The following is a 223,334-nucleotide window of genomic DNA, read 5'->3' as shown; positions in this document are numbered from 1 at the left end:
AAAACGGAAGGCAATGCTGCCTAGCGGGCCGTAGTCGGCATGGAAGGTGTCGCCGGGCACGGCGGTGGTGGGCCGGGTGAACGAGCCGCCGAGCACCACCTCGCCGGCTTCGAGGTGTTCGTCCCACGGCGCGAGCTTGTTCGCGAGCCAGGCCACGCCGGTGGCCGGGTGGTTGAGCACGGCCGCGGCCACGCCCGATTCCTCGATCACGCCGTTCTTGTAGAGCAGGGCGCTCACCCAGCGCAGGTCGACCGCGTCGGGCTTCACCGGCCGGCCGCCCATCACGATGCCGGCATTGGCCGCGTTGTCGGCGATGGTGTCGAACACCTTGCGCGGCGCATTGGTGTGGCGGTCGAACTGTTCGATGCGCGCATCGATGATCTCGATGGCGGGCACCACGTAGTCGGTGGCGGCCAGCACGTCGAAGATCGTCACGTTCGGGCCCTGCAGCTTCTTGCCGAGAATGAAGGCCAGCTCCACCTCGATGCGCGGTGCGATGAAGCGCTTGAACGGTATGTCGCTGCCCTGCTCGAAGAACATGTCGTCGAACAAGGTGCCGTAGTCGGGCTCGGTGATCTGGCTGGACAGCTGCATGGCGCGCGAGGTGAGGCCGATCTTGTGGCCCTTCACGGTGCGGCCCTCGGCGATCTTGGCCTTGACCCATTCGCGCGAGATGGCGTAACCGTCTTCCACCGTCATCTCGGGAAAGCGCTTGGAGAAGTGCTCGACCTGCACGCGCGACTTCTCGCTTTCGTGCAGCTCGGCCGCGAGCCTGGCAATGGTGTCGGCGGTGAGCATGGTGTTACGGCTTGTTGAAGAGGGGATGCAGGTTGCTGTGCTTGCCGTCGTACACCTGGCCCGGGCTTTCGTCGATCTGCAGCGTGATGCCGATGTGGCGCTTGGAGAAGACCGGTTCGAAATGCGCGCGCACTTCGGCCAGCAGGTTGTCGCCGGCCTTTTTCTTCACGGCCTCCGAGCGCCCCGCGGCCATGCGGATGTTGAGGTAGACGAAAGCATAGTCGGCCTTGCCGTCGGCCACCGCATAGTGCGCGGCCGGGTAGGCCAGCACGCGCGTGCCGCCGATGGGGAACACCGGCTTGTCGGCCTCGTCGCGCTGCTCCAGCATGGTGTCGGCCAGCGTGCGGCAGAGGGCCGACATGTCGGTCTCGGCCTCGATGTTGGGCGTGTAGAGAATCACGAGGTGAGGCATGCCGTTGCTCCTTTCATTCGACCGACATCGTCGCCGCGGTGCAGGTCACCGCGAAGATCGGAATGGCCTTCATGTGCAGGATCTCGCCCTTGCCGCCCGCGGCCGCGGCCACGCTCAGGAAGGTGCGGATCTCGAAGCCGCCCTGGCCGGCTTCGCGGTAGGTGGCTTCGTCGCTGTAGTCGGCCTCTGAGAGCAGCGCCTCGCGGTCGTTGGCGCACCAGCGGCGCATGAACTCGGCGTCCCACTCGGCGTTGACCTTGCCCGAATCGGGCGTGGCGGGCCAGTGCGAAATGCCGCCCGTGCCCACCAGTGCAATGCGCTCGGGCGCCATGTCGCAGGCCCGGCGCAGGGCCTCGCCGAAGGCCCAGGCGCGGTGCAGCGGCGTCAGCGGCGGACCCTGGCAGTTGATGTTCACGGGGATGACCTTGGTGTCGAACTTCGGCGTCAGAAAGTGGAGCGGCACCATGATGCCGTGGTCGAACTTCCATTCTTCCGCGTAGGCCACGTCCACGGTCTGCATCACTTCGCGGATGAGGCGCTGCGAAAGCGCGGCGTTGCCCGGCACCTTCGTCTTCTCGATGCCGAGCCACTTCGGGTCCTCGATCGGGCCTTCGTAGCTGTCGGCCATGCCGATCGCATAGGCCGGCATGTTGTTCATGAAGAAATTCGCGAAGTGCTCGGCCGCGATCACGATCACCGCGTCGGGTTTCGTCGCTCGCATCGCTTCGCCGAAGCGGTGGAACTGCGCGTGGAATTCGTCCTTCACCGCCGGATCGGCCAGGTGGGCGCGGCCGGTGATGCCGGGGGCGTGGCTGCACACGCCTGCGAATACGAGACTCATACGCCTGCCACCCTTTCGTCGGTTCCTGTCGTCATTGCATAGATGCCCGCGCGCACCGGACCGTATTTGCGCACGCCTTCGCGCATGGCTTCGAGGTAGTCGGCCCACGCGATGCCCAGCAGCGGAGCGAAGTGCATCAGCAGCTGGCCGTTGCAGCCCAGCACGTAGAGCTTGCCGATGTCGCCCTTGTCGATGGCTTCGCGTTCTTCGTCATCGAGGTCATAGACCGCCAGCAAGGCGGCACGCGTTCCACCCCCTTCGGCATAGCGGCGCTGCACCTCGGCATCGCGGTTGAGCGCGAACAGGAATTTCTGCATGGCATACAGGCTCATTGCGGGGGCCTCGCGTTTTCTGCGTTCGGGGCGCCTGCTGCGGGTTTGCACCCAAGGCGGCGTGCCGCGTCCATCTCAGACACCCCAATGCGGAATGTGATGCGAACCCATCGAAACCGCAACGTTCTTCGGTTCGCAAAACACTTCATAGCTCCAAGTGCCGCCCTCGCGCCCCGTGCCCGAGGCCTTGGTGCCGCCGAAGGGCTGGCGCAGGTCCCGCACGTTCTGGCTGTTGACGAAGCACATGCCGGCTTCCACCGCGGCCGCCACGCGATGCGCGCGGCCGATGTTCTCCGTCCACACATAGCTGCTCAGGCCATACTGGATGTCGTTGGCCAGTCGGATCGCATCGGCCTCGTCCCTGAACGGAATCAGGCAGGCCACGGGGCCGAAGATTTCTTCCTGCGCAATCCGCATGCGGTTGTCGACATCGGCAAACACGGTGGGCGCCACGTAGTTGCCCCTCTTCACGCGATCGGGCAGGTTGGCCGGAACCTCGAGGCCGCCGCACAGGAGCGTCGCGCCTTCCTTCGGGCCCAGTTCGACATAGCTGCGCACTTTGGCCAGGTGCGCCTGCGAAATCATCGGGCCGACGATGGTCTTCTCGTCGAGCGGGTCGCCCACCACGATGCGCCTGGCGCGCTCGGCAAACTTCGCGGCAAAGTCGGCGTAGATCGATTGCTGCACCAGGATGCGCGAGCCGGCCGTGCAGCGCTCGCCGTTGTTGCTGAAGATCATGAACACCGCCGCGTCCAGTGCCCGGTCGAGGTCGGCGTCGTCGAAGATCACGAACGGGCTCTTGCCGCCCAGCTCCATGCTGAACTTCTTCAGGCCCGCGCTCTTCACGATGCGGTTGCCCGTGGCAGTGGAGCCGGTGAACGAAATCGCGCGCACGTCGGGATGCGCCACCAGCGGCTCGCCGGCTTCCTTGCCGTAGCCGTGCACCAGGTTCAGCACGCCGGGTGGAATGCCCGCTTCGAGCGCCAGTTCGCCCAGGCGCGCAGCCGTGAGCGGCGAGAGCTCGCTCATCTTCAGCACCGCCGTGTTGCCGAAGGCCAGGCAAGGTGCGACCTTCCACGTGGCCGTCATGAAGGGCACGTTCCACGGGCTGATGAGCGCGCACACGCCCACCGGGTGGAACAGCGTGTAGTTCAGGTGCGTGGGCGTGGGGTAGGTGTGGCCGTCGACGCGCGTGCACATCTCGGCGAAGTAATAGAAGTTGTCAGCCGCTCGCGGAATCAGCTGCTTGCCCGTTTGCGCGATCACCTGGCCGCAGTCGTCGGTCTCGGTCCGCGCGATCTCGGGCACGTGCTTTGCGATCAGGTCGCCGAGCTTGCGGACCAGCTTGGCGCGTTCGGTCGCGGGCAGGCCGGCCCACTTGGGAAAGGCCTCCTTGGCGGCGGCCACGGCTGCGTTCACTTCGGCTTCGCCGCCGGAGGCCACTTCGGCCAGCACCTCTTGCGTGGCGGGGTTGACGGTCTCGAAGCAGTCGGTGCCGGCAACGCTCTTGCCGCCGATGAGGTGATGAATCTTTTGCATGGAATCCCCGTGAGGGTCAGTCGAGTTTGATGTCGCGCGCCTTGATCAAGGCATGCCACTTCTTGCGCTCCGCGTCGACGAAGCGCGTCATCTCTGCGCCGTCGGCGGGGCGTGCTTCCCAGCCCGCGTCGTAGAGCTTCTGCCGCACGCCGGCATCGGCCATGGTCTTCTGCAGGTCGGCGCCGAGCCGGGCCTGCACCTCCTTCGGCGTGGCGGCCGGCACCACCAGTCCTTGCCAGGTGTAGGCCTCGACGCCCGCGTAGCCGAGTTCCTTCGCGGTCGGCACGCTGGGCAGCTGCGGAATGCGTTCGGCGCCCATGGTCATGAGCGGCACCACCTTGCCGGCCTTGACCGCGCTCACGCCGCTGGGCAGGTCGAGCATCATCAGAGGCACCTGCCCGCCCATCAGGTCTTGCAGCGCGGGCGCGCCACCCTTGTAGGGCACGTGCAGCATCGAAACGCCGGCTTCGCGCTGGAACAATTCGAGCGCCAGGTGATGCGGGCTGCCGGTGCCCGGCGTGGCGATGCTGTACTTGCCCGGCGATGCCTTCAGCGCGGCGATCAGTGCCTTGGCGTCGGCCAGGCCGGCGTTGGGCGCGGCCGCGATGACGAGGGTCGAGCGGCCCATCATGCCTACGGTTGCGAAGTCTTTCTCGGCGTCGTAGGGCAGCTTCTTGTAGAGGGCGGGGTTGTACACCAGCACGCCGTTGTCGGCCGAGAACACCGTGTAGCCGTCGCCGGGCGAGCGCGCCACGTTCTCCGACGCGATGATGGCGCCCGCGCCGGGGCGGTTGTCCACCAGCACCGGCTGGCCCAGCTGCTGCGAGAGCTGCGCGCCGGCGGTGCGGGCGAGAAAGTCGGTGCCGCCGCCCGCGGGATAGCCGACCACCCAGCGCACGGGCTTGGCGGGGAAGGCCTGCGCCTGTGCATGGGGCGCGAAGATGGCAGTGGCGAAAGCCACCAGGGCCGCCGCGAGCCCGAGTTTGTTCCTGGTCGTCATGGGGTTTGTCTCTTCTGTCGTTGGTATGGAAAAGCAGTCCGGCGCTAGGTGCCCTCGATGGTGTTGACCAGTGCGCCGATGCTCTCGATCTCGGTCACCACCACGTCGCCCGGCCGGCAATCGACCACGCCGTCGGGCGTTCCGGTGAGGATCAGGTCGCCGGGCGACAGCGTCATGAAGCGGCTGAAATATTCGATGAGAAAAGGCGCGTCGAAGATCATGTCGCGCGTGTTGCCCTGTTGCGTGACGGTGCCGTTCACCGTGGTCTTGAGCGCGAGCGCCATCGGATCGGGCACATCGGCCGCGTCGACGAACCAGGGTCCGAGCGGCGTGCAGGTGTCGCGGTTCTTCACGCGCAGGTTGGGGCGATACCAGTTCTCCAGGTAGTCGCGGATGGCGTAGTCGTTGGCCACGGTGTAGCCTCCGATGAAGTCGTAGGCGTCATCGCGCTTGACGTGGCGCGCCGTCTTGCCGATGACGATGGCGAGCTCGCATTCGTAGTGCATGAACTGCACGCCGGCCGGGCGGTGCGTGCGCTGGCGGTGGCCCGTCAGCGTGCTCTGGCCCTTGACGAACACCAGCGGTTCCTCGGGCGCCTTGAATTCCAGCTCCGTGGCGTGGTCGGCGTAGTTGAGGCCCAGCGCAAGGATGGTGCGCGGGCGCGCGGTGGGCGTAAGCGGCGGCAGCCAGGTGAGCTGCTCCTGCGGCACGACGCGGCCGTCGTCCAGGCGCACGGCGGCGTCTTGCGCGCCATTGAATTCGTGCGCGGTGCCGGTGTGTTCACGGCCTTCGAATATGACGCGTGCGTGCTTCATGCGGCGGCCTCCTGCACCAGCGTATTGGCCAGGGTCTCGAACCCCGGCGCGGAAATCTCGATGCGGTCGCCCGCGCGGGCCAGCGGCCGGCCGGCGTCGCAGCCCAGCATCAGCACGTCGCCGTGCGCCAGTGTCATGAATTCGCCGACGTCGGCCAGCAGCTGCTGCGCGGGACGCACGAGCTGCGAAAAGTCGATCGACTGCTTCAGCGTGCCGTTGATGCGCACCTCGACGCGAAAGCCCGCGGGGTCGGCCACCTCCTGCGCGTCGCGCAGCACCGGACGATGCCGAGGAACCCATCCACGCACTTGAACCTCACCGGAGGGCGGAAGAAGCTCGCATGCGGAATCGACAGGTCGTTCATCAGCACGAAGCCTTCCACGTCGCCCTCGGCGCCGATCACCATGCCGATGCTGGCGCCGATCTCCACCTCGGGCACCGATGAAGGCACCGCGATCGCGCTGCCGTGCGGGCTCCAGGTGTTGGCGGTCTTCACATAGAGCACCGGCGCTTTCGGCGGCGCCTTGTAGGGCGCCTCTGCCATCCGCGGCGCGAGCGCGTCGAACTCGGCGCGAAAGTTCAGCAGCGTGCCGTACACGGTGCCTGTCGGAAGGTAGTGCGGGGCGCTGCTGCTCATGAGGGCTGCTCCAGGGCGATGAGTTCGTCGAGCAGCCCGTAGAGCTGCGTGAGCTTGGCCTTGCCGAGCGACTTTTCCATCCAGTCGTAGTGCGCCTCGATGCTGGTCGACAGGCGCTTCACGAGCTTCATGCCATGCGGCGTGGCCTCGACCACGGTGCGGCGTTGGTCCTCGGGGTCGCGACTGCGCGTGATGAGCTTGTCGCGCTCCATGCGCGCAAGCACGCCCGTGAGGCTGGGGCCCAGGATGAACGCCTCGCGCGCCACGTGGCCGGTCTCGACGGCGCCGTGCTCGCCGAGCACGCGCAGCACGCGCCATTGCTGGTCGGACAGCGCGTGCTCGCGCAGGCTGGGCCGCGTGTGGGCCATCACGGCTTCGCGGGCCTGCAGCAGCAGGCGCGGCAAATTGCGGTGCGTGAAGGTGGTGCTCAAAAGCTGTACCTCGTTGAATTAGTTAACATGTTAAATGATTTGGAATTTCTTTCCCAGCCGTTTTCCATCAGGGTTTGTGCGGACACCTAAACTCCCCGCATGGCCAAGGAAAAAACACTTTTCGTCTGCAGCGAATGCGGCGGCACCAGCCCCAAGTGGCTCGGCAAATGCCCGAGTTGCGGCGCCTGGAACACACTCATCGAACAGGTGGCGGGCAACAGCAGCGGCCCGGCCAACAACCGCTTCGGCACGCAATACGCCTCGCTCGCAGGCGCGTCCGAACTCGCCACGCTGTCGGAAATAGAAGCGACCGACATCGAACGCACGCCCACCGGCCTGGAAGAACTCGACCGCGTGCTGGGCGGCGGCATCGTGTCGGGCGGCGTCACGCTCATCGGCGGCGATCCGGGCATCGGCAAGTCGACCCTGCTGCTGCAGGCGGTCGATGCGCTGCAGCGCGCGGGGCAGAACGCGCTCTACGTCACCGGCGAGGAAAGCGGCGCGCAGGTGGCGCTGCGCTCGCGGCGCCTGGGCCTCGACCATTCGCAGGTGCAGGTGCTGGCCGAGATCCAGCTCGAGAAGATCATCGCCACGCTCGACGCCACGCGCCCGGCCATCGCGGTGATCGACTCGATCCAGACGGTGTATTCCGACCAGCTCACCTCCGCCCCCGGCTCGGTGGCGCAGGTGCGCGAATGCGCGGCCCACCTCACGCGCTTTGCCAAGACCAGCGGCACGGCCGTGGTGCTGGTGGGCCACGTCACGAAGGAGGGTGCGCTCGCGGGCCCGCGCGTGCTCGAGCACATGGTCGACACGGTGCTGTATTTCGAAGGCGATACGCATTCGAGCTTCCGCCTGGTGCGCGCCATCAAGAACCGCTTCGGCGCCGTGAACGAGATCGGCGTGTTCGCCATGACCGAGCGCGGCCTGAAGGGCGTGGCCAACCCGAGCGCGATCTTCCTGAGCCAGCATGCCGAGCCGGTGCCCGGCAGCGTGGTGCTGGTCACGCTCGAGGGCACACGGCCGATGCTGGTGGAAATCCAGGCGCTGGTCGACAACGGCGGCCCGAGCCCGCGCCGCCTCTCGGTGGGGCTGGACCGCGACCGCCTCGCCATGCTGCTGGCCGTGCTGCACCGCCATGCGGGGGTGGCCTGCATGGACCAGGACGTGTTCGTCAACGCGGTGGGCGGCGTGCGCATCAGCGAGCCGGCGGCCGACCTGGCCGTGATGCTGGCCATCACATCGAGCCTGCGCGGCAAGCCGCTGCCCAAGGGCTTCATCGCATTCGGCGAAGTGGGCCTGGCGGGTGAAGTGCGCCCCGCGCCGCGCGGACAGGAGCGCTTGCGCGAAGCCGCCAAGCTGGGCTTCAGCGTGGCCGTGGTGCCCAAGGCCAACGCGCCGCGCAAGGGTTCGAAAGAGATCGAGGGCCTGACGATCCATGCCGTCGACCGCATCGAAGAGGCGATGGACGTGGTCCGCCGCCTCGATTGAGCACGCTCAAAAAAATGCCCGGCGCGCCAATGGCGCGCCGGGCGATCCTCCCTGTCCCCCCTCGATGTGTGACTTGTTATCTGGCAACCTGGGTTGCCTCTCCCTGGGACTTCTGCCGGCCTGTGCGTTGAAGTAGCCTCCCTGCACAGCCCGTGCGTCGAAATGTGCCCGCTGGCGCCGCAGCGCCATGCACTTTTGAGGGCGAGTACCGTCTTGTGCGCCTGGCGGTAGCCACGGCCGCTACCGCGCGAGGCGACAATGCGCCCCATGAATTTCCAGAAATTGCTGGTGCCCGTGGGCGGCATCGTCCTTCTCGGCCTCGCGTGGCGCAGCTACGGCTGGGCCGGCGTGGCGTTGACCGGCGGCGCGATCGTGATGTTCCTGCTGCTGCACTTCAACCGCGCGATGCAGGTGCTCAAGCGGGCGGCCGACCGGCCTGTGGGCTATGTCGCGAGCGCGGTGATGCTGAACGCCAAGCTCAAGAAGGGCGCGACGCTGATGCACGTCATTGCGATGACGCGCGCGCTCGGCGAGCTGCGTTCACCCAAGGACGAGCAGCCCGAGCTCTACCGCTGGACCGATACGGGCGGCTCATATGTCGACGCCGTGTTCAACGGCGGCAAGCTGCAGAGCTGGACGCTGACGCGGCCCGAGGCGCCGCCCGAAGAAGAAACAACGCCGGCGAGCTGATCAAGCAAGCCGGGCGGGGCGCCTTCAGAACGGCGCGTCTTCTTCTTCCTCGACGGCATCGGCCGGCGTCGAGGTGGTGGGTGCGGGGGCAGGTGCTGCCGCCGGCTTCGTCGTTTCGTCCGTCGGAGCGCCCGAGAATGCCGCTTCGCCACCCAGCGCATCGAGCAGCGCCGGCACCAGCTGGCCGAGTTCGCCGGTGGCAATGGCCACGTCGGCGTCGAAGTTGTCTTCTTTCTTGCCGCCCGAGGCGCCGTCGCCCGTGCCTTCGAGGAACACGATCTTGCGGATCAGCATGCCGTGCGTCAGCTCGAAGGACACGCGGTCGTCCCAGGTGAGCGCCAGGCGCGTCGGGCGCTTGCCATCGGTAATGTGCTTTTGCACTTCCTCGATGTCGAGCGGATGCTTGGCATAGCGCACCACGGCCTTGGAATCGTCCGAGGCCTTGAGCTCGCATTCGCGGTCGATGGTGAAGCCGGCCGGCGGCTCCTGCGTCAGGAGCCAGTTGGCCATGGCGGCGGCCGGTTCGATCTGCGTGTTGATGAGGGCCACGGCAAAGCCGTCGAGCGACTTCACCAGGCTGGTGACCACTTCGTCGGCGCGCGCGGCATTGGCGCTGTTGATCACCAGGCGGCGCTCGGCCTGGTCGATCCACACGGCGATGCGGGCGCTGCGCGTGAAGGCCATCGGCAGCAGCTCGAGCGTGATGTCTTCCTTGAGCTCCTTCTTTTCCTTCTTGCCGGGCTTGCGGCCGGTGGTGGCCTCGATCTGCGCGCAGCGCTCGTCGAGCTTGCGGCGCACCACGGAGCCGGGGACGGCCTTGCTCTCGATCATGTATTCGACCAGCCACTGCCCGCCGATGGACTCGGCCAGCGGGCCGTTGGCTTCGCCGCGGGGCTCCACCCAGCCGGCGGATTTTTCCTGCGAGGGGCCGCAGGGCTCGAACCGCTGCTTGCCGAGCCCTTCTTCCACCTCGGTCAATGTTTGGGACCAGGCAGGTTCGATGCGATAGACGATGACGTTCTTGAATACGGACACGGAAACCCTTTTTCCACTGGTTTGGACAACCGGCCATTGTCGGGCACCCCGTTCCGGGCTCGGCCGTAAAATCGCAAGCTTTTGCGACTTCCCTCTCCCGTCGCACCCCCCACACCGCTTCCCAAACAAAGGAATCAGGATATGAGCTCGATCCCCCCCTCGCTGGACGACCGTGACGGCAAGATCTGGATGGACGGCGAACTCGTGGACTGGCGCGACGCCAAGATCCATGTGCTGAGCCACACGCTGCACTACGGCTGCGGCGCCTTCGAGGGCGTGCGCGCCTACAAGACGCCCGAGGGCACGGCCATCTTCCGCCTGGCCGAGCACACCGAGCGCCTCTTCAACAGCGCCAAGATCCTGCGCATGAAGATCCCGTTCACGCAGGAACAGCTGAACGAAGCCCAGAAGCAGGTCGTGCGCGAGAACAAGCTCGAAAGCTGCTACCTTCGCCCGCTGATCTGGATCGGCTCCGAAAAGCTGGGCGTGAGCCCCAAGGGCAACCGGGTCCACGCCATGGTCGCGGCCTGGTCCTGGGGCGCCTACCTGGGCGAAGAGGGCATGAAGCGCGGCATCCGCGTGAAGACCTCGAGCTACACCCGTCACCACGTCAACATCACGATGACGCAGGCCAAGTCGGTGAGCAACTACACCAACTCGATCCTCGCCAACATGGAAGCGTTGGACGACGGCTACGACGAAGCGCTGCTGCTCGACGCGAGCGGCTTCGTCTCCGAAGGCGCGGGCGAGAACATCTTCGTGATCAAGGGCGGCGTGGTCTACACGCCCGACCTCTCGGCCGGCGCGCTCAATGGCATCACGCGCAACACCATCCTGCACGTGTGCAAGGACCTGGGGCTGGAACTCGTGCAAAAGCGCATCACGCGCGACGAGGTCTACATTGCCGACGAAGCCTTCTTCACCGGCACGGCCGCCGAAGTGACGCCCATCCGCGAACTCGACCGCGTCGAGATCGGCAACCGCGGCGACGGCGGCTCGCGCGGCCCGATCACCGAAAAGATCCAGGCGGCCTTCTTCGACATCGTGAACGGCAAGAATCCCAAGTACGCCCACTGGCTCACGAAAGTCTGAGAAAACCCATGTCCACCAACGCAGTCGTCGAACTCCTGGCCCGCGAGCTCAATCATCAGGGCGGCGTGTTCTGCCCCAGCCCCAAGGCCGACATGAAGCTCTGGAACACCCATCCCAAGGTCTACCTGGACGTGGCGCGCACCGGTGAAGCCAAGTGCCCCTACTGCGGCACCGTCTACCGCCTGAAGGCGGGCGAGACGGTGTCGTCGCGGCATTGAGCGTTCGCGGCCTGCTGGGCCGTTTCGGCGCCGGCTACCTGCTCCTGCTGGCCATCCTCGGGCTGGCGCTGAACCTGTTCGGCGTCAAGGCCAACGCGGGCGTCAACACGGCCGCGCTGCTGGGCGCCGTGATGTGGGCGTGCCTGACCTTCGGCAAGAAGAACGGCCGCTACCTCGCGCGCGACGAAAAGACCCGCGCCGTGCTCGGCATGATCGCCATCGACCTCGCTATCCAGGCCGCGGTTTCGGTGTCGGCGGCCCTGGCCGCCGGGGCTTCGGTGTTGCAGCTGGGGCCCATGCTGCTGGTGCTGCTTTTCGTGGGGCTGCTGCACGCCGGGGTGATCTACTTTTTCGTCGGCATGGCCGGCCGGCAGTTCGCGGCGGCCGAGGCCAGGCGCCGCGGCTAGCTAGGCGGCTTGCGGGGCCGCCTCGGGCGCGATGCGGCGTGCCGGCCACAGGTCGCGCCAGGGCTGCGCATCCCGCGGTTCCTGCGCGAGCCGCAGGTAGACCATCGCGATCCACAGCAGCGCCAGGCCGATCTGCGCGTCGCGCATCGCCGAGTTCACGCTCGACGCGATCAGCGCGATCAGCGTGGCGGCGAGCGCGTAGCGGCCCGCGATGTCGGGCCTTTTCCACGCCTGCCAGACGGCGCCGGCCATGATGACCAGCAGGCTCAGCAGGGCCGGCAGGCCCCCCTGCGCGCCGACCCACAGGAAGTCGTTGTGCGGCATGTTCGAATCGGCGAAGAGCGCCGGGCCGCGCTTGTGCCATTGGTCGGTCCAGCCGCCGATGCCCCAGCCGGTGAGCGGCCGGTCGGCGATCATGAGGCCGGTGTCCCGGTACATGTAGTAGCGGATGACCCAGCTGCCCTTGAAGATCGCGCCGGCCTGCGCCTTCTCGATTTCCTCGATGCCGGTCTCGACCTTGTGCTGGAGCTGCGGCAGCTGATAGAGCCCGGCCGCCAGTACCACGGCGCCCAGCACCAGCGCGCTCACCAGCATCTTCAGGTGACTGCGCCATTGGTGGATGCACACCACCGGAATCACCAGCATCAGGGCGAGCACCGAGGTGCGCGAGGTCAGCGGCAGCGCCACCACCAGGCCCAGGCCGAGCATCAGCACGAAGGCGGGGACGGCGCGCAGCGGCCGGTGCGCGGCGATCTGCGCAATGCCCCACACGGCGGCCGTGGACGCCACCACGCTGAAAAGCAGCGCGTTGCTGATCGACTTGTTGCCCACTTCCATGACCACCGCGCGCAGCGGCGACCAGATCGGAAAGCCGATGGCGTAGTAGGCCACGATCAGCAGGACGTTCAGCGCCGCGATCAGCAGGAAGCCGCGCAGCGCCCAGATCGCCTCTTCGCGCGTGAGCGCCATCGCCATCAGGATCGTGAGGCCGATGCGCAGCCCGTGGAACAGGTTAGAGCCGGTTTCCGGGTAATGCGGCCCGAAGGCCAGCACGATGAAAGTCCAGGCCAGGTACGCCACCACCGGCCACCACAGCGGGTTGGCGCGCAGCCGCGCGAAGCGCTCGCGGTATCCACCGGCCAGTCCCATGGTGGCGAGCAGCAGCAGGGCCGAAAGGTAGGTGACGCCGACGGGCATGAACACCACCAGCCCCCAGAACATGGCCGCGGGCCTGACGATGTGCGATCTCTGCATAGGGGCGGGATTTTAGGTGGGCCCCGCGGGCCCAACCTGACTGGGCGCCGGTCGCCCGGTCAGCTGCCGCTGGCCACCGGCAGCCGGATGACGAAGCTGGCGCCGCCGCCCGGCCGCTCTTCGCAGCGCACGCTGCCGCCGTGCCGCTCGGCAATCGACTTCACCAGCGCCAGCCCGAGGCCGACGCCGCCGTTGCGCTCGCTGGCGCCGGGCAGCCGGTAGAAGGGCTCGAAGATGCGTTCGCGCAAGGCGGCCGGCACGCCGGGGCCCCGGTCGTTCACGCGCACGGTGGCAAAGCCATTGGCGCTGCCGAGTTCGACCGAAATTTCGCCGGCGCCATAGCGGCGGGCGTTCTCGAGCAGGTTGCGGATCGCGCGGCGCAGCAGGCGCGAGACGCCGGGCACGGTGAGCTTGGCGTTGTCGGTGCCTTCCACCAGGTCGAGCTCGGCATCCACCTGCGAGCACTCCTCGGCCGCAAGCCCCGTGAGGTCGACCGCCTCGATGGTGCCCATGTCGGCCTCGCTCGCATCCAGCCGGCTGGCCAGCAGGATCTCGTCGATGAGCTGGTCGAGCTCGCCGATGTTGCGCGAGATCTCGTCGCGCGCGGCGGGGCTCGGGCGCTCGCCCATCAGCTCCAGGCCCATGCGGATGCGGGTGAGCGGCGAGCGCAGCTCGTGCGATGCGTTGGCCAGCAGCGATTTGTGCGAGCGCACCAGTTTTTCGATGCGTTCGGCCGACGCGTTGAAACGTTTGGAGAGATCAGCCACTTCGTCCTGCCCTTCTTCGGTCACGCGCACCGAGAGATCGCCTTCGCCCCAGCGCTGCACGCCGCGCTGCAATGTTTCCAGCCGCTGGGTGAGCCGCCGCACGATGGGGTACACGCCCAGGGCCACGGCAATGCCCACGAGCGCGATCATCCAGCCGAGCCCGAACGGCGTGCGCCAGGGCGCGAACCCGCCGCCGGGGGGGCGGTCGCGCGGCGCCACGCGCAGCGTGATGGCCTTGCCGTCGCTCAGCGTCACGTCGAACTCCAGGCCCTGGCCCGGCACCCGAAGGGCCTTGCCGCTGCCGATGGGCCGGTCCTGCGCGTCGAGCACCACCACGTTGCGCGGCACTGGCGCCAGGCGCTCGCGTTCGGCCTCCGCCGCCTCGCGCACGATCCAGTTGGCCATCAGCGTGAGGATGACGACGCCGCCCACCACCGCGAGCCAGATGCGCACGTACAGGTGGCGCGAATACAGATTGCGCAGCATCGATCAGTCTTGCTGCTTGGCGAAGACGTAGCCCACGCCGCGCACGGTGAGGATGCGCTTCGGGTTCTTGGCATCGACTTCGATCGCGGCGCGGATGCGGCCCATGTGCACGTCGATCGAACGGTCGAAGGCTTCGAGCTCGCGGCCGCGCACGGCTTCCATGATCTGGTCGCGCGTGAGCACGCGGCCCGCGCGCTCGGCCATGGCCACCAGCAGGTCGAACTGGTAGGAGGTGAGGTCGGCCAGCGCGCCGCCCACCGACACGGTGCGCGCGTTGCGGTCGATCTCGAGCGTGCCGAAGCGCATCACCGTGCTGGCTTCGGTGTCGGTGGTGTTCTCGCTGCGGCGGCGCAGCACTGCGCGGATGCGCGCAAGCAGCTCGCGCGGCTCGAAGGGCTTGGGCAGGTAGTCGTCGGCGCCGATCTCCAGGCCGATGATGCGGTCCATCGGGTCGCCCTTGGCGGTGAGCATCAGCACCGACACCTTCGAGGCGGGAGCGGGCAGCGACCGGATGCGGCGGCAGATCTCGAGGCCGTCGGTGTCGGGCAGCATCAGGTCGAGGATCACCAGGTCGGGCGCGTGCTGCTGCAGCAGCACGAGGCCGCTGGCGCCGTCGCCGGCGTGCGAGAAGAGGAAGCCCGACTGCGTCAGGTATTCGCCCACCATCTGTGCCAGGCGGGCGTCGTCTTCGATCATCAGGAGTTGGGGGGTGCTCATGCGCTTCATGGTCGTCCAAGGGGGGCAACGGGGCTTGAACGCTCCGTAAAGTTGGGTAAACCCGGCTTCCGGATGTCAACCGGGGGTGCCGCGAAAAGCATGGCGCCGGCCGGTGCATCGGCCGGCGGCGTGGCCATGGTTTCCTCGAGGATGGCGGGCAGGTTGCAACCGGCCAGCGCCGCATTGTCCGCCCGCGCCCGCGCCAGGATTTCGCCGGCCAGCTGGCGCAGCTGAAAGGTCGAAGCCCGGATGCGCGCCTTGAAAGCGGCGTCATCGAGACGCGGATCCTTGAGGCTGCGGTTGAGTTCGGCGAACCACGGCATGGCGGCCTGGTCGAGCATGACCGGGGCGTTGCGCCTCGGGCTCGCGGCGGACCATGCGCGCAGCAGCTGCTGCACCGCCAGGTTCAGGCGCTGGCAGTGCTGCAGCTCTTCCTTCAGGCTGCCCAGCAGCATCAGGTCGGTGAGCCGCTGCTGAAAGAAGATCTGCGAGAGCACGCCCCAGTAGTAGGCGTAGTCCCAGATCACCTTCACCGGCAGCACCTCGGGGTCGCCGAACAGCGGGTACTGGTCCTGGTAGAGCGCCAGCGTGCTTTCGTAGAAGGAGTGGTAGATCTGGTCGTAGAGCTGCGCCCGTGCTTCGAGCGAACGGCCCGCGCGGTCGTGCGCCACCAGGTCGGTGATGTAGGTGTTGCTGATCGCGATGAAGTCGCTGCCCGGCGAATAGAACGGGTCCAGGAACAACCCCGCTTCGCCCGTCAACGCCCACCGCTGGCCCGAGAACACCTGTTTGCAGCCGTGCGAGAAGTGCTTGAGGAAGGCAAAGTCTTGCAAGAGGTGCCGCTTGCCGTCGAGCGCGTCGTAGAGGCGTGGCTGGTAGGTGGCGAACCACCGCATGGCTTTTTCGAAGGTGTCGATGGTGTCGAGCGGATGCAGCTTCGGGTCGGCCACGATGCCCACCGAGTGCGAGCCCGAGGCCAGCGGAATCAGCCAGGCCCAGTAGCCGGCGCCTACCAGGTGGTTGGTCGAGAGCCAGCGTGCCTGGGGATCGCAGCGCTCGCGCCAGGCCGTGTCGTCGCTCCATTCGTCGATGGAAATGCGCTCGCCGATGCGGAACCACACGGCATTCACGCCGTGCGCGTTGGCCTCTGCGAGTCCGAGCTTGCGCTTGAGCAGGCTGGCGCGGCCGCAGGCATCGATCAGCCAGCGCGCCTCTGCGCTGTGGGTTTCGTCGCCGCGCGACCATTCCAGGCGGTGCGGCGCATCGGTGCCCTGGGCCAGGTCCACGCGGCGCACCAGCGCGGCATCGTCGAAGCGCACGCCGCGCCGCACGGCCTCCTGGGCGAGGTAATTCTCGAAGATGCCGCGGTCGATCTGGTAGCTGGGGACTGCCAGGTAGCGGCTGGCGCCGATCTCGGTCACCTGGTCGATGTCGCGCCGGCCTTCGCTGAAGAAGAAACGGAAACCGAACTTGCGCAGCTGCGCGCTGTCCATGTGGAGCTTGAGGCCCAGCACCGTGTCGAAGTAGTGCGCGCCGATCTCCACCGACGATTCGCCCACCTTGTGGGCGGCATGCGGCACCGGATGGCTGCGCCGTTCGAGCACCAGCACGTCGATGTCTTCGAACCGCTGCTTGAGCTGCAGGGCCAGGGTGAGCCCCGCGAGCCCGCCGCCCATGATCACTGCGTCATACCGTTGCGCAGTGCCGGTCATGGAGCTTCAGTCCCGGACCTGCCGCAGTTGCAGCCGCAGCGAAAGGGCCGAAGACAGGGGCAGCTCGAGCGGCGGCGGGTCGTCCTCCACGCGCGCCAGCGATTCGAACAGGCCGAGCGCGTGGGCCATCGGATTGATGTGCGCCAGCGTTTTCGCGGCATCGGAAGAAAGCGGCGCCGGCACGGTGCCGCCGCCGTCTTCTTGCAGCGACCAATCGAGAGAGGCCACGGTGCGCGCCGTGCGTTCGGGCGCAATCACCAGCGCCACGGCCAGCAGGCCCTGGCTGTCGGTCACCGAGGTCAGCGCACCCACGGTGGGCGTGTCGTAGCCCACCAGCAGCACCGGCGACTGGTCGGCCGCGCACTGCACCGCCGCTTCGAGCAAGCCGGCGGCAAAGCTGTTTTCGTAGGCCGAAACCGAGTTGCTGGCGGCCATGCAACCCGTGCCGATGGTCCAGTAGCCCACGGCCGCGTTGTGCACCGAATTGTGAAAGCGCGTGGGCGACAGCACCGTGGGGTCGGTGGCCAGCGTGCTGCACATGTAGTCGTTGATCGAGAGATCGCCATGGGCCGACACGAACACGCAGGGCACGTCGGCCGCGTTGCGGCCCGACCCCGCCATCGATGCCGCGGCCACCTCGAGCGCCAGCGCAACGGTGTCGGGCGCGCGGCGGCGCTCGGCCGGCGGCAGCACCTGCGGCGACGGGCGCTTGGCGGGCGGGTCGGTCAGCGTGCCTTCGCCGCGGAAGGCGGCGCGGGCAGCGTCCCAACCCGGCAGGGTGGGCGTCCAGAAGGCCGGGCCTTCGACGTAGAGAGTGGGCGGCTTTGGAGCCTGGTTCGCGGTGACGGTCATTGGGTTGCCTTGCCGAACACAAGCGAACAGTTGTTGCCGCCGAAACCGAAGGAGTTGGTCAGTGCGTAGCGCACCTCGCCCTGCGCGGGCTGGAGCTTGATCTGCGGCCCGAAGCCCGTGTCGAGCTGGTTCGTGTTCACGGTGCCCGGCATCAGGCCGCGCTCGATCGCCAGCAGGCTGATCACCGATTCGACGATGCCCGCCGCGCCCAGCGTGTGGCCCATGAAGCCCTTGGTCGAGCTGGCATGGGTGCGGGCCGGAAAGCGCCGTGCCACCAGCGCGCCTTCGACCTCGTCGTTCTTCTGGCTCGCCGTGCCGTGCATGTTGATGTAGTCGATGGCATCGGGCGCCAGGCCCGCGCGCGCCAGCGCCTCGTCGAGCGCGCGTTCGGCGCCCAGGCCCTCGGGGTGCGGCGTCGACATGTGGTGCGCATCGCTGGCTTCGCCGTAGCCGAGCAGCCGCAGCGGCGCGCCGGCCTCGTCCTGCACCCGCTCCACCAGCGCAAAGCCGGCCGCCTCGCCGAGGCTGATGCCCTTGCGGCCGGCGTCGAAGGGCCGGCACGGTTCGTTCGACACCAGTTCGAGCGAGTTGAAGCCGAACAGCACGCTGCCGCACAGCGTGTCGACCCCGCCCACCACCGCGGCGTCGGCCAGCCCGAGGCGGATCAGCCGCTCGGCCGAGGCAAACACCTTGGCGCTCGACGAACAGGCGGTCGAAATCGTCTCGCTGGGCCCGTTGAGCCCGAGCACCTGCTGCACGAACATGGCCAGCGAGTGCGGCGTGTGCACCGCCGCCCGGCGCTGGTGCGGGGGAAAGAGGCCATCGGCATCGAGCTGCGTATAGGCCAGCTCCGTTTCGCCGATGCTGGACGTCGAGGTGCCCAGGATCAGCGCGATGCGCGAGGCACCGTACCTGGCCCGCGCGGCCGCCACGGCTTCAAGGAACCCGTCCGCATGCAGGCCCAGCCAGGCGAGCCGGTTGTTGCGGCAGTCCCAGGAAGCCAGCGCTTGCGGCAGGCGAATGTCTTCGAGCCCGTCGACCCGGCCGATCCACGTGGGCAGCGGTGCATCGCCGAAATCGTTGGCGCGCAGGCCGCTGCGCGACTGCGCGAGTGCCAGGGCGAGCGGCTCCTTGCCGACGCCGACGGCCGAAGTGGCCGTGTAGGCGCTGATCTGAAGAGGAGAAATGCGGGGCGGCACGTTGCTTGTGGGGTTGCAGGCAGAAGGAGGAAACGCTTTTGTATAAGCGAAGCGAAAGGTAACCGGAAAGGTAAACGAATTGTGAAAGCCTACCAGTTGAGCGGGCCGGGCCGCGTCAGCTGTTTTCCTATAAGGCCCGTGCTCTATTGACGCTCGGCGGGGCCTGTGGTCGTGGTGATGCGGGCGGCCAGCGCCACCAGCAGCAGCACCGGCAGGCCCAGGAGGGCGGTGGCGGTGAAGAACTGGGCGTAGCCGTAGGCGTCGACAAACACGCCCGAGTAGCCGGCAATGAACTTCGGCAGCAGCAGCATCAGCGAGCTGAACAAGGCGTACTGCGTGGCCGAGTAGCCGATGTTCGTCAGGCTCGACAGATAGGCGATGAAGGCCGCCGAGGCAATGCCGCCCGCCAGGTTGTCGGCCGACACCACCGCGATCAGCGCCGTCAGGTCGTGCCCGCGCGAGGCCAGCCAGGCAAAGAGCAGGTTGCTCGCGGCGCTGAGCACCGCGCCCAGCATGAGCACGCGCATCACGCCCAGGCGCATCGACAGCACGCCGCCCACGAAGGCGCCCGCCAGCGTCATGACCACGCCGTAGATCTTGCTCACCGTGGCCACTTCGTCCTTGGTGAAGCCCATGTCCACGTAGAAGGGGTTGGCCATGATGCCCATCACCACGTCGCTGATGCGGTAGATGGCAATCAGCGAGAGAATCAGCGCGGCCTGCCATTTGTAGCGGCGGATGAAGTCGGCAAAGGGCTCGATCAGCACGCTTTGCAGCCATTCAGCGGCGTTCCTTGCCTTGGGCAGCACGCGCCGCACGGGTTCGGGCGACAGCAGCACCGTGAGCACGCCGACCGCCATCGAGGCCGCCATCACCAGGTAGGCCGTTTTCCAGGCGCCGTTCTGGTAGGCCGCCGCACCCGTGGCGGCCGCGGCCGGGGCCACCTCGGCCCAGGCCGCGACCCACAGCACGCCGGCGCCGGCCCAGATCATCGCGAGCCGGTAGCCGGTCTGGTAGGCGGCCGCGAGCGCGGCCTGCTTGCGGGTTTCGGCCGATTCGATGCGAAAGGCGTCCAGCGCAATGTCCTGCGTGGCCGAGCCGAAGGCCACCAGCAGCGCGCACCAGATCAGCGGCACGAGGCCCTGGCGCGGGTCGTTCAGCGCCATGCCGACAAGCCCCGCGATCACCACCCCCTGCGCCAGCAGCAGCCAGCCGCGCCGGCGGCCCAGCAGCGTGGTCAGCGGCGGCAGCGGAAGCCGGTCGACCAGCGGCGCCCAGACCCACTTGAAGCCGTAGGCCAGCCCGACCCAGCTCAGGTAGCCGATGGTGGTGCGGTCGATGCCCGCTTCGCGGAGGCGGAAGCTCAGCGTGCCCAGCACCAGCAGAAGCGGCAACCCGGCCGAAAAGCCGAGCGCCAGCATGCGCAGGGTGGCGGGCTCGAGATAGACCTTCAGCGCGTCGCGCCAGGGCAGGGAAGAGGCGGTGGGAGTTTCGGCAGGCTGGGCAGACATGAACCTCGGATTGTCCATGAGGGTGCGCTTGGCGCCGAGCGGTCTTTTTGCCACGTTTGTTCCTATGATCCGCGCATGTGCACACGATGCGATTCCTTCGTTTCTTCCGCGGCTTTGGCTTCCCGCTCCTCGGCCTGGCAGCCGCGGCGGGCTTTTCTGCTTGCGGCGGCCGGCGCGGTGCTCACCGGCCCGGCGCTGGCGCAGGTGAACGTGGGCAATGCATCGATGGCGCGCAACCTGGTGCCGGCCGACCGGATCGAGGCCGCCGGCGTGCAGCAGTACGGCCAGTTGCTCGAAAAGGCGCGCGCCAAGAGTGCGCTCGCCGGCGACGGCAACGCGCAATTGCAGCGGCTGCGCACCATCGCAAACCGCCTGATTCCCTTCGCCACGCCGTGGAACACGCGGGCGCGCCAGTGGAAATGGGAGGTCAACCTCATCGGCAGCAAGCAGATCAACGCCTTCTGCATGCCCGGCGGCAAGATTGCTTTCTTCAGCGGCATCCTCGAACAGCTCAAGCTCAGCGACGACGAGGTCGCCATGGTGATGGGGCATGAGATGGCCCATGCGCTGCGCGAGCATGCGCGTGCCCGCCTGGCCAAGAGCGCCGGCACCGGCGCCGCGCTCTCCATCGGCGCGCAGCTGCTGGGGCTCGGCCAGATGGGCGACCTGGCGGCCCGTGCCGGCACGCAGCTGCTCACGCTGAAGTTCAGCCGCAGCGACGAGACCGAGGCCGATCTCGTGGGCCTGGAGCTCGCGGCCCGCGCGGGCTACGACCCCCAGGCCTCGGTGTCGCTCTGGAAGAAGATGGCCGCGGCGTCCAAGAACCAGGGCGGACTGAGTTTTCTGTCCACCCATCCGAGCGGCCCGGACCGCATCCAGCAGCTCGAAGCCAATCTGCCGAAGGTGGAGAAGCTTTACCGAGACGCCAAGCGGGGCTGATGCATGACTCCCTCTCCCGGAGGGAGAGGGAGCAACGCCCAGGTACGACTTCTGAACGGCGGCCCCTGATCCGCCTGGCACATTGCTTGCATCTCGACTTGTACACAAGTTTGGATGCCTGATGATGGTGCATGAAGAAAACGGATCGCCTGCCGCGGCGTGGATCGCACGCTTCGCGCAGCCCGTGCCCGGCGCGGACACCGGCAACCGGCCGCTCGCCGGCCTGCGCTTTGCCGTCAAGGACAACATCGACGTGGCCGGCGAGCCCACCACGGCGGCCTGTCCGGCCTTCGATCGCAGGCCCCCGGCACATGCGGCGGTGGTGCAGAAACTGCTCGATGCCGGTGCATCGCTGCTGGGCAAGACAAATCTCGACCAGTTCGCCTGCGGCCTGAACGGCACGCGCTCCCCCTACGGCGAAGTGCCCAACGCCTTCGACCCGCGCTATGTCTCGGGCGGCTCCAGCTCGGGTTCGGCCTACGTGGTGGCCACCGGCGAGGTCGATTTCGCGCTGGGTACCGACACCGCGGGCTCGGGCCGGGTGCCTGCCGGGCTCAACAACATCGTCGGCATCAAGCCTTCGCGCGGCCTGCTGAGTGCCTTCGGCGTGGTGCCCGCCGCCCAGAGTGCGGACTGCGTGTCGATCTTCGCGTGCACCGTGGCCCTGGCCGTCGACGTGCTCCTGGCGGCCGCCGGGCCCGACGCGCGCGATCCCTATTCGCGGGAACTTGCGCTGCGCAGCGACCCGTTTCCCTCCGACTTCCGCTTCGGCGTGCCCGACACGTTGAGCTTCTTCGGCGATGCCGTGGCCGAAGACGCCTTTCGCGATGCGCAGGCCCGGCTCGTTGCCCTCGGCGGCACGGCCGTGGCGATCCCCTACGCGCCGCTGGCCGAAGCCGCCGCGCTGCTCTATGAAAGCGCCCTGGTGGCCGAGCGCTATGCCGCAGTGCGCGAGTTCTTCGATGCGCACGGCTCGCAGGTGATCGAACCGGTGCGCGGCATTCTCGAGAGCGGTCGCGGCTACGACGCCGCCGACGTGTTCGAGGCCCAGACCCGGCTGCGCGCGCTCGCGCAGCAGGCCGAGCCGATGTGGCGCGGCATCGACCTGCTGCTGGTGCCGACCGCGCCCACGCACTACACGCGCGAACAGATGCGCGCCGACCCGGTCGTGCTCAATCGCAACCTTGGCGCGTACACCAACTTCGTCAACCTGCTCGACTACGCCGCCATCTCGGTGCCGAGTGCGCTGCGCGCCGACGGCCTGCCCTTCGGCATCACGCTGATCGGCCCCTGCGGCAGCGATCTCGCGCTGGCCGAGCTGGGCCAGCGCTACCACCATGCCACCGGCCTGCCGCAGGGCGCGACGGGATTGCCGCTGCCCGAACCCAAGCCCGTGCCTGGCCTGGGTGCTCCGTCGGCGCAGAGCATGCCCATCGCCGTCGTCGGCGCGCATCTTTCGGGCATGCCGCTCAATGGCCAGCTCACCGAACGCGGCGCCACGCTGCTGCGCGCCACCACCACCTCGCCGCGCTACCGCCTGCATGCGCTGCCGGGCACCGTGCCGCCCAAACCGGGGCTGCAGCGCAGCGCCACCGGCGGAGCGGCCATTGCGCTCGAAGTGTGGTCGGTTCCCGTCACCCAGGTCGGCAGCTTCCTGGCCCTGATTCCGCCCCCGCTGGGCCTGGGCAGCGTCGAGCTTGCCGACGGCAGCTGGGTGCACGGCTTCATCTGCGAGGGCCATGCACTGGCCGATGCGGAAGACGTGAGCCACCACGGCGGCTGGCGCGCCTACATCGCGAGCCGCACCGCTCCTTCCCAAGCCATTCCAACCTGACCGATCGAGGAGTCTTCATGAGCACCCCTGAGAAATCGTCCGCCGCCGCGTCGCGCCGCCAGCTGCTGCAGGCCGGCGCCGCGGGGCTGGCCGTGCTGGCTGCGCCCGCCATCGTGCGCGCGCAAGCCGCGCCGAAGATCCGCATCGGCTTCTGGCCCGTGGCCGCGGGCCTGCCCTTCTTTGCCGCGGTCGACCGCGGCTACTTCAAGGAAGCCGGGCTCGACGTGGAGCCGCTCAAGTTCGCGGGCGCGCAGCAGGTCATGGAAGGCATGCTCGCGGGCCGCTGCGACGGCAGCTCCAACGGCACCGGCTCGGCCAACCTCGCCATCGGCGAGATCGCGCAGCCAGGGCTCTTCAAGATCTTCTGCACCAACCCGAGCAACGCCAAGTTCGTGCTCGACGAATTCATCGTCGCCAAGGACAGCCCGATCAAGACCATGGCCGATCTGGCCGGCAAGAAGATCGCGTCCGGCCCCGGCATCCAGAACGTGACCCTGTGCAAGACCATGCTCGAACGCGCGGGCGCCAAGGGCGCCACGGTGAGCGAGCTGCCCATCGGCCAGCACGTGGCCGCGCTCGTCGCGGGGCAGGTCGACGCCTGCTACACGCTCGAGCCCACCGGCACCGTGGGCCGCATGAACGGCACCACGCGCGTCATCGAGGCCGGCGTGGTCGCCAGGTACATCCTCGGCGACCCGATGGCGCCCTGGCATGGCGGCGCGGCCAGCCTCACCAGCGAGTTCATCAAGAAGAACCCCGATGCGGCAAGGAAGTACATCGCCGCCTATGCGCGCGGCGTGGACCTGGTGCGCAGCAAACCCGACGACGCGCGCCAGCACATGAAGGGCTACACCGCCATCGAAGGCAGCCTCACGGCCGAAGTGCCGCTCGCCTCGTACATGCTCTACAACGAGTTCAAGCCGAGCGACGTCGCGTACTTCCAGAAGTTCTACGACCTGTTCACCGAAAAGGGCATCTTCGAGAAGAAGGTGCTGGTGGACGGCCTGCTCTACAAAGCCTGACCATGGCCGACGCAAGCACGACCACGGCCGCGCCGTGGACACCACCGGCCGCCGGTGCCAATGCGGCGACGATACCCAAGCCGCCGCTGCGCGACCGGCTGCTGCCCTTCATCGGCCCCGTGGTGCTGTTCATCGCGTGGGACCTGGCGGTGCGGCTGGGCTTCATCAAGCCGATCCTGCTGCCCACCCCCGCCGACACCGTTGCGGCGCTCATCACGGGGCTCGCGGGCGGGCTGCTGCTCACCGACTTTGCGATGACCGTGTGGCGCACGCTGCAGGCCTTCGCGATTGCGGCGGTGGTCGGCGTGCCGCTGGGCGTGCTGCTCGGCAGCAACGAGAAGGCCTACCGCAGCGTCGAATTCCTGATCGACTTCTTCCGCTCCACGCCGTCATCCGCGCTGATTCCGCTGTTTCTCCTGATCTTCGGCGTGTCGGACGTCAACAAGGTGGCCATCGCGGCCTTCGGCGCGCTGCTGATCGTGGTGTTCAACAGTGCCTACGGCGTGATCAATGCGCGCAAGCAGCGCGTGATGGCGGCGCGCGTCATGGGCGCCTCGCGCTGGCAGATCTTCAAGGACGTGCTGGTGTGGGAAAGCCTGCAGCCCAGCTTCGTGGGTTTGCGCTCGGCGGTGTCGATGGCGCTGGTGATCGTCATCGTGGCCGAGATGTTCATCGGCTCCGACGCCGGCCTCGGCCACCGGATCATCGATGCGCAGCAGGTGCTCAATGTGAAGAGCATGTATGCGGCCATCCTCGCGGCGGGTGCCCTGGGCTATGCGCTCAACATCCTCTTTCTCATTGCCGAGCGCCGCATCGTGCACTGGAGCGGAAGGTAATGGACCACCCCCAGGCTTGCTCGCTGCGCGTAGCCGCCCACCCCCTGCGAGGGGGCGCTGCCTGCGGCCCGGCAAAGCCGGTTCCGTGGCAGCTCACGCAAAGATCCCGACAGGAGCGCATCCATGCGAGCTTCAACTGACATCGTCGTCAACGGCCCGGTGTACGCCGATGTGCCCAGGCCCGTCTTCAAGCCCGGTCCGGCCGGCACGCACATCACCATTCGCGGGCTCACCAAGTACTTTGCGGGCTGGCCGCTGTACGAGAACTTCGACCTCGACATTCCCAAGCACAGGATCGTCTCGGTGTTCGGGCCCAACGGCTGCGGCAAGTCCACGCTCATCAACATGATCGCGGGGCTCGTCCCCATCGATTCGGGCGAGATTCTGTTCGACGGCAAGCAGCGCAAGGACACCAAGATCGGCTACGTGTTCCAGAACTACCGCGAGGCGATGTTCCCGTGGATGCGCACCATCGACAACATCGCCTATCCGCTGAAGCTCGAAGGGCGCAGCAAGACCGAGGTCGACCGGCGCATGGAAGAGCTGGTGGCGTCCTTCGACGTCAAGTTCGACCTCAAGCGCTTTCCCTACGAGCTCTCGGGCGGCCAGCAGCAGACTGCGTCGATCATGCGGGCGCTCGCGCCCAACCCCGAGGTGCTGTTTCTCGACGAGCCTTTTTCAGCGCTCGATTTCGAGATGACGCTCTTCATCCGCGAGAAGCTGCAAGAAGTGTTCATGCAGACCGGCACCACCATGCTGCTGGTGTCGCACGACCTCGAAGAGGCCGTGTACCTGGCCGACGAGGTGCTGCTCCTGACCAAGCGGCCGACCAAGGTGGCCGAGATCCTGCGCTACGGCGACGCACGCCCGCGCACCCTCGAGACGCTGAGCAGCGACAGCTTCGTGGCGACAAAGAAGCTCAGCCTCGACATCTTCCAGCGCGAGGTTCGTCGATGACTCTGGAGATCAACATCCCCGAGGTGCTCGCCGAAGTGGGGGCCGTGTTCGCGCGCTACGAAGAAGCGCTCGTCACCAACCAGCGCGCGGTGCTCGACGAGTTGTTCTGGAACAGCCCGTACACGCTGCGCTACGGCTTTTCGGAGAACCACTACGGCCACGCCGACATCAGCGCGTTCCGCGCATCGCTGCCGATGCAGAGCCCGCCGCGCGAGCTGTTGCGGACCGTGATCACCACCTATGGGCGCGACTTTGCGACCGCCAACGTCGAGTTCCGCCGCGAAGGCAGCCGCCAGACCGGCCGCCAGAGCCAGACCTGGCTGCGCACCGCCGACGGCTGGCGCGTGGTCGCCGCGCACGTGAGCCTGATGGACTGAACACGCAGGCACATTTTTTGCACCCCAACTTGTATCCAAGATCGGAGAAAGCCATGACGAGCACCATCAATCGCCGCGATTCCCTCAAATCCCTGGCTGCGCTCGGCGCCGCCGGCACCCTGGGGGGCTGGAGCGCCCTCGCCGGTGCACAAGCCAAGCCGCTGACCGTCGGCGTGATCTACGTCGGTGCACGCGACGACTACGGCTACAACCAGGCGCACGCCATGGCCGCGGCCGAGGTCAAGAAGCTGCCCGGCGTCAAGGTGGTGGAAGAAGAGAACGTGCCCGAGACCGCCGCCGTGCAGAAGACCATGGCCGGCATGATCTCGCAGGACGGCGCCAAGCTGCTGTTCCCCACCTCGTTCGGCTACTTCGATCCGCACATTCTCGCGATGGCTCCCAAGAACCCCGACGTGCGCTTTTCGCATTGCGGCGGCCTCTGGACCGAAGGCAAGCACCCCAAGAACGTCGGCAGCTTCTTCGGCTACATCGACGAATGCCAGTTCCTGAACGGCGTGATCGCGGCGCACATGACCAAGAGCAACAAGATCGCTTTCGTCGCCGCCAAGCCGATTCCGCAGGTGCTGCGCAACATCAACGCCTTCACGCTCGGCGCACGCTCGGTCAAGCCCGGCATCACCTGCAGCGTGATCTTCACGGGCGACTGGTCGATGGCCGTGAAGGAAGCGGAAGCCACCAACAGCCTGGCCGACCAGGGCTGCGACGTGTTCACCATGCACGTCGACGGCCCCAAGGTGGTGGTGGAGACGGCGGCCAAGCGCGGCAAGATGGTCTGCGGCTACCACGCGAGCCAGGCCAAGCTGGCGCCCAACGCATACCTCACCGGTGCCGAGTGGAACTGGCTCACGGCGTACAAGACCGTCATCGAGGCCGCGCAAAGCGGCAAGCCGCATCCGAACTTCTTGCGCGGCGGCCTGAAGGAAGGCTACGTGAAGATGTCCGCCTACGGCCCCATGGTGCCGGACGCCGCGAAGAAGCAGGCCGACGAGATCAAGGCCAAGATGATCGCGGGCACCTTCGACATCTTCAAGGACGGCATCAAGGACAACAAGGGCGCCGTCGTGGTGCCGGCCGGCAAGGTCTTGAAGCAGACCGACCTCGAGCTCGAGAAGATGAACTACCTCGTCGAAGGCGTGGTCGGCCAGGTCTGAGTTCCACGCCCATGCGCCACGCCCTCAAGGAATTCGCCCTGCCGGTGTTCGCCATTGCGGCGGCGCTGCTGCTGTTCGGCGTACTGGTGGCCTTTGCCGGGGTCGATCCGGTGGAGGTCTGGGCGACGTTGTTCAAGGGCGCGTTCGGCGACTGGTTTTCGTGGCAGAACACCTTGCAGCGCGCCGCGCCGCTGATGCTCACGGCCTTGTGCGTGGCGCTGCCCGCGCGCGCGGGGCTCATCGTCATCGGCGGCGAAGGCGCGCTGGTGCTGGGCGGCCTGGCCTCGGCCGCGCTCGCGCACGCGGTGCCGCTGCCCGGCAATGGGGTGGGCACGGTGGTGGTCTGCCTTGCCGGCGCGGTGGCTGGCGCGCTGTGGATTGTCCTTGCGGGCTGGCTGCGCCAATACCGCGGCATCAACGAAACCATCAGCAGCCTGCTGCTGGCCTACATCGCGATCGGCATCTTCAAGCACCTGGTCGAAGGGCCCCTGCGCGACCCGGCGAGCCTCAACAAGCCGTCGACCTACGCGCTCGACGCCGGCTTGCTGATCGGCGGCATCGGCGGCTCCGACGTCCACTGGGGCTTGGCCATCGGCGTGGTGGCGTGCCTGGGACTCGGGTGGTGGCTGCGTGCCACGGCCTCGGGCTTTTCGGTGCGCGTGGTGGGCGGCAATCCGCGCACCGCGCAGCTCGTCGGGCTGCCGGCCACGCGGCTCATCCTCGGCGCCTGCGGACTCGGCGGCGCCTGCGCCGGGCTCGCGGGCGCGGTCGAGGTGGCGGCGGTGCACACCAACGCCAATGCCTCGCTGATCGCGGGCTACGGCTATGCGGGCATCCTCGTGTCCTTCATCGCGCGGCACAACCCGGTGGCCATCGTGCCGGTCGCCATTCTCTTCGGCGGCTTCGGTGCGGCCGGCAGCCTGCTGCAGCGCCGGCTCGGCCTGCCCGATGCCTCGGTGCTGGTGCTGCAGGGCATTGCCTTCGTGCTCATTCTTGCGAGCGAGGGGCTGCGCATGGTCGACTGGAAGGCACTGAGCCGAAGGGCCGCTCCCAAGGCGAATGCCGCGGCGCGCGGCGCGGAGGCCGTCCAATGACCGCGGACCAGTGGATCGCGCTCGTGGCCGGCATCGTCGGCGGTGCGTTGCGCGTCGGCGCGCCATTCCTGTTCGTGAGCCTGGGCGAATGCCTCACCGAAAAGTCGGGCCGCATCAACCTCGGGCTCGAAGGCGTGCTGGTGCTCTCGGCCATGGCGGCCTTCGGCGGCGCGTATCTCACCGATTCGGCGTGGCTCGGTGTGCTCATCGGCGCGGGGGCGGGCGCATTGCTTGCGCTGCTGCACGGCCTGCTGTGCTCGCTCGACCGCGTGAACGACGTGGCCACCGGCATCGCCTTGATGCTGCTCGGCACGGGGCTCGCGTTCTACCTGGGCAAGCCACTCATCCAGCCGCAGGCGCCGCAGATTCCCGCGATACCGCTCGGCTTCTGGAGCGACAACCCGGTGGTGCGCTCCGCCTTGCAGCTCAATGCGCTGGTGCCCGTGGGCGTGGGGCTGGCCGTGCTGCTCTGGTGGGGCTTTGCGCGCACACGCGCCGGCTTGCTGGTGCGCATGGCCGGCGATTCGGCGCAGGCCACGCGCGCGCTCGGCTATTCGGTGTCGGGCCTGCGCATTGCGGCGACGACGGCGGGCGGCTTCATCGCGGGGCTCGGCGGTGCGTCGCTCACGCTGTTCTATCCGGGCAGCTGGAACGAAGGCATCTCCAGCGGCCAGGGCCTGATCGCGGTGGCGCTGGTGATCTTCGCGCGCTGGAGCCCGCTGCGCTGCGTGGGCGCGGCGCTGCTCTTCGGCGGCGCGGGCGCCATCGGGCCCGCGCTGCAGTCCATCGGCGTCGGCTGGGGCTACCACCTGTTCAACACCGTGCCCTACGTGCTCACGCTGGTGATCCTGGTGCTCACCTGCAAGCCGGGCACGGCAGCCGCCGGAAGCCCCGGCGAACTTTCATCGACAAGGAACTGAATGCCATGATCGCCCGCCACATTGCCGCCGAGCCCTATGCCTGGCCCTACAACGGCGCGCTGAGGCCCGACAACACCGCGCTCATCGTCATCGACATGCAGACCGATTTCTGCGGCAAGGGCGGATATGTCGACGTGATGGGCTACGACCTCTCGCTGGTGCAGGCGCCGATCCAGCCGATTGCGCGCACGCTCGCGGCGCTGCGGCCGTTGGGCTATCACGTCATCCACACGCGCGAAGGCCATCGGCCGGACCTGGCCGACCTGCCCGCCAACAAGCGCTGGCGTTCGCGGCAGATTGGCGCCAACGGCGTGGGCATCGGCGACGACGGGCCGTGCGGGCGCATCCTGGTGCGCGGCGAGCCGGGCTGGGAGATCATTCCGGAACTAGCGCCGCTGCCCGGCGAGGTGGTGATCGACAAGCCCGGCAAGGGCTCGTTCTATGCGACGGACCTCGAACTGATCCTGCGCACGCGCGGCATCGAGAACCTGATTCTCGCGGGCATCACCACCGACGTGTGCGTGCACACGACGATGCGCGACGCCAACGACCGCGGCTTCGAATGCCTGCTGCTGTCCGACTGCACCGCCGCCACCGACCACGGCAACCATCTGGCGGCACTGAAGATGATCACGATGCAGGGCGGCGTGTTCGGTGCCCACGCCACCTCGCAGGCGCTGTTGAGTGCCCTGGGCTGATGCGGCCATGACCGATTCTTCCGCCGCCGCCCATGCTCCGCACGCCCCCCACGCCATTGGCGCGCTGCCGAGCGGCAGCGGCGCGCTCGCGCTCGACACCTACGAGCTGACCAAGCGCTTCGGCGCCTTCACCGCGATGGACCGCGTGACGATGCGCGTCGAGCCCGGTACGGTGCACGCGCTGCTCGGCGAAAACGGCGCAGGCAAGAGCACGCTGGTGAAGTGCGTCGCCGGCTTCCAGCGTGCGGAAGAAGGCAGCATCCTGATCGACGGCCGCGAGCAGGACATTGCCAACCCCATCGTGGCGCGCGCGCTCGGCATCGGCATGGTCTACCAGCACTTCACGCTGGCGCCGGGCATGACGGTGGCCGAGAACCTGCTGCTCGCGGGCGGCAAGACGCCGGCGCTGATCGACTGGAAGGCGAAGCGGGCCGAACTCAAGGCCTTTCTGGCGACCACGCCCTTCAGCCTCGATCTCGACGTGCGGCCATCGGAGCTCGCGGCGGGCGAAAAGCAGAAGCTCGAACTGCTCAAGCAGCTCTATCTGAAGCCGCGCCTCTTGATCCTCGACGAACCGACCTCGGTGCTTACGCCGCAGGAGGCCGACGAGGTGCTCGGCCATGTGCGCGAATTCGCGCGCAGCGGCCTGTGCACGGTGCTCATCATCACGCACAAGTTCCGCGAGGTGATGGCCTATGCCGACAGCGTGACGGTGCTGCGCCGCGGCAAGGCGGTGCACCATTGCCGGGTGGCGGACACGAGCCCTGCGCAGTTGGCGCAGGCCATGATGGGTGGCCAAGCTGCGGTGTCGTCGGCGCCGGCCGCATCGCCTGCCGCCAGAAAGCCCGTGCCTGCTGCAGCGCCCGTCGCATTGAAGGTCGAAGGCCTCGAGGCGCAGGGCGACCGCGGCACGCTGGCGCTGCACGATCTGGGCCTCTCGGTGCGCGCAGGCGAGATCCTCGGCGTGGCGGGCGTCTCGGGCAACGGGCAGCGCGAGCTGGTCGAAGCCCTGGTCGGGCAGCGTCCGCGGCTCGCCGGCAAGGTGAGCGTCATGGGCCAGCCGTACGGCGCGCGCCGCGGCGAGAACCGCAGCCTCAAGGTGCGCAGCCTGCCCGAGGAGCCGCTGCGCAATGCCTGCGTGGGCGACCTCAGCGTGGCGGAGAACATGGCGCTGCGCGATTTCGACAGGCCCCCGTTGTCGCGCGGCGGAGTGTTGAATTTTCCGTTGTGGCGCAGCCGGGCGCGCGAGTGGATTGCCGAATACGGGGTCAAGACGCAGGGCGAGGGCGCCGCGATCCGCAGCCTCTCGGGCGGCAACGTGCAGCGCGCGGTGCTGGCGCGCGAGCTCGCGGGCGACATCAATGTGCTGATCGCGGCGAATCCCGTGTTTGGCCTCGACTTCGCCGCCGTGGCCGAGATCCACGAGCGCATCGTGCAGGTGCGCGAGAAGGGCGGGGCGGTGCTGCTGATCAGCGAAGACCTCGACGAGTTGCTGGAACTGGCCGACCGCATCGTCGTGATGAGCGAAGGACGGATCGTGTTCGAGACTTCCGCGGCGGGGGCCGAAAGGCACGTGATCGGGGCGCACATGGGCGGCGGACATCATGAGCCGCTGAAGGCCGTGGCATGAGTGCCCTGCCGCCTGTTGCGGGGCTGCCCGGGATGCGGTTTTCTCGCCCTTGAAACACCGGAGACACGACATGCGAGTAGAAGCCGCAAACCCTTTCGCCTACGAATTCGAACTGGAGAAGACAGCGCTGGTCCTCATCGACATGCAGCGCGACTTCATCGAGCCCGGCGGCTTCGGCGAAACACTGGGCAACGACGTGTCCTTGCTGGAAGCGATCGTTCCGGCCACCCGCGCGGCTCTGGCGGCATGGAGAGAAGCAGGCGGTCTCGTGGTGCACACCCGAGAGGCGCACAAGCCCGACCTCTCCGATTGCCCGCCAGCCAAGCGCAACCGCGGCAGCCCTGCGTTGCGCATCGGCGACGAAGGCCCGATGGGGCGCATCCTCGTGGCTGGCGAACCGGGCAACCAGATCATCGAGGCGCTGGCGCCCGTCAGCGGCGAGATCGTCATCGACAAGCCCGGCAAGGGTGCGTTCTATGCCACCGGTTTACATGAGCTGCTGCAACAGCGCGGCATCACGCACCTGCTGTTCGGCGGCGTCACCACCGAAGTCTGCGTGCAGACCTCGATGCGCGAAGCCAACGACCGCGGCTACGACTGCCTCTTGCTCGAAGACTGCACCGAGAGCTACTTTCCGGCCTTCAAGGCCGCCACGCTCGACATGGTCCGCGCCCAGGGCGGCATCGTCGGCTGGACCGCGCCGAGCAGCGCGCTGCTGGCGGCGCTTCGCGGCGGGCAATGACAGCGACTACCATTCCATACGTGCCTACCGTTCGTTCCCGCTCCGCCTCACCCGCATCTGCCGTTCACGCCGCTGGCGCGACAACCGTTTTTCGGACACGCGCCGACGAGGTCTACGCCCAGCTCAAGCGCGACGTGGCCGATTTCATCCTCGTGCCCGGCGACCGCTTCACCGAGAACGAGATCAGCGAGCGGCTCGGCGTCTCGCGCACGCCCGTGCGGCAGGCGCTGTTCCGCCTCCAGCAGGAAGGCTTCGTCGAAGTGCTGTTTCGCAGCGGCTGGCGCGTGCTGCCCTTCGACTTCGACCAGTTCGAACAGCTCTATGACCTGCGCATGGTGCTGGAAACCACCGCCGTGCATCGCCTGTGCGAAGCCGACCGCCGCGTCGACCGCAGCCTGCTCGACGCGCTGGCCGATATCTGGCTCGTGCCGGCGGCCCAGCGCAGCAGCGACACCACGCAGGTGGCCCAGTGGGACGAGGCTTTTCATTGCGCGATCGTGGCTGCCGCGGGCAACGCCGAGATGGCGCGCGTCCACAGCGACGTGACCGACCGCATCCGCATCATCCGCCGGCTCGACTTCACCCAGCAGCCACGCATCGATGCCACCTACGAGGAGCACGGCAAGATCCTGAAAGCCATCCGTGCGAACCGGGGGGACCAGGCCGCGATGCTGCTGCGCGCGCACATCGAGACCAGCCAGGCCGAGGTGCGCAAGATCACGCTGCACCAGGTGCACCTGGCTCGGCATGCCGGAAAGACGGCCGCGCCGCGCTGATCAGAGCGTGAAGTCGTACTCGACCGTGATCGGTGCGTGGTCGCTGAACTTGATGGTCTTGTAGATCTGCTCGGTGCGCGCCAGGGCGCCGAGCGCCGATGTGGCCAGGTGGTAGTCGAGCCGCCATCCCACGTTGTTGGCATAGGCCTGGCCGCGGTTGCTCCACCATGTGTAGGCCTCGGCCGTGGTCTCGGGCTTGAGCATGCGATAGACGTCCACCAGGCCCGCACCGTCGGTGCCCGCGTCGAGCAGCCGCGTCATCCAGGCGCGCTCCTCGGGCAGGAAGCCGCTGTTCTTCTGGTTGCCGCGCCAGTTTTTGAGGTCGATCTCCTTGTGCGCGATGTTGATGTCGCCGCAGAGGATGAATTCGCGCTCTTTCTTGAGCGCGACGAGGTGCGGGAAGAATCCCTTCAGGAACCGGAACTTGGCTTCCTGCCGCTCCTCGCCCGAGCTGCCGCTCGGAAAATAGCAGCTGATGATCGACAGCTTGCGGGCGGGGGTGTCGAAGCGCAGTTCGAGATACCGGCCTTCGGCGTCGAATTCGGCGTCGCCCCAGCCCACGACGACATCGCTGGGCGCGTGTTTCGTGTAGATCGCGGTGCCGGCGTAGCCTTTTTTCTCGGCGAAATGAAAGTGGCCCTTGAGCCCTGCCATTTCTTCGAAGCGGCCCTCGATGTCGCTCGCCTGGACCCGGATTTCCTGCATGCAAATACAATCCGGCGCAAGTTCGGCCACCCAGTCCGCCACCCCTTTCGTGGCGGCCGAACGCAGGCCATTGAGATTGAGGCTGGTCAGTTTGAACACAAGGAAATTCCGATGGCTGTAGATGGTGTGGAAAGCAGTGCGGTGGCGCAGGACTTCGTCCAGTTCGCACTCGACGCGGGTGTGCTGCGCTTTGGCGAGTTCAAGACCAAGGCCGGCCGGCTGAGCCCCTATTTCTTCAATTCGGGCCTCTTCGACGACGGCGCCAAGATCGCGCGGCTCGCCGGATTCTATGCAGACCGGCTGATCGAGAGCGGTGTCGAGTTCGACATGATCTTCGGCCCTGCCTACAAGGGCATTCCGTTGGGCGCCACGGTGGCCGCCGAACTGGCCCGGCGCGGCCGCAACTACCCCTTTGCCTACAACCGCAAGGAAGCCAAGGCGCACGGCGAGGGCGGCAACCTGGTGGGCGCGCCGCTCAAGGGCCGGGTGCTGATCGTCGATGACGTGATGTCGGCTGGAACCGCGGTGCGCGAGTCGATCGCCGCCATCGAGGCTGCCGGCGCCACGCCGCATGCCGTGGCCATTGCGCTCGACCGACAGGAAAAAGCCACCGAGAACGGCGTGGACGTGGATCACAGCGCGGTGCAGTACGTGCGCAACCAGCTGGGCCTGGCGGTGGTGGCCATTGCCACGCTGGACGACCTCTTGAACTATCTGTCAGGCAGTGCCGCCGCCGACCTGGGCGCGCACCGGGAGCGCGTGCTCGCCTACCGCGCGCGCTACGGCGCCCGCTGAGGTCCGCCGCCATGCCTGTGCGCAAGCTCGAGGACCAGACCGTGCGGCCGCTCGCCGCAGCGGCACTGCTGCTGTTGATGATGGCGGTGCTGCTGATGTTGCCCGCCGAAGTGCCGGCGCAGCCTGCAACACCGGCACCCGCCAGTATCTACACCTGCACCGACGCCCGCGGCCGCACCCTCACGGCCGACCGTCCGATTGCCGAATGCACCGACCGCGAGCAGCGCGAACTGAATCCAAGCGGCACCACGCGCCGGCGCGTCGAGCCGACCTATACCCCCCGTGAACTGGCCGAGCGCGAAGACCGCGCGCGCGAAGCGGCGCTGCAGGCTGCGCGCCAGCTCGACGAGCGCCGGCGCGAGCGCGCATTGCTGGTGCGCTATCCCAACGTCACGGTGCATGACCGCGAGCGGGGTGAGGCGCTGGTGCAGATCGATGCGGTGATCCAGGCGGCCAGGAAGCGCCTGGAGGAGCTCGCGGAGGACCGCAAGCGGATCGAGGAGGAGCTCGAGTTCTACAAGCACGACGTCAGCAAGGCGCCGGGCGCGGTGCGCCGCAAGCTCGAGGACAACACGCAGAGCGTGGCGGTGCAGAACCGCTTCATCGGCGAGCAGGAAGACGAGAAGAAGCGCGTGAACGCGCGCTTCGACGAAGAGCGCGCGCGCCTCAGGCAGCTCTGGTCGCCGCAGAACGGCGGGAAGTAGCTCGCCCCCAGGCTCCGCGCACTTCGTGTCGCTTCTCCCTCCCCCTACCGGGGGCGATACCGGCGGCCCGGCAAAGCCGGTTCCGCGGTATCCCGCGAATAAATCCGATCAGGCCAGTTTGGCCTTGAGGAGTTCGGTGACTTGGGCGGGGTTCGCCTTGCCGCCGCTGGCCTTCATGACCTGGCCCACGAGGCCGTTGAGGGCCTTTTCCTTGCCGGCGCGGTATTCGTCGACGTTCTTCTGGTTCTTGGCGATGACCTCGTCCAGGATCTTGTCGAGCGCGCCGGCGTCGCTCATGGGCTTCAGGTCCTTGGCTTCGATGATGGCGTCGACGTCGCTGCCTTCGCCGGTCCAGAGCGCCTCGAACACCTGGCGCGCGGCGTTGTTGGGCAGCGTGCCGTCGGCAATGCGCTTCACCAGCTGGGCCAGCTGCTGCGCCGTGACCGGCGCGGCCTCGATGCCGATTTCTTGCGCGTTCAGGCGGCGCGCCATTTCGCCGGTGATCCAGTTGCTGGCGAGCTTGGGTGTGGCGCCGGCTTTCACCGCGTCGTCGAAATAGCGTGCGAGCGCGGGGCCCTGCGTGAGCTGCGCCGCGTCGTATTCCGACATGCCGTAGTCGCGCACGTAGCGCTCGGCCATGGCGCGCGGCAGTTCGGGCATGGTGGCGCGCACGCGCTCGATCCATTCGGGCTCGATGGCCAGCGGCGGCAGGTCCGGGTCGGGAAAGTAGCGGTAGTCGGCCGCGTCTTCCTTGGTGCGCATGGTGCGCGTCTCGCCGGTGTCGGGGTCGAACAGCACGGTGGCCTGCTCGATCTTGCGGCCGTCCTCGAGCTCGTTGATCTGCGAGTTGATCTCGTAGTCGATGGCCTGCTGCATGAACTTGAAGCTGTTCAGGTTCTTGATCTCGCGCCGCGTGCCGAGCTTTTCTCCGGGCCTGCGCACCGACACGTTGGCGTCGCAGCGAAAGCTGCCTTCCTGCATGTTGCCGTCGCAGATGCCGATCCAGGTGACGATCTTGTGCAGCTCGCGCGCATAGGCCACGGCCTCGGCGGTGGAGCGCATGTCGGGCTCGGTCACGATCTCCAGGAGCGGCGTGCCGGCGCGGTTCAGGTCGATGCCGCTCTGGCCGATGAAGTCTTCGTGCAGCGACTTGCCCGCGTCTTCCTCGAGGTGGGCGCGCACCAGGCGCACGGTCTTCTTTTCTTCGCCGAGGAAGAACGAGACCGAGCCGCCCTGCACGACCGGGATCTCGTACTGGCTGATCTGGTAGCCCTTGGGCAGGTCGGGGTAGAAATAGTTCTTGCGCGCGAACACGCTGCGCGGCGCAATGTGCGAGCCGAGCGCCAGGCCCAGCTTGATGGCGCGCTCGACGGCGCCCTTGTTCATCACCGGCAGCGTGCCGGGCAGCGCGAGGTCCACCGCGCAGGCCTGCGTGTTGGGCTCGGCGCCAAAGGCGGTGGAGGCGCGGCTGAAGATCTTGCTCGCGGTCGACAGTTGCGCGTGCGTCTCGAAGCCGATGATGACTTCATAGCCGCGCACCAGCGGGCCGGTCGGGCGGCCCTGTTGCTGTGCTTCGAAAGTGTTCACGGGTTCGCTCATCTCAAAAGCCCTCCGGCGTGCGTGTGTGCCAGTCGGTGGCCTGCTGGAAGCGGTGCGCCGCATTCAGCAGCTTCGCTTCGCCGAAGTAGTTGCCGATCAGTTGCAAACCAACGGGCATGCCGGAGTCGAAGCCCGCGGGCACGCTCATGCCGGGAAGACCGGCCAGCGACGCGGGCAGCGTGAAGATGTCGGCGAGGTAGTCGGCCACCGGGTCGCCGCCGTGTTCGCCGATCTTCCATGCGGTGGTCGGCGCGGCGGGGCCGGCGATCACGTCGCACTGCTTGAAGGCCTGCTGGAAATCGTCGGCGATGATGCGGCGAACCTTCTGCGCCTGCAGGTAGTACGCGTCGTAGTAGCCATGCGACAGCACGTAGGTGCCGATCATGATGCGGCGCTTCACCTCGTCGCCGAAGCCTTCGGCGCGCGTGCGCTCGTACATGTCGGCCAGGTCCTTGTACTGCTTCGCGCGGTGGCCGAACTTGACGCCGTCGAAGCGGCTCAGGTTGCTCGAGGCCTCGGCCGCGGCCAGGATGTAGTACACGGGAATCGACAGCTCGGTGAGCGGCAGCGTGACTTCGACGCGCCTGGCGCCGAGCTTCTCGTATTGCGCGAGCGCGGCATCGATGGCGGCGTGCACGCCAGGCGCCACGCCCTCGCCGAAGAATTCCTTCGGCACGCCGATGCGCAGGCCTTCGAGCGAGTCGTTCAGCGAGCGGCCGAAGTTCTCGGCGGGCTTGTCGAGCGAGGTCGAGTCGCGGTCCAGGTCGGGGCCGCAGAAGGCCGACAGCAGCAGCGCGCAGTCTTCGGCCGAGCGGGCCATCGGGCCGGCCTGGTCGAGGCTCGACGCGAAGGCCACCATGCCGTAGCGCGAGGCACGGCCGTAGGTCGGCTTGATGCCCGTGACGCCGCAGAACGACGCCGGCTGGCGGATCGAGCCGCCGGTGTCGGTGCCGGTGGCCGCGGGCGCGAGGCGCGCCGCCACGGCGGCCGCGCTGGCGCCCGAGGAGCCTCCCGGAATGCGTTCGCGGTTCCAGGGGTTCCGTACCGGCACGGCCTTGTCGTGGCCCACGGCGGGCACGGCGACGTTCTCGTTGGCCGAGCCCATCGCGAATTCGTCGCAGCTCAGCTTGCCGAGCGTGACCGCGCCGGCCTCGGCCAGTCGGCGCACCACCGTGGCGTCGAAGGGCGAGCGGTAGCCCGCGAGCATCTTCGAGCCGGCGGTGGTGGCGAAATTGGTGGTGACGAAGATGTCCTTGTGGGCAATCGGCACGCCGGCCAGTGCGGGGGCGTTGCCAGCGGCAATTTGCGCGTCGGCCTTTCGGGCCTGGGCCAGCGTGACTTCTTCGTTCACGTCGACAAAGGTGCCGAGCGATTCGTGGGCCTTCATGCGGCCGAGGAAGACCTGCGCCGTTTCGACGGCCGAGACCTTGCGCTCGGCCAGGGCCTTGGCCAGGGCGACCACGCCCATTTGATGCAATTCGCCGCTCATTCGATCACCTTGGGCACGAGGAACAGGCCGGCTTCGACCGCCGGGGCGCTCTTCTGGTTGGCTTCGCGGTTGTCGGGTTCGCTCACCACGTCGTCGCGCAGGCGCAGCGTGACGTCCTCGAGGGCTGCCACCGGATGGGCCAGCGGCTCGACGCCGGTGGTGTCGACCGAGCGCATGCGCTCGACCAGGTCAAAAAAGCCGTTGATCTGGCTGAGCATGCGCTCGCTTTCGTCGGGAGCAAGCTGCAGCCGTGCCAGCGAGGCAATGCGTGCAATATCTGAAGCGGAAAGGGACATGGATGAAACCGGCCAAAAAAACCGGAGGTAATGCACGCAGGAGGGGGTGCTGACACGGGATTCAGAGGGGATTCGGGTATTATCCCGCCTTTGCCGCAACCCCCGCGAACGCGCCGGCTTTTGCGCCAAAAACGATCAATACACCCCGTCACACGACCCAAAAACAGAGCGACGACCTGCCGACGCGCAGGCCGTGCTCCAGAGGATTCCGCACATGTTTGGAGCTTTCCGTCGGTACTTTTCCACCGACCTTGCGATCGACCTCGGCACCGCCAACACACTGATATTCGCCCGCAACAAGGGCATCGTGCTGGACGAGCCCTCGGTTGTCGCCATCCGCCACGAAGGCGGCCCCCATGGCAAGAAGGTGATCCAGGCCGTCGGCCGCGAGGCCAAGGCCATGCTGGGCAAGGTGCCCGGCAACATCGAGGCGATCCGCCCGATGAAGGACGGCGTGATTGCCGACTTCGTGATCACCGAGCAGATGATCAAGCAGTTCATCAAGATGGTGCATCCGCGCACGCTGCTCACGCCGAGCCCGCGCATCATCATCTGCGTGCCCTGCGGCTCCACCCAGGTCGAGCGCCGCGCCATCAAGGACGCGGCCGAAGCGGCCGGTGCTACTTCCGTCTACCTCATCGAAGAACCCATGGCCGCGGCCATCGGCGCCGGCCTGCCCGTGAGCGAGGCTTCGGGGTCGATGGTGGTCGACATCGGCGGCGGCACCACCGAGGTGGGCGTCATCAGCCTGGGCGGCATGGTCTACAAGGGCTCGGTGCGCGTGGGCGGCGACCGCTTCGACGAAGCCATCATCAACTACATCCGCCGCAACTACGGCATGCTGATCGGCGAGCCAACGGCCGAAGTCATCAAGAAGAACATCGGCTCGGCCTTCCCGGGCTCCGAGGTCAAGGAAATGGAAGTCAAGGGCCGCAACCTTTCCGAAGGCGTGCCGCGCAGCTTCACCATCAGCAGCAACGAAGTGCTGGAAGCCCTGACCGATCCGCTCAACAACATCGTCTCGGCCGTGAAGAACGCGCTGGAGCAGACGCCGCCCGAACTCGGCGCCGACATCGCCGAGCGCGGCATGATGCTGACCGGCGGCGGCGCCCTGCTGCGCGACCTCGACCGCCTGCTGGCCGAGGAAACCGGGCTGCCGGTGCTCGTGGCCGAAGACCCGCTGACCTGCGTGGTGCGCGGTTGCGGCATTGCCCTCGAGCGCATGGACCGCTTGGGAAGCATCTTCACGAGCGAGTGAATGCGCCACCGCCATCATCGGCCGGCTCTGCTTGCGCAGGCCGGCCTTTTTGCCATCTGACGTTGCACGGCCAGGCTTGAACCATGCCCTTGGGCACGCTCGATCGCACAGCCCCGCCCCTGTTCAACCAGGGGCAGTCGGCGCTGAGCAAGCTGATCTTCTTCGGCGCGCTGGCGCTGTTCCTGATGGTGGCCGACGCGCGCTTCCATCTCGTGCAGCCCCTTCGCGCGGCCGTCGGCGCGGTGCTCTACCCGGTGCAATGGGTGGCGCTCAAGCCGGTGCAGCTGGTGGTCGGCGGCAGTCGCTATCTCGAAGACCTGAAGACGGCGCAGCGCAACGAGGACGAGGCCCGCAAGGCGCTCATGCTGCAGGCCGAACGCGCGAGCCAGGCCGACACGCTGGCGCAGGACAACGCGCGGCTGCGTGCGCTGCTCGAACTGCGCCAGACCACCCAGGCGCCGGGCCGAGCGGCCGAGGTGCTCTATGACGCGGCCGACCCGTACACGCGCAAGATCGTCATCGACCAGGGGCTCACGCAGGGCGTGGCGCCCGGCTCGCCCGTGATCGACGCGCACGGCGTGCTCGGCCAGGTGACGCAGGTGCTGCCTTTCACCAGCGAAGTCACGCTGGTGATCGACCGCGATCTTTCCATCCCGGTGCAGAACACCCGCACCGGCGTGCGCAGCGTGGCCTTCGGCGACGCGTCGGCGCATGGCGGCGGGCTCGAGCTGCGCTTCATGGCCGCCAATGCCGATCTGCAGGAGGGCGACCTGCTCTCCACCAGCGGCGTCGATGGCGTCTATCCGCCGGGCCTGCCGGTGGCGAAGATCGAGCGCATCGAACGGCGTGCCGACTCGGCCTTTGCGCGCATCTACTGCGTGCCGCTGGCCCGCGTGACGGCAGCGCGCTACGTGCTGGTGCTGGCGCCCACGGGCACGCCCTCGGCACCGCCGCCCGCCGCGCCCGCCGCCGCGGTGCGCAAGAAGTCCGAGGCCAAGCCTGCCAAGGCGGACAAGGGCGACAAGGCCGACAAGAAAGCCGCGGAGCGCGCCCGATGATCAAACGTCCCGGACAACAGCAGCTCCTGCTGCCCGTGAGCCCGCTGTTCATGTGGGCGAGCCTCGTGGTGGCGCTGCTCATCAACATGATCCCGATCGGCCGGGCCGCATGGATGCCCGACCTGCTTGCCCTGGCCATCGTGTTCTGGGGCGTGCACCAGCCAATGCGCGTGGGCATTGGCGCGGCCTTCGTGTTCGGCCTGTGCATGGACGTGCACCAGGCTTCCATGCTGGGCCAGCACGCGCTGTCCTACACCACGCTGGGCTTCTTCGCGATCACCATCCACCGCCGCCTGCTCTGGTATCCGGTGGCATCGCAGGCATTGCAGGTGCTGCCGCTCTTCGCGGTTTCGCAACTGGTCGAGGTCGTCACGCGCATGGTTGGCGGCGGTGTGTTCCCGGGCTGGACCGTGCTCATCTCGCCGGCCATCGAGGCCTTGCTGTGGCCCTTGGCGACAGCGCTGCTGCTCGCGCCCCAGCGCCGCACGCCGGAACCCGACGAGAACCGTCCTCTTTAAAGCCAAAGCTTGCATTTGCCATCGCACTTGCCCGCGCCTAAGCTCCCACCGCCATGACCGAGATCCGCAACGTCGCAGCCGACCTCGCGCGCTTCAAGCGCCGCGTGATCGTGATCGGCATGGTGGTGCTCTTCGCCTTCAGCCTGCTCGGCGCGCGGCTGGTGTACCTGCAGGTGGTGCGGCATGAAGACCTGGCCGAGCAGGCCGAGAGCAACCGCACGGCCATCGTGCCGGTGGTGCCCAACCGCGGCCTGATCCTCGATCGCAACGGCATCGTGCTGGCCTCGAACTATTCGGCCTACACGCTGGAGATCACGCCCTCCAAGGTGGGCGACGTCGAGGAAACCATCGAGAGCCTGACACAGGTGCTCGAGGTCTCGCCGCGCGACCGCCGCCGCTTCAAGCGCCTGCGCGAGGATTCGCGCAGCTTCGACTCCATTCCGATCCGCACCCGCCTGAGCGACGAGGAGGTGGCGCGCTTCGCGGCGCAGCGCTACCGCTTCCCGGGCGTGGAGATCAAGGCGCGGCTGTTCCGCAACTACCCGCATGGCGAGATCGCCTCGCACGTGCTCGGCTACATCGGCCGCATCAACCAGCGCGAGAAGACCGCGATGGAAGACTGGGCTGAGGAAGACCAGGCCAACTACAAGGGCACCGACTACATCGGCAAGCTCGGCATCGAGCAAAGCTACGAGAAGACGCTGCACGGCCAGACCGGCGTCGAGCAGATGGAAACCTCGGCCGGCGGCCGCGCGGTGCGCCGCCTCGCCAGCCATCCCGCCACCCCCGGCAACACCGTGATGCTGTCGCTCGACATCAAACTGCAGAAGCTGGTGGAAGACATGTTCGGCGACCGCCGCGGCGCGCTGGTGGCCATCGACCCCAAGACCGGCGAGGTGCTGGCCTTCGTGAGCAAGCCCACCTTCGACCCCAACCTGTTCGTCGAAGGCATCGACACCGAAAGCTGGAAAGAGCTCAGCGAATCGCTCGACAAGCCGCTGCTCAACCGCGCCCTGCGCGGCACCTACCCGCCCGGCTCGACCTACAAGCCCTTCATGGCGCTGGCCGCGCTGCAGACCGGCAAGCGCGGCCCGAACGTGGTGGTGAACGACCCCGGGTACTTCAACTTCGGCGGCCACCGCTTCGGCAGCCCCGAGGGCAACATCGGCGGCGTCGACATGCGGCGCTCGATCCAGCTGTCGAGCAACATTTACTACTACTCGCTGGCCAACGAGATGGGCGTGGACCTGATCCACGACTTCATGAAGCCGCTGGGCTTCGGCCAGATCACCGGCATCGACCTGGGTGGCGAGGTGCGCGGCGTGTTGCCGAGCACCGAGTGGAAGCGCAACGCCTACAAGCGGCCCGAGCAGAAGAAGTGGTATGCGGGCGAGACCATTTCGCTGGGCATCGGCCAGGGCTACAACGCCTTCACCATGCTGCAGCTCGCGCAGGCCACGGCCATCGTGGCCGACGGCGGCATGAAGCACAAGCCGCACCTCGTGCTGGCCACGCGCAACACGGTGAGCGGGCAGGTGGCGCCAGTGCCCCAGCCGCCGGCCGAGAACCTCGGGTACACCGCGCCCAACGTCGCGGTCGTTCGGGAGGGCCTCACCAGCGTGGTCACCAGCGGTACCGCGCGCGGCGTGTTTGCCGGCGCCAGCTACCAGGCGGCCGGCAAGACCGGCACCGCGCAGGCCGTGACGCAGGCGCAGAACACCAAGTACAACGCGCGCGCGCTCGAGGAGCACCAGCGCGACCACGCCTTGTTCATGGCCTTTGCGCCGGTGAACGATCCGAAGATCGCCCTGGCGGTGATCGTCGAAAACGCCGGCTGGGGCGCCGGTGCCGCGGCACCCATCGCGCGCCGCGTGTTCGATTACTGGCTGCTGGACCAGTACCCGAGCGAGGCCGACATGGCCGCCATCAAGGTCGGCAAGGCTGCCGCGCCCATGGGCAAGCCGCGCGTGGCCAGCGAAGTGGCGTGGCCGGCGGCGGCCACCGCCGCAACTGCACCCTGAGTGTCTTGCTCCCTCTCCCAGAGGGAGAGGGGACAAGGCTCTAAGCCACTGTTCCGCTGACTTCCCCCAGGCCGATACGCACCGCCCCCGCGCGCTCGCAGTAGCCGCGCATGATCAGCGTGTCGCCATCTTCGAGAAAGGTGCGCTTCTCGCCGTTGGGCAGGGTGATCGCCTGCTTGCCGCCCAGCGTGAGTTCGATCAGCGAACCGGCCTCGTCGGGCTTGGAACCCGAGAGCGTGCCCGAGCCCAGCAGGTCGCCGGGCTGCAGGTTGCAGCCGTTCACCGTGTGGTGCGTGACGAGCTGCGCGGCGGTCCAGTAGGCGGCCTCGGTGGTGTTGCCGCGCGTGAGGCGCACGGGGGCTTCGCCCGCAGCGCGCATCTTCGCCGTCTGCAGCAGCACCTCGAGCGTGATGTCGAGCGCGCCGCTTTCGCGATTGGAGGGCGCATCGAGATACGGAAGCGGCTGCGGGTCTCCCGCCTGGCGCTCGAACCTGGCGCGGAACGGTGCCAGCGCTTCCATCGTCACGATCCACGGCGAGAGCGTGCTCGCGAAGTTCTTCGAGAGGAACGGCCCGAGCGGCTGGTATTCCCAGGCCTGCAGGTCGCGCGCCGACCAGTCGTTGAGCAGGGTCACGCCGAACAGATGGTCCTCGGCCTCGCCGATGCCGATCGGCTCGCCGAGCGCATTGCCGCGGCCGACAAAGAAACCAAGCTCCAGTTCGTAGTCGAGCCGCTTCGACGGGCCGAAGCTGGGCTCGGCCGCATCCGGCGCCTTGGTCTGCCCCTGCGGGCGCTTGAACACCTGGCCGCTCACGCAGATGGACGAGGCGCGGCCGTGATAGCCGATGGGCACCCACTTGTAGTTGGGCATCAGCGGCTGGTCGGGACGGAACAGCTTGCCGATGGTGGTCGCGTGATGGATGCCGGTGTAGAAGTCGGTGTAGTCGCCGATGCGGCAGGGCACGGTCATTTCGGCCTTGGCCTGCGGCAGCAGCGCCTTCGACCATGCCGCCTCTTTGCCGCTGCCTTCGGCAAGGCCGGCGGAGAGGGCAGCGCGCAGGGCCTGGCGGTCCTTCGCGCTGGCGCTCATCAGCGCGTTCATGTCATCGGTGTCGGCAAGGCCCGCGGCCCGGAGGTCGAGCACCTGGTCGCCGATGGCCACGCCGATGCGAAAGCCTTCGTCGCTGCCGGCGGTGCGGAAGCGCCCGAAGGGCAGGTTCTGGATCGGGAAGTCGCAGCCGGCCTCGTTGGCCGAGGCGACCCAGCTGCGCAGCTTCGGGTCATGGGTGGCGTTCAATGCGGTGGTCATGAGTGTCTTTCTGTGGGTGTCGGTTCGCGCGATCGGCGTCGGCGTCACGCCTTGAACTGGTCCTGGAGCCCGGCCCAGCAGTCCGCGTAATCGGTGTCGAGCGCCGGGCTCCGGAGCGCGAAGTTCGTCGGAATGAAGCGCAAGCGGCTCTCGAACATGAAGGCCAGCGTGTTGTCCAGCTTGTGCGGCTTCAGGTCGGAATGCGCGGCTTTGTCGAAGGCCTCCTCGTCCGGTCCGTGCGGCACCATGCAGTTGTGCAGGCTCGCGCCGCCGGGCTTGAAGCCGCCCGGCTTGGCGTCGTACTCGCCCAGCACCAGGCCCATGAATTCGCTCATGAGGTTGCGGTGGAACCATGGCGGACGGAAGGTGTTCTCCATCACCATCCAGCGCGGTGGGAAGATCACGAAGTCGCAGTTCGCGGTGCCGGGCGTGTCGGTGGGCGAGGTCAGCACGGTGAAGATCGAGGGATCGGGATGGTCGAAGCTGATGGAGCCGATCACCATGAAATTGGCCGTGTCGTACTTCACCGGCGCCAGGTTGCCATGCCATGCGACCACGTTGAAGGGCGACTGCTTCGTCGGCGCCTTCCAGAAGCGGCCGCCGAACTTCTTGACGAGTTCGTAGGCGCCGCCGTCTTCCTCGAAAGCCGCCACGGGCGCCTGGAAGTCGCGCGCGTTGGCCAGGCCGTTGGAGCCGATCGGGCCCAGCTCCGGCAGGCGGAAATGCGCGCCATAGTTCTCGCAGACATAGCCGCGGGAGAGTCCGTCGGGCAGCGCCACCTTGAACACCATGCCGCGCGGCAGCAGCGCAATTTCGCCGGGCTTCACGTCGAGCACGCCCAGCTCGGTCGTGATCACGAGGCGGCCCTGCTGCGGCACGACGAGCATCTCGCCGTCGGCGTTGACGAAGGCGCGGCGCTCCATCGAGCGGCCCGCCAGGTACATGAGCGAGCCGATGCCCACCTGCGCTTCGGCGTCGCCGTTGGCCGCGATCGTGTGCATGCCGTCGATGAAGTCGGCTTCGGCCGCGCCGTCGAGCGGCAGCGGATGCCAGCGCAGCGGCTCGGGCGGCAGCGCGATCTCGCGGTCGGCGCCGGTGGTCCAGTGCGCCTGCGCGTACGGCTGGTAGCGGCCCGACACCACCGAGGGCTGGCGGCGGTAGAGCCAGGTGCGGCGGTTCTCGCGGCGCGGCGCGGTAAAGGCCGTGCCCGAGAGCAGCTCGGTGTACAGGTCGAAGGGCGCGCGCTGCGGGTTGTTGCGGCCCTGCGGCAGGGCGCCCGCGACGGCCTCGCTGGCGTACTCGTTGCCGAAGCCGCTTTGATAGAGGCGTTCGGTGGCGGGGGTTGCGGTGGTCATGGTGTCCTCACGAGATGGCTTGTGGATGTATTTACTTCGCTGCCTCGAGCGCTTCGCGCAGCACGGCGAGCGAGCCGATGTGGTTGGCCAGCACCAGCACGAGGCGCGCGTTGTAGGCGTGGCTCTCTTCGGTGGAAAGCCCCTGGTGCGCCTCGATCAGCGCCTCGTAGAAATCGTCGGGCGCTTCGAGGTTCGGTGTGGTGGTCAGGTGGTGTTGCTGTTGCATGGTGATGCTCATGCCTTTGCCAGCGCGTGGTCGATGGCGGCGCGGATGTTCCCTGCCGTGGGATGCCGCCAGCGCGCGCACACATGCTGGTCGGGCCGCAGCAGGTAGACGGTGCCGGGCTGCGCGTCGTAGCGCTGCGTGGCAAGCTCGCTTTCGGGCGAGACGCCTTGCACGCGCACGATGTGCAGCGGAAAGTCGCAGGCCTTCAGCGCCTGGAGGCTGCGTTCGGCCGCCTCACCGGTGCCGAACAGCAGCGCGGTGAACCGCACCGCATGGGATTCGCGCAGCAGCCAGCCGGTGCTGCCGTCGGCCCGCACGAGCGGCGCATCGGCCGCCGCGGCCCCTGGCACCATCGCGCCCTTGAACACATCGGCATCGGGCGTGTTGAGCGGCGAATCGCGCAACACCGCGGGCACCGAGAGCCGCCCGCTGTTGACCAGTGTGCGCGCGAAGGCATGGCGCTTGGTGAGCTCCAGCACCGCGTCGCGGAACAGGCGGCTCACTTCGCTCTTGGGCGTGATGAAGTCGGTGGCGCGCGTGGAGTTGCGGATGTTTTCGTCGGCCGCGTATTCGCGCTCGCTGGCATAGCTGTCGAGCAGCGCATCGGGCGCTTCGCCCTCGAGCACGGCCGCGAGCTTCCAGGCGAGGTTGTCGGCGTCCTGCACGCCCGAGTTGGCGCCGCGCGCACCGAAGGGCGACACGCCATGCGCCGAATCGCCCGCGAACAGCACGCGGCCATGGCGGAAGTGCTCCATGCGCTGGCACGCAAAGGTGTAGACGCTGGCCCAGCCGATCTGGAACTGCACGCCTTCGAAGCCGATGCTGTCGAGCAGCGCGCGCACGCGCGGCGTGATGTTCTCGGGCTTGCGTTCTTCCGCCGGGTCGGCGTCCCAGCCGAGCTGGAAGTCGACGCGCCACATGCCGTCGGCCTGCTTGTGCAGCAGCACGCTCTGGCCGGGATGGAACGGCGGGTCGAACCAGAAGCGGCGCTCGGTCGGTAGCTGCGCATCCATCGTGATGTCCGCAATCAGGAAGCGGTCGCGGAACACGCGGCCCTTGGCTTCGAGGCCCATCATCTGGCGCAGGTTGGAGCGCGAGCCGTCGCAGGCGCCGACGTAGCCGGCCGCCAGCTGGTAGCTGCCCTCGGGCGTCTCCACCGTGAGCACGGCGCCGTCGTCATGCGGCTCGATGCCCGTCACCTTGTTGTTCCAGCGCAGGTCGATCAGCGGCAGTGCCGCGGCGCGCTCCACGAGGTAGCCCTCGACGTAGTACTGCTGCAGGTTGATGAAGGCCGGGCGCTCGTGGCCGGGCTCGGGCAGCAGATCGAAGCGGTAAACCTGCTCGTCGTGGAAGAACACCTTGCCCACGTGCCACGACACGCCCTTGTCGACCATGCGGTCGCCGCAGCCGAGGCGGTCGAACACCTCGAGCGTGCGCTTGGCAAAGCAGATGGCGCGCGAGCCGCTGGACAGCGTGTTGTCGTTGTCGAGCAGCACCACCGGAATTTCGCGCTGCGCCAGGTCGATGGCCAGCGCGAGGCCGACCGGTCCGGCGCCGACGATCACCACCGGATGGCGGGCGGCCGTGGCTGCGTCCTGGTCGGCGTGGCGCTTGTAGTCGAAGCGCAGGCTTTGATAGTCGATCACGTCTTGTCTCCGTGTCTTTTGTCTTGCCCCTCCCTCGGGAAGGAACGGAGCAGGGCCGATCAGCCTTCCAGCGCCTTCCACATCTCGATGTCCCGCTCGGCCGTCCACACGCGCGGGTCGGCATGGCCCGAGGCTTCGTCGTACGCGCGGCTCACGTCGAATGGCATGCAGTGGTCGAAGATCACCCATTGGCTGTACTTGGGCTTGAGCCTGGCGTAGGTGTCCTTGTAGACCGTGTTCAGGTCGCGGCCGGCCTTCACGCCTTCCTGTACGCTGGCGTACACGTCGGAGATGAAGTTGCGGGTGCCGGTCAGGCCCTCGGCCACTTCGGCGGGCGTGGTGAGCGCGGCGCCGCGGCCGGGCACCAGCGCGGCGGGCTTGAGCGCGGCGATGTTGTCCAGCGTCTGCGGCCAGTCCTTGAAGTAGGCATCGCCGGCATACGGCGTGGCACCGAACTCGACCAGGTCACCCGACAGCAGCGTGCGTTCCTCTGGCAGCCAGACGACGGTGTCGCCCTTGGTGTGGCCGCGGCCGAGCTGGATCAACTGCACTTCGAGCTTGCCCAGCCACAGCGTCATCTTGCCGCTGAAGGTCATGGTGGGCCAGGTCAGGCCCGGCGGCACGGTCTCGACGTTCTGGAACAGGCGCGGAAAGCGCCCGATCTCGCTGGCCTTGTCCTGCTCTCCGCGTTCGACGATCAGGTCGCGCGTGTCCTGGCTGGCCAGGATGTGTTCGGCACCGTAGCCGGCCGCGCCCAGCACCCGCACCGCGTGGTAGTGCGTGAGCACCACGTACCTGATGGGCTTGTCGGTCACTTCGCGGATGCGGCGCACCACGTCGGCCGCCATGGCGGGCGTGGCCTGGGTGTCGGCCACCAGCACGCAATCGTCGCCAATGACGATGCCGGTGTTGGGGTCGCCCTCGGCGGTGTAGGCCCAGGCGTGCTCCGAGATCTGGCTGAAGGTGATCTTCTTTTCTTCCATGTCGGCCTGGCTGGCGAACTTCTTGGCTTGGCTCATTGGTGTGTCTCCGTCGAATGGTGGGATGAATTCGGATTCGTCTAAAGCAAATGAATTCACGGTTAACGAATTTCCGAAGTGTAAGCCCCAGATCGGTTAATGTCTAATCCCTTCTTCATGAACGAACAATCAGACGCCAAGGCGGGCCATGACAGCCAGTGACACCGACCGCGCCGCCCAGCGCGGCATCCAGAGCATCGAGGTGGGTGGCCAGCTGCTGCGCGCGCTGGTGCACCACGGCCGGCCGATGGCGCTGAAGGACCTGGCGCGGGAAGCCGACATGACGGCCGCCAAGGCCCATCCCTACATGGTGAGCTTCGGGCGGCTGGGCCTGATCGAGCAGGACCGTGCCAGCGGCCACTATCTGCTCGGCCCCCTGGCCTTGCAACTGGGGCTCATCAGCCTGCAGCAGGCCGACCCGGTGCACATTGCCACGCCGCTCATCGCCGAGGTGGCCCAGCGCCTCGGCCACACGGTGGCGCTCGCGGTCTGGGGTGCGCGCGGCGCCACCATCGTGCGAACGGCCGAATCGCCGTCGCCGGTGCACGTGAACATGCGGCACGGCACGGTGTTCTCCCTCACCAACACGGCCTCGGGGCGCATCTTTGCCGCCTACCTCGCTGCCGACACGGTCAGGCAGCTGCTCGATGCCGAGCGCCAGCGAGAGAAGCAGCGCAAGACCGGCGAGCAGCCGCTGGAGGCCGGCATGCCGCCGCAGCCGCCCCTGCCCTCGTGGAGCGAGTTCGAGCGCCAGCTCGAGGAAGTGCGGGCGCACGGCGTCAGCCGCTCCGAAGGCGAGGTGATCGAGGGTGTGAGCGCCATGGCGGCGCCGGTGTTCGACCACACGGGCGCCATCGTGCTGTCGGTCACGGCCATCGGCCCGGCCGCCATCTTCGACACCGCCTGGGACGGCGAAATCGCACGCGCGCTCAGGGCCTGCGCGGGCACGGTCTCCGGGCGGCTGGGCGCAACGCCTGCCGGAAGAAGCGGTTCCGGAAAACCGGATTCGTGACCCCGGTCAGATTCGGGTATCCCCCCGGATCAGCCCTTCTTGCCGCCCAGCAGCACCAGCGCGCCGCCCACCACGATGGCGGCCACGCTCGCCCAGGCGGGGAAGTTGACCTGCTGCTTCTCCTTCACCGAGAGTTCCAGCGGGCCCAGCTTGGCCTGGTGCGTTTCCTTCGTGAAGCTGAAACCGCCGAGCCCGAGCCCCGCGATGCCCGCGACGACGAGCAGGATGCCGATGATGCGTGTTGCGTTCATGGTGGGTCTCCTCCGGTGATGAAAAGGCGGGCTGAACCGATGCCGAGCTTACTGCCGCGGCTGCTGGTCCACCCATTGCACGATGTCGGCCACCGCCGCATCGGTGGCCGCGGCCAGCGCCCTGACGCCGCCGGGCGCGTCGGCGCTCGGTGCCGGGCGGCGCACGGTAAAGGTCCGCTGGCCCAGCACGCGGTCGCCGCCGGTGCCGCCGCGGATCAGCGTGGCGCGCAGCCGGACCAGGCCGACGCTGCTGCTGGCCGATTCGAAGTAGTGGCTGAACTCGTCGAGCGAGATGCGCAGCGTGTCGGGCACTTTGCCCTCGGCGCGCGCGAGGGTCGCGCTTTCTTCCGGGCCGAGCACGGTGCGCCGCTCGGCGAGCGCATCGCGAAGCCGCTGGCGCAGCAGCTGCGCCGGCGCCATGCTCCAGCGCGACTGGCCGTAGGGACGCAGTTCGTTGGCATCGGCATAGCCGAGCCGGTAGAGGATCTGCGTGCCGTCGAGCCGCGTGTTGCTTTCGATCTCCGCCAGCGCGAGCGTCGGTAATGCGGCGGCGGGCGGCTGGGTGGCCGCGGCTGGTGCCGCAACCCCGGGCCCGAAGTCGTACAGCGTGGCGCGCACCGGCTTGTCGGGCAGCGCGCCGCAGCCGGCGATCAGCAGCGCAAGGCCGATGCCGGCAAGCGTTTGGCGGGTGCGAATGGCATTGTTCTTCATGGTCGTCATCACCTTCAGGGGCGTGCCAGGGAGTTGGCGGCCGGTGGCGCGGAGAAGCCGGGCTCGCCGGGGCCCGCGGCAGTGCCGCCGCTGCCGTACAGCAACGATTGCGGGTTGTCGCTGATGCCGTCGGCCGCGCGGCCGAGCCGGCGCACCGCGCGGGAGGTGTCGTCGGCCACGCGGTTCACGCGCGGCAGCGTGGCGGCATTGAAGGAGTCGACCGCCTGCGCCAACGCCTTGGTGCCGTCGCTCAGCCGCTCGATCGCGCCGTCGGGCGCGTTCAGGCGGCCCACGGTGGTGTTGAAGTTGTTGGCCACGCGCGAGACATCGCCGGCCGCTTTCTTCACTGAAGTCATCGTCTCGGGAAGCGCTGCCAGCGCGGGGTTCAACCCGGTCTTCACCGTGTTGTCGAGCTGCTTGATGAGCGCGTTGGCGCTGGCCGAGGCTGCCGCGATGTTTTCGAGCGCGTCGGCCGTCCGTTTCTGGTTGTCGTCGCCCAGCAGGGTGTTGGCGCGCTTGGTCACTTCCTCGACCTGGTTGATGATGGATTCGCCGCGGTCCTGCAGCTGCGCCAGCATCGAGGGTTTGAGCGGAATGCGCGGCGGATCGTCGTTGTTGGGCTTGAGCACGACGTTCGATTCGCCCTTGTCGTCCAGCGCGATGAAGGCCAGCCCGGTCACGCCCTGGTAGCTCAGCGTGGCAAAGCTCGAAGTGGTGAGTGGCACCCGCTCGTCGACGGTGATGCGCACGCGCACGTTGCCTTTCACCTTGGGGTCGAAGTCGATCGACGCCACCTTGCCGACCGCGATGCCGCGGTAGCGCACCATGGCTTGCGGCTGCAGGCCGCTGACCGCGTCGCGGGTGGAGAGTTCGTAGATGTTGCGCACGGTGTTGTCGCGCGTGAACCAGACCACCAGCCCCACGAGCACGGCGATGAGGCCGAGCACGAAGGCACCGGCGGCAATGGCATGGGCTTTGTTTTCCATGATGTGGCTACCTTTCAGTGGCCCGCGCCGACGGGCGGCGGCGGGGCTTTGGCGGGTTTGTCATGCAGGGCCTCCAGGGCGCGCTGGCCGCGCCCTCCCAGAAAATATTCGTGGATGAACGGATGCGGATACGCGATGACTTCGCGCGCCGAGCCGCTGACGATGACCTTCTGGTCGGCCAGCACCGCGATGCGGGTGCTCAGGTCGAACAGCGTGTCCAGGTCGTGCGTGACCATCACCACCGTCAGGCCCAGTTCGCGGTGCAGGCCGCGCAGCAGGTCGCAGAAGCTGTCGGAGGCCTCGGGGTCGAGGCCGGCCGTGGGCTCGTCGAGCAGCAGCAGCGGCGGGTCCATGATGAGCGCCCGCGCCAGCGCCACGCGCTTGATCATGCCGCCCGACAAATCCGCCGGGCTCATGTTGGCGTGCCGGGGCTCCAGGCCCACCATCTGCAGCTTGACCAGCGCGGCGTTGCGGATCAGCTCGTCGGGCAGGAGCTTGAGCTCGCGCAGCGGAAAGGCGATGTTCTCGAGCACGCTGAAGGCCGAGAACAGCGCGCCGTGCTGGAACAGCATGCCCACGTTGGCCGCGCCCTTGGCGCTGAGCTCGCCCGGCGCCCGGCCCAGCACCTCGACCGTGCCCTTCGAGGGCTTTTCGAGGCCGAGGATCTGGCGCAGCAGCACCGTCTTGCCGGTGCCGGAGCCGCCGACCAGCGAGAGCACCTCGCCGCGCTCGATGTGCAGGTCGAGGTCGCGGTGCACCACGTGCTCGCCCTCGGCGTTCTTGAACACCGTCCAGAGCTTGCGGATGTCGACGACGACGGTGGAGGAATCGGTCATTGGTGCACCCTTGGCGCTGCGCGCCTTTCCGCCAGGCGGGAGCGAGCTTGCTTGGAGCGGCCCGGCGCTGCGCTCATTGGGTAACCTCCGCGCGATGCGCTGCGGTTATTCGCCTTGGGAGCGGCCCGGCGGCTCATGCCCGGAACCCCACGCCCTTGAACAGCACCGCAAACAGCGCGTCGACCAGGATCACCGCGGTGATCGAGGTCACGACCGACGAGGTGGTGCCGCGCCCCAGGCTTTCGGTGTTGGGCTTCACCTTCATGCCGAAGTAGCAGCCGATGAGCGCAATCAGAATGCCGAACACCGCCGACTTCGCGAGCGCGAGCCAGAGGTTTGCGATCGGCACCGCGCGCGGCAGTGCCGACAGAAAGTACGAAGGCGAGATGTCGAGCGCGGCGTCGGCCGCGAGCATGCCGCCCACGAGCGCCGCCATCGAGGTCCAGAGGCTGATCAGCGGCATCGCGATGGCCAGCGCCATCACGCGCGGCATCACCAGCCTGAAGCCGTGCGGAATGCCCATCACGCGCATGGCGTCGAGCTCTTCGGTCACGCGCATCACGCCGATCTGCGCCGTGATGGCCGAGCCCGAGCGCCCGGCGATCAGCACCGCCGCAAGCACCGGCCCGAGCTCGCGGATCAGCGACAGTCCGAGAATGTTGACCACGAAGGCCTCGGCGCCGTACTGGCGCAGCTGCTGCGAGATCAGGTAGGCCAGCACCACGCCGATCAAGAGGCCCACCAGCGCCGTGATGTGCAGCGCCGTGGCGCCGAACTGGTAGAGATGCCCCGAAAAATCGCGCCAGGGCGCGCGGTGCGGCGCGCGTGCGAGCGTGAGGGCATCGAGCGCGAGCTGGCCGATCAGCCCGACGAAATCGCGCATCATCTCCAGCGCGCGCGGCCCCGTGTGCGAGAAATGCCGCAGACGCTCGGTCAGCGTGGGCGGCGGCTCCTCGGGCGTTCCCACGGTGTACTGGGCCACCTGGTCGAGCACCGCCTTGTGCTGCGGCAGCATCTCCAGCGTGGCCGGCCAGTCGTGGCGCCAGTGCTCCCACAGCAGCTGCGCGCCGATGTGGTCGAGTTGCTCGATGGGGCGAAGGTCCCAGGCGCGGTCTTCGGCCGGGGGGGCGCCCGCCAGGTCTTTGGCGAGCGCCTGCCAGGCGGCCCGCGACGATATGGCCAGCGTGGTCCAGCGGCCGCTGGCCACGGTCCAGCGGCGGCCGTCCTGGTCGCGCTCTTCGATGCGCGGCAACGCGCTGCCGGCGGCGGGTGCGTCGGCAGTCGAAGTTGCTAGGGACATGATGCGGCGGAGCAGGGCGAAGTAAGAAAAAAGAGGCGGTCTCGAAGGGCGCATCGTAACCGGATGAATCGGCTTTCCTCGTGCGTTGCAGCTCCGGTTTGCGTAGGGCGGAACGCCGTCCGATGGAACATTCGCGGCCTTTTTTGCGGTCAGTGCCAGGCCCGTGCCAGCGCGTTCCATGCGCTCGCGATCACGGGCTCGTTGCGCCGCGCAGCCAGCGAGACGAAGCGCAGCGCGCAGTCGAGCTGCACGCGGTCGGCCATCACGAGGCCGTGCGACTGGCTCTCGCGGATGGCGATCGAGTCGCGCAAGAGGCTCAGGCCCACGCCCGACTTCAGCAGGTCGAGCATCGACGCTTCCTGATCCACCAGCGCCACCCGGCGCGGCGAGAGCCCGAGCGGGCTGAACACCTTGTCCAGCAGCCGGTGGTGCGCGGACTCCGGCGGCGTGGCCAGCCAGGGCAGCGCGGCCAGCGCCTTCCAGTCGCGGCCCAGCACCTGCGGGCCCCAGCCCGCGGGCGCGACCACGCGGTAGGTGAAGCGGGTGAGCGTGCGCGCCGCGAGCGGCGCCGGGGTGGCGGCGTCGCCTTCATCCGCATCGAGGTGAAAGCCCACGTCGAGTTCGCCGCGCAGCACCTGCGCCAGCACCGTGCCGCTCATGCCGTGGCGCAGCTCGGTTTCGATCTGCGGGGCCGACTCCACCAGTTCGCGCAGGAATACGCCGAGCCGGGTGAATTCCGGGTCGAGGATGGTGCCGATGCGCAGCGCCCCGCGCACCGTGCCTTGCAGGTTGCGCGCGGCCTGCTGCAGGTCGCCCACGGCCGAGAGCACTCGCTCGGCCTGCGGCAGCAGCGCGGCGCCGTCCGCCGTGAGCGCCAGCCCGTGCGGCGTGCGCGTGAAGAGCTGGAGGCCGGTCTCTTCCGCCAGGCGCTTGAGCTGCAGGCTCACCGCCGGCTGTGTGAGATGCAGCCGCTCGGCCGCGCGCGACACGCTGCCTTCGCGCGCCGCCAGCACGAAGGCACGCAGAATCTGGAGGTCCAAGGCCGCGGCTGTCATATAAGAACGATTTATAAGTCAGTTGTGCCGAAATCATTGGCTTTTTGCCTGTGGCTTGGGAGAAACTGGCTGCAGAGGCCTTCGCAGGGCCCATGAGCATCAAAAATATCGTTCTTCGGAGACAAGCAGGCGCCATGAGCGACAACACATTCGACTACATCGTCATCGGCGGCGGCACCGCCGGCGCCCTGATGTGCAACCGGCTGACCCGCAAATCGCAACAGCGCACCCTGCTGATCGAGGCCGGCCGCAAGGACGACTACCACTGGATCCATATTCCAGTGGGCTACCTCTACTGCATCGGCAATCCGCGCACCGACTGGCTCTACAGCACCGAGCCCGACGCGGGGCTCAACGGGCGCACGCTGCGCTACCCGCGCGGCAAGACGCTGGGCGGCTGCTCCAGCATCAACGGCATGATCTACATGCGCGGCCAGTCGCGCGACTACGACCAGTGGGCACAGCTCACCGGCGACGACGCCTGGCGCTGGCAGAACGTGCTGCCCGACTTCAAGAAGCACGAGGACTACTACCTCGGTGCCGACGAGATGCACGGTGCCGGCGGCGAATGGCGCGTCGAAAAGCAGCGGCTGCGCTGGGACATCCTCGACGCCTTTGCCGAAGCCGCCGTGCAGGCCGGCGTGCCGCACAGCACCGACTTCAACCGCGGCAGCAACGAAGGCGTCGGCTACTTCCAGGTCAACCAGAAGAACGGCTGGCGCTGGAACACCGCCAAGGCCTTCCTGCGGCCGGTCTGCTACGGCCGGCCCAACTTCGAGATGTGGGTCAACGCGCACGTCACCCAGCTGATCGTCGAGACCCAGTCCGACGGCAGCCAGCGCTGCACCGGCGTGAAGGTGTGGGATGGCCACGAGATGGTGACCGCGCATGCCACGCGCGAAGTGGTGCTTTGCGCGGGCAGCATCGGCTCGCCGCAGATCCTGCAGCTTTCGGGCGTCGGCCCGGCCGAGCTGTTGCGCCAGCATGGCATCGAGGTGGTGCTCGATGCGCCCGGCGTCGGCGCCAATCTGCAGGACCACCTGCAGATCCGCGCGGTCTACAAGATCAATGGCGCGCCCACGCTCAACGTGCTGGCCTCGTCGATGTACGGCAAGGCGAAGATCGGGCTCGAATACCTGATGAAGCGCAGCGGGCCGATGAGCATGGCGCCGTCGCAGCTCGGCGCCTTCACGCGCAGCTCGCCCGATCATGAGTGGCCCAACCTCGAGTACCACGTGCAGCCGCTGTCGCTCGATGCCTTCGGCGAGCCGCTGCACAGCTTTCCGGCCTTTACCGCGAGCGTGTGCAACCTCAATCCCACGAGCCGCGGCACCGTGCGCATCAAGAGCCCCCGCTTCCAGGATGCGCCCGCCATTGCGCCCAACTACCTGAGCACCGACGAAGACCGAAAGGTGGCGGCCGATTCGCTGCGCGTGACGCGCCGCATCGCCTCGCAGCCCGCGCTTGCCAAGTACAGGCCCGAGGAATGGAAGCCCGGCGTGCAGTACCAGAGCGACGAAGACCTGGCGCGCCTGGCCGGCGACATCGCGACCACCATCTTCCATCCGGTCGGCACCACCCGGATGGGCGCCGACGGCGACCCGATGGCGGTGCTCGATTCGAAGCTGCGCGTGCGCGGCGTGCAAGGGCTGCGCGTGGTCGATGCGGGCGCCATGCCCACCATCACCAGCGGCAACACCAACAGCCCGACATTGATGATGGCCGAGAAGGCCGCGGGCTGGATCCTCGGCGAGAACTGAGCCTTACTTTTCTATTGTCTTGTTCCAGCGTGCATTCCAGGCAGGGCGGTTGGCATTGATGCTGTCCCAGTCGATGGTGACGGCCGTCTTCATCCACTTGTTGATGTCGGCCACCTGCTGCACCCCGTCGCCCACGGCCGGGGCCTTGGGGTTGGTCGGAATCTGCGCGCCGTACTGCAGCACGTTGGCCTGAGCCAGCGGGCTCAGCAGGAACTCGGCGAGCTTCTGCGACAGCTCGGGCTCGCTGTTGTTCGCAATCACGCACTGGCCCACCATCAACACCACCGCGCCTTCCTTGGGCGGCGCGTATTCCACCGGAATGCCCTTGGTCTTCAGCGCGGCCACGGCGGTGGGCGTGAGGGGGAAGATCGCGGCCTCGCCGGTCTGCACCATTTCCGACAGCTTGGCCGAGCTCGGGATGTACTCGAGCACGTTCGGGCCCACGGTGGTGGGCCAGGCCTTGAAGCCGGGTTCCACGTTCTTGTCGTTGCCGCCCTGGATGCGGTTGAACATCAGGAAGCCGTGCAGCCCGAAGGACGATGACGACATCGACTGGAACACCACCTTGCCCTTGTACTTGGGATCGGCCAGGTCCATCCACGAGGTGGGCGGCGCCCAGCCCTTTTCCTTGAACATCTTGGCGTTGTAGGCCAGGCCCGTCATGCCCAGGCTCACGCCGCTGGCCATGTCGTCCTTGAAGCGCGCGGCCGGGTAGATCTCGGCCAGCGAGGGGTTGGGCCGCTGCTTCTGGCACAGGCCCATGCCGATGGCGCGCACCATGATGCCGTCGTCGAGGAATATCACATGCATCTGCGGGCGGTCCTTGTTGGCCTGCGCCTTCGCGAGGATGTCGGACGAGGTGCCCGGCACCACCACCACCTTGGCGCCGTAGAGCTTCTCGAAGGCGGGGAACACGTACTGCGTGTACGCCTTCTCCATGGTGCCGCCGTTCATGCCGATGTAGAGCGTCTTGGTTTGCGCGCCGGCTGCGCCGCCGGCCGCGAGCGCAGCAACCGCCGCCGCACCGAGCACGGTCCGGCGAAGGGAGAAGAAGGTCTTCTGGAAACGGGACATGGTGTTTTCCTTTCAGGGTGGGGTGGGGGTGGTTGGTTCTTCTGCGAAGAAGCGTTCGATCGAGAAGGCCCCGATCGGCGTGCTGCTGCGGCCGTCGCGCACGAGTTCGGCCAGCACTTCGCCCGCAGCCGGACCGATCTGGAAGCCTGCGCCCGAGAAGCCGAAGCCGTGGAACAGCCCGGGCGTGGTGCGGCTGGGCCCGAGCACCGGCTGGCGGTCGGGCAGGTAGCCCTCGGTGCCGCTCCAGGTGCGGATGAAATGCGCGTGGCGCAGCGCGGGCAAGAGCTCGATGGCCTGCGCCGCGAGCGTGGCGATGGCGTCGCTGCCGGCGCGGGTGCGGTCGGCATCGACCGCGATGCCCGCGCCGCCGCCGAGCACGAGGTTGCCGCGCGCCACCTGCCGGCCGTAGATGCCGCCGCCCTCCACGCCGAGGCTCCAGTCCATGAAATGCGGCATCGGCTCGGTCACCACCATCACGGGGTTGCCGGAGCGCAGTGGCACGGGTTCGTCGAATCGGGTCGCGATCGGGCCGGACCAGGCGCCCGCGCAGTTGAGCAGCACGGGCGCATGCACTTCGAGCGCATTGCCCGAGCGCAACATGAACATCGCGCCGTCGTGCGCCACTTCGTCGACCGCGTGGCGCTCGAAGACCTGCGCACCCGCGCGCTGCGCCGCGAGTGCGAAGGCGGGCGACACCAGCCGTGGATTGGCCTGCCCGTCTTCCACGCACAGCGAACCGCCGACGGCGCGCGCACCCAGCCAGGGGCAGCGCTCGCGCAGGCGGGCATCGGAAATCAACTCCAGCCCGAGGTCGAAGTCCAGGCTTTGGGAGCGGTAGCGTTCGAGCGAGGCCATGTCGGACTCGCTGCGCGCGATCTTGAAATGGCCCGAGCGCAGGTATTCGCCGTCGGTGCCGATCAGCGAAGGCAGGCGGCCCCAGATCCGATGCGCGCGTTGCGCGAGTGGCAACTGGCTCAGCGGGCGCCCCTGGCGCCGCACGCCGCCGAAGTTCACTCCGCTGGAGCGCGAGCCGCAGAGGTCGCGCTCCAGCAGCGCCACGCCGATGCCCATCTGCCGCAGCGCGAGCGCGGCCGACGAGCCGACGATGCCGCCGCCGACAATGGCTACGTCGGTGCGCAGTGTCTTGATCGAACTCATGCGCCGGCGTCTCCAGCGGGCTCGCATGCGGCGAGCTGGATCGGAATCGGCTTGATCGGCGCCTGCCCGCGCAGCCGTCCCACCTGCTGCAGCGGCAGCCCCGTGGCGTGCGCCAGGATCTCGGCCGCGGCCACGCCGCACATGCGGCCCTGGCAACGGCCCATGCCGACGCGCGACAAGGCCTTGAGGCGGTTCATTTCGTCGGCGCCGTTGACGGAGACGGTCTGGCGCAGCGTGCCCGCCGTGATGTTCTCGCAGCGGCAGACCACCAGTTCGTCGGGTGCATGGGCGGCCCAGTCGGATGGCACCGGGAAGGCGCGCTCCAGCCCCTGGCGAAATCCGCCGAGCTTGTGGAGCTTGCGTTCGAGCGTTTCGGCACGCGCCGTGTCGACGGCCACGCCATGGTCGGCCAGCAGCGCGAGCGCGGCGCGTTCGCCGGCCCATTCGGCCGCATCGGCACCCATGATGCCGGCGCCATCGCCCGCGAGATACACGCCCTCTACGCTGGAGCGGCCGGCCGCATCGCGCACCGGCAGGTGGGCGCGGTGCAGCGGTGCAAATTCGAAGCGGCAGCCGAGCAGATCGGCCAGCTGGGTTTCGGAGCGCAGCGCATAGCCGAAGCCGACCGCATCGCAGGCCAGCGTGCGCTCTTCGCGGCCGTCGTGCCACGCCACGCCGTCCACGCGGCTTTCGGTGGCATCGCCGAGCACGCGCGATGGCCGCACGCCGCTGTGCAGCGCCACGCCGTGCGCGCGCAGCCAGGCCACGTAGTACACGCCCTTTGCAAATACGGCGGGTTGCCGCAGCATCGCGGGCGTGGCGGCCAGCTGGTCGGCGAGCCGCGCCGTGTCGAGCACCGCGGCAACCTTCGCCCCGGCCTTTGCGTACTGATATGCCACCAGGTAGAGCAACGGGCCGGTGCCCATGAACACCACGCGCTGCCCGATGGCGCAGCCCTGGAACTTGAGTGCGACCTGCGCGCCGCCCAGCGTGTAGACGCCGGGCAGTGTCCAGCCGGGCACCGGCAGCACGCGGTCGGTGGCGCCGGTGGCAACGATCAGCTGGCCGTACGGCACGCCGGACGTGCTGCGCGTCGGGCCGTGCAGCACGTCGAGCCGGCCGCCGTGCGCGTTCCACACCAGGCTGTCGGGGCGGTAATCGATGCGTTCGCGCAGCGCGTCGAAAGCGGCATGCACCGCATCGGCACGGCGAGCCTCGAACCCATAAAGCGCCTGTGCGCTGCGCTGGGCCAGGCTCGCAGGCGGCCGCCGGTAGATCTGGCCGCCGGCCCGCGAAGCTTCGTCGATCACCACGGGCCGCAGGCCGTGCGCCACCAGCGCCTCTGCGGCGCGCACGCCGGCCGGCCCCGCGCCGACGATCACGGGCTGCAATGCGCAAGAGGCCGTCATGCGCTGCTCCTTCCCGTGACCAGTGCCATGCCCGGCGCGATGAAGGTGGAGCAGGCGCGCAGGCGCTCGCCCTGCTCGGTGGCGATCCAGCAATCCTGGCAGGCGCCCATCATGCAGAAGCCCGCGCGAGGCGCGCCGCTGAATTCGTTGCGCCGCAACTGGGCGGCTTGCGTGAGCACGGCCGTGAGCACCGTGTCGCCGGCGAGCGCGGAAGCGGGTTCGCCGTCGAGTGTGAAGGGCACCGCGGCGCGGCCGGTCTCGGCCACGCGATGCAGCAGCGGTTGAAGAGCTGGCAGGTTCATCTATCGGCGCCCCACCAGCACGCGGTCCAGCCCGTAGACGCGGTCGAGCACCACCATCGCGATGGCCGTCACCGCCACCATCAGCGCCGACACCGCCGCCATCAGCGGGTCGATCGACTCGGTGGCATACATGTACATGCGCACCGGCAGCGTCACCGTGCTGGGCGAGGTGACGAAGATCGACATCGTCACTTCGTCGAAGCTGTTGATGAAGGCCAGCAGCCAGCCGCCCGTGACCCCCGGCAGGATCATCGGCAGCGTGATGCGCCGGAACATCGTGGCCTGGCTCGCGCCCAGCGAGAGCGCGGCCTGCTCGGCGCTGCGGTCGAAACCCACCAGCGCGGCCACCACGAGCCGCAGCGTGTAGGGCGTGACGATCAGCGCATGCGCCATCACCAGCCAGCCGAAGCTGCCGGTGCCGCCCACCAGCGCAAAGAGGCGCAGCAGCGCCACGCCCAGCACCAGGTGCGGAATGATCAGCGGCGACAGGAACAGCCCGTTGAGGAAGTCGCGTCCCGGGAACGCGTAGCGCGTGATCGCCATGCCGGCCGGCACCGCGATCAGCGTGGCGATGGTGGCCGAGGCCAGCGCGAGCCACAGGCTGTTCCAGAACGACTGCATGAAATCCGGATGCGCGAACACCGCCTTGAACCAGCGCAGCGAAAAGTGCGTGGTCGGGATGGTCAGTGTGTTCTCGGGCGTGAACGCGACGATGCACACCACCACGAGCGGCGCCAGCATGAAGGTGATGACGAGCGCGTTGAACGCGAGGGCGAGGGGGCCGTTCTTGCTCATCGGATCAACCCAGTGCCTTCTTGTAGCGGCCTTCGACGAGGCGGTTGTAGCTCAGCATCACGATGAGATTGGCCACCAGCAGCGTGAGCGCCACGGCGGCGCCCAGGGGCCAGTTCAGTTCGCTGAGGTACTCGTCGTACACGACCGTTGCGACCATCTTCAATCGACGCCCCCCGAGCAACCCCGGAATCGCGAACGAACTCGCGGCCAGGCCGAACACGATCAGGCTGCCCGAGAGAATGCCCGGCATCACCTGCGGCAGCACGATGCGCCTGAGCGTGGTGAAGGGCGAGGCCTTGAGCGACAGCGCGGCGTTCTCCACGCCCGCGTCGAGCTTCTGCAGCGAGGTCCAGACCGGAATCACCATGAAGGGCAGCATCACGTGCACCAGCGCCACGATCACCGCGATCTCGGTGTAGAGCATCTTCACCGGCCCGATGCCCACCAGCCGCAGCAGCGCGTTCACCGCGCCTTCGGGCCCGAGCAGCATGCTCCAGCCGAAGGCGCGCACCACCACCGAAACGAGCAGCGGCGCCAGCACCACCAGCAGCAGCACCGAGCGCCACGGGTTGCGCATGCGGCTCAGCACATAGGCCTCGGGCGCGCCGACCAGCACGCAGATCAGGGTGACGACGCCCGAGATCCAGAAGGTGCGCCAGAAGATGCCGTGGTAGTAAGAGTCGGTGAACACCTGCGCGTAGTGTTCGAGCGTGAACTCGCCGGCTTTCGGCCCGGTGGCCGGGTCGTAGACGTTGAACGACAGTACGGCGGTGAGCGCGAGCGGCACCACCAGGAGGGCCGCGAACAGCAGCAGTGCGGGGCCCGACAGCCACCATGGCGAGGCCGCCCTCGTCGAGGCGGTCATTGGTGCACCCTTGGCGCTGCGCGCCTTCCCGCCAAGCGGGAGCGAGCTTGCTTGGGGCGGCCCGGCGCGGCGCTCATGCCGCCACCGCCTCGTCGGCCGGCAACAGCCGCGTGCAATGCGCGGGCCAGTCGATGCCGGCGTCGCAGCCTTCGTCGAGCGCGTCGCGGCCGTCGTTGGGGCTCAGCACCGTCAGGTCGCCGGCGGGCGTGCTCAGGCGATAAAGCCACTGGCTGCCGAGGAAGAAGCGTTCCTGCACCGTGCCGTCGAGGCGGCCGCGGCCGGCCTCCACCAGCTGCAATTTTTCGGGGCGCACGCTCATCAGCACCGCCGCGCCCGACTTGTAGCCGGAGTCGCCCACCTCGACCGTGAGCGAACCGACTTCCACATGGCAGCTGCGCGCGCCGCAGGCCGTGACGCGGGCGTTCAGCAGGTTGGCCTTGCCCACGAAGGTGGAGATGAAGCGCGTGCTCGGGTGCTCGTACACGCGGTGCGGATGGTCGATCTGCGTGGCGCAGCCGCCTTCCATCACCACCACGCGGTCGCTGATGGACATGGCCTCGCTCTGGTCGTGCGTGACCATCACCGTGGTGGTGCCGACCTTGCGCTGGATCTGGCGCAGCTCGAACTGCATTTCCTCGCGCAGCTTGGCGTCGAGGTTGGACAGCGGTTCGTCCAGCAACAGCACCGGCGGCTCGATGACCAGCGCTCGGGCCAGCGCCACCCGCTGGCGCTGGCCGCCCGAGAGTTCGCGAGGGTAGCGCGTGGCGTGCGCTTCGAGATGAACCAGCGCCAGCGCCTGCTTCACCCGCTCGGTGCGTTCGGACTTCGGCATCTTGCGCATCTCGAGGCCGAAGCTCACGTTGTCGGCCACCGTCATGTGCGGAAAGAGGGCATAAGTCTGGAACACGATGCCCAGGCCGCGCGTGTTGGCCTTGGCGTGCGTGATGTCCTTGCCCGCAAGCTCGATGCGCCCGCTGGAGACCGCCTCGAAGCCCGCGATCATCTGCAGCGTCGTGGTCTTGCCGCAGCCCGAGGGGCCGAGCAGCGAGACGAACTCGCCCTTCTCCACCGTGAGGTTCATGGCCGACACGGCACGCGTGGCGCCGTAGAACTTGGTCACGTCGGTGAGCCGTAGGAATGACATGGAAGAGCCTTTCTGCGCGGTCGTGAATGGCGTGCCGCACCTTGGTGCATGCCATGGACAAGAGAGAACTTTCAATTCACTCTATTGCAACGATCACGCCAGTTCGCCTCGGGTATTCCATTAATCAGAATATTTTTCCAATTTATTCCGTTCAATGGAATATCATTGACAAGGTTGATCTCAAGAATTCCACAGGAGCAAGGTATGGAAACCCCTTCGGCGGCCAGCGGCGGCGTGCCGCGTGTCTTCTCGGTGATCCGCGCGCTCGGTGCGGTGCAGGCCGAGGGCGGCCGCGTGACCCAGATCGCACGTTCGGTGGGCCTCACGCAAGCCACCACGCACCGGCTGCTGCAGTCGCTCATGGCCGAAGGCATGGTCGAGCAGGACGAGCGCAGCAAGCTCTATCGGCTGAGCATCGATTTCTTCGCGCTCGCGGCCAGCGCCGGCAACCCCGGCGACCTGCGCTCCATCTGCCGTCCGGTGCTGCTGCGCCTGTGCGCGAGCCTGGGCGACAGCATCTTTCTCCTGGCGCGCAGCGGCTTCGACGCGATCTGCCTCGACCGCAGCGAAGGGCCGTTCCCGATCCGCTCGTTCACCGGCGACATCGGCGGGCGCATTGCGCTGGGCGTGGGGCAGGGCGCGCTTGCGATCCTGGCCTTTCTGCCGGAAGCCGAGCGAGAGGAAGTGATTCGCTTCAACCTCTCGCGCGTGCGGGAGTACGGCGTGTACGACGAGGTCTACCTGCGCACCGAGATCGAGCGCGTGCGCCAGGGCGGCTACGCGGGGCGCAACACCGGCCTGCTCGAAGGCATGGCCGGCGTGGCGGTGCCCATCCTCGACCGCGAAGGCCGCGCCGTGGCCGCGCTGAGCGTGGGCACCATTGCCGACCGGCTCAACGCCGACCGCATGCCCACGGTGGTGGAACTGCTCAAGCGCGAGGCGGCGGCCATCGGGCCGAAGATCAATCCCTTCGATGCGACCTTGCGGCGGCCGGCGCAGAGCCTGGCGGGGTCGCCGGCGGGGCAGCGCATCAGCTTGCCCGAGGCGCCGGGGCCCTCGACCTGAGCCTGTCTTTGTGCGCTACGAGCATGAAGGGCGGCTGGGTTCCTTCCTGGAATGCACCAAGTCCTTCCGTTTTTTCACTATGCAAGCGCGCGGGATTCGCAGATATTGACCCGTTGCCACGTCCCATTTCCCTTCATTCGGTTCTTTCTTCTCCACGTCGGAGCGCCCATGCCAGAAGCCAAATCCTCCCTTTCCGTCGCCGCCGAAATCGAGCAGCTGCTGCAGCGCCTCGGCGTTCCGAGTTCCGCCTGCACCGGCGGCGAACTGACGGTGCGCTCGCCGGTCACCGGCGAGGTGATTGCGCAGGTGCCGCAAACCACCGCCGCCGAAGCGGCCGCGGCCATCGGCCAGGCGCACGAGGCCTTCAAGGCCTGGCGCAGCGTGCCGGCGCCGCGCCGCGGCGAGCTGGTGCGGCTGCTGGGCGAAGAGCTGCGCGCCGCGAAGAGCGACCTCGGCCGCCTCGTCACGCTCGAGGCCGGCAAGATCCCGTCCGAAGGCGCGGGCGAAGTGCAGGAAATGATCGACATCTGCGACTTCGCGGTCGGCCTCTCGCGCCAGCTCTACGGCCTCACGCTGGCCACCGAGCGCGCCGAGCACCGCATGATGGAAACCTGGCATCCGCTGGGCGTGTGCGGCGTGATTTCGGCCTTCAACTTTCCGGTGGCCGTGTGGTCGTGGAACGCGGCGCTGGCGCTGGTGTGCGGCGATTCGGTGGTGTGGAAGCCGTCTGAAAAAACACCGCTCACGGCGCTGGCCACGCATGCCATTGCGCAGCGTGCCATCGCGCGTTTCGGCGATGCGCCCGAAGGCCTGCTCGGCCTGCTGCTGGGCCAGCGCGACATCGGCGAGGTGCTGGTCGACGACCATCGGGTGCCGATTCTTTCGGCCACCGGCTCCACCGCGATGGGACGGCAGGTGGGCCCGAAGCTGGCTGCGCGCTTTGCCCGCGCTATTCTCGAACTCGGCGGCAACAACGCGGCCATCGTCACGCCTTCGGCCGACCTCGACCTCACGCTGCGCGCCATCGCGTTCTCGGCCATGGGTACGGCCGGCCAGCGCTGCACCACGCTGCGCCGGCTCTTCGTGCACGACAGCGTGTACGACGCGCTGGTGCCCAAGCTTGCCAAGGTGTACGGCAACGTGCAGGTGGGCGATCCGCGCGAGGCCGGCACGCTGGTGGGGCCGCTGATCGACCGCGCCGCCTTCGACGGCATGCAGAAGGCGCTGGGCGAAAGCCGCGAGATCGGCGCCACGGTGCATGGCGGCCAGCGCGTCGATGGCATCGGCACGAAAGACGCCTATTACGTGCGTCCGGCGCTGGTCGAGCTGAAGTCGCATGAGGGCCCGGTGCTGCGCGAGACCTTCGCGCCCATTCTCTATGTGGTGCGCTACAGCGCGCTCGACGACGCCATCGAATGGCACAACGCGGTGGGCGCGGGCCTGTCGTCGTCGATCTTCACGCTCAACGTGCGCGAGGCCGAGCGCTTCCTGTCGAGCGCCGGCTCCGACTGCGGCATTGCCAACGTCAACATCGGCCCGAGCGGCGCCGAGATCGGCGGCGCCTTCGGTGGCGAGAAGGAAACCGGCGGCGGTCGCGAAGCCGGCTCCGACAGCTGGAAGGCGTACATGCGCCGCGCCACCAACACCATCAACTACTCGACCGCGTTGCCGCTCGCGCAAGGCGTGACCTTCGAGATCAACGACTGATCGACTCCGGCCCTCTGTTCTTGCCGCGCGGCATTCCGCTGCGGCGGCAGGGCGGCGGCCGTGCGTGCCCAGGAAAAACAACCAGGAGACAGAGAACGTGAAGACGCCATTGAAGACTCTCGCCGCCACAGCGCTGATCGCGCTCGCATTCGGCGCCGCCGCGCAGCAGGCCCCGGCCGGCGGCACGCTCGACAAGATCAAGAGCAGCGGCAAGGCCGTGCTCGGCGTGCGCGAGGCCTCGCCGCCCATGGCCTACATGCTGGGCGCGAACGACAAATACGTGGGCTACCACGTCGAGCTTTGCGAGCGCGTGCTGAAGGACATCGCACCTTCGGCCAGGCTCGAATACATGGCCGTGACGGCGCAGAACACCATTCCGCTGGTGCAGAACGGCACGCTCGACATCGGCTGCGGCCCCACCACCAACAACACCGCGCGCCAGCAGCAGGTGGCGTTTGCGCTCACCACCTATGTGAGCGAGGTGCGCATGGCCACGCGCGTCGACTCTGGCATCAGCTCGCTCGACCAGCTGGCGGGCCGCACCGTGTCGGCCTCCACCGGCACCACCGCCGTGCAGCTGCTGCGCAAGCGCGAGCGCGCGCAGAACACCACCATCACCACGATGCTCGGCAAGGACCACCTCGAGAGCTTCCTCTTGATGGAGTCGGGCCGCGCCGATGCCTTCGTGCTCGACGACAACCTGCTGGCCGGCATCATCGCCAATGCGAAGAACCCGGCGGCCTACCGCATCGTCGGCGATGCGCTGGGCTCCGAGCCGATCGCGCTGCTGTTCCGCAAGGACGACCCGGCCTTCAAGGCCGCGGTGGACGATGCGCTGCGCCGCCTCATGAAGAGCGGCGAGCTCGAGAAGATCTACACCAAGTGGTTCGTCGCGCCGATTCCGCCGAAGAACACCAGCCTCAACCTGCCGATGAGTGCGGCGCTGAAGCAGCTCATCGCCGAGCCCAACGACAAGCCGCTGGAGGCCTACGCGAAGTGACATCCGCCGTTCTCGATTCCGCGCTTCCTTCGGCTTCCGCGTTCGAGCCCGCAGAGCGCGTGCGCGCCATCGGGGTTTCGGAGATCCTGCGCATCACCGACCATGCCAACGCACTCAAGCGCGCCGGCCGGCCGGTGATCGTGCTGGGCGCGGGCGAGCCGGACTTCGACACGCCCGAGCACATTCGCGCGGCCGCGGCCCGCGCGATGGAACGCGGCGACACGCGCTACACCGTGCTCGACGGCAGCCCGGCCATGAAGGCCGCGGTGCAGCTCAAGTTCAAGCGCGACAACGCGCTGGACTTCGCACTCGACGAGATCAGCGTGGGCGCGGGCGCCAAGCAGGTGATCTTCAATGCGCTGATGGCTAGCCTGAACCCGGGCGACGAGGTGATCCTGCCTGCGCCCTACTGGACCTCCTACGCGGACATCGTGCAGATCTGCGGCGGCGTGCCGGTCAGCGTGCCCTGCAGCGAGGCGCAGGGCTTCCGACTCGATGCCGCACAGCTCGGGGCGGCCATCACGCCGCGCACGCGCTGGCTCTTCCTGAACTCGCCGTCGAACCCGAGCGGCGCGGCCTACAGCGTGGCGCAGCTCGGGCCGCTGTGCGAGGTGCTGCTGCGGCATCCGTCCGTGTGGGTGCTGGCCGACGACATCTACGAACACATCCTCTACGACGGCCTGGCGTTCGCCACGCCGGTGGCCGTGGAACCGCGGCTGCGCGACCGCACGCTCACCGTCAACGGTGTGTCGAAGGCCTATGCGATGACCGGCTGGCGCGTGGGCTATGGGGCAGGGCCGCGCGCGCTGATCGCGGCCATGGCGGTGGTGCAGAGCCAGTCGACCTCGTGCCCGTCGTCGGTGAGCCAGGCCGCCGCAATCGAGGCGCTGACCGGGCCGCAAGACATCGTGGCCGAGCGGCAGGGCGATTTCCAGGCGCGGCGCGATTTCGTGGTGGCCGCGTTGAACCGCGCGCCGGGACTGCATTGCCGCGTGCCCGAAGGCGCTTTCTATACCTTTGCGAGCTGCGCAGGCGTGCTCGGCCGGCGCACCCGCAGCGGCAAGCTGCTGCAGACCGACAGCGACTTCTGCAACTACCTGCTGCAGGATTTCGAAGTGGCGGTGGTGCCGGGCAGCGTGTTCGGGCTGGCGCCGTATTTCCGCATTTCGTATGCCACGTCGATGGCGCAGCTCGAAGAGGCGTGTGCACGCATTGCCGCGGCATGCCAAGCTCTCGAATGAATTTCTCCGTCCCCCGGAGCGAATACCAACACCTTCATTGCATTGGACACAGCATGACCTCACCCCGCACCGGCGGCCAGATCCTGGTTGACCAGCTCATCACCCACGGCGTCGAGCAGCTCTTCTGCGTGCCCGGCGAAAGCTTCCTGGCCGTGCTCGACGCGCTGCACGATGCATCCATCGACGTGACGGTGTGCCGCCAGGAAGGCGGCGCCACGATGATGGCCGAGGCGCAAGGCAAGCTCACCGGCAAGCCCGGCGTGTGCTTCGTCACGCGCGGACCGGGTGCCACCAACGCGGCGGCCGGCGTGCACATCGCGCACCAGGATTCGACGCCGCTCCTGCTCTTCGTGGGCCAGGTCGCGCGCGAGGCGCTGGGCCGCGAAGCCTTCCAGGAGCTGGACTACGGCGCGGTCTTCGGCACCATGGCCAAGTGGGTGGTGCAGATCGACGACCCGGCGCGCGTGCCCGAGCTGGTGTCGCGCGCCTTCCACGTCGCCACCTCGGGCCGGCCGGGGCCGGTGGTGATCGCGCTGCCCGAAGACATGCTGACCGAAGCCGCCACGGTGGCCGATGCGCAGCCTTACGCGGTGGTCGAAACCCATCCCGGCGCGGCGCAGATCGCCGAGCTGCAGCAGCGCTTGTCGCAGGCGCAGCGGCCCGTGGTCATCCTGGGCGGCAGCCGCTGGTCCGAGGTCGCGACCCGGCAGTTCGCGGGTTTCGCCGAGGCCTTTTCGCTCCCGGTGTACTGCTCGTTCCGGCGCCAGATGCTGCTGTCGGCTGAGCACCCGTGCTACGCGGGTGACCTGGGCCTGGGCGCGAATCCGCGCATGCTCGAACGCATCCGCAATGCCGACCTGGTGCTGCTGGTGGGCGGTCGCCTGTCCGAGGTGCCGTCGCAGGGCTATGAATTGCTCGCCATCCCGCAGCCGAAGCAGGCGCTGGTGCATGTGCATGCCGATGCGGACGAACTCGGCAAGCTCTACCGCCCGGCGCAGGGCATCCACGCCACCCCGCAGGCGTTCGCCGAAGCCGTGTGCGCGCTGCGCCCGGCTTCGACACCCGTGTGGCAGGCCGAGACGAAGACCGCGCGCGAGGACTTCCTGCGCTGGAGCGACCCCGCCCCCATCCGCATCCCCGGCCCGCTGCAGATGGGCGAAGTCATGCAGCACCTGCGCGAGGTGCTGCCGGCCAACACCATCTTCTGCAACGGCGCGGGCAATTTCGCGACCTGGGTGCACCGTTTCTGGCCGTTCCGCGCGTTTGCGAGCCAGCTGGCGCCCACCAGCGGATCGATGGGCTATGGCCTGCCGGCCGGCGTGGGCGCCAAGCGGCTGTGGCCGCAGCGCGAGGTGGTGGTGTTCGCGGGCGACGGCGACTTCATGATGCATGGCCAGGAGTTCGCCACTGCCGTGCAGTACGGGCTTGCGATCATCGTGGTGCTGCTCGACAACGCCATGTACGGCACCATCCGCATGCACCAGGAAAAGCACTACCCCGGCCGCGTGAGCGCCACGCAACTCAAGAACCCCGACTTCCGCGGCTATGCCGAGGTGTTCGGCGGCCATGGCGAGCGCGTGGCCCGCACCGAGGAGTTCCGCCCCGCGCTGGCGCGGGCGCGTGCCAGCGGCAAGCCCGCGATACTGCACTGCCTGCTCGACCCGGAAGCCATCACGCCGGGCAGCACGCTGCAGTCGATCCGCAAGGCCGCTCTCGCTGCCGGCTGAAAAGCAGGAATCAGCGCAGCCCGTTCAAGTAGCGCGACAGCGGGTTCGGCGGATTGCCGTCGGGCGCACGCGCCGCCAGCCGTGCGGCGCGCGCCAGCGGCTCCATGGCCTGCTCGAGGCGGGTGGCGAGCAGGTAGAGATCCTCGTCCTTGGTCTCGGCGGCATGTGCGCGGGTCATGCGCACGATCTCCGCGGCGTACTCGGCGTTGGTGGCCATCCATTCGGTGTCGGTCACGCGCCCATGCTTTCGCCGCAGGGCCACGTGAAGGCGCGCGGCCAGGGCAATGCGTTCGCTTTCGGACATGGACATCGCGCGGTCCTCCATGAATGGCTCACCCCCTCGCGTGCACAAGTCGTGCCACATTGTGCTGATCTCTAGTTAACGCTCCGAAACACTTTCGTGGGGGAAGAGGCCTTCGAAGGTAAGGAAAAGCGGGTAATTCCCAATGCACTGGGCCGGTGCACCCCCTAAAGTCTGCCCACTCGCGAACGGGCCAAGCTCGTGCTGCCGAGGGTCCGAGGAGACAAATTCGGTCTACAACAAAAATTCTTCAAGGCTTCCGTTCGAGAAGCCGTGCTTGAACTTGAAAGGCGCCGCTGGTCGGCGCCTTTTTTATGCCCGCCGCCTCGTGCCGACCGCGGCATTTCTATCGAGCCAAAGAGAGCTTTTCTGCCCGTCCCACCTTTGGATGAAGCTCCCTTTTTGATAGCAATCAGGGTGCGACAATCCAACCATGGAAATGCTGGTGGTAACGGGCGCCTCGCTGCTCGCGGGCTTTGTCGATTCGATCGTGGGCGGTGGGGGACTGATCCTCGTGCCGGCGCTCTTCGCCGTCTTTCCAGGTGCACCGCCTGCCACGTTGCTGGGCACCAACAAAAGTGCTTCTATTTGGGGCACGGCGGCCGCGGCAGCCCAGTTCAGCCAGCGGGTCCGGATGCGGTGGGGCGCCTTGTGGCCCGCCGCCGTGCTCGGGTTTGCCGGCTCGATGCTGGGTGCCTGGGGTGTGACAGTGTTCCCCGGCGACTTCCTGCGCCGGGCGCTGCCCATCGTGCTCCTGGGCGTGCTGATCTACACGGTGATGCGCAAGGACCTTGGGCGCCATCATGTCCCGCGCTTCAGCGGCCGTGCCGAAACGCTGGCGGCCTGCGCCATCGGGCTGTCGATCGGCTTCTATGACGGCTTCTTCGGCCCCGGCGCAGGCAGCTTTCTCGTCTTCCTGTTCGTGCGCTGGATGGGCTACGACTTCCTGAACGCCTCGGCGTCCGCCAAGGTCATCAATACGCTCACCAACGCCGCGGCCCTGCTGCTGCTCGCGTTCAAGGGACATGTCTGGTGGCACTATGGGCTGGTGATGGCGGTCGCCAACGTGGCCGGCAGCTTGCTGGGCACGCGAGTTGCGCTGAAGCACGGCGCCGGCTTCGTGCGGGTGGTGTTCATCGTCGTCGTGAGCGCGTTGATCCTGAAGACCGCCTACGACGCCTTCCTGAAATAGCGAAGAAAAAGAGAAAGTCCCATTCATGGCATTGCCAGAGCCTGTCGAACGCCCCGCTCCCGTCAGCTTCTGGCGGGCCTTCGGCTATTGGCTCAAGCTGGGGTTCATCAGCTTCGGCGGCCCGGCCGGACAGATCGCGCTGATGCACCAGGATCTGGTCGAGCGCCGGCGCTGGATCTCGGAGAAGCGCTTTCTGCACGCACTCAATTACTGCATGCTGCTGCCGGGCCCCGAAGCCCAGCAGCTGGCCACCTACATCGGCTGGCTCATGCATCGCACCTGGGGCGGTATTGCGGCGGGGGTGCTCTTCGTGCTGCCGTCCCTCTTCATCCTGATTGCGCTGTCGTGGGCCTACATGGCCTACGGCCACGTGCCGGCGGTGGCGGGCCTGCTCTACGGTGTGAAGCCTGCGGTGACGGCCATCGTGCTGTTCGCCGCCTGGCGCATCGGCTCGCGGGTGCTCAAGAACGTATGGCTCTGGGCGATTGCGGTGGCCGCCTTCGTGGCGATCTTTGCGCTACGCCTGCCATTTCCGCTGATCGTGCTTGCCGCGGGGGCCATCGGTTACTTTGGCAGCCGGATCGCCCCCGCGTATTTCGCGCCGGGCGGCGGACATGGGGCCGCCGCGGCATCGGCCGGTCCAGCGCTGATCGACGACGACACCCCGACGCCGCGGCACGCCCTTTTCGGCTGGGGCCGTTTCGTGCGCGTGCTGGCGGTGTTTGTCCTGGTGTGGCTCGGTGCCCTTGGCACGCTGGCTGCGCTGTACGGATGGAACGGTGCACTCACGCAGATGGGCTGGTTCTTCACCAAGGCGGCGCTGCTGACCTTCGGAGGTGCCTACGCGGTGCTGCCCTATGTGTTCCAGGGCGCGGTCGACCACTACCACTGGCTCAGCGCCACGCAGATGATCGACGGACTGGCGCTCGGAGAAACCACGCCCGGCCCCCTGATCATGGTGGTGTCGTTCGTGGGTTTCGTCGGCGGCTGGGGCCAGGCGCTGTTCGGCCCGCATGCGCTGTTCGCGGCGGGCGCGGCAGCGGCGGCGGTGGTGACCTTCTTCACCTTCCTGCCGTCGTTCCTGTTCATCCTGCTGGGCGGACCCTTCATCGAGTCGACCCACGGCAACCTGAAGTTCACCGCGCCGCTGACCGCCATCACCGCGGCCGTGGTCGGCGTGATCGTCAACCTGGCGGTCTTCTTCGCCTACCACGTGCTCTGGCCCAGGGGCTTGTCCGGCTCCTTCGAGGTCCCCTCCGCCGTCATCGGCGTTCTCGCGGCCATCGCGCTGTTCCGCTTCAAGGCCGGCGTGATTCCGGTCGTGCTCGCCTCCGCACTCACAGGCATGGCCTGGCAACTGCTTTTGCGCTAACCCGGAACGCGAGACGAGACATTCCAGGAACACCGCGGAACCGGCTTTGCCGGGCCGCTGGTGTTGCCCCCGGTAGGGGGTTGGCGAAGCGACACGAAGTGCGCGAAGACCGGGGGCGAGCCAAGTGACACCGCGGAACCGGCTTTGCCGGGCCGCTGGTGTTGCCCCTTGAGGGGGGAGTCGAGCTACACGAAGTGAGCGAGGGACGGGGGTGGGTTATTCCTCGACGAAAGCTTCTTCGCGTTTGGCTTTGATGGAAGGCAGCAGCACGATGCCGAGCAGCAGCGCCGCTGCCACCAGCAGGCCGGCCGACAGCGGTCGCGTGACGAACACGCTCCATGCGCCGCGCGACAGCAGCAGCGCGCGCCGCAGGTTCTCTTCCATCATCGGCCCGAGGATGAAGCCCAGCAGCAGCGGCGCGGGCTCGGTCCTGAGCTTCAGGAACAAGTAGCCGATGAAGCCGAAGATCGCGACCATCCACACGTCGAAGGTGTTGTTGTTGGTCGAGTAGACGCCGATGGCGCAGAACAGCACGATGGCCGGAAACAGGAACTTGTAAGGCACCGTCAGCAGCTTGATCCACATGCCGATCAGCGGCAGGTTCAGGATGATCAGCATCGCGTTGCCGATCCACATCGAGGCAATGAGGCCCCAGAACAGCTCGGGGTTGCTGGTCATCACCTGCGGGCCCGGCTGGATGTTGTGGATGGTCATCGCGCCCACCATCAGCGCCATCACGGCGTTGGGCGGAATGCCCAGCGTCAGCAACGGGATGAAGGACGTCTGCGCGCCGGCGTTGTTGGCCGACTCCGGCGATGCCACGCCGCGGATGTTGCCCTTGCCGAAAGCGACTTCACCCGGGCGCATCTTGATCTTCTTCTCGAGCGCGTAGGCTGCAAACGCCGCCAGCAGCGCGCCGCCGCCGGGCAGGATGCCGAGCGCAGAGCCGAGTGCCGTGCCGCGCAGCACGGCCGGCGTCATGCGCTTGAAGTCTTCCTTGGTGGGCCACAGGCCCTTGACCTTGTGCGTGAACACCTCGCGCTCGTCGTCGGGCTGCGAGAGGTTGCCGATGATCTCGCCATAGCCGAACACGCCCATGGCAATCACCACGAAGCCGATGCCGTCGGTCAGTTCCGGAATGTCGAAGCTGAAGCGCGCCACGCCGGAATTGACGTCGGTGCCCACGATGCCGAGCAAGAGGCCCAGCACGATCATGGCCACCGCCTTGAGCAGCGAGCCCGAAGCCAGCACCACGGCGCCGATCAGCCCCAGCACCATCAGCGAGAAATACTCGGCCGGGCCGAACTTGAAGGCCAGCTCGGTCAGCGGCGGTGCAAAGGCCGCCAGGATCAGCGTGCCCACGCAGCCCGCGAAGAACGAGCCCAGGCCCGCCGCGGCCAGCGCGGGGCCTGCGCGGCCCTGCCTTGCCATCTGGTAGCCGTCGATGCAGGTGACCACCGAGGACGATTCCCCCGGCAGGTTGACCAGGATCGCGGTGGTCGAGCCGCCGTACTGCGCGCCGTAGTAGATGCCGGCCAGCATGATCAGCGCCGACACGGGCGGCAGCGCATACGTGGCGGGCAGCAGCATCGCGATGGTCGCGACCGGGCCGATGCCCGGCAGCACGCCGATCAGCGTGCCCAGGATGCAGCCGACCAGGCAGTACAGCAGGTTGGTGAAAGTGAAGGCGACGCCGAAGCCGGTCGCGAGGTTGTGGAACAGTTCCATGGCGGTGTGCTCCTCAACCCGAAATGAAAGTAGGCCAGACCTGGATCTGGAGCTTGAGCGCCCAGATGAAGGCCACATAGCTGCCGGCCGCCAGGATGGTGGACAGCACCAGCACGTCGCGCAGCTTGAATTGCTGGCCGGCCATGCTCGAGATGATGGTGAGCGCGTAGATCGCGACGATCATTCCCATCGCGGGCACGCCGATGCTCGGCAGGCCGCCGAGCAGCACGCCGAACGCCAGGTTGGCGCCGAGCACGAAGGCCAGCGGCCTCCAGGCCCATTTGCCGATCGGGTCGCCGCCGGCGGTTTCGACCACCATGGCCTGGAACATGATGAATGCCCCCAGGATGGCCAGCAGGATGCCCAGCATGAGCGGAAAGTAGCCGGGGCCCATGCGGGCCCCGTCGCCGATGTTGTAGGTTGTGGCGCCGATGGCGAAAGCGCCGCCCACGGCTGTGAACATGACTCCTGAAAAGAAGTCAGCCTGACTCTTGATACGCATTGTCTCGACCCTCTTGATTGGACCGGTGAGGGTCGTCGGGTGCGGCTGACCGTTGGCTGACCGGCACGGTAAGGACAAATGCGTACAAGGGTTCTCCCGCCGAGCGAAAGAAGGCGCAGCGGAAACGAAAAAAGCTCCCGAAGGAGCTTTTTGTTCATTCAGAGAGCCGGGGCTCTCTTGATGAGTGGGGGTGAGTGCGTGAGGGCTTAGTAGCCGCCGCGGCCACCGCCGCCGTAGCCGCCGCCACCACCGCTGCGGCCACCGCCGCCGCCACCACCGTAGCCGCCGCCGCCGCCGCCGCCGCCACCACCGTAGCCGCCACCACCACCAGCGCCGCCGCCATAGCCGCCGCCACCGGTACGGGGGGGGCGAGCTTCCATCGGACGTGCTTCGTTCACGGTCAGGGCGCGGCCCTGGAGCGAATGGCCGTTCATGGCTTCAACGGCTGCCAGCGCTTCAGCGTCGGTGCCCATTTCCACGAAACCGAAGCCCTTGGAGCGACCGGTGTCGCGTTCCATCATGACCTTGGCGCTGACGATCGAGCCGAACTCGCCGAAAGCCTGTTCCAGGTCGTTATCACGCACGGAGTAGGCGAGGTTGCCTACGTAGAGTTTCTTGCCCATTGAGGGACTCCTAATTCAAACCAACAATACAAAGCGATGGAGTCCCAGAATCACAACAAACAAATGCGCTGTGGCGCGAAACTGACCGATCACCGAATTACGTGCACGGGAGCAAGCTCACAGACACGTAGGCCGGATTATCAATCCGATCTGGGAAAAGCGTGTCGAAATCCGCGCTTATTACGAAACATCACGCCCTGACGGGCGGTTTCGCAACGGTTGGAGCAGGCCGGAAAGGCCGTTGTGGTCTATTTCATGCATCAAATGGAGCAGCCGGCCGATCTCGCCCGAGGGAAAACCCTCGCGCGCGAACCAATTCAGATAATTTCCGGGCAAATCGGCAATCAATGTGCCCTTGTGTTTACCAAAGGGCATTTCGAGCGTGACCAGACGCTGCAGGTCTTCGGGTTTCATGCGCTTCAGCCTCCCGCGCGCTTGACCGTGTGGCCCTGCTTTACCAGGGCGGCGATCACCAGTTCCCGGTGGTCGCCCTGGATCTCGATGGTGCCGTCCTTCACCGTGCCGCCCGAACCGCAGGCCGTCTTGAGTTGCTTGCCCACGGCTGCGAGCGCGGCCGCATCGAGTGCGAGGCCCTTGACCACGGTCACGCCCTTGCCTTTGCGGCCCTTGGTCTCGTGCGATACACGCACAATGCCATCGGTGGCCGGAATGCGCGCCTTGTTCTCCTTGCAGCGGCACTGCGCCATCGGCGCGCGGCAATCGGGGCACATGCGGCCGCCCGCCTCGGTGGAGTACACCAGGGCGCTGGCCTGATTGCTTTTCATCGTTGCCATTCGATCGCTCTCTTCTTCAATTCTTCTTCACTGCTTCCGGTTTCATCTCTCTGTCTGCTCACATGCCATTCGACTCACTGGGCCTGGCCCCCGCGCTCGTGCAGGCTGCCGCCGAAAGCGGCTATGCCGCGCCGACCGCCATCCAGGCTGCGGCCATTCCCGCCATTCTGCAAGGCCGCGACGTCCGGGGCTCGGCGCAGACCGGTTCCGGCAAGACCGCCGCATTTTCCCTCCCGCTGCTGCAGCGCCTGGCCGCCGAACCCGCACAGGCGCCGCGCCGCGTGCGCGCGCTGGTGCTCGTGCCCACGCGTGAGCTCGCGGCCCAGGTCGGCGAGACGATGCGCAGCCTGGCGCAGCACCTGCCCGAGCGGCTCAAGATCGCCATTGCCTTCGGCGGCGTGTCGATCAACCCGCAGATGATGAGCCTGCGCGGCGGCGCCGATATCGTGGTCGCCACGCCGGGCCGCCTGCTCGACCTGGTGGACCACAACGCGCTGAAGCTCGATGCGGTTTCCATGCTCGTGCTCGACGAGGCCGACCGCCTGTTCGACCTCGGCTTTGCCGAGGAACTGGGCCGCATCCTCGCGCTGCTGCCGCCGCGGCGCCAGAACCTGTTGTTCTCCGCCACCTTCCCACCCGCCATCCAGGCGCTGGCCGACAGCACGCTGCAGGACCCGGCGGTGATCGACGTGCAGGGCGAGCCCGGCACCGAGCCCGCCATCGTGCAGCGCGTGATCGAGGTCGATGCGAACCGCCGCACGCAGCTGCTGCGGCATCTGCTGAAAGAGAACGCGTGGGACCGCGTGCTGGTCTTCGTCGCCACGCAGCATGCGGCGCAGACCGTGGCCGAGAAGCTCTACAAGAACGGCGTCTACGCGGTGCCTTTCCACGGCGACATCGCGCAGGGCACGCGCACCGGCATCCTCGCGCAGTTCAAGGAGAGCCGGTGGGACGTGGTGATTGCCACCGACCTGGCCGCACGCGGCATCGACATTGCGCAGTTGCCGGTGGTGATCAACTACGACCTGCCGCGCTCGCCCACCGACTACATCCACCGCATCGGCCGCACCGGGCGTGCCGGCGAGAGCGGGCTGGCCATCAGTTTCGTGAGCGCGACGACCGAGGCGCACTTTCGCCTGATCGAAAAGCGCCAGGGCCTCCACCTGCCGCGCGAGCGTATCGAAGGCTTCGAGCCGACCGAGGCCGCCGTGCCGATGGTCGATGCCTCGGGCACCGGCGGCATCAAGGGCAAGCGGCCGAGCAAGAAGGACAAGCTGCGCGCGGCGGCCGCGCTCGCTGGCGCGCGACAGGGCGGCCCCGAAAAGAGCGACTGACCGGCGCGCTACGCGGGCTTCGACAGGAAAGTCGACAACAAGTCCACCGGCAGCGGGAAGACGATGGTGGTGTTCTTGTCCGCGCCGATCACCGTCAGCGTTTCCAGGTAGCGCAGCTGGATCGCCTGCGGCTCCTGCGCCAGCACGCGCGCGGCCTGGTACAGCTTCTCGGACGCCTGAAGTTCGCCTTCGGCGTGGATCACCTTGGCACGCCGCTCGCGTTCCGCCTCGGCCTGCCGCGCGATGGCCCGGATCATCGATTCGGTGAGGTCGATCTGCTTGATTTCCACGTTGGAGACCTTGATGCCCCAGGAGGTCGTCTGCACGTCGAGCGACTCCCGCACATCCAGGTTGAGTTTTTCCCGTTCGGCCAGCATGTCGTCCAGCTGGTGCTTGCCCAGCACCGAGCGCAGCGTGGTCTGCGCCAGCTGGCTGGTCGCGTTGAAGAAGTCCTTGACCTCGATGATGGCCTTTTCGGCATCGACGATGCGGAAGTAGACGACCGCGCTGACCTTCACCGACACGTTGTCGCGCGAGATCACGTCCTGGGTCGGAACCTCGAGCACCACGGTGCGCAGGTCGACCCGCACGACCTGCTGGATGACGGGAATCACGATCACCAGCCCGGGCCCCGCGACCCTGGAGAAGCGACCCAGGGTGAACACGACGCCGCGTTCGTATTCGCGAAAGATCCAGATTGCTGAAAAAAGCAGCACCACCAGCAAGACAAGCAAGACGGTACCGATGCCGAAAGTGAACATGGCGGTCTCCCGCGACCCAGCGACAGCGCTGGATTGTTGGACCGTCGGCGCACACGGGCGTTCCTGAAGACCCTGCCCCAGGGGTTACCAACCCATCTGCCGAGCCGCAAGCTCCTTCATGATCTCCTCGGCGCCGCCGCCGATCATCATCACCTTGACTTCGCGGTAGATGCGCTCGCTCACCGTGCCGCGCATGAAGCCCATGCCGCCGAGGATCTGCACGGCCTGGTCGGCGCAGAACTGCATGGTCTGCGTGGCGTGGTTCTTGAGCATGCAGACCTCCGCCACCCATTCGGGTGCGTTGAAACGGCCGGCCGCCTCGTGTGCATCGCCTTGCGCCGACACGGCCTCGAGCCACGCCTCGGTGGAGGAAATGCGCATCTGCATGTCGACCAGCTTGTGGCGTACCGCCTGGTGCTCGATGAGCGCCGCACCGAATGTCTTGCGCTCGCGCGACCACGCCAGCGCCTCGTCGAGGCAGGCCTGCGCGAAGCCGAGCGCGCCCGCAGCCAGGCCGATGCGCTCGCCGTTGAAGTTGCTCATGATCATGCGAAAGCCCGCGCCTTCTTCGCCGAGCAGGTAGCGTGCGGGCACGCGCACGTTGTCGAAATGCAGCTGCGCGGTGTCGGAGCACCACCAGCCCATCTTCGCAAGGCGCGTGCGCGTGAGGCCGGCCGCATCGCTGGGCACCAGCAGCATCGATATGCCGCCCGCACCGCGCTCCTCGCCGGTGCGCACGGCCACCGTGATCCAGTCGGCGCGCATGCCCGAGGTGATGAAGGTCTTTTCGCCGTTCAGCACGTAATGGTCGCCGTCGCGCCTTGCCGTCGTGCGCAGCGCAGCGACATCGGAGCCGCCGCCGGGTTCGGTGATCGCGAGCGCCGCGATCTTCTCGCCGCGCAGCACCGGTGACACGACCTCGGCGCGCACCGCATCGCTGCCGTGCAGCACCACCGGCGGCAGGCCGATGTTGTGCGAGAACAGGCTCGCCAGCACGCCGCCGCTCTTGCCGTGCCGTGCCAGCGCGATCCAGGCAGGGAGCTTGAGCGCATACGAAGCCGGCGTACCGCCGAACGCTTCGGGATAGCCGAGACCGAGCAGCCCGAGTTCCGCGGCGCGTGCGTAGAGCGCGCGCGGAAATTCGCCCGCGTCGTCCCAGGCTTCGACATTCGGCGCGATCTCGTTCTCGGCAAAGCGCCGCACCGTGTCGGCGAGCGCCGCGCGGTCGGCTTGCAGTTCGGCGTCCATCGCGCTTCAGCCGCGCGGCGGCCGCTTGGCGATGCCCATGGTCTTCGCGAGGATGCCCAGCATCACCTCGTCCGCGCCGCCGCCGATGGAGCCCAGCCGGCCGTCGCGGTACAGGCGCGAGACGCGGTTCTCGAGCGTGAAGCCCATGCCGCCCCAGAACTGCAGGCAGGTGTCGGCCACCTGCCGCGTGAGCCGGCCCGTCTTGAGCTTGGCCATCGAGGCCAGCTCGAGCACGTCCTCGCCCTGCACATGCAGATCGCAGGCTCGGTAGGCGAGGGCGCGCAGCGCCTCCACTTCGGTCTTGAGCTCGGCCAGCTTGAATTGCACCCACTGCTGGTCGGCCAGCGTGCCGCCGAACATGTGGCGCTGCTGCGCCCATTCGATGGTCTGCGCGATGCAGTCCTCCATCGGTTCGAGCGAACTCGCGGCGGCCCACAGCCGCTCTTCCTGGAATTGCTGCATCTGGTAGACGAAGCCCTGGCCTTCCTCGCCGATGCGATAGCGCTGCGGCACGCGAACGTTGTCGAAGTAGATGAGGCCGGTGTCACTCGAATGCATGCCGATCTTGCGGATTTTTTTTGCCTTCTCGATACCAGGCGCGTCCATGGGCACCATCACGAGCGACTTGTTCCGATGCACCGGGCCGTCGCTGGTGTTGACCAGCATGCACATCCAGTCGGCCTGCAGGCTGTTGGTGATCCACATCTTCTGGCCGCTGATGAGGTAGTCAGCGCCGTCCTTGCGCGCATGGCTCTTGAGACCCGCCACGTCGCTGCCCGCGCCGGGCTCGCTCACGCCGATGCAGCCGACCGTGTCGCCCGCGATGGCGGGTGCCAGGAACTCGCGGCGCAGTTCGTCGCTGCCAAAGCGCGCGAGTGCGGGCGTGCACATGTCGGTCTGCACGCCGATGGCCATCGGCACGCCGCCGCAGCTCACGTGGCCCAGCGCCTCGGCCATCGCCATCGCGTACGAATAGTCGAGGCCGGCGCCGCCGAAGGCCTCGGGCTTGTTGAGGCCCAGCATGCCCAGGTTGCCGAGCTTCTTGAAGACCTCGTGCGCGGGAAAGATCTCGGCCTCTTCCCATTCGTCGACATGCGGATTGATCTCGTCGTCGATGAAGCGGCGCAGCGTGTTCTGGATCTCGAGATGCTCGTGGGTGTACTGCATGCGGTTGTCTCCAATCAGTCGTTCGGTTCGTCGCCATCCTGGAACACGCGCGGCGTCTCGGCGAGATGAAAGCCGTCGAAGGGCCGCACCGCCGCGCGCTGCTGCGCCTGCGCATCGGGCAGCGCCATTGGCCAGCCCATGCGCACCTGCGGCCGCGCGCCGTCCACGCGCAGCACGCTGCCGCTGATGAAGCTCGCCGCGGGGCTCAGCAGGAAGGCGATGGCGGCCGAGGTCTCGGCCTCGTTGCCGAAGCGCCCCGCGGGCACGGTGTTGCGCATGGCGCGCAGCATGTCGCCGGCCTCGGGCGGGTAGTGGTCCATGCCGCTCGATGCGATATAGCCCGGCGCCACGGCGTTCACGCGCACGCCGCTCGCGGCCCATTCGAGGGCGGCCGTTTCGGTGAAGCTCACCATGCCCGCGCGCGCGGCGCCGCTGTGGCCCATGTTGGGCATGGAACCCCACATGTCGGCCACGATGTTGACGATGGCACCGCCCTTGGCCTGCATGCTTTGCACAAAGCATTCGCGCGCGACCAGGAAGCCGCCCGTGAGGTTGGTGTGGATCACCGCCTCCCAGCCCTTGGCCGAAATCGCCGCGAGCGGCGTGATGTACTGGCCGCCCGCGTTGTTGACGAGGCCGTCGATGCGGCCATGTGTCGCGACGATGCCGGCAACGGCTGTGCGCACCGCCTCTTCCTGCCGGATGTCGAAGGCCTGGATGCCTGCCTTGCCACCGGCACTCGCGATCTCGGCCTGCACCTGCTTCAGCTTTTCGGTCTTGCGGCCGACCAGCACCACCTCTGCGCCCAGCGACGCGAGCTCGTGCGCCGTGCAGCGGCCGATGCCGGAGCCACCGCCGGTGACGACGATCACCTGCCCGGCGAACAGGCCGGGCGAGAACACGGAACGATATCGGGAAGAGGCGTTCATGCGAAAGGCTTCCGGAAAAACTGAACGAGCGCAGTGTGCGCCCTCATGCGTCGGCAATCTCCGCCACCACATGGCGCGCCGCCACCTGTGCACCCACCGCCACGTGCAATGCGGCAACGCGGCCGGCGCGCGGCGCGCAGTGCACATGTTCCATCTTCATCGCTTCGAGCGTGACGAGCGGCTGGCCGGCGGCGACCGCGTCGCCCTCGGCCACCAGCAGCGCGATGACGCGGCCGTTCATCGAGGCGCGCAGCAGGCCGTCGCCGGCCGCGGCACCGGCGCGGGGCACGGCGACATGCGTCAGGTCCTGCAGTTCGAAGGCCTGGCCGCGGAAATGGAACCATGAGCGATCGGCGGATACGCGCACCGCCAAGGCCTGCTCCGAGACGCTTCCGCACGAGAAGCGCACGCTGCCATTGCCGGGCAGCGACAGCAGCACGATATGGGCCGGTGGCGCTGCGTCGAGCGCGACATCGAAACGGCCCGAACCCCTCGGCGTCACCCGCACCGCGTGCACCTCGCCGTTGAGCGAAAAGCGCAGTGCGTTGGGCAGGGTATGCGCAAGCGGCGACGGCCATCCGCGTTCGCCCAGCTGGATCAGCAGCGCGGCCAGCCATACGGCGCGGCCTTCCGTGGCGGCATCGGGCGCGAGCAATGCATCGGCATGCTCGGCAATGAACGCCGTCGTTGCAGTGCCGTCGGCAAACACAGGGTGCGACAGCGCATGCTGCAAGAGCTGCTGGTTGGTTGCGATACCCAGTGCCACCGTGTCCTGCAGCCCTGCGATCAGCCGCTGCCTGGCTTCGTCGCGCGTGCGGCCGTGTGCCACGAGCTTGGCGATCATCGAGTCGTAGAAGGGCGGCACCGCGGCGCCGTCACGCAGCGCGTGCTCGACGCGAAGGGCCGGCGAAGGCCGCCATGCGGCGAGCGTGCCGCTCTGCGGCATGAAGCCCTGTTGCGGGTCTTCGGCGCAGAGCCGAACCTCGATCGCGTGGCCGCTCATGCGCACGTCCTGTTGAGCGAGGGGCAGCGGTTCGCCGGCCGCCACGCGCAGTTGCAGTTCGACCAGGTCGAGCCCCGTCACCGCTTCGGTCACCGGGTGTTCCACCTGCAGCCGCGTGTTCATTTCCATGAACCAGTACCGGCCCTCGGCATCGAGCAGGAATTCGAGCGTGCCCGCACCTTCATAGCCCATGGCCTTGGCCGCCGCCACGGCCGTTGCGCCCATGCGTTCGCGCAAGACCGGGGAAACGGCCGGCGAGGGGGACTCCTCGATCACCTTCTGGTGCCGCCGCTGCACCGAACAATCGCGTTCGCCGAGGTGAATGGCGTTGCCGTGCCGGTCGGCGAACACTTGGATCTCGATGTGCCGTGGAGCAACGATGGCGCGCTCCAGGATCACGGTTGCGTCGCCGAAGGCATGGAGCGCCTCGGACTGCGCGCTATGCAGCAGTTCGGCAAACGACGCGGCCGAAGGCGCGAGCCGCATGCCGCGTCCGCCGCCGCCGGCCGTCGCCTTGATCATCACCGGCCAGCCGATGCGTGCAGCTTCTGCGGCGAGCGTGGCCGTGCCTTGGTCTTTGCCTTGATAGCCAGGGATGCACGGCACGCCGGCCGCCTGCATCAGCCGCTTGGCGCCGGCCTTGTCGCCCATGGCGCGAATGGCTTCGGGCGAGGGGCCGATGAAGACCAGCCCCGCATCCAGGCAGGCCTGCGCGAACTCCGCGTTCTCAGCCAGGAAGCCGTAGCCCGGGTGCACGGCTTCGGCGCCGCTGGCGTGGGCGGCTTCGACGATGGCGGGGATGTTCAGGTAGCTCTGCGCGGGCAGCGGCTCGCCGATCCACACGGCCTGGTCGGCTTGCCGCACGTGCTCCGCATCGGCGTCGGCGCTCGAATACACGGCCACCGTGCGGTAGCCCATGGCGCGCGCGGTGCGCATCACGCGCACGGCGATCTCGCCGCGGTTGGCCACAAGTATCTTGTTGAAGCTCATGGCCGCGCCACCGAAAACTGCATCGCCTGCGCCACGCGCGCATCGGCATCGCGGCAGACCGAGAGCACTTCGGCCAGCACCGCGCGCGTGTCGCGCGGATCGATCACGCCGTCGTCGAGCAGCAGCGCGCTGGTGGTGAACACGCTGGTCTGGCGCTCGAAGCGCTCGACAATCTGCCGCTGCATGGCATCGATCTTCGCGCGGTCGAGCGTTCCCTTGCGAGACATTCCTGCTTCCATCACGATGGCCATGGTCTGCGCCGCCTGCTCGCCACCCATCACCGCGGTGCGCGCGTTGGGCCACGAAAAGCAGAAGCGCGGCGCAAAGCCGCGGCCGCACATGCCGTAGTTGCCGGCGCCGTAAGAGGCGCCGCAATGCAGCGTGATCTGCGGCACCGTGGCGCTGGTCACGGCCTGGATCATCTTGGCGCCGTGCTTGATGATGCCGGCCTCTTCGTGCGCGCGGCCCACCATGTAGCCGGTGATGTTCTGCAGGTAGACGATGGGCGTGCGCGACTGGCAGCAGGCCTGGATGAAGTGCGTGGCCTTGGTCGCGCCATCGGAGTCGATGGGCCCGTTGTTGGTGACGATGCCCACCGCGTGGCCTTCGAGCCGCATGTGCCCGCACACCGTGGCGCTGCCGTAGTGCTCGCTGAACTCGAGAAACTCGGAGCCGTCGGCAATGCGCGCGATGACCTCGCGCATGTCCACCGGACGCCGGCCATCGCCCGGCATGATGCCGAGCAGTTCTTCGGCCTCGTACAGCGGCGGCGCGAACCGGCGCGGCGCCTCGTCGCGGGCCCAGTCGATGCCGCCGAGGATCGAGCGCGCGATGCGGATCGCGTCGCGGTCGTCCTCGGCCAGGTAGTCGCCAAGGCCCGAGACGTGGGTGTGCATCACGGCGCCGCCCAGCTCCTCCTCGGTGGCAATTTCGCCGGTGGCCGCCTTGAGCAGCGGCGGTCCCGCCAGGAAGGCGCGGGTGCGATCCCGCACCATCACGATGTAGTCGGAAAGCCCGGTCTGGTAGGCGCCGCCCGCGGTCGATGAGCCATGCGTCACGGTCACCACCGGCAGGCCCGCGGCGGAAAGCCGCGCCAGGTTGCGGAAGATGCCGCCGCCGCGCACGAAGTCCTGCACGCGGTATTGCATGAGATTGGCGCCCGCGCTTTCCACCAGCTGGACGTAGGGCAGCTTGTTCTCGAGCGCGATCTCCTGCACGCGCAGTTGCTTGTCCAGGCCCATGGGCTGCAGCGCGCCGGCGTCGATGCCCGAGTCCGACGCGCTGACCATGCAGCGCACGCCAGAAACCCGGCCGATGCCGGCGATCACGCCGCCGCCGGGCACGCTCTTGCCGAGGTCTTCGTGGTCGTGGCCCAGGCCCGCAAGCGAGGCCAGCGGCAGAAAGGGCGCGCCGGTGTCGAGCAGCAGCGCGAGCCGTTCGCGGGGCAGCAGCTGGCCGCGCCTGGCAAAGCGCTCGGCCGAGGCATTCGAGGCCGCCGCCGAGCGGGCCTCGTGCGATCGCACCTGCCCGAGCAGCGCGAGCATGCCGGCGCGGTGGGCCTGGAAGGATTCGCTGGCCGTGTGGAGCCGGGATTCGATGGCGGGCATGGAGGAGTCAGTGCAGAACGCTTTCGCTCTGCACCGACTCTAGGGCGCCGTTGCGCGCCCGGCTTGCGCCAATTAGCTGGTGCGGGCCCGCTGTGGCGCAGCGGGTGCGTCCAGGCTGGAGCCCGTGATCACCCAGTAGATGAAGATCAGCACCGCGCCGGCCGTGCCGAACACCGTCAGTCCCATGTAGTTGCCGCCGATGGCCAGTGCATCGGTGGGCGCGGCCGCGATGCAGATCATGCTGGCGGCGCTCATGCCCACATAGTGCATGGTGCAGACGGCGACGCCCATCACCGCGGCGGCGGCGATCTGGTGGCTCAGCCGGCGCAGGTTGAAGGCCAGCCACAGGGCCGCACCGGCCGCGGTGATCGCGATGGCCACCGACAGCGCCACGATGGTGGGGTCGAAGTCCATCGAGGCGCGCATGTTCATTGCAAACATGCCCATGTAGTGCATCACGCAGACGCCCACGCCGGCCAGCAGGCTGCCGGCCAGCCAGCCGGCCTTGCTGAATCTGCGCCGCCCGCCCGCCAGGTACAGCGCAATGCCCGAAATCAGGATGGCTGCCACGAGCGACACCACGGTCAGCGGCAGGTTGTACGAAATGCCCACCGGCAGCCGGTACGCCAGCATGCCGATGAAATGCATCGACCAGATACCGATGCCCCCCAGCGCCACCGCGGCGCACGCCACGACCGCGAGATTGGGTTTGCCGTCGGCGCCAACCATGCGCCCCGCACAGATCAGCGCCACCAGGGAACCTGCGAACGAGATGAGGAACGAGAGTGCCACCAGTCCGAGCGAATACTCGGGCGACAGCAGTTGGCCAACGACGAGGGGAGTCATGTTCTTATCTCCAAAAAAGAACGACTCGCCGCCGGCGGCCGGCTGGCCAAAAGGTGTAACGAGACGTCCGCGCCGGAGTCTGTAATATTTGTTTTTAAAAGTAAATCACTTCTTCATGCCTTGTCAGCGCTTCAATTCTTGGGGCGGATCCGATAGATCGCGTTGTTCCGGTCGGCTGACATGTAGATGGTCCCGTCGCTGCCCACGGCGACCCCCGTGACCACGTAGGGCGGCGGCAGGCCGGGGCTGGCGGCCAGCCCGATCGGCAGGTTTTCCGCCACCGTGCGGCGCGATCCGTCGGCGGGGGTTATCTCCACCAGCCGGCGCGCCGCGCTTTCGGCCACGATGAAACTGCCCCAGGGCGTTTGCGCCACGCCTTCGGGCAAGGCCAGTCCCTCGGCAATGGCGCGCAGCGGGGCGCTGGCATCGAGCGGTATGCGGGTCAGCTTGCCGGCCGCCTCGGTCACGTAGAGCGCTCCGTCCTGCCCGACGACCATCTGCACCGGCCCGCCCAGTCCGCTGGCGAGCACTTGCTTCTCTGCAAAGTGAAGGCCTCGCGCGCGGGTGATGGTGCCGGTGGCAATCTCGGCATAGATCACGCTGCCGTCGGGCATGGGGATGGCATCGAACGGCGCCTTCAGCCCGTGGATGGTTTCCACCGTCCTGAGGGTCTGGCGGTCGACCAGCTGCACCGTGCCCGTGAACCACGAGGTCAGCGCGAAGAGCGTGCCCGAGACGCCGATCGCGAAGGGGTAGTCGAGCTCGGGATCGCGCTGCATGCGGAACACGTCGCGCACTTCGCCGGTACGCACATCCACCTGGCGGAAGCCGAACACGTCCGCCACCCAGAGCGTGTGTCCGTCGATCTTGAGGCCCGCCGGCGCCGCGAGCTTGCCGCTGGTGAGCGTGCGCAGCGCCCCGGTGGCGGGGTCGAAGGCCTGGATTTCGTTGTTCGCCATGTTCGACACGTAGATCGTGCCGTCGGGGGCAATGGCGAGGTTGTCGAGCGAGGGGCGCAGCTGCCTGGCAACGGTCTTCCGGCCGGTGGCCAGGTCGACCCGCACCAGCTCCCCGCTGCGCGCGTCGACCACCCAGAGGTTGCCCTTGCCGTCGAGGTTGGCGGCAGCGGGAATCTTGAAACCGTCGGCGATCACGGTCATGTTGCCATTGGCCGGGTCGATCTTCACCACTTGGCCCTTGAACCACAGCGGGCCATAGAGCATGCCGTCCGGGCCAACCTCGAAGCCGTTGAAGCCGCCCATGTCTTTCTTGATGAGCCGCGGCGGCTTCTGGCCCGCGCGGTCGATCTCCCACAGCGCATCGGCCAGGAACACCTGCGAGGCGTAGAGCTTGTGGTTGCGGCGGTCGAAGTCCAGCGAGTTGAGGCCGGGCAGGTCCTTGGCGAGCACGCGCATCGGCGCGCCGTCGTTCTCGCGGTAGCGCAGCATGCCCATGAGATAGTTGGTCCACGCCAGCTCGCCCTTGGGGCCGACCGCAATGTCGTCGGCCTGGCCTTCGGGCGCGTCGATCAGGACCTTGGCCGCGCCGGTGGTGCGGTCGACCTCCCACAGGGTGCTGCCGAGCACCGAGCCCGCGAGCAGCCGGCCCTTCGAATCGATGGCCAGCCCGTGCACTCCCGCGAACGAGGATGGCGCCACCAGCGCTTCGGGCGCGGACCACGAGACGGGCCGGGTGGGCGGTGGTGGCGGAGCGAGGCTTGCGCAGGCGCCCAGCAGCGCGAACATGGCAGTCAGCGCGGCGGTGCGGAACAGGCGACGGGGCATGTCTTCTCCTTCTGGTGGGTCAATGCGCAAGCAGTCTAGAAGGAGGAAGGGGAGGCGGCGCAATCTCTCCCGGGACATGCGGACTTTCGTTCGCTGCGGATTACCCGCACCCGCGCACCGTTCACCCGCGCAGCAGCTGCGTCACTGCGTGGATCGACAGTCCCACGAGCCCGCCCACCAGCGTGCCGTTGATCCGGATGAACTGCAGGTCGCGCCCGATGTGGCGCTCCAGTTCGTCGGTCATCTCGCTGGCGTTCCATTCCCCGACGCGCTCCTCGATGTAGCGGCGGATGTCCTCGCGGTAGCGCTCGATGGCCAGCGGCGCGGCTGCCTCGATCTGCTCGTTGATCCAGTGGCGGATCGCCTCGTCGGCCTGCAGCCGCGTGCCCAATGCGCCCGCCATCGACGCGATGCGCCGGCGGATCGTCGAATCGCCCCGGCCGAGATCGCCATGCAGCCACGCCAGCAGCTCGCCCCAGATCCCGTGCAGGTAGTCGCCCAGCGCGGGGTGGGCCATGAGCTCGGCGCGGATCTGCTCGCCGCGCTGCTGGAACTCGGGGTCGAGCTTGAGTCGCACCACGAAGTCGTCCACGAAGTGATCGAAGCGCCTGCGCATCGGGTGGTCGGGCTCGGCCGCCAGTTCGGCGATGGTGCGTGCCACGGCCGCCACGATCTTGCGCGTCGCGAGCTTCGCCGCCACCTGGTCCAGGCCCACGTAGCGCAGCGTCTTGATCTCGCGCGCAATGGCTTCCGTGATGTGCGACTGAACTTCTTCCCCATCGAGCATGCCGGCCACCTGCTGCAGCACGTCGTCGAGCAACGCCTGGTGGCGACCACCGGCCGTGAGGGCGTCCAGCGCCTGGCCCATCAGGCGGGAGAGATCGATCTTCTCGAGGCCCGCCGCGGCGGCGCGTCCCATGAAGGCGCGCACGCGTTCGTCGTCGAATGCCGAGAGCCCGTAGCGCGCAGCCGCCACGCCCCATTCGCCCAGCTTCTCGCCGCTGGCCGGGCGCGCGAGCCAGTCGGCCAGCCGGCCGGCCGCGTCGAACTGCCGCAGCTTGGCAAGCACCTGCGCGGTGCTCAGGAAGTTGTTGCAGATGAAGCCGGCCAGCTTGGCGCCGATGCGGTCCTTGTTGCTCGGGATGATCGCGGTGTGCGGAATCGGCAGGCCGAGCGGGTGCCGGAACAGCGCCACCACCGCAAACCAGTCGGCAATGGCGCCGACCATCGCGGCCTCGGCGAACGCGGCCACGTAGCCCCAGGCCGGGTGCTGCCCATGCAGCGCGCTGGCCAGGGCATAAAGCAGTGCCGCGCCGCACAGCAGGCCAAGCGCGACGCGCTTCATGCGGTCCAACGCGAGCCCATTGCAGCCATCGTCAGCCGATCTTGGGCGTCGACGCGAGGCGCTCCATGAACAGCTCGCAGCGCCCCAGCTGCTCGAGGCTCACGAACTCGTCGGGCTGGTGCGCCTGGTTGATGCTGCCAGGGCCGCACACCACGGTGGGGATGCCGGCGTTCTTGAACAGGCCCGCCTCGGTGCCGAAAGCCACCAGCGTGGTGCGCTCTTCACCCGAAAGGCGCTGCGCGAGCTGCGTGACCGGATCGCCCGCCGCGCCGAGGAAGCTCGGAATCTCGCAGATGGTCTCGAAGCGAAAGCCCGCGTCGGGCGCCACCTTCTTCATCGACGCTTCGAGGCTGCCGGCATAGGAGACGACCTCTTCCTGCATCTTCTTGGCGTCGGCGGTCGGCAGGTCGCGGAATTCGTAGCGGAACTCGGCGTCGCGCGGCACCACGTTGTCGGCGATGCCGCCGTGGAACTGGCCCACGCTCGCGGTGCTGAAGGGCACGTCGAAGCCATCGTAGCGCGGCTCGCTGCGCTCGAAGTCTTCGGCCATGTCGCGCACCTTGCCGACCACGCGCGCGGCCATCTCGATGGCGTTGACCGAGTGCGGCGTGAGCGACGAATGCGCCTCCTTGCCGCGCACGCAGCAGCGGTAGCGGTACACGCCCTTGTGCGCGATGGCCGGCACCATGCTGGTGGGCTCGCCCACGATGCAGGCGATGGGCTTGATGCCGGCATCGCGCATGTCGGCAATGAGTTCCTTCACGCCGAAGCAGCCGATCTCCTCTTCATAGCTGAAGGCGAAATGCACCGCGAAGGGCGAATCGCTTTCCAGAAAACGCCTGGCATTGGACAGCGCAATCGCGATGAAGCTCTTCATGTCGGCCGAGCCGCGCCCATAGAGGCGCTCGTCCTGCACCGTGGCGGAGAGCGGATCGACGCTCCAGTCTTGACCGTCCCAGGGCACCGTGTCGGTGTGGCCCGAAATGATGACGCCGGCCGGCTTGCCTTCGCCGAGCGTGGCAAACAGGTTGGCCTTGGTGCGTTCGGCGTTGTAGGTGATGCGGCTCTTCACGCCCAGGGCGGCCAGGTGGCTTTGCGCGAGGTCGATCAGCTGGAGGTTGCTGTTTGCGCTGACGGTGTTCATGCGCACCAGCGTCTGGGCCAGCGCGAGGCTTTGAGGGGAAAGCGTATGGGGCATGCAACAGATTGTCCAAGAAGTCGGTGCCCCGCGCCGATGAGCGCCCAAGCTGTCATGCGGAGCGGGTACCCTGCGCCTCTTTTGGATGGAGAAAAGACGATGCGCAGCCTTCCTTTCGCCCTCGCCGCGACCGCCGCCCTTGGCCTGGCCGCCTGCGGCACCACCGGCCCCGGTTCGTCCAACAAGCTGCTGACGCTCGACGGCCAGCCGCCGCTGGTCATTGCGCACCGCGGCGCTTCCGGATACCTGCCGGAGCAGACGCTCGAAGCCTATGCGCGCGCCATCGAGCTCGGCGCCGACGTGATCGAGATGGACCTGGTCTCCACCAAGGACGGCGTGCTCATCGCGCGGCACGACCCCAACCTGGGCATCAGCACCGACGTGGCCAAGCACCCCCGCTTCGCCTCGCGCAAGAAGACCATCAAGGTCGACGGCGAAACCCAGACCGGCTGGTTCAGCAACGACTTCACGCTGGCCGAGATCAAGACGCTGGGCGGCATTTCCACCGACGCCGAGCGGCCGCAGGAGTTCAATGGCAAGTTCAAGGTCGTGACCTTCCAGGAGATCATCGATTTCGCCAAGGCCAAGTCGAAGGAAACCGGCCGCACCATCGCGATCTACCCGGAGACCAAGAACCCGACCTACTTCCGCGAGCTCGGGCTGCCGATGGAAGACAAGGTCATCGCGGCCGTCAACGCCGCCGGCTGGAACAGCAAGACCGCGCCCATCTACGTGCAGTCCTTCGAGCCGGGCAGCCTCAAGTACATGAAGAGCAAGGGCCTGAACACCCGGCTCATCCAGCTCATCGACGGCGACAGCGTCGACCTGAAGACCGGCGCCGTGACCTTTGCCGTGCCGAGCGACCGCCCCTACGACTGGACCAAGGCCGGCGACAAGCGCAATTTCGACGCCATGGTCACGCCCGCCGGCCTGGCCGAGATCAAGACCTATGCCGACGGCATCGGCCCGTGGAAGCGCTATATCGTGAGCGTCAAGGGCACCATCGGCGCCGACGGCAAGCCGGTGGACGTCAACAAGGACGGCAAGATCAACGACGCCGACGCCACCTCCGTCGCGCCCACCACGCTCGTTGCCGATGCGCACAAGGCGGGGCTGTTCGTGCATCCGTTTACCTTCCGCAACGAGTCGCGCCGGCTCGCGGCCGACTATGGCAACGACGGCAAGAACGAGTACGCGGTGTATTACAGGCTCGGCGTGGACGGGGTGTTCACCGACTTCACCGACACCGCGCTGGCTGCGCGCGCCGACTACTTGAAGAGCATCGGCCGCTGAGCAGGGCCTGGGGATTTGCATGGCACGGCCTTTGCGGGTCACTCCGCAAAGCCTAGACTGTGCCCCCATGAAACTCATCGATTCACTCGTCACGCAGGCGGCCGGCATCGCCGCCGTCCGACGTGACCTTCATGCCCATCCCGAACTCTGCTTCGAAGAAGTCCGCACCGCCGACGTGGTGGCAGGCAAGCTCACCGAGTGGGGCATACCCATTCACCGCGGCCTGGGCACCACCGGCGTGGTCGGCATCGTCAAGAACGGCACCAGCAGCCGCGCCGTCGGCCTGCGCGCCGACATGGACGCGCTGCCCGTCACCGAACTCAACACCTTCGCCCACGCCAGCAAGCACCACGGCAAAATGCACGCCTGCGGGCACGACGGCCACACCGCCATGTTGCTGGCCGCGGCGCAGCACCTGTCGAAGCACCGCAATTTCGATGGCACGGTCTACCTGATCTTCCAGCCGGCCGAAGAGGGCGGCGGCGGCGCCCGCGAAATGATCAAGGAAGGCCTCTTCGAGCATTTCCCCATGGACGCCGTGTTCGGCATGCACAACTGGCCGGGCATGAAGGCCGGCCAGTTCGCGGTGAGCCCCGGCCCGGTGATGGCCTCGGGCAACAAGTTCTACGTGAACGTCATTGGCAAGGGCGGCCATGCCGCGCTGCCGCAGACCGGCATCGACCCGGTGCCTATCGCCTGCGAGATCGTGCAGGCGTTCCAGACCATTCTCACGCGCAAGATGAAGCCGACCGACTCGGCCGTGATCTCGGTCACCACCATCCATGCCGGTGAAATCAACAACGTGATCCCCGACAACTGCGAGATGACGGGCACGGTGCGCACCTTCTCCATCGAAGTGCTCGACATGATCGAGTCGCGCATGAAGCTGATCGCCGAGCACATCTGCGCCGCGCATGGCGCGACCTGCGACTTCCGCTTCGAGCGCTACTACCCGCCCACCATCAACACCGAGGCCGAAGCCAACTTTGCGCGCGGCGTGATGGGCGAAATCGTCGGCGCCGAGAACGTGCTGCGGCAGGAAGCCGCCATGACCTCGGAAGACTTCGCCTTCATGCTGCAGGCCAAGCCCGGTGCCTATGCCTTCATCGGCAACGGCGACGGCTCGCACCGCGACGTGCACCACGGCGAAGGGCCGTGCACGCTGCACAACGCGAGCTACGACTTCAATGACGACCTGATTCCACTGGGCGCCACCTGCTGGGTGCAATTGGCCGAGCAGTTCCTGAAACCCGGGGGGACGGCGCCTTGATCGGCATCGGCGAGGCGTTTTCGCCCCGCTACGCGCAGGCGCGCCAGAAGTTCCTGCGGGCCTGCGTGAGTGCCGGCCTCGTGGTCGAGCCGCATGCGCATCCGGGCAAGGGACAGGACGGCGAGGAACTCTCGATGGACGTGGCGCTCGACGGCGCTGCCAATGCCGGGCGCCTGCTGATCGTCTCCAGCGCCTGCCACGGCGTCGAAGGCCATTGCGGCAGCGGCGTGCAGGTGTTTGCGCTGCACGATGCCGAATGGCGCGAGAAGGCGCGCGCCAGGGGTGTGGCGGTGCTCTATGTGCACGCGCTCAATCCGCACGGCTTTTCGTTCGGGCGGCGCGTCACGCAGGAAGGCGTCGACCTGAACCGCAATTTCGTCGATTTCTCGAAGCCGCTCCATGCCAACGAGGCCTATGCCAAGCTGCATCCGCTGCTCGTGCCCCAGACCTGGCCGCCCACGGCGGAAAACCAGGCGGCCCTGGAGAAATGGATCGACAAGCACGGCGCCGCCGCATTCCAGGCCGCCGTGAGTGGCGGGCAATACCAGTTCGGCGACGGACTGTTCTTTGGCGGCCAGGCCGAGACCTGGGGCAACAAGACGCTGCGCAACGTGCTGCGCCGCCATGCGGGCGGCGCCCGCCGGCTGGGCTGGATCGACCTGCACACCGGGCTCGGCCCGAACGGCATCGGCGAGCGCATCTTCGCCGGCAAGGACGACAAGGCGGCCTATGCCCGCGCCAACGATTGGTGGGGCACGCCCGCGGCGCCGGTCACCTCGACCTACGATGGCTCCTCCACCTCGGCCCCGTTGCGTGGACTGATGTGCGAAGCGGTGTACCAGGAGTGTCCGGCGGCCGAGTACACCGGCATTGCGCTCGAGTACGGCACGCTGCCCATGCTGGATGTGCTGAACGCCCTGCGCGCCGACCACTGGCTGCACAAGCACCCCGAGGCACCGGCCGATCTGGCCGACGGCATCCGCGCGCGCATGCGCGAGGCCTTCTACACGGACAGCGACGCCTGGCGCGGCCAGGTCGTCAGCCAGGCCCGCCAGGCCATGTTCCAGGCCGTGGACGGCCTGGGCGCCTGAAGCCGGCGGGGCCGGATCAGGTCCTGACCCTGCCGTCGGCCGTGATCATCGACAGTTCAACGAACTTCGATGCGACGTGGTTCTTGGCCGAGTACGACACCTCGAAGCCGCCGAACTGCTGGCGGTCGATGCTTTCGAGCCCCGCGATGAGGCTGTCGCGCGTGAGCTTGCCCGGCGCGCGGCGCAGGCCTTCGGCCAGCACCTTGGCGGCAAGGTAGCCTTCCATGCTCGAGAAGTTGGCGCTTGCGGCGGCACCAGCCTTTTTCACTGCGTCGCTGAATTCGCGCGTGATCGCGTTGGCCGGGTTGTAGGGCGAGGGCACCACCTGCGTCACCATCACGCCCGCGCCCTCCTTGCCGAGTTCGTCGGCCAGCGCCTGGGTGCCCACGAAGGACACGTTGAAGAACGTGCCGCCGTAGCCCGCCTTGCGTGCCTGGCGGATGAAGGCGGCACATGCCTTGTAGGCGCCCACCTGGACCACCGCGTCGGGCTTTGCGGCCACGATGCTTTTCACCGCCGCCGCCACGTCGACCGAATTGCGTTCCACCGTGGCCAGCGCCACCGGCTTGAGGTCCTGCTGCGAAAGAGCCAGGGTCACGCCGTCGAGCCCTGCCTTGCCGTAGGCGTCGTTCTGGTAGAAGACCGCGATCTTCTTCAGGTGGAGGTGGGTGAGCTGCTTCACGATGAGCGCGGTCTCGTCGTTGTACGAGGCGCGCAGGTGGAACACGTTCTTGTGGAACGGTTCGCGCAGCGACATCGCACCCGTGAACGGCGCGATGAAAGGCACCTTGTCCTTCACCGCCAGCGGCAGCGCGGCCAGGCTGGTGGGCGTGCCGATGTAGCCGAAGAGCGCGAACACGTCCTCTTCGATCAGCTTTTGCGTGTTGGCGGCGCAGCGGTCGGGCTCGTAGCCGTCGTCCAGGTTCTTGATGACCACGGCGCGCCGGCCGGACTGCGCGTTGTACTGGTCCAGGAACAGCTTGGCGCCCTGGTGAAACTGGATGCCGAGCTGCGCGGCAGGCCCGGTGAAAGGGGCCGACTGGCCCAGGACGAGCGGCGTTTCGCCCTGTGCCCTGGCCAGCTGGAAGCCGCCCAGCGCCGCCGCGCCCGCGGCAACGGAAAAATGTCTGCGATTCATCATGGTGAAAACCTCTTCTGCGCGCTGGCGCGCCAAACCTGGAAAACTTTAGACTTGCCGGATGGTCGATGCCCCGGTCTCTACAACAGCTGTTCTCCCCACCTCAACTTCCACGGTCCTGGGCGCCTGTCCACATGACTGCCCGGATACCTGCGCCCTTGTCACCACCGTCCAGGACGGCGTGGCCGTGAAGCTGCAGGGCAATCCGGCCCATTCGCACACGGCTGGCGTTCTTTGCACCAAGGTCTCGCGCTACATCGAACGCAACGAGCATGCCGAGCGGCTCGTCCAGCCCCTGAAACGGTCCGGCCCCAAGGGCAGCGGCCAGTTCGAGCCGGTGAGCTGGGAGGCCGCGCTTGACGACATCGCCGCTCATCTTCGCGCATTGCGGACAAATCCAGACACAATTGTGCCTTACAGTTACGCCGGCACCATGGGTTTGGTCCAGGGCGAGTCGATGGACCGTCGTTTTTTCCACAAGCTGGGGGCCACGCTGCTGGACCGCACGATCTGCTCCATGGCGGGCGGCGAGGCCATGGTCTACACGCTGGGCGCCAAGGTCGGCATGCGGATCGAATTCTTCGCCGAGGCGAAGCTGATCCTGATCTGGGGCAGCAACTCCATTGCCAGCAACCTGCATTTCTGGCGCCATGCGCAGGCCGCCAAGCGTGCCGGCGCACGTCTGGTGTGCATCGATCCGCGCAAGACCGAAACCGCCGACAAGTGCGACGAGCACATTGCCCTGCTGCCCGGCACCGACGCCGCGCTGGCCCTGGCGCTGATGCACGAACTCATCGTGCACGACTGGCTCGACCACGACTACATCGCCAACCACACGCTGGGCTGGGAACAGCTTCGGGAGCGCGCGCTGCAGTGGCCGCCTTCGCGCGCCGCCGCCGTGTGCGGCGTGCCCGAGGCGCAGATCGTGGCGTTGGCAGAGGCCTACGGCACCACCAGGCCGGCCGCGATACGGCTGAACTACGGCATGCAGCGCGTGCGCGGCGGCGGCAACGCGGCGCGCGCCATCGCCTGCCTGCCCGCGCTGGTGGGCGCCTGGCGCGACCGCGCCGGCGGGCTCCTGCTGAGCAGCTCGGGCCACTTTCCGGCCGACCGCGCCGCGCTGCAGCGCCCCGACCTGCTCGCGGGCCGCCAGCCGCGCACCGTGAACATGAGCACCATCGGCGATGCGCTGCTCGACGAGGCCAAGCCGGTGAAGGCCATCGTGGTCTACAACAGCAACCCGGTCGCGGTGGCGCCCGAATCGGGCAAGGTGGTGGCGGGCTTCGCGCGCGAAGACCTCTTTACCGTGGTGCTGGAGCAGTTCCGCACCGACACCGCCGACTACGCCGACTACCTGCTGCCCGCCACCACCCAGCTCGAGCACTGGGACATCCACTGCAGCTACGGCCACACCGACGTGCTGCTGAACCGCCCCGCGGTGGCACCGCGCGGCGAGGCGCGCAGCAACGCCTGGGTATTTCGCGAACTCGCGCGCCGCATGGGCTTCGACGAGCCCTGCTTCTCGGACGACGACGAGACGCTGTGCCGCAGCGCGTTTGCGCCGGGCGTGATCGACTACGGGCAGTTGCTGGCGCAGGGCTTCACCAGCCTGAAGCTCCCGGAAGCGCCTTTTGCCGACGGCAAGTTTCCGACGCCCTCGGGCCGCTGCGAATTCTTCAGCGCGCGCCTGCAGGCGCAAGGCATGGACGGGCTGCCCGACCATGTGCCCAACTACGAAGCGGCGGGCAGCTCCGCCGAGTTCCCGCTGGCCATGATCTCGCCGCCGGCGCGCAACTTTCTCAATTCGACGTTCGTCAACGTGACGAGCCTGCGCGCCATCGAAGGCGAGCCGCTGCTCGAGATCCACGAGGTCGACGCGGCCGCGCGCGGCATCGAGAACGGCGCCACCGTGCGCGTCTTCAACCACCGGGGCGAGCACCGGTGCCGCGCCGAAGTCTCGCGCCGCGCGCGGCCCGGCGTGGTGCACGGCATGGGCATCTGGTGGCGCAAGCTCGGCATGGACGGCACCAACGTCAACCAGCTCACCAGCCAGCGCCTGACCGACATCGGCCGCGGCCCGACCTTCTACGACTGCCTGGTGCAGGTCGAGCGTCTCGCTCCTTCGCCCGCGGGGGGCGGGTTGGGGTGAGGGCCGCGCCCGCATTCACCGCGGCCGCCGCGCTGCTGATGCTCGGCGGCTGCGCCGACCTGGGCTACTACTGGCAATCGGCCAGCGGCCACATCGGCCTCATGCGGGCTGCAAAACCGGTGCCCGAATGGCTCGCGGACCCGGCTGTTTCCGAGCCGCTCAAGGCCAAGCTCGAACTCGCGCAGCGCATCCGGCGGTTCGCCGTCGCCGAACTCGCCCTGCCCGACAACCCCAGCTACAAGTCGTATGCCGATCTGCACCGCCCCGCGGCGGTGTGGAACGTGGTGGCCGCGCCGCCGTATTCGCTCACGCTCAAGAACTGGTGCTTCCCCGTGGCGGGTTGCGTGGGCTACCGCGGCTACTACGACGAGGCCGCGGCCAGGGCCGAAGCCGAGGCGCAGCGCGCCAAGGGCATGGAAACGGCCGTGTACCCCGTACCGGCGTATTCCACGCTGGGCTGGATGAACTGGGCCGGCGGCGATCCGCTGCTTTCCACCTTCATCGGCTATCCCGAGGGCGAGCTGGCCCGCATCGTGTTTCACGAACTCGCGCACCAGGTGCTCTACGTGCCCGGCGACACGGTCTTCAACGAGTCGTATGCCACCGCGGTGGAGCGCATCGGCGGGGCGATGTGGCTGCAGCGCGAGGCCAGCGACACGGCGCGCAGCGAGTACGCGCGCTTCGACGCGCAGCGCCGGCAGTTCCGCGCACTGGCGCTCGATACGCGCCGCGCGCTGAACCGGGCGTACGAATCCACGGAAGCGAAGGCGGGCGAGCGGGCTGCGGTCGACGCCATGAAGAAAGCAGCCATGGACGATTTCCGCGAACGCTACGCCAGGCTTCGCGCAGAATGGCAAGGTCCGCGCCAGGGCGCCTACGATGGCTGGGTGGCCCGCGCCAACAACGCGGCCTTCGCGGCCCAGGGCGCCTACGACGACCTGGTTCCGGGCTTCGAGGCGCTGTTCGAACGCGAGAGCCGCAACTGGCCGCGCTTCTACAAGGAGGTTCGCCGCATCGCCGCATTGCCCACGGCCGATGAGCGGCGAAACGCATTGCAAGCGGCCACCGGAATCCAGCAGACGAATTCAAGCCACGGCAACAACGGAGATCACGGTGCCTGACATCCTTATCGAACGAAATCACGCGCTGGGCATTGCCAGCGCCCGCGAGGTCGCGCGCCAGTGGATCCAGCAGGTGGAGCAGGACTACGGCCTGGAATGCACGTACACCGAGGGCAAGGACCGCGACCTGGCGCAGTTCAGCCGCGCGGGCATCGACGGCACGGTGGAGGTCACGGCCCACACCTTCAAGCTGGAGGCGACGCTGGGTTTTCTGTTCGCGAGCTTCAGCCAGCAGATCGAGCAGAAGATCTCGCGCAACCTCGATGCGCTGCTCGAAGCCCCCAGCGGCGGCACGCGCTTCGCCTGAGCGGCTTCGGACGATGGTGTAGCCGCCATCCACCGGCAGCGCCGCGCCGCTGATCATCGTTCCACGAAGGGCCGGCGCCGGCGCGGCACACTCTGGCGCCATGACGAACACCTCTTCTTCCCCTGCCGCGCCTGCCGCCGCGGGTCCGCTCGCCGGCCTCAAGGTCATCGAGCTCGGGCAATTGATCGCCGGTCCCTTTGCGGCACGCACGCTGGCCGATTTCGGCGCCGAGGTGATCAAGATCGAGCCGCCCGGCGCCGGCGATCCGCTGCGTACCTGGCGGCTGCTCAAGGACGGCACCTCGGTCTGGTGGCAGGTGCAGTCGCGCAACAAGCGTTCGCTCGCGCTCGACCTGCGCCAGGCCGAAGCACAGGCCATCGTGCGGCAGTTGGCGGCCGAGGCCGACGTGCTGGTCGAGAACTTCCGCCCCGGCGCGATGGAGGGCTGGGGCCTCGGCCCCGACGAGCTGCTGGCCGCCAACCCCGCGCTCGTGATGCTGCGCATCAGCGGCTACGGTCAGACCGGCCCCTACCGCGACCGGCCGGGCTTCGGCGTGGTGGCCGAGGCCATGGGCGGGCTGCGCCACCTCACAGGCGAGCCCGGCCGCGTGCCGGTGCGCGTGGGCGTGTCGATCGGCGACACGCTGGCATCGCTGCATGGCGTGATCGGCGTGCTGATGGCGATGCAGCACCGCCATGCCACGGTCAGCGCCGACCACCCGAAGGGCAGGGGCCAGGTGGTCGACGTGGCGCTCTACGAGGCCGTCTTCAACTGCATGGAAAGCCTGCTGCCCGAATACGGAGCGTTCGGTGCGGTGCGCGAGGCGGCCGGCAGCGCGCTGCCCGGCATTGCGCCCACCAACGCCTACCGCTGCGCCGACGGCGGCTATGCCATCGTGGCGGGCAACGGCGACAGCATCTTTCGCCGGTTGATGGCATGCATCGGGCGGCCCGACCTCGCGGCCGATCCCGCGCTGGCCGGCAACGCGGGGAGGGTGGCGCAGGTGGAAATGCTCGATGCCGCCATCGGCGACTGGGCTTCCGAGCGAACGGTGGAAGAGGTGCTCGCTGCTCTAGCCGCCGCCCACGTGCCGGCCGGGCGCATCTACACCATCGCTGATATTGCCTCCGACCCGCACTATGCCGCGCGCGGCATGCTGCAACAGGTACCGATGGCCGACGGCAGCGCGCTCGCGGTGCCCGGCTTCGTGCCCAAGCTCTCGCTCACGCCGGCCAGCCACAGGCACAACGCACCCGCACTGGGCGCGGACACCGATGCCGTGCTGAAGGAGATCGGCCTCAGCACCGAGCAGATCGCCGCGCTGCACGCGCGCGGGATCGTCGGCTGAGCGGTCGAATCGGTGGGGGTCAGCCTCGCAGCGATTCGATCAGGTCGATGTATTTCTGCTTGGCTTCGTCGGCATTCAAGCCCTTTTGAGCGGTCCACGCGTCCCACTTGGCGCGCGCGACGATGTCGCTGAAGCTGGGCTTCTTGGCGGTGTTGTCACCCTCGGTGGCCTGCTTGAAGAGACCGTAGATCTTGAGCAGCGTCGGGTTGTCGGGGCGCTCGGCCAGCAGCTTGGAATTGGCCTGGGCGGTTTCGAATTGGGCGTTGAGGTCGGACATGGCGGTCAAAAGGAATTGAAAAGCGGACGGTACGCATCTTAAAGGGCGTGGTACCCGGCAGTACCGGCGGCGTCCCGCGAGGAGACGGCCTCAGTCCGACAATCCCGCCCGCGCCAGCTCCACGTCGAGCCGTTCCTTCGCATCCACGGGCAGGAGTGCCGCGGCTTTTTCGTACAGCTGCGTGGCCTCGCGCAGGTGCGCGTCGCCGTGCAGCATGAGCAGCGCGCGGGCGTATTCCATCAGCGCGCTGGGCGAGTGGGGGTGCAGCTCGAGCCCGCGCTCGAACAGCTCCACCGACATCTCGGCGCGCACGCCGTACGTCATGCGGCCGACCAGCGCGCCCACCTTGTCGATCACCTCGGCATGGAAGGCGGCCAGGGCGATGTGCGCGTCGGCATGGTCCGGCTGCAGTTCGATCACCTGTTCGAGTGCGCCCTTGAGCTTGCTGCCGAGGCCCTGCGCCAGCGCGCGCGCCACGCTGATTCCCTGGCTGTAGCGGCCGAGCGCGTAGGCCTGCCAGTAGAGCGCGTGGCAGTTCCCGGGATCGGATGCAACCTGCGCGCCGGCGCGCTCGATGACCTGGCGGAACATCGAAAGCCGGACCGATTCGCGCGGCTCCAGGTAGTTGGCATAGATGGCGGTGGCCTGGTTGGCCAGCACCAGGCCTTCTGCGCCGTGCAACAGGCCGAGCGCGGCGGCGCGCTGGAATTCGCCGTTGTGGTACAGCACCCAGCCCTCGGCCAGCGGGTGTCCCTCGGCCGGCGGCGGTACGGCGTGGCCGGCGTGCAGGCGGGGCCAATGCGCAAGCAGGCTCTGCGTGTCGTAGCGCGGCACATCGGCATAGGGCAGCGGTGTCCAGGGGTCCGCTGTCGTGGCAACCGGACTGGCGGACATCAGCGAGAGCGGCTTGAAGTCTGGATGGGGCATGGTCTAGGACTGGGCTGCCAGATCGACTGGCGCGGCTGGAGGCGGCGCGCTGTCCGAATCATCGCCACTGTAGGCATGGCTCAGTGTCAGCAAATGCCGCCGCTGTTCAGGGCCGAGGTAGGGCGCGAGCAGGTGCAGCGTGTGCTGGCCACCCCGCATCAGAGCACCCTGGGCATGGGCAGGTTCCAGCGCCTCGCGCGGATTGCGCACATATTCGTAGCTGAGCCAGTAGGTCAGCACCACCACCATGCTCTGGGCGAGCGTGTCGACCTCGTGGGCATCGATCTCCAGGTGCCCGGCCCGGCTCAACCCCGCGATGAGCACGCGGATGGCGCGCGCCTTGTTCTTGAGCACGAGCTGGAACTGCGTTTCGAGATGCCGGTTCTTGCTCAGCAGGTCGTTCAGGTCGCGGTAGAGAAAGCGATAGCGCCAGATCAGCTCGAACAGGCTGTGCATGAAGAACCAGGCATCTTCCACATCGTGCACGCCTTCGCTCGCATGCAGGAGCTCGTTGAGCTCGGCCTCATAGCCTTCGTAGAGCTTGTTGATCAGCTCTTCCTTGGCGGGGTAGTGGTAGTAGAGATTGCCGGGACTGATGTTGAGCTCGCCCGCCACGAGCGTGGTGGAGACGTTCGGCTCGCCGAAGCGGTTGAACAGCTCCAGTGCGGCTTCGAGAATGCGTTGCGCTGTGCGGCGTGGCGCCTTCTTGGCCATGTCAGTCCCCGTTTGTCTTTTGAGGACACTCTAGCGTATGTGCACCGCGCCACAAACCGGGCAGGGCCATGATTTTGCGGCGGCACCGTTGTGCGCCGCCGCAAAAAGGAAGCTCGAGGCGGCGGTCAGCCGGCCTTGGTGCTGCGCCGAACGGTCTTCTTGGCGGCCGCCCCCGCCGACGCGGGCGCCGCGCGGCGCCCGGCCGTCTTGCGGCTCGCGGTGCGTGCCGCGGGGGTCGAGCTCTTGCCCTGCATGCGCTGCATTTCGGCCTCTAGGGCCGCCACCCGCGCCTGCAGCGCGGCATGGTCCGCGGCCGAAGGCAGGCCGAGCTTCTCGAGGGCGCGCGCCACGCGCTCTTCGAAGATGTTCTCGAGCTTGCCCCACTGGCCTGCGGCCTTGGTGCCGAATTCGCTCGCGAAGCCGGCCATGCGCGTTTGCGCCTGGGCCAGCGTTTCTTCGGCGGCTGCCTGGGTTTTCTTCTGCATGCCGGCGCCGTCTTTCACCAGTGCCTCGAAAGCCTTGCTGCCTTCCTGCTGCATCTTGGCGAAGGCGCCGAGCCCCGCCAGCCAGATCTGCTGCGCGGAATCCTTGATGCGGTCGGAGCCCTTGTTGCCGTGATCGTCGTCCTGGGTAGCCATGCGAATGTTCCTGTGAAAACTATCGAGCTACTTTAGCCGCTGGGCATCCTCCCCGTTAGAGCTTCACGTCTACCGGCGAGTCCCTTCGTGAAACACCGCGGAACCGGCTTTGCCGGGCCGCTGGTGTTGCCCCCGGAGGGGGTCGGCGAAGCGACACGAAGTGCGCGAAGACTGGGGGAGGGCTTATTTTCCGGCGGCGCGGCTTGCGTCCAAGTGGGTCTTGGCCCGTTCGGCCAGCGCCATTTCACCTGGCGTGCCGGGCACGAAGGGCTGCACCGGCAAGGGCCGCCCGTGCGAATCGACCGAGACGAAGACGATCAGGCATTCGGTGGTCTTGTCCATCGTGCCGCCCTTCATGTCGCCGCTGCGCACCTCGACCGAGATGTTCATGCTGGTGGTGCCGGTGTAGGCCAGCCGGGCCTCGACCTCGACCAGGTCGCCGATCATGATCGGGTGGTGAAAGCGGATGCTGCCGATGAAGGCCGTCACGCAATAACGCTTGGCCCAGCTGGTGGCGCAGGCGTAGCCGGCTTCGTCGATCCATTTCATGACGGTGCCGCCATGGACCTTTCCGCCGAAGTTGACGGTGCTGGGCTCGGCCAGAAAACGAAGGGTGATGGAAGACATGCGCCGCCTTTTCCGTGGGCTGATGGGTGGGGACCTCAATTATGCGAGCGACCGGCCCCTGGGCGGCTCGCCGCCGGTCGCCATGGCACGCACGTTCAGCCGCCGCCGAACAGTTCCGCCAGGGTGAGCCGGAGCCAGGCGTTGCCGGCGTCGGCATGGAAGCGCTCGTGCCAGTGCTGCTTGACGGCGTAGGCCGGCAGCTCGAAGGGCGGCTCCAGCAGCTTCACCGGTTCCTGCGTGGCCAGCACCTTGCCGAGGATGCTGGGCACGATCACGATGAGTTCGGTCTGGGCCACGATGCGCGCCACGCTCAGGAAGCTCGAAAGACTGGTCACCACGTTGCGCTTCAACCCCAACCGGGCAATGGTCTTGTCGACGATGGCGTGGCCCGTGCCCGACGACGCCACCACCGCGTGCGCCTCGGCCTCGAAGCGCTTGCGCGTGAGCCGTTCGCCGATGCGCGGATGGTTGCGCGCCGCCAGGCAGACGAAGTCCTGCATGAAGAGCGTCTGCTGGTAGAAGCCCGCGTCCAGCTGCGGCATGAAGCCGACGGCCAGGTCGACCGCGCCGTCCTCGAGCCGGCGCGCGCTCTCGGTGGAAATGATTTCGGTCTCGATGCGCACTCCCGGCGCCGCATGCCGCAGGTGGCCGAGCAGGCCCGGCAGCAGCACCACTTCGCTGATGTCGGTCATGCAGATGCGAAAGCTGCGTGCTGCGGTGGCGGGGTCGAAGCTGGCGCGCCCGCCTTTGGCCCGGTTCAGCCGGTCGAGGATGTCGAGGACCAGCGGCTGGATCTGCCGTGCGTAGGGCGTGGGCTCCATGCCGCGCGAAGTGCGAACGAACAGCTTGTCGCCGAAATGCGCGCGCAACCGGGCCAGCGCGGTGCTGGCCGCCGACTGCGCAATGCCGAGCCGCTCGGCCGCGCTCGACACGTTGGCGGTCTTGTAGACCTCGTCGAAAACCCGCAGCCATTCGAGATCGAGCTGGGCCATGAAACAACTCCTTTGCCGCCACCATTATCAAGAAATAAGATCGAGGCTATTTCCTTGGCCCCGTTGCGCCAATAGTAGTGCCGGTGGAAGATCGCCGTTTCCCGGAGACAACGGCCACGCGAAGGCCGTAACCGCCATGAATCCCACTGCCAAGAAATCCGCCGCCACGTCGCCCGCCAACGCTGCGGAGCGCCGCGGCTATTACGAGCGCATCCGCCCGCTCCACCTCACGCCGCTGTGGGAGTCGCTGCATGCGCTGGTGCCGCGCGAGCCCGCCACGCCCTGTGTGCCGGCGCTCTGGCGCTACGACGAAATCCGGCCGCTGCTGATGGAGTCGGCGGACCTCATCACCGCCGAGGAAGCGGTGCGCCGCGTGCTGGTGCTGGAGAACCCCGCGCTGCCCGGCAACTCGTCGATCACGCAGTCGATCTACGCCGGCCTGCAGCTCATCATGCCGGGCGAGGTGGCGCCCTCGCACCGCCACGTGCAGTCGGCACTGCGCTTCATCGTCGACGGCAAGGGGGCCTACACCACGGTGGGCGGCGAGCGCACCACCATGTACCCGGGCGACTTCATCATCACGCCGTCGTGGGCTTGGCATGACCACGGCAACGAGGGCGTCGGCGGCACGGCGGAGCCGGTGGTCTGGCTCGACGGGCTGGACATTCCGATGCTGCGCTTCTTCGATGCCGGCTTTGCCGAGAACGACGACGCCAAGGTGCAGCATGTGGCCCGCCCCGAGGGCAACAGCCTCGCGCGCTTCGGCCACAACATGGTGCCGGTGCGCCACGACCACGTGTCGGCCACCTCGCCGATCTTCAACTACCCCTACGCCCGCAGCCGCGAGGCGCTGGCCCTGCTGCAGAAGCAGGAAGCGCCCGATGCCTGGCTCGGCCACAAGCTGCGCTACATCAACCCGCTGACGGGCGGCGCGCCGATGCCCACCATCGGCACCCAGCTGCAGCTGCTGCCCAAGGGCTTCGCGGGCAAGACGCATCGCGCCACCGACGGCACCGTCTACAGCGTGGTCGAAGGCCGCGGCAGCGCCGACATCGCCGGTCAACGCTTCCAGTTCGGCCCGCGCGACACCTTCGTCGTGCCTTCCTGGGCGCCGCTGCGCCTCTCGGCTGCCGGCGAAGACGTGGTGCTCTTCAGCTTCTCCGATCGTCCCGTGCAGCAGGCGATGGGCATCCTGCGCGAAGCCTTTCTCGAAGACGCCTGAGAGCCGGCCGGACTTTTTTCTTTTCTTGCCTTGCATTGACCATGTGCCGCCGCGCGCGGCAGGAGCCTTCATGTCCTTCGTCTTCACGCCTCCTTCCATCGTCGGCCTGCCCATTGCCGGTTCGAGCGACCTGTTCCCGGTGCGCCGGGTCTACTGCGTGGGCCGCAACTACGCGGCGCATGCGCGCGAGATGGGCTTCGACCCCGACCGCGAGCCGCCGTTCTTCTTCTGCAAGCCCAACGACGGCGCCTCGGTGGTGCCCGTGGCCGAAGGTGAAACCGGCGCCCTTCCGTACCCGCCGCTCACGAGCAACTACCACTACGAAGCCGAACTCGTCGTGGCCATCGGCAAGGGCGGCAAGGACATCGCGGTGGAGCAGGCGGCCAGCCACATCCACGGCTATGCCGTGGGCCTGGACATGACGCGCCGCGACCTGCAGATGAAGATGCGCGAGCAGGGCCGCCCGTGGGAAATCGGCAAGGCCTTCGATTTCTCGGCGCCCATCGCGCCGCTCTGCACCTTCGCCGACGTGGGCGAGATCAATGCCGGCGCCATCACGCTCGAGGTCGACGGCCAGGTGCGCCAGAGCAGCGACATCACGCACCTGATCTGGTCCGTCAACGAGGTGATCGCCAATCTCTCGACGCTCTTCACGCTGCAGCCCGGTGACCTGATCTTCACGGGCACGCCCGAGGGCGTGGGCGCGGTGAAGCCCGGCCAGACCCTCAAGGTGAGCATCGACAAGCTGCCCTCGCTCACCGTTCGTATCGACTGACCGAGCCCTGCGCAAAGGCCCACGATGAGCACAACCCCCCCGAGAAATCCTCCCACCGTGCTGCTCGTCGGCGGCGGCATCGGCGGCATGGCCGCCGCGCTGGCGCTGGCGCGCCTCGGTGTTTCCATCGACCTGCTGGAGCAGAGCGCCACCATCGGCGAGATCGGCGCCGGACTTCAGCTCGGCCCCAATGCCTTCGCGGCGCTCGACGCATTGGGCGTGGGCGACGCGGTGCGCCGGAGCTCGGTCTTTACCGACCGGCTCGTGATGATGGATGCGGTCGATTGCGGCGAAGTGGCCTCGGTGCCGGTGGGCGAGGCCTTTCGCGCACGCTTCGGGAATCCCTACGCGGTGAGCCACCGTGCCGACCTGCACGGTGCCATCCACGACGCCGTGAAGCAGCATCCGCTGATCCGCTTCCACACCTCGGCGCAGGTCGAGTCCATCGACATCGGCAAAGGCGGAACGCAGGGCGTGGTCGCCACCACGCGCGACGGTCGGCGCTTCAAGGCCGACGCCATCGTGGGCTGCGACGGCGTGAAATCGGTCGTGCGCGCCAGGCTCGTGGGCGACGAGGCGCGCGTCTCGGGCCACGTGGTGTACCGCGCGGTGGTGCCCGTGGCCGACATGCCGGCCGACCTGCGCTGGAACGCACCCGTGGTCTGGGCCGGCCCCAACTGCCACCTGGTGCACTACCCGCTGCGCCATGGCGAGCAATACAACCTGGTCGTCACCTTCCACAGCCGCGAGCAGGAAGAGTGGGGCGTTTCCGAGGGCAGCAGGGAGGAAGTGCTTTCCTACTTCGAAGGCGTGCATGCGCGCCCGCGCCAGTTGCTCGACCGGCCCACGTCGTGGCGCCGCTGGAGCACGGCCGACCGCGATCCGGTGGAGCGCTGGAGCGACGGTCCGGCCACTCTGCTTGGCGACGCGGCGCATCCGATGATGCAGTACCTCGCACAAGGCGCCTGCATGGCCCTTGAAGACGCGGTGACGCTGGGCGCCGCGGTGCAGGCCTGCAATTTCGACATGCCGGCCGCCTTCAAGCTCTACGAGGCCGCGCGCATTCCGCGCACCGCCCGCGTGGTGCTTTCGGTGCGCGAGATGGGGCGGCTCTATCACGCCAAGGGCGTGGAGCGGCTGGTGCGCAACAGCCTCTGGGCAGGCCGCACGCCCGAACGCTTCTACGATGCGGTCGGATGGCTCTATGCCTGGCGGCCCGAGCATTGCCTGGAAGATGCGCGACGGGGCCGCTCGGACGCCGTGCTTTCGCCGCACTGAATCGAGCGGATTGCTTCCATCATCACCATTCGAGGCCACAGGCCCAGGAGACAAAGGATCATGAACCACAACATCTCGCGTGCGCTGTTGACGGGGCTCATCGCCCTTTCGGCCAGCGCTGCCGTCCTGGCGCAGGCCAGCGACTTTCCGAACAAGCCGGTGACCCTGGTCACGCCCTTTGCCGCCGGCAGCGGACCCGACGCGGTGCTGCGGCTGGTGTCCGACAAGCTCTCGCGCCTGTGGAACCAGCGTGTGGTGATCGATAACAAGCCCGGCGGCGGCGGCTTCATCGCCATCGACCAGGCACGGCGCGCCGCACCCGATGGCTACACGCTGCTGCAGCTCGACAGCGAGCACATCGCGGCGCTGCCGCACCTGTACAAGTCGCGCAATTTCGTGACGCTGCAGCACTTCGACCCCGTGGCCTCGCTGTTTCGCACACCGTTCTTCGTGGCGGTGTCCAGCGAGTCGAAGTGGAAGAACATGAGCGACCTGATCGCCGACGCCAAGGCCCATCCCGAAGCCATCGTCTATGGCTCGTGGGGCGTGGGCAGCCCGGGCCACCTGGGCGCGCAGCAGCTCGAGGCGCTCACGGGCATCCGCATGCGGCATGCGCCCTACCGCGAGGTGTCGCAGCTGTTCTCCAACGTGGGTACGGGCGATGTGCCGTGGAGCTTTGCGAGCATTCCGTCGAGCCAGGGCATCTACAAGGCCGGCAAGCTGCGCTACCTGGCCATTGCCGCGCCCAGGCGCATTCCGCAGCTGCCGGACGTGCCGACCATGGCCGAAGCCGGCGGGCCGGCCTCGCTCGAGGTGAACTCCTTCGTCTCGCTGCTCGCGCCCAAGGGCGTGCCGGCCGCCGTCAAGGCCAGGATCAACGCCGACGTGGCCAAGGTCATTGCCGACCCCGAGATCCGCGCCCGCTTCGACACCTTCGCGTTCGAGCCGCTCGCCTGGTCGCCCGAGGAGATCGAGCGCAACGCCGAGGCCAAGTCCAAGGTGTATGGCGAACTGGTGCGCCGGGGCAACATCAGCCTCGAATAGGTGCCATCAGTACCATTACGTTTTTTCACAGTCTCTTTTTCACCTTCCATGCACGCATCCAAGAGAGCCCTCCTGATCGCCTGCGGCCTGGCAGCCGCCGCCACGCTGCCGCTGGCGGCCCAGGCGCAGAACAACGCCTGGCCGACCAAGCCGATTCGCCTGCTCGTGGGTTTTCCGGGCGGCTCCACGCCCGACATCGCCGCCCGCACCATCGCCGAGCCGCTGGCCAAGGCGCTCGGCCAGCCGGTCGTGGTGGACAACAAGCCCGGCGCCTCGGGCAACATCGCGGCCGACATGGTGGCCAAGGCCACCGACGACCACACGCTGGGCATCGTGATCAACGGCAACCTCACCTCGTCGAAGATGCTGTACCCGCGGCTGCCCTACGACCCGGCGAAAGATTTCACTTACCTCTCGCTGATTGCCACGGCGCCGCTGGTGCTGGTGGCGCAGAACAACCTGCCTTCGGGCGCCGCCTTCCTCGATGCGGCGCGCAAGGGCGGCGACAAGTGGAACTACGGCTCGGTGGGCGTGGGCTCGGTCGGGCACCTGGGCATGGAACTGCTCAAGAGCCGCGTGGCCGGTTTCAATCCTGAGCACGTGCCCTACCAGGGCAATCCGCAGGTCGTGACCGCGATGCTCGGCGACCAGGTTCAGATGGCCCTCATCCCCCCGGGTGTAGCCATGCCGCAGGTGCGCGCCGGCAAGCTCAAGGCCATCGGCCTCACGGGCGGCCGCAGCGCGCTGGTGCCCGAGCTGCCACCGCTGGCCGACGCCGGCGTGCGCGACTTCTCGCTCGAAGTGTGGGTGGCGCTGCTCGGCCCCGCCAACCTTTCGAAGACGGCGCAGGCCCGCATCAGCCGTGAACTCGAAGTGATCATGAAGCAGCCCGAAGTGCGCCAGAAGCTCTTCGAGCAGGGCTGGCAGGCGGTGGGCACCTCGCCCGACGGCATGCGCCTGCGCGTCAAGGAAGAAGCGGCGATCATGACCAAGATCATCTCGACCCGCGGCATCAAGATCCAGTGATGACAGCCGTCCAGCACAAGACCCTGACCGAGCCGGCGCGCGAGCTGCCGGTGTTCGGCGAATACGACGTGGTGGTGGTCGGCGGCGGCCCCGCGGGCATTGCAGCCGCCGTGAGCGCGGCGCGCCACGGCGCCAACACACTGCTGGTCGAGCGCTACGGCTTTCTCGGCGGCATGGGCACCGCGGGCGGCGTGACCAACTTCGCGGGCCTGTATGGCAAGCGCGACGGCGAGATGACGCTGCTGGTGCGCGGCGTGGCCGACGATCTGCTCGCGCGCATCGATGCGCTGGGCGGCCTCAACAAGCCGCAGGACGGCATGCAGGGCCGCATCCGCGTGCGCTCCTACGACACCTCGGCCTACAAGATCGCGGCCGACCAGTTGCTGCTCGACGCCGGCGTGCACCTGCTGTTCCACGCCTGGGCGGCCGCGGTGATTCGCGACGGCGACCGCATCGCGGCGCTGGTGGTCGAGACCAAGTCGGGCCGGCAGGCGATTCGCGCCAATGCCTTTGTCGATGCCAGCGGCGACGCCGACGTGGCCGCCTTTGCGGGCGTGCCTTTCGAAGTGGGCGACGGCCATGGCAGCGGCCTGTTCCCGACCACGATGTTTCGCGTCGGCCAGGTGGATGCGCAGCCGGCGCTCGCGGCCGTGGGCGAATTCAAGGCCATCAATGATCTGATGGAACGGGTGCAGGCGCAGAAGCCCGGCACCTACAAGTTTCCGCGCGAAGGCGCCATCCTGCGGCCCAACATCGACCCGCGCGAATGGCGTGCCAACGTCACGCAGATCCGCAATGCGGCCGGCCGTGCGATGAACGGTGTCGACGCGCGCGAGCTCACCGAAGGCGAGCTCGAAGGCCGGCGCCAGATTGCCGAGTACTTCAAGTTCATGAAGGCCGAGGTGCCGGGCTTCGCCGAGTCGGCCATTGTCGAGATCGCGCCGCAGGTCGGCATTCGCGAAACGCGCCGCATCGAGGGCCTGTACGCACTCACGGGCGAAGACATCCTGTCGTCGGCCCGCTTCGACGACAGCATCGGCATCAACGCCTGGCCGATGGAAATGCATGCCGACGGCCGCATCGAATGGGCCTTTCCGCGCGACGACAACCGCACCTACAACCAGCTGCCCTGGCGCATGCTGGTGCCACGCCGGGTCGACAACCTGCTGGTGGCCGGCCGCTGCGCCGCCATGACGCACGAAGGCCAGTCGGCCGCGCGCGCGAGCGGCGGCTGCTTTGTCATGGGGCAGGCGGCGGGTACGGCGGCGGCTTCGCTGGGCGACAGCGCGAAGTTCGCGGACGTCGATGCGCCTGCGCTGCAAAAGAAGCTGGTCGCCGACGGCGCCGATCTCGACCGCTGAGCGCGCCACGTGGTGTTGACCGGCCCGCGACAGCCCGCGGGCTCGGCCTTTGCTATGGTTGAGGGTTGCTTCCTCTGCGTTGAACGCTCCCCCGATGACCACCGATCCCGCCACCGCCGCCCGCCTTGTCGACGAACTCGTCGCGCTCATGCAGCTCGAACCCCTTGGGGGCGACAAGTTCCTGGCCCAGAGCGAAGACATCGGCACGCCCGCCGTGTTTGGCGGCCAGGTGCTCGGCCAGTCGCTCGCGGCCGCAAGCCTCACGGTCGGTGCCGACCGGCCGGTGCATTCGATGCACGCCTACTTCCTGCTGCCGGGCGAGCATGCGCCGATCGAATACAGCGTGGACCGCGTGCGCGACGGCCGCAGTTTCACCACGCGGCACGTGGTGGCGCGGCAGCAGGAGCGCATCATCTTCGAGATGTCGGCCTCCTTCCAGACGGTGGACGACGGCGTCGAACACCAGTCCGCCATGCCCACGGTGGACGGCCCCGAGGGACTCGTGAGCGAGATCGACCAGCGCATCGCGCTCGGCGATCGCCTGCCCGAGCGCTGGCGCATCAAGGGCCTGGAGCCGCACGGCATCGAATACCGGCGCGTTGAAGCCGACGACCTGCTGACGCCGGAGGTGCGCCCGTCCGAAAGCGCCATCTGGATGCGCGCCATTGCACCGCTGCCGGACGACCCGGTCGTGCACCGCGCACTGCTCGCCTATGCCTCCGACCACGGCCTGCTGCGCGCTGCGATGCTGCCGCACGGCCTGAGCTTCATGAGCGGCCAGGTGCGCCCCGCCAGCCTCGACCACGCGATGTGGTTCCACCGCGATTTCCGCATGGACGACTGGCTGCTCTACGTGCTCGACTCGCCAAGCGCCAGCGGCGCGCGCGGCCTGTGCCGCGGCAGCCTGTTCACGCGCGACGGGCGGCTGGTGGCCTCCACGGCGCAAGAAGGCATGCTGCGCGTGAAGCGCTGAGAACACCACCCTCCAAGGACCTGCATCGGCATGAAGATCTTCTACTCGCCCGCTTCTCCCTTCGTGCGCAAATGCATGGTCGTGGCGCACGAGCTCGGCATTGCCGACCGCATCGAAAAGCTGCCGAGCGCCGCCGGTCCGGTGAAGCGCGACGCCAGCATTCTTCCGAAGAACCCGCTCGGCCAGGTGCCGACCTTCCTGTGCGACGACGGCCAGGTGCTGTTCGACAGCCGCGTCATCTGCGAATACCTCAACGCTACGCAGTCGGGTACGTTGTTCCCGGCGAATGGTCCGGAGCGCTGGGCGCGCCTGACCGAACTGGCATTGGCCGACGGCATGACCGCCGCCGCGTTGCTCGCACGCTATGAATCGATGCTGCGCCCCGAGGCGCTGCGCTGGAACGAGTGGACCGAGGGGCAACTCGCCAAGGTGCGCACGGGCCTCGAATGGCTCGAAACGGCCGCGCCTTCTTTCCGTGAACGCGTCGACATCGGCACCATCGCCTTCGGCTGCGCGCTCGGCTACATGGACTTCCGCTTTCCTTCGGTCGACTGGCGCGCCCAAGCGCCGAACACGGCGAAGTGGTTCGGTGCGTTCAACCAGCGCGCCTCGATGCAGGCGACCTTGCCTGCGGTCTAGGGCGTTTTTCAGGCGCGATTCAGGGCGCGATCCCGCCGACGGGATCGTTCGTCAGAGCGGACATTCGCGGAGGGGAGTACCCGGTGTCCTGTGCACGCGCCCCGGCGTGGTCGAGGTCACCGGCCTCAACCAGGCCAGCCAGGACCTGATCCTGCGGCTCGACACGGCGCCCGAATGAGGTAGGTGATTTTCCTCATGAGCCGGGTGGAGCCTTGCATCTAGCCTTTCCAGATCCCGTCGGATGTCCGATGGAGCGGAAAGGTGCTCATGAAAATTCCCGCCCCGGTGCTGAAGAACATGCACCGCACCATCGAGTCCTACGAAGCGTCCGCCCGCGAATACAACGCGATCGTGGCGGGCCACCGGCCACCCGAGATCGAGGATGCGCTGCGCCGGATGATGCAGCTCGTGCCCGCCGGCGGCGCCGTGCTCGAGATCGGTTCCGGATCGGGGCAGGACGCCGACTTCGTCGAGGCCCTGGGCGGGGTCGTCAGGCGCACCGATGCGGTTCAGGCGTTTCTCGATCTGCAGGCCGAGCGCGGCAAGAAGGGCGAACTGCTCAACGTCGTCACGGATGCATTGGGCGGGCCCTACAGCGCGATCCTCGCGATGTGCGTGCTGATCCATGTCGATCGCGAGCAGATCGGTCCGGTCCTGCGCAAGGTGTTCGGCGCACTCGAGCCCGGCGGGGTTTTCCTGGCGGCCATGCGCATCGGCGAAGGCGAGACGAACGGCGACTACCAGACCGTGTACTGGGCGAAGGACCGGTTCGCCGAAGCGCTCGCAGCGGCGGGCCTGCGCACGCACTGGGACAGCCAGTGGATCGGCCGCGACAACGTGACGTGGGCCAACTTTCTGGCATGCCGTCCGCGGTAGCGAAACGATATCTACACGCCCAGATAGCGCGTCCACAGCGACCGGTCGGCGTCGAGCGCGGCCGAGTCGCCCTGCCACACCACGCGTCCGCGTTCGAGGATCACGTGGCGGTCGGCCAGCGGCAGCAGGCGCTGCACGTACTTGTCGACCACCAGGATCGCTTCGCCCTCGGCCTTGAGCGTGGCGATGCAATGCCAGATCTCCTCGCGGATCACCGGGGCCAGGCCTTCGGTGGCTTCATCGAGGATCAGCAGGCGAGGGTGCGTGGAGAGAGCGCGCGCGATCGCCAGCATCTGCTGCTCGCCGCCCGAGAGCTGGTTGCCGGCGTTGGCCTTGCGTTCGGCGAGGCGCGGGAACAGGCCGTAGAGGGCTTCGACCGTCCAGCGCGGCGCGCTGCCCGGGCGCGGCCGTGCGAACGCGCGCAGGTGCTCGTCCACGCTGAGGTTCGGGAACACATGCCGGCCCTCGGGCACGATGGCCACGCCGCGCCGTGCGATGGCGTCGGGTTTGTGGCCGCCGATGGCGTCGCCACCGAAGCGCACATCGCCGCGCACCGGCGAGAGCGTGCCGGTCAGCACCTTCAGCAGCGTGCTCTTGCCCATGCCGTTGCGGCCCAGCAGCGCGAGCACTTCGCCCGCGCCGATATTCAGGTCGATGCCGAACAGCACCTGGCTCGCGCCGTAGCCGGCCTCGATGGATTTCGCTTCGAGCAATGTGGTGGTCGCGTTCATGCGTGCCCCTCTGCTTCCGTCCCGAGATAGACCGCCTGCACATCGGGGTGGCCCCGCACTTCGTCGGCGGTGCCGCTCATCAGCACGCGGCCCTGCACCAGCACCGTGAGCCGGTCGGCGAGGCGGAACACCGCGTCCATGTCGTGTTCGATCAGCAGGATCGCCATCGACTCGCGCAGCGATTCGATCAGCTCGACCATGCGTGCAGATTCGTCGGGGCCCATGCCGGCCATCGGTTCGTCGAGCAGCAGCAACTTGGGTTCGGCCGCGAGCGCCAGCGCCACGTCGAGCGCGCGCTGTGCGCCGTGCGGCAGCGTGCCCGCGATGCGGTGGCGTTCGCTGCCCAGGCCCACGCGGTCGGCCAGCGCCACGGCGCGTTCGACCAGGTCGTGTTCCTTTGCACGCGGCGCCATGAAGCGCAGGCTGCTGCCCGCATGGGCCTGCGCCGCGAGCATGAGGTTGTCGTGCACGGTTTCCCTGGCGAACACGCGCGTCACCTGGAAGCAGCGCGACATGCCGGCCGCCACCCGCTGGTGGTCCTTGAAGCCGGTGATGTCCTTCTCATCGAGCAGGATGCGCCCGGCGTCGGCCTTGAGCAGGCCGGTGATCAGGTTCACCAGCGTGGTCTTGCCTGCGCCGTTCGGCCCGATGAGCGCATGCACTTCACCGCGCTCCACGGTCAGGTTCACATGGTCGGTCGCGAGCAAGCCGCCGAAGCGCCTGACCAACCCTTCGATTCTGAAAAGACTCATGTTGTTGCCTTGCTCCCTCGCCCCTCAGGGGAGAGGGCTGGGGTGAGGGGCGAGCGGCGTCGATAGAGAGCCGCAAGTCCCTTCGGCGCCCACAACGCGACAGCAATCAGCAGCAAGCCCAGCGGCATGTGCCAATGCTCCGTGTGCTGCTTCAATGCTTCCTCGAGCACCAGCCAGACCACGGCGCCCACAGGCCCGCCCCAGCCGCGACCGAGCCCACCGATGACGACCATCACCAGCAGCGTGGCCGATTGCGTCCAGTGCATCGTTGCCGGGCTCACGAAACCATTGCCGCCCGCGAGCAGCGCGCCGGCCAGTCCCGCGATGGCGCCGGCAATCGCAAAGGCTACCAGCTGCAGCCTGAACACCGGATAGCCCAGCGCCCGCATGCGCGTCTCGTTGTCGCGGATGCCCATCAGCGCATGGCCGAAGCGCGATTGCGTCGCGCGGTGCAGCCACCAGAGCGCGAGCGCAACCAGGACCAGCACCACCCAATAGAAGTTCGACTCGTTGCCCAGGTCGAGGCCGGGCAGCAGCGTCGGCCGGCTCATCAGCGTGTAGCCGTCGTCGCCGCCATAGCGCCGCAGCGACACCACCACGAAGTACAGCATCTGCGCGAACGCCAGCGTGGTCATGATGAAGTACACGCCGCGCGTGCGCAGCGCCACCATGCCGATCAGCGCCGCGACGAGGCCGGCGACGAGCGCGGCAGCCGGCCACATCACCCACGCCGACATCACGCCCGCGTCGCTGAGCGCCACCACCGTGTAGGCGCCCATGCCGATGAAGCCCGCATGCCCGAGCGCCACCATGCCGCCGAAGCCGAGGATGAAGTTGAGGCTGGCCGCGGCCAGCGCCACGACGAGCACGCGCCGCACGAAGCCGATGTAGAACTCGAGCCCGAACAGCGGCGCGACCAGCGGAAAGGCCGCGAGCAGCAGCAGGAGCAGCCCGAGGCCGGTATAGCGTGAGGAAGATTTCATGCGCGTGCCGAGAACAGGCCCGAAGGCCGGAAGATCAAGACGGCCACCATCAGCGCGTACATCGCGACTTCGGCGAACAGCGGCCCCAGGTCGGCGGCCGTGGCGGGCGGCAGCGTGGCGCGCAGCAGCATCGGCACGAAGGCGCGGCCGATGGTGTCGACCACGCCCACCAGCAGTGCGGCCACGAAGGCGCCGCGCACCGAACCGATGCCGCCTATCACCAGCACCACCAGCGCGGGGATCAGGATGGCCTCGCCCATGCCGACCTGCACCGCGACGATCGGCCCCATCAGCGCGCCCGCCAACGCGGCCAGCGCGGCGCCGAGCAGGAACACGCCGTTGAAGATTCGGCCCACACGCACGCCCATCAATTCGGCCATCGGCCGGTCCGAAGCGCCCGCCCGCACCCGCATGCCGATGCGCGTGTGATTGACCAGCAGGTAGAGCGCGAGCGCCACCAGCAGCCCGCCGACCAGGATGACCAGCCGGTACGCCGGGTACGGCAAGCCGTCGATCAGGTTCACCGGCCCCGAAAGCGCTGCGGGTGTCGGCGCCATCACGGGCGAGGGTCCCCAGGCCATCGTCACGATGTCGTCGGCCACCAGGATCACGCCCAAGGTGGCGAGCACCTGCGCGAGGTGATCGCGTGTGTAGAGGCGGCGCATCAGCAGCACTTCGAGCAGCAGCGCCACCACGACGGTGACCACCACCGCAATGACGATGGCCGCCGTGAACGAGCCTGTGCGCGTGTGCGCCTCGGCCGCCACGTAGGCGCCCGACATGAACAGCGAGCCATGCGCGAGGTTCAGCACGTCCATGATGCCGAACACCAGCGTGAGCCCGGCCGCCAGCAGGAACAGCATCAGCCCGTAGCCGAGGCCATTGAGCAGCTGCTCTAGAACAAGAATTCCACTCATAGGATCAAATGAATTGCCCGCATTTCATTCGGGAAACACCGAGGAACCGGCTCCGCCGGGCCTCTGGTGTTGCCCCCGGCAGGGGGAGGGAGAAGCGACACGAAGTGCGCGCAGCCTGGGGGCGAGCCTATTTCAATGAGCACTTGTCGGCGTACGAGTCGCCGTAGTTCGTGAGAACCGTGTTGATCAGCTTGTTCGTGACCTTGCCCTGTGCATCCTTGCCGATCACGCGCAGGTAGAAGTTCTCGACCGGGTAATGGTTGTTCGCGTACTTGAAGCTGCCGCGCGTCGAGGCATAGTTGGCCTTCTTCAGCGCGGCGACCACGGCTTCGCGGTTCTGCGCGTTGCCGCCCGATTGCTTCACCGCGGCGTCCATCGCGAGGATTGCGTCGTACGCCTGCGCCGCATACACCGACGGATAGCGGCCGTTGTATTCCTTGCGGAACGCGGCCACGAAGGCCTTGTTGGCGGCGTTGTCCAGGTCGTGCGCCCAGTGCGAGGTGTTGAACAAGCCGAGCATCGGCTCGCCCACGGCGCCGATCACGTCCTCGTCGGCCGAGAAGCCGCTGGTCACCAGGGTGATGTCTTTCGACAGGCCCGCGCCCACGAACTGCTTGATGAAGTTGATGCCCATCGCGCCGGGCAGGAAGAAGTAGATCGAGTCGGGCTTGGCCGCGCGCAGCTGCGCGAGTTCGGCGGCGTAGTCGATCTGGCCGAGCTTGGTGTAGAGCTCGTCGGCCACCTGGCCCTTGAACTGGCGCTTGAAGCCGCCCAGCGCATCTTTGCCGGCGGGATAGTTGGGGGCGATCAGCACCGTCTTCTTGAAGCCGCGGTCTTGTGCGAACTTGCCGGCGGCTTCATGGAACTGGTCGTTCTGGTAGGCGGTGCCGAAGAAGTACGCATTGCACTGGGCGCCCGCGAACTGGCTCGGGCCGGCATTGGCCGAGAGGTAAGGCACCTTGGCGTTGAACAGCGTCGGGCCTACGGCCAGCGCCACGTTGGAGCCGATGGGGCCGCTGAAGATGTCGATCTTGTCGCGCTGGATCATGCGGTCGACCAGCTGCTTGGCCTGGTCGGGGCTGCCGGCCATGTCGGCCTGCACGAACTCCACGTCCTGCCCGCCGAGCTTGCCGCCCAGCTGCTTGATGCCGAGCGCAAAGCCGTCGCGCGCCTCGGCGCCCAAGGCCGCGAAGGGGCCCGAGATGTCGAGCGCCAGGCCCACCTTCACGGGCGCGCCCATGGCGGATGCCGCCCCGCCAAGGGCCGCGCCACAGAGCAGCAGCGAAAGCAGGGTGCGCGGCAGCGCGGGCGACTTCGGGGACGGGTGGCTCATGGATTCTCCGGGCAAAGGAAGGGTGAAACGATGCCCCTGGTGCCGCGCCATGCAGCACCAAAGACAGCGAACCGTTGATAGCTAAATACTTTAACCATAAACAATTCGGTGTCAACGGTGCTAGCACGAATGGTGCCAGTGCTCCGTGTCACTTCCTGGTGCGCGGAGCCTGGTGATCAGCCAAAAGGATTCGCGGTCGCGAACCAGAGGGCGATGCCGGTGGCGATGATGAAGGCGCCGTCAGTCACGCCCGCCACCAGGAAGAACTTGGTCTGCAGCGTGTCGACCAGCTCGGGCTGGCGCGCGGTGCTTTCGAGAAACTTCTGGCCGACCAGCCCGATGCCCAGGCACGAACCGAGGGCGGCGACGCCGATCAGCAAGGCGACTGCGAGGGGAAGGATGTTGAAGCCGGTCATGGTGTTTTCTCCTGGGTGGTTGATTGATCGATGGAGGTACTTTCCCAGAGCGGGTGCGTGCGGTCCATGACGTGGGAGGTCATGGGCAAGGCGAAAAAAAGCCGGCCGTCGAAACGGCCGGCCTTTCGTGGAACGTCGCGGCGCTACGGAAGCTGGGTCCAGTTCTGGTTGTTGCCGCCGTTGCAGGTCCAGGTGATCAATGCGGTGTCCTGCGTCGTCGAGTTGTTCGGCACGTCGAGGCACGAGTTGGAGGCCCGGTTGCGGATCGTCCCGCCCACCAGGCTCCACTGGGTCGTGGTGCCCGCCGAGCAGGCCAGCTGCACCACCGGCGCATTGGTTGCCGCCGTGCCGTTCTGCGCCAGGCACAGGCCGCTGTGCTCGGCCACCAACTGCACGTAGCCGCCGGTGATGGAAATCACCGTGAACTTCTCGTTGCCGGCGGTGCCGCAGGGCCATTGCACCGCGGGGGTGCCGCTGGTGGTCGCCGCGCCCTTGATGTTGACGCACAGGTTGCTGTGGTCCGAGCGGATCCGCGTGACCACGGCCGGGGCCGTGTCCAGCGAGCGGACGTACTCGCGGATCGCCACCGCGTCGGCGGCAGGCAGGCTGTTGGCATTGCCGTGGCCGCTGTTGAGCACGTCCTGCAGCGTCGCCGCCTGTCCGTTGTGGAAGAAGGCCGTCGTGTTCCACGTACCCGACAGCGTCGGCGTGTCGAAGCCCACGCCCGCCAGTGGCTGGTTGATGCCCTTGCCCGACGAGGCCTGGATCGTGCCCACGTCGTGCCGGAGGCCGTCGCGGAAGGTGCCGCCCGAGTGGCAGGTCACGCACTGCGCCGAGGCGAACAGCGCCTGGCCCCGTGCCGCATCGACGCTCAGGCTGCCGTCCGCATTGCGTGCCGGGCTGCGCATGTACTTGCTGAGCGAGCTCAGGTAGGCCGCGAGATCGTCGAGCTGCGCGCTCTTGCCGGCCTTGGGCGCACCCAGCGGGTCGGACGTGGCCGCGAAGTCGGCATTCGTGAGAAAGCCGGTGCCGCCGAACTCGTTGCGGATGTCGTTCTCGAAGTCCTGCACCTCGTCGAAGTTGGCGGTCCAGTGCAGCTTGCCGTGGCCCAGTCCGCGCCGGCCCATGAGGCTGATGGTGCGGCGCAGGCCTTCGCCGCGCTGGGTGAAGTCCCACACCATCCCGTCGTCGCCGCCGTCGGCGTGGCAGCTCGCGCAGGAGAGGTAGTTGTCCTTGCTCATGCGACGGTCCGATGCGTTGTAGAACACCTGCTTGCCGCGCAACGCCGCGGCCGCCATGGGCTCCTGCGCTACCGTCGAGACGTTCTGCAGGAAGGTCGGCGCCGCCGTCTCCGACGACAGCACCGAGGCCACGTCGTGCACCGACACCGAGCGCGCCAGGAAGTTGTTGACGAACAGCCGCTTGCGCGCCGCGTCCAGGTAGAGGCCGTGCGGCGCGCTGCTGGCGTTGATCTCGCCGCGCACCGCGCGGCTGTACGGATCGACGATGGCCACGCGGTTGCCTTCCATCTGCGCCACGAACAGGTAGTCGCCCGATGGAGAGAAGAGCGCAGCGCGCGCGGGTGCGCGGTCGTCGAAGTCGATCTGCTCGCCGAACACCTCGGCCGCCGCCTGCAGGTCGACCTGCGAGAGGATGGAGCGCACGGTCTGGTCGTGCGCCAGGTCGGCGCCGTCGCGGAAGCGGCCGCGCACGATGTTGTCCTTCTTCGAAGGCAACACCGCGCGCCTGCCGTCCGGCGAGATCACCACCTGGCTCAGGTAGTTGGCCACGCCGCGCGCGCGGCTCTCGGTGTCCACCGTGGTGGTGTCCACCGGCAGCGCGATGGTGGTCATGGCGCTCATGCCCTGCAGGTTCACCTTGTGCAGCTGGCCGCCGGTCATCTTCGACTTGAAGCGCGTGACGTAGGCCACCTGCGAATCGGAGTTCACCGCAATGCCGCGCAGGTTGCCTTCGAGCGCGACCGCGCCGGTGGTGGCACCGTTGCTCGGGTCGAAGCTCATCAGCACCGCCTTGCTCTCCAGCGTCAGCAGGCCTTTGGCGCCGTCGGGCGTGAAGGCCACGCCGTAGGGGCCGCTGCCGTAGGCCAGCGGCACCGTGGCCGAGACGCTGCCGTCGGCCGCGCTGAGCGCCACCAGCTTGTCCTCGCCCTGCACCGTGACCCAGATGCGGCCGTCGGGGCCCACGGCCAGCGTCTTCGGCTCGTCGCCCACGCGCACTTCCCAGCGCTTGGCCAGGGTCTGCGCGTCGATGGCGGCGACCGTGCCGCTGTCGGGGTTGACCGAGTACACCGAGTTCGCATCGCCCGCGATGTTGGTGGTGTGCGTGGGTGCCCGCGCCGTGACCGGGATGATCACCGTGAGGTTGTAGGTGTAGAAGGTCTCGCGGCCGTTTGCATCCTTCACCGTCAGGGTCACCGTGAAGTGGCCGGGCCGGGTGTAGGTGTAGGTGTAGTTCGGCTGGCTCGAATAGGCGGTCTGCGTGCCGTCGCCGAAGTTCCATCGGAACTGCGCGCCGCTGCTGCTCAGCGTGGCCGGGTTGAACACCAGCTGGCCGTTGACGATCTTCGGACCGCCGCCGATGCCCGGGTCGCCGATGATGGTCTGTGCGCGCAGCGTGCCCACCTCGGTGTCGGAGAGCACGCGGCCGTAGACGCGCACCTCCGCCAGCGTGCCCTTGAAGAGCGCCGCGTTGCCCTGGATCTGGCCCAGCAGGCTGAACTTGTTGGACAGCCCCTTGTTGCCCGTGAGGCCGGCGGAGGTGGTCTTCACGCCGTCGACATACACCGCTTGCGCGCCGGAGGCGGCGTCGCGCGTCAACACCACGTGGTGCCAGTTGCCGTCGTTCACCGCCGCCGTGGAGGCGGTGCCGGCGTCGTTGCCCACCGACAGCTTGATGCGCCCGCCGTTGTCCAGCCAGCCCCAGAACACGTCGTCCGCGCCGCCCGACTGGTCGCGTCCGAAGATGCCGGGCGCGGTCCACGAGTTCGCGCCGCCCGCCTGCGTGGTCTTCATGTAGAAGCTCATCGATGCGGTGCCGCCGAGCACGGTGGCCACCGAATCGTTCTTCAGCGGCACGCCGGCGGTGCGGTTCGCGAAGTTCATGCCGATGCTCTCGAACGCGTCGCCCGACGCCGGCGTGCCGTTGTTGTTGCCGATCTGGTCGGAGAGGTTGCCCGCCAGCGTCCAGTAGTGCATCAGGTTGATGTCGGTCGCGTTGCCGGTGTTGAAGGTCGACTTGTAGTCCGCGCCGATGGCGTTGCCCGCATAGTCCTTCACCCCGTTGGCGGGCAGGAAGACTTCATAGCTGGTGCCCGGTTGCAGCGGCTGCTCGGGATGGAAGTTGATGATGCCCAGCTGCACGCTGTAGGTGCCCGCCAGCGTGTTGCCGCCCACCGGGCGCACGATGAAGGTGTTGGAATTCACGCTCTCGGGCCGGATGCTGTCCGTCATGCCCAGGCCGATGCGCGAGGTCAGGGCCTGCTGCTTGGCGCCGTTGGCCGGCGAGACCTGTTTCACTTCGGGCTTGGTGGTGTCGGGGTCCACCGAGTGCACGATGAAGCCGCTGCCCGAGCCGTGGTCGTTGCCCACGAAGACGAGGTTGCCGAACATCGCGACCTGGCCGTTGTCCGAATGCGAGAAGTTCGGGTCGTCCTCGCGCAGGATGCTGCCGCGGCCCACCTCCACGTGATTGAGCGGGTTGCTCACGTCGACCTTGTGGATGCGCGTTTGCGCACCCTGGATCACATAGTTGTCCTGCGTGGCGCAGTACAGCTGTTCGTCGATGACCAGCCGGTTGTCCTCGGCCACGAAGCGCGAGCGGTCGCTCAGGTCGTAGCTGTACATCTTGGCGCCGCCGTTGCGCGCGGAGGCGTGCAGGTTCCGGCCGTCGAAGCAGGTCGCGTAGTAGAACGGCGTGGTGCCCACGATGGAATCGAGCACCTTGGGGTTGAGCGGGTCGGAGATATCCAGGCTCGCGAACCCGCCGTTGCTTTCCATCGCGGTCAGCACCATGTGGTTGCCCATGGTAAAGATCGGACCGACCCGGAAGTTGCCGAGTTCGCCCGTGGGCACCGGGTTGGGCTTGCCGGTGCCGCGATTCGCGACCACGGCGTTCGCAGGGTCCCTCGCATCGACGATGAAGATGCCCCGGCCCGCCGAGGCCACGTACAGGTAGGGCGCCTGCCACCAGAGCTGCCAGGCCACGTCCTCGTAGTCGCCGCCGTTGACGCCGGGCAGCGCCAGCTTTTTCACCTGCCTGATGTCGTTGACGTCGGTGAAGTCCCAGAACTCGACGCCGTTGATGCTTGGCAGCACCACGTATGTCTTACCGCCGATCTTCGCTGTGCCGAAGGAGTGCGTTTCGCGGAACTCCCTGGTGCGGCCCTCAGGCTCGTAGATCTTCTTGACGAGCTGGATCTGGCGCGGGTTCGACACGTCATACAGCAGGAAGCCGCCCGGGCCGAGGCCGCTGTCCGGCGCGAAGGAGGTGAGGAAGTAGCCGTTGATCATGATGCCCGCGTTCATGCCGTAGTCCTTGCGGCCCGGGTACGTGGCAGGCACCTCGCGCGACTCGTAGGCGCTGCTGTGCGCCGGATCGAGCGGGTGCGCGGCGCTCGTGATCATCGACACCGGCTTGAACAGTTCCGCCGATGTGTAGGTGAGGTTGCCAAGGCCCGGCCCCTGCAGCGGGAGCGGGTCGGCGACGGCTTCGGAAACCGCTGTCGCCATGTTGCCGAGGGTCGTCATCGGACTGACCCCGGTGATTGCCGCATGCGTCAGCAATGTGACGAGCGGGGCCAGGAACGCCATCAGGAAATACCGGATCTTCATCGTCGCCTCCAGGTTGTTAGAAGTTCGCAGGGCAACCCATTCCTCGACCGCTCTCCGGTGCGCGCGCAGGACGCACCCCGGCAGGCGACGGGTCCATCGCCTGCCGTGCTGACTTCTTGTTGTGTTCTTGCGCCGGCGCTTTTCTTCGTCTTAGTTCGCGCCGCCCGATTCGTAGAGGGCCCAGGCCGCCTCGGCGCTCGCGCCCTGGTGGATCATGGCCATCAGCGCTCTCACTACCGCCGAAGGATTCGCGTGCTGGTAGACGTTGCGCCCATACACCATGCCGACGGCCCCCTGGTCCATCAGCACGCGCGAGCGCGCGAACACCTGCTGCAGGTCTTCGCGCCCGCCGCCGCGCACGAGCACGGGGCAACGCGCGGCCTGCACCACGCGGTGGAAGTCGGTGGAGTCGCTGGTCGGGTCGGCCTTGACGATGTCGGCGCCCATCTCGCGCGCGAGGCGCACCAGCGTCACGATCTTCTCGGCGTCGCCATCGACCTGGTAGCGGCTGCCGGGGGTGGGCGACTGCATCACCAGCGGCTCGATCATCAGCGGCATGCCGTATCTGTCGCAGTCGGCGCGCACGCGCGCGATGTTCTGCACGCATTGGCGGAACAGGTCCGGCTCGTTCGGCAGCATGAACAGGTTCACCACCACGCAGGCCGCGTCGCGCTGCACGGCGGGCAGCACCGGGTCGTGTTCGTTCTGCAGCTGGGCCCACATCACGCGGTGCAGCGTGGCGTTGTAGGGGTTGCCCATGTCGATGCGCATCACGAGTGCCGGCTTGTCACGGCCCGGGCGGTCCTGCAGCAGGTCGGACTGGCCGTAGTTGAGCTGGATCGCATCGGGACCGGCGGCCACGAGCTTGTCGATGACCTGGGGCATGTCTTCCAGCCCGGCGAGGAACGAGGGCTCGTTGCACACCCCGTGGTCCAGCGCGATGTCCAGGCAGCGGCCGTTGTTCAGCAGCCGGTTGAGCCGCGCAATCTTGTCTTTCGACATGGGAAAGAACTCCTTGTTGGGATCGGAAATGAAAAGGGGGGTCAGGCGAGGTTGCCGAGATGGCGGGTTGCCGCGGCCTCGATCGCGCGCAGCGCATCGCCGCCGAGTTCGACCGCACCGGCACCCGCGTTCTCGATGGCCTGCTGGCGCACGCGCGCGCCGCACAACGCCACCGAGACGGTGCCACTTGCAATCGTCCAGGCGATCATCAACTGGCCGAACGAGCAGCCCAGCCGCGCGCGCAGCGGCTCGATCTCCTCGAAGAAGGCCTCGAGTTTCGACCGGTTGGCTTCGCTGAAGCGCGGGTTGCTCGCGCGCTGGTCGTCGCCCTTGAACTCGCGTTCAGGGTCGATGGGGCCGGCGAGCAGGCCCAGCGCCAGCGACGAGTAGCCCAGCACCGCCACGTTGTGTTCGCTGCACAGGGGCGCCAGCGCCTGCTCGATCTCGCGGTCGATCAGGCTGTAGCGCTCCTGCGCCGCATCGACCGGCCCATGGCGCAGGTACTCGGCCAGCGTTTCCGGGCTCACGTTGCTCACGCCGATGGCGCGGATCTTTCCCTGCTTCTTGAGCGCGAGCAACGCGTCCATGGTCTCGGCCACGGGCGTGGTGCTGTCTTGCCAGTGCGTGATGTAGAGATCGATGTAGTCGGTCTGCAGGCGCTTCAGGCTCTCTTCGCATTCATGGAAGATCGATTCGCGGCCGAGGTAGCGGTACACCGGATGGCCGTCTTCCTCGAAGAAATGCGTACCCTGTTGCGTGTGCCAGACCAGGCCGCACTTGGTCGCAATGACGGCTTCGTGGCGGCGGCCCTTCAGTGCTGTGCCCACGATGCTTTCCGAGCGGCCCAGGCCGTAGGCCGGCGCGGTGTCGATCAGCGTCACACCCGCGTCCAGCGAAGCCTGGATCGCCACGACGGCCGCCGCGTTGTCGCCGCCGCCCCACATCCATCCGCCCATGGCCCAGGTGCCCAGGCCGATGGCCGAGCATTCGATGCCGGAGGGTCCCAGGGTTGTCGTCTTCATCATCATCGCGTTGTCTTTCTCGTGTTCAGGAGGTGGTCGATGGTCACGGCCGCGAGCAGGATCAGGCCCTTGATCACGTCCTGCCAATAGGGCGACACGTCGAGCAGGATCAGCGAGCTGGTCACCACCGAGAGCAGCGCCAGGCCCAGCACCGCGCCCAGCACCGTGCCGGATCCGCCCTTCAGGCTCGCGCCGCCGATCACTGCGGCCGCAATCACGTTGAGTTCCATGCCCACGCCGAAGGTGGGCGTGGCGGCACCGAAGCGCGCCGTGTAGATCACACCGGCAAGGCCCGCCGAAGCCGAGCACAGCACCGTGACCCAGAACTTCACGCGGCCCACGCGAATGCCCGAGTACAGCGCGGCCTTCTCGTTGCTGCCGGTGTAGAACACGCGCCGCAGCAGGGTCGAGCGGCGCAGCACGAAATCGCTCACGATCACGATCGCCACGAAGATCAGGATGACGGCAGGAATGCCGAACAGCGTGCCCTGGCCGATGAACTTGAACTCGGCCGGCAGCGAGAACAGCGACTGCGGCGTGCCCTGCGTGAGCGCGAGGCACAGGCCGCGCACGATCACCATGAAGGCCAGCGAGGCGATGAAGTGGTTCAGCCCGATGCGCGTGACGCAGCCGCCGATCATCGCGCCGACGAGCCCGCTCGCGCCAATGGCCACCAGGCTCGCGAGCCACGGGTCCACGCCCATCAGGAAGAGCTTGCCCGTCACCACCATCGCGAAGCAGACCACCGAGCCCACCGACAGGTCGATGCCGCCGACGATCAGCAGGATGGTCATGCCCACCACCACGATGCCTTCGATCGAGAAGGACAGCAGCATCGCGCGGATGTTGTCCCAGGTGAGGAAGTAGGGCGACGCGAAGCTCATGGCCACGCACAGCACCGCGATGATGAGCAGCAGCCCGGCTTCCCGCATGCTCGTGAGCTTGTTGGCTGGCTTCACGGGCCCGCCGCCTGATTGCCGCGGTGGAAGGCCCGCATCGAGTTGTGCCGGGTAGTTCATGCCATCTCCTGTTCGCAGAGTCCGGAGGCCAGCCGCAGCAGGGCTTCCTCCGTCATTTCGTTGGAATTCAATTCGCCGGCCAGCCGGCCGTCGCGGATCACCAGCGCGCGGTCGCACAGGCCGATGATCTCGGGCAGCTCCGAAGAGATCACGATCACGCCCACACCCTGGTTCGCGAGCTCGCGCAGGATGTGGTGGATCTCGGACTTGGCGCCCACGTCGACACCGCGCGTGGGCTCGTCCATCAGCAGCACCTTGGGGTTGGTGGCCAGCAGTTTGGCGATGGCGACCTTCTGCTGGTTGCCGCCCGACAGGCTCGACACCTCGATGGCCACGCCGTCCGACTTGAGATTGAGCTTGGCGCCGAGCTCGCGTGCCAGGCGGTGCTCGGCCGAGCGCTGCAGCAGCCCCCAGCCGGAGCTCACGCGCCGCAGCGCCATCGACGAGATGTTCTGCGCGATCGGCAGGTCGAGATACACGCCCGCAGCCTTGCGGTCTTCGCTGAGATAGGCAATGCCCTCGCGCAGCGCGTCGCTGTACTTGCGGATCGCGAGCGCCTTGCCGTGCAGGCGCACCGTGCCACGCGTGGCGGCGCGCAGGCCGCACGCGGTCTCGGCCAGTTCGCTGCGGCCGGCACCCATCAGCCCGGCAATGCCGAGGATCTCGCCGCGCTGGAGCGCAAACGAGATGCCGTGCACGCGCTCGCTGTCGGCGATGTCGCTCACCTCGAGCACCGGGCCGGACGATTCGGCGCCCTCCTGCTTGGGCGGGTAGTAGTTGCCGAGTTCGCGGCCCACCATGCGCCGGACCAGCTCGTCGGCGGTCATGCCCGCCAGCGGGCCGCAGTGCACGTTGCGCCCGTCGCGCAGCACGGTGACGCGGTCGCAGTGCGTGAAGATTTCCGCCATCCGGTGGCTGATGTAGATGATGCCGATGCCCTGTGCCTTCAGGTCGTGCAGCACGCGGAAGAGGGCGGCCGATTCGTTGTCGGTGAGCGCGGCCGTGGGCTCGTCGAGGATCAGCACCTTGCAGTCCAGCGTGAGCGCCTTGGCAATCTCCACCAGCTGCTGGCTCGAGATGCTCAGCTCGCGCACGGGCGTGGCGGGGTCGATGTCCTGCCCGAGCCGCGCCAGCACCTCGGCCGCGCGCGCGTTCAGGCTGGCGTAGTTCATCCAGGCCTCTTTGCCGGCGTTGATCTCCGGCATGAAGATGTTCTCGGCCACGGTGGCGTCGGCGCACAGCGCGATCTCCTGGTGCACCAGGCCGATGCCCAGGCGCATGGCGTGGGCCGGGCCGTCGATGACCACCTTCTCGCCGCCCAGCACGATGTCGCCTTCGTCGGGGCGGTGGATGCCGTCGATGATGTTCATCAACGTGGACTTTCCCGCGCCGTTCTCGCCGCACAGGGCGTGGATCTCGCCGGCGGAGAGCGAGAAGTCCACGCCCGAGAGCGCGCGTGAAGCGCCGAAGCGCTTGCTGATGCCGCGCAGTTCGAGCAAGGCGCTCACTCTCCGATTCCCTTGGTGCCGCGGCGCGCGAGGTACTTGTCCCAGTAGAAATCGTCCGCGTTGGCCTTGCTGACCACCGACAGGCCGTTGTCCAGGAACGGCACCGACATGGGATTGGTGCCGTTGCGCTTGGCGTCGTTCATCGGGTCGATGAGCGAGGGGTTCTTGGCCAGGAACAGCATCATCATGCCCATGTAGCCCTGCATGCCCTGGTTGGGGTTGATGGCGCCGAACACGTCGCCGGCCTTGATCATGTCCAGGATCTTGGCGTTCACGTCGCAGCACATCACGCGGATGTTCTTCTTCGATTCGATCTTGGCCTGCGCGGCGCCCAGCGCCGAGTTGGCTTCGGGCATGAACAGCGCACCCAGGTTGGGGTTGGCCTGCGCCAGGCTCAGCACCGCCTGGTAGGCCTTGCTCGGGTCCTGGTTGCTGGCGGCGCGGCCCACGAGCTTCATGCCCGCGTGCTTGGTCTTCATGCGATTGACGAAGGCAGCGATGCGGCGGTCGTGGTTGTCCTGGCCGGGGTTCTCGAGCACGGCGTATTCGCCCTTGCCGCCCAGCGCCGCAGCAATCGCGTCGGCCGCCTGCGTGCCTTCGCGGTCGTTGTCGGAGGTGACGAAGGAGGCGCGCTTCGAGTTGGGCGAGTCGGCCGCGAAGGTCACGACCGGGATGCCCATGGCCACCGCCCGGTTGATCGGCTCGATGAACGGGTCCGGATTCATCGGGTGCAGCAGGATGCCCGCGGGCTTGCGCGCGAGTTCCTGCTCGAACGAGGCCAGCTGCTTGTTCACGTCGTACTCGGGCGTGCCGGTGTAGCGCGTGCGCACGCCCAGCGTGCGGCCGAGCTGCTTCATCATTTCGTAGACCGGAAACCAGTATTCGACGCCCGACACCATCACGTTCATCACGTAGACGTCGCTGGCATTGCCGCGCAAGCCGGTGGCGGCGGTTGTGGGGGTGGACTGCGCAAATGCGCTGGTGCCGGCCAGGCCGATACCGGCGGCCGCAGCGGACTTCAGGAAATTTCGCCTCATCTTGTGTCTCCTCGCGTTGACTGGCAGAGCTTTCGACCTGCTTTGCGAGCAGATCTTTTGGACCTCGTTGTCACGACAGTTGTTATGACAGGTAGAATGTAATCGCGGGTTGTTTGCCGCGATAACTAGGGGAAACGCTACTGGCGAGCCGCTTTCAACTCGCCGAAGCTGTTATGACATGAAGCCAAACATATTGATCGGCGTCGACATGGGCTCGAGCAGCCTCAAGGCGCTGGCCCTCGAAGCCGGAAGCGGCCGCACCGTCGCCTTGTCCCGCATGCCCCTGCCGCACGACCGGCTGCCCGGCGACGGCTGCGAGGTGGGCGCGCCGGCGATCCGCGCCGCGCTGACCCAGGTGCTGCGGGATGTCGCCCACCAGCTCGGCCCGCGCACGGCCGAAGTCCGCGCCATGGCCTGCACCGGGCACGGCGCCGGCCTCTACGCGCTCGATGCCAACAACCAGCTCGCGGGCGGCCGCGCCGTTGCATCGACCGACCAGCGCGCCGACGCCCGTGCGCGCGCTCTGGCGGCGAGCCACGGCACCAGGCTGTTCGACGAGGTGGGCTGCAGCCCTTGGCCCGGACAGCCGACGGTCATTGCGGCCGAGCTGCTGGGCGTGGATGCCGCGCAGCGCGGCGAACTGCACCGCCTGCTGTTCGCCAAGGACTACCTCGGCTTTCTGCTGACCGGCGAAATCGCCACCGACGCGAGCGACGCGAGCACCGCCGGCCTCGTGTCGCTTGCCACCGGCAACTGGTCGCAGGCGGCCTTCGAGGCCTCGGGTCTTGCGGACCTCGGCGCGCGCGCCTTCGGCCCCATCGCGCCGAGCGGCAGCGTGATCGGAAAGCTCTTGCCCGTCGAGGCCGCGCTGTGCGGCTTGCCCGCCGGCATTCCGGTGGCGATGGGCGCCATCGACCTGCTCGCCTCCATGACCGCGATCTGCGCGGAAAGCCGCGGCCGCGCGGTGTCGGTGTTCGGCACCTGGTGCGTGAACGCGGTCACCGGGCCGGTGATGGAGCCCAAGCCGGCCGTTGCCGCCATCGTGAACTTCGGCCGCAGCAACAGGCGGCTCTACATGGAGAACAGCCCCTCGTCGATGGCCAACATCGCCTGGCTGGCCGGCGTGCTCGCGCTGCCCGATGCGCGCGCGGTGGTCGACCTGGCCATGACGGTGCCGCTGGGCGCCCGCGGCCTGCGCTTCCTGCCCTTCGTCAATGGCGGCGGCGGCGTGACCGCCGGCTTCGTGGGGCTCAAGAGCCATCACACGCGCGCGGACATGGCACGCGCCGTGGTCGATGCCGTGGCGGCGCTGCATGCGCGGCACATGGCGCGCCTTGCCGCAGCCGGCCTCGCGGTGAGCGAGACGACGGTGCTCGGCGGCGGCGCGAGCGATGCGCGCCTCGTGCGCCTGCTGGCGGTCTTTCTCGGCCGTCCGGTCGAGCGCTGCGCCGACGACGAGACCGGCGCACGCGGCGCCGCGCTCTACGCCGCCATGTCGCAAGGACTCGACGATGCGGCGCCGGGCAGTGCCCTGCTCGCACCCTGCGAGGTGATCGAACCCGACGCACGGGACGCAAGCGCCCATGCGGATTTCAACGCCGGTTTCAATGAACTGATCGACAGCATGTCACCTGTATTCACCCACATCGCGGGCGACGTGAAATGAGCGCCTGGCAACTTCCCTTCGTGCGCCCGGCTTCGCTGGCGGGCCGCCATTTCTCTACCGTCATCGTGGGCGCCGGCATCAACGGCGTCGGCGTGTTCCGCGACCTTTCGCTGCAGCGCGTCGACTGCCTGATCGTCGACAAGGGCGACTTCGGCGCGGGCGCCAGCAGCGCGCCCTCGCGCATGATCCACGGCGGCCTGCGCTACCTGGAGAACGGCAGCTTCTCTCTCGTGGCCGAAGCCACGCGCGAGCGCAACCTGCTGCTGCGCAATGCCTCGCACCTGGTGCGGCCGCTCAAGACGGTGGTGCCCCTTGCCAGCTTCTTCGGCGGCCTGATGAGCAGCGCGCTCAAGTTCTTCGGCCGCACGCCGCCGCAGCGCACGCGCGGCCTCCTGGCCGTGGCGCTGGGCCTGCGGCTCTACGACCTGCTGGGGCGCCGCCAGCGCATGATGCCGGGCCACCGCATCGGCCGCGTGCCCGTGGCCGATCGCGGCCTGTTCCGCGCGGCCATCCGCTGGACCGCCACCTTCTTCGATGCGTGGATCAGCCATCCCGAGTGGCTCATCCTCGAACTGATAGGCGATGCCTGCCGCGACCAGCCGCGCTCGGCGGCCGCGAACTACTGCCGCGTGATGGGCTGCGCCGGCAACATCCTCACGCTGCGCGACGAAATCACCGGCATGCTCGTTCGCGTGACGGCCGGCACCGTGGTGAACGCCACTGGCGCCTGGCTCGACCGCAGCGCGGCGGTGCTCGGCGGCGCCGGTCCGCGCGTGATGGGCACCAAGGGTTCGCACCTCGTGCTCGACCATCCCGCGCTGCGCGATGCGCTCGATGGCCGCATGGCCTACTTCGAGGCGGTCGACGGGCGCGTGTGCATCGTCTATCCGTTCCTCGACCGCGTGCTGGTGGGCTCCACCGATATTCCGGTGGAAGACCCGGACCAGATCGTGACCGAGCCGGCCGAGATCGACTACCTGATCGACGTGCTGCGCGAGGTTTTTCCGAACATGGCCTTCGGGCGCGGCGACGTCGTCTACACCTATGTCGGCGTGCGGCCGCTCGCACGATCCGACGCCGACAAGCCGGGCCAGATCTCGCGCGACCATTCGGTGGTGGTCGATCCGCCGAATAATACGCGCGACATTGCCATCGTCGGCCTCGTCGGCGGCAAGTGGACCACCTTTCGCTCGCTGGCCGAAGAGGCCACGAACGAAGTGCTGCAGCTGCTCGGCCGCTCGCGCACGGCCTCGACCGAGCTGCTGCCCATCGGCGGCGGCGCGGAGCTGCCGGGCGATGCTCCGGCGACCGAGCGCTTCATCGACAGGATGACCGCCGCCTCCGGCATGGGCCGTGCACGCGCACTGGCCCTGCTGGGACGCTATGGCTCCAAGGCATTGCCGCTCGCCCAGCGCCTCGCGGCCTCGGGTGACGTGCCCCTGCAGCACGCGCCGGATTATTCGGCCGCCGAACTCTCGTACCTGTGCCTTGAAACCGGCGTGGTGCATCTCGACGATCTCGTGGTCCGCCGCACGCTGCTGGCCATTCGCGGCCTCGTGACCGATGCCGCGCTGGCGGAGATCGCGGGCGTGGCGGCCGAGGCGCTGGGCTGGGACGCGGTGCGCGCGCACAACGAACTCTGCGCCTGCGCCACCGCGCTGCGGGACCGGCACGGCGTCCGGCTCCAGCCGGTGACGACGGGCGAGGAACCCTCTTTCAATGCATCATTGATGGCCAGCTCAGTCCTTGGCCAGGCTTAAAAAAGTGAACAGTCCCAACGACATGTCGACCGTGCTCGACCGCAATTCCGAATCACCGCTGTGGGCCCAGTTCCGTGACGCCATTCGCTTGCAGATACTGCAAGGCGCGCTGCCCATCGGTGCCAAGCTGCCTTCCGAGGCGGAGCTGGGCGAACAGTTCGGCATCTCGCGCATCGTGGTGCGGGAAGCCCTGGCCGACCTCGTGCGCAACAACCTCATCTACAAGATCAAGGGCCGTGGCGCCTTTGTCTCGGCACGCGAACGCGACGAGGATTTTGTTTCCACCGTGCTCGGCTTCTCCGACGAGATGGAGCGCAAGGGCCGCTCTGTGCGCACGCAGATCCTCACGCAGGAATTGCGCGCGCCCACCGAGCATGAGGCCGCGTCGCTGGGCTTGGCGGACGACACGCAGGTGGTGGCGCTCAAGCGCCTGCGCAGTGTCGACGGCGAGCTGCGCCTGCTGGTCGAGACCGCGGTGCCGGCGGACCTGGCGCCGGGCCTGCACCGCACGCGCCTGGAAGACCGCTCGCTCTACGACGTGCTGCGCCGGCAATACGGCCTGCGCCTGGTGCGCGCCGAACGCTGGATCGACGCTGTGCTGCCCGATGCCGAAACCTGCAAGCTGCTCGACCTGCCGCAGCCCGAACCGCTGCTGCGCATCGAGTCGATTGCCTACGGTGCCAATGGCCGGCCGCTGGAGCACTACCGCGCGCTGCACCGCTGCAAGACCAGCCGGCTGCACGTGCAGACGACGACCTGAACTTTTTTCAGGCCTTGGCGACGCCGCGCGAAGGCCACAGCACCGAGGCGATGGCCACCATCATCAGCGCGACCGCGACCCAGTCCTGCCAGTGCACGACTTCGCCGAGCCACACTGCGCCGCTGAACACGCCGAGCACCGGGATGAACATCACGCTCAGGGTCGAGGCCACCGGCGGCAGGCCGCGCGCCAGGTAGAACCAGGCCGCGTGCGCAAAGCCGAAGATCAGCACGGCGTTGTAGAGAATCGAACCCCAGGCCACCGGACCTGGCCACCGCCACTGGTCGCGCTCGAACAGCAGCGTGAGCACCGTCATCACGACGGCTGTCATCGCCGTCATCCAGAACGAAAGCGTGAGCGTCGCGAGGCCGATGCGCGATTGGCGCAGCAGCTGCGTGCCCAGCGCCCATGTCGCAGCCGCCACCAATGCGAGCGCCACATAGCCGGGCCGCCCCGCGAGGTCGGTGAGTTCGTGCCACAGCAGCAACCCGACGCCGACTGCGCAAGCGCCCACGCCGATCCATGAGCGCCGCGTGAGCACGGCCGAGAACAGCACCGCGCCGATGACAGCCGAGAACACCGGCATCGTGTAGCCCAGGATGGCCGCGCGCCCGCCCGACAGTGCCTTCACTGCAAGGATGATGCAGGCATGCCAGATGAACATGTTGGTGGCGCCCAGCCACAACAGCTCGGGCCACGCGCGGCGCGGCACGCGGAACGGAACTTTCATGATCACCAGCGCGAGGCCCAGCACCGGCACGCCGAGCCAGATCGAGAGCGCGCGGAAGGCCAGCGGCGGATAGTCCGCCACGCCGAGCTTCATGACCGGCCAGTTGAGACCCCATGCAAGGGTCAGGAGAACGAGCAGGACGAACTGGCGCGGCGTGAAGGAAGGCATCGCGTGGGTTACAGCAAGCGCTTCAGATAGCGCCCTGTGTGGCTCGCTTCATTCGCAGCGATGTCTTCCGGCGTGCCTTCTCCCACCACCGTGCCGCCGCCGGCGCCGCCCTCGGGGCCCATGTCGATCAGCCAGTCGGCCGTCTTGATGACGTCCAGGTTGTGCTCGATCACGACGATGGTGTTGCCCGCGTCGCGCAGCTGGTGCAGCACCTTCAGCAGCAGCTCGATGTCGGCAAAGTGCAGGCCCGTGGTCGGCTCGTCGAGGATGTAGAGCGTGCGTCCGGTGTCGCGCTTGCTGAGCTCCAGCGCGAGCTTCACGCGCTGCGCCTCGCCGCCCGACAGCGTGGTGGCCGACTGGCCGAGCTTGATGTAGGACAGGCCCACGTCGAGCAGCGTGCGCAGCTTGCGCTCGATGGTCGGCACGGCCTTCAGGAACTCGTGCGCGGTCTCGACCGTCATCTCGAGGATCTGCGCGATGTTCTTGCCCTTGTACAGAACCTCGAGCGTCTCGCGGTTGTAGCGCTGGCCGTGGCACACCTCGCAGGGCACGTACACGTCGGGCAGAAAGTGCATCTCGACCTTCACCACGCCGTCGCCCTGGCAGGCCTCGCAGCGCCCGCCCGCCACGTTGAAGCTGAAGCGGCCCGGGCCGTAGCCGCGCTCGCGCGCGGTGTTGGTCTCGGCCATCAGCTCGCGGATCGGCGTGAACAGGCCCGTGTAGGTGGCCGGGTTGCTGCGCGGCGTGCGGCCGATGGGCGACTGGTCGACGTTGATGACCTTGTCGAAATACTCGATGCCTTCGACCGACTCGTGCGCGGCCGGTTCTTCGTGCGCGCGATAGAGCGTGCGCGCCACGGCGGTGTAGAGCGTGTCGTTCACCAGCGTCGACTTGCCGGAGCCCGAGACGCCCGTGACGCAGGTCAGAAGGCCGACCGGGAAGGCGACGCTCACGTTCTTCAGGTTGTTGCCGGTGGCGCCGACCACGCGGATTTCCTGCAGGTCGGTCTGCGAAGCCAGGTGCGCCGCTTCGCGCGCGGCGCGCCGTTCGGCCGCCGGGCTCTGCGGAAAGCGCGAGGCCTTCTTGCCTTCGTTGAAGGCGGGCTTCTTCACGACCGGCAGCCATGCGGTGCGGTGCTTGGGCACTTCGATCTTCTTCGTGCCCGAAAGATACTGGCCGGTCAGCGAATCGGGGTTGGCCGCCACCTGGGCATAGCTGCCCTGCGCCATCACGCGGCCGCCGTGGATGCCCGCGCCGGGCCCCATGTCGATCACATGATCGGCGGCGTGGATCATGTCCTCGTCGTGCTCGACCACGATCACGCTGTTGCCGATGTCGCGCAGGTGCTTCAGCGTGCCGATGAGACGGTCGTTGTCGCGCTGGTGCAGGCCGATGCTGGGTTCGTCGAGCACGTACATCACGCCCGTGAGCCCGGAGCCGATCTGCGAGGCGAGCCGGATGCGCTGGGCCTCGCCGCCAGAAAGAGTTTCGGCGCTGCGGTCCAGGCTCAGGTAATTGAGGCCCACGTCGTTCAGGAACTTCAGGCGCAGGCCGATCTCGCGCACCACCTTGTCGGCGATGTCGGCCTTGGCGCCGCGCAGCTTGAGCGTCTGGAACCAGGCGAGCGAATCGCGCAAGGTGAGGTGGCTGAGCTCGAAGATCGCCATGCGCGGAGGCTCGCCGCCGTCGGCCGGGCGGGCCGATTCGTCGACCAGGAACACGTTGCGCGCCTCGGGCCTGAGGCGCGAGCCGCCGCAGTCTGGGCAGGGCTGCAGGTTGCGGAAGCGCGCGAGGTCTTCGCGCACCATCACCGAATCGGTCTCGCGGTAGCGCCGCGCCATGTTCGGAATGATGCCCTCGAAGGGGTGCTTCTTCGTGAGTTTCTTGCCCGCGAAGTTGCCCGATTCCATGGTGTAGTTGAACTTGATCTCTTCGGCCGCCGACCCGTTCAGCAGCACCTGCTGCACCGAGGCGGGCAATGATTCGAAGGGCGCGTCGACGTCGAACTTGTAGTGCTTCGCAACGCTCTCGATCATGCTGAAGTAGTAGCCGTTGCGGCGGTCCCAGCCCTTGATGGCGCCGCTCGCGAGCGAGAGCGAGGGGAAGGCGACCACGCGCGCCGGGTCGAACACCTCGCGGTGGCCGAGGCCGTCGCAGCTCGGGCAGGCGCCCACGGGCGAGTTGAACGAGAACAGGCGCGGCTCCAGCTCCGACAGCGAGTAGTGGCAGATCGGGCAGGCGAACTTGGCGTTGAACAGGTGTTCCTTGTCGGCCGCGCCCTCGGCGCCAAGCTCCAGCGCAATGGCCCGGCCTTCGGCGAGGCGCAATGCCGCTTCGAAGCTCTCGGCCAGGCGCTGCTGCATGTCGGGGCGCGCGCGCAGCCGGTCGATCACCACGTCGATGTCGTGCTTCTCGGTCTTCTTGAGCTTCGGCAGGTCGTTGTATTCGTACGTTTGCCCATCGACGCGGAAGCGCACGTAGCCGGCAGCCTGCATCTCGGCGAAGAGTTCGAGGAACTCGCCTTTCTTCTCGCGCGCCACCGGCGCCAGGATCATCAGGCGCGGCTCGTCGGGAATGGCCAGCGTCGCATCGACCATCTGCGACACGGTCTGCGCCTGCAGCGGCAGGTGGTGCTCGGGGCAGTAGGGCGTGCCGGCGCGCGCGTAGAGCAGGCGCAGGTAGTCGTGGATCTCGGTCACCGTGCCCACGGTGGAGCGCGGGTTGTGGCTGGTCGCCTTCTGCTCGATGCTGATCGCGGGCGACAGGCCCTCGATCACGTCCACATCGGGCTTGTCCATGAGCTGCAGGAACTGCCGCGCATAGGCCGACAGGCTCTCCACGTAGCGGCGCTGGCCTTCGGCGTACAGCGTGTCGAAGGCCAGGCTCGACTTGCCCGAGCCCGACAGGCCGGTGATCACCACCAGCTTGTTGCGCGGGATGTCGAGGTCGACGTTCTTCAGGTTGTGCGTGCGCGCACCGCGGATGCTGATGCGCTGCTGCGCGAGTACGGCGCCCAGGTAGGCGTCGCGTTCCGGGTTTTCAGTGGCGGGGGATTTCAAGGGGTCGATCGTCCGAGGGCAACCGAGCATGATAGTCCGCCCGCCATTTCATGGCGAGGGGGCGGGTTGTGGCGGTTTCTCGGCAGGGGCTTCCGGCCCGGCCGGGCGCACCGGCTCGGTGCTGCCGATGGCCCTGCCGACCATGTGCTCGGCCAGCGTGTCGTAGAGCGGGCGGCTGATCATGCGGGAAACCAGGCTGGCCAGCATGGCCGCCGCCATCAGGCTCAACACCATCGAATGGCCGTCGACCATTTCCATGACGATGATGAAGGCGGTGAGCGGCGCCTGCGTGACCGCAGCCAGGAAGCCGGCCATGCCCAGCGCGATGAGCGTCGGGCCGAGCTCGCTGCCGGTCAGCCGGGCCACCGCATCGCCGATGCCAGCGCCGATGGACAGCGAAGGCGCGAAGATGCCGCCCGGCACGCCGCACCAGGCGGTGAGCCAGGTGGCGATGAACTTCAGCGCGGTGTAGAGCGGTGTCAGCTCGTCGTGGCCCTGCAGCATCTGCTTGACCGCCTCGGAGCCGGCACCGAAGGTGACGCCGCCCGTAACGAGCCCGATGACCGCCACCGCCAGCCCGCCGCAGGCCGCGAACCGCACCGGAAAGCGCGCCCGCCAGCGGTTGAAGCGTCCGGCCCCGCCGGTGAGCGAAGCGATCAGGAGCCGCGCGAACAGTCCGCCAGCCGCGCCACTCAGCAGCGTGACCAGCAAGCCGGGCCAAAGCGCGTCCCAGCCCAGCCGGGGAACATGGATCACGCCGAAGTAGCTCAGGTTGCCGAAGGCCGAGACCGCCACCAGGCCCGCCAGCACGATCGCCGTGATGATCAGCCCGCTGGAGCGCGCCTCGAGGCGGCCCGACAGTTCCTCGATGGCAAAGACGACGCCCGCCAGCGGGGCATTGAAGGCCGCCGCGATGCCGGCCGCGCCGCCTGCCACCAGCAGGGCGCGGCCGTCGATGGTGGTGTTGGGCGAGAGCCAGCGCCGCGCATGCTGCATCACGCCGGCCGCCACCTGCACGGAAGGGCCCTCGCGCCCGATCGAGAGGCCGGCCGCGAAGCCCGCGGCGCCCAGCCCGATCTTCGCGATCGTGAGGCGCAGCGATGCGAACATGAAGCGCCGTTCCTCGGGCAGGGCCGGGTTCAGCGCGGCCTTGATCTGCGGAATGCCGGAGCCGCCCGCGCCGGGAAAAAACCGCAGCGTGAGCCACACGATGCCCGCCGTGAGCAGGGGGGTCGTGAGCAGCACGGCCCATGGCCAGGCACTGTAGAAACGGTGGAACCCGCCGAAGATCCAGTCGCTGGCAAAGGTGAAGCCCACCACGAAGAGCCCAGCCGCTATGGCATAGCCCAGAACGATCGCCCGGTCGAGCCAGACGCGGCCGCTCGAGAGTTCGGCGCGCAGGTGCTCGAAAAAATCGGGTTCGCGGTTCATGAGAGGAGGGAGGAGGCATTAATTCTGGCATCGGCGCGGGATCGAGGCCCGCGGGCGGCTCGCGCCGGCCTCCATCGGGCACAATCTTGGGTTCTCTTCCTCCTCCTTCATCTACTTATCAGGGGCAGTGCATATGGCATCGGTCAATAAAGTCATCGTCGTCGGCAATCTGGGTCGCGATCCCGAAATGCGTACCTTCCCGAGCGGCGACCAGGTCGCGAACGTCACCGTGGCCACCACCGATCGCTGGAAGGACAAGCAAAGCGGCGAAATGCGCGAAGCCACCGAATGGCACCGCATCGTTTTCAACGGCCGCCTGGCCGAAATCGCCGGCCAGTACCTGCGCAAGGGCTCGCAGGTGTATGTCGAAGGCAGCCTGCGCACGCGCAAGTGGACCGACAAGGACGGCATCGAAAAATACACCACCGAAATCCGCGCCGACCAGATGCAGATGCTGGGCAGCCGCCAGGGCCAGGGCGCTCCGTCGGGCGGTCCCGAGGACGACGGCGGCTACTCGCAAGGCGGTGGTGGTGGCTACTCGCAAGGCGCGGGTGGCGGCGGTGGCGGCGGCTACGCCCCCCGTGCGCCGGCCGCGGCACCCCGTGCTCCGGCGGCCGCACCGCGCCAGGCACCGGCCAAGTCGTCGTCGGGCTTCGACGACATGGACGACGATATTCCGTTCTGAGTTGAATCGACCCATGGCTGAAGCTGTTCCATCGCTGCTCCAGCCGTGCGGCTCGCCGAGGACATTCCCGCTCCCGCTCGCGTTTTCCTGAACCGGATGCAGGCCGCGCGCCGATGAGTTCCGCATTCGGGCGTCGGCTGCACGCGCGGCTGCTCGAGCACTTCTCCAGCGATCGCCTGGCCTCTTTCTGGGCAAGCGGGGTGCTTCTTGTTTCCGTGGCGCTGCTGGTGGCCATGGCGGCCCTCTTTGCCGCACCCGGTGCCGGGAAAGAGCCCTCGGCCATCCACATGACCCATGCCGACTGGCAGGTGGAAGAGGCGCCGGGCTTCCGCGAACCGCCGCTCGCCGTGCAGAGCGACGCCTTGCCGGCCACCTGGCAAACCGCCGAACTGCCCCTGGCCCCGCCCATCGCCCTGCTGCGCCAGGCCGGCGCCAGCGCATCGGCGGGCCCGACCCGCATCACCTGGCTGCGGCTTTCGCCGCGCGGCTTGCCCGGCACTTCGGCGCCGCTCGCGTTGTATGGCGCACGGATCAAGACGGACGGCACCATTGCCGTCTATGCCAACGGGCGGTTGGTTCATCGCGCGCAGGTGCAGGGTCCGTTGTGGAACAGCACCCGCACGCCGCTGTGGATCATGCTGCCCAGGACGCCCGACGGCGAGCCGCTGCGCGAGATCCTCCTTCGGATGGAGCACACGCGAGGCGCGCAGGTGGCGGTTTCATCGCTCTGGCTGGGACCCGCCAGCGCGCTCGAAGGGCGCCATCGGATGCGGCAGTGGCTGCAGCAGGATCTGCCGGCCATGCTCAGTACGGCCTTCATGGCCGTGGGCGTGTTCTCGCTCTTCGTGTGGTTCAGGCGCAGCCACGAGACGGGCTACCTGCTGTTCTTCAACCTGGCGACCACGTCCTTCCTGCGGGGCCTGCATTTCTATGTCGGCGTTCCGGTTGCCAACGACTGGTTTGCCTGGCTCACGGTCAACTCCTTGTTCTGGCTGGTGGCGGTGGTGCACTTCGCGCTGCGCCAGCTGCATGGCCGTCCGCTCAGGTGGCTGAGCTTCGCGGTGGTGGCATGGACGGCGCTGATTGGCGTGCTGACGCTGCCGGGCCTGGCCATGTTGAAAAACACGCCGCAGGTCACGCCGTTGATCTACATCGGCGCGGCATCGATGGGCGTGGCCGTGGCGCTGGTCGGCGGCATCAGCGCCTGGCGCCGCTCCAGCGAAGGGCGGCTGGTGGCGGTCGGCATCGGCCTGTGCGTGCTGCTGGGCGTGTCCGACTGGCTGCTGCAGAACAACTTCATCAGCCCCGAGGGCTGGTACCTGGGCGCCTACACCAATGCGGTCACTTTCAGCGTCTTCGGGGTACTGATGTACCGGCGCTACGTCAGTGCCATTGCCGAGGTGGAGCGGGTCAATGCCAGCCTGGCGCAGCGCCTGCAGGCCCGCGAGGCCGAACTCGAGCGCAGCCACCAGCGGCTGCGCGAGATCGAAAGGCTGCAGACCATCAGCGACGAGCGCCAGCGCCTGATGCAGGACATGCACGACGGACTCGGCTCCTCGCTGATCAGCGCCATCCGATCGGTGGAGGGCGGCGGCATGAGCGGCGACAGCGTTTCGCAGCTGCTCAAGGGCTGCCTCGACGACCTGAAGCTGACCATCGATTCGATGGAACCCCTCGAAGACGACCTGTTGCTGCTGCTCGCGACGCTGCGCTACCGGCTCGGGCCGCGCCTGGAGAGTTCGGGTGTCACGTTGCGCTGGAACGTGGAGGAGCTTCCGGCACTGGACTGGCTCGACCCCACGAGCGCGCTGCAGATCCTGCGCATCGTGCAGGAGAGCATCGCCAACGTGCTGCGCCATACCCGCGCCACGGAGATCCGGGTGGGCACCGTGGCGCAGGAGTCGGGTGTGCGCGTGACCATCGAGGACAACGGCCAGGGCTTCGATGTCGACAAGGCCATGGGCGCCGCCGGTGGGCGAGGCATGCAGAACCAGCTGCGACGGGCGCAGGCCATCAGCGGCGCGGTCTCGTGGCGTTCGGGGCCGGCGGGCACGCTGTTCACGCTGTGGTTGCCGCTGAAGCGCGAGCGGCGGGCGGCGCCGGCATAGGGCTCGCAGCTCAGCCCGCGAGGCCCACGAACACGTTCTGCACGTCGTCGTTGGCGTCGATGGCGGCCAGGAAGACCTCGACTTCTTCCAGGTGCTCGGCGCTCAGGCTGGCCGGGTCGACCGGGTTCTTCGGCTTGTAGCCCAACTTGGCCGACAGCACCGTGAAGCCCTGGGCCGGCAGCGCGCGGCTCACCAGGTCCAGGTCGGTGGGGTCGGTCAGGAACACGGTGGCGCCGCTTTCACCGGCCGGCTCGAAGTCTTGCGCACCCGCCTCGATGGCGGCCACTTCGGCATCGGCGTCCGGGCGCGAGGGCTCGGCTTCGATCATGCCGACGTGGTCGAAATCCCATGACACCGAGCCCGAGGTGCCCAGCTGGCCCTTGCGGAACAGGACGCGCATTTCAGGCGCGGTGCGGTTCACGTTGTCCGTCAGGCATTCGACCATCACAGGCACCTGGTGCGGCGCAAAACCTTCGTAGATCACGTGTTCGAAGTGCACCGCCTCGCCGGTGAGCCCGGCGCCTTTCTTGATGGCGCGGTCCAGGGTGTCCTTGGGCATCGAGACCTTGCGGGCCTGCTCCACGACCAGCCGCAGGCGCGCATTCGAGGCCGGATCGGCACCGCTGCGCGCGGCGACCATGATTTCCTTGGCCAGTTTTCCGAACAGGCGGCCCTTGGCATTGGCGGCCAGGTCCTTGTGTTTTGCTTTCCACTGTGCGCCCATGGCGGATGTTCCTTGTGTTGGGTATGCGGTGTCTTGCCTCGCTTGGCGCCGGGCCGAAGGGCTGGATGACCGGTTTGGGGCAGCTACTGTAGCCGGAGCGCGTGCGGACAGCAGTTTTTTCCAAGTCCTGAAGGCCGCGTGGGCCTACGCTTGGCACGCCTCATCGTCCACAACCTGTTCAGATCACGCCGCCATGTCCTCCATCGACTCACGACAAATGCAAGATGCCGCAGAACTCTTTCATCGGCTGCACGCCGGCCCGCGCCCCCTGGTGCTGGTGAACGCCTGGGACGCGGTCAGCGCCCGCATGGTCGAGCGTGCGGGGGCGCAAGCCATCGGCACGACCAGCGCCGGCATCGCGTGGTCGATGGGCCATGCGGATGGCGAGCGCATGCCGTTGGACGAACTGCTCGCGGCCTGTGCGCGCATCTGCCGCGTGGCGAGCCTTCCGGTCACCGTCGACATCGAACGCGGTTTCGGCGACAGCACCCAGGCCGTGTGCGATGTCGTGCGTTCGCTGGTCGGCATGGGCGTGGCGGGCATCAACATCGAGGACGGCGTGCTGCCGGGCACGCGCCAGCTCGCGCCGCCCGAAATCCTCTGCGAGCGCATCCAGGCGCTGCGCAAGATCGATGCGCGGCTGTTCATCAATGCGCGCACCGACACCTACTTCGTCGCCAACGACGATCCCGCGGCACGCTACCAGGACACGCTGCGGCGCGCCCGGCTCTACGCGTCGGCGGGCGCCGACGGCATCTTCGTGCCGGGCATGGCAAGCCTGGAGGAGATCGCCGGCCTTGCAGCCGCGGTGCCCTTGCCCCTGAATGTGTATGCCGGCCATTCCAAGGCGCCATCGGTCGATGTGCTCGCCGGTGCCGGCGCGCGGCGCGTCAGCCTGGGCTGCGGGCCCCTGCAGGCGGCGCTCGGCGTGCTCGGCCGCATTGCCGCCGAAGCGTTCGACAGCGGCAGCAACGGCGGCTTCCGCACCATGGCCGGCGAGATGATTCCGGCCGGTGAAATCAATGGGCTTTTCGCCGTGCCACGCTGACTTCATCTGCGGTGAGCCCAAAAAGCGCGATGTGGGGGTGCTCGCGAGGAGCGATTGTTTCCGTTCCGTGAACACCGTGGTTCTTTTCGATGAGGGTTTTTACTTAGATGGCGGCGCACAATTCATCTCACAGACCGGCCCCCAAGCCGATCTGGGTGAACAGGGCCCCGAGCGAGGTGGCCGCCCCCCGAAGGGACGGTGACCCACCCAAGACCGGTTCGAAATCATCCAAAGTCAAAACTGAACTGAATTGAAGGAAATCCAAATGACCGCCTCGAAGATCCTCTCCGCCGTTGCTGTTGCCCTGATGGCCGTTGCCGGCGCCGCCCACGCCGAAACCTACGAAGGCGTGCACCAACTGACTTCGGCCGCCAGCCGCGCCGACGTCGCCAGCCAGGCCGTGGTTGCCGCGCACAGCGCCAACCCCTATGCCACCGGCGCCAATGCAGGCCCGGCCCAAGTGTTCGTTTCGTCGACCAGCCGTGACACGGTTCGTGCCGACGCCGTTGCCGCTGCCCGCAGCGCCGACCCGTACGCTGAAGGCGCTTCGTCGGGCGTCGCGCCCATCGTCGCCAGCACGGTCGACCGCGCCACGGTGCGTGCCGCAGCCCGCGCCGCCGCTCGCGGCGACGCACTGCCGCTGTAATCCTCGGCGAGCGTCCGCTCCGAAAAGCCGGCCATGCGAAAGCATGAGCCGGCTTTTTCTTTGCTTTCTTTGCCGTCAGCGAGCAGCCAGCAGCCGCAGGCCGGCAATGAAGAAGGGCGCGCCGTCAGCGGCGGCCGTATCGTGCAGCTCGACGAACCACTGTGCCGGGGTGTCCCGGCCCGTGTCGTCGGGCACGGGCCGCGCGCAAAGTTCGCACGCATAGAGCACACGGCCCACCCGCGCCGTGTCGTCGCGGATCGCGACCGCCTCGTCGCGGCATTCGTCCACCACCGTCCAGCCGCCATCGGGCTCGCTGCGGATCGATTGCCGCATCAGCCGCGCGGTGATGCGCTCCGGCGCCGTGGTGCGCTCGCCCTGGCTTGCTTCGGGCACCGTGGCCAGCAGCCGGAGGTCGAGCGGCTCGCCCACGCGAAAGCCTTCGCCACGCTCCAGCGACAGGTCCTGCAGCGCCACGCGCACCCGGCGGCGCTCGCGCAGCGTCGTCACGACGAAGACCATCGTCAATACCGAGAAGATGCCAAACGCGGGCAGGCCGGTCGCCAGCCAGAGCCACTGCCATCCGCCCGCCAGCGCCCAGGTGATGGCGTTGAACCCGAAGAGTGCGAAGAAAACCAGCACGGCCAGCGCGATCAGCCACGCGATCCAGTCGCCGGCCGACCGGCGCACGCGTTCCGTGACCTGTGGCGCGGCCGACGTCCACTCGGCCGGTTGCACCTCCGCCAGTGGAACCGTGCCGGCCTCGCGTGGATCGGGCCACGGCGACCAGAAATCCGCCGGTGTGTGGTCCAGAAAGATTCGTTGGAAATCGGTCCAGGCCGGAAGGTAGGCCATGGCTGTTTCCTCGCCTTCCACTTCCAGCGTGGCACCCTCGAAACCGCGCGGGTACACGCCGGGTGCCCGGTGGTGCCGCCGTTCCTGCAGGTCGACGATCAAGGTGCTGCCGCCGACTTCCGCGGCCTGGTAGCGGCCGTCGGACGAGACAAAGCCATGGCTTGGCATGTGTCCGGACAAATGGGCAATCAACGCGACGGACGGATGGAGCCGGGCCATGTGGAGCGAAGGGGGAGAGGCGCCGAGCATACCTATCCACCCGGCAGACCTGGCCGTGGCTGATTTGCCACGCCGGCAAATGCTTTCGCATTACAAACCGGTGGCGACTCCCGTCGGCGGGTGCCGTGGTTTCACTACAGCCCGTTACGATGTACCTGCTGCAGCAGGGCCTGAATCGACCGCGGGTTTGATGGGCGCCCGGCACGCAAAGCATCCACGACGTGACCTGCACCCGAGTTTTGAAACAGCCGCCGGCCAGTTCGACGCCGATGCCGTTCAAGCGCGCATCGGCAGCGGCCGCGCGAGACTTCGGGCGCCGGGCGCGCTGAACCGAGCCCGCATGGCACTCACGCTCGACCCCGAGGACACGCGCCGACGCATTCACGACCTGGTGTGGTGCGGCTTCCATCCCGATGGCGACATCGAATGGATGGTCACCGACGAGTACCTCGACCCCGACGGGCTCACGCCCGAGGACCGCGCCTGGGTCAAGGCCGAAGCCGCCCGCGCCTGCGCCGCCAAGCGTGCCGCCGAGGCCGACTGGCCCGCGCAGACCGAGTACGACCGGCTGGAGGCGGTGTTCGCACAGTTGCGTAGCGAAAAGGTCATTGCGCTGCACCGCGCCGGCAACTCGCTGGCCGACGGCCACGATGACGTGCGCGAGCAGTGGCGCGCCGCGGGCCGGCTCGCCTCCGGCATTCGCGGCTGCTGCTTCTATCACTCGCAAGACCTCGATGCCGCCGTGCGCACCGGCCGCCTGCACCTGGCGTTCAGCGGCGGCATGATCCCGGAGATCGACCAGCGGGACGCCAACACCGTCGTGGTCGGCCAGCGCATCGTCGAGCTGCTGCACGCGGCCGGCTTCGATGCGCAATGGAGCGGCAACATCGACGAGCGCATCGAGGCCCGCCTGGGTCAGTGGCGCAAGCGAAGCCCGACGGCGTGAGCGCCGCCTAGCAGAGCACGCAATAGCCTGCACCAGCAAGGACCGCCGGATCGCGCCATCATCCGGCCCATGATTCCGTTCTCGATCCTCGACCTCTCCCCGATCACCGAAGGCAGCGACGCCGCGCAGTCGTTCCGCAACTCGCTCTCGCTCGCGCAGCACGGGGAGAAGCTGGGCTACCGGCGCTACTGGCTGGCCGAGCACCACGGCATGCCAGGCATCGCCAGCGCGGCCACCGCGGTATTGCTCGCCTACATAGGCGCCGGCACGTCGACGATCCGCATCGGCGCGGGCGGCGTGATGCTGCCCAACCATTCGCCGCTGGTGATTGCGGAGCAGTTCGGTACGCTGGAATCGCTGTACCCGGGGCGCATCGACCTCGGCCTGGGCCGCGCGCCCGGCTCCGACCAGCGCACCGCGCGCGCCTTGCGCCGCAATCTCGAATCCGATGCCGACGGGTTTCCGCAGGACGTGGTCGAGCTGATGGACTTCATGTCCAAGTCGCCGCAGCAGCCCGTGCGCGCGGTGCCTGGCGCGGGGCTCGAGGTGCCGGTGTGGATTCTCGGGTCGAGCACCTTCGGCGCGCAGCTGGCCGCGCACCTGGGCTTGCCCTACGCCTTTGCCTCGCACTTCGCGCCGCAGCAGCTCATGCAGGCGATCCAGATCTACCGCGAGACCTTCAAGCCCTCGGCCCAGTTGCAAAAGCCATACGTGATGCTGGGCTTCAACGTGTTCGTGGCCGACACCGATGAAGAGGCCGAATTCCGTGCCACGTCATGGCAGCAGGCCTTCGTGAACCTGCGCAGCGGCCGGCCGGGGCGGTTGCCGCCGCCCGTGGAAGGGTATCGGCAGAAGGTGGGCCCGGCGGAGAACGCGCTGCTCGATTCGGTGCTGTCCTGTTCGGCCGTGGGTTCGCCCGCCAAGGTGCGCGAAGGCGTGCAGGCCTTCATCGAGCGCACCGGCGCCGACGAGCTGATGATCACCTCGCAGGTGTTCGACCACGTGGCGCGGCTGCGTTCCTACGAGCTGCTGGCCGGGTTGCGCGCGCAGGGCTGATTCCCCCACGCCGCCCGCCCTGGCGCGGGGCTGGGACAATGGCGGGCTTATGGCAGCAAAGCAACGGATCGTGGTGGGACTGAGCGGCGGGGTCGATTCCGCCGTGACGGCGCATCTGCTCAAGCAGCAGGGGCACGAGGTGGTCGGCATCTTCATGAAGAACTGGGAAGACGACGACGACAGCGAATACTGCTCGTCCAACGTCGACTTCGTGGACGCCGCCAGCGTGGCCGACGTGCTGGGCATCGAGATCGAGCATGTCAATTTCGCAGCCGACTACAAGGACCGCGTGTTCGCCGAGTTCCTGCGCGAGTACAAGGCCGGCCGCACGCCCAACCCCGATGTGCTGTGCAATGCCGAGATCAAATTCAAGGCCTTTCTCGACCACGCCATGCGCCTGGGGGCCGAGAAGATCGCGACCGGCCACTACGCCCGCGTGCGGCTGAACGAAGCCACCGGCAAGCACGAACTGCTCAAGGGGCTCGATCCGTCCAAGGACCAGAGCTACTTCCTGCACCGGCTGAACCAGGCGCAGCTGTCGAAGACGCTGTTCCCGGTGGGCGAACTGCACAAGACCGAGGTGCGCCGCATCGCGGAAGAAATCGGCCTGCCCAACGCCAAGAAGAAGGACTCGACCGGCATCTGCTTCATCGGCGAGCGGCCGTTCCGCGAGTTCCTCAACCGCTACATCTCGAAGGAACCGGGGCCGATCAGGGACGACCGCGGCCGCAAGCTTGGCGAACACCAGGGCCTGAGCTTCTACACGCTGGGCCAGCGCCAGGGGCTGGGCATTGGCGGCGTCAAGGAGAAGGGCGCGCAGCGCGGCTCGGGCGACCATTCGCCATGGTTCGTGGCGCGCAAGGACGTCGAGAAGAACACGCTGTGGGTGGTGCAAGGGCATGACCACCCCTGGCTGTTGTCGTCTGCGCTGACGGCAGGGGACGCAAGCTGGGTCTCGGGCGAGGCGCCCGCGCCGGGCGGCTACGGGTCCAAGGCGCGCTACCGGCAGGCCGATGCGGCCTGCCAGATGGACGAGATGGAGGACGAGGCCCATGCCGCTGGGGTCTTCGGCCTGCGTTTCGGCGAGCCCCAATGGGCGGTCACGCCGGGACAATCGGCCGTGCTCTACGACGGCGAGCGCTGCCTCGGCGGCGGAGTCATCGTCTGACCGCCTGAAACCGGTGCGCGGCAGCCGTCAGCGCACCGAATCGTGGACGTGGATCAGCTCGAGCGGGTACCGCTGTCCGGCCAGATGGTCTTCGACGCACTGCAGCAGCAGCGGACTGCGATGCCGCGGCACGCTGGCGCGGATTTCGTCGGCGCTCATCCAGACGGTGCGCACAATGCCTTCGTCGAGGGCGCGCCCGGTTTGCTGTGGCCCGAGAACGCCGGCAAAGGCAAAGCGCATGTAGATCACATCGTCTTCGTTTCTGCCCGTCCGATGGCTCGAGCGCGCCATGTAGATGCCGATCAGCGCGGTGGGCGTGAAGGCGTGGGCGGTTTCCTCGAGCGTTTCGCGGGCACATCCTTCGATGGGCGACTCACCAGGGTCGAGGTGTCCCGCCGGCGTGTTGAGCCGGAGGCCCTGGGCCGTGAGCTCCTCGACCAGCAGGAAGTTGCCGTCCTGCTCGATCACCGCGGCCACGGTGACGTTGGGTTTCCAGCGGAATTTCGTCATATGTCGCGCGGGCAAGTGGAGGGAGAGCGATTGGAGACAGTATCGCTCCATAGATTCCCCGCCTGTCAGGCCCGCCGCCGGGCGAGGCGAACGGCTGCGCCGCGCCTTTGCTGTTTTGCCCCTAGCGCGAAAGGCATTCGGCCAGCGCATTGGCCTCGACTACTTCCAGCCGGTAGCCCAGCCCATAGATGGCCAGCAGCAGAAATCCGTTTTCGGGGCGCAAGCCCAGCTTGGTTCGGAGGCGGGACACGTGTGTGTCCAGCGACCGCGAAAGGGCTTCCACCCCGACACCCCACACGGCCTCGTGCAGGTGCTCGCGCGAGAGCATGCGGCCGAGATTCTGGAACAGGAACAATGCGAGTTCGTACTCGCGGTTCTTCAGTTCGACCTTGACGCCCCTGACCTTGAGGGTGCGCGCCTGCGGATAGAAGTGGTAGTCGCCAAACACGAGTTCCGCATCGTGCTGGGATGGATAGGACCGGCGCAGCAATGCATTGACGCGGGCCTCGAGCTCGTTGGCCCGAACGGGATTGGTCATGAAGTCGTCGGCGCCGGCGTTGAGCCCATCGACCGCGTCGGCATCTTCGTGCTGGTCGGTGACGAAAAGAATCGGCAACCGGCTCCTGAGTTCGTTGCGCACCGACCTCACCACATCGATGCCCGGAATGTCGGGCAGGCGCCAATCCAGGATGAGGAGATCGAAGGTTTGCCGGCGCAAGTCCTGCAACAGGATTCGCCCTTCGGTGTATGGGTAGCATTCGTGTCCAAACCCCGCCATGGCCTGGCTGAGAGCCTGATCGTCCTCGTGCTCAAGTACCGCAATACGCAATTCCGTGCCCCCTTCAGGTTGACAGCCTCTTCGAGCCGCCGAATAAAAGGAAGTCTATCGATCTACGTGTCCGTGAAGGTCTGGGTGGATGCAGCAAATGCACAATATCGACGATATTCGGAGAAATTGCATGCACTTGGCGACAAATGAAAAATAATTGACATTTTTCGCGGATCGATGCGCCGGGGCCGGCGAACGCAATGGAGCGCCGCGCGCGGCGGGATTCGGTCCGGGTTTCGACGCCCGCTAGCATTTATGTAGCTGCGAATGCAATGACGGCGGTCATCAGGAGGCGAATCGGCATGCAGATTTAGGCGACAGTGACACCTGTAATCTTGCTGTAAGCTCTGCCCGCGTTCCGTATTGCCCTTGCCCTGAGGAGATCTCTATGCTGATAGGCGTGCCTGCCGAGACGACGGCCGGCGAAACCCGTGTGGCCGTTACGCCCGAGACGGTAAAAAAACTTGTCGCCACGGGGCACGCGGTTCGCGTGCAGTCGGGGGCGGGGATTGCGGCCAGCGTCACCGATGCCGCCTACCAGGCCGCCGGTGCCGAGATCGTCGATGCGGCGGGCGCCTTCGGGGCCGACATGGTGCTCAAGGTGCGCACGCCCGGCCAGGCGGAAACCGCGCTCATGAAGCCGGGCACCGTGGTCATCGGCATGCTCAACCCGTTCGATGCGGCCGGCCTGCAGCGTCTGGCCGGTGCCGGCCTCACGGCGTTCGCGCTCGAAGCCGCGCCGCGCACCACCCGCGCCCAGAGCATGGACGTCCTCTCATCGCAGGCCAACATCGCCGGCTACAAGGCCGTCATGATCGCGGCCGACAAGTACCAGCGCTTCTTTCCCATGCTGATGACCGCCGCCGGCACCGTGAAGGCGGCTCGCGTGGTCATCCTGGGCGTCGGCGTGGCGGGCCTGCAGGCCATTGCCACCGCCAAGCGCCTGGGCGCCGTGATCGAGGCTTCCGATGTGCGCCCGAGCGTCAAGGAACAGATCGAGTCGCTCGGGGGCAAGTTCATCGAGGTGTCCTATGACACCGACGAAGAGAAAGAAGCCGCGGTCGGCGTCGGCGGCTACGCCAAGCCCATGCCCGCCAGCTGGCTCGCGCGCCAGCAGGTCGAGGTGGCCAAGCGCGTGGCGCTGGCCGACATCGTCATCAGCACCGCACTCATCCCGGGGCGCGCCGCACCCACGCTCATCACCGAGGACATGGTCAGGTCGATGAAGCCGGGCTCGGTCATCGTCGACATCGCGGCCGGCAAGGGCCCCGACGTGAACGGAGAGATGAAGGGCGGCAACTGCCCCCTGTCGGAAGCCGACAAGACGGTGGTCAAGCACGGCGTGACCATCGTGGGCGAGACCAATCTTGCGGCGCTGGTGGCGGCCGACGCGTCGGCGCTCTATGCGCGCAACGTGCTCGACTTCCTCAAGCTCATCGTCACCAAGGAGGGCGGCCTGAAGATCGACCTCGAGGACGACATCGTCGCCGCCTGCCGCGTCGCGCACGACGGCCAGGTCACGAAGAAATAAGCGGTCACGCGAGGAGAACAAATCATGGATCCCGTTTCCCACACCGTCATCAACCTCATCATCTTCGTGCTGGCCATCTACGTGGGCTACCACGTGGTGTGGACCGTCACGCCCGCGCTGCACACGCCGCTGATGGCCGTGACCAACGCCATCTCGGCCATCGTGATCGTGGGCGCCATGCTGGCGGCCGCGCTCACCGAAACCACCCTGGGCAAGACCATGGGCGTGCTCGCGGTCGCCCTGGCGGCGGTGAACATCTTCGGCGGCTTCCTCGTCACGCGGCGCATGCTCGAGATGTTCAGGAAAAAAGAGAAAAAGGCCGCACCGAAGGCTGAATCGGGAGCCGCCCAATGAGCATGAACGTCGTCACGCTGCTGTACCTGGTTGCCAGCGTCTGCTTCATCCAGGCCCTCAAGGGCCTGTCCCATCCCACCACGTCCATCCGCGGCAACCTCTTCGGCATGGCCGGCATGGCCATCGCGGTGGTGACCACCGGCGCGCTGATCTACAAGATCGCGGGCGGCCACCTCGTGGGCCTGGGCTGGGTGCTGCTGGGGCTGGTGGCCGGTGGCGGCTACGGCGCCTACCGCGCCAAGACGGTCGAGATGACCAAGATGCCCGAGCTGGTGGCCTTCTTCCACAGCATGATCGGCCTGGCGGCGGTGTTCATCGCGGTGGCGGCCGTGGTCGAACCCGCGGCTATGCTCGAAGGCATCGCCAAGGGCGCGCCCATTCCCGCCGGCAACCGGCTCGAGCTGTTCCTGGGCGCGGCCATCGGCGCCATCACCTTCAGCGGCTCGGTGATTGCCTTCGGCAAGCTCTCGGGCACCTACAAGTTCCGGCTGTTCCAGGGCGCGCCGGTGCAGTTCGCGGGCCAGCACATGCTGAACCTGGTGCTCGGCCTGGCCATGATCGGCCTGGGGCTGGTGTTCATGTTCACCGAAAGCTGGCCGGCCTTCTTCGCGATGCTGGCGCTGGCCTTCGTGATGGGCGTGCTCATCATCATCCCGATCGGCGGCGCCGACATGCCGGTGGTGGTGTCGATGCTCAACAGCTACTCGGGCTGGGCGGCCGCGGGCATCGGCTTCAGCCTGAACAACGCGATGCTGATCGTGGCCGGTTCGCTGGTGGGCTCTTCGGGCGCGATCCTGAGCTACATCATGTGCAAGGCCATGAACCGCTCGTTCTTCAACGTGATCCTGGGCGGCTTCGGCGGCGAGGCGGTCAGCGCGGCCGGCGGCGCGAAGGAGCAGCGGCCGGTCAAGAGCGGCAGCGCCGACGACGCGGCCTACATGCTGTCCAACGCCGAGACCGTGATCATCGTGCCGGGCTACGGCCTGGCGGTGGCGCGTGCCCAGCATGCGGTGAACGAGCTGGCCGAGAAGCTCATCCACAAGGGGGTGACGGTGAAGTACGCGATCCACCCGGTGGCCGGACGCATGCCGGGGCACATGAACGTGCTGCTGGCCGAGGCCGAGGTGCCCTACGACCAGGTGTTCGAGATGGAGGACATCAACGGCGAGTTCGCGCAGGCGGACGTGGCGATCATCCTGGGCGCCAACGACGTGGTGAACCCGGCGGCGCTGCAGAAGGGCACGCCGATCTACGGCATGCCGATCCTGGAGGCCTACAAGGCCAAGACGGTGATCGTGAACAAGCGCTCCATGGCGGCGGGCTACGCGGGCCTGGACAACGAGCTGTTCTACATGGACAAGACCATGATGGTCTTTGGGGATGCGAAGAAAGTAGTGGAAGATATGGGCAAGGCCATCGAATAGGCAGAGGGTCCGCGCCCGCGCAGTGCGGGCCAGATCATCGCGGCGCCATCAAGTGCGCCGTTTTCGTTTTCAGATAACTCGATTTGGAGGAGACACATCCATGACCGATCGTCCCTGGCTCGGCAGCTACCCGCAAGGCGTGCCTGCCGATATCGATCCTTCGCAATACCCGTCGCTGGTGGCACTCATGGAAGAGAGCTTTACCAAGTACGCCGACCGCACGGCCTACAGCTTCATGGGCAAGGACGTGAGCTACAGGGAAACCGACAAGCTGAGCAAGGCTTTCGCGGCGTATCTGCAGGGGCTGGGCCTGGTCAAGGGCGATCGCGTGGCCGTGATGATGCCCAACTGCCCGCAGTACCCGATCGCGGTGGCGGCCATCCTGCGTGCCGGCCTGATCCTGGTGAACGTGAACCCGCTGTACACGCCGCGCGAACTCGAGCACCAGCTCAAGGACTCGGGCGCCAAGGCCATCGTCATCATGGAGAACTTCGGCACCACGCTGCAGCAGTGCATCGCGGCCACGCCCATCAAGCACATCGTGCTCGCCGCCATGGGCGACCGGCTCGGCTTTCTGAAAGGCGCGCTCGTCAACTACGCGGTGCGCAACGTGAAGAAGCTGGTGCCCCATTACAGCCTGCCGGGCGCGGTGCGTTTCAACGACGCGCTCGACCAGGGCGCGGGCCGCACTTTGCAGCTGCCGGCCATCGGCCCCGACGACGTGGCCGTGCTGCAGTACACCGGCGGCACCACCGGCGTTTCGAAGGGCGCGGTGCTGCTGCATCGCAACGTGATCGCGAACGTGCTGCAGTCCGAAGCCTGGAACGAGCCCGTCATGGCGCAGGTGCCGGCCAGCGAGCAGCCCACGGGCGTTTGCGCGCTGCCGCTCTATCACATCTTCGCCTTCACGGTGGGCATGATGCTGAGCATGCGCACGGGCGGCAAGCTGATCCTGATCCCGAATCCGCGCGACCTGGCGGGTGTGCTCAAGGAGCTCTCCAAGCACACGATCCACAGCTTTCCCGCGGTCAACACGCTGTTCAACGGCCTGGCCAACCATCCTGACTTCAACACCGTCAACTGGAAGAACCTCAAGGTCTCGGTCGGCGGCGGCATGGCGGTGCAGGCAGCGGTCGCCAAGCTCTGGCTCGAGAAAACCGGCTGCCCGATCTGCGAGGGCTACGGCCTTTCCGAGACCTCGCCCTCGGCCACCTGCAACCCGACCAACAGCAAGGCCTACACCGGCACCATCGGCCTGCCGCTGCCGAGCACCTGGCTCAAGCTGCTCGACGACGATGGCCGCGAAGTGCCGCTGGGCCAGCCCGGCGAAATCGCGATCAAGGGCCCGCAGGTGATGGCCGGCTACTGGCAGCGCCCCGACGAAACCGCCAAGGTCATGACGCCCGATGGCTACTTCAAGAGCGGCGACATCGGCGTGGTCGACGAGCGCGGCTACTTCAAGGTGGTGGACCGCAAGAAGGACATGATCCTGGTTTCGGGCTTCAACGTGTACCCGAACGAGATCGAAGACGTGGTGGCGCAGATTCCGGGCGTGCTCGAATGTGCGGCCGTGGGCGTGAGCGACGACAAGACCGGCGAAGCCGTCAAGCTCGTGCTCGTCAAGAAGGACGAGTCGCTGACCGAAGCGCAGGTGCGCGAATACTGCAGAGCCAACCTTACGGGTTACAAGCAGCCCCGAACCGTGGAGTTTCGCACCGAGCTGCCGAAGACGCCGGTGGGCAAGATCCTGCGGCGCGAACTGCGGGAAGCCAGAAAGTAAGGGTTCGGCCCGGGTAGGGCCGCGGCATCGATCTTGCATATTGCGGATCGATGCTTCGCTTCCTACTCACGCGGGTGAGCTTGCTGGTGCCGACCTTCATCGGCATGACGCTGCTCGCCTTCTTCCTCATCCGGCTGGTGCCGGGCGATCCGATTGAAACCATGGCCGGCGAACGCGGAATCGACCCCGCGCGCCACGCCCAGCTGCGCACGGCCTATGGCTTCGACAAGCCGGTGATCGTGCAATACGGCATCTACATCGGCCGCGTACTGCATGGCGATCTGGGCAGGTCGCTCATCACGCAGGAATCGGTCGCGAACGAGTTTCTGGCGCTGTTTCCCGCGACGGTCGAGCTCGGCGTGTGCGCGATTGTCTTTGCGCTGCTGCTGGGGCTTCCGGCCGGCATTCTCGCGGCGGTGCGGCGCAATTCCATCTTCGATCATGGCGTGATGGCCACCTCGCTCACCGGCTACTCAATGCCGATCTTCTGGTGGGGGCTGCTGCTGATCCTGTTCTTCTCGGTGCAGCTCGGATGGACGCCCGTGTCCGGGCGTATCTCGGTGCAGTATTTCGTCGAGCCCCAGACCGGCTTCCTGCTGGTCGACGCGCTGCGTGCCGGCGACACCGATGCCTTCTGGTCGGCCGTGCATCACCTGATTCTTCCGGCCATCGTGCTCGGCACCGTGCCGCTGGCGGTCATTGCGCGCATGACGCGCTCGGCCATGCTCGAGGTGCTAGGCGAAGACTACATTCGTACGGCGCGCGCCAAGGGTCTCTCGCGCTTTCGCGTGGTCGGGCTGCATGCGCTGCGCAACGCGCTGATCCCGGTGGTCACGGTGATCGGCCTCCAGGTAGGCGTGCTCTTCACGGGCGCGATCCTCACCGAAACCATCTTCTCGTGGCCCGGCGTCGGCAAGTGGCTCATCGAAGCCATCGGCCGGCGCGACTACCCGGTGCTGCAGGGCGGCATGCTGCTGCTGGGCGGCATCGTGATGCTGGTCAACCTGCTGGTCGACGTGACCTACGGTTTCATCAACCCCAGGATCCGGCGCTGAACATGGCCTCGACCGACATCATTTCCCCGCCCGGTGCAAGCAAGGCACCGCCCGGGCCGTGGCGTGAGTTCTGGACGTCTTTCTCCGCCAACCGCGGCGCGGTCATCGGGCTCGCCACCATCGCGGTGCTGCTGCTCGTGGCGCTGTTCGCGCCGTGGATCGCGCCGCATGCGCCGAACGAAACCAACAGCGCCGTCTTCCTGCAGCCGCCGGCATGGCAGCAGGGTGGCTCCGCCAGCTACCTGCTGGGCACCGATGCCATCGGGCGCGACATTCTTTCGCGCCTCATGTACGGCGCACGGCTTTCGCTGTCGATCGGTGTCGCCGTGGTGGCGCTGTCGGTGGCGGCGGGCATCGTGCTCGGCCTGATTGCAGGGTTCTTCCGCGGCGTGCTGGAGATCGCGATCATGCGGCTGATGGACATCGTGCTCACGCTGCCGAGCCTGCTGCTGGCCATCGTGATCGTCGCCATCCTCGGGCCGGGGCTGGTCAACGCCATGCTCGCGGTGGCGATCGTGGTGCTGCCGCATTACGTGCGCATCACCCGCGCGGCCGTCATCGCCGAAGTGTCGCGTGACTACGTCACGGCGGCGCGCGTGAGCGGCGCCGGCACGCTGCGCCTGATGTTCAGCGAGGTACTGCCCAACTGCGCGGCACCGCTCATCGTGCAAGCCTCGCTCGGCATCTCCACGGCCATTCTCGACGCGGCCGCACTTGGCTTCCTGGGCCTCGGCGCGCAGCCGCCGTCGCCCGAATGGGGAACCATGCTGGCCGATGCACGCGAGTTCGTGCTGCGCGCCTGGTGGGTCGTCACGTTCCCGGGCCTGGCCATCCTCGCGGCCGTGCTGGCCTTCAATCTGCTCGGCGACGGCCTGCGCGATGCGCTCGACCCCAAACTGAAACGATGACAACTTTCGATGATCTGATTCCAGGGGCGCCGCGGAACCGGCTTTGCCGGGCCGCTGGTGCCGCCCCCTGCAAGGGGGTTGGCGAAGCGACACGAAGTGCGCGAAGACTGGGGGTGAGATGAGTCTTCTGGACATCAAGGACCTGCACGTCGAATTCCCGACGCAGGGCGGCGTGCTGCACGCCGTCGACGGCGTGAGCCTCACGCTCGAGGAGGGCGAGGTGCTCGGCATCGTCGGCGAATCGGGCTCGGGCAAGAGCGTGACGATGATGGCGCTGATGGGCCTCGTGGGCTTTCCGGGCCGGGTGCGGGCGGACCATATGCGCTTTGCGGGCAAGGAGCTGCTCGGTATTTCAGACAAGGCCCGCCGCGCGCTGGTCGGCAAGGAGGTCGCGATGATCTTCCAGGAGCCGACCACGAGCCTCAACCCCTGCTTCACCATCGGCTTCCAGCTGATGGAAACGCTGCGGCTGCACCTTCATCTGGACCGGCGTACGGCGAAGAAGCGCGCAACCGAACTGCTCGAACAAGTCGGCATACCCGCCGCGTCGTCGCGCCTTGGCAGCTACCCGCACCAGCTTTCGGCGGCATGAACCAGCGCGTGATGATCGCGATGGCCATTGCCTGCAACCCGCGCCTCTTGATCGCCGATGAGCCGACCACCGCGCTCGATGTGACGATCCAGGCGCAGATCCTCGACCTGCTGCGCGACCTGCAGAAAGAGCGCGGCATGGCGCTGGTGCTCATCACGCACAACATGGGCGTGGTCAGCGAAATGGCGCAGCGCATCGCTGTCATGTATGCGGGCCAGGTGATGGAGCAGCAGCGCGTCGACCGGCTCTTCGCGAACCCGCAGCATCCCTATACCGAGGCCTTGCTCGCCGCGCTGCCCGAGCGCGCGGCGCCCGAGGGGCGGCTTGCCACCATCGCGGGTGTGGTGCCGGGCGTGCACGACCGGCCGGCCGGCTGCCTGTTCGCGCCGCGCTGCAACTATGTGACGACGAAAGCCTGCAACGTTCGGCCGGCGCTGCGTGCGGTCGCGTCGCAGCCGGGCGCCGAAGTGCGTTGCCATTTCCCGCTCGGCGAGCCCGGGCGGATGGCGGCCATCGAGGCCGACCGGCCGCGGCAGCAGACCGTGGAGGCGCTGCCATGAGCGCAGCGCCGAGGGTGCACCAGTGAGCGGCGATTTCGTCGTGGAGGCGCGCAACCTGCAGCGCACCTATGAAATACGGCGCGGCATGTTCCGCGCGCCGGCGCAGCTGCGCGCGGTGGGAGATATCTCGTTTCGCATCGAGCGCGGCCGCACGCTGGCGGTGGTCGGCGAATCGGGCTGCGGCAAGTCCACGCTCGCGCGCATGGTCGCGCTGATCGAGAAGCCGACGGCCGGGCAGCTCACGCTGATCGGCCACGACGCGGTGGACCCGCCCTCCGAGCGCCGGCGCGAGCTGCGCCAGGCCGTGCAGCTGGTGTTCCAGAACCCCTATGGTTCGCTCAATCCGCGCAAGAAGATCTCCACCGTTCTCGAAGATCCGCTGGCCATCAACACCACGCTCGGCAAGACCGAGCGCGCTGCCAAGGCGCGCGAGATGCTCGCACGCGTGGGCCTGCGGCCCGAGTACGCGAACCGCTATCCGCACATGTTCTCGGGCGGGCAGCGCCAACGCATTGCCATTGCGCGTGCACTCATGCTGGAGCCGCGCCTCCTGGTGGCCGACGAGCCCGTGTCGGCGCTCGACGTGTCGATCCAGGCGCAGGTGCTGAACCTGTTGGCCGACCTGCAGGCCGAACTCGGCCTGGCCTATCTCTTCATCTCGCACGACCTGGGCGTGGTGCGGCACATCGCGCATGACGTGCTGGTGATGTACCTCGGCCATGCGGTGGAGCAGGGCCCGAAGGCGCGCATCTTCGCGCGGCCGCTGCATCCGTATACGCAGGCGCTGCTGGCGTCCACGCCCGGGCTCAGCAGCCAGCGCATCGTGCTCAAGGGCGAGCTGCCATCGCCGCTGAATCCGCCTCCGGGTTGCGTCTTCAGCACGCGCTGCCCGCACGTGACGCAGCGCTGCCGCGAGGAGCGGCCCTTGCTGCGCGCGCTCGACGAGCGGCTGGTGGCCTGCCACTACGCCGAGAAGTTTCTCGATGGCGCGGCTCCCGTGCGCGCCGACGTCCCGCCGCTCGTCGTTTCCCTGGCGACGAATCCCTAAGTTGGTTTTTTTCAACCGTGTCTCAAGGAGTCCATATGAAGACCCAGCCATCCGTTTCGCGCCGCTCACGAAAGCTGGCGCTCCTGGCACCGACAGCGCTTGCGGCCCTTACCCTGGCCTGTGGCGCCGTGTCCGCCAAGACGCTGGTCTATTGCTCGGAGGGCAGTCCCGAGAACTTCTATCCGGGCGTGAACACCACCGGCACCTCGTTCGATGTGACCACGCAGGTCTACAACACCATCGTCGAGTTCGAGCGTGGCGGCACCAAGGTCGTGCCCGGCCTGGCGGAAAAATGGGACATCTCGGCCGATGGCACGCAGTACACCTTCCACCTGCGCAAGGGCGTCAAGTGGCACAGCACCAGCAAGACCTTCAAGCCCACGCGCGACTTCAATGCCGACGACTTCATCTTCATGCTCGAGCGGCAGTGGAAGGAGAGCGATCCCTTCTTCAAGGTCACGAGCCAGAACCACTCCTACTTCAATGACATGGGCATGCCCAAGCTGCTGAAGTCGGTCGACCGCATCGATGAGTACACGGTGAAGATCGTGCTCAACCAGGCCGAGGCGCCATTCCTCGCCAACCTCGCGATGCAGTACGCCGGCATCCAGTCGAAGGAATACGCCATCGCCATGCTCAAGGCCGGCACGCCCGAGAAGGTCGACCAGGACCCGATCGGCACCGGCCCGTTCTACCTCGTGCAGTACCAGAAGGACGCGGTCATCCGCTTCAAGGCCTTCCCGCAGTACTGGGGCGGCAAGGCGAAGATCGACGACCTCGTGTTCGCGATCACGCCCGACGCCTCGGTGCGCTGGGCCAAGCTGCAGAAGGGCGAATGCCACGTCATGCCCTACCCGAACCCGGCCGACCTCGACGCCATCCGCAAGGACCCGAACGTGCAGGTGCTCGAGCAGCCCGGGCTCAACGTGGGCTACCTCTCGTACAACACCACCAAGAAGCCCTTCGACGACGTGCGCGTGCGCAAGGCCATCAACATGGCGATCAACAAGAAGGCGATCATCGACGGCGTGTACCTGTCGACCGGCGTGGCCGCGAAGAACCCGATCCCGCCCACGCTGTGGTCCTACAACGACGCGGTCAAGGACGATCCCTACGATCCCGAGGCCGCGAAGAAGCTGCTGGCGCAGGCCGGTTTTCCCGATGGCTTCTCGACCGACCTGTGGGCCATGCCGGTGCAGCGACCCTACAACCCGAACGCCAAGCGCATTGCCGAGCTGATGCAGGCCGATCTCGCCAAGATCAATGTCAAGGCCGAGATCAAGAGCTTCGAGTGGGGCGAATACCGCAAGCGCCTGCAGGCCGGCGAGCACCAGATGGGCATGCTGGGCTGGACCGGCGACAACGGCGACCCGGACAATTTCCTCTATACGCTGCTGGGCTGCGCCTCTGCCAAATCGGCGAGCGGCAGCAACATCTCCAAGTTCTGCTACCAGCCGTACGAAGACCTCGTGCTGAAGGCCAAGAGCACCACCAAGCAGGCTGACCGCGATGCGCTCTACAAGAAGGCGCAAGTCATCTTCAAGGAGCAGGCGCCGTGGTTCACCATCGCGCATGCGGTGCAGCTGAAGCCGGTGCGCAAGGAGGTCGTCGACTTCAAGCTCAGTCCGTTCGGCCGCCACACCTTCTATGGCGTCGACATCAAGTAGCCGATGAGTGAAGCACCGGTCGCCATCGTCTCTGCAATGCACGAGGAGCTCAGCGCGCTCCTCGCGCAGATGCCGGACGAACAACGCGTGCGCGTCGCGGGGCGCGACTTCTGGGTCGGCCATCTGCACGGCCAACCGGTGGTCGCGGTGCTTTCGCGCATCGGAAAGGTCGCGGCGGCGGTGACGGCCACGGTGCTGCTCGAACGCTTCGGCGTGCGGGCCATCGTGTTCACCGGCGTTGCGGGCGGGCTCGCGCCGGGCGTGAGTGTCGGCGACGTGGTGGTCGCGTCGGAACTGCTGCAGCACGACCTCGATGCTTCGCCGATCTTTCCGAAGTACGAAGTGCCGCTGATGGGTCTTTCGCGCTTCGCGGCCGACACTGCGATCGGTGATGCATTGGCGGCCGTTGCCGAAGAGACGCTGCGCGATCCGGTGGCGTTGCTGGGGCAGAAGGCCGTCGATGAGTTCGGCCTCCGGTCGCCGAAGGTGCATCGGGGCTTGCTGGTGAGCGGCGATCGCTTCGTCTCGACGGCGGCCGAAAGCGATGCCTTGCGGCGCAATCTGCCCGATGCGCTCGCGGTCGAGATGGAGGGCGCGGCGGTGGCGCAGGTGTGCCACGACTACGGCGTGCCCTTTGCGGCGATGCGGACCATCTCGGACCGGGCCGACGATGCCGCGCATGGCGACTTCGCGCGCTTCGTCGTCGAGGTGGCGAGCCGCTACAGCCTGGCTTTGGTCGATGCGTGGCTGGCCACGCTGCCTTCTTCCGAAACGCCTGCTGCTACTTGAGCCAGCCGCGCCGGCGGAAGTACCACATCGGCACCAGCGCGCTCGCCGCCATCAGCGCCAGCGCATACGGATAGCCCAGCGACCAGTCGAGCTCGGGCATGAGCTTGAAGTTCATGCCGTAGATGCTCGCGATCAGCGTGGGCGGCAGCAGCGCCACGCTGGCCACCGAGAAGATCTTGATGGTCTTGTTCTGGTTGATGTTGATGAAACCGACGGTCGCATCCATCAGGAAGTTGATCTTGTCGAACAGGAAAGCCGTGTGGTTGTCCAGCGATTCGATGTCGCGCAGGATCTGCCGCGCCTCCTCGAACTGCTCGGCGTTGAGCATGCGGCTGCGCATCATGAAGCTCACCGCGCGGCGCGTGTCCATCACGTTGCGGCGGATGCGGCCGTTCAAGTCTTCCTGGCGCGCGATCGCCGCCAGCACTTCGCCGGCCAGTTCGTCGCTGACGTTGCCTTCGAGCACCTTCTTGCCGGCAACTTCGAGTTCGTCGTAGATGTTCTCGAGCGTGTCGGCGGAGTATTCGGCGTCGGCATCGAACAGCTTGAGCAGCACTTCCTTCGCGTCCTCGATGAGTCCCGGCGCGCGGCGCGCGCGCATGCGCAGCAGGCGGAACACGGGCACGTCTTCATCGTGGATCGAGAACAGCACGCCGCGGCTGCGCAGTTCGGTGTTGTGCTGGTTCAGGATGAACGCCACGCGCACCGAACGCGGGTCTTCGTCGTCGTCGATCAGGAAGTCGGAGCGGATGTGCAGCTCGCCGTTGTCTTCTTCATAGAAGCGGGCCGACTCCTCGATGTCCTCGTCCATCGCGTCTTCGGGAATCGAGAGGCCGTAGTACTGCTTGATCCAGCGCTTCTCTTCGAGGGTGGGCGATTCGAGGTCGACCCAGATCGGCTGGAACTTGGAAAGCTCCTCGAGCGCTTCGATCTCTTCCTGGACGAGGCGGCCGTTGGCGAGCGTAAAGATATTGAGCATGGGCTCACTCCCGTGAAATGGCTGAGGCGATGGGGCGAGGGAAGGGGCGCTTTCAATTCCCGGCCCCGCGCAGGCAAGGCGTCAGAGGGGAGTTGAAAGCTGCCGAGACGGGGCGGTTTCCAAGGTGCGGTCTCCAGTTGCAGCGAGGCGCGATTATGTCATCGGCCATGTGACGGGAGGCTGCCGATCTGGATGGACATACAGTAAAGTTGCGGCCATGCAGACCGCTGCGCTCCCCGTTCTTTCCGCCCCCGGTGCCACCCAGGCCGAGCGCCTGTCCGCGGCGCTCTGCGCGCTCAACGACGAGCAGCGCGCTGCGGTCGAACACGGCGTGGGCTCGGTCACCGGGTGTGACGAGCGCCCGCTGCTGGTGATTGCCGGCGCGGGCTCCGGCAAGACCAGCACGCTGGCACACAGGGTGGCGCACCTGATTGCCGGCGGCGTCGATCCGCAGCGCCTGCTGCTCCTGACCTTCTCGCGCCGCGCGGCGCTTGAAATGGAGCGCCGCGCGGGCCAGGTGCTGGCGCGCGTCCTCGGGCTCAAATCAGAAAAGCCGCCCGCGTTGCCATGGGCCGGCACCTTCCACGGCATCGGGGCGCGCCTGCTGCGCGAGTACGCCGCGCAAATCGGCCTCGACGACCACTTCACGATCCACGACCGCGGCGACGGCGAGGACCTGATGGGCCTGGTGCGGCATGAACTCGGCCTGTCGTCGAGCGTGAACCGGTTTCCGCGCAAGGGCACCTGCCTCGCGATCTACTCGCGCTGCGTCAACACGCGCGCGCCGCTCGCCGATGTGCTTGCCGAAGCTTTTCCCTGGTGTGCCGAGTGGGAGGCCGAGCTCAAGCGCCTGTTCGGTGCCTACGTGGAGGCCAAGCAGCAGCAGAACGTGCTCGACTACGATGACCTGCTGCTCTATTGGGCCGGCATGGTGGCCGAGCCAGCGCTCGCCGAACTGGTCGGCGCGCGCTTCGACCACGTGCTGGTCGACGAGTACCAGGACACCAACCTGCTCCAGGCTTCGATTCTTCTCGCGCTCAAGCCTGACGGCCGCGGCGTGACGGTGGTGGGCGACGATGCGCAGTCGATTTACTCGTTTCGTGGCGCAACGGTGCGTAACATTCTCGACTTTCCGTTGCAGTTTTCGCAGGCCGCGCGGGTGGTCACGCTGGAGCGCAACTACCGCTCGACGCAGCCGATCCTCGACGTCTCGAACCGGGTCATCGCACAGGCCGCCGAGCGGCATGCCAAGACCCTCTGGACTGACAAGCCCTCGGCGGGCAGGCCGCAACTGGTGCTGGTGCCCGATGAGGCGCAGCAGGCGGTCTGGGTGGCTGACAAGGTGCTGGCGCACCGCGAGGGCGGGCTGGCGCTCAAGTCGCAGGCGGTGCTGTTTCGCGCTTCCACGCACAGTGCGCCGCTCGAACTCGAGCTGGCCCGCCGCAACATCCCGTTCGTGAAATACGGCGGCCTCAAGTTCCTCGAGGCCTCGCATGTGAAGGACCTGCTCGCGGTGCTGCGCTTCGCCGAAAACCCGCGCGGGCGCATGGCTGGGTTTCGCGTCACGCAGCTCATCCCGGGCATTGGCCCCGCCACGGGCGCGCGTCTGCTCGATGCCATGGACCAGGCGGCCGACCCGGTGGCGGCGGTGCGCGAGTTCGTGCCGCCCTCGGCCGCGCGCGCGGAATGGGCGGTGTTTGCCGAGGCCTACGCGGCACTGTGCGCGCCCGGGCTCGCATGGCCGGCCGACGTGGAGCTGGCCGTGCGCTGGTACCTGCCGCATCTGGACCGGCTCTACGACGACCCCTCCGGCGTGCGGCGAGGCGACGTCGAGCAGCTGGCGCGGCTGGCGTCGGGCTACGCCTCGCGCGAGCGCTTCCTGACCGAGCTCACGCTCGATCCGCCTGAAGCCACCAGCGATCGGCCGGGCCCGCCCTCGCTCGACGAGGACTACCTCATCCTCTCCACCATCCACTCGGCCAAGGGGCAGGAATGGAACTCCGTGCATGTGCTCAACGTGGTCGACGGCTGCCTGCCGGCCGACGTGGCGCAGGGCGCGCACGAGCTCGAAGAGGAAAGGCGGCTGCTCTATGTGGCGATGACCCGCGCGCGCGACCATCTGCACCTGCTGGTGCCGCAGCGCTTCTACGTGACGCAGCAGGCCGTGCGGGGAGACCGGCACCTCTACGCCAACCGCACGCGCTTCATCACCGAGGCGGATCTTGCGGGCTTCGAACAGCAGACCTGGCCCGCACCGCCCGCGCGTCCACCGGCGGTGCCGCCGCCGGCCGCCGTGATCGACCTGCGCAACCGCATGCGCGCCGCCTGGAGCTGAAACCGCAGGCCCTTCGCCTGGCAGGGTCACCGCTGGTGACGCACTGAAACACTTGCTGCCAAAGCGCCGCAGCGGCGGGCCGGCGTGTGCCGGCAGCTATGGAAGCTGTAGCGAAGCGACGCCAGGGCCGCTTGCGCATGCCCCAGCGGAAAACCCGACTATTGCAATACCGTGACAGCTTGGGCATAGTGAATCGACCGTCTCTTCTCTTCACTTCTTTCCCTTCTCTCTTCTCCCCCAACCCACACCTGTTTCGCCGGCCACGCTTCATTCCGGAGCGGGGTCATTTTCCCAACCGTCAATTCTCAGGAGGTCATTCATGAATTTGACGATCAGCGGTCATCACCTCGACGTCACACCTGCTTTGCGGACCTACGTCACGAGCAAGCTGGATCGGATCACACGGCACTTCGACCAGGTGGTCGATGTGAAGGTGCTCCTCACGGTGGAAAAGCAGAAGGAAAAGGAACGCCGCCAAAGGGCGGAATGCAACATTCACGTCAAGGGCAATGACATGTTCGCGGAGTCGAGCCACGCTGATCTCTACGCTGCGGTCGATGAACTGGTCGACAAGCTCGACCGCCAGGTGGTGCGCCACAAGGACCGCCTGCAGGACCACCATCACGCGGCACCCAAGCGCGTGATGTAGCTAGCCAACGGGCAAGGGCTTCGGCCCCTCTCGACAAGCCGCCTTCGGGCGGCTTTTTGCCGCCCGCCTTTTGATCTTCCGCCCCGGGGGCGCGAGGCCTCAGGGCAACATGTAGCCAAAAAGTAAGTAACAGGATTGGGGTTTTTACCGAGCAGGTGCATAATCGCCCCCGACTTCCCCCACCATGAATCGCCTCGCGTCCATCCTGCCGCCCGCTCAAGTGCTTGTGAGCGTTGACGCCACCAGCAAGAAGCGTGCTTTCGAAGAAGCAGGCCTGCTGTTCGAAAGCCTTCATGGCCTCGGACGCGCCCTGATCACCGACAGCCTGTTTGCGCGCGAGCGCCTCGGCTCCACCGGCCTCGGGCACGGGGTTGCCATTCCGCATGGCCGCATCAAGGGCCTGAAGGCGCCGATGGCCGCGGTCTTCCAGCTCGCCAACCCCATCGGGTTCGACGCGCCGGACGAACAGCCCGTCGGACTGCTGATCTTCCTGCTGGTGCCCGAAGCGGCCACGCAGAAACACCTCGAAATCCTCTCTGAAATTGCCGAATTGCTGAGCGACGCCGGCCTGCGCGAGCAGATCAAGTCGAGCACCGATGCGGCTGCGCTGCACGGACTCATTGCCAACTGGCAATCGACGCAGGTCGCGTAGAGGTGGTCGTCGCCCTGGCAGAGCCGCTTCGCGGTATTCTGGGCTGCTCCAAAACCGGGCGCTGAGCGCCGTCTCCCCTACGCATGAAGCCGACCGTCATCAGTGCCGACGCCATGTTCGAGGAATTCCGCGGATCGCTCCGCTGGGAATGGCTCGCCGGGCTCGGTGCTTCCGAACGCCAATTCGACCCCGAGGTCATCAGCCGTGCCCAGTCGGCTGCCGATCTGGTCGGTTACCTCAATTACATCCACCCCTATCGGGTCCAGATCCTCGGTTCCCGCGAGGTGGCCTACCTGACGCGCGGCAGCCAGGAAGACTGCGCCCGGCGCATCGCCCGCATCGTCACGCTCGAGCCGCCCATGCTGGTGCTGGCCGACGGCCAGGCGGCGCCGGACGAGCTGCTATCGATTTGCGAGCGCGCCCAGTTGCCGCTGTTCGCCACCCGCGAGTCATCGGCCTTCGTGATCGACCTGCTGCGGGCCTACCTGTCCAAGCATTTCGCGGAACGCACCTCGATGCACGGGGTGTTCATGGACATCCTGGGCATGGGGGTCATGATCACGGGCGAATCGGGGCTCGGCAAGAGCGAACTCGGACTGGAGCTGATCTCGCGCGGCAACGGGCTGGTGGCCGACGACGCGGTCGACCTCTACCGGATCAACCAGAACACCATCGAGGGGCGCTGCCCCGACCTCCTGCTCAACCTGCTGGAAGTGCGCGGCATCGGCCTGCTCGACATCCGCGCCATCTTCGGCGAGACGGCCGTGCGCCGGAAGATGCGGCTCAAGCTCATCGTGCACCTGGTGCGGCGCGACAGCTTCGAGCGCGACTACGAGCGCATGCCCTCCGCGCCGCTCACGCAGGACGTGCTGGGCATCCCGGTGCGCAAGGTCATCATCCAGGTGGTGGCCGGCCGCAACATCGCCGTGCTGGTGGAGGCGGCGGTGCGCAATTCGATCCTGCAGCTGCGCGGCATCGACACGTACGCCGACTTCGTGGCGCGCCACCACAAGGCGATGGAAAACGGCCGCGACGGGGACTGACACGCGCCGCGGGGAACATGCGGCCGCCGCCGGGGGCCGCCGCCCAAGGCGGGCCTTACCTCTTGCTGGCGCAGTCGCCGCACAGGCCGTACAGCGACATCGCGTGGTCCTGCAGGATCCAGCCCTTGTCCTTGGAAATCATCTGCTGGCGGCGTTCGATCTCGGCGTCGTAGAACTCCTCGACCTTGCCGCACGAAGTGCAGATCAGATGGTCGTGGTGCGTGCCCTCGTTGAGTTCGTACACCGCCTTGCCGCTTTCGAAATGGCTGCGCTCCAGGATGCCGGCCTGCTCGAACTGGGTCAGCACTCGGTAGACCGTGGCCAGGCCGATGTCGGAGTGCTCGTTCAAAAGCACGCGAAACACGTCTTCGGCCGTCATGTGGCGCTGGCTGCCGGTCTGGAAGATCTCGAGGATCTTCAGGCGCGGCAATGTGGCCTTGAGGCCGGTATTCTTGAGTTCGTCGATGTTGGCCATGATGGTTCCTGCGCCCTGGGCTGCGGGTGGGCCCCAAAGGGCCAGCCGCTACAATGGCCGATCATATCGCTACCCCCCTTTTCTCCCATGCCTGCCATTCTCCAACGCCGTCCCTGGCTGCTGGCTGCGGCCGTCGCCGCGACGTTCTGCCTCGGCGCCTGCAGCGGCTTCAGCGATCGCACGCGTGGTGCGCTGTCGGCCATCACGCCTTACAAGGTCGAAGTGGTCCAGGGAAATTTCGTGTCCAAGGAACAGGTCGAGGCCCTCAAGCCTGGCATGTCGCGCCAGCAGGTGCGTGAAATCCTCGGCACTTCGCTGCTGACCGACGTCTTCCACAAGGATCGCTGGGACTACGTCTTCACGATCAAGCGCCAGGGCGTCGATCCGCAGGAACGTCGCCTGACCGTCTTCTTCAAGGGCGAGCTGCTCGACCGCTACGAAGGCGATTCGATGCCCAGCGAAGAAGAATTCGTCGCTACGCTCGACACCCGCAAGAAGAGCGGCAAGGTTCCCCAGCTCGAGGCGTCCGAAGAAGAGCTCAAGAAATTTACGCCCAAGGACGACGGCAAGAAAGCCGACGCCACCGCGACGGCCACCAACCTGCCGCCGCTGCCGGCCGCATACCCCCCGCTCGAAGCGGCGCGCTGAGCACGCGCCAGACAGCGAACGAGCGAGGGCGGGCTCACCCGTCGAGTCGGGCGGGCGCGTGCCGGTCTCCATGCCCCATTTCGAAGGCTGAATCCGCGTGACTGAAACCACTTCTTCCTCCTCTTCTTCCATTTCCGAGTCTTCCACGCCTGCCCTCCGGCGCATCGCGATCGCCGGAGCGTCGGGCCGCATGGGCCACATGCTGATCGAGGCCGTGCGCGAGGCGCCCGATTGCCGCCTGGCCGGCGCGCTCGACGTGGCGGGCAGCAACGCCATTGGCGCCGACGCGGCCGCGTTCCTCGGCTTCACGAGCGGCGTGCCCATCGTGGCCGACCTGCGCACCGGCCTGCAGGACGCGCAGGTGCTCATCGACTTCACCCGCCCCGAAGGCACGCTCGCGCACCTCGCGATCTGCCGCGAACTCGGCGTGCAGGCGGTCATCGGCACCACCGGCTTCAGCGACGCGCAGAAGGCCGAGATCGCCGAAATCGCGAAGGACATCGCGATCATGATGGCGCCCAACATGAGCGTGGGCGTCAATGTGACCTTCAAGCTGCTCGAGATGGCCGCCAAGGCGCTGTCGACCGGCTACGACATCGAGATCATCGAGGCGCACCACCGCCACAAGGTCGACGCGCCCTCGGGCACCGCGCTCAAGATGGGCGAGGTCATCGCCGAGGCGCTGGGCCGCGACCTGAAGGAGTGCGCGGTCTATGCCCGCGAAGGCATCACCGGCGAGCGCGACCCTTCCACCATCGGCTTCTCCGCCATTCGCGGCGGCGACATCGTCGGTGACCACACCGTGCTGTTCGCGGGCACCGGCGAGCGCATCGAGATCACCCACAAGTCGGCCAGCCGCGCCACCTACGCCCAAGGCGCGCTGCGTGCCGTGCGCTTCCTGGCCGGCCAGAAGGCAGGCCTGTTCGACATGTTCGACGTGCTCGGCCTGCGCTGAAAAAGCGATGAGCGTGCTCGAACTGCTGACCCAGGGCGACGGCGTCAGCCGTTCGGTCGCTGCGCTCTTGCTGGCCATGTCGATCTCCAGCTGGGTGGTGATTCTCTGGAAGGCCTGGCTGCTGCGCGGCGGCACGCGCGACGTGCTGCGCAGCATTGCCGCGTTCTGGCAATCGGCCACGCTCACCGATGCCGAGCAGCGGCTCAGGGCGTTCGACCGCGCCACCCTGGTGGGACCGGCCGTGAGCGCCATCAAGAATGCGGCGGCAGATGTAAGCGGTGCAACGCTCGGTGCCACCACCGGCGACCGCAACCAGCGCCTCACGCGGGCCCTGCGCGGCGCGCTGCACGGCGCGCTGCGGCGCCTGCAGTCCGGCCAGATCCTGCTTGCCACCGTCGGCGCCACCGCGCCCTTCGTGGGCCTGCTCGGCACCGTGTGGGGCATCTACGGCGCACTGTCGGGCATTGCCGGGCAGACGGGCGGCTTCACCATCGACAAGGTGGCCGGCCCCGTGGGGGAGGCCCTGGTGATGACGGCTTTCGGCCTGGCGGTGGCCATTCCGGCCGTGCTGGCCTACAACGTCTTCGGTCGCGTCATCGGCCGCATCGAAGCCGAGCTCGAGGGCTTTGCGCACGACCTGCTCGGCAGCTTCGGCAGCGCGCCGGCACCCGCTGCGCCGCCGCCCGCGCGGCCCATGCCGGTCTCGGCCTAGCCCCGGCGGAGCGCAGGAGCCATGGCCTTCGGTCGCACCTCGCTGGGCAGCAGTGCCGCTGGCGGAGGGCGCGCGACGGGAGCCGGTGGACAGCGGCCGCTGTCCGACATCAATGTCACGCCGCTGGTCGACGTGATGCTGGTGCTGCTGGTGATCTTCATCATCACAGCGCCGCTGATGGCCAGCTCGATCAAGCTCGACCTGCCGCAGACCGACGCCGGCCAGCCCAACGACACGCCCAAGTTCGTGAGCGTGTCGGTCGATGCCTCGGGCAAGATCTTCTTCAACGACCAGGCGGTCACCGACGAAGAACTGGCCGCCCGCCTGCAGAAAGCCGCGGCCGACAGCAAGGACACCGAAGTCCAGCTGCGCGCCGACCAGACCGTGCCCTATGGCAAGGTGGTGGCGCTGATGGGCATTGCGAACAAGGCGGGCTTGAGCCGCATCGGGTTCGTGACGGATGCCGGTGCCGCAAATCCGGCGGCGCCGAATCCGCGCTGAGGTCCGAAAAAAGGCGATCGATTCAATCGGGCGCCGGGGCTTCGCGCTTCTTCAGGCCCGGCAGCGTCCAGCCCAGCGTCATGCCCGCGGCCGCCAGAAGAATCGCGGCTGCGCCGAGAAGCTGTCCGGGATGCAGCCGCTGGCCGAACGCCAGGTAGTCCACGCCGATGGCCACCACGGGATAGATGAAAGACAGCGCGCCGGCCATGTGCGTCGGAAGCTTTTGTATGGCGCCATAGAGCAGCGTGAAGACAAGCCCGGTGTAGACGACGCCCATGGCCAGGTGCGTGCCCCACACGCCCGCATCGGTGGGCAACTCCGCCAGGTTGGCGAACGGAGCGAGCAGCACGATGCCCACGCAGACCTGTACCAGCGCGATCAGGTGAGGTGGCGTGCCGTCGAGCTGCTTGGCGACGATGGCCGCAACGGCATAGAAAAACGCGGCGCCCAGGGCCATCAGGATGCCCAGGAAATACGAAGCGCCGTTGGCGCCGCCACCCGGCTTGGCCTCGGCGATCAGCAGGACGCCGGTGAACGCGATGCCCAGCCAGGCCAGCTTGGCAGCCGTCAATCGCTCCGAAAAGAACAGCGCGCCCAGACCCACCAGCATGAATGGCTGGGTGTTGTAGACCGCCGTCGCAATGGAGATCGACGCATGCGAGAACGACGCGAAGATCAGCAGCCAGTTGGTCACCAGCGCGGCGCCCCCCAATGCCGACAGCGCCACCACGCGAAGCGTCAGCAGCCGCCGGCGAAGAAGACCGAGCGCGGCGCAGACCGCAAGCAGCGTGGCCGCGCCGAAAGCGCAGCGCCAGAACAGCAGGTCGACCAGCGGCTGGCCGGAGCGGATGACGAACCAGCCGATGGTTCCGGAGATGACCATGGCCGCACTCATCTCGAGCGCGCCCCGTAGTTGTCTTTGCATGATCGGAATTCTTGTGAAGCTGGTCTCAGGTTGCCATTGAAGCGGCGCTGGGCCTATGATTTTCCAAAGGGAAAAATTCATTCGAGGCTAAGAAAAAAAGGCAAAGCCCCCGCTGTCTCCAAAGGATCTGAAATGCTGGACGAAGTCGAACAAAAGATTCTCGAGGTCATGCAGCAGGATGCGCGCATCTCGCTGAAAGACCTGGCGGCCCGTGTCGGCATGTCTTCGCCCAGCGTCTCGGAGCGGCTGCGCCGGCTCGAAGAGCGCCGGGTCATCCGCGGCTACACGGTCGAGATCGATCCCAAGGCGCTGGGCTACCAACTGCAGGCCATCGTTCGAATCCGGCCCTTGCCCGGCCACCTGCATGCCGTTCAGGCATTGATCGAAAGCACGCCTGAATTCAGCGAGTGCGACAAGGTGACGGGCGAAGACTGCTACATCGCGCGTCTGTTCGTGCGCTCCATCGAGCAGCTCGACCAGGTGCTGGACCGCATCGTCGACAAGGCCGAGACGCACACGGCCATCGTCAAGACGCAGCCGATACGGCGGCGGGCTCCGCCCTTGCGCATCGGCTGAAGCACCGGCCGGCGCTGCAACGCCGCGCGGTCAGCCGAGCATCACCGGCTTGGTGTGCCAGATCTCGTGCGCGTACTGCGCGATCGTGCGGTCCGACGAGAACGCGCCCATGCCCGCCACGTTCAGGATGGCCATGCGCGTCCAGGCATCCGGGTCGCGGTAGAGCGCATCGACTTCGGCCTGCTTCGCGACATAGCTCGCGTAGTCGGCCAGCAGCAGGTAGTGGTCGCCCCAGTTCACCAGGGCGTCGTAGATGCCCTGGTAGCGGGAGGGCTCGCCGGCGGAAAACCCGCCATCGCGAATCGCATCGAGCACGCGCTTGAGTTCGGCGTTCTCTTCGTAGATGTCGCGCGGCTGGTAGCCGTGCGCGCGGATGTCGGCCACTTCGGGCGTGGTGTTGCCGAAGATGAAGATGTTCTCGGCGCCCACGTTGTCGCGCATTTCCACGTTGGCGCCGTCGAGCGTGCCGATGGTGAGCGCGCCATTGAGCGCGAACTTCATGTTGCCGGTGCCCGAGGCCTCGGTGCCGGCCGTCGAGATCTGCTCCGACAGGTCGGCCGCGGGCATGATCACCTCGGCCAGGCTCACACTGTAGTTGGGCAGGAATACCACCTTCAGCAACTTGCCCACGCGGCCGTCGTTGTTGATGGTTTTCGCCACGTCGTTGATCAGCCGTATCACGAGCTTCGCCATCTGGTAGGCCGAGGCGGCCTTGCCCGCGAACACCACCACGCGCGGCACGATGTCGACATGCCCGCCCGCCGCCTGCGCATCGAGGATGCGGTGGTAGCGCGTGATCACGTGCAGCACGTTGAGCAGCTGCCGCTTGTACTCGTGGATGCGCTTCACCTGCACGTCGAACATCGCATCGGTGTCGACCACGATGTCCATGTGCTGCTCCACCCAGTTGGCCAGCCGCAGCTTGTTCTCGCGCTTGGCATGGCGAAAGGCGCGCGCGAAGGCGGGCTGGGCCGCCATCGGCCGCAGCGCCTCGAGCTGCGAGAGGTCGCGCCGCCAGCCCTTGCCCAGCCGCTGGTCGAGCAGGCCGGCGAGCGGCGGGTTGGCCTGCGCGAGCCAGCGCCGCGGCGTGACGCCGTTGGTCTTGTTGTTGAAGCGCTCGGGAAAGATCTTCGCGAAGTCGGCAAAGATCGACTGCTTCATGAGTTCCGAATGCAGGCCCGACACGCCGTTGATCGAGTGGCTTGCGAGCACCGCCACGTAGGCCATGCGCACGCGGCGCTCGCCCGCTTCGTCCACCAGCGACAACCGGCGCAGCAGCTCGACGTCGTTGCCCGCCTTCTGCGTCACGGCCGCGAGGAACTTCGCATTCATGTCGTAGATGATCTGCAGGTGCCGCGGCAGGATGCGGCCGAGCATCTCGACCGGCCAGGTTTCCAGCGCCTCGTGCATCAGCGTGTGGTTGGTGTAGCTGAACACCTTCTGCGTGTGGGCCCACGCCACGTCCCATGCGAGGCCGTGCTCGTCGAGCAGCAGGCGCATGAGCTCGGGCACCGCGAGCACCGGGTGCGTGTCGTTCAGGTGGATGCTGACCTTCTCGGCCAGCTGGTCGAAGGTCTTGTGGTTGCGCAGGTAACGGCGCAGCAGGTCTTGCACGCTCGCGCTGCAGAAAAAATACTCCTGGTGCAGCCGCAGCTCGCGGCCCGAGGGCGTGGAGTCGTCGGGGTAGAGCACGCGCGAGACGTTCTCGGAGTGGTTCTTGCTCTCCACTGCCGCCATGTAGTTGCCGCGGTTGAAGGCCGAGAGGTCGATTTCCTCGGTGGCCCGCGCCGACCAGAGCCGCAAGGTGTTGGTGGCCTGGGTGCCGTAGCCCGGAATGATGGTGTCGTAGGCCACGGCCAGCACGTCGTGCGTGTCGACCCAGTCGGCCGCGCCGTAGGGGGCGTTCTTTCCCTCGCGCTTTTGCACATGGCCGCCGAAGCGCACGCGGTAGTTCACCTCGGGCCGCTGGAACTCCCAGGGGTTGCCGCGCGTGAGCCAGTAGTCGGGCGTCTCGACCTGCTGGCCGTCGACGATGCGCTGGCGGAACATACCGTATTCGTAGCGGATGCCGTAGCCCATGCCCGGCACGCCGAGTGTGGCCATGGAGTCGAGGAAACAGGCCGCGAGCCGGCCGAGGCCGCCGTTGCCGAGTGCCGCATCGGGCTCGCGCTCGGCCAGCGCCGCCACGTCGACGCCGAAGTCGGCCAGCGCCTCGCGCACCGTGTCGTAGAGATCGACCGCCAGCAGCGCGTTGGTAAAAGTGCGCCCGATCAGGAACTCCATCGAGAGGTAGTAGACGCGCTTCAGGTCCTGCGCATAGTTGGCGCGCGTGGTCGCCATCCAGCGCTCGACCAACTGGTCGCGCACCGCGAGCGCCGTGGCGTGCAGCCAGTCGTCCTGGCTGGCGGCGACGGGGTCCTTGCCGACGGCATAGATCAGCTTGTTGGCGACTGCGCGCTTGAACGCGGCCACGTCGCGGTCGGGATGGTCATAGGCGAAGTCTTTGATGGTCATGGGCTTCGGTGAAGAGTTGTGGGGTTCAGGGGGTGTGGCGCCGTGGCGCAAATCAGGCCGCGGCGGGCTCCAGCGCCTGTCGGTACACCTCGATGTACCGGGCCGCCGCCGTGGCCCAGTCGGCCGGACGACGCATGGCATTGCCGCGCACGCGCCGCCAGTCGGGCGCGTGCTGGTAGAGCGCGAAGGCGCGGCGCAGCGCCCGGCCGTAGTCCGCGCCGTCGAAGCGGTCGAAGACAAAACCGGTGGCATCGCCGCTGGCCATGTCCTCGAGCGTGCAGTCGACCACGGTGTCTGCCAGGCCGCCGACGCGGCGCACCAACGGCAGGCTGCCGTATTTCAGGCCGTACATCTGCGTGAGGCCGCAGGGCTCGAAGAGCGAGGGCACCAGCGTGACGTCGCCGCCGCCGAAGAGCTGGTGCGCCAGCGTCTCGTTGTAGCCGATGGTGACGCTGACCGACTGCGGCGCCGCCGCCGCACGCTCGCGGAAGGCGTCCTCCAGCCATGCTTCGCCGCTGCCCAGCAGGGCCAGCTGGCCGCCCTGGGCGAGCAGCGCGTCGAGGCCGCCGAGCACGAGGTGCAGGCCCTTTTGCTCGGTGAGCCGGCTCACGAGAATGAAGAGCGGCGCATCGGCGCGTTCGGCCAGGCCCAGCTGGTGCTGCAGCACCGCCTTGCAACGCGCCTTGCCTGCCATGTGGCGGCCTTCGGGTGTGTGGAAGCCCTGCACCAGCGCCGCATCGGTGGCCGGATTCCAGACCTGGTCGTCGACCGCGTTGAGGATGCCCGTGAGCGCGTCGCCGCGCAGGCGCAGCAGGCCGTCCAGGCCGAAACCCTGCTCGGGCGTCTGGATCTCGCGCGCGTAGGTCGGGCTCACCGTGGTCAGGCGGTCCGCGAAGTAGAGGCCGCCTTTCATGAACGACAGCTGCCCGTGGTATTCGAGGCCGTTCATGTGGAAGGCGGGGCCGGGCAGGCCGAGGTCGGCAAAGTTCCATGGCGCGGAGATGCCCTGGTAGGCCAGGTTGTGCACCGTGAACACGCTGCCCACCCGGGGCGCACCGGCCTGCCGCGCAAAGTGCAGGTAGGCCGGCGCCAGTCCGGCATGCCAGTCGTGGGCATGCACGACCTCGGGCCGCCAGGACGGATCGAGCCCCTGTGCGAGCTGCGCCGCCGCCCAGCCCAGCAACGCGAAGCGCCGGTGGTTGTCGCCATAGGGCTGGCGCGTGGTGTCTTCGTAGGGATTGCCGGGCCGGTCGTACAGCGCCGGCGCGTCGATCACGTAGGCGGGGATCGGCGGGTTGCCATCGATCACGATGCGGCCCGCGCGCAGCGCGAAGCGCTCGCCCCAGGGCGCGTCAAACTCCGCCACCGGCGACAGCTCGTGCAGGCCCGCGAGGATGGCCGGGAAACCCGGCAGCAGCACCCGCGCGTCCTGCCCGGCCGCCATGAGGGCGAGCGGCAATGCGCCCGCCACGTCGGCAAGGCCGCCGGTCTTGAGCAGGGGAAAGAGTTCGGCGCTGACCTGGAGTATTCGCATCGTGGGCGGTGCGGCCTCAGGCGGCCATTCGCTTGAGCATCTCGCGCGTGACCAGCACCACGCCGGCCGCGGTGCGTTCGAAGCGCGCGGCGTCGGCTTCGGCGTCTTCGCCGATCACCATCTCGTCCGGAATGACGCAGCCGCGGTCGATCACCACCCGGTTGAGCTTGCAGCCGCGGCCGACTTCCACGTCGGGCAGCAGCACGGCCTCGTTGATTTCGCAGAACGAATGGATGCGCACGCCCGAGAACAGCACCGAACTGCTGACCTTGGAGCCCGAGACGATGCAGCCGCCCGAGACGATGGTGTTGACGGTCATGCCGTGCTTGCCGTCGCGGTCGAGCACGAACTTGGCCGGCGGCAGCTGCCGCTGGTAGGTCCAGATGGGCCAGTCTGTGTCATAGATGTCGAGTTCGGGGGTGATCGAAGCCAGATCGAGGTTGGCTGCCCAGAATGCATCAATCGTGCCCACGTCGCGCCAGTAGGCCTTGGCGCCAGGCCCGCGCGAAGCCCGCGTGACGCACGACATGCCGAAGGGATGCGCCAGGGCGCGGCCCTGCGCCACCGCGCGCGGAATGATGTCCTTGCCGAAATCGTGGCTCGAATCGGGGTTGGCGGCGTCTTCCTCGAGCAGCTGGTAGAGGTACTCGGAATCGAACACGTAGATGCCCATGCTGGCCAGCGCCAGGTCGGGGTGGCCCGGCATGGCGGGCGGATCGGCCGGCTTCTCGAGAAAGGCGGTGATCTGGCGGCCGTCGTCGATGGCCATCACGCCGAAGGCCGTGGCCTCCATGCGCGGCACCTCGATGCAGCCGACCGTGCAGCCCAGGCCGCGCTCGGCGTGGTCCTTGACCATGATCGAGTAGTCCATCTTGTAGATGTGGTCGCCGGCCAGCACCACCACGTAGTCGTGCCTGGTCGAGCGGGTCTGGATGATGTCCAGGTTCTGGAACACCGCGTCGGCCGTGCCGCGGTACCAGTGCTCGTCGCCCGTGCGCTGCTGCGCGGGCAGCACGTCGACCATTTCGTTGAGCTCGGCGCGCAGGAAGCTCCAGCCGCGCTGCAGGTGGCGCATCAGCGAATGCGACTTGTACTGCGTGACCACCGCCATGCGCCGGATGCCCGAGTTGAGGCAGTTCGAGAGCGCGAAGTCGATGATGCGGAACTTGCCGCCGAAGTACACCGCCGGCTTGGCGCGCCGGTCGGTCAGCTGCTTGAGGCGGGAGCCGCGTCCGCCGGCCAGCACCAGCGCGATGGTGCGGCGGACCAGTTGATGCGCCTGCAGGGGAGCCTGCGGCGTGGTGCTGTTGTTGTCCATCTTGTGTCTCCGTTCGTTCTTCGGTTGGTCGTCAGAGTTTCGCGATCAGCCTAGCACCGCCCCGCGCGGCTGGCTCCTACCTTCTTGCAATCCAGAGGGCTGAACGAGGTACTTTTACCGTGCCGGCCTGGGGCGCCGGCAAGGCGGCGCCGGGGTCCAGTGCCGGATCCGTCGCGAGCCGGCAGTGCCAGGCACCCGCGGGCAGCGCGAAGGAAATGGCCTCCGACCCCACGTTCACCAACACCAGCCAGTCACCCTCGTCCTTGGCGGCGGATTCGAACAGGATTGCAAGTGCCGTGCCGCCATTCCAGTCGGCCCCCTGCATCGGCGTGCCGTCCGGCCGCAGCCAGCGGATGCCCGGCGCTCCATGCGGCGCTTCGGCCGGCCACCAGCGCGTGCTGCGCAGGGCGGGCGCCTCCCGGCGCAAGGCGATGAGGCGGGCCACGAAGGCGCTCAGGCGCGCGGCTTCGGTGGCGGCGTCGTGGGTGCCGATCCATGCGAGCCACGTGGTTTCGTTGTCCTGGCAATAGGCGTTGTTGTTGCCCTGCTGGCTGTGGCCGAGTTCGTCGCCTGCCAGCAGCATGGGCGTGCCCTGCGAGAGCAGGAGCGTGGCGAGCAGTGCGCGCTGCAGCCGGCTGCGCTCGGCCTGCACGGCAGGGTCGTCGCTCGGCCCTTCGATGCCGCAGTTGTTGCTCAGGTTGTGGGCATGGCCGTCGCGGTTGTGCTCCCCGTTGGCCAGGTTGTGCCGCTTTTCGTAGCTCAGCAGGTCGCGCAGCGTGAAGCCGTCGTGCGCCGTGATGAAGTTGACGCTGGCGGTGGGCGCGCGGCCCTGGTGGGCGAACTGCGCGCTCGACGCGGTGAAGCGGTGCGCGAAATCGCCCAGGCCCGCGGCGCCATCGCGCCCTTGCCGCAGCCAGAAACCGCGCTGCGTGTCGCGGTAGCGGTCGTTCCATTCGAGCCAGCCCGGCGGGAATCCGCCCAGCCGGTAGCCGCCCGGCCCGATGTCCCAGGGCTCCGCGATCAGCAGCGTGCGGGACAGCACGGGGTCTTGCGCAATGGCCGCGAAGAAGGGCGCGCGCGGATCGAAACCGCCGTGGGCGCCGCGCCCCAGCACCGGCGCGAGGTCGAAGCGGAAGCCGTCGACGGCGAGCTCGCAGGCCCAATGGCGCAGGCTGTCCATCACCAGCTGCAGCACGCGCGGCTCGGCCAGGTTGAGGCAATTGCCGCAGCCGGTCCAGTTGGCATAGAGCGCGCGGTCGCGGGAACGCAGGTGGTAATACAGCGCGTTGTCGATGCCGCGCAGCGAGAGCGTGGGGCCGAACTCGTCCGTCTCGGCGCTGTGGTTGTAGACCACGTCGATCACCAGCTCCATCCCGCGCGCATGCACCGCGTCGGCCATGGCGCGGAACTCGCTGGCCGGCGTGGTGCCGGCGCGGCCGCTCCAGTAGCGCGCCTCGGGCGCGAACCAGCCGATGGTGTTGTAGCCCCAGTAGTTGCTCAGGCCCATGCGCAGCAGCCGCTGTTCGTCGGCCCGGTGCTGCACCGGCATCAGGCTCAGCGTGGTGACGCCCAGGCGCTGCAGATGGTCGAGCACCACCGGCTCGGCCAGGCCTGCGTAGGTGCCGCGCAAGGCGGCGGGCACGCCGGGATGCAGCCGTGTCTGCCCGCGCACGTGCAATTCGTAGAGCACGCGGTCTCCGGCCGCGACGCGGGCATGGCCCGGTGCGGCCGGACTGCTGCCGGCCGCCGTCACGCGGGCCTTGAGCGCCACGGGGCCGTTGTCGCGCGTGTTCCGCTGGTGCGGATCGGCAGGGTCGTGCCCCAGGAACAGATCGCTGCCGTCGTATTTGCCGACGATCTCGCGCGCATACGGGTCGAGGAGCACCCGGGCGGCGTTGAAGCGCTGTCCCTCGTGCGGCGCCCACGGGCCGTGCGCGCGGAAGCCGTAGACCAGCCCGGCGCGCCCGCTCGGCAACAGGCCGTGCCAGACGCCGTCCGTGAACGCGGGCAGCCGGATGCGTTGCTGCTCGTGCTGGCCCGTGCCGTCGAACAGGCAGAGCTCGACGGCCTCGGCGTTCGGCGCGACGAGCGCGAAGTTCACGCCGTTCGGCGAGAGCGTCGCGCCCAGGGGAAAGGGAGAGCCCGTGTTCAGCATCGTGTCAGGCCAGCACCCACATCACGGTTGCCAGCGGTGGCACGCTGATGGAAATCGAATGGTCCTTGCCGTGCCAGGGAACCGGCGAGCTCTGGACCACGCCATTGCCCACGCCGCTGCCCCCGTACACCGCGCCATCGGTGTTGATGGCTTCGCGGTACGCGCCCGCGGCAGGCACCCCGAGCCGGTAGCCATGCCGCGGCAGCGGCGTGAAGTTGCACGCGGCCACCACGAAGGAGCCGTCACGGGCCTTTCGCACGAAGGCGAACACCGACTGCTCCCAGTCGTCGTGCACGATCCACTCGAAGCCGGCTCTTTCGGTGTCCAGCTCGTACAGGGCGGGGAAGTGCCGGTACACGTTGTTCAGGTCGCGCACCAGCCGCCGTACCCCCTGGTGCGACGCGTGCTCGAGCAGGTGCCAGTCGAGGCTGCGGTCGGCGTTCCATTCCGCGCCCTGGGCGAACTCGCCGCCCATGAACAGCAGCTTCTTGCCGGGGTAGGCCCAGAGGTAGCCGTAGAGATTGCGCAGCCCCGCGAACTTCTGCCACTCGTCGCCGGGCATGCGCCCGAACATCGAGCCCTTGCCGTGCACCACCTCGTCGTGCGAGAGCGGCAGCACGAAGTTCTCGCTGTGCGCATACATCAGCCCGAAGGTGATCTGCTGGTGATGGTGCTTGCGATGGACGGGATCGGTGCCCGCATAGGCCAGCGTGTCGTTCATCCAGCCCATGTTCCACTTGTAGTGAAAGCCCAGCCCGCCGTCTTCGGGCGGCCGCGTCACGCCGGGGAAACTCGTCGACTCCTCGGCCAGCGTGACGGCGCCCGGGCGCTCCACGCCCACCACGCGGTTCATGCGGCGCAGGAAGTCGATGGCCTCGAGGTTCTCGCGCCCGCCATACGCGTTGGGCACCCATTCGCCGGGCTTGCGGCTGTAGTCGCGGTAGAGCATGGAAGCCACCGCATCGACGCGCAGGCCATCCACGCCATAGCGCTCGAGCCAGTACAGCGCATTGCCGACCAGGTAGTTGCGCACCTCCGTGCGGCCGTAGTTGAAGATAAGCGTCTTCCAGTCGTTGTGGAAGCCTTCGCGCGGGTCGGCGTATTCGTAGAGCGCCGTGCCGTCGAACCGGCCGAGGCCGTGCGCATCGGTGGGAAAGTGCGCGGGCACCCAGTCGAGAATCACGCCCAGCCCCGCGGCATGCGCGGCTTCGACGAAATGCCGAAAGTCGCCGGGCGTCCCGAAGCGCGAGGTGGGGGCATACAGGCCGATGGGCTGGTAGCCCCACGAGCCGTCGAACGGGTGTTCGCTCACCGGCAGCAGCTCGATGTGCGTGAAGCCCATGTCGCGCGCATAGGGCACCAGCGTGTCGGCCAGCTCGCGGTAGTCCAGCCATTCATGGCCGTTCTTGCGCCGCCACGAGCCCAGGTGCACTTCGTAGATGCTCATCGGCGCATGGCGGCCGTTGGCGGCGGCGCGCTCGGGCGGCATGGCCACCGGCGCGGGCAGCGGCGCCACCACGCAGGCGGTCTCGGGCCGCAGGCGCGCGGAGAAGGCGAAGGGGTCGGCCTTGCGCAGCACTTCGCCCTGGGCCGAGAGAATCTCGAACTCGTAGCTGTCGCCCGTGGCCACCTGCGGCGCAAAGATTTCCCACACGCCGCATTCACGGCGCAGCCGCATCATGTGGCGCCGGCCGTCCCAGTTGTTGAAGTCGCCGACCACCGATACGCGCCGCGCATTGGGCGCCCAGACTGCAAAGGCCACGCCCTTCACGCCGTCGATCTCGCGCAGGTGCGCGCCCAGCCGCTCCCAGGGCCGCAGGTGCGTGCCCTCCGCCAGCAGCCACACGTCGGTTTCGCCGAGCACGAACGGAAAGCGGTACGGGTCTTCGAGCCGCGAGGTGTGCGTGCCCCAGTCGACCTGAAACGAATAGCCCAGGAGCGCCTCGGCCGCCGGCACCAGGCCCGCGAACAGATCGGAGCCTTCCTGCCGCGACAGCATGGCCAGCGGCCAGCCCGTGCGCGTGTGCATGACGGCCACGCTCTGCGCGCCGGGCAAGAGCGCGCGCACCTCCAGCCCGTCGCGCGTCTCGTGAGGACCGAGCACCGCGAAGGGATCGCCATGCTCGGCGCGCATCAGCGCGTGGACTTCGCGTTCGGGCAGTTGCATCGGGGGCATGTCCTTCAAATCCGTTCTTGTTCGCCAGCGGGTCGGCCGAAAAAGACGCCATAGGGCGCGAGCCTCAGCATGCGCCTTTTTTCGCCATCGGCCTGCACACGCGCATCGGCCGACGGCGGATGCGGATGGCCTAGCAGCGGCTCGAGCGGCTCGCGCAGCGCGACGGACACGGACTCGCCCCCAAGGTTGAAGATCGCCTGCAGCGACCGGTTCCCGTCGCGCCGCTCGAACCAAAGCACCGGCTCGGGCGCATCGAAGAAAGCGATGCTGCCCGTGCGCAGCAGCGGCTGGGTGCGGCGCCAGCGCAGCAGCGCACGGCTGAATGCGAGCATCGAGTCGGGGTCGCTCGCCTGGCGATCGACGGCCAGCGGCAGGTGGCGGCCGTGGACCGGCAGCCATGGCCCGCCGCTGGTAAAGCCGGCGTGCAGCTCGTCCGCCTTCCAGGGCATGGGCGTGCGGCAGCCGTCGCGGCCCTTGAACTCGGGCCAGAACGCGCGGCCGTACGGATCTTGCAGCAGTTCGAACGGCACCTCGGCCTCGGGCAGGCCGAGTTCCTCGCCCTGGTAAATGCTGGCGCTGCCGCGCAGCGTGAGCAGCAGCGTGAGCCAGAGCCGGTCGCGCCGGGTGTCTTCGGGCGCGCCGCCGCTCCAGCGCGTGGCCACGCGCGGCACGTCGTGGTTGGACACGGCCCAGCAGCCCCAGCCGCCCGTGGGCGCGAGGGCATGGTCGAGCGTCTCGACCTGGTGGCGCAGATGGCTGGCACTGTGCTCGGCCGTCAGCAGGCTGAAGCTGTAGGCCAGGTGCAGGCGCCTGCCCAGTTCGGTGTACTGCGCCATGACGGGCGGCGCATTCTCGTCGCCTACCTCGCCGAGCGCGACGGCGCCGTAGCCATCGAGGAGCTGGCGCAGGCTTTCGAGAAAGAGCAGGTTCTCCATCTGGCTCTTGTCGTACAGGTGCTGCTGCATCGCGTAGGGGTTGTCGGCCCGCACGGTACTGACTTCATCGACCGAAGCGGCGCTGGCCGGCGGGTTGTCGCGCAAGAGCGCGTCGTGGAACTGGTGGTTGCAGGCATCGAAGCGGAAGCCGTCCACGCCGCGCTCGCACCAGAAGCGCACTTCGTCCAACAGCGCCTCCTGCACCTCGGCGCAATGGAAGTTGAGATCGGGCTGTTCCTTGAGGAAGCTGTGCAGGTAGTACTGCCGGCGGCGCGAATCCCATTGCCAAGCCGAGCCGCCGAACACCGAGAGCCAGTTGGTGGGCGGCGTGCCGTCGGGCCGCGGGTCGGCCCATACGTACCAGTCGGCCTTGGGGTTGTCGCGGCTCGAGCGGCTTTCGGCGAACCAGGCGTGCTGGTCGGAGGTGTGCGAGAGCACCTGGTCGATGATGATCTTCAGGTCCAGCGCATGGGCGCGCGCCAGCATTTCGTCGAAATCGGCCAGGGTGCCGAAGATCGGATCGACGTCGCGATAGTCGGCCACGTCGTAGCCGAAGTCCTTCATCGGCGAGCGGAAGAAGGGCGACACCCAGATCGCATCGACCCCCAGGCCCGCGACGTGCTCGAGCCGTGAGGTGATGCCGGGAAGGTCGCCGATACCATCGCCGTTGCTGTCCATGAAGCTGCGCGGGTAGATCTGGTAGATCACCGCGCCGCGCCACCATTCGCTGTTGCTGCCGTGATTGCTGCGCATGCTGTCCCTGTGGTCTGAAAATCATTGTGGCATGCGAGATCCGGGCCCGATCGATGCAAGGCTCGGCCGGCATCACCCAAAAAGCTTTCTACACTGGGCACGGGTTTTTCCAAAATGTGAACCCTGGCTTCAGTCCCGTTTCCGCAAGATGACAACCGACTCCGTTTCCCCCGCACTTTCTCCATCGCCAGAAGGCCTTGCCGTGCTCGAGCAGCGGCTTGCCAAGGACTTGGCGTGCCTTGGCTGGCCCGCGCGCTCCTGGATGCCCGTTCGCGAGCACGCCGGCGAGCCGGTGCTGGACGTGGCCATCATCGGCGGCGGGCAGGCGGGGCTGGCGGCTGCCGCGGCCCTGGCGCAGCAGGGCATCCGGGCCGTGATATTCGACCGCTCGCCGGCGGGCAACGAAGGCCCGTGGGCCACCACGGCGCGCATGGAAACCCTGCGTTCCCCCAAGGAGCTGACCGGTCCGGCGCTGGGCCTGCCCGCGCTGACCTTCCGTGCATGGTTCGAGGCCCAGTTCGGCGCCGAGGCCTGGGAGGCGATGGACAAAATCCCGCGTCTCCAGTGGATGGACTACCTGTCCTGGTACCGCCGCGTGATGAACGTGGACGTGCGCAACGACACCGCCGTCACCGGGATTCGTCCGCTGCCCGATGCGGCGCTGGTGCGGCTGGAGCTGCGCACGCCCGCCGGAGCGCAGCGGGTGCTGGCACGCCGCGTCGTTCTGGCCACCGGCCGCGATGGCCTTGGCGGCCCCGCCGTTCCTGCTTTCGTCAACGCGCTGCCGCGCTCGCAATGGGCGCACTCGTCCGACGAGATGGACTACGGCAGGCTGGCCGGGCTGCGCGTGGGAGTGATCGGCGCGGGCTCTTCGGCCATGGACAGCGCGGGCACTGCATTGGAGGCCGGCGCGCGCAGCGTCGAGCTGCTGATCCGGCGACCCGACCTGCCATGCGTCAACAAGGGCAAGGGCGCCGGCGTGCCGGGCCTGACGCAGGGCCACTACGACCTGCCCGATGAACTCAAGTGGCGCATCCGCCACTACATCAACGTGGCGAACGTGCCGCCGCCGCACGGCAGCACGCTGCGCGTCTCGCGCCATGCGAACGCGTTCTTCAATTTCGGCTGCCCGGTTCTCTCGATCGAGCCAGAGGGCACGTCGATGCAGGTGGCCACGCCCAAGGGCGAGTTCGTGTTCGACTTTCTCATTGTCTCGACCGGCTTCAAGGTCGACTGGAACAGCCGTCCCGAGTTCGACGCCATCGCCCCGCACGTGCGCACGTGGAAGGACCGCTTCGTACCGGCGCCCGGCGACGAAGACCAGGAACTGGCCGATTCGCCCGATCTCGGGCCGGTATTCGAATTCCAGCCGCGCGCGGCGGGCGAATGCCCGGGGCTCGACCGCATCCATTGCTTCTGCTACCCCGCGGCCCTGTCGCACGGCACGGTGTCGGGCGACATTCCCGCGATCAGCGAAGGCGCCAGGCGGCTTGCGAGCGGCATGGCCAGCCTGTTCTACCGCGAAGACTTCGAGCACCACTTCGCCAACCTCGAGGCCTACAGCGAACCCGAACTGTTCGGCGACGAATGGGTGCCCGCACCGCCGCCCGCCGAACGGACCTGAGTACAGACCCTCCTTTTTTCGAAGCGCATGACAACTTCCTACGACGCATCTCCTTCGATCGACGTGATCGACGCCACGGTCCCGCTGGCGCCCGGCCACGCCACCCGCATGCTGCGGCTGCAGCGCGACAAGGTCGTGGCTGCCACGCAGGGCAGCTACGACGCGATGTTTTCGCCCACCGTCGAGGGCCTTTCGGTGGCAGAGCGCCTGCTGGTCGCGCTGCACGCCTGCAGCGTCTCGAAGGCCGCGACACTCGCCGCGCATTACCGCGAGCAACTGCTGGCCGAGGGCGCGGACCGCGAACTGATCGCGGCCGTGGGAAGCGGCGCCCCGGTGGCGGATGCGCGCCTGCGCACAGTGCTGGCATTCACTGCGAGTCTGATCGAACGCCCCATCGAGGGCGACAAGGCCTCGGTCCAGTCGCTGGCCGATGCAGGCCTGTCGACGCCCGCCATCGTCGCGCTGGGCCAGCTGATCGCTTTTCTGTCCTACCAGATCCGCGTGGTCGCGGGCCTGCAGGCGCTGGCCGCCGCGGAGGTTGAAGCATGAGCGCCGCGCCGATCCGCATCAAGGGCTTCACCAACGAGGTGCTGAGCTGGAAGCCCTGGCTCGATCCCGTCGACGTCGCCGCAGCCACGCCGGCCCAGCTGGCCGCGCTCGACGAGATGAGCCCGCAAGCGCGCACCTCGCCCTATTTCTTGTTGCTGGCGCACCAGCCCGAGATGCTGCTGCAGCGCTCCATCGCCTTCAACGCGATCATGTTCGCGCCGGGCGGCATGCCGCGGGCCGAACGCGAGCTGGGTGCCACGGTGGAGTCGCGCGTCAATGGCTGCGTGTACTGCGCCTCGGTGCATGCGCAGCGCTTCGAGCAGCTTGCCAAGCGCAACGACGTGATCTTGCAGGTGTTCGAGGAGCCGGCTTCCGCGGGCACCACGGCGCGCGAGAAGGCGATCGTCGAGTTTTCGATCCGGCTCGGCGCCGAGCCCGACAAGGTGTCGGCCGACGATGTGCGCATGCTGAAGGAAGCGGGGCTGGCCGAGCTCGAGATCCTCGACCTGATTCATTCGGTGGCGCTTTTTGCCTGGGCCAACCGCCTGATGCTCAACCTGGGCGAGCCGGTCTTTCCCGCAGCAGCGTCATAGGCGGGCGAGCAGCCCGGCCACGGTTTCGCGGGCGAGGCCGAGCGGCTCCAGCAGGTCGTTCTGCTGCCGGTAGTCGATGCCGTTGACCAGCGCGGCGGCATCCACGATGGTGCGCGTGGCCGGTGTCGGCACACCGGCAATGCTGCCCAGTGCTTCCACGAAAGCCAGGCCGTAGGGCATGTCCTCGGACACATAGCGGGTGTCGGTGCGCACCGGGCCAGGCGGGCCGCCGCGCTTCGCATGCAGTTCGGCTGCGATGTCTTCGAGCTGCGTCGACGTGGTGCCGAAGGAGCGCGCGAAGTGGTCCTCGATCGGCCCGAGCTCGAGGCCGAAGGCCTTGGCCACGGCCCGCCGCTCCAGGTCCAGCGCCTCGATCGCCCGCGCCACGCCGGGCGTCATGCAGTGGTACTGCGGCCAGTTTTCGGCGCGCTCGATGCGGGTCCAGTTGAAGACGGCCAGCGGGCCGTGGGACTGCGGGTTGACGTTGGCCAAGGCGCTGGCGAGCGTGTTTTCCTGCGCGAAGAAGCCGCCGCCGAACAGCGCGGCGCACAGTTCGAGCACCTCTGCGATGTCGGCGCCCGGCAGGGCGGACACGCCGACCGCCTGGCGCCGCGTCATCACCCGCACTTCGGTGCCCGACTCCCGGCGCGCGGTCAGCACCGTCGTGCCAAAGCTCGCGACGGTGATCCGCCGGCCCGCGCGAAGGGCGCTTTCGTAAAGGTAGAGCGACGACAGCGAGGCCATCGAACTGACGATCGCCGCCTGGCCGTCGCGCAGGAAGGGCAGCAGTGCATCCATCACGCGCCGGTGGCCATTGACCGGCAGTGCGAGCAGCAGCACGTCCGAGGCATGGCAAAGCTGCGCCGCATCGTCGGCGACGTCGACCGTGACGCTGCACGGCTGCGCGCCGATGGCTTCCAGCGGCTGCGTGCGCAGGGCATCGGCGCCGTGGCCGCCCGGCGACCAGAGCATGACGTGGTGGCCTGCCTGCCGCAGCCATGCCGCGCTGGCCAGCGCAATCGCTCCGGTCCCCGCGATGCCGACGCGGTACCGCTTGCCCGCCGTCTCAATCAACCTTGATCCCGCCCTGCTTGATTACTTTTGCCCAGCGCTGGCTGTCTTCTCCAATCACCTTGCCCAGTGCCGCGCCGCCGCCGCAGGTGTTCACCGCGCCGAGCTGGGCGAAGCGCTGCTTGGTTTCGGGCAGGTTGCACACCTCGACCAGCGCCGCGGAAAGCTTCTCGATGCTGGCCGCCGGCATGCGTGCGGGCGCCATCACGCCGACCCAGACCGGCACGTCCATGCCCGCGAGGCCCGCCGCCTCGGCGACCGTCGGCGGCGTGCCGAGGCTGGGCAGGGCCGCGCGCGAGAAGGTGCCGAGCACCCGCGCCTTGCCGCTCGCAACCATCGGCTCGATGGAGGCGGCGCTGGTGACGATCAGCGCCACCTGGCCGCCCAGCAGGTCGGTCAGCGCCGGTGCCGCACCGCGGTAGGGCACATGCAGCAGGTTCACGCCGCTCGCCTGCGCCAGCAGCGCGCCCGTGAGGTGCGACACCGTGCCGTTGCCCGTGGAGGCATAGGTCACCTGCCCCGGCTTGGCCTTGGCGTCGCGCAGCACGTCGGCCAGGGTCTTGTAGGGGCTTTCGGCGCGAACGGCCAGGGTCATCGGCGTGTCGCCGACCAGGGCCACGGGCGCGAGGTCGTGCACGGGGTCGTAGGGCAGCTTGGCCTGCAGATGGGGCGCGATGGTGATGGCACCGCCGGTGGCCAGCAGCACGGTGGCACCGTCGGTCGCCTTGGCCACCGCGTCGGCCGCCACGATGCCGCCCGCACCCGCCTTGTTGTCCACGATGACGGTTGCGCCCAGCTTGTCGCCGAGCTTGGCACCCAGGTAGCGGGCGATCACGTCCTGCGCCCCGCCGGCCGCGAAGGGCACCACGATGCGCAGCGGCTTGTCGTTGTTCTGCTGCGCGTGGAGCGGCATCACGGCCAGGCTGGCGGCGGCCGCGAGGCCCAGTGTCAGGTATTTCAGGAGCAGTTTCATGGCATTCCAGACGGTGCGAAAAACCTGCCAGAGGGCAGGCGTTACCCGCGCAACACGCAGGTTACGTGCCTCAAGTCTAGAGTCTGCCGGCCCGGGAGGCCGCCCGGGCGCGATAATCCGCCTTCCCCGGCTCGCTCCGAGCCGGGCTCCTGCCGAACCGTCATGAACCCCAGCTACAAACCCAGCGACGTCGAGTCCGCTGCCCAGGCGCAATGGAGCGCCGCCGATGCCTACCGCGTCACCGAGGACGCGAGCCGCAAGAAGTACTACGCCTGCTCGATGCTGCCGTACCCCAGCGGCAAGCTGCACATGGGCCACGTGCGCAACTACACCATCAACGACATGCTCACGCGCTACCTGCGCATGAGCGGTTACAACGTGCTGATGCCCATGGGCTGGGACGCCTTCGGCCTTCCGGCCGAGAACGCGGCGCTGAAGAACGGCGTTCCTCCTGCCAAGTGGACCTACGAGAACATCGACTACATGCGCGGCCAGCTCCAGGCCATGGGCCTGGCCATCGACTGGAGCCGCGAGATCGCCACCTGCGACCCGAGCTACTACAAGTGGAACCAGTGGCTGTTCCTGAAGATGCTCGAAAAGGGCATTGCCTACCGCAAGACCCAGGTCGTCAACTGGGACCCGGTCGACCAGACCGTGCTGGCCAACGAGCAGGTCATCGACGGCAAGGGCTGGCGCACCGGCGCCACGGTCGAGCGCCGCGAGATCCCGGGCTACTACCTGAAGATCAGCGACTACGCCGAGGAACTGCTCGAGCACACCCAGCACAAGCTGCCGGGCTGGCCCGAGCGCGTCAAGCTGATGCAGGAAAACTGGATCGGCAAGAGCGAGGGCGTGCGCTTCGCCTTCACGCATGACATCAAGGACGCGAGCGGCAAGCTGATCCAGGACGGCCGCATGTACGTCTTCACCACGCGGGCCGACACCATCATGGGGGTCACCTTCTGCGCCGTGGCGCCCGAGCATCCGCTGGCCATGCACGCCGCCACGCTCGATCCGAAGGTCGCGGCCTTCATCGAGGAGTGCAAGGCCGGCGGCACCACCGAGGCCGAACTCGCCACGCAGGAGAAGAAGGGCGTGCCCACGGGCCTGACCGTGACGCACCCGATCACCGACGAGCAGGTGCCGGTGTGGGTCGGCAACTACGTGCTCATCAACTACGGCGACGGCGCCGTGATGGGCGTGCCCGCGCACGACGAGCGCGACTTCGCCTTTGCCAACAAGTACCGCATCGAGATCATCCAGGTGGTGCTGGTCGACGACGAGCCGCACTTCGACTATCACAAGTGGCAGGACTGGTACGCCGACAAGCAGCGCGGCGTGACCATCAACTCCGACAACTTCAGCGGCATGACCTACAGGGAGGCCGTGGCCGCCGTGGCGCATGCACTGAGCCAGAGGGGCCTGGGGGAAATGCAGACCACCTGGCGCCTGCGCGACTGGGGCGTGAGCCGACAGCGCTACTGGGGCACGCCGATCCCGATCATCCATTGCGACGAGCATGGCGCCGTGCCGGTCCCCGAGAAGGACCTGCCCGTGGTGCTGCCGACCGACTGCGTGCCCGACGGCTCGGGCAATCCGCTGGCCAAGCACGAAGGCTTCCATGCCGGCGTGGTCTGCCCCGTGTGCGGCAAGCCCGCGCGGCGCGAGACCGACACGATGGACACCTTTGTCGATTCGTCGTGGTACTTCATGCGCTACTGCGACCCGAAGAACGACCAGGCCATGGTCGCGGAGGGTGCCGACTACTGGATGCCGATGGACCAGTACATCGGCGGCATCGAGCACGCGATTCTTCACCTGCTGTATGCGCGCTTCTGGACCAAGGTGATGCGCGACCTCGGCCTCGTGAAAGCCGACGAGCCCTTCAGCAAGCTGCTCACGCAGGGGATGGTGCTCAACCACATCTTCTACAAGCGCAACGCGAAGGGCGGCAAGGACTACTTCCCGCCTTCGGAAGTGACCCCGGTGCTCGACGCGCAGGGCCGTATCGCCGGCGGCACCACCGCCGACGGCACCCAGGTCGACTACGGCGGTGTCGGCAAGATGGGCAAGAGCGAGCGCAACGGCGTCGACCCGCAGGACCTGATCGAAAAATACGGCGCCGACACCGCGCGCCTGTACACCATGTTCACCGCGCCGCCCGAAGCCACGCTCGAGTGGAACGACGCGGCCGTCGAAGGCAGCTACCGCTTCCTGCGCCGGGTCTGGAACTTCGGCGTGGCGCAGGCCGACGTGCAGCCCGCGTCGATCGGCGGCCAGTCCTTCGGCAAGGCCGCCCAGGCACTGCGCCGCGAAGTGCACGCCGTGCTGCGCCAGGTCGACTACGACTACCAGCGCATGCAATACAACACCGTGGTGTCGGGCGCGATGAAGCTGCTCAACGCGCTCGAGGGCTTCAAGCCCGACGGCAGCGCGGCCGACGCGGCTGCGCTGCGCGAGGGCTTCGGCATCCTGCTGCGCTGCCTGTACCCCGCCACGCCGCACATCGCGCACCAGCTCTGGCAGCAGCTCGGCTACGACAAGGAAATGGGCGATCTGCTCGATGCACCCTGGCCGGTGGTGGACGTCGGCGCGCTCGAGCAGGACGAGATCGAACTCATGCTCCAGGTCAACGGCAAGCTGCGCGGCGCGCTGCGCGTGCCCGCCGGCGCCTCCAAGGCCGAGATCGAAGAACTCGCGCTTTCGTGCGACGACTTCGTCAAGTTCGCCGAAGGTGCGTCGCCCAAGCGCGTCATCGTGGTTCCCGGACGCCTGGTCAACGTGGTCATTTGAACGATAGAAGCATGAACAATCGCAACGCCTCGCTGCCGCGCCGCGGCTTTTTCCTGGGTCTCGCCGCGGTGGGTGCCAGCCTGGGCCTGGCCGGCTGCGGGTTCGAACTGCGCAAGGCGCCGGTGTTTGCGTTCAAGACGCTGTCGGTGTCGGGCAATTCGGAGCTGATCAACCGGCTGCGGCGCGAAATGCGGGGCGCGGGCACCGTGACGCTGGTGCCGCCCACCGAGGCGCAAACCGCCGACGCGATCCTCGAGATCCTGGGCGAGAACCGCGACCGCATCGTGATCTCGACCAATTCGGCGGGCCTGCTGCGCGAGCTGCAGCTGCAGCTGCGCGTTCGCTTCAGCCTGCGCACGCCGGGTGGCAAGGTGCTGCTGCCCCCCACCGAAGTTTCGCAGACGCGCGACCTGAGCTTCAACGAAACCAATGCGCTGGCCAAGGAAGGCGAGGCCGAGCTGCTGTACCGCGACATGCAGGCCGACATCGCGCAGCAGCTGATGCGCCGCCTCGCGGCCGTCAAGGAACTCTAGGCCGCGCCCCCGCCGCACGCCATGCAACTTGCCAGCGCCCAATTGGGCCCCCATCTGCAGAAGGGGCTGAAGTCCCTCTACACGATCCACGGCGACGAGCCGCTGCTCGCGCAAGAGGCGGCGGACGCCATTCGAACTGCGGCGCGCGTGCAGGGCTACACGGAGCGCAGTTCGTACACCGTGGCCGGCGCGCACTTCGACTGGAGCGCGGTGCTCGCGGCCGGCGGCTCGCTTTCGCTCTTTGCCGACAGGCAGATCGTCGAGATCCGCATTCCTTCGGGCAAGCCCGGCAAGGACGGCAGCACGGCGCTGCAGCAGCTGGCCGAGGCGGCACAGGGCAACGACAGCACGCTCACGCTCGTGATGCTGCCGCGGCTGGACAAGGCTACGCGCACCGGCGCCTGGTTTTCGGCGCTCGAGAACAACGGTGTGACGCTGCAGGTCGACCCGATCGAACGCGCCGCGCTGCCGCAATGGATCGCACAGCGCCTGGGCCTCCAGGGCCAGCGCGTCATGCCGGGCGACGAAGGGCAGCGCACGCTGCAGTTCTTTGCCGACCGCGTCGAGGGCAACCTGCTGGCCGCGCACCAGGAAATCCAGAAGCTCGCCTTGCTGCACCCCGCGGGCGAGCTGAGCTGGGAGCAGGTCGAAGCTGCGGTCAACAACGTGGCCCGCTACGACGTGTTCAAGCTCTCGGAAGCCGTCCTGGCCGGCAACCCGCAGCGCGTGGCGCGCATGCTCGATGGCCTGCAGGCCGAGGGCGAGGCCGAGGTGCTGGTGCACTACACGCTGGCCGAGGACATCCGCGCGCTCAAGCGCGTGAAAGATGCCATGGCCTCGGGCCGGCCGCTGCCCATGGCGCTGCGCGAAAACCGCATCTGGGGTCCGCGCGAGCGCGCCTTCGAGCGCGTGCTGCCCCGGCTCGACGACCGCATGCTGGCGCGGCTGCTGCGCGCCGCCCATGTGGTGGACGGCATCTGCAAGGGACTGAAGCAGCCCGACTGGCCCGCCAGCGGCTGGCAGGCGCTGCAGCGCCTGGCACTGATGCTGTGCCGTGCCTGCAGCAGTGCGGCTGCAGCTCCCTCTCCCGCAGGGGGGGCAACACGGCAAGGGTCCAAAGCCTGGGGTTGATCCAAATGCAGGAAAATGCCGGCATGAACGCGTTCAACGTCAGCGAGCACATGCAAGCCCTCGGCCTGCAGGCAAAAGCCGCTGCATTCCTCATGGCCCGTGCGGATGCAGCTACCAAAAACAGAGCATTGAAGGCGTTGGCCCGGCGCCTGCGCGAAGCCGGCCCGGCCTTGGCCGAGGCCAACGAGAAGGACCTGGCGCGCGCCACCGCCGCCGGCCTTTCGGCGCCGATGGTCGATCGCCTCAAGCTCACGCCCAAGGTCATCGAGACCGTGGCCCTGGGCTGCGAGCAGCTCGCCGGCATGGCCGACGTGATCGGCGAGATCATCGGCATGAAGCAGCAGCCCAGCGGCATCCGCGTGGGCCAGATGCGCGTGCCGATCGGCGTCTTCGGCATGATCTACGAGAGCCGCCCCAACGTGACCATCGAGGCCGCGAGCCTCGCCATCAAGAGCGGCAACGCGGCCATCCTGCGCGGCGGCTCCGAAGCCATCGAGTCGAACAAGGCGCTGGCGCTGCTGGTGTCCGGCGCGCTGTCCGAAGCCGGCCTGCCGGTCGATGCGGTGCAGCTGGTGCAGACCACCGACCGCGAAGCCGTGGGCCGGCTGATCGCCATGCCCGAGTTCGTGGACGTGATCATTCCGCGCGGCGGCAAGGGCCTGATCGAGCGCATCAGCCGCGATGCCAAGGTGCCGGTCATCAAGCACCTCGACGGCAACTGCCATGTCTACGTGGACGACACGGCCGAGTTCGAAATGGCGCTGCGCATCGTCGACAACGCCAAGACGCAGAAGTACAGCCCCTGCAATGCGGCCGAAGGCCTGCTGGTGTCGGCCGCGGTGGCGGAAGATTTCCTGCCCCGCATCGCAGCCATCTTCGCGGCCAAGGGCGTCGAGATGCGCTGCGACCCGGTCGCGGCCCGCATCCTGCGCGCGGACGACACCTTCGGTCCAGGCGCAAGAATCGTCGATGCGGTCGAGTCCGACTGGTCCGAGGAATATCTTGCCGCCGTGATCAGCGTCAAGGTGGTCGAAGGGGTCGACGAGGCCATTGCGCACATCAACCGCTACTCGAGCCACCACACCGACGCCATCGTCACGCGCGACCACGTGCATGCGCAGCGTTTCCTGCGCGAGGTCGATTCGGCCAGCGTCATGGTCAATGCGAGCACCCGCTTCGCGGACGGTTTCGAGTTCGGCCTGGGGGCCGAGATCGGCATCAGCACCGACAAATTCCACGCGCGCGGACCGGTCGGCATCGAAGGGCTGACCTCGCTCAAGTACGTGGTGCTCGGGCAGGGCGAAGTCCGCAGCTGATGCACCGGAGGCGGGCGGATTGAACCAAGACTGCAGTACGTAGTCTTGTCATTGGGGCGGCCACCCCCAAATCCTACAATTCCGCTCTACCTTCAAGTACAAAACCAACAAGGCCGCCGCATGGTTCCGCATCTCGTCACCGCCCTGACCGGCCCGATCAACGAACTGGAGCAGCGGGTACTCGACTCGACGCCTGCCATCGAGCGCTGGTTTCGGCTCGAATGGATGGAGCACACGCCGCCGTTCTACAGCGCGGTCGACATCCGCAACGCCGGCTTCAAGCTGGCGCCCGTCGACACCAATCTCTTTCCCGGCGGCTGGAACAATCTCACCAAGGAGATGCTGCCGCTGGCGGTGCAGGCCGCGCAGGCCGCCATCGAAAAAATCTGTCCGGAAGCGCGCAACCTGCTCGTCATTCCGGAGAACCACTCGAAGAACACCTTCTATCTCGCCAATGTCGCGCAGCTGGTGCGCATCTTCCACATGGCGGGACTCAACGTGCGGGTGGGCTCGATCGATCCGGCGATCAAGTCGCCCAAGAAGATCGAGCTGCCCAACGGCGAAACGGTGTGCCTGGAGCCCGTGGTGCGCAGCAAGCGCCGCCTCGGGCTCAAGAATTTCGACCCCTGCACCATCCTGCTCAACAACGAGCTGTCGGCCGGCACGCCGGGCATTCTCGAAGACCTTCACGAGCAGTACCTGCTGCCGCCGCTGCATGCCGGCTGGTCGGTGCGGCGCAAGAGCAATCACCTGCACAGCTACGAAGAGCTGTCCAAGCGCTTCGGCAAGCTGCTGGGCATCGATCCCTGGTTGATCAACCCCATTTATGCGCGGGCCGAGAGCGTCGATTTCGCCGAAGGCCGCGGCATCGACGTGCTGACCAGCCACGTGGATGCGGTGCTGACCAAGGTCCGCCGCAAGTACAAGGAATACGGCATCAACGAAAAGCCTTTCGTGGTCGTCAAGGGCGATACCGGCGCCGAAGGCCCGGGCGTGATCACGATCCGAGACGCCAAGGAGGTCGAAGCCCTGGTGGGCAAGCCGCGCGGCGCCTCTTCGGCAAAGGGCGGCGCGGCCAGGGAGCAGCGCGAGCCCGGCGAGGTGATCGTGCAGGAAGGCGTCCTGACCAACGAGCGGGTGCACAACGGCGTGGCCGAACCGGTGGTCTACATGATGGACCGCTACGTGGTGGGCGGTTTCTACCGCGTGCATGCCGAGCGCAACCCCGACGAGAACCTGAAGTCTCCGGGCGCCAGCTTCGTGCCGCTGGCATTTTCCGAGAGTGCGCACTTGCCGCAGCCCGGCGCCAAGCCGGGCGCGAGCGCGCCCAACCGCTTCTACATGTATGGCGTGGTGGGCCGCCTGGCCATGGTGGCGGCGAGCTATGAGATGGAAGCAACCGATCCGGACGCCGAAATCTACGAATGATTTTCCGGGGCGGCTTGCGGCGGCGACGGTCGGCGGCAAAATAGCGGCCCCACAGCAAAGGAAACAAAAGGGCGGAAGGGATGTGCGCGGCGACTGGAGATTGATTCCACCGCTGCCGCATTCCGGTGCGCGTGACGTTCGGTTACGCGCGTGCAGCCTGCCCTTTTTCCCATCGACTTCGTGTCACCTCCCAAATCTACTTCCGCCGCCGCCTTGATCATCGGCGCCATCGGTGTCGTCTACGGCGACATCGGCACCAGCGTGCTGTATGCCGTCAAGGAAGTGTTCGGCCACGGCCACGTGCCGTTCACTGTCGAAAACGTCTACGGCATCCTTTCGATGTTCTTCTGGACGCTCACCGTCATCGTGTCGATCAAGTACGTGGTGCTGGTGCTGCGGGCCGACAATGAAGGCGAGGGCGGCCTGGTCGCCATGCTCGCGCTGGCCTCGCGGGCGGTGGCCGACAAGCCCAAGCTGCGCCATGTGCTGCTGCTGGTCGGCATCTTCGGTACTTCGCTGTTCTATGGCGATGGCGTCATCACGCCGGCGATTTCGGTGCTTTCCGCGGTCGAAGGCCTCGAAGTGATATCGCCCCATTTCAAGCACTACGTGGTGCCGGTCACGCTGGTGGTGCTGTTCTGCCTCTTCGTGGTGCAAAAGCGCGGCACCGCGGGCATCGGCAAGTTCTTCGGGCCCATCACCCTGGCGTGGTTCCTGGCGATTGCGGTGCTCGGCGTGTCGCAGATCGTCCACCACCCTGAAATCCTCAAGGCGCTGAACCCCTGGTTCGCGCTGAAGTTCATGTGGCAGAACCCGGGCACCAGCTTCATCCTGCTGGGCGCCACGGTGCTGTGCGTGACGGGTGCCGAGGCGCTGTATGCCGACCTGGGGCATTTCGGCAAGCGGCCGATCCGCGTGGCCTGGTTCACGGTCGTGATGCCGGCGCTCACGCTCAACTACTTCGGCCAGGGCGCGTTGCTGCTCGAGAACCCCGAGGCCGTGAAGAACCCCTTCTTCATGATGGCGCCCGAATGGGCGCTCGTTCCGCTGGTGCTGCTGGCCACGGCGGCCACGGTCATCGCCTCCCAGGCGCTGATCACCGGCGCCTTCAGCGTCACGCGCCAGGTCATCCAGTTGGGCTACCTGCCGCGCCTGAACATCGAGCACACCAGCGTGCGCACGGCGGGCCAGATCTACATTCCGCTGGTCAACTGGGGCCTGTTCGTGGCCATCGTGCTCGCGGTCGTCATGTTCCGCTCGTCGAGCAGCCTGGCCGCCGCGTACGGCATCGCGGTGACCACCGACATGCTCATCACCACGGTGCTGACCTTCTTCGTGATCCGCTACGCCTGGAAGCTGCCGCTGGCGCTGTGCATTGCATCGACCGCGGCCTTCTTCGTGGTCGACTTCCTGTTCTTCGCCTCGAACCTGCTCAAACTGTTCGAGGGCGGCTGGTTCCCGCTGCTGATCGGCGGCGCCGTGTTCACACTGATGATCACCTGGAAAGAAGGCCGTCGCCTGATGGGCGAGGTGCAGCGCGCCGATGCCATCGAACTGCAGGCCTTCCTCGATTCGGTGTTCGAGAACCCGCCCGCGCGCGTGGACGGCACCGCGGTGTTCCTCACCGCCGAACCGGGCGTGGTGCCCAATGCGCTGCTGCACAACCTGAAGCACAACAAGGTGCTGCACGAGCAGAACCTCTTCGTCACGGTGCGCAACCACGAAGTGCCCTGGATCCCGATGAACAAGCGCATCGAGATCGAGGCGCTCGGCCACCATTGCTGGCAGGTCATGGTGCACTACGGCTTCAAGAACGACGTCGACCTGCCGCGTGCCCTCGACAACGCACGCATGCGCGGCTGCCAGCTGGAGCCGATGACGACGAGCTACTTCCTCTCGCGCGACGTCGTCATTCCCACGCTGGGCAGCGGCATGGCGCCGTGGCGCGAAAAGCTGTTCGCGCAGATGCACCACAACGCGAGCGGCGCGGCGGCATTCCTCGGGTTGCCGAACAACGCCGTGGTCGAGCTCGGGTCGAAGATCGAGATCTGAGGGTTGTGCCGCCGCCGTGTTCGGGCGTACCGCATTCCTCATGCAAAGTCGGCGGGCCGATCCGCCGCCAGCTGCTGCATGTGCGATGCGATGGCGCCCGGCGTGGTGACCCAGATGTCGCCGCGATCGCGGGCACGCGCGATGTGCGCGAGCGCCGTGCGCAGATGGCGCAGACGGTAAGGCTGGCCCACGATGTAGGGATGCAACGCGAGCCCCATCACCAGCGGCTGCGCGCGTGACTGCTCGAGCATCTCGTCGAAGTTGTCGACCACCATCGCGCTGAAGTCCTTCGCGTCCATCAAGCGGCCCACGACCATCGGAATGTCGTTGAGCTCCTGCGGATAGGGGACCGACCAGATCGAGCCGCCACCCCGTGTGCGCATGCGCACCGGCTGGTCGTCATGGCACCAGTTGAGCGTGTAGCCGTAGCCGGTTTCGGCCAGCAGGTCGGACGTGACCGCGCTTTCCGATATCCATGGCGACAACCATCCGGCAGGCACCTGGCCGCTTTCTTTCTGCATGCGTTCGCGGCAACGCAGGAGCAGCGCGCGCTCTTGCGCTTCGTCCCATGCGCCCTGGCGTTCCGCGTTGCTGTGGCCGTGGCCGATCAGTTCGTCGCCGCGTGCGACGCAGGCCTGCACCAGTTCCGGGCAATGGTCGTACAGCGCGGTGTTGATGAGCGCGCCCGTCGGCAGCGCCAGCGCATCGAACAGCTCGAGGCAGCGCCACGCGCCCACCCGGTTGCCGTATTCGCGCCAGCCGTGGTTCAGCACGTCGGGCTGGGGCGAGGCCGGGCCGATGCATGCGCCCAAGCCGTCGCCGAACGCGAAATGCTCGATGTTGAAGCCCAGGTACACAGCCAGCCGTGTGCCGTTCGGCCATGCGTAGTCGGGCCGCCGCGTGATGGGGCTGTAGTCGAAGCGGCCGTGCGTGGGCAGCAGGTCGGGCCAGCGTGCCGTCATGTGCCGTGCCTCACAGCACCGCCAGCCCGGCGCGCACCAGCAGCCATTCGGCGCTGTCGTTCCACACGTCCATCTGGGTGATGAGCCCGTGGCGCACCACGTAGCGGTCGACATAGCGGTTGCCCTCGAAGGCGGTGCCGTCGGGCCAGGCACCGTAGAGCGTGCCGAGGCTGTAGACCACTGTTTCCTCGGGCGTGCCGCCGGCCACCACCTCCGTGCGTTCGATCTTCTTCTTCACCCATGCGTAGCGCTTTGCATTGAAGACCGAGGTGTCGCCGGGCGCATGCATTTCGCGGTTCCCGGTGAAGCGGATGCGGATGCCTGGCGCAGTGAAGCGCGAGGCCGATGGCGGGTCGGGAATCATCACCAGGCGAAGGAATTCGTCGACCACTTCGGCGGGCGTGGAAGGGACCGGCAATGTGGGCGCAGCGCGCGAGGCAGGCGTATCCATGGGTTCTCCAGCATGGGGGCCACGGCAGTGCATGGCGGAAGGCATGAGGGTGCCATAGCAAATCCTGCGCCGAATGGCCGGCGCTGCGGTCCCGTCGGCCCCGGCACAATCGCCCGATGCATTTTTTCAAGGATCTGAGCCTCTCGGCCTTCACCGCAGGCTTTGTCGCGGTGCTCGTGGGCTTCACGAGCTCGGTGGCCATCGTGTTCCATGCCGCCCAGGCCTTCGGCGCCACGCCGGAAGTGGCGGCCTCGTGGATGTGGGCGCTGGGTATCGGCATGGGCCTCACCTCGGTGCTTTCTTCGCTGTGGTGGCGCAAGCCTGTGATGTTCGCCTGGAGCACTCCGGGCGCCGCGGTGCTGGGCGTTGCGGGAATGGGCTACGGCATGGGCGAGGCGGTGGGAGCCTTCATCGTCTGCGCCGCGCTGATCGTGCTGGCCGGAGCCACGGGCTGGTTCGAGCGCGTGATGAACAAGATCCCGATGGCCCTTGCTTCCGCCCTGCTGGCCGGGGTGCTCGCACGTTTCGGGCTCGAGGCGTTCATGGCCGCAAAGACGGCGCTGCCGCTGGTGCTGCTGATGCTCGGCACCTATCTGGTCGTAAAGCGGCTGCTGCCGCGCTATGCGGTGCCGCTCACCTTGCTGGCCGGCATCGTCTTCGTGGCGTCGCGCGGCGAGCTCGCCTGGTCGGCGGTGCACTTCTCGCTCACCTGGCCCGTGTTCAGCATGCCGGTGTTCAGCTGGCAGGCCATCGTCAGCCTGGCCTTGCCGCTCTTCATCGTGACCATGGCGTCGCAGAACCTGCCGGGCGTGGCCGCGATCCGCGCCGCGGGCTATGGCGACTTGCCCATCAGCAAGCTCATCACCATCAGCGGGCTTGCGACGCTGGCGCTCGCGCCTTTCGGCGCCTTTGCCTTGAACCTGAGCGCGATCACCGCCGCCATCTGCATGGGCCGCGAGGCGCATGAAGACCCGGCGCGCCGCTACACGGCGGCCGTGAGCTGCGGCGCCATCTACGTGGTGATCGGCCTGTTCGGCGCGGCCGTGACCGGGCTGCTCACGGCCTTTCCGAAGGAGCTGGTCGCCGCCATCGCCGGCCTGGCGCTGCTCGGCACCATCGGCGGCGGGTTGGCCGCGGCGCTGCGCGACGAGCCGCACCGCGAGGCCGCGATCATCACCTTCCTGGTCACGCTCTCGGGCGTGGCCATCGCGGGCATCGGCTCGGCCTTCTGGGGCGTGGTGGCCGGCGCGCTGGCACTCGCGGTGCAGCAGGTCGGGCGCACAAAGGCCTCCGCCGGCAAGGGCATCGCCGCTTCCGGCAACATCGCGCCAGACATCAACATGGCGGCCGCACCCGGCGCCGGAAAGACTCCCAGATGAAAAACATTCTCTTCGTCGCCGATCCGCTCGACCACTTCAAGATCTACAAGGACACCACGTTCTCGATGATGCGCGAGGCGCAGCGCCGCGGGCACCGCATCGCGGCCTGCCTGCCGGAAGACCTGCAGTGGGTGTCGGGCGGCGTGGTGACGGCCAATGTGCAGCAGATCACGCTCACCGGAGACAGCAAGGCCTGGTACCGCGAGGACATCCGCGAATCGAAGGCGCTGAAAGACTTCGACGCGGTGCTGATGCGCAAGGACCCGCCCTTCGACGCCGAGTACATCTACGCCACCCACCTGCTCGAACAGGCCGAGCGCGAAGGCGCGCGCGTGGTCAACAAGCCGCGCTCGCTGCGCGACCATCCCGAGAAGCTCGCAATCATGGAGTTTCCGCAGTTCACCACGCCCACGCTGGTCACGCGCAGCGCCCAGGCCGTGCGCGACTTCCACGCCGAGCACGGCGACATCATCCTGAAGCCGCTCGACGGCATGGGCGGCATGGGCATTTTCCGCGTCCGGCAGGACGGGCTGAACCTCGGCTCCATCGTCGAGACGCTCAACAAGAACGGCGCCGAAACCATCATGGTGCAGCGCTTCGTGCCCGACATCGTGCAGGGCGACAAGCGCATTTTGATCATCGCGGGCGAACCGGCGCCGTTCGTGCTGGCGCGCATTCCGCAGGGCTCCGAAGTGCGCGGCAACCTCGCCGCTGGTGGCAAGGGCGTGGCGCAGCCGCTCACCGCGCGCAACCGCGAGATCGCGGAAACCGTGGGCCGGGCCCTCGCGCCGCGCGGCCTGCTCCTGATCGGGCTCGACGTGATCGGCGACTGCGTGACCGAGATCAACGTGACCAGCCCGACCTGCTTCCAGGAGATCACCGAACAGACCGGCTTCGACGTGCCGGCGATGTTCATCGATGCGCTCGAGGCGCACCTGTCCGGGGCCTGAAACTCCGGCTCGGTTCAGAACGGCGCCAGCTGGCCGTCCACGAACACGTGCAATTCGCCGGGCGCGAAAGCGGTCCAGCTTTCGTTGGTGGTGAGCGGCGCGGTCACGACCACCGCCACGCGGTCGTTGGGCGTGGTGTGCTGGGCAAAATCGATCTCCAGGTCTTCGTCGGACAGCTGCGCCGTCACGAACGGATGGCGGCGCTCCACATACCAGAGGTGGGTCGAAGCGTGGGCCCAGAGCGCCTGGCCGTTCGACAGCATGAAGTTGAAGGTGCCGTGGCCCGCAAGCTGCGGTGCCAGTTCGCGCAGCGTGAGCGTGAGCTCCTCGATGCTGGGCACGCCCACATGCGACTTGGCCAGTTCCTGCATCAGCCAGCAGAAGGCGTGCTCGCTGTCGGTGTTGCCCACCGGGTGGAAGTTGCCGTGCAGGCGCGGACGAAAGTCCTTCAGGTCGCCGTTGTGGGCAAATACCCAGTAGCGGCCCCACAGCTCGCGCACGAAGGGGTGGCAGTTCTGCAGGTTGATGGCGCCCTGCGTCGCCTTGCGGATATGCGCAATGACGTTGCGGCTCTGGATGGGGTAGCGCCGGATCAGCTCGGCCACCGGCGACTCGCTCGCCGGCATGTGGTCGACGAAGTGGCGCAGCCCCCGGTCCTCGAAGAACGCGATGCCCCAGCCGTCGGCGTGGTGGTCGGTGCGGCCCCCACGCTGGGCGAACCCCGTAAAGCTGAAGGTCACGTCCGTGGGCGTGTTGCAGTTCATTCCAAGCAGTTGGCACATGACGCTATTAAAGCGCGTGTGCCAGCCGCCCGGCGAACCCGGCCACCCGCTCAGCGCACGAAGCGGCCTTCGGGCGTGACGCGCACCATTTCGATGAAGCGCGAGCCGGTGGTGGCGCCGGTCGAGAAATCGATGTCCATGCCGGCCAGGCGCAGCTTGAACGCGCGCAGCGTGGCATGCAGGCGGGCGCGCGTCAGGTCGCGGCCGGTGCGCTTGAGCGCCTCGATCATCACCAGGCCGTTGAGGTAGCCCTCGAAGCTGCCGTAGCCCACCGGCACCTGCGCGCGTTCGGCCAGCCGGCGATAGTCGCGTGTCACCACTTCGACCTCGCCCCAGGGATAGGGCATGACCTGCGAGATGGCCAGGCCGCTGGCCTGCAGTTGCACCACCTTGGCCGTGACCTCGCCCGGCACGATCGACATGCCATAGAACATCGGCTTGCTGCCGGACTCGTAGGTGGACTTGATCACCTCGCCTGCCACCGTGCCGGCCAGGTACATCAGCACGGCCTGGGGCCGGGCGTCCGCCAGTGCCTTGCCGGCGGCGGCCGAGGTCGAGCCGTCGCCCTTGACCGACACCGTGGCCGTGGGCGCGAGCTTGTGGGTGGCCATGGCCGCCTCGATCAGCTTGACCGCCTCGGTGCCGCCGGGGTTGTCCAGGTGGACAATCGCGAGCTTGTTCACGCCGATGGTGACCAGATGCTCGACCAGCGCCTGCGCCTCGCGTGCATTGCTGGCGCGCACGAAGTACGCCGAGCCCGCCACGCGCTCGCGGGCGCTGTCGCCCACGCCGTAGCCGCCGACGCTGGGTGCGCCGCTTTGCTGCAACAGCTTGGCCGCGGCGGCCGTGGTGCCAGAACCCACGCAGCCGAAGAATGCGAACACGCGATGGTCGTTCAGCAGCTTGCCGTAGTTTTCCAGCGCTTTCTCGGGCTTCAGTTCGTCGTCCAGCGCCACCAGCTTGATCTTGCGTCCGCCCACGCCGCCTTGTTCGTTGACGGCATCGAAGGCCAGTGCGGCGCCGTTGTGCACCACCTTGATCTGCGAACCGAGCGGTCCGCTCAGGACGGCCGAACTGCCGAGCACGATTTCGGTGTCGGTCACCCCCGCCTCGGCGGCCTGCGCGGACGAGAGACGGGCCAGGCCCGCTGCGAAAACCGCCGTCGAGGCGACAAAATTTCTGCGTTGCATCAAAGACCCATCCCCATCATTAACTAACAAATTCTCACAATTAGAAACGATGGATGCTTAGGTACTACTTGGTGGTTTCCCTTATGGCGGCGGGCGGCGCAGTTGCCACGCCGCGCAGATGGCCAGGGCGCACAGCCCGGCCAGCATGGCAAACACCTCGTCGAAGGCCGCCAGCCGCGCGGGGCTGGTTGCGGCATTGGCCAGCGAATCGCCATGCGCCGCCAGGCGCCACTCGAGCACGATGGCGCACAGGCTGACCCCGGCCGCGCCGCCCAGCATGCGCAGAAAGTTGATGGCGCTGGCGCCCTGCGGGATCAGCGGCTTGGCGAGCGGCCGCATCGAGCCGAGGTTGAGCGAAGGCAGGATGAAGCCGAGCCCGATGCGGCCGATGATGGCAAACGCCACCAGCAGCCAGAGCGCGCTGTCGAGCCGGAGCACCATCATCAGCGCGAAGGAAGTCGCCAGCAGCATCAGCCCGATGCTCACCAGCATCCACGTCGGCTGCCGGTCGGCCAAGCGGCCTACGCCGGCAATGGTCACGGCCAGCACGATGCCCGCGGGCAGCAGGATGGTGCCCACGTGCGAGGCCGACAGCTGCAGCCCGACCTGCATGTACACGGGCAGCAGGTAGGTCGAGCCGAACAGCGCCGTGCCGTAGATGAAGGCGACCACGCTGCCCATGGCGAACTGCCGGTACTGGAAGAGCCCCAGGTTCATCAGCGGTTCGCCGCCGGCGGACGCGAGCCGGCGCTGCCACCAGACGAAGCCGGCAAAAGCCAGCACCGCGCCGGCCAGCAGCAGGGCAGCCTGGATCGGTGAATCGCCACGCAGTTCGACCAGCCCGTTCAACAGGCAGAGGGTGCCCACGGTGCCCAGCGCCAGGCCGCGCCAGTCGAGCCCATTGCCGCGCGTTGCCGCCACGCCGCCGGGCGCCGTGGTGGGCACGAACTTGTAGGCCAGCCAGAGCGAGGCCAGGCAGAAGGGCACCACCATGAAGAAGATCGAGCGCCAGCCGAACAGGTCGACCAGCACGCCGCCGATGCTCGGGCCGATGGCCGGCGCCAGCACCACGCCCATGCCGAAGATGCCGCTGGCGCGCCCCTGTTCATGCGGCTCGAAGGCCCGCAGGATGATGATGGCCGGAATGGGCTGCACCACGCCCGCCGCCAGCCCTTCGGCCACGCGCGCCAGCAGCACCAGCGAGAAGTTGTTGGCCAGGCCGCCCGCAATGCCGCCCGCGAGCAGCAGCACCATGGTGCCCGCATAGGTGCGCCGGTAGCCGTAGCGCGACAGCAGCCAGGGCGTGGTCAGCATCGAGACGGTCATGGCCACCATGAAGCCCGAGCTCACCCATTGCGCCCGTTCCTGGCCGAGCGAGAAATGGTGGCTCATGCCGGGGATCGCCACGTTGACGATGGTCGAGGACATGATCGACGCCATCACCCCCACCATGACCGAAAGCAGCAGGTACCAGCGGTAGCGCGGGCCGTAGCGTTCGCGCATCGTTCCAAGGGTGGGCGGGGCCGGTAGTGCGGCTTCTGGCGGGGGAGTGGGGGTCATGAGACGGCGGCCCGGCCTGGATGCGGGTCCGTCGTCCTACAAGCATATCGGGCTTTGCGCGGCCAGGCATGCGCCCGGCCGCTCCACAATGCATCCGCTGTCCCGCCTTGCCCCTCAGAACAACGACATGAACCTTCAATCCGGCGCCCCAGCCGATGCCTCCGATCCGGTCGGGGCACCCAACCTCGCGTCCGAGCTTGCGGCGCCGACCGTCAGCCGCGCCTACCGCTGCCAGTGCGGCCGCCCGGTGTTCCTGCGCAACAGCCAATGCCTGGCCTGCCGCACGCCGCTCGGATATGTGATCGACCGGCTCGGGGTGGTGCCGCTGTCGCCGGTCCAGGGCGAGGCCGGAGCCCAGACAGAGGGCGCGGGCGAGGGGGAGAGCGAGGGCCAAGGCCAAGGCGCAGAGCCCGATACCTTCACCGTGTTCGGCAATCCGGAGGGCAAGAGGTACCGCCGCTGCGCCAACCTCCTGACCGCCGCCAGCTGCAACTGGATGGTGCCGGCGCCGCGCGAAGGCGACGACCCTTCGTTCAACACCGACGGCCTCGCGCCCGGCTTTTGCCTATCGTGCAGCGTCACCCGCACCATTCCCGATCTTTCGGTGGAAAGGAACGGCGAACTCTGGCGCAAGCTCGAGCATGCGAAACGCAGGCTCATCTCGCAGCTTCTGGCGCTCGGGCTGCCGGTGGTCAGCCGCCATGCCGATCCGGTGCACGGCCTGGCTTTCGACTTTCTCGGCAACATGCCGGGCGCCCCGCACGTGATGACGGGGCATGAACACGGCGTGATCACCCTCAACGCCGAAGAGGCCGAGGACGCGGTGCGCGAACGCATCCGGGCCGAAATGCGCGAGCCCTACCGCACGCTGCTCGGCCATTTCCGCCATGAGATCGGCCATTACTACTGGGACCTGCTGGTGCATCCCACGCCCTGGCTCGACGAGTTTCGCGCGCTCTTCGGCGACGAGCGCGCCGACTACGCCGCCGCACTGCAGACGCACTACGAACAGGGCCCCCCGCCCGACTGGTCCAACCGCTTCGTGAGCAGCTACGCGAGCATGCATCCGTGGGAAGACTGGGCCGAAACCTGGGCCCATTACCTGCACATGGCCGACACCACCGACACGGCCATGAGCTTTGGCGTGGACGCCACCAACGTGGAACTCGCGAGCGACCTGTTCACCACGGAAGACCTGTGGCGTCCGGAGCACCCCGGCGCCACCAAGTTTTTGGAGTTTCTCAACGGCTGGGTGCTGCTCACCAACGTGCTCAACGAACTCTCGCGCAGCATGGGGCAGCCCGACTACTACCCCTTCGTGCTGCCGCGCACCGCCGTGGGCAAACTCCAGTTCATCCATTGCGTGGTCACGCAGCAACGCGACACCACGCCATCGGCAGCGGCCGCGCCGGATGTGCCGCTGCCGCCGCACTCCGAGCCTCCGGCGTCCGCGCCGGCACAGTCACAAACGCAGTCACAGGTGCAGGCCCAGGGCCAGCAGCAGAGCTCCGCTCAGTCCTGAGGCGCGGCGGCGGGCGTTCCCTCGGCGCAGCGGGCGCAGATGCAGGCCTTACCGCGCGATGCTTCCGGCAGCGACGCGAGCGGCGCATTGCGGAAGTCGGTCGCCATGCACCAGCACGGCGGTTGCGGCTGGCCGGTTTCGCGCGCGACTTCCATCGCGCAGCGGTTCTCGTCGCCGCACAGCGGACAGCGCGTGGCGTCGATCGTGTCGAGGGCGGGCACCGTGCGCATCAGGCGAGCTCGAAGGCCGGAAGCTTCTTTGCCACGGCAACGTTTCGCAAGGTTGCGTACACCGGCAGTCCGTTGCGGTAGGCGGGGTAATCCTCGCCCTCGATCAGCGGAAGCAGGTAGAGCCTGCACTTGTCGGTGATGCCGTAGCCGTCGTCCGAGATGAAGTCGCGCGGCATCGGCTTCTCGACGTTGGCCACCGCGTCGAGCGGCGCACTGCCAATGCGGTAGGTATAGGGCGCATCGGAGGTGCGTTCGATGGTCGGCATCACCGCGTTGCGGCCTTCGAGCGCGAGCTCGACCGCACGCTGCCCCAGCTCGTAGGCCTGCCGCACGTCGGTGGCCGAGGCAATGTGCCGAGCCGCACGCTGAAGGTAGTCGGCCACCGCCCAGTGGAACTTGTGGCCCAGTGCATCCTTGACCATCTGCGCCACCACCGGCGCCGCGCCGCCGAGCTGCGCATGGCCGAAAGCGTCGCGCGTGCCCTGTTCGGCCAGGAAGGTGCCGTCGGGGTAATGGCAGCCTTCGGACACCACCACCGAGCAGTAGCCGTGCTGCTTCACCAGCTCGTCGACCCGCGCGAGAAAGCGGGCCTTGTCGAATTCGATCTCGGGAAACAGCACCACCACCGGAATGCCGTGGTCCGCCGCCAGCCCGCCCGCCGCCGCAATCCAGCCCGCATGCCGCCCCATCACCTCGAGCACGAACACCTTGGTGGAGGTGGCCGCCATCGAGCGCACGTCGAACGAGGCTTCGAGCGTGGACACCGCCACGTACTTGGCGACCGAGCCGAAGCCCGGGCAGCAATCGGTCAGCGGCAGGTCGTTGTCGATGGTCTTGGGCACGTGGATGGCCTGCAGCGGATAGCCGAGCGACTGCGACAGCTGGCTCACCTTGAAGCAGGTGTCGGCCGAATCGCCACCGCCGTTGTAGAAGAAGTAGCCGATGCCGTGCGCCTTGAACACCTCGATGAGCCGCTCGTATTCGCGCCGGTTCTTTTCGAGCGACTTGAGCTTGTAGCGGCACGAGCCGAAGGCGCCCGAAGGCGTGGAGCGCAGCGCGGCAATGGCTTCGGCCGGTTCGGCGCCGGTGTCGATCAGGTCCTCGGTCAGCGCGCCGATGATGCCGTTGCGCCCGGCGTAGAGCTGGCCGATGCGGTCCGGGTGTTTTCGTGCCGTCTCGATCACGCCGCAGGCCGACGCGTTGATGACCGAGGTGACGCCGCCCGACTGGGCGTAGAAGGCGTTGAGGATGGGCATGCGGCCATTCTCCCGCAGCCCTTCGCCGGGCGCCAGTGCCCCTCTGTCTCAGCGCCCGCCCAGGCCCATCGAGCGCGTGATCACTTCCTTCATGATCTCGTTGGTGCCGCCATAGATGCGCTGCACCCGCGCGTCGGCGTACGCGCGCGTGATCGGGTACTCCCACATGAAGCCGTAGCCGCCGTGCAGCTGCACGCACTCGTCCATCACCTTGCACTGCAGGTCGGTGGTCCAGTACTTGGCCATGCTGGCGGTGGCGGTATCGAGCTTTTCGGCTATCAGCAGTTCGATGCACTTGTCGACGAACACCTGCGCCACCTGCACTTCGGTCTGCAGTTCGGCCAGCGTGTAGCGGGTGTTCTGGTAGTTGCCGACCGGCTGGCCGAACACCTTGCGGTCTTTCACATAGGCCACGGTCTGGTCGATGGCGGCCTGCGAGGCGGCCACCGCGCTGATCGCGATCTGCAGCCGCTCCCACGGCAGCTGCTCCATCAGGCAGACGAAGCCGCGGTTCAGCTGCGCGGCATCGCCGAGCAGGGCGTCGGCCGGCAGCCGCACATCGTTGAAGAACAGCTCGGAAGTGTCCTGCGCCTTCAGCCCCAGTTTCTTGAGCCGCTTGCCCTTTTCGAAACCCGGCGTGCCGCGCTCGACCAGGAACAGGCTGGTGCCTTTCGCGCCAGCGGCCGGATCGGTCTTGGCCACCACGATCACCAGGTCGGCGTGCCACCCGTTGGTGATGAAGGTCTTGCTGCCATTGAGCAGGTAGCTGCCGTCGGGCTGCCTCAACGCACTGGTCTTGACCGCCTGCAGGTCGCTGCCTGCGCCGGGCTCGCTCATGGCGATGGCGCCGACCATCTCGCCGCTCGCGAGCCTGGGCAGATGGCGCCGCTTCTGTTCCTCGGTGCCGTAGCGCAGGATGTACGGCGCCACGATCTCGCTGTGCAGCCCGAAGCCGATGCCCGTGAAGCCGCGCGCCCAGAGTTCTTCGAACTGGATCACCGAATAGAGCAGGTCGGCGCCCGCGCCGCCATATTCTTCGGGCAGCGCCATGCAGAGAAAGCCGTTCTCGCCAGCCTTCGACCATACGGCGCGGTCCACGTAGCCTTGCTCTTCCCATGCCTCGTGGAAGGGCGCGATCTCCTTGTCCATGAAGCGGCGGAAGCTGTCGCGAAAGGCCTCGTGGTCGGCGCCGAAGAGCGTGCGTTCGATCAGCGTCATGGTGTCACCGGCCCTCGAAAACGGGCGGGCGCTTCTGCAGAAAGGCGCTCACGCCTTCTCGAAAGGTGGGGCGGTCGATCAGCTCGCGCTGGCGTTCGCTTTCGTAGTGCAGCTGTTCGGCCAGCGTGTGCCGTTCGGAGGCTTCGAAGGCTTCGCGCGCTTCGAGCACCGCATGCGCCGGCAGGCGGGCGAGCCGCTGCGCAATCGCGCGCGCTTCGTCGAGCAGCTGTTCGTCGTCGGCGCAGGCCCAGATCAGGCCCCATTGCACCGCGCGCGCAGCGCTCAGGCGCTCGTCGAGCAGCGCCATGCCCATGGCGCGCGCCTTGCCGGCCCGGCGCGGAATGGCCCAGGTGCAGCCCAGGTCCGGCACGATGCCGAGCTTGGGCAGGAAGGGCAGGTAGAAGTACGCGCTGCGCGCCGCAATCGTCACGTCGGCCGCAAGCGCCAATCCGACGCCCGCCCCCGCCGCGGCGCCGTTGACCGCGGCCACCACCGGCACGGGCAGCGTGCGCAGCGTCTCGATCAGCGGATTGCTGAGCGACTGCATCCACTCCGCCGTCTGCGTTCCGAGCGACTTGCCTTCGTCTCCGGTCGCCATCGCGCTCAAGTCGGCGCCCACGCAAAAGGCCTTGCCGGCACCGGTCAGGATCACGGCGCGCACCGCGCGGTCATCGCGGATGCGCTCCAGCGCGTCGCGCAGTTCAATCTGCAGTTCGCGTGCGATCGGATTCAGCTTGGCTGGCAGGTTCAGCGTGAGCGTGGCGATGCCGTCGGCCAATTCGTAAAGCACGTAGGGCTGTTGCGCGTTCATCACAGCCTTTCCACGATGGTGACGTTGGCCATGCCGCCGCCTTCGCACATCGTCTGCAGGCCGTAGCGCTTGCCGCGCCGGCCCAGTGCATGGATCAGCGTGGTCATGAGCTTGGTGCCCGAGGCGCCCAGCGGATGGCCGAGCGCAATGGCGCCGCCGTTCACGTTGAGCCGCGCCGGATCGGCCTCCAGCGCCTCCAGCCACGCGATCGGCACGGGCGCGAAGGCTTCGTTCACTTCATAGAGGTCGATGTCCTGGATGCGCATGCCGGCCTTTTTCAGCGCATGCAGCGTGGCGGGCAGCGGTGCTTCCAGCATGATCACCGGGTCATGCCCCATCACGCTCATGTGGTGGATGCGCGCCAGCGGCTTCACGCCCAGCGCCTTCAGGCCGCGTTCGTTCACCACCAGCACGCCGCTCGCGCCGTCGCAGATCTGGCTCGCGGTGGCCGCGGTGCAGCGTCCGCCCTCGGCGATCAGCTTGACGCCCGCGATGCCTTCGAGCGTGGCGTCGAAGCGGATGCCTTCATCCACCGTGTGCTGCTCGCCCGTGCCCGTGCCGTCGGCCGAGAGGATCTCGATAGGCACGATCTCCTCATGGAAGGCGCCCTCGCGGCTCGCGGCCACCGCGCGGCGGTGGCTTTCGAGCGCATAGCGGTCGAGCGCGTCCTTCTCGATGCCGTGGTTCCTGGCGATCATCTCCGCGCCCGTGAACTGGCTGAACTCCACGCCCGGATAGCGCTTCTTCATGGCCGGGCTCATGTAGGTGCCCAGGCCCGCCTTGGCCGGCAGCGCGTTGGGCGTGAACATCGGCACGCGCGTCATGCTTTCGACGCCGCCCGCAATCACCGCGTCCATGCTGCCCGACATCACGGCCTGCGCCGCGAAGTGCAGCGCCTGCTGCGACGAGCCGCATTGCCGGTCGACCGAGGTGCCCGGCACCGATTCGGGCAGCCTCGACGCCAGCACCGCATTGCGCGCGACGTTGGTCGCCTGCTCGCCGACCTGGCTCACACAGCCGAGGATCACGTCCTCCACCGCTGCCGGGTCGATGCCGCTCTTCGCCACCAATGCGTCGATCACCTGCGCCGCCAGGTCGGCCGGATGCCAGCCCGCGAGCTTGCCGCCGCGCCGGCCGCCGGCCGTGCGTGCCGCGGCGACGATGTATGCCTCTGCCATGGTCATGTCCTTCTCGAAAAGAAAACAGCGTGAACCGGACGCCCAATGCAAAAAAGCCGCCCGTCGGGACGGCGGCGTTCGGTGCGTGGAAAGTCCATGGCATCGAGGTTCGATGCCGGGGGTCTTCAGGTCAAGCCGGGGACAACCCCAGAGGCAGCAGTCGCCAAGGCGACCGGCGGCCTGCCGGCACGGGCAGCGGCATGGCCGCGGGCTGCGCATCCGAGACGGTGATGCACGAAGCCTCCAGCGCGGAGACCAGCACGCGCCGGTGTTCGGTGCCCTCGAAGCGTTCGCCCGGCGCCAGCACGACGTCGCGCGGGTCGCGGTCGAGCGTGACCCACACCGAGCCGCTGCGGCATTCGATGCCCACGCCCGCGCCGTCGGGCACGGCAAAGATGGAACGGGTCGGCAGGCTGACGTGGAAACGGGGAGAGAGGTTCCGGCGGGTGCTCATGGCAAGCTCCATTGCATTCGTGATACGAATGAATATAGTGAGTAGTTCTCCCTCCTACACGCGGTCATTTGGAACTCGTTGCATGCATTCAGAGAATGTGAAAGCCCCGGCCGGCGAACTCCCGCCACTCGATCTGCTGCGCAGTTTCGAGGCCGCGGCGCGCCGGCTGAGCTTCACGCTGGCGGCCGGCGAACTGCACCTCACCCAGTCGGCCGTGAGCCGCCAGATCCAGCAGCTCGAAGCCAGCCTGGGCGTGCTGCTGTTCGAGCGGCGCCACCGCGCGCTGGCGCTCACCGAGGCGGGCGGCGTCATGCAGCGGGCCGTGACCGACAGCCTGGAGCGCCTGCGCGATGCCACGGCGCGCGTGCGTGCCAGTTCCGCGCCGCGGCAGGTGGCGATCACCACCACGCCGGGCTTCGCATCGCTCTGGCTCATTCCGAGGCTGGTGCGTTTCACCGGCAGCCACCCGCAGGTCGACGTGCGGGTGTCGGCCACGCTCGACGTGCTCGACCTGGAGAGCAGCCGCATCGACCTGGCGGTGCGCTTCGTGCCGATCAGCCGCGGCATCGGTCCGGCGCTGTTCGAGGAGTCGGTGATCCCGCTGTGCTCACCGCAACTCGCCGCCTCGCTGCGCGAGCTGTCCGATTTTTCGAAGCTCACCTTGCTGACCGTGGAATATCCCGACCACAGCGAGACCCCTACCATCGACTGGGAGCCCTGGCTCCGGGTGATGGGGCTCGACGACCTGCGCATGAAGAGCACGCTGCGCTTCACCCAGTACGCCGATGCGGTGGCCGCTGCAGTGGCGGGCCAGGGCGTGGTGATCGGCCGGCTGCCGTTGCTGCGCGAGCTGGTGCAGGAGGGCAGGCTCGTGGCGCCGCTCGGCGAGGGCGTGGCCTCGCACCGCGGCTACTTCATCGAAACCTCGAGGCGCGCCGCGGGCAACCGCGACGCGCAGGAGTTCGCGCAATGGCTGCGCGAAGAAGCCGAGGCGGCGCGGCGGGCCTGACAAGCCCGCCGCGCGCCTCTTGCGCGAGAACGGTCAGCCCGGCAGCAGCACCTTGTCCACCACGTGGATCACGCCGTTCGACTGGTAGACGTTGGCGATGGTCACCGTCGCCGTGCCGCCCTTGGCGTCGCTCACCATCACGTTGCTGCCGCTCATCGTCGCGGTCAGCATGCCGCCGCTCGCGGTCTTCAGCATGGCCTTGCCGCCGCCTGCCTTGATGGCGTTCATGAGGGCCGCGCCGTCCATCTTGCCGGGCACCACGTGGTAGGTCAGCACCTTGGCGAGCGTGGGCTTGTTCTCGGGCTTGAGCAAGGTGTCGACCGTGCCGGCCGGCAGTGCCGAAAAGGCCGCGTTCGTCGGCGCGAAGACGGTGAACGGGCCGGGGCTCTTCAGCGTGCTCACCAGGTCCGCGGCCTTCACCGCGGCGACCAGCGTGGTGTGGTCCTTCGAATTCACGGCGTTGTCGACGATGTCTTTCGTCGGGACCATCGCGGCGCCGCCCACCATCGGATTCGACGACGTGGCGTTGCTGCCGCTCATGCCCATGCCGCCCGCGCAAGCGCCGAGCAAGACCGAAACGCCCACTGCAATCACGAGTTTTTTCATTGAAAGGCTCCTGGTAAGAATGTTCTTGAAAGACCTCTGCGGCGACCGCCGGCAGTTCGGAAGCGCGATGCGCTCAAGAGCCATACGGAGCGGATGCGCGATTGGATTCACACGCGAAGCCGCGTGGGCTTTGCGCCACAGCCGCGCTTGCGGCACTTGCGCATCGAATGCGTGCTCGCCAGAATCCGCCCTTCGTTTTTCAGCAACAGTTTTCCATCCGCGCCTGGCGACGACCAACCTCCCGGGCGACAACTCCATTCAATGAACCGTTTTCTGAACACCTGACCCGCACACCGACCGCCCCGGCCGGATGTGCATCCACGCATCCGCCGAGGCCCATCGACAAAGGCCCCGCGCAGCCATTCGCCGGGGCCTTTTTGTTTTTGGAGTGTGTGCACATGAGTGCTCAACGAAAGGCCCGCGACGATCGGAAGCGCCTGGGCCGGTTTTACTTTTCGGTGCCGAATGCGGCGCCGCGCAATCCCGTGGTGGCCGCGATGGCTCACCGCGAATCGAGCCAGGGCGCGGGGCGCCACCTGCGCACGCACCGCGCGGAGCGGCGTGCCCAGAAGGTCGCATTGCAGAAGGCAGCGCGCAGCCTCGGGCGGGAGGACTGACCATGCGTGAAGACATGGACAAGGTCATCGTCGAGCGGCCGCGCCGCGGCGGCGGTGTGCAGGGCGACGGGCGCAAGTGGCGCAACAGCAGGGAGCGCGGTTCGCACCTGGGCATGACGCAGGGCTATGGCCATCCGAAGTGGCTGAACGAGAACCTCGCACCCCTGAAGCGCTGGCTGCACAAGCAGGTGCACCGGCCGTGGGACAAGGTGTATGCGCAGCTGTGCAGCGGCATCGACCGCCGCAGCACGGTGCAGGCGCACATCTTCGAGCACATCGACGATTTCGTCGCGCGCGACGCGGCGATGCGGGGCGGCGAGGTGTGGGTGAGCGAATCCCGGTGGGGGCGCGGTGCCCGCGTGCCGCTCGGCGAAGCTGCACGCGTCGAGTTGTTCGTGCATCCGGTCACGGGCATCCTGCTGCCCAACCGTCGGTTGCACGCGGCGCGTGGGGCGCAAAAGGCACGCTACGGCAGCTGGGCCGAGCGGCGGGGCGACGCGCCCTACGCGGTCTATCACGTGATCGACGAGGCCACGCAGTGGCACCGCCTGGACGGCTGCTGGTTCGAGGTCACGCTCGCTGCGTTTCCAGAAAGGTCGGGCGGCGCGACGCCGGAAGAAAAATGCTACGACGTGCTGCGCCGCTGCCTCGTCACGCGCAGTGGCGCAACCCAGCGTGCCGCGCCGGGCCTGCCCACCCACGTCGGCATGTACGGGCGCAGCGACGTGTACGCGGCCGCCAAGCGGCAGCTCGGCCGCCGCGAGGTGCGGGCTCGTCTGGGCGACCGGGCGTCTAAATGAAAAAGCCGGGCTGCAGGAGCCCGGCTTTCATTCAGTCATCGGCGTAGCGGCTTCAGGCTTCGCCCTTGACCTTCAAACGCCATGCGTGCAGCAGCGGCTCGGTGTAGCCGCTCGGCTGCGCGATGCCCTTGAACACCAGGTCTTGCGCCGCCTTGTACGCGGCCGAGGTGTCGAAATGGCCGGCCATCGGCTGGTACACCGGGTCGCCCGCGTTCTGCTCGTCGACCACCTTCGCCATGCGCTGGAAGGTCTCGTCGACCTGCGCCTTGGTCACCACGCCGTGCAGCAGCCAGTTGGCGATGTGCTGGCTGGAGATGCGCAGCGTGGCGCGGTCTTCCATCAGGCCCACGTTGTGGATGTCGGGCACCTTGGAGCAGCCCACGCCCTGGTCGATCCAGCGCACCACGTAGCCGAGGATGCCCTGCACGTTGTTGTCGATTTCCTGCTGCTTCTCGGCATCGGTCCACTTGGCGTCGGCCGCGATGGGCACCTGCAGCAGCGCGTTCAGGATGTTGTCGCGTTCGGCATCGGCGTCGATCTTCTCGAGCTCCTGCTGCACGGCCGTGACGCTGACCTGGTGGTAGTGCAGCGCATGCAGCGTGGCGGCGGTGGGCGAGGGCACCCAGGCGGTGTTGGCGCCGGCCTTGGGGTGGCCGATCTTCTGCTCGAGCATGGCGGCCATCAGGTCGGGCATGGCCCACATGCCCTTGCCGATCTGGGCCTTGCCGCGCAGGCCGCACGAGAGGCCGACCAGCACGTTGTTCTTTTCGTAGGCGCCGATCCACGCGCTCGACTTCATGTCGCCCTTGCGGATCATCGGGCCGCCGTGCATGGCGGTGTGCATCTCGTCGCCGGTTCGGTCGAGGAAGCCGGTGTTGATGAAGGCCACGCGCGCCGCGGCCTCGGCAATGCAGGCCTTGAGGTTGACGCTGGTGCGGCGCTCCTCGTCCATGATGCCGAGCTTCACGGTGTTGGCGGCGAGGCCGAGCAGCTGCTCGACGCGGCCGAACAGCTCGCTGGCAAAGGCGACTTCGGCCGGGCCATGCATCTTGGGCTTGACGATGTAGATGCTGCCGGTGCGCGAGTTGCCCTTGCGCTTCAGGTCGATCATCGCGATGGTGGTGGTCACCACGGCATCGAGAATGCCCTCGGGGATTTCCTTGCCGTCCGCATACAGCACGGCCGGGTTGGTCATCAGGTGGCCCACATTGCGCAGGAACATCAGCGAGCGGCCGTGCAGCTTCAGCGGCTTGCCGTCGGCGCCGGTGTATTCGCGGTCCGGGTTGAGGCCGCGCGTGAAGGTCTTGCCGCCCTTGGCGACTTCTTCGGTGAGCGTGCCCTGCACGATGCCGAGCCAGTTCGAATACGCGACGACCTTGTCGGCCGCATCGACCACGGCCACCGAGTCCTCGAGGTCGAGAATGGTCGAGAGCGCGGCTTCGAGCACGACATCGCTGATGCCGGCCGCGTCGGTCTTGCCGATGGGCGTGCTGCGGTCGATGCGGATGTCGAGGTGGATGCCGTTGTGCTTCAGCAGCACCGACGACGGCGACGCCGCGTCACCCTGGTAACCCACGAAGGTGGCGGGATCCCGCAGCGTGGTGCTGCTGCTTTGCAGCGCGATGTGCAGCTGCCCGTCCTTCACGCTGTAGCCGGTCGCCATCCTGTGCGAGCCGTTGGCCAGCGGCGCGGCCTGGTCGAGCACCTTGCGCGCGAACTCGATGACCTTGGCGCCGCGCACGGGGTTGTAGCCCTTGCCTTTTTCGGCGCCATCGGTTTCGGGAATCGCATCGGTGCCATAGAGCGCGTCGTACAGCGAGCCCCAGCGTGCGTTGGCGGCGTTGAGCGCGTAGCGGGCGTTGAGGATCGGCACCACCAGCTGCGGGCCGGCCTGCAAGGCGAGCTCGGAATCGACGTTGGCCGTGGTGGCCTTCGCGCCCTTGGGCTGCGGCAGCAGGTAGCCGATCTTCTCGAGGAAGGCGCGGTACGCCGGCATATCGGCGATCGGGCCGGGGTTCTTCTTGTGCCAGGCGTCGAGCTCGGTCTGCAGGCGGTCGCGCTCGGCCAGCAGCGCGACGTTCTTCGGCGCGAGGTCATGCACGATGGCGTCGAAGCCCTTCCAGAAGACGCCGCTGGCCACGCCGCTGGCAGGCAGGACCTTGTCTTCGATGAAGCGGTGGAGCTCGGTCGCAACCTGGAGTCCGTGGGCGGTGGTGCGGGCGGTCATGTTTTTTCTCCTGGAAAGCGGTGCAATTCGGATGCTGGATCAGTTGGGGGACGGTGTCTGTCAGAAGAAGAACGCGAGCACATCGAGCTGGCTGCTTTCGTCGATGCGATCTGCCCAAGGTCTTCGATAGGGTGACTTTATTCGATACTTTGCCGGCGAGTAAGAACCGAAAGTGGGATTTATCAGTGACAAAAATGATGGTAATTGCACGAGCCCGCGTGCATCCCGGTGTCAGATCACTCCGCTGAGTTCGCGTGCCGCGATGCGCACCGGCTCGATGTGGCGCTCGTCGTAGCGGTGCGTGGGCATCGTCAGCGTGAGCGCCGCAGCCAGGCGGCCGTCGGCATGGAATACCGGCGCCGAAATTCCCGCCAGCTCGGCGGTGCGGTCGCCCACCAATGCACAGAAGCCCTGCGCGCGGATGGTGTCGTACAGCTTGCGTTCCTTGCCGCCCCGTGGCCGCCCGGCCTCCGGGCCGAAGGCGATCAGCACGCGCGCCCCCGCACCCCGGTCGTTGGGCAGCAGGTCGCCCGCGCGCACGTGGTCGCGCACGACGTGAGATGAATCGACGCGGAACTGGCACAGCCGCACCCAGCTTGCGCCCTGGTCCTGCCGCACGTGGTACGCCGCGCTCTCGCCCGTGGCGGCGGCCAGCGTCCGCAGCACCGGCAGCACGATGCGGTCGAGCGAGAGCGACGCCGCATACAGGCCATGCAGGCGCGCGACCTCCGCGCCCAGCGCATAGCGCCCATCCTCCTGCCGGCGGATCAGCCGCGCATGTTCGAGCGACGCCAGGAGGCGCAGCACCGTGCTCTTGTAGAGCTGCGTGCGCTCGGCGAACTGCGCGAGCGACAGCGCCTCGTCGCCTGGCTTGAAGGCCGAAAGCAGGCTCAGCGCGCGGTCGACCGCGGCCGCGCCTCCGGGGGCGGCATCGCGGTCGGAAACCGATTCGGTCTGGGCTTTGCGGGGCATGGCGTCAACTTGACAGTGAAAGTCGATTGGCAGTGTAATTCTGTTAAATGGAATATCATTCTATTAGACAGAACTGTCAAGCGGTCGATGCCCGATCGTGCCAAGGAACACACCCGATGACTTCCCCCGATGTCCTCATCAGCGAGGTCGGTCCGCGCGACGGCCTGCAGTCGGTCAAGGCCACCATGCCCACGGCCGACAAGCTGCGCTGGATCGACGCGCTCCATGCCGCCGGTGTGCGCGAGATCGAGGTCGCGTCCTTCGTGCCCGCGAAGCTGCTGCCGCAGATGGCCGACGCCGCCGAGGTGGTGCGCCACGCCGTCACGCTGCCCGGCCTCGTGGTGATGGCGCTGGTGCCCAACCGCAGGGGCGCAGAGGCCGCGCTCGAAGCCGGCGTGCACAAGCTCACCATGCCGGTCTCGGCCAGCGTGGCGCATTCGCTGGCCAACGTGCGCAAGACCCCGACCGAAATGGTCGAAGAGGTACGCGCCATTTCAGATCTGCGCCGCGCCATCGCGCCGCGGGTGAAGCTCGAAGCCGGCATCTCCACCGCCTTCGGCTGCACGCTGCAGGGGCTGGTGCCCGAAGACGACGTGATCCGCCTGGCTGCGCAATGCATCGAGGCCGGTGCCGACGAAGCCGGTCTTTCCGACACCGTGGGCTATGCCAATCCCGCGCAGGTGCGCCGGCTCTTCAAGCGGTTGCGCGCCGAGCTCGGCCGGCACGCCGGCGCCGCCCACATGCACAACACGCGTGGCCTCGGCATTGCCAACTGCCTTGCCGCGTGGGACGAGGGCGTGCGCACCTTCGACGCCTCGCTCGGCGGCCTCGGCGGCTGTCCCTACGCGCCCGGCGCCTCGGGCAATGCCGTGACCGAAGATCTCGTCTTCATGTTCGAGGCCATGGGCGTGCGCACCGGCATCGACATTGAAAGGCTCATCGCGGCGCGCGCGCCGCTCATCGCCGGCCTGCCCGGCGAACCGGTCTACGGCATGACGCCCGAAGCCGGCCTGCCCAAGGGCTTTGTCCAACAGGAAACCACCCCACATGCCTGAATCCCAAGCCCTGCCGTATGCCGGCATCCGCGTCGTCGAGTTCACCCACATGGTGATGGGCCCGACCTGCGGCCTGCTGCTGGCGGACCTCGGCGCCGAGGTGATCAAGGTCGAGCCCCTCGAGGGCGACAGCACGCGCCGCCTGCTCGGCTCGGGTTCGGGCTTCTTCCCGACCTTCAACCGCAACAAGAAGAGCATCGCGCTTGACCTCAAATCGTCCGAAGGCGTGGAGGCTGCGCTGCGCCTCGTCGCCACGGCCGACATCGTGAGCGAGAACTTCAAGCCCGGCACCATGAAGAAGCTGGGGCTCGACTATGAGACGCTGCGCAAGCTCCACCCGCGCCTCATCTACGTGAGCCACAAGGGCTTTTTGCCCGGACCGTACGACCATCGCACCGCGCTCGACGAAGTGGTGCAGATGATGGGCGGCCTCGCCTACATGACCGGCCGCTCCGGCGACCCGCTGCGCGCGGGCACCAGCGTGAACGACATCATGGGCGGCATGTTCGGCGCCATCGGCGCGATGGCCGCGCTGCGCCAGCGCGAGCTCACCGGCAAAGGCTGCGAGGTGCAGTCCGCGCTGTTCGAGAACAACGTGTTCCTGGTGGCCCAGCACATGATGCAGTTCGCCGCCACGGGCAAGGCAGCCGACCCGATGCCCAGCCGCATATCGGCCTGGGCGGTGTACGACGTATTCACCGTGAAGGACGGCGAGCAGATCTTCCTCGCCGCGGTGAGCGACAAGCAGTGGACCATCTTCTGCAAGGCCTTCGGCCTCGAAGAGATGCTGGCCGATCCGCGCCTCCAGACCAACAACGACCGCGTGCTGGCGCGCGACTGGATGATGCCGATCCTGCGCTCGCACCTGGCCCACCACAGCGCGGCCGAGCTCAGCGCCGTGTTCGAGCAGAACGAGCTGCCCTTCGCGCCCATCACCAAGCCCCAAGAGCTGTTCGACGATCCGCACCTCAACGCCACCGGCGGGCTTGCGCCGGTGCGCATGAACGACGGCCACATGGCCAAGGTGCCGCTGATGCCCTTCACGCTGGGCGGCGAGCGCCCCGGCATCCGCCTGCAGCCGCCGCGCATCGGCGAGCACACGGGCGAGCTGCTGAGGGAGGTGGGCTACGGCGACGAGCAGATCGCCGCCTTCGAGGCGCGCCAGGCCGGCATCGCCCGCTGAACCCGCGCGAAACCCCGGGCGATATAGTTCGGGCGCCATGGACCGCCTGAAGCAACTCGAATCTTTTGTCTCGGTGGCAACCCGCGGCGGTCTCACGGCCGCGGCCAAGGCCGAGGGCGTGGCGCCCGCCATCATGGGAAGGCGGCTCGATGCGCTCGAAGCGCGGCTGGGCGTGAAGCTGCTGGTGCGCACCACGCGGCGCATCACGCTCACGCACGAAGGCAGCGCCTTTCTCGAGGACTGCCAGCGCCTTTTGACCGAATTCGCCAACGCCGAGGCCAGCGTGAGCGCCGGCGGCGTCAAGGCCAGCGGCCACCTGCGCGTGACGGCGCCGGCCGGCTTCGGCCGCCGCCACGTGGCGCCGCTGGTGCCGCGCTTTCATGCGCTGCATCCCGAGGTCACGATCTCGCTCAATCTGAGCGACCGCGTGGTCGACGTGCGCGGCGAGAGCTTCGACTGCGCGGTGCGCGTGGGCGACATGCCCGATTCGTCGCTGGTGAGCGTGCGGCTGGCCGACAACCGCCGCCGCTGCGTCGCCACGCCGGAGTTCGTGCGCCGCCACGGCATGCCGCGGCATCCGAGCGAGCTCTCGCGCTTCGCCTGCCTCACGCTGTCGAGCGATGCGTCGCAAACGCGCGGCTGGGCGTTCCGCCTTCCGACCGAAGACGATGGCGAAGAACTGATCTACCTGCGGCCCGAAGGCCCGCTGGACTGTTCCGACGGCCAGGTGCTGCACGACTGGTGCCTGGCCGGCCACGGCATCGCGTGGCGCAGCACCTGGGAGGTCGAGGCCGAGATCGATGCCGGCCTGCTGGTGCCGCTGCTCGACGAATTCGCCGCGCCGCCCAACGGCATCTATGCGGTCTTCACCGGCACCAAGCACCTGCCGCTGCGGGTGCGACTGTGGCTTGATTTCCTCAAGGCGCACTACGGACGCCCCGAATTCTGGGGCGGAAAGGGGTAAAGCGCGCGAGGGGCGGCACAATGTGCAAGCATTTGCAACCCCACCGAGAAGAGAAGAAAGCCGACGATGACCCTCGAAGCCATCCTTGCGTACCTGCACTTGCTGGCCATCCTCACGATGGTCGTCTTCATCTCCAGCGAAGCGGCGCTGTGCCGCGTGCAGTGGCTCAACGCCGCCGTGGTGGAACGGCTCGCCCGGGTGGACATGGTCTACGGCATTGCCGCCGTCACCGTGCTGGCCACCGGCATCGCGCGCACCGTGTGGGGTGTGAAGGGCACGGCCTGGTACTGGACCAATCCGCTGTTGCACGTGAAGCTCGGCCTGTTCATCATCATCGGTGTGCTCTCGATCTTTCCGACCTTGACCTACTTCCGCTGGCGCAAGGCGCTGCGCGCCAGCGGCACGCTGCCGGCCGAGGACGACGTCCGCAAGACGCGCAAGCTGGTGATGGTGCAGGCGCACCTGATTGCTCTGATTCCGCTGGTGGCCGTGTTCCTCGCGCGCGGCTTCGGCAAGTAGGTCCGCATGGCACGCGTCGGCATCCAGCTTCTGTTTGCCGGCACCATCTTCAGCAGCGCGTTCCTGCTGTTCCTGGTCCAGCCGCTGATCGCCAAGCAGATCCTGCCCTGGTTCGGCGGCTCGGCCGCCGTGTGGTCGATCTGCATGGTGTTCTTCCAGGTCGTGCTGCTCGCGGGCTATGCGTACTCCGACTGGATCACGCGCCACCTTCGCGTGCAGGCGCAGGCCACGCTGCACGTGGGGCTGCTGCTTGCGAGCCTGGCATTCCTTCCGCTCGTGGTGGGCGCGGGCTGGAAGCCCACCGGCGCCGAAGACCCGACGTGGCTGATCCTGGGCCTGCTGTTCGCGACCATCGGCCTGCCGTACTTTCTGCTTTCGACCACCGGTCCGCTGGTGCAGTCATGGGTGGCGCGCACGCCCTGGGGCGCACAGGTGTACCGGTACTTCTCGCTGTCGAACCTTGCGTCGCTGCTGTCGCTGCTGTGCTACCCGGTGCTGATCGAGCCTCGCAGTTCGCTGTGGCAGCAGGCGCGGGGATGGTCGTGGGGCTACGGCATGTTCGTGCTGCTTTGTGCCGGCACGACCTTGCTCGTGGCGCGCCGCTGGCCGGAGTCCGTACCAGCGCCGGCAGCGCCGAGCCAGGCCGCGGCTGCCGACAACGACGAGCCGCCGCGCTGGACCGACGGCCTGCTCTGGCTCGTGTTGCCGGCACTGGCCTCGTGGCTGTTGCTGGCCGTGACCAACCACATCACCCAGAACGTCGCCGCAGTGCCGTTTCTCTGGATACTGCCGCTCTCGCTGTACCTGTTCACTTTCGTGCTGTGCTTCGAAAGCGACCGCTGGTACCGGCGCAGCGTCTTCCTGCCGCTGGCGGCAGGCGTGCTGCTGCTGTGCGCCTTTGGGCTGCAGCACCACATCGGCTCCGATGTGCGCACGGGGCTGCCGATCTATGTCGGCGGCTTGTTCGTGCTGTGCATGTTCCTGCACGGAGAAACGGCAAGGTTGCGGCCGGCGCCGCGCTACCTCACCCGCTTCTACCTGATGCTTTCGCTCGGCGGTGCCACGGGCGGCGTGATGGTGGGCCTGGTGGCGCCGCACCTGCTGCCGGCCTACTACGAACTGGGCATCGGGCTGATGCTGACGGCGCTGGCGGCGGCCGCCGTTCTGCGCCGGCGCACCTGGCTGCGGGTGTCCAGCGTGGCGCTGGCGGCCTGCTGCGCCTTCTTCCTGATCGCGCAGATCGGCAGCGACAGGTCGGACGCGCGCCACCTGCTGCGCAATTTCTATGGCGCGCTGATCACTTTCGACGTGCGTCGCACCGACCCGGCGGACAACGTGCGCCTGCTGTCCCACGGCTCCATCAAACATGGCGAGCAGTTCCTGGCGCCGTCGCGACGAAGCGAACCCACCACCTACTATGGCGCCACCTCGGGCGTCGGCCGCGCCATGGCCGCCGCAC

203 protein-coding genes and 2 pseudogenes (2 of these 205 cut by a window edge) are annotated in these 223,334 nt (G+C 67.6%); 99 read left to right on the top strand and 106 right to left on the bottom strand.

Annotated features, from left to right (window positions below; all coding sequences use genetic code 11):
• The 9 genes and pseudogenes from hpaH to hpaR all read right to left on the bottom strand — a co-directional run.
• A protein-coding gene (hpaH, locus tag ACAM55_RS23260) for a 2-oxo-hept-4-ene-1,7-dioate hydratase (RefSeq protein WP_369653789.1) crosses the window boundary here: on the bottom strand, positions 1–798 show its 5' portion. The gene continues 6 nt to the left of window position 1, outside the view; only the first 798 of its 804 coding nucleotides appear in the window; it begins with the start codon at positions 796–798; its stop codon lies beyond the left edge, outside the window.
• A 4-nt stretch (positions 799–802) separates the two neighbouring features.
• Positions 803–1,210 (bottom strand): 5-carboxymethyl-2-hydroxymuconate Delta-isomerase, encoded by a 408-nt coding sequence (locus ACAM55_RS23255; RefSeq protein ID WP_369653788.1) that lies wholly within the window; start codon positions 1,208–1,210, stop codon positions 803–805.
• Positions 1,211–1,223: 13 nt separating this feature from the next.
• Positions 1,224–2,051, bottom strand: coding sequence for an extradiol ring-cleavage dioxygenase (locus ACAM55_RS23250; RefSeq protein ID WP_369653787.1), 828 nt, complete (start codon positions 2,049–2,051; stop codon positions 1,224–1,226).
• The gene (locus tag ACAM55_RS23245) at positions 2,048–2,383 is read right to left on the bottom strand and encodes an aromatic ring-opening dioxygenase subunit LigA (RefSeq protein ID WP_369653786.1); all 336 of its coding nucleotides are present in this window, start codon (positions 2,381–2,383) and stop codon (positions 2,048–2,050) included. The genes ACAM55_RS23250 and ACAM55_RS23245 overlap by 4 nt, the downstream gene beginning before the upstream one ends.
• A 75-nt stretch (positions 2,384–2,458) precedes the next feature.
• Positions 2,459–3,922, bottom strand: coding sequence for a 5-carboxymethyl-2-hydroxymuconate semialdehyde dehydrogenase (gene hpaE / locus ACAM55_RS23240; RefSeq protein ID WP_369653785.1), 1,464 nt, complete (start codon positions 3,920–3,922; stop codon positions 2,459–2,461).
• Between the two features lie 16 nt (positions 3,923–3,938).
• Positions 3,939–4,922 (bottom strand): Bug family tripartite tricarboxylate transporter substrate binding protein, encoded by a 984-nt coding sequence (locus ACAM55_RS23235; protein ID WP_369653784.1) that lies wholly within the window; start codon positions 4,920–4,922, stop codon positions 3,939–3,941.
• A 44-nt stretch (positions 4,923–4,966) separates the two neighbouring features.
• The gene (locus ACAM55_RS23230) at positions 4,967–5,737 is read right to left on the bottom strand and encodes a fumarylacetoacetate hydrolase family protein (RefSeq protein ID WP_369653783.1); all 771 of its coding nucleotides are present in this window, start codon (positions 5,735–5,737) and stop codon (positions 4,967–4,969) included.
• A pseudogene (locus tag ACAM55_RS23225) lies at positions 5,734–6,374 on the bottom strand (fumarylacetoacetate hydrolase family protein). The gene ACAM55_RS23230 and the pseudogene ACAM55_RS23225 overlap by 4 nt, the downstream one beginning before the upstream one ends.
• A complete protein-coding gene (gene hpaR, locus ACAM55_RS23220; RefSeq protein WP_369653782.1) occupies positions 6,371–6,805 on the bottom strand; it encodes a homoprotocatechuate degradation operon regulator HpaR in 435 nt (144 codons plus the stop codon). Before hpaR ends, ACAM55_RS23225 begins: the two are co-directional and overlap by 4 nt.
• A 99-nt stretch (positions 6,806–6,904) precedes the next feature.
• On the opposite strand from hpaR, the gene radA reads away from it, so the two are divergent.
• Together radA and ACAM55_RS23210 are read left to right on the top strand one after the other, a co-directional pair.
• Positions 6,905–8,296 (top strand): DNA repair protein RadA, encoded by a 1,392-nt coding sequence (gene radA / locus ACAM55_RS23215; protein WP_369653781.1) that lies wholly within the window; start codon positions 6,905–6,907, stop codon positions 8,294–8,296.
• Between the two features lie 258 nt (positions 8,297–8,554).
• Positions 8,555–8,986 (top strand): glycerate kinase, encoded by a 432-nt coding sequence (locus ACAM55_RS23210; RefSeq protein ID WP_369653780.1) that lies wholly within the window; start codon positions 8,555–8,557, stop codon positions 8,984–8,986.
• Positions 8,987–9,010: 24 nt separating this feature from the next.
• Here the strand turns inward: ACAM55_RS23210 and ACAM55_RS23205 are convergent, their stop codons facing one another.
• Positions 9,011–10,021 (bottom strand): recombination-associated protein RdgC, encoded by a 1,011-nt coding sequence (locus tag ACAM55_RS23205; protein ID WP_369653779.1) that lies wholly within the window; start codon positions 10,019–10,021, stop codon positions 9,011–9,013.
• Positions 10,022–10,162: 141 nt separating this feature from the next.
• Here ACAM55_RS23205 and ACAM55_RS23200 point away from each other — a divergent pair, with 141 nt between their 5' ends.
• The 3 genes from ACAM55_RS23200 to ACAM55_RS23190 are packed head-to-tail and all read left to right on the top strand — an operon-like array spanning position 10,163 to position 11,738.
• A complete protein-coding gene (locus tag ACAM55_RS23200) occupies positions 10,163–11,113 on the top strand; it encodes a branched-chain amino acid transaminase (protein ID WP_369653778.1) in 951 nt (316 codons plus the stop codon).
• A gap of 8 nt (positions 11,114–11,121) precedes the next feature.
• Positions 11,122–11,331: a zinc-finger domain-containing protein gene (locus tag ACAM55_RS23195; protein WP_369653777.1), complete on the top strand. Its 210-nt coding sequence runs from the start codon at positions 11,122–11,124 to the stop codon at positions 11,329–11,331.
• On the top strand, positions 11,328–11,738 hold the full coding sequence (locus tag ACAM55_RS23190; RefSeq protein WP_369653776.1) for an ABZJ_00895 family protein: 411 nt from the start codon (positions 11,328–11,330) through the stop codon (positions 11,736–11,738). Before ACAM55_RS23195 ends, ACAM55_RS23190 begins: the two co-directional genes overlap by 4 nt.
• Here the strand turns inward: ACAM55_RS23190 and ACAM55_RS23185 are convergent, their stop codons facing one another.
• The 7 genes from ACAM55_RS23185 to ACAM55_RS23155 form a co-directional block, all read right to left on the bottom strand.
• Positions 11,739–12,992, bottom strand: coding sequence for an O-antigen ligase family protein (locus tag ACAM55_RS23185; RefSeq protein WP_369653775.1), 1,254 nt, complete (start codon positions 12,990–12,992; stop codon positions 11,739–11,741).
• 59 nt (positions 12,993–13,051) lie between these two features.
• Positions 13,052–14,245 carry an ATP-binding protein gene (locus ACAM55_RS23180; RefSeq protein WP_369653774.1) on the bottom strand — a complete coding sequence of 398 codons (1,194 nt, stop codon included), beginning with the start codon at positions 14,243–14,245 and terminating at the stop codon, positions 13,052–13,054.
• Positions 14,246–14,248: 3 nt separating this feature from the next.
• Positions 14,249–14,971, bottom strand: a complete 723-nt coding sequence (locus ACAM55_RS23175) for a response regulator (RefSeq protein ID WP_369653773.1) — start codon at positions 14,969–14,971, stop codon at positions 14,249–14,251.
• Positions 14,968–16,674 carry an NAD(P)/FAD-dependent oxidoreductase gene (locus tag ACAM55_RS23170; protein WP_369653772.1) on the bottom strand — a complete coding sequence of 569 codons (1,707 nt, stop codon included), beginning with the start codon at positions 16,672–16,674 and terminating at the stop codon, positions 14,968–14,970. The genes ACAM55_RS23175 and ACAM55_RS23170 overlap by 4 nt, the downstream gene beginning before the upstream one ends.
• Before the next feature lie 6 nt (positions 16,675–16,680).
• Entirely contained in the window at positions 16,681–17,526 is an 846-nt protein-coding gene (locus tag ACAM55_RS23165; protein ID WP_369653771.1) for a beta-ketoacyl synthase chain length factor, read from the bottom strand.
• The gene (locus tag ACAM55_RS23160; protein ID WP_369653770.1) at positions 17,523–18,725 is read right to left on the bottom strand and encodes a beta-ketoacyl-[acyl-carrier-protein] synthase family protein; all 1,203 of its coding nucleotides are present in this window, start codon (positions 18,723–18,725) and stop codon (positions 17,523–17,525) included. The genes ACAM55_RS23165 and ACAM55_RS23160 overlap by 4 nt, the downstream gene beginning before the upstream one ends.
• Before the next feature lie 143 nt (positions 18,726–18,868).
• The gene (locus ACAM55_RS23155) at positions 18,869–20,254 is read right to left on the bottom strand and encodes an AmpG family muropeptide MFS transporter (RefSeq protein WP_369656462.1); all 1,386 of its coding nucleotides are present in this window, start codon (positions 20,252–20,254) and stop codon (positions 18,869–18,871) included.
• A gap of 57 nt (positions 20,255–20,311) precedes the next feature.
• Here ACAM55_RS23155 and ACAM55_RS23150 point away from each other — a divergent pair, with 57 nt between their 5' ends.
• The 13 genes from ACAM55_RS23150 (at position 20,312) to ACAM55_RS23090 (ending at position 33,233) form a co-directional block, all read left to right on the top strand.
• Positions 20,312–21,175: a M48 family metallopeptidase gene (locus ACAM55_RS23150; RefSeq protein ID WP_369653769.1), complete on the top strand. Its 864-nt coding sequence runs from the start codon at positions 20,312–20,314 to the stop codon at positions 21,173–21,175.
• 121 nt (positions 21,176–21,296) lie between these two features.
• Positions 21,297–23,009, top strand: coding sequence for an allophanate hydrolase (gene atzF / locus ACAM55_RS23145; RefSeq protein ID WP_369653768.1), 1,713 nt, complete (start codon positions 21,297–21,299; stop codon positions 23,007–23,009).
• A 17-nt stretch (positions 23,010–23,026) separates the two neighbouring features.
• The gene (locus tag ACAM55_RS23140) at positions 23,027–24,031 is read left to right on the top strand and encodes an ABC transporter substrate-binding protein (RefSeq protein WP_369653767.1); all 1,005 of its coding nucleotides are present in this window, start codon (positions 23,027–23,029) and stop codon (positions 24,029–24,031) included.
• Between the two features lie 2 nt (positions 24,032–24,033).
• Complete coding sequence (locus tag ACAM55_RS23135) at positions 24,034–24,867, top strand: ABC transporter permease (protein WP_369653766.1); 834 nt, start codon at positions 24,034–24,036, stop codon at positions 24,865–24,867.
• 123 nt (positions 24,868–24,990) lie between these two features.
• A complete protein-coding gene (locus ACAM55_RS23130; protein ID WP_369653765.1) occupies positions 24,991–25,824 on the top strand; it encodes an ABC transporter ATP-binding protein in 834 nt (277 codons plus the stop codon).
• A complete protein-coding gene (hpxZ, locus tag ACAM55_RS23125) occupies positions 25,821–26,201 on the top strand; it encodes an oxalurate catabolism protein HpxZ (RefSeq protein WP_369653764.1) in 381 nt (126 codons plus the stop codon). The genes ACAM55_RS23130 and hpxZ overlap by 4 nt, the downstream gene beginning before the upstream one ends.
• Before the next feature lie 53 nt (positions 26,202–26,254).
• Entirely contained in the window at positions 26,255–27,373 is a 1,119-nt protein-coding gene (locus ACAM55_RS23120; protein WP_369653763.1) for a BMP family ABC transporter substrate-binding protein, read from the top strand.
• Between the two features lie 11 nt (positions 27,374–27,384).
• Positions 27,385–28,467, top strand: a complete 1,083-nt coding sequence (locus ACAM55_RS23115; protein ID WP_369653762.1) for an ABC transporter permease — start codon at positions 27,385–27,387, stop codon at positions 28,465–28,467.
• Positions 28,464–29,387: an ABC transporter permease gene (locus ACAM55_RS23110; protein ID WP_369653761.1), complete on the top strand. Its 924-nt coding sequence runs from the start codon at positions 28,464–28,466 to the stop codon at positions 29,385–29,387. The genes ACAM55_RS23115 and ACAM55_RS23110 overlap by 4 nt, the downstream gene beginning before the upstream one ends.
• A gap of 5 nt (positions 29,388–29,392) precedes the next feature.
• The gene (locus ACAM55_RS23105; protein ID WP_369653760.1) at positions 29,393–30,085 is read left to right on the top strand and encodes a cysteine hydrolase family protein; all 693 of its coding nucleotides are present in this window, start codon (positions 29,393–29,395) and stop codon (positions 30,083–30,085) included.
• Between the two features lie 7 nt (positions 30,086–30,092).
• A complete protein-coding gene (locus ACAM55_RS23100) occupies positions 30,093–31,715 on the top strand; it encodes an ABC transporter ATP-binding protein (RefSeq protein ID WP_369653759.1) in 1,623 nt (540 codons plus the stop codon).
• A gap of 70 nt (positions 31,716–31,785) precedes the next feature.
• Positions 31,786–32,457, top strand: coding sequence for a cysteine hydrolase family protein (locus ACAM55_RS23095; protein ID WP_369653758.1), 672 nt, complete (start codon positions 31,786–31,788; stop codon positions 32,455–32,457).
• On the top strand, positions 32,454–33,233 hold the full coding sequence (locus ACAM55_RS23090) for a GntR family transcriptional regulator (RefSeq protein WP_369653757.1): 780 nt from the start codon (positions 32,454–32,456) through the stop codon (positions 33,231–33,233). Before ACAM55_RS23095 ends, ACAM55_RS23090 begins: the two co-directional genes overlap by 4 nt.
• On the opposite strand, the gene ACAM55_RS23085 is transcribed toward ACAM55_RS23090, so the two are convergent.
• Positions 33,234–34,037: an exodeoxyribonuclease III gene (locus tag ACAM55_RS23085; protein ID WP_369653756.1), complete on the bottom strand. Its 804-nt coding sequence runs from the start codon at positions 34,035–34,037 to the stop codon at positions 33,234–33,236.
• A 12-nt stretch (positions 34,038–34,049) separates the two neighbouring features.
• Between ACAM55_RS23085 and pyrE the strand changes: the two genes are divergently transcribed.
• Together pyrE and ACAM55_RS23075 are read left to right on the top strand one after the other, a co-directional pair.
• On the top strand, positions 34,050–34,733 hold the full coding sequence (gene pyrE / locus ACAM55_RS23080) for an orotate phosphoribosyltransferase (protein WP_369653755.1): 684 nt from the start codon (positions 34,050–34,052) through the stop codon (positions 34,731–34,733).
• Positions 34,734–34,744: 11 nt separating this feature from the next.
• The gene (locus tag ACAM55_RS23075; protein ID WP_369653754.1) at positions 34,745–35,437 is read left to right on the top strand and encodes a DUF4124 domain-containing protein; all 693 of its coding nucleotides are present in this window, start codon (positions 34,745–34,747) and stop codon (positions 35,435–35,437) included.
• A gap of 108 nt (positions 35,438–35,545) precedes the next feature.
• Here the strand turns inward: ACAM55_RS23075 and gatB are convergent, their stop codons facing one another.
• Genes gatB through gatC form a run of 3 tightly spaced genes read right to left on the bottom strand, consistent with a single transcriptional unit; the run spans position 35,546 to position 38,821 of the window.
• The gene (gene gatB, locus ACAM55_RS23070; RefSeq protein ID WP_369653753.1) at positions 35,546–37,036 is read right to left on the bottom strand and encodes an Asp-tRNA(Asn)/Glu-tRNA(Gln) amidotransferase subunit GatB; all 1,491 of its coding nucleotides are present in this window, start codon (positions 37,034–37,036) and stop codon (positions 35,546–35,548) included.
• A gap of 1 nt (position 37,037) precedes the next feature.
• Positions 37,038–38,525: an Asp-tRNA(Asn)/Glu-tRNA(Gln) amidotransferase subunit GatA gene (gatA, locus tag ACAM55_RS23065; RefSeq protein WP_369653752.1), complete on the bottom strand. Its 1,488-nt coding sequence runs from the start codon at positions 38,523–38,525 to the stop codon at positions 37,038–37,040.
• Positions 38,522–38,821 carry an Asp-tRNA(Asn)/Glu-tRNA(Gln) amidotransferase subunit GatC gene (gene gatC, locus ACAM55_RS23060; protein WP_369653751.1) on the bottom strand — a complete coding sequence of 100 codons (300 nt, stop codon included), beginning with the start codon at positions 38,819–38,821 and terminating at the stop codon, positions 38,522–38,524. The genes gatA and gatC overlap by 4 nt, the downstream gene beginning before the upstream one ends.
• A gap of 214 nt (positions 38,822–39,035) precedes the next feature.
• Between gatC and ACAM55_RS23055 the strand changes: the two genes are divergently transcribed.
• The 4 genes from ACAM55_RS23055 to mrdA all read left to right on the top strand — a co-directional run bounded on the left by ACAM55_RS23055 (position 39,036) and on the right by mrdA (position 43,676).
• On the top strand, positions 39,036–40,079 hold the full coding sequence (locus ACAM55_RS23055) for a rod shape-determining protein (protein ID WP_007833435.1): 1,044 nt from the start codon (positions 39,036–39,038) through the stop codon (positions 40,077–40,079).
• Positions 40,080–40,162: 83 nt separating this feature from the next.
• On the top strand, positions 40,163–41,137 hold the full coding sequence (gene mreC, locus ACAM55_RS23050; protein WP_369653750.1) for a rod shape-determining protein MreC: 975 nt from the start codon (positions 40,163–40,165) through the stop codon (positions 41,135–41,137).
• Positions 41,134–41,655 carry a rod shape-determining protein MreD gene (mreD, locus tag ACAM55_RS23045; protein ID WP_369653749.1) on the top strand — a complete coding sequence of 174 codons (522 nt, stop codon included), beginning with the start codon at positions 41,134–41,136 and terminating at the stop codon, positions 41,653–41,655. The genes mreC and mreD overlap by 4 nt, the downstream gene beginning before the upstream one ends.
• Positions 41,656–41,708: 53 nt before the next feature.
• Positions 41,709–43,676: a penicillin-binding protein 2 gene (gene mrdA, locus ACAM55_RS23040; protein WP_369653748.1), complete on the top strand. Its 1,968-nt coding sequence runs from the start codon at positions 41,709–41,711 to the stop codon at positions 43,674–43,676.
• Between the two features lie 40 nt (positions 43,677–43,716).
• On the opposite strand, the gene fahA is transcribed toward mrdA, so the two are convergent.
• The 5 genes from fahA to ACAM55_RS23015 are packed head-to-tail and all read right to left on the bottom strand — an operon-like array spanning position 43,717 to position 49,231.
• Entirely contained in the window at positions 43,717–44,985 is a 1,269-nt protein-coding gene (gene fahA, locus ACAM55_RS23035) for a fumarylacetoacetase (RefSeq protein ID WP_369653747.1), read from the bottom strand.
• 44 nt (positions 44,986–45,029) lie between these two features.
• Positions 45,030–46,340 carry a homogentisate 1,2-dioxygenase gene (hmgA, locus tag ACAM55_RS23030; protein ID WP_369653746.1) on the bottom strand — a complete coding sequence of 437 codons (1,311 nt, stop codon included), beginning with the start codon at positions 46,338–46,340 and terminating at the stop codon, positions 45,030–45,032.
• 31 nt (positions 46,341–46,371) lie between these two features.
• Positions 46,372–46,566, bottom strand: coding sequence for a DUF2783 domain-containing protein (locus tag ACAM55_RS23025; RefSeq protein WP_369653745.1), 195 nt, complete (start codon positions 46,564–46,566; stop codon positions 46,372–46,374).
• Between the two features lie 8 nt (positions 46,567–46,574).
• The gene (locus ACAM55_RS23020; protein WP_369653744.1) at positions 46,575–48,212 is read right to left on the bottom strand and encodes an FAD-dependent oxidoreductase; all 1,638 of its coding nucleotides are present in this window, start codon (positions 48,210–48,212) and stop codon (positions 46,575–46,577) included.
• A gap of 59 nt (positions 48,213–48,271) precedes the next feature.
• Positions 48,272–49,231 carry an MBL fold metallo-hydrolase gene (locus ACAM55_RS23015; RefSeq protein ID WP_369653743.1) on the bottom strand — a complete coding sequence of 320 codons (960 nt, stop codon included), beginning with the start codon at positions 49,229–49,231 and terminating at the stop codon, positions 48,272–48,274.
• A 148-nt stretch (positions 49,232–49,379) separates the two neighbouring features.
• On the opposite strand from ACAM55_RS23015, the gene ACAM55_RS23010 reads away from it, so the two are divergent.
• Positions 49,380–50,243, top strand: a complete 864-nt coding sequence (locus tag ACAM55_RS23010; protein ID WP_369653742.1) for an IclR family transcriptional regulator — start codon at positions 49,380–49,382, stop codon at positions 50,241–50,243.
• Between the two features lie 29 nt (positions 50,244–50,272).
• Here ACAM55_RS23010 and ACAM55_RS23005 read toward each other — a convergent pair whose 3' ends face one another.
• From ACAM55_RS23005 to ACAM55_RS22980, 6 genes are all read right to left on the bottom strand, one after another.
• Positions 50,273–50,494: a hypothetical protein gene (locus tag ACAM55_RS23005; protein ID WP_369653741.1), complete on the bottom strand. Its 222-nt coding sequence runs from the start codon at positions 50,492–50,494 to the stop codon at positions 50,273–50,275.
• 48 nt (positions 50,495–50,542) lie between these two features.
• Positions 50,543–51,205: an ABC-type transport auxiliary lipoprotein family protein gene (locus ACAM55_RS23000; protein WP_369653740.1), complete on the bottom strand. Its 663-nt coding sequence runs from the start codon at positions 51,203–51,205 to the stop codon at positions 50,543–50,545.
• A 14-nt stretch (positions 51,206–51,219) separates the two neighbouring features.
• Positions 51,220–52,191, bottom strand: coding sequence for an MlaD family protein (locus tag ACAM55_RS22995; protein WP_369653739.1), 972 nt, complete (start codon positions 52,189–52,191; stop codon positions 51,220–51,222).
• A 14-nt stretch (positions 52,192–52,205) separates the two neighbouring features.
• A complete protein-coding gene (locus ACAM55_RS22990; RefSeq protein ID WP_369653738.1) occupies positions 52,206–53,027 on the bottom strand; it encodes an ABC transporter ATP-binding protein in 822 nt (273 codons plus the stop codon).
• A gap of 133 nt (positions 53,028–53,160) precedes the next feature.
• Positions 53,161–54,327, bottom strand: coding sequence for an MlaE family ABC transporter permease (locus tag ACAM55_RS22985; RefSeq protein ID WP_369653737.1), 1,167 nt, complete (start codon positions 54,325–54,327; stop codon positions 53,161–53,163).
• 149 nt (positions 54,328–54,476) lie between these two features.
• Positions 54,477–55,382 carry a LysR family transcriptional regulator gene (locus tag ACAM55_RS22980; RefSeq protein WP_369653736.1) on the bottom strand — a complete coding sequence of 302 codons (906 nt, stop codon included), beginning with the start codon at positions 55,380–55,382 and terminating at the stop codon, positions 54,477–54,479.
• 134 nt (positions 55,383–55,516) lie between these two features.
• On the opposite strand from ACAM55_RS22980, the gene ACAM55_RS22975 reads away from it, so the two are divergent.
• Positions 55,517–57,142, top strand: a complete 1,626-nt coding sequence (locus ACAM55_RS22975) for a GMC family oxidoreductase (protein WP_369653735.1) — start codon at positions 55,517–55,519, stop codon at positions 57,140–57,142.
• A 3-nt stretch (positions 57,143–57,145) separates the two neighbouring features.
• On the opposite strand, the gene ACAM55_RS22970 is transcribed toward ACAM55_RS22975, so the two are convergent.
• The 7 genes from ACAM55_RS22970 to ACAM55_RS22940 all read right to left on the bottom strand — a co-directional run bounded on the left by ACAM55_RS22970 (position 57,146) and on the right by ACAM55_RS22940 (position 63,889).
• Positions 57,146–58,216 carry an ABC transporter substrate-binding protein gene (locus ACAM55_RS22970; RefSeq protein WP_369653734.1) on the bottom strand — a complete coding sequence of 357 codons (1,071 nt, stop codon included), beginning with the start codon at positions 58,214–58,216 and terminating at the stop codon, positions 57,146–57,148.
• A 12-nt stretch (positions 58,217–58,228) separates the two neighbouring features.
• A complete protein-coding gene (locus ACAM55_RS22965) occupies positions 58,229–59,374 on the bottom strand; it encodes an NAD(P)/FAD-dependent oxidoreductase (RefSeq protein WP_369653733.1) in 1,146 nt (381 codons plus the stop codon).
• Entirely contained in the window at positions 59,371–60,783 is a 1,413-nt protein-coding gene (locus ACAM55_RS22960) for an FAD-dependent oxidoreductase (protein ID WP_369653732.1), read from the bottom strand. The genes ACAM55_RS22965 and ACAM55_RS22960 overlap by 4 nt, the downstream gene beginning before the upstream one ends.
• Positions 60,780–61,085, bottom strand: coding sequence for a (2Fe-2S)-binding protein (locus tag ACAM55_RS22955; protein WP_369653731.1), 306 nt, complete (start codon positions 61,083–61,085; stop codon positions 60,780–60,782). The genes ACAM55_RS22960 and ACAM55_RS22955 overlap by 4 nt, the downstream gene beginning before the upstream one ends.
• Positions 61,086–61,880, bottom strand: coding sequence for an ABC transporter permease (locus tag ACAM55_RS22950; RefSeq protein ID WP_369653730.1), 795 nt, complete (start codon positions 61,878–61,880; stop codon positions 61,086–61,088).
• Between the two features lie 4 nt (positions 61,881–61,884).
• Positions 61,885–62,745 carry an ABC transporter permease gene (locus ACAM55_RS22945; RefSeq protein WP_369653729.1) on the bottom strand — a complete coding sequence of 287 codons (861 nt, stop codon included), beginning with the start codon at positions 62,743–62,745 and terminating at the stop codon, positions 61,885–61,887.
• Positions 62,746–62,818: 73 nt separating this feature from the next.
• Positions 62,819–63,889: an ABC transporter ATP-binding protein gene (locus ACAM55_RS22940; RefSeq protein ID WP_369653728.1), complete on the bottom strand. Its 1,071-nt coding sequence runs from the start codon at positions 63,887–63,889 to the stop codon at positions 62,819–62,821.
• A gap of 204 nt (positions 63,890–64,093) precedes the next feature.
• Between ACAM55_RS22940 and ACAM55_RS22935 the strand changes: the two genes are divergently transcribed.
• From ACAM55_RS22935 to ACAM55_RS22915, 5 genes are all read left to right on the top strand, one after another.
• A complete protein-coding gene (locus ACAM55_RS22935; RefSeq protein ID WP_369653727.1) occupies positions 64,094–64,954 on the top strand; it encodes an IclR family transcriptional regulator in 861 nt (286 codons plus the stop codon).
• A 168-nt stretch (positions 64,955–65,122) separates the two neighbouring features.
• Positions 65,123–66,661, top strand: a complete 1,539-nt coding sequence (locus ACAM55_RS22930; protein ID WP_369653726.1) for an aldehyde dehydrogenase family protein — start codon at positions 65,123–65,125, stop codon at positions 66,659–66,661.
• A gap of 97 nt (positions 66,662–66,758) precedes the next feature.
• Positions 66,759–67,661, top strand: coding sequence for an amino acid ABC transporter substrate-binding protein (locus ACAM55_RS22925; RefSeq protein WP_369653725.1), 903 nt, complete (start codon positions 66,759–66,761; stop codon positions 67,659–67,661).
• On the top strand, positions 67,658–68,902 hold the full coding sequence (locus ACAM55_RS22920) for a pyridoxal phosphate-dependent aminotransferase (protein ID WP_369653724.1): 1,245 nt from the start codon (positions 67,658–67,660) through the stop codon (positions 68,900–68,902). The genes ACAM55_RS22925 and ACAM55_RS22920 overlap by 4 nt, the downstream gene beginning before the upstream one ends.
• Positions 68,903–68,955: 53 nt before the next feature.
• Positions 68,956–70,629 carry a thiamine pyrophosphate-binding protein gene (locus ACAM55_RS22915; RefSeq protein WP_369653723.1) on the top strand — a complete coding sequence of 558 codons (1,674 nt, stop codon included), beginning with the start codon at positions 68,956–68,958 and terminating at the stop codon, positions 70,627–70,629.
• 10 nt (positions 70,630–70,639) lie between these two features.
• Here ACAM55_RS22915 and ACAM55_RS22910 read toward each other — a convergent pair whose 3' ends face one another.
• Positions 70,640–70,939, bottom strand: coding sequence for a hypothetical protein (locus tag ACAM55_RS22910; protein WP_369653722.1), 300 nt, complete (start codon positions 70,937–70,939; stop codon positions 70,640–70,642).
• Between the two features lie 424 nt (positions 70,940–71,363).
• Here ACAM55_RS22910 and ACAM55_RS22905 point away from each other — a divergent pair, with 424 nt between their 5' ends.
• Both ACAM55_RS22905 and chrA read left to right on the top strand, forming a co-directional pair.
• Positions 71,364–72,122 carry a TSUP family transporter gene (locus ACAM55_RS22905; protein ID WP_369653721.1) on the top strand — a complete coding sequence of 253 codons (759 nt, stop codon included), beginning with the start codon at positions 71,364–71,366 and terminating at the stop codon, positions 72,120–72,122.
• Between the two features lie 25 nt (positions 72,123–72,147).
• Positions 72,148–73,494, top strand: coding sequence for a chromate efflux transporter (gene chrA / locus ACAM55_RS22900; protein ID WP_369653720.1), 1,347 nt, complete (start codon positions 72,148–72,150; stop codon positions 73,492–73,494).
• 216 nt (positions 73,495–73,710) lie between these two features.
• Here chrA and ACAM55_RS22895 read toward each other — a convergent pair whose 3' ends face one another.
• The 5 genes from ACAM55_RS22895 to ACAM55_RS22875 form a co-directional block, all read right to left on the bottom strand.
• On the bottom strand, positions 73,711–75,222 hold the full coding sequence (locus ACAM55_RS22895; protein WP_369653719.1) for a tripartite tricarboxylate transporter permease: 1,512 nt from the start codon (positions 75,220–75,222) through the stop codon (positions 73,711–73,713).
• Positions 75,223–75,235: 13 nt separating this feature from the next.
• Positions 75,236–75,724 (bottom strand): tripartite tricarboxylate transporter TctB family protein, encoded by a 489-nt coding sequence (locus ACAM55_RS22890; protein WP_369653718.1) that lies wholly within the window; start codon positions 75,722–75,724, stop codon positions 75,236–75,238.
• A gap of 206 nt (positions 75,725–75,930) precedes the next feature.
• Entirely contained in the window at positions 75,931–76,347 is a 417-nt protein-coding gene (locus ACAM55_RS22885; protein ID WP_369653717.1) for an RNA recognition motif domain-containing protein, read from the bottom strand.
• 180 nt (positions 76,348–76,527) lie between these two features.
• Positions 76,528–76,761 (bottom strand): DUF3820 family protein, encoded by a 234-nt coding sequence (locus ACAM55_RS22880; protein ID WP_012745483.1) that lies wholly within the window; start codon positions 76,759–76,761, stop codon positions 76,528–76,530.
• A 5-nt stretch (positions 76,762–76,766) separates the two neighbouring features.
• The gene (locus ACAM55_RS22875; RefSeq protein WP_369653716.1) at positions 76,767–77,141 is read right to left on the bottom strand and encodes a translation initiation factor Sui1; all 375 of its coding nucleotides are present in this window, start codon (positions 77,139–77,141) and stop codon (positions 76,767–76,769) included.
• Positions 77,142–77,203: 62 nt separating this feature from the next.
• Between ACAM55_RS22875 and ACAM55_RS22870 the strand changes: the two genes are divergently transcribed.
• Entirely contained in the window at positions 77,204–78,475 is a 1,272-nt protein-coding gene (locus ACAM55_RS22870) for a DEAD/DEAH box helicase (RefSeq protein ID WP_369653715.1), read from the top strand.
• Between the two features lie 8 nt (positions 78,476–78,483).
• Here ACAM55_RS22870 and ACAM55_RS22865 read toward each other — a convergent pair whose 3' ends face one another.
• From ACAM55_RS22865 to argE, 10 genes are all read right to left on the bottom strand, one after another.
• Positions 78,484–79,236, bottom strand: a complete 753-nt coding sequence (locus ACAM55_RS22865; protein WP_369653714.1) for a slipin family protein — start codon at positions 79,234–79,236, stop codon at positions 78,484–78,486.
• Positions 79,237–79,320: 84 nt separating this feature from the next.
• Entirely contained in the window at positions 79,321–80,484 is a 1,164-nt protein-coding gene (locus tag ACAM55_RS22860; protein WP_369653713.1) for an acyl-CoA dehydrogenase family protein, read from the bottom strand.
• A 6-nt stretch (positions 80,485–80,490) separates the two neighbouring features.
• Positions 80,491–81,651, bottom strand: a complete 1,161-nt coding sequence (locus tag ACAM55_RS22855) for an acyl-CoA dehydrogenase family protein (RefSeq protein ID WP_369653712.1) — start codon at positions 81,649–81,651, stop codon at positions 80,491–80,493.
• Between the two features lie 14 nt (positions 81,652–81,665).
• Positions 81,666–82,580, bottom strand: a complete 915-nt coding sequence (locus ACAM55_RS22850) for an SDR family oxidoreductase (protein ID WP_369653711.1) — start codon at positions 82,578–82,580, stop codon at positions 81,666–81,668.
• Positions 82,581–82,623: 43 nt separating this feature from the next.
• A complete protein-coding gene (locus ACAM55_RS22845) occupies positions 82,624–84,573 on the bottom strand; it encodes an acetyl-CoA carboxylase biotin carboxylase subunit (RefSeq protein WP_369653710.1) in 1,950 nt (649 codons plus the stop codon).
• Complete coding sequence (locus tag ACAM55_RS22840) at positions 84,570–86,180, bottom strand: acyl-CoA carboxylase subunit beta (protein WP_369653709.1); 1,611 nt, start codon at positions 86,178–86,180, stop codon at positions 84,570–84,572. The genes ACAM55_RS22845 and ACAM55_RS22840 overlap by 4 nt, the downstream gene beginning before the upstream one ends.
• Positions 86,181–86,252: 72 nt before the next feature.
• Entirely contained in the window at positions 86,253–87,026 is a 774-nt protein-coding gene (locus tag ACAM55_RS22835) for an MHYT domain-containing protein (protein ID WP_369653708.1), read from the bottom strand.
• Positions 87,027–87,157: 131 nt separating this feature from the next.
• A complete protein-coding gene (locus tag ACAM55_RS22830) occupies positions 87,158–88,810 on the bottom strand; it encodes a hypothetical protein (protein ID WP_369653707.1) in 1,653 nt (550 codons plus the stop codon).
• Positions 88,811–88,931: 121 nt separating this feature from the next.
• Entirely contained in the window at positions 88,932–90,155 is a 1,224-nt protein-coding gene (locus ACAM55_RS22825; RefSeq protein WP_369653706.1) for a DUF445 domain-containing protein, read from the bottom strand.
• A 31-nt stretch (positions 90,156–90,186) separates the two neighbouring features.
• The gene (gene argE / locus ACAM55_RS22820) at positions 90,187–91,353 is read right to left on the bottom strand and encodes an acetylornithine deacetylase (protein ID WP_369653705.1); all 1,167 of its coding nucleotides are present in this window, start codon (positions 91,351–91,353) and stop codon (positions 90,187–90,189) included.
• Positions 91,354–91,452: 99 nt separating this feature from the next.
• Between argE and ACAM55_RS22815 the strand changes: the two genes are divergently transcribed.
• The 3 genes from ACAM55_RS22815 (at position 91,453) to ACAM55_RS22805 (ending at position 95,007) form a co-directional block, all read left to right on the top strand.
• Positions 91,453–92,646: a glycerophosphodiester phosphodiesterase gene (locus tag ACAM55_RS22815; RefSeq protein WP_369653704.1), complete on the top strand. Its 1,194-nt coding sequence runs from the start codon at positions 91,453–91,455 to the stop codon at positions 92,644–92,646.
• 67 nt (positions 92,647–92,713) lie between these two features.
• Positions 92,714–93,916, top strand: coding sequence for a M20 aminoacylase family protein (locus ACAM55_RS22810; protein WP_369653703.1), 1,203 nt, complete (start codon positions 92,714–92,716; stop codon positions 93,914–93,916).
• Positions 93,913–95,007 (top strand): M14 family metallopeptidase, encoded by a 1,095-nt coding sequence (locus tag ACAM55_RS22805; RefSeq protein WP_369653702.1) that lies wholly within the window; start codon positions 93,913–93,915, stop codon positions 95,005–95,007. Before ACAM55_RS22810 ends, ACAM55_RS22805 begins: the two co-directional genes overlap by 4 nt.
• A gap of 16 nt (positions 95,008–95,023) precedes the next feature.
• Here ACAM55_RS22805 and ACAM55_RS22800 read toward each other — a convergent pair whose 3' ends face one another.
• A complete protein-coding gene (locus ACAM55_RS22800; RefSeq protein ID WP_369653701.1) occupies positions 95,024–96,148 on the bottom strand; it encodes an ABC transporter substrate-binding protein in 1,125 nt (374 codons plus the stop codon).
• A gap of 58 nt (positions 96,149–96,206) precedes the next feature.
• Here ACAM55_RS22800 and ACAM55_RS22795 point away from each other — a divergent pair, with 58 nt between their 5' ends.
• The 4 genes from ACAM55_RS22795 (at position 96,207) to ACAM55_RS22780 (ending at position 101,070) form a co-directional block, all read left to right on the top strand.
• On the top strand, positions 96,207–98,294 hold the full coding sequence (locus tag ACAM55_RS22795) for a molybdopterin-dependent oxidoreductase (RefSeq protein WP_369653700.1): 2,088 nt from the start codon (positions 96,207–96,209) through the stop codon (positions 98,292–98,294).
• A gap of 38 nt (positions 98,295–98,332) precedes the next feature.
• Entirely contained in the window at positions 98,333–99,415 is a 1,083-nt protein-coding gene (locus ACAM55_RS22790) for an aminopeptidase (protein WP_369656461.1), read from the top strand.
• Positions 99,408–99,722, top strand: a complete 315-nt coding sequence (locus ACAM55_RS22785; protein ID WP_369653699.1) for a polyhydroxyalkanoic acid system family protein — start codon at positions 99,408–99,410, stop codon at positions 99,720–99,722. Before ACAM55_RS22790 ends, ACAM55_RS22785 begins: the two co-directional genes overlap by 8 nt.
• Before the next feature lie 100 nt (positions 99,723–99,822).
• Entirely contained in the window at positions 99,823–101,070 is a 1,248-nt protein-coding gene (locus ACAM55_RS22780; RefSeq protein WP_369653698.1) for a CaiB/BaiF CoA transferase family protein, read from the top strand.
• Positions 101,071–101,089: 19 nt separating this feature from the next.
• Here ACAM55_RS22780 and ACAM55_RS22775 read toward each other — a convergent pair whose 3' ends face one another.
• The 6 genes from ACAM55_RS22775 to ACAM55_RS22750 all read right to left on the bottom strand — a co-directional run bounded on the left by ACAM55_RS22775 (position 101,090) and on the right by ACAM55_RS22750 (position 105,245).
• A complete protein-coding gene (locus ACAM55_RS22775) occupies positions 101,090–101,347 on the bottom strand; it encodes an acyl-CoA-binding protein (RefSeq protein ID WP_369653697.1) in 258 nt (85 codons plus the stop codon).
• Between the two features lie 90 nt (positions 101,348–101,437).
• Entirely contained in the window at positions 101,438–102,274 is an 837-nt protein-coding gene (locus ACAM55_RS22770; protein ID WP_369653696.1) for a hypothetical protein, read from the bottom strand.
• 3 nt (positions 102,275–102,277) lie between these two features.
• Positions 102,278–102,988, bottom strand: a complete 711-nt coding sequence (locus ACAM55_RS22765) for a TetR/AcrR family transcriptional regulator (RefSeq protein ID WP_369653695.1) — start codon at positions 102,986–102,988, stop codon at positions 102,278–102,280.
• Positions 102,989–103,113: 125 nt separating this feature from the next.
• A complete protein-coding gene (locus ACAM55_RS22760; protein ID WP_369653694.1) occupies positions 103,114–103,626 on the bottom strand; it encodes a phasin family protein in 513 nt (170 codons plus the stop codon).
• Positions 103,627–103,809: 183 nt separating this feature from the next.
• Positions 103,810–104,253 (bottom strand): acyl-CoA thioesterase, encoded by a 444-nt coding sequence (locus tag ACAM55_RS22755; protein WP_369653693.1) that lies wholly within the window; start codon positions 104,251–104,253, stop codon positions 103,810–103,812.
• A 95-nt stretch (positions 104,254–104,348) separates the two neighbouring features.
• Entirely contained in the window at positions 104,349–105,245 is an 897-nt protein-coding gene (locus tag ACAM55_RS22750; RefSeq protein ID WP_369653692.1) for a LysR family transcriptional regulator, read from the bottom strand.
• A 136-nt stretch (positions 105,246–105,381) separates the two neighbouring features.
• Between ACAM55_RS22750 and gtdA the strand changes: the two genes are divergently transcribed.
• The 9 genes from gtdA (at position 105,382) to ACAM55_RS22705 (ending at position 114,439) form a co-directional block, all read left to right on the top strand.
• The gene (gene gtdA, locus ACAM55_RS22745; RefSeq protein WP_369653691.1) at positions 105,382–106,467 is read left to right on the top strand and encodes a gentisate 1,2-dioxygenase; all 1,086 of its coding nucleotides are present in this window, start codon (positions 105,382–105,384) and stop codon (positions 106,465–106,467) included.
• Positions 106,468–106,537: 70 nt separating this feature from the next.
• Positions 106,538–107,242, top strand: coding sequence for a fumarylacetoacetate hydrolase family protein (locus ACAM55_RS22740; protein ID WP_369653690.1), 705 nt, complete (start codon positions 106,538–106,540; stop codon positions 107,240–107,242).
• A gap of 24 nt (positions 107,243–107,266) precedes the next feature.
• On the top strand, positions 107,267–108,520 hold the full coding sequence (locus ACAM55_RS22735) for a 3-hydroxybenzoate 6-monooxygenase (protein ID WP_369653689.1): 1,254 nt from the start codon (positions 107,267–107,269) through the stop codon (positions 108,518–108,520).
• Between the two features lie 60 nt (positions 108,521–108,580).
• Complete coding sequence (locus ACAM55_RS22730; RefSeq protein ID WP_369653688.1) at positions 108,581–109,564, top strand: Bug family tripartite tricarboxylate transporter substrate binding protein; 984 nt, start codon at positions 108,581–108,583, stop codon at positions 109,562–109,564.
• Between the two features lie 48 nt (positions 109,565–109,612).
• Positions 109,613–110,590, top strand: a complete 978-nt coding sequence (locus ACAM55_RS22725) for a Bug family tripartite tricarboxylate transporter substrate binding protein (protein ID WP_369653687.1) — start codon at positions 109,613–109,615, stop codon at positions 110,588–110,590.
• Entirely contained in the window at positions 110,590–111,951 is a 1,362-nt protein-coding gene (locus tag ACAM55_RS22720) for an FAD-dependent oxidoreductase (RefSeq protein WP_369653686.1), read from the top strand. Before ACAM55_RS22725 ends, ACAM55_RS22720 begins: the two co-directional genes overlap by 1 nt.
• A 94-nt stretch (positions 111,952–112,045) precedes the next feature.
• Entirely contained in the window at positions 112,046–112,924 is an 879-nt protein-coding gene (locus tag ACAM55_RS22715; RefSeq protein WP_369653685.1) for an acyl-CoA thioesterase, read from the top strand.
• A gap of 30 nt (positions 112,925–112,954) precedes the next feature.
• The gene (locus ACAM55_RS22710) at positions 112,955–113,563 is read left to right on the top strand and encodes a glutathione S-transferase (RefSeq protein WP_369653684.1); all 609 of its coding nucleotides are present in this window, start codon (positions 112,955–112,957) and stop codon (positions 113,561–113,563) included.
• A gap of 267 nt (positions 113,564–113,830) precedes the next feature.
• Positions 113,831–114,439: a methyltransferase domain-containing protein gene (locus tag ACAM55_RS22705; RefSeq protein WP_369653683.1), complete on the top strand. Its 609-nt coding sequence runs from the start codon at positions 113,831–113,833 to the stop codon at positions 114,437–114,439.
• Between the two features lie 11 nt (positions 114,440–114,450).
• Here the strand turns inward: ACAM55_RS22705 and ACAM55_RS22700 are convergent, their stop codons facing one another.
• The 12 genes from ACAM55_RS22700 to ACAM55_RS22645 form a co-directional block, all read right to left on the bottom strand.
• Complete coding sequence (locus ACAM55_RS22700; protein ID WP_369653682.1) at positions 114,451–115,170, bottom strand: ABC transporter ATP-binding protein; 720 nt, start codon at positions 115,168–115,170, stop codon at positions 114,451–114,453.
• Positions 115,167–115,922 carry an ABC transporter ATP-binding protein gene (locus ACAM55_RS22695; protein ID WP_369653681.1) on the bottom strand — a complete coding sequence of 252 codons (756 nt, stop codon included), beginning with the start codon at positions 115,920–115,922 and terminating at the stop codon, positions 115,167–115,169. The genes ACAM55_RS22700 and ACAM55_RS22695 overlap by 4 nt, the downstream gene beginning before the upstream one ends.
• Positions 115,919–116,905 (bottom strand): branched-chain amino acid ABC transporter permease, encoded by a 987-nt coding sequence (locus tag ACAM55_RS22690; protein WP_369653680.1) that lies wholly within the window; start codon positions 116,903–116,905, stop codon positions 115,919–115,921. The genes ACAM55_RS22695 and ACAM55_RS22690 overlap by 4 nt, the downstream gene beginning before the upstream one ends.
• Positions 116,902–117,822, bottom strand: coding sequence for a branched-chain amino acid ABC transporter permease (locus tag ACAM55_RS22685; RefSeq protein WP_369653679.1), 921 nt, complete (start codon positions 117,820–117,822; stop codon positions 116,902–116,904). The genes ACAM55_RS22690 and ACAM55_RS22685 overlap by 4 nt, the downstream gene beginning before the upstream one ends.
• A gap of 127 nt (positions 117,823–117,949) precedes the next feature.
• A complete protein-coding gene (locus tag ACAM55_RS22680) occupies positions 117,950–119,155 on the bottom strand; it encodes an ABC transporter substrate-binding protein (protein ID WP_369653678.1) in 1,206 nt (401 codons plus the stop codon).
• 176 nt (positions 119,156–119,331) lie between these two features.
• Positions 119,332–119,571: a F0F1 ATP synthase subunit C gene (gene atpE / locus ACAM55_RS22675; protein ID WP_369653677.1), complete on the bottom strand. Its 240-nt coding sequence runs from the start codon at positions 119,569–119,571 to the stop codon at positions 119,332–119,334.
• Between the two features lie 143 nt (positions 119,572–119,714).
• Positions 119,715–124,421 carry an RICIN domain-containing protein gene (locus ACAM55_RS22670; RefSeq protein ID WP_369653676.1) on the bottom strand — a complete coding sequence of 1,569 codons (4,707 nt, stop codon included), beginning with the start codon at positions 124,419–124,421 and terminating at the stop codon, positions 119,715–119,717.
• Between the two features lie 150 nt (positions 124,422–124,571).
• Positions 124,572–125,423, bottom strand: a complete 852-nt coding sequence (locus ACAM55_RS22665; RefSeq protein ID WP_369653675.1) for a class I fructose-bisphosphate aldolase — start codon at positions 125,421–125,423, stop codon at positions 124,572–124,574.
• Positions 125,424–125,464: 41 nt separating this feature from the next.
• On the bottom strand, positions 125,465–126,451 hold the full coding sequence (locus tag ACAM55_RS22660) for an aldo/keto reductase (RefSeq protein ID WP_369653674.1): 987 nt from the start codon (positions 126,449–126,451) through the stop codon (positions 125,465–125,467).
• Positions 126,448–127,464: an ABC transporter permease gene (locus ACAM55_RS22655; RefSeq protein ID WP_369653673.1), complete on the bottom strand. Its 1,017-nt coding sequence runs from the start codon at positions 127,462–127,464 to the stop codon at positions 126,448–126,450. The genes ACAM55_RS22660 and ACAM55_RS22655 overlap by 4 nt, the downstream gene beginning before the upstream one ends.
• Positions 127,461–128,972 carry a sugar ABC transporter ATP-binding protein gene (locus tag ACAM55_RS22650; RefSeq protein ID WP_369653672.1) on the bottom strand — a complete coding sequence of 504 codons (1,512 nt, stop codon included), beginning with the start codon at positions 128,970–128,972 and terminating at the stop codon, positions 127,461–127,463. Before ACAM55_RS22650 ends, ACAM55_RS22655 begins: the two co-directional genes overlap by 4 nt.
• A complete protein-coding gene (locus tag ACAM55_RS22645) occupies positions 128,969–130,009 on the bottom strand; it encodes a substrate-binding domain-containing protein (protein WP_369653671.1) in 1,041 nt (346 codons plus the stop codon). The genes ACAM55_RS22650 and ACAM55_RS22645 overlap by 4 nt, the downstream gene beginning before the upstream one ends.
• A gap of 178 nt (positions 130,010–130,187) precedes the next feature.
• On the opposite strand from ACAM55_RS22645, the gene ACAM55_RS22640 reads away from it, so the two are divergent.
• The 3 genes from ACAM55_RS22640 to ACAM55_RS22630 are packed head-to-tail and all read left to right on the top strand — an operon-like array spanning position 130,188 to position 134,195.
• Positions 130,188–131,675 carry an FGGY family carbohydrate kinase gene (locus tag ACAM55_RS22640; protein ID WP_369653670.1) on the top strand — a complete coding sequence of 496 codons (1,488 nt, stop codon included), beginning with the start codon at positions 130,188–130,190 and terminating at the stop codon, positions 131,673–131,675.
• On the top strand, positions 131,672–133,435 hold the full coding sequence (locus ACAM55_RS22635; protein WP_369653669.1) for a glycerol-3-phosphate dehydrogenase/oxidase: 1,764 nt from the start codon (positions 131,672–131,674) through the stop codon (positions 133,433–133,435). Before ACAM55_RS22640 ends, ACAM55_RS22635 begins: the two co-directional genes overlap by 4 nt.
• A gap of 4 nt (positions 133,436–133,439) precedes the next feature.
• Positions 133,440–134,195: a GntR family transcriptional regulator gene (locus tag ACAM55_RS22630; RefSeq protein WP_369653668.1), complete on the top strand. Its 756-nt coding sequence runs from the start codon at positions 133,440–133,442 to the stop codon at positions 134,193–134,195.
• 7 nt (positions 134,196–134,202) lie between these two features.
• On the opposite strand, the gene ACAM55_RS22625 is transcribed toward ACAM55_RS22630, so the two are convergent.
• From ACAM55_RS22625 to ACAM55_RS22615, 3 genes are read right to left on the bottom strand one after another with little or no spacing between them, the layout of a single operon-like run.
• On the bottom strand, positions 134,203–135,093 hold the full coding sequence (locus ACAM55_RS22625) for a DMT family transporter (RefSeq protein WP_369653667.1): 891 nt from the start codon (positions 135,091–135,093) through the stop codon (positions 134,203–134,205).
• A gap of 8 nt (positions 135,094–135,101) precedes the next feature.
• A complete protein-coding gene (gene uvrA / locus ACAM55_RS22620) occupies positions 135,102–138,182 on the bottom strand; it encodes an excinuclease ABC subunit UvrA (RefSeq protein WP_369653666.1) in 3,081 nt (1,026 codons plus the stop codon).
• Positions 138,183–138,200: 18 nt separating this feature from the next.
• A complete protein-coding gene (locus tag ACAM55_RS22615) occupies positions 138,201–139,583 on the bottom strand; it encodes a chloride channel protein (protein WP_369653665.1) in 1,383 nt (460 codons plus the stop codon).
• Between the two features lie 133 nt (positions 139,584–139,716).
• Between ACAM55_RS22615 and ssb the strand changes: the two genes are divergently transcribed.
• Both ssb and ACAM55_RS22605 read left to right on the top strand, forming a co-directional pair.
• The gene (ssb, locus tag ACAM55_RS22610; protein WP_369653664.1) at positions 139,717–140,268 is read left to right on the top strand and encodes a single-stranded DNA-binding protein; all 552 of its coding nucleotides are present in this window, start codon (positions 139,717–139,719) and stop codon (positions 140,266–140,268) included.
• A 233-nt stretch (positions 140,269–140,501) separates the two neighbouring features.
• Positions 140,502–142,376 carry an ATP-binding protein gene (locus ACAM55_RS22605; RefSeq protein WP_369656460.1) on the top strand — a complete coding sequence of 625 codons (1,875 nt, stop codon included), beginning with the start codon at positions 140,502–140,504 and terminating at the stop codon, positions 142,374–142,376.
• 10 nt (positions 142,377–142,386) lie between these two features.
• Here the strand turns inward: ACAM55_RS22605 and ACAM55_RS22600 are convergent, their stop codons facing one another.
• A complete protein-coding gene (locus ACAM55_RS22600; protein ID WP_369653663.1) occupies positions 142,387–143,100 on the bottom strand; it encodes a YebC/PmpR family DNA-binding transcriptional regulator in 714 nt (237 codons plus the stop codon).
• A gap of 217 nt (positions 143,101–143,317) precedes the next feature.
• On the opposite strand from ACAM55_RS22600, the gene ACAM55_RS22595 reads away from it, so the two are divergent.
• Positions 143,318–144,148, top strand: a complete 831-nt coding sequence (locus tag ACAM55_RS22595; RefSeq protein WP_369653662.1) for an isocitrate lyase/phosphoenolpyruvate mutase family protein — start codon at positions 143,318–143,320, stop codon at positions 144,146–144,148.
• A 265-nt stretch (positions 144,149–144,413) separates the two neighbouring features.
• Entirely contained in the window at positions 144,414–144,794 is a 381-nt protein-coding gene (locus ACAM55_RS22590) for a helicase SNF2 (RefSeq protein WP_369653661.1), read from the top strand.
• 75 nt (positions 144,795–144,869) lie between these two features.
• Here the strand turns inward: ACAM55_RS22590 and ACAM55_RS22585 are convergent, their stop codons facing one another.
• Positions 144,870–145,814: a hypothetical protein gene (locus ACAM55_RS22585; protein WP_369653660.1), complete on the bottom strand. Its 945-nt coding sequence runs from the start codon at positions 145,812–145,814 to the stop codon at positions 144,870–144,872.
• A gap of 391 nt (positions 145,815–146,205) precedes the next feature.
• Between ACAM55_RS22585 and ACAM55_RS22580 the strand changes: the two genes are divergently transcribed.
• The 3 genes from ACAM55_RS22580 (at position 146,206) to mnmA (ending at position 149,035) form a co-directional block, all read left to right on the top strand.
• Entirely contained in the window at positions 146,206–146,811 is a 606-nt protein-coding gene (locus tag ACAM55_RS22580; RefSeq protein ID WP_369653659.1) for a hypothetical protein, read from the top strand.
• A gap of 69 nt (positions 146,812–146,880) precedes the next feature.
• The gene (locus tag ACAM55_RS22575; RefSeq protein ID WP_369653658.1) at positions 146,881–147,867 is read left to right on the top strand and encodes an LLM class flavin-dependent oxidoreductase; all 987 of its coding nucleotides are present in this window, start codon (positions 146,881–146,883) and stop codon (positions 147,865–147,867) included.
• A gap of 49 nt (positions 147,868–147,916) precedes the next feature.
• Entirely contained in the window at positions 147,917–149,035 is a 1,119-nt protein-coding gene (gene mnmA, locus ACAM55_RS22570; RefSeq protein ID WP_369653657.1) for a tRNA 2-thiouridine(34) synthase MnmA, read from the top strand.
• Between the two features lie 27 nt (positions 149,036–149,062).
• Here the strand turns inward: mnmA and ACAM55_RS22565 are convergent, their stop codons facing one another.
• Positions 149,063–149,545 (bottom strand): NUDIX hydrolase, encoded by a 483-nt coding sequence (locus ACAM55_RS22565; RefSeq protein WP_369653656.1) that lies wholly within the window; start codon positions 149,543–149,545, stop codon positions 149,063–149,065.
• A 121-nt stretch (positions 149,546–149,666) separates the two neighbouring features.
• The gene (locus ACAM55_RS22560) at positions 149,667–150,374 is read right to left on the bottom strand and encodes a response regulator transcription factor (RefSeq protein ID WP_369653655.1); all 708 of its coding nucleotides are present in this window, start codon (positions 150,372–150,374) and stop codon (positions 149,667–149,669) included.
• A gap of 388 nt (positions 150,375–150,762) precedes the next feature.
• Between ACAM55_RS22560 and ACAM55_RS22555 the strand changes: the two genes are divergently transcribed.
• The 10 genes and pseudogenes from ACAM55_RS22555 to ACAM55_RS22510 all read left to right on the top strand — a co-directional run bounded on the left by ACAM55_RS22555 (position 150,763) and on the right by ACAM55_RS22510 (position 162,082).
• Positions 150,763–151,905 carry a Re/Si-specific NAD(P)(+) transhydrogenase subunit alpha gene (locus tag ACAM55_RS22555; protein WP_369653654.1) on the top strand — a complete coding sequence of 381 codons (1,143 nt, stop codon included), beginning with the start codon at positions 150,763–150,765 and terminating at the stop codon, positions 151,903–151,905.
• 24 nt (positions 151,906–151,929) lie between these two features.
• Positions 151,930–152,259, top strand: a complete 330-nt coding sequence (locus ACAM55_RS22550) for an NAD(P) transhydrogenase subunit alpha (protein WP_307703264.1) — start codon at positions 151,930–151,932, stop codon at positions 152,257–152,259.
• Positions 152,256–153,683: an NAD(P)(+) transhydrogenase (Re/Si-specific) subunit beta gene (locus tag ACAM55_RS22545; RefSeq protein ID WP_369653653.1), complete on the top strand. Its 1,428-nt coding sequence runs from the start codon at positions 152,256–152,258 to the stop codon at positions 153,681–153,683. Before ACAM55_RS22550 ends, ACAM55_RS22545 begins: the two co-directional genes overlap by 4 nt.
• A 100-nt stretch (positions 153,684–153,783) precedes the next feature.
• On the top strand, positions 153,784–155,463 hold the full coding sequence (locus ACAM55_RS22540) for a long-chain-fatty-acid--CoA ligase (RefSeq protein WP_369653652.1): 1,680 nt from the start codon (positions 153,784–153,786) through the stop codon (positions 155,461–155,463).
• Positions 155,464–155,513: 50 nt separating this feature from the next.
• Positions 155,514–156,518 (top strand): ABC transporter permease subunit, encoded by a 1,005-nt coding sequence (locus ACAM55_RS22535; protein WP_369653651.1) that lies wholly within the window; start codon positions 155,514–155,516, stop codon positions 156,516–156,518.
• Positions 156,519–156,520: 2 nt separating this feature from the next.
• Entirely contained in the window at positions 156,521–157,426 is a 906-nt protein-coding gene (locus ACAM55_RS22530) for an ABC transporter permease subunit (RefSeq protein ID WP_369653650.1), read from the top strand.
• A 118-nt stretch (positions 157,427–157,544) separates the two neighbouring features.
• Positions 157,545–158,578 (top strand): annotated as a pseudogene (locus ACAM55_RS22525) (ABC transporter ATP-binding protein).
• A gap of 22 nt (positions 158,579–158,600) precedes the next feature.
• Positions 158,601–159,626, top strand: a complete 1,026-nt coding sequence (locus ACAM55_RS22520; RefSeq protein WP_369653649.1) for a peptide ABC transporter ATP-binding protein — start codon at positions 158,601–158,603, stop codon at positions 159,624–159,626.
• Between the two features lie 35 nt (positions 159,627–159,661).
• The gene (locus ACAM55_RS22515) at positions 159,662–161,293 is read left to right on the top strand and encodes an ABC transporter substrate-binding protein (protein ID WP_369653648.1); all 1,632 of its coding nucleotides are present in this window, start codon (positions 159,662–159,664) and stop codon (positions 161,291–161,293) included.
• A gap of 3 nt (positions 161,294–161,296) precedes the next feature.
• Positions 161,297–162,082, top strand: coding sequence for a 5'-methylthioadenosine/adenosylhomocysteine nucleosidase (locus ACAM55_RS22510; RefSeq protein WP_369653647.1), 786 nt, complete (start codon positions 161,297–161,299; stop codon positions 162,080–162,082).
• On the opposite strand, the gene corA is transcribed toward ACAM55_RS22510, so the two are convergent.
• Positions 162,075–163,061, bottom strand: coding sequence for a magnesium/cobalt transporter CorA (corA, locus tag ACAM55_RS22505; RefSeq protein ID WP_021005171.1), 987 nt, complete (start codon positions 163,059–163,061; stop codon positions 162,075–162,077). The two genes, ACAM55_RS22510 and corA, sit on opposite strands and share 8 nt — an antisense overlap.
• Positions 163,062–163,278: 217 nt before the next feature.
• Between corA and ACAM55_RS22500 the strand changes: the two genes are divergently transcribed.
• From ACAM55_RS22500 to hprK, 4 genes are all read left to right on the top strand, one after another.
• The gene (locus ACAM55_RS22500; RefSeq protein ID WP_369653646.1) at positions 163,279–165,396 is read left to right on the top strand and encodes an ATP-dependent helicase; all 2,118 of its coding nucleotides are present in this window, start codon (positions 163,279–163,281) and stop codon (positions 165,394–165,396) included.
• A gap of 319 nt (positions 165,397–165,715) precedes the next feature.
• The gene (raiA, locus tag ACAM55_RS22495) at positions 165,716–166,045 is read left to right on the top strand and encodes a ribosome-associated translation inhibitor RaiA (RefSeq protein WP_012745566.1); all 330 of its coding nucleotides are present in this window, start codon (positions 165,716–165,718) and stop codon (positions 166,043–166,045) included.
• Between the two features lie 184 nt (positions 166,046–166,229).
• Positions 166,230–166,697: a PTS sugar transporter subunit IIA gene (locus tag ACAM55_RS22490; protein ID WP_055800763.1), complete on the top strand. Its 468-nt coding sequence runs from the start codon at positions 166,230–166,232 to the stop codon at positions 166,695–166,697.
• Between the two features lie 83 nt (positions 166,698–166,780).
• Positions 166,781–167,740 (top strand): HPr(Ser) kinase/phosphatase, encoded by a 960-nt coding sequence (gene hprK, locus ACAM55_RS22485; RefSeq protein WP_369653645.1) that lies wholly within the window; start codon positions 166,781–166,783, stop codon positions 167,738–167,740.
• A 55-nt stretch (positions 167,741–167,795) separates the two neighbouring features.
• Here hprK and fur read toward each other — a convergent pair whose 3' ends face one another.
• Entirely contained in the window at positions 167,796–168,215 is a 420-nt protein-coding gene (fur, locus tag ACAM55_RS22480) for a ferric iron uptake transcriptional regulator (RefSeq protein WP_055800769.1), read from the bottom strand.
• Between the two features lie 87 nt (positions 168,216–168,302).
• On the opposite strand from fur, the gene ACAM55_RS22475 reads away from it, so the two are divergent.
• The 4 genes from ACAM55_RS22475 (at position 168,303) to ACAM55_RS22460 (ending at position 171,031) form a co-directional block, all read left to right on the top strand.
• Positions 168,303–168,863 carry an outer membrane protein assembly factor BamE gene (locus tag ACAM55_RS22475; RefSeq protein ID WP_369653644.1) on the top strand — a complete coding sequence of 187 codons (561 nt, stop codon included), beginning with the start codon at positions 168,303–168,305 and terminating at the stop codon, positions 168,861–168,863.
• Between the two features lie 190 nt (positions 168,864–169,053).
• Positions 169,054–169,818, top strand: coding sequence for a 4-hydroxy-tetrahydrodipicolinate reductase (gene dapB / locus ACAM55_RS22470; RefSeq protein ID WP_369656459.1), 765 nt, complete (start codon positions 169,054–169,056; stop codon positions 169,816–169,818).
• A gap of 7 nt (positions 169,819–169,825) precedes the next feature.
• Positions 169,826–170,530, top strand: a complete 705-nt coding sequence (locus ACAM55_RS22465) for a MotA/TolQ/ExbB proton channel family protein (protein WP_369653643.1) — start codon at positions 169,826–169,828, stop codon at positions 170,528–170,530.
• 21 nt (positions 170,531–170,551) lie between these two features.
• Positions 170,552–171,031 carry an ExbD/TolR family protein gene (locus ACAM55_RS22460; RefSeq protein WP_369653642.1) on the top strand — a complete coding sequence of 160 codons (480 nt, stop codon included), beginning with the start codon at positions 170,552–170,554 and terminating at the stop codon, positions 171,029–171,031.
• A gap of 22 nt (positions 171,032–171,053) precedes the next feature.
• On the opposite strand, the gene ACAM55_RS22455 is transcribed toward ACAM55_RS22460, so the two are convergent.
• Positions 171,054–171,956 (bottom strand): DMT family transporter, encoded by a 903-nt coding sequence (locus ACAM55_RS22455; RefSeq protein WP_369653641.1) that lies wholly within the window; start codon positions 171,954–171,956, stop codon positions 171,054–171,056.
• 132 nt (positions 171,957–172,088) lie between these two features.
• Between ACAM55_RS22455 and ACAM55_RS22450 the strand changes: the two genes are divergently transcribed.
• Positions 172,089–172,532 (top strand): Lrp/AsnC family transcriptional regulator, encoded by a 444-nt coding sequence (locus ACAM55_RS22450; protein ID WP_369653640.1) that lies wholly within the window; start codon positions 172,089–172,091, stop codon positions 172,530–172,532.
• A gap of 30 nt (positions 172,533–172,562) precedes the next feature.
• Here ACAM55_RS22450 and ACAM55_RS22445 read toward each other — a convergent pair whose 3' ends face one another.
• The 6 genes from ACAM55_RS22445 to ACAM55_RS22420 form a co-directional block, all read right to left on the bottom strand.
• Positions 172,563–175,046, bottom strand: coding sequence for a glycogen/starch/alpha-glucan phosphorylase (locus ACAM55_RS22445; protein ID WP_369653639.1), 2,484 nt, complete (start codon positions 175,044–175,046; stop codon positions 172,563–172,565).
• Between the two features lie 52 nt (positions 175,047–175,098).
• Complete coding sequence (glgA, locus tag ACAM55_RS22440) at positions 175,099–176,580, bottom strand: glycogen synthase GlgA (RefSeq protein ID WP_369653638.1); 1,482 nt, start codon at positions 176,578–176,580, stop codon at positions 175,099–175,101.
• A 16-nt stretch (positions 176,581–176,596) separates the two neighbouring features.
• Positions 176,597–177,898 (bottom strand): glucose-1-phosphate adenylyltransferase, encoded by a 1,302-nt coding sequence (glgC, locus tag ACAM55_RS22435; RefSeq protein ID WP_369653637.1) that lies wholly within the window; start codon positions 177,896–177,898, stop codon positions 176,597–176,599.
• Positions 177,899–177,974: 76 nt separating this feature from the next.
• Positions 177,975–180,053, bottom strand: coding sequence for a glycogen debranching protein GlgX (glgX, locus tag ACAM55_RS22430; RefSeq protein WP_369653636.1), 2,079 nt, complete (start codon positions 180,051–180,053; stop codon positions 177,975–177,977).
• A 4-nt stretch (positions 180,054–180,057) separates the two neighbouring features.
• Positions 180,058–182,229 (bottom strand): 1,4-alpha-glucan branching protein GlgB, encoded by a 2,172-nt coding sequence (glgB, locus tag ACAM55_RS22425; RefSeq protein WP_369653635.1) that lies wholly within the window; start codon positions 182,227–182,229, stop codon positions 180,058–180,060.
• A 5-nt stretch (positions 182,230–182,234) separates the two neighbouring features.
• A complete protein-coding gene (locus ACAM55_RS22420; RefSeq protein WP_369653634.1) occupies positions 182,235–183,917 on the bottom strand; it encodes an alpha-amylase family glycosyl hydrolase in 1,683 nt (560 codons plus the stop codon).
• 148 nt (positions 183,918–184,065) lie between these two features.
• Here ACAM55_RS22420 and ACAM55_RS22415 point away from each other — a divergent pair, with 148 nt between their 5' ends.
• From ACAM55_RS22415 to ACAM55_RS22405, 3 genes are read left to right on the top strand one after another with little or no spacing between them, the layout of a single operon-like run.
• The gene (locus ACAM55_RS22415; protein ID WP_369653633.1) at positions 184,066–185,541 is read left to right on the top strand and encodes an FAD-dependent oxidoreductase; all 1,476 of its coding nucleotides are present in this window, start codon (positions 184,066–184,068) and stop codon (positions 185,539–185,541) included.
• A 27-nt stretch (positions 185,542–185,568) separates the two neighbouring features.
• Entirely contained in the window at positions 185,569–186,090 is a 522-nt protein-coding gene (locus tag ACAM55_RS22410) for a CMD domain-containing protein (RefSeq protein ID WP_369653632.1), read from the top strand.
• A complete protein-coding gene (locus ACAM55_RS22405; protein WP_369653631.1) occupies positions 186,087–186,683 on the top strand; it encodes a peroxidase-related enzyme in 597 nt (198 codons plus the stop codon). The genes ACAM55_RS22410 and ACAM55_RS22405 overlap by 4 nt, the downstream gene beginning before the upstream one ends.
• On the opposite strand, the gene ACAM55_RS22400 is transcribed toward ACAM55_RS22405, so the two are convergent.
• The gene (locus ACAM55_RS22400; RefSeq protein WP_369653630.1) at positions 186,678–187,757 is read right to left on the bottom strand and encodes an NAD/NADP octopine/nopaline dehydrogenase family protein; all 1,080 of its coding nucleotides are present in this window, start codon (positions 187,755–187,757) and stop codon (positions 186,678–186,680) included. The genes ACAM55_RS22405 and ACAM55_RS22400 overlap by 6 nt on opposite strands.
• Complete coding sequence (locus tag ACAM55_RS22395) at positions 187,750–188,727, bottom strand: Bug family tripartite tricarboxylate transporter substrate binding protein (protein ID WP_369653629.1); 978 nt, start codon at positions 188,725–188,727, stop codon at positions 187,750–187,752. The genes ACAM55_RS22400 and ACAM55_RS22395 overlap by 8 nt, the downstream gene beginning before the upstream one ends.
• Before the next feature lie 162 nt (positions 188,728–188,889).
• Here ACAM55_RS22395 and leuS point away from each other — a divergent pair, with 162 nt between their 5' ends.
• The 6 genes from leuS (at position 188,890) to ACAM55_RS22365 (ending at position 197,980) form a co-directional block, all read left to right on the top strand.
• A complete protein-coding gene (gene leuS, locus ACAM55_RS22390) occupies positions 188,890–191,520 on the top strand; it encodes a leucine--tRNA ligase (RefSeq protein WP_369653628.1) in 2,631 nt (876 codons plus the stop codon).
• 11 nt (positions 191,521–191,531) lie between these two features.
• Positions 191,532–192,053, top strand: a complete 522-nt coding sequence (gene lptE / locus ACAM55_RS22385; RefSeq protein ID WP_369653627.1) for an LPS assembly lipoprotein LptE — start codon at positions 191,532–191,534, stop codon at positions 192,051–192,053.
• 21 nt (positions 192,054–192,074) lie between these two features.
• The gene (holA, locus tag ACAM55_RS22380) at positions 192,075–193,184 is read left to right on the top strand and encodes a DNA polymerase III subunit delta (protein ID WP_369653626.1); all 1,110 of its coding nucleotides are present in this window, start codon (positions 192,075–192,077) and stop codon (positions 193,182–193,184) included.
• 23 nt (positions 193,185–193,207) lie between these two features.
• On the top strand, positions 193,208–194,500 hold the full coding sequence (locus ACAM55_RS22375) for a glutamate-5-semialdehyde dehydrogenase (RefSeq protein ID WP_369653625.1): 1,293 nt from the start codon (positions 193,208–193,210) through the stop codon (positions 194,498–194,500).
• A gap of 120 nt (positions 194,501–194,620) precedes the next feature.
• Entirely contained in the window at positions 194,621–195,928 is a 1,308-nt protein-coding gene (gshA, locus tag ACAM55_RS22370) for a glutamate--cysteine ligase (RefSeq protein WP_369653624.1), read from the top strand.
• Positions 195,929–196,108: 180 nt separating this feature from the next.
• Complete coding sequence (locus ACAM55_RS22365; protein ID WP_369653623.1) at positions 196,109–197,980, top strand: potassium transporter Kup; 1,872 nt, start codon at positions 196,109–196,111, stop codon at positions 197,978–197,980.
• A 38-nt stretch (positions 197,981–198,018) separates the two neighbouring features.
• On the opposite strand, the gene ACAM55_RS22360 is transcribed toward ACAM55_RS22365, so the two are convergent.
• Together ACAM55_RS22360 and ACAM55_RS22355 are read right to left on the bottom strand one after the other, a co-directional pair.
• Entirely contained in the window at positions 198,019–198,942 is a 924-nt protein-coding gene (locus ACAM55_RS22360; RefSeq protein WP_369653622.1) for a polysaccharide deacetylase family protein, read from the bottom strand.
• A 10-nt stretch (positions 198,943–198,952) separates the two neighbouring features.
• Positions 198,953–199,393, bottom strand: coding sequence for a nuclear transport factor 2 family protein (locus ACAM55_RS22355; protein WP_369653621.1), 441 nt, complete (start codon positions 199,391–199,393; stop codon positions 198,953–198,955).
• A 116-nt stretch (positions 199,394–199,509) separates the two neighbouring features.
• On the opposite strand from ACAM55_RS22355, the gene ACAM55_RS22350 reads away from it, so the two are divergent.
• On the top strand, positions 199,510–200,772 hold the full coding sequence (locus ACAM55_RS22350; RefSeq protein ID WP_369653620.1) for a benzoate/H(+) symporter BenE family transporter: 1,263 nt from the start codon (positions 199,510–199,512) through the stop codon (positions 200,770–200,772).
• Positions 200,769–201,722 carry a glutathione synthase gene (gene gshB / locus ACAM55_RS22345; protein WP_369653619.1) on the top strand — a complete coding sequence of 318 codons (954 nt, stop codon included), beginning with the start codon at positions 200,769–200,771 and terminating at the stop codon, positions 201,720–201,722. Before ACAM55_RS22350 ends, gshB begins: the two co-directional genes overlap by 4 nt.
• A gap of 14 nt (positions 201,723–201,736) precedes the next feature.
• Here the strand turns inward: gshB and ACAM55_RS22340 are convergent, their stop codons facing one another.
• The 3 genes from ACAM55_RS22340 to ACAM55_RS22330 all read right to left on the bottom strand — a co-directional run bounded on the left by ACAM55_RS22340 (position 201,737) and on the right by ACAM55_RS22330 (position 205,254).
• The gene (locus ACAM55_RS22340; protein WP_369653618.1) at positions 201,737–202,504 is read right to left on the bottom strand and encodes a class II glutamine amidotransferase; all 768 of its coding nucleotides are present in this window, start codon (positions 202,502–202,504) and stop codon (positions 201,737–201,739) included.
• A gap of 50 nt (positions 202,505–202,554) precedes the next feature.
• Positions 202,555–203,694: an ABC transporter substrate-binding protein gene (locus tag ACAM55_RS22335; protein ID WP_369653617.1), complete on the bottom strand. Its 1,140-nt coding sequence runs from the start codon at positions 203,692–203,694 to the stop codon at positions 202,555–202,557.
• Positions 203,695–203,775: 81 nt separating this feature from the next.
• Complete coding sequence (locus ACAM55_RS22330) at positions 203,776–205,254, bottom strand: DHA2 family efflux MFS transporter permease subunit (protein WP_369653616.1); 1,479 nt, start codon at positions 205,252–205,254, stop codon at positions 203,776–203,778.
• Positions 205,255–205,381: 127 nt separating this feature from the next.
• Here ACAM55_RS22330 and ACAM55_RS22325 point away from each other — a divergent pair, with 127 nt between their 5' ends.
• The gene (locus ACAM55_RS22325; protein WP_369653615.1) at positions 205,382–206,776 is read left to right on the top strand and encodes a putative zinc-binding metallopeptidase; all 1,395 of its coding nucleotides are present in this window, start codon (positions 205,382–205,384) and stop codon (positions 206,774–206,776) included.
• Here the strand turns inward: ACAM55_RS22325 and ACAM55_RS22320 are convergent.
• The 6 genes from ACAM55_RS22320 to ACAM55_RS22295 all read right to left on the bottom strand — a co-directional run bounded on the left by ACAM55_RS22320 (position 206,767) and on the right by ACAM55_RS22295 (position 211,923).
• Positions 206,767–207,006, bottom strand: coding sequence for a cysteine-rich CWC family protein (locus tag ACAM55_RS22320; RefSeq protein ID WP_369653614.1), 240 nt, complete (start codon positions 207,004–207,006; stop codon positions 206,767–206,769). The genes ACAM55_RS22325 and ACAM55_RS22320 overlap by 10 nt on opposite strands.
• Positions 207,006–208,262: a 6-phosphofructokinase gene (locus tag ACAM55_RS22315; protein ID WP_369653613.1), complete on the bottom strand. Its 1,257-nt coding sequence runs from the start codon at positions 208,260–208,262 to the stop codon at positions 207,006–207,008. Before ACAM55_RS22315 ends, ACAM55_RS22320 begins: the two co-directional genes overlap by 1 nt.
• A 48-nt stretch (positions 208,263–208,310) precedes the next feature.
• Entirely contained in the window at positions 208,311–209,474 is a 1,164-nt protein-coding gene (locus tag ACAM55_RS22310; protein ID WP_369656458.1) for an acyl-CoA dehydrogenase family protein, read from the bottom strand.
• Positions 209,475–209,484: 10 nt separating this feature from the next.
• On the bottom strand, positions 209,485–210,291 hold the full coding sequence (locus tag ACAM55_RS22305; protein ID WP_369653612.1) for an enoyl-CoA hydratase-related protein: 807 nt from the start codon (positions 210,289–210,291) through the stop codon (positions 209,485–209,487).
• Entirely contained in the window at positions 210,291–211,469 is a 1,179-nt protein-coding gene (locus ACAM55_RS22300) for an acetyl-CoA C-acetyltransferase (protein WP_369653611.1), read from the bottom strand. Before ACAM55_RS22300 ends, ACAM55_RS22305 begins: the two co-directional genes overlap by 1 nt.
• A gap of 130 nt (positions 211,470–211,599) precedes the next feature.
• On the bottom strand, positions 211,600–211,923 hold the full coding sequence (locus tag ACAM55_RS22295; protein ID WP_369653610.1) for a DUF2917 domain-containing protein: 324 nt from the start codon (positions 211,921–211,923) through the stop codon (positions 211,600–211,602).
• 82 nt (positions 211,924–212,005) lie between these two features.
• Here ACAM55_RS22295 and ACAM55_RS22290 point away from each other — a divergent pair, with 82 nt between their 5' ends.
• Positions 212,006–212,932: a LysR substrate-binding domain-containing protein gene (locus ACAM55_RS22290; protein WP_369653609.1), complete on the top strand. Its 927-nt coding sequence runs from the start codon at positions 212,006–212,008 to the stop codon at positions 212,930–212,932.
• 33 nt (positions 212,933–212,965) lie between these two features.
• On the opposite strand, the gene ACAM55_RS22285 is transcribed toward ACAM55_RS22290, so the two are convergent.
• Positions 212,966–213,478 carry a fasciclin domain-containing protein gene (locus tag ACAM55_RS22285; protein ID WP_369656457.1) on the bottom strand — a complete coding sequence of 171 codons (513 nt, stop codon included), beginning with the start codon at positions 213,476–213,478 and terminating at the stop codon, positions 212,966–212,968.
• Positions 213,479–213,936: 458 nt separating this feature from the next.
• Here ACAM55_RS22285 and ACAM55_RS22280 point away from each other — a divergent pair, with 458 nt between their 5' ends.
• Complete coding sequence (locus ACAM55_RS22280; protein WP_369653608.1) at positions 213,937–214,155, top strand: hypothetical protein; 219 nt, start codon at positions 213,937–213,939, stop codon at positions 214,153–214,155.
• A 2-nt stretch (positions 214,156–214,157) separates the two neighbouring features.
• Positions 214,158–214,955 (top strand): hypothetical protein, encoded by a 798-nt coding sequence (locus tag ACAM55_RS22275; protein WP_369653607.1) that lies wholly within the window; start codon positions 214,158–214,160, stop codon positions 214,953–214,955.
• Positions 214,956–215,007: 52 nt separating this feature from the next.
• Here the strand turns inward: ACAM55_RS22275 and ACAM55_RS22270 are convergent, their stop codons facing one another.
• Both ACAM55_RS22270 and ACAM55_RS22265 read right to left on the bottom strand, forming a co-directional pair.
• Positions 215,008–217,182 carry a malate synthase G gene (locus ACAM55_RS22270; protein ID WP_369653606.1) on the bottom strand — a complete coding sequence of 725 codons (2,175 nt, stop codon included), beginning with the start codon at positions 217,180–217,182 and terminating at the stop codon, positions 215,008–215,010.
• A gap of 231 nt (positions 217,183–217,413) precedes the next feature.
• Entirely contained in the window at positions 217,414–218,154 is a 741-nt protein-coding gene (locus tag ACAM55_RS22265; RefSeq protein WP_369653605.1) for an IclR family transcriptional regulator, read from the bottom strand.
• A gap of 116 nt (positions 218,155–218,270) precedes the next feature.
• On the opposite strand from ACAM55_RS22265, the gene ACAM55_RS22260 reads away from it, so the two are divergent.
• The 5 genes from ACAM55_RS22260 to ACAM55_RS22240 form a co-directional block, all read left to right on the top strand.
• Positions 218,271–219,209: a hydroxymethylglutaryl-CoA lyase gene (locus ACAM55_RS22260; protein ID WP_369653604.1), complete on the top strand. Its 939-nt coding sequence runs from the start codon at positions 218,271–218,273 to the stop codon at positions 219,207–219,209.
• Positions 219,202–220,392 (top strand): CaiB/BaiF CoA transferase family protein, encoded by a 1,191-nt coding sequence (locus ACAM55_RS22255; protein ID WP_369653603.1) that lies wholly within the window; start codon positions 219,202–219,204, stop codon positions 220,390–220,392. Before ACAM55_RS22260 ends, ACAM55_RS22255 begins: the two co-directional genes overlap by 8 nt.
• A gap of 37 nt (positions 220,393–220,429) precedes the next feature.
• Positions 220,430–221,356 carry a LysR family transcriptional regulator gene (locus ACAM55_RS22250; RefSeq protein WP_369653602.1) on the top strand — a complete coding sequence of 309 codons (927 nt, stop codon included), beginning with the start codon at positions 220,430–220,432 and terminating at the stop codon, positions 221,354–221,356.
• A 66-nt stretch (positions 221,357–221,422) separates the two neighbouring features.
• Positions 221,423–221,875 carry a DUF2214 family protein gene (locus ACAM55_RS22245; protein WP_369653601.1) on the top strand — a complete coding sequence of 151 codons (453 nt, stop codon included), beginning with the start codon at positions 221,423–221,425 and terminating at the stop codon, positions 221,873–221,875.
• 6 nt (positions 221,876–221,881) lie between these two features.
• Positions 221,882–223,334, top strand: the 5' portion of a protein-coding gene (locus ACAM55_RS22240; protein WP_369653600.1) for a spermidine synthase. Its footprint extends 590 nt past the window's final position; only the first 1,453 of its 2,043 coding nucleotides appear in the window; it begins with the start codon at positions 221,882–221,884; its stop codon lies off the right edge, out of view.

Source organism: Variovorax sp. V213 (genome assembly GCF_041154455.1).
In the GTDB taxonomy this organism is placed as follows: Bacteria; Pseudomonadota; Gammaproteobacteria; order Burkholderiales; family Burkholderiaceae_C; genus Variovorax.
Note: the sequence above shows the minus strand (reverse complement) of the source record. Positions and strands in the feature narration are given on the sequence as shown.

Excerpts from the sequence above, each read along its gene's own strand:
- ACAM55_RS23255 (WP_369653788.1), bottom strand. The coding sequence starts at position 1,210 with ATGCCTCACCTCGTGATTCTCTACACGCCCAACATCGAGGCCGAGACC.
- ACAM55_RS23250 (WP_369653787.1), bottom strand. The coding sequence starts at position 2,051 with ATGAGTCTCGTATTCGCAGGCGTGTGCAGCCACGCCCCCGGCATCACC.
- ACAM55_RS23245 (WP_369653786.1), bottom strand. The coding sequence starts at position 2,383 with ATGAGCCTGTATGCCATGCAGAAATTCCTGTTCGCGCTCAACCGCGAT.
- hpaE (WP_369653785.1), bottom strand. The coding sequence starts at position 3,922 with ATGCAAAAGATTCATCACCTCATCGGCGGCAAGAGCGTTGCCGGCACC.
- ACAM55_RS23235 (WP_369653784.1), bottom strand. The coding sequence starts at position 4,922 with ATGACGACCAGGAACAAACTCGGGCTCGCGGCGGCCCTGGTGGCTTTC.
- ACAM55_RS23230 (WP_369653783.1), bottom strand. The coding sequence starts at position 5,737 with ATGAAGCACGCACGCGTCATATTCGAAGGCCGTGAACACACCGGCACC.
- radA (WP_369653781.1), top strand. The coding sequence starts at position 6,905 with ATGGCCAAGGAAAAAACACTTTTCGTCTGCAGCGAATGCGGCGGCACC.
- ACAM55_RS23210 (WP_369653780.1), top strand. The coding sequence starts at position 8,555 with ATGCGCCCCATGAATTTCCAGAAATTGCTGGTGCCCGTGGGCGGCATC.
- ACAM55_RS23200 (WP_369653778.1), top strand. The coding sequence starts at position 10,163 with ATGAGCTCGATCCCCCCCTCGCTGGACGACCGTGACGGCAAGATCTGG.
- ACAM55_RS23195 (WP_369653777.1), top strand. The coding sequence starts at position 11,122 with ATGTCCACCAACGCAGTCGTCGAACTCCTGGCCCGCGAGCTCAATCAT.
- ACAM55_RS23185 (WP_369653775.1), bottom strand. The coding sequence starts at position 12,992 with ATGCAGAGATCGCACATCGTCAGGCCCGCGGCCATGTTCTGGGGGCTG.
- ACAM55_RS23180 (WP_369653774.1), bottom strand. The coding sequence starts at position 14,245 with ATGCTGCGCAATCTGTATTCGCGCCACCTGTACGTGCGCATCTGGCTC.
- ACAM55_RS23175 (WP_369653773.1), bottom strand. The coding sequence starts at position 14,971 with ATGAAGCGCATGAGCACCCCCCAACTCCTGATGATCGAAGACGACGCC.
- ACAM55_RS23170 (WP_369653772.1), bottom strand. The coding sequence starts at position 16,674 with ATGACCGGCACTGCGCAACGGTATGACGCAGTGATCATGGGCGGCGGG.
- ACAM55_RS23165 (WP_369653771.1), bottom strand. The coding sequence starts at position 17,526 with ATGACCGTCACCGCGAACCAGGCTCCAAAGCCGCCCACTCTCTACGTC.
- ACAM55_RS23155 (WP_369656462.1), bottom strand. The coding sequence starts at position 20,254 with ATGGACAATCCGAGGTTCATGTCTGCCCAGCCTGCCGAAACTCCCACC.
- ACAM55_RS23150 (WP_369653769.1), top strand. The coding sequence starts at position 20,312 with ATGTGCACACGATGCGATTCCTTCGTTTCTTCCGCGGCTTTGGCTTCC.
- atzF (WP_369653768.1), top strand. The coding sequence starts at position 21,297 with ATGATGGTGCATGAAGAAAACGGATCGCCTGCCGCGGCGTGGATCGCA.
- ACAM55_RS23140 (WP_369653767.1), top strand. The coding sequence starts at position 23,027 with ATGAGCACCCCTGAGAAATCGTCCGCCGCCGCGTCGCGCCGCCAGCTG.
- ACAM55_RS23135 (WP_369653766.1), top strand. The coding sequence starts at position 24,034 with ATGGCCGACGCAAGCACGACCACGGCCGCGCCGTGGACACCACCGGCC.
- ACAM55_RS23130 (WP_369653765.1), top strand. The coding sequence starts at position 24,991 with ATGCGAGCTTCAACTGACATCGTCGTCAACGGCCCGGTGTACGCCGAT.
- hpxZ (WP_369653764.1), top strand. The coding sequence starts at position 25,821 with ATGACTCTGGAGATCAACATCCCCGAGGTGCTCGCCGAAGTGGGGGCC.
- ACAM55_RS23120 (WP_369653763.1), top strand. The coding sequence starts at position 26,255 with ATGACGAGCACCATCAATCGCCGCGATTCCCTCAAATCCCTGGCTGCG.
- ACAM55_RS23115 (WP_369653762.1), top strand. The coding sequence starts at position 27,385 with ATGCGCCACGCCCTCAAGGAATTCGCCCTGCCGGTGTTCGCCATTGCG.
- ACAM55_RS23110 (WP_369653761.1), top strand. The coding sequence starts at position 28,464 with ATGACCGCGGACCAGTGGATCGCGCTCGTGGCCGGCATCGTCGGCGGT.
- ACAM55_RS23105 (WP_369653760.1), top strand. The coding sequence starts at position 29,393 with ATGATCGCCCGCCACATTGCCGCCGAGCCCTATGCCTGGCCCTACAAC.
- ACAM55_RS23100 (WP_369653759.1), top strand. The coding sequence starts at position 30,093 with ATGACCGATTCTTCCGCCGCCGCCCATGCTCCGCACGCCCCCCACGCC.
- ACAM55_RS23095 (WP_369653758.1), top strand. The coding sequence starts at position 31,786 with ATGCGAGTAGAAGCCGCAAACCCTTTCGCCTACGAATTCGAACTGGAG.
- ACAM55_RS23090 (WP_369653757.1), top strand. The coding sequence starts at position 32,454 with ATGACAGCGACTACCATTCCATACGTGCCTACCGTTCGTTCCCGCTCC.
- pyrE (WP_369653755.1), top strand. The coding sequence starts at position 34,050 with ATGGCTGTAGATGGTGTGGAAAGCAGTGCGGTGGCGCAGGACTTCGTC.
- ACAM55_RS23075 (WP_369653754.1), top strand. The coding sequence starts at position 34,745 with ATGCCTGTGCGCAAGCTCGAGGACCAGACCGTGCGGCCGCTCGCCGCA.
- gatB (WP_369653753.1), bottom strand. The coding sequence starts at position 37,036 with ATGAGCGAACCCGTGAACACTTTCGAAGCACAGCAACAGGGCCGCCCG.
- gatA (WP_369653752.1), bottom strand. The coding sequence starts at position 38,525 with ATGAGCGGCGAATTGCATCAAATGGGCGTGGTCGCCCTGGCCAAGGCC.
- gatC (WP_369653751.1), bottom strand. The coding sequence starts at position 38,821 with ATGTCCCTTTCCGCTTCAGATATTGCACGCATTGCCTCGCTGGCACGG.
- ACAM55_RS23055 (WP_007833435.1), top strand. The coding sequence starts at position 39,036 with ATGTTTGGAGCTTTCCGTCGGTACTTTTCCACCGACCTTGCGATCGAC.
- mreC (WP_369653750.1), top strand. The coding sequence starts at position 40,163 with ATGCCCTTGGGCACGCTCGATCGCACAGCCCCGCCCCTGTTCAACCAG.
- mreD (WP_369653749.1), top strand. The coding sequence starts at position 41,134 with ATGATCAAACGTCCCGGACAACAGCAGCTCCTGCTGCCCGTGAGCCCG.
- mrdA (WP_369653748.1), top strand. The coding sequence starts at position 41,709 with ATGACCGAGATCCGCAACGTCGCAGCCGACCTCGCGCGCTTCAAGCGC.
- fahA (WP_369653747.1), bottom strand. The coding sequence starts at position 44,985 with ATGACCACCGCATTGAACGCCACCCATGACCCGAAGCTGCGCAGCTGG.
- hmgA (WP_369653746.1), bottom strand. The coding sequence starts at position 46,340 with ATGACCACCGCAACCCCCGCCACCGAACGCCTCTATCAAAGCGGCTTC.
- ACAM55_RS23025 (WP_369653745.1), bottom strand. The coding sequence starts at position 46,566 with ATGCAACAGCAACACCACCTGACCACCACACCGAACCTCGAAGCGCCC.
- ACAM55_RS23015 (WP_369653743.1), bottom strand. The coding sequence starts at position 49,231 with ATGAGCCAAGCCAAGAAGTTCGCCAGCCAGGCCGACATGGAAGAAAAG.
- ACAM55_RS23010 (WP_369653742.1), top strand. The coding sequence starts at position 49,380 with ATGACAGCCAGTGACACCGACCGCGCCGCCCAGCGCGGCATCCAGAGC.
- ACAM55_RS23005 (WP_369653741.1), bottom strand. The coding sequence starts at position 50,494 with ATGAACGCAACACGCATCATCGGCATCCTGCTCGTCGTCGCGGGCATC.
- ACAM55_RS23000 (WP_369653740.1), bottom strand. The coding sequence starts at position 51,205 with ATGAAGAACAATGCCATTCGCACCCGCCAAACGCTTGCCGGCATCGGC.
- ACAM55_RS22995 (WP_369653739.1), bottom strand. The coding sequence starts at position 52,191 with ATGGAAAACAAAGCCCATGCCATTGCCGCCGGTGCCTTCGTGCTCGGC.
- ACAM55_RS22990 (WP_369653738.1), bottom strand. The coding sequence starts at position 53,027 with ATGACCGATTCCTCCACCGTCGTCGTCGACATCCGCAAGCTCTGGACG.
- ACAM55_RS22985 (WP_369653737.1), bottom strand. The coding sequence starts at position 54,327 with ATGTCCCTAGCAACTTCGACTGCCGACGCACCCGCCGCCGGCAGCGCG.
- ACAM55_RS22980 (WP_369653736.1), bottom strand. The coding sequence starts at position 55,382 with ATGACAGCCGCGGCCTTGGACCTCCAGATTCTGCGTGCCTTCGTGCTG.
- ACAM55_RS22975 (WP_369653735.1), top strand. The coding sequence starts at position 55,517 with ATGAGCGACAACACATTCGACTACATCGTCATCGGCGGCGGCACCGCC.
- ACAM55_RS22970 (WP_369653734.1), bottom strand. The coding sequence starts at position 58,216 with ATGTCCCGTTTCCAGAAGACCTTCTTCTCCCTTCGCCGGACCGTGCTC.
- ACAM55_RS22965 (WP_369653733.1), bottom strand. The coding sequence starts at position 59,374 with ATGAGTTCGATCAAGACACTGCGCACCGACGTAGCCATTGTCGGCGGC.
- ACAM55_RS22960 (WP_369653732.1), bottom strand. The coding sequence starts at position 60,783 with ATGACGGCCTCTTGCGCATTGCAGCCCGTGATCGTCGGCGCGGGGCCG.
- ACAM55_RS22955 (WP_369653731.1), bottom strand. The coding sequence starts at position 61,085 with ATGAACCTGCCAGCTCTTCAACCGCTGCTGCATCGCGTGGCCGAGACC.
- ACAM55_RS22950 (WP_369653730.1), bottom strand. The coding sequence starts at position 61,880 with ATGAGCAAGAACGGCCCCCTCGCCCTCGCGTTCAACGCGCTCGTCATC.
- ACAM55_RS22945 (WP_369653729.1), bottom strand. The coding sequence starts at position 62,745 with ATGACCGCCTCGACGAGGGCGGCCTCGCCATGGTGGCTGTCGGGCCCC.
- ACAM55_RS22940 (WP_369653728.1), bottom strand. The coding sequence starts at position 63,889 with ATGTCATTCCTACGGCTCACCGACGTGACCAAGTTCTACGGCGCCACG.
- ACAM55_RS22935 (WP_369653727.1), top strand. The coding sequence starts at position 64,094 with ATGGAAACCCCTTCGGCGGCCAGCGGCGGCGTGCCGCGTGTCTTCTCG.
- ACAM55_RS22930 (WP_369653726.1), top strand. The coding sequence starts at position 65,123 with ATGCCAGAAGCCAAATCCTCCCTTTCCGTCGCCGCCGAAATCGAGCAG.
- ACAM55_RS22915 (WP_369653723.1), top strand. The coding sequence starts at position 68,956 with ATGACCTCACCCCGCACCGGCGGCCAGATCCTGGTTGACCAGCTCATC.
- ACAM55_RS22910 (WP_369653722.1), bottom strand. The coding sequence starts at position 70,939 with ATGTCCATGTCCGAAAGCGAACGCATTGCCCTGGCCGCGCGCCTTCAC.
- ACAM55_RS22905 (WP_369653721.1), top strand. The coding sequence starts at position 71,364 with ATGGAAATGCTGGTGGTAACGGGCGCCTCGCTGCTCGCGGGCTTTGTC.
- chrA (WP_369653720.1), top strand. The coding sequence starts at position 72,148 with ATGGCATTGCCAGAGCCTGTCGAACGCCCCGCTCCCGTCAGCTTCTGG.
- ACAM55_RS22895 (WP_369653719.1), bottom strand. The coding sequence starts at position 75,222 with ATGGAACTGTTCCACAACCTCGCGACCGGCTTCGGCGTCGCCTTCACT.
- ACAM55_RS22890 (WP_369653718.1), bottom strand. The coding sequence starts at position 75,724 with ATGCGTATCAAGAGTCAGGCTGACTTCTTTTCAGGAGTCATGTTCACA.
- ACAM55_RS22885 (WP_369653717.1), bottom strand. The coding sequence starts at position 76,347 with ATGGGCAAGAAACTCTACGTAGGCAACCTCGCCTACTCCGTGCGTGAT.
- ACAM55_RS22880 (WP_012745483.1), bottom strand. The coding sequence starts at position 76,761 with ATGAAACCCGAAGACCTGCAGCGTCTGGTCACGCTCGAAATGCCCTTT.
- ACAM55_RS22875 (WP_369653716.1), bottom strand. The coding sequence starts at position 77,141 with ATGGCAACGATGAAAAGCAATCAGGCCAGCGCCCTGGTGTACTCCACC.
- ACAM55_RS22870 (WP_369653715.1), top strand. The coding sequence starts at position 77,204 with ATGCCATTCGACTCACTGGGCCTGGCCCCCGCGCTCGTGCAGGCTGCC.
- ACAM55_RS22865 (WP_369653714.1), bottom strand. The coding sequence starts at position 79,236 with ATGTTCACTTTCGGCATCGGTACCGTCTTGCTTGTCTTGCTGGTGGTG.
- ACAM55_RS22860 (WP_369653713.1), bottom strand. The coding sequence starts at position 80,484 with ATGGACGCCGAACTGCAAGCCGACCGCGCGGCGCTCGCCGACACGGTG.
- ACAM55_RS22855 (WP_369653712.1), bottom strand. The coding sequence starts at position 81,651 with ATGCAGTACACCCACGAGCATCTCGAGATCCAGAACACGCTGCGCCGC.
- ACAM55_RS22850 (WP_369653711.1), bottom strand. The coding sequence starts at position 82,580 with ATGAACGCCTCTTCCCGATATCGTTCCGTGTTCTCGCCCGGCCTGTTC.
- ACAM55_RS22845 (WP_369653710.1), bottom strand. The coding sequence starts at position 84,573 with ATGAGCTTCAACAAGATACTTGTGGCCAACCGCGGCGAGATCGCCGTG.
- ACAM55_RS22840 (WP_369653709.1), bottom strand. The coding sequence starts at position 86,180 with ATGCCCGCCATCGAATCCCGGCTCCACACGGCCAGCGAATCCTTCCAG.
- ACAM55_RS22835 (WP_369653708.1), bottom strand. The coding sequence starts at position 87,026 with ATGACTCCCCTCGTCGTTGGCCAACTGCTGTCGCCCGAGTATTCGCTC.
- ACAM55_RS22830 (WP_369653707.1), bottom strand. The coding sequence starts at position 88,810 with ATGCCCCGTCGCCTGTTCCGCACCGCCGCGCTGACTGCCATGTTCGCG.
- ACAM55_RS22825 (WP_369653706.1), bottom strand. The coding sequence starts at position 90,155 with ATGAAGCGCGTCGCGCTTGGCCTGCTGTGCGGCGCGGCACTGCTTTAT.
- argE (WP_369653705.1), bottom strand. The coding sequence starts at position 91,353 with ATGCCCCATACGCTTTCCCCTCAAAGCCTCGCGCTGGCCCAGACGCTG.
- ACAM55_RS22815 (WP_369653704.1), top strand. The coding sequence starts at position 91,453 with ATGCGCAGCCTTCCTTTCGCCCTCGCCGCGACCGCCGCCCTTGGCCTG.
- ACAM55_RS22810 (WP_369653703.1), top strand. The coding sequence starts at position 92,714 with ATGAAACTCATCGATTCACTCGTCACGCAGGCGGCCGGCATCGCCGCC.
- ACAM55_RS22800 (WP_369653701.1), bottom strand. The coding sequence starts at position 96,148 with ATGATGAATCGCAGACATTTTTCCGTTGCCGCGGGCGCGGCGGCGCTG.
- ACAM55_RS22795 (WP_369653700.1), top strand. The coding sequence starts at position 96,207 with ATGGTCGATGCCCCGGTCTCTACAACAGCTGTTCTCCCCACCTCAACT.
- ACAM55_RS22790 (WP_369656461.1), top strand. The coding sequence starts at position 98,333 with ATGCTCGGCGGCTGCGCCGACCTGGGCTACTACTGGCAATCGGCCAGC.
- ACAM55_RS22780 (WP_369653698.1), top strand. The coding sequence starts at position 99,823 with ATGACGAACACCTCTTCTTCCCCTGCCGCGCCTGCCGCCGCGGGTCCG.
- ACAM55_RS22775 (WP_369653697.1), bottom strand. The coding sequence starts at position 101,347 with ATGTCCGACCTCAACGCCCAATTCGAAACCGCCCAGGCCAATTCCAAG.
- ACAM55_RS22770 (WP_369653696.1), bottom strand. The coding sequence starts at position 102,274 with ATGCCCCATCCAGACTTCAAGCCGCTCTCGCTGATGTCCGCCAGTCCG.
- ACAM55_RS22765 (WP_369653695.1), bottom strand. The coding sequence starts at position 102,988 with ATGGCCAAGAAGGCGCCACGCCGCACAGCGCAACGCATTCTCGAAGCC.
- ACAM55_RS22760 (WP_369653694.1), bottom strand. The coding sequence starts at position 103,626 with ATGGCTACCCAGGACGACGATCACGGCAACAAGGGCTCCGACCGCATC.
- ACAM55_RS22755 (WP_369653693.1), bottom strand. The coding sequence starts at position 104,253 with ATGTCTTCCATCACCCTTCGTTTTCTGGCCGAGCCCAGCACCGTCAAC.
- ACAM55_RS22750 (WP_369653692.1), bottom strand. The coding sequence starts at position 105,245 with ATGGCCCAGCTCGATCTCGAATGGCTGCGGGTTTTCGACGAGGTCTAC.
- gtdA (WP_369653691.1), top strand. The coding sequence starts at position 105,382 with ATGAATCCCACTGCCAAGAAATCCGCCGCCACGTCGCCCGCCAACGCT.
- ACAM55_RS22740 (WP_369653690.1), top strand. The coding sequence starts at position 106,538 with ATGTCCTTCGTCTTCACGCCTCCTTCCATCGTCGGCCTGCCCATTGCC.
- ACAM55_RS22735 (WP_369653689.1), top strand. The coding sequence starts at position 107,267 with ATGAGCACAACCCCCCCGAGAAATCCTCCCACCGTGCTGCTCGTCGGC.
- ACAM55_RS22730 (WP_369653688.1), top strand. The coding sequence starts at position 108,581 with ATGAACCACAACATCTCGCGTGCGCTGTTGACGGGGCTCATCGCCCTT.
- ACAM55_RS22725 (WP_369653687.1), top strand. The coding sequence starts at position 109,613 with ATGCACGCATCCAAGAGAGCCCTCCTGATCGCCTGCGGCCTGGCAGCC.
- ACAM55_RS22720 (WP_369653686.1), top strand. The coding sequence starts at position 110,590 with ATGACAGCCGTCCAGCACAAGACCCTGACCGAGCCGGCGCGCGAGCTG.
- ACAM55_RS22715 (WP_369653685.1), top strand. The coding sequence starts at position 112,046 with ATGACCACCGATCCCGCCACCGCCGCCCGCCTTGTCGACGAACTCGTC.
- ACAM55_RS22710 (WP_369653684.1), top strand. The coding sequence starts at position 112,955 with ATGAAGATCTTCTACTCGCCCGCTTCTCCCTTCGTGCGCAAATGCATG.
- ACAM55_RS22705 (WP_369653683.1), top strand. The coding sequence starts at position 113,831 with ATGAAAATTCCCGCCCCGGTGCTGAAGAACATGCACCGCACCATCGAG.
- ACAM55_RS22700 (WP_369653682.1), bottom strand. The coding sequence starts at position 115,170 with ATGAACGCGACCACCACATTGCTCGAAGCGAAATCCATCGAGGCCGGC.
- ACAM55_RS22695 (WP_369653681.1), bottom strand. The coding sequence starts at position 115,922 with ATGAGTCTTTTCAGAATCGAAGGGTTGGTCAGGCGCTTCGGCGGCTTG.
- ACAM55_RS22690 (WP_369653680.1), bottom strand. The coding sequence starts at position 116,905 with ATGAAATCTTCCTCACGCTATACCGGCCTCGGGCTGCTCCTGCTGCTG.
- ACAM55_RS22685 (WP_369653679.1), bottom strand. The coding sequence starts at position 117,822 with ATGAGTGGAATTCTTGTTCTAGAGCAGCTGCTCAATGGCCTCGGCTAC.
- ACAM55_RS22680 (WP_369653678.1), bottom strand. The coding sequence starts at position 119,155 with ATGAGCCACCCGTCCCCGAAGTCGCCCGCGCTGCCGCGCACCCTGCTT.
- atpE (WP_369653677.1), bottom strand. The coding sequence starts at position 119,571 with ATGACCGGCTTCAACATCCTTCCCCTCGCAGTCGCCTTGCTGATCGGC.
- ACAM55_RS22670 (WP_369653676.1), bottom strand. The coding sequence starts at position 124,421 with ATGAAGATCCGGTATTTCCTGATGGCGTTCCTGGCCCCGCTCGTCACA.
- ACAM55_RS22665 (WP_369653675.1), bottom strand. The coding sequence starts at position 125,423 with ATGTCGAAAGACAAGATTGCGCGGCTCAACCGGCTGCTGAACAACGGC.
- ACAM55_RS22660 (WP_369653674.1), bottom strand. The coding sequence starts at position 126,451 with ATGATGATGAAGACGACAACCCTGGGACCCTCCGGCATCGAATGCTCG.
- ACAM55_RS22655 (WP_369653673.1), bottom strand. The coding sequence starts at position 127,464 with ATGAACTACCCGGCACAACTCGATGCGGGCCTTCCACCGCGGCAATCA.
- ACAM55_RS22645 (WP_369653671.1), bottom strand. The coding sequence starts at position 130,009 with ATGAGGCGAAATTTCCTGAAGTCCGCTGCGGCCGCCGGTATCGGCCTG.
- ACAM55_RS22640 (WP_369653670.1), top strand. The coding sequence starts at position 130,188 with ATGAAGCCAAACATATTGATCGGCGTCGACATGGGCTCGAGCAGCCTC.
- ACAM55_RS22635 (WP_369653669.1), top strand. The coding sequence starts at position 131,672 with ATGAGCGCCTGGCAACTTCCCTTCGTGCGCCCGGCTTCGCTGGCGGGC.
- ACAM55_RS22625 (WP_369653667.1), bottom strand. The coding sequence starts at position 135,093 with ATGCCTTCCTTCACGCCGCGCCAGTTCGTCCTGCTCGTTCTCCTGACC.
- uvrA (WP_369653666.1), bottom strand. The coding sequence starts at position 138,182 with ATGCTCGGTTGCCCTCGGACGATCGACCCCTTGAAATCCCCCGCCACT.
- ACAM55_RS22615 (WP_369653665.1), bottom strand. The coding sequence starts at position 139,583 with ATGAACCGCGAACCCGATTTTTTCGAGCACCTGCGCGCCGAACTCTCG.
- ssb (WP_369653664.1), top strand. The coding sequence starts at position 139,717 with ATGGCATCGGTCAATAAAGTCATCGTCGTCGGCAATCTGGGTCGCGAT.
- ACAM55_RS22605 (WP_369656460.1), top strand. The coding sequence starts at position 140,502 with ATGGCGGCCCTCTTTGCCGCACCCGGTGCCGGGAAAGAGCCCTCGGCC.
- ACAM55_RS22600 (WP_369653663.1), bottom strand. The coding sequence starts at position 143,100 with ATGGGCGCACAGTGGAAAGCAAAACACAAGGACCTGGCCGCCAATGCC.
- ACAM55_RS22595 (WP_369653662.1), top strand. The coding sequence starts at position 143,318 with ATGCAAGATGCCGCAGAACTCTTTCATCGGCTGCACGCCGGCCCGCGC.
- ACAM55_RS22590 (WP_369653661.1), top strand. The coding sequence starts at position 144,414 with ATGACCGCCTCGAAGATCCTCTCCGCCGTTGCTGTTGCCCTGATGGCC.
- ACAM55_RS22585 (WP_369653660.1), bottom strand. The coding sequence starts at position 145,814 with ATGCCAAGCCATGGCTTTGTCTCGTCCGACGGCCGCTACCAGGCCGCG.
- ACAM55_RS22580 (WP_369653659.1), top strand. The coding sequence starts at position 146,206 with ATGGCACTCACGCTCGACCCCGAGGACACGCGCCGACGCATTCACGAC.
- ACAM55_RS22575 (WP_369653658.1), top strand. The coding sequence starts at position 146,881 with ATGATTCCGTTCTCGATCCTCGACCTCTCCCCGATCACCGAAGGCAGC.
- mnmA (WP_369653657.1), top strand. The coding sequence starts at position 147,917 with ATGGCAGCAAAGCAACGGATCGTGGTGGGACTGAGCGGCGGGGTCGAT.
- ACAM55_RS22565 (WP_369653656.1), bottom strand. The coding sequence starts at position 149,545 with ATGACGAAATTCCGCTGGAAACCCAACGTCACCGTGGCCGCGGTGATC.
- ACAM55_RS22555 (WP_369653654.1), top strand. The coding sequence starts at position 150,763 with ATGCTGATAGGCGTGCCTGCCGAGACGACGGCCGGCGAAACCCGTGTG.
- ACAM55_RS22550 (WP_307703264.1), top strand. The coding sequence starts at position 151,930 with ATGGATCCCGTTTCCCACACCGTCATCAACCTCATCATCTTCGTGCTG.
- ACAM55_RS22545 (WP_369653653.1), top strand. The coding sequence starts at position 152,256 with ATGAGCATGAACGTCGTCACGCTGCTGTACCTGGTTGCCAGCGTCTGC.
- ACAM55_RS22540 (WP_369653652.1), top strand. The coding sequence starts at position 153,784 with ATGACCGATCGTCCCTGGCTCGGCAGCTACCCGCAAGGCGTGCCTGCC.
- ACAM55_RS22535 (WP_369653651.1), top strand. The coding sequence starts at position 155,514 with ATGCTTCGCTTCCTACTCACGCGGGTGAGCTTGCTGGTGCCGACCTTC.
- ACAM55_RS22530 (WP_369653650.1), top strand. The coding sequence starts at position 156,521 with ATGGCCTCGACCGACATCATTTCCCCGCCCGGTGCAAGCAAGGCACCG.
- ACAM55_RS22515 (WP_369653648.1), top strand. The coding sequence starts at position 159,662 with ATGAAGACCCAGCCATCCGTTTCGCGCCGCTCACGAAAGCTGGCGCTC.
- ACAM55_RS22510 (WP_369653647.1), top strand. The coding sequence starts at position 161,297 with ATGAGTGAAGCACCGGTCGCCATCGTCTCTGCAATGCACGAGGAGCTC.
- corA (WP_021005171.1), bottom strand. The coding sequence starts at position 163,061 with ATGCTCAATATCTTTACGCTCGCCAACGGCCGCCTCGTCCAGGAAGAG.
- ACAM55_RS22500 (WP_369653646.1), top strand. The coding sequence starts at position 163,279 with ATGCAGACCGCTGCGCTCCCCGTTCTTTCCGCCCCCGGTGCCACCCAG.
- raiA (WP_012745566.1), top strand. The coding sequence starts at position 165,716 with ATGAATTTGACGATCAGCGGTCATCACCTCGACGTCACACCTGCTTTG.
- ACAM55_RS22490 (WP_055800763.1), top strand. The coding sequence starts at position 166,230 with ATGAATCGCCTCGCGTCCATCCTGCCGCCCGCTCAAGTGCTTGTGAGC.
- hprK (WP_369653645.1), top strand. The coding sequence starts at position 166,781 with ATGAAGCCGACCGTCATCAGTGCCGACGCCATGTTCGAGGAATTCCGC.
- fur (WP_055800769.1), bottom strand. The coding sequence starts at position 168,215 with ATGGCCAACATCGACGAACTCAAGAATACCGGCCTCAAGGCCACATTG.
- ACAM55_RS22475 (WP_369653644.1), top strand. The coding sequence starts at position 168,303 with ATGCCTGCCATTCTCCAACGCCGTCCCTGGCTGCTGGCTGCGGCCGTC.
- dapB (WP_369656459.1), top strand. The coding sequence starts at position 169,054 with ATGGGCCACATGCTGATCGAGGCCGTGCGCGAGGCGCCCGATTGCCGC.
- ACAM55_RS22465 (WP_369653643.1), top strand. The coding sequence starts at position 169,826 with ATGAGCGTGCTCGAACTGCTGACCCAGGGCGACGGCGTCAGCCGTTCG.
- ACAM55_RS22460 (WP_369653642.1), top strand. The coding sequence starts at position 170,552 with ATGGCCTTCGGTCGCACCTCGCTGGGCAGCAGTGCCGCTGGCGGAGGG.
- ACAM55_RS22455 (WP_369653641.1), bottom strand. The coding sequence starts at position 171,956 with ATGCAAAGACAACTACGGGGCGCGCTCGAGATGAGTGCGGCCATGGTC.
- ACAM55_RS22450 (WP_369653640.1), top strand. The coding sequence starts at position 172,089 with ATGCTGGACGAAGTCGAACAAAAGATTCTCGAGGTCATGCAGCAGGAT.
- ACAM55_RS22445 (WP_369653639.1), bottom strand. The coding sequence starts at position 175,046 with ATGACCATCAAAGACTTCGCCTATGACCATCCCGACCGCGACGTGGCC.
- glgA (WP_369653638.1), bottom strand. The coding sequence starts at position 176,580 with ATGCGAATACTCCAGGTCAGCGCCGAACTCTTTCCCCTGCTCAAGACC.
- glgC (WP_369653637.1), bottom strand. The coding sequence starts at position 177,898 with ATGGACAACAACAGCACCACGCCGCAGGCTCCCCTGCAGGCGCATCAA.
- glgX (WP_369653636.1), bottom strand. The coding sequence starts at position 180,053 with ATGCTGAACACGGGCTCTCCCTTTCCCCTGGGCGCGACGCTCTCGCCG.
- glgB (WP_369653635.1), bottom strand. The coding sequence starts at position 182,229 with ATGCCCCCGATGCAACTGCCCGAACGCGAAGTCCACGCGCTGATGCGC.
- ACAM55_RS22420 (WP_369653634.1), bottom strand. The coding sequence starts at position 183,917 with ATGCGCAGCAATCACGGCAGCAACAGCGAATGGTGGCGCGGCGCGGTG.
- ACAM55_RS22415 (WP_369653633.1), top strand. The coding sequence starts at position 184,066 with ATGACAACCGACTCCGTTTCCCCCGCACTTTCTCCATCGCCAGAAGGC.
- ACAM55_RS22410 (WP_369653632.1), top strand. The coding sequence starts at position 185,569 with ATGACAACTTCCTACGACGCATCTCCTTCGATCGACGTGATCGACGCC.
- ACAM55_RS22405 (WP_369653631.1), top strand. The coding sequence starts at position 186,087 with ATGAGCGCCGCGCCGATCCGCATCAAGGGCTTCACCAACGAGGTGCTG.
- ACAM55_RS22395 (WP_369653629.1), bottom strand. The coding sequence starts at position 188,727 with ATGAAACTGCTCCTGAAATACCTGACACTGGGCCTCGCGGCCGCCGCC.
- leuS (WP_369653628.1), top strand. The coding sequence starts at position 188,890 with ATGAACCCCAGCTACAAACCCAGCGACGTCGAGTCCGCTGCCCAGGCG.
- lptE (WP_369653627.1), top strand. The coding sequence starts at position 191,532 with ATGAACAATCGCAACGCCTCGCTGCCGCGCCGCGGCTTTTTCCTGGGT.
- holA (WP_369653626.1), top strand. The coding sequence starts at position 192,075 with ATGCAACTTGCCAGCGCCCAATTGGGCCCCCATCTGCAGAAGGGGCTG.
- ACAM55_RS22375 (WP_369653625.1), top strand. The coding sequence starts at position 193,208 with ATGAACGCGTTCAACGTCAGCGAGCACATGCAAGCCCTCGGCCTGCAG.
- gshA (WP_369653624.1), top strand. The coding sequence starts at position 194,621 with ATGGTTCCGCATCTCGTCACCGCCCTGACCGGCCCGATCAACGAACTG.
- ACAM55_RS22360 (WP_369653622.1), bottom strand. The coding sequence starts at position 198,942 with ATGACGGCACGCTGGCCCGACCTGCTGCCCACGCACGGCCGCTTCGAC.
- ACAM55_RS22355 (WP_369653621.1), bottom strand. The coding sequence starts at position 199,393 with ATGGATACGCCTGCCTCGCGCGCTGCGCCCACATTGCCGGTCCCTTCC.
- ACAM55_RS22350 (WP_369653620.1), top strand. The coding sequence starts at position 199,510 with ATGCATTTTTTCAAGGATCTGAGCCTCTCGGCCTTCACCGCAGGCTTT.
- gshB (WP_369653619.1), top strand. The coding sequence starts at position 200,769 with ATGAAAAACATTCTCTTCGTCGCCGATCCGCTCGACCACTTCAAGATC.
- ACAM55_RS22340 (WP_369653618.1), bottom strand. The coding sequence starts at position 202,504 with ATGTGCCAACTGCTTGGAATGAACTGCAACACGCCCACGGACGTGACC.
- ACAM55_RS22335 (WP_369653617.1), bottom strand. The coding sequence starts at position 203,694 with ATGCAACGCAGAAATTTTGTCGCCTCGACGGCGGTTTTCGCAGCGGGC.
- ACAM55_RS22330 (WP_369653616.1), bottom strand. The coding sequence starts at position 205,254 with ATGACCCCCACTCCCCCGCCAGAAGCCGCACTACCGGCCCCGCCCACC.
- ACAM55_RS22325 (WP_369653615.1), top strand. The coding sequence starts at position 205,382 with ATGAACCTTCAATCCGGCGCCCCAGCCGATGCCTCCGATCCGGTCGGG.
- ACAM55_RS22320 (WP_369653614.1), bottom strand. The coding sequence starts at position 207,006 with ATGCGCACGGTGCCCGCCCTCGACACGATCGACGCCACGCGCTGTCCG.
- ACAM55_RS22315 (WP_369653613.1), bottom strand. The coding sequence starts at position 208,262 with ATGCCCATCCTCAACGCCTTCTACGCCCAGTCGGGCGGCGTCACCTCG.
- ACAM55_RS22305 (WP_369653612.1), bottom strand. The coding sequence starts at position 210,291 with ATGAACGCGCAACAGCCCTACGTGCTTTACGAATTGGCCGACGGCATC.
- ACAM55_RS22300 (WP_369653611.1), bottom strand. The coding sequence starts at position 211,469 with ATGGCAGAGGCATACATCGTCGCCGCGGCACGCACGGCCGGCGGCCGG.
- ACAM55_RS22295 (WP_369653610.1), bottom strand. The coding sequence starts at position 211,923 with ATGAGCACCCGCCGGAACCTCTCTCCCCGTTTCCACGTCAGCCTGCCG.
- ACAM55_RS22290 (WP_369653609.1), top strand. The coding sequence starts at position 212,006 with ATGCATTCAGAGAATGTGAAAGCCCCGGCCGGCGAACTCCCGCCACTC.
- ACAM55_RS22285 (WP_369656457.1), bottom strand. The coding sequence starts at position 213,478 with ATGGGCATGAGCGGCAGCAACGCCACGTCGTCGAATCCGATGGTGGGC.
- ACAM55_RS22280 (WP_369653608.1), top strand. The coding sequence starts at position 213,937 with ATGAGTGCTCAACGAAAGGCCCGCGACGATCGGAAGCGCCTGGGCCGG.
- ACAM55_RS22275 (WP_369653607.1), top strand. The coding sequence starts at position 214,158 with ATGCGTGAAGACATGGACAAGGTCATCGTCGAGCGGCCGCGCCGCGGC.
- ACAM55_RS22270 (WP_369653606.1), bottom strand. The coding sequence starts at position 217,182 with ATGACCGCCCGCACCACCGCCCACGGACTCCAGGTTGCGACCGAGCTC.
- ACAM55_RS22265 (WP_369653605.1), bottom strand. The coding sequence starts at position 218,154 with ATGCCCCGCAAAGCCCAGACCGAATCGGTTTCCGACCGCGATGCCGCC.
- ACAM55_RS22260 (WP_369653604.1), top strand. The coding sequence starts at position 218,271 with ATGACTTCCCCCGATGTCCTCATCAGCGAGGTCGGTCCGCGCGACGGC.
- ACAM55_RS22255 (WP_369653603.1), top strand. The coding sequence starts at position 219,202 with ATGCCTGAATCCCAAGCCCTGCCGTATGCCGGCATCCGCGTCGTCGAG.
- ACAM55_RS22250 (WP_369653602.1), top strand. The coding sequence starts at position 220,430 with ATGGACCGCCTGAAGCAACTCGAATCTTTTGTCTCGGTGGCAACCCGC.
- ACAM55_RS22245 (WP_369653601.1), top strand. The coding sequence starts at position 221,423 with ATGACCCTCGAAGCCATCCTTGCGTACCTGCACTTGCTGGCCATCCTC.